Origin of the sequence: Paraburkholderia sp. IW21, from assembly GCF_041321145.1 — a bacterium.
Taxonomy (GTDB): domain Bacteria; phylum Pseudomonadota; class Gammaproteobacteria; order Burkholderiales; family Burkholderiaceae; genus Paraburkholderia.
Genome location: NZ_JBGGWA010000002.1, coordinates 572,717 through 751,284 on the forward strand (window position 1 = coordinate 572,717; position 178,568 = coordinate 751,284).

The following is a 178,568-nucleotide window of genomic DNA, read 5'->3' on the forward strand; positions in this document are numbered from 1 at the left end:
GGGTTCGTATCGCCCGGCATGGCTGCCGTGCGTGCTCGCCGACGGCCGGCGCGTCGATGCGCTCGCGTTCGTGATGCGCCGCGACGTGCCGAGCTACACCGGCAAGCTGCGCGACGAGGTCGTCAAGACGGTGTTCCGCTGCGCGTGCGGCCGCTACGGCACCACGCTCGAATACGTCAGCCGGACCGTGCATGCGCTGCGCGAAAGCGGCATGCCGGATCGGTCGCTCGAAGCGCTGCTCGAGCGTTGCCGCGAGGAAAGCCGCGAGGCCGGGCAGCAATAGGGCAGCCGCGCTTTTTTTGCTCCAAAACGCTTTTCCCCGCGTAATCAGTTAGGATTGACCTACGCCCGTCGCCCGCGACGGAGCGGTTTCATCCCAGTTTCACTCATCGCCAGCCCGGCGGGACACGGTCCCGCCTTGGTGCCTGGTGTATCCTTAATGCTCTGCAACAGCGCGCCCAGTCTCGCCGGGCGCACTACCATGAACGACACGTATCCCAGTCGACGCCAAACCGACAAACCGCAAGAAAAACGCTCACTCCTCGAGCGTCTGACCGACTTCATCTCGCCCGAGCCCGACTCGCGCGCCGAACTCCTGGAAATCCTGCAGGACGCGCACGAGCGCAACCTGATCGACGCCGACTCGCTGTCGATGATCGAGGGCGTTTTCCAGGTTTCCGAACTCAGCGCGCGCGACATCATGGTGCCGCGCGCGCAAATGGACGCGATCAACATCGCGGACAATCCCGCCGAATTCATTCCCTACGTGCTGGAAAAGGCGCACTCGCGCTATCCGGTCTTTGAAGGCAATCGCGACAACATCATCGGCGTGCTGCTCGCGAAAGACCTGCTGCGCTACTATGCCGAAGAGGAATTCGACGTGCGCGGCATGCTGCGCCCCGCCGTCTTCATTCCGGAGTCGAAGCGCCTGAACGTGCTGCTGCACGACTTTCGCGTGAATCGCAATCACCTCGCGGTGGTGGTCGACGAATACGGCGGCGTGGCCGGCCTGATCACGATCGAAGACGTGCTGGAACAGATCGTCGGCGATATCGAAGACGAATACGACTTCGATGAGGAAAGCGGCAACATCATCGCCTCGCCGGACGGGCGCTTCCGCGTGCGCGCGCTCACCGAGATCGAGCAGTTCAATGAGGCCTTCGGCACGCATTACTCGGACGACGAAGTCGATACGATCGGCGGACTCGTCACGCATCATTTCGGACGGGTGCCGCATCGCGGCGAAAAAGTCCGCCTCGACGATCTGAGCTTCGAGATTCTGCGCGGCGACGCCCGCCAGATTCACATGCTGCTGGTGCGCCGTGATCCGCTCGCCGGCCAGCGCGAGCGTGAAGCACAGCACGTGCAGACCTGATCCGCTTCTTTTCTTCGCTTCTTCAACTCCTCACGCCGACCGCGCAACAATGGCCGACCCGATTACATCCCGTTCGCGCCGCGGCGTGAGTGCTCCTGCCGCCCAGGAAACGCGCGGCCGTGCATTGCCCCGCTGGCATTACCTCGTCGCTTTGGTCGCCGGTGCGGCCAATACGCTGTCGTTCGCGCCGACCCCGCACGGCGGCTGGCTCGAACTTGTCATCTTTGCGTTCTTCTTTGCGTGGCTTACGCGGACGACCGGCTGGAAGAGCGCCGCGTTGACGGGCGGCGTTTTCGGGTTCGGCAATTTCGTTACGGGCGTGTGGTGGCTGTACGTCAGCATGCATTACTACGGCGGCATGGCCGCGCCGCTGGCGGGCGCGGCGGTCGTGCTGTTTTCGCTCTATCTGGCGGTTTATCCGGCGCTCGCCGCGGGTGTCTGGTCGTTCTGCGCCGGGCACGCGCGCAACGGAGCGTCAGATACCGACAAACCGTTCTCGCCGACCTGGCACGGCGCGTTGGCTTTTGCGAGCGCGTGGGCGATCGGCGAATGGTTGCGCGGCACCGTGTTCACCGGTTTTCCGTGGCTAGCAAGCGGTTATGCGCAGGTGGACGGTCCGTTTGCGGGGTTTGCGCCGGTGGCGGGTGTGTACGGCGTCGGCTGGATGCTCGCGCTGGTGGCGGCGTTGATTGTGCAGGCGCTGTTGCCGTTGCTGCCTCCGCGCAAACCGCTTCCCGATGCTGCCCACGGCGGCAAGGATGGAAATGATGACAACAGGGCTCAGCGCAGCGGCGCGCGTGTCGCGGTACCGGGTGGAATCGCGATTGCGCTGATCGGGGCCGGTCTGCTGCTGCCACTCGTGCAATGGACCCTGCCGGCCAACGCGCCGCTGACGGTGCGCCTTCTGCAAGGCAACGTCAAACAGGAAATGAAGTTCGAAGAAGCCGGCATGCGTGCCGCGATCGACCAGTATCAGCAAATGATCACGTCGAAGCCGGCTGACCTGATCGTCACGCCGGAAACCGCCATTCCGGTGCTCGCGCAGCAATTGCCGCCGCAGTTCGCGTCCGCGGTGCGCAACTTCTCGGATACGACCGGCACCGCGATCCTGTTTGGCGCGATCGGCGGCACGATTACACCGGAAGGCCAGGTAGTCGACTACACAAACAGCCTGTTCGGCGTCACGCCGGGCACGCGCGAGGTGTATCGCTACGACAAACACCACCTCGTGCCGTTCGGCGAATTCGTGCCGTGGGGCTTCCGCTGGTTCGTCAATCTGATGAACATTCCGCTCGGCGATTTCGCTCGTGGAGCGCCGGTGCAGAAGCCGTTCATCGTGCATAACCAGCCCGTGTCGGTCAACATCTGCTACGAAGACATTTTTGGCGAAGAGATCGCGCGGAACATCCGCGAGAGCGATACGCCGGCGGGCGTGCTGGTCAACTCGACCAATCTCGCCTGGTTCGGCGATACGATCGCGCTGGACCAGCATCTGCAGATTGCGCGTATGCGCTCGCTGGAAACCGGCCGGCCGATGCTGCGCGCGACTAACACCGGCATGACGGCCGCGATCGATGCGAACGGCAAGATGATAGGGCGATTGACGCCGTACACCGTCGGCTCGCTCGATGTGACGGTGCAAGGGACCTCGGGCAGCACGCCTTATGTGACGAGCGGCAACAACACGGTGCTGGCGGTTTCGTTACTGCTGCTGGCGTTTGGATTTGCGTTCGGGCCGGGGATTACGCGGCGTCAAAACGGCAAGAAATAACCCGCGATAAGCAGCGTGACCGCGCCATCCCCCGCCGCGGCACCCACGTCATTCCCTCAACCCGCCGGCACCGTATCAATAAACGACTGACGTAACGAAAGCTTCTGGAAATGCTTATCCAGATTCGGATACGATTCGCGCCAATTCAACTCAGGCATGCGGAAATCGAGGTAGCCCAGCGCGCAACCCACCGCAATATCGGCGAGCGTGTAGTGATTGCCCGTACACCACGGCTTGGTGCCCAATCCCTGTGACATGGCGATCAGGCCTTCGTCGATCTTGCGTTGCTGCCGCGCGACCCAGGCGTCCACGCGCTGCTCGGGTGTTCGCTGGGTGCCTTCGAGGCGAATCAGCACCGCCGCGTCCAGCACGCCGTCGGCGAGCGCTTCCCAGCAGCGCACTTCAACGCGCTCGCGGCCCGACGGCGGAATCAGCTTGCCGACCGGCGACAGCGTATCCACGTATTCGCAGATCACCCGCGAGTCGAACACCGCTTCGCCGTCTTCCATCACGAGGCACGGCACCTTGCCGAGCGGATTGAAAGTGTGAATCGCCGTGTCCGGCGCCCAGACGTTCTCGGGCACCAGTTCGTAGTCGATCTTCTTGTCGGCCAGCACGATCCGCGCTTTACGCACGAACGGGCTGCCGAGCGAACCGATGAGTTTCATCATTACAATCTGCCTTTTTTTGAATTCGGCGAAAGTATAAGTGGTCGGCGGCATTCGCGAGCGCGGTGCGTCTCTTCACAAGCCGCATGGATGCTCGCTGTGGATGGATAGCAACATTGCCTCAACCCTCACGCGCCGTCTACCCGGCCGAACGGCCGATGCGGCTGACGCGGCCCCGCATCTCCACCCGTATCCGCGCAAAATAAGTCTCCGCATTGGGCGCTACAATCGCACGATGAACCAGCCGACCGAACCCACCATCGCGATCGACGTCTACCGCATGCGCCGCGAGCGCGTACTCGGCGCGCTGCGCGCAGCCGGTGGCGGCGTCGCCATCGTCCCCACCGCAACGGAAAAACTGCGCAACCGTGACGCCGATTATCCGTACCGGCACGACAGCTACTTCTACTATCTGACCGGCTTCACCGAACCCGGGGCGCTGCTGGTACTCGACGCAAGCGTCGCACGAGGCGAGCCGGCGTCGGTCCTGTTCTGCCGCGAGAAGAATATCGAGCGTGAGACGTGGGAAGGCTTCCGTTTCGGCCCGGAGGGCGCGCGCGAGGCGTTCGGCTTCGACGCCGCCTTCGCCGTCGGCGAAGTCGATGCGCAACTGCCCCGGATTCTCGCCGACAAACCGTCGTTGCATTACGCGCTCGGCACCTCGGCGGAACTGGACGCACAGGTGCGAGGTTGGCTCGACGCAGTGCGCTCGCTGGGCCGCAGCGGCGTCGCGGCGCCCGCTGCCGCGCGCGACCTGATTCCGCTCCTCGACGACATGCGGCTCATCAAGGACGACCACGAACTCGCCATCATGCGCCGCGCCGGACAGATTTCCGCGCAAGCGCATCGGCGCGCCATGGCGGTCTGCCACCCCGGCGTGCGCGAGTACGAACTCGAAGCCGAGCTGCTTTACGCATTCCGCAAATTCGGCGCGCAGGCGCCGGCCTACACCTCGATCGTCGCCGCGGGCGCGAACGCCTGCGTGCTGCACTACCCGGCCGGCAACGCGATTGCTCAGGACGGCGATCTGATCCTGATCGATGCGGCCTGCGAACTCGACGGCTACGCCTCCGACATCACCCGCACGTTCCCCGCAAGCGGCCGCTTCACGTCGGCACAGCGCGAGCTGTACGACATCGTACTGGCCGCGCAACAGGCGGCCGTCGACGCCACCCGCGCCGGCGCCACCTTCGACGATCCTCACCAGGCCGCCCTGCGTGTGCTGTCGCAAGGCTTGCTCGATACGGGCATCGTCGATCGCGCGAAGTTCGCCGCGGTGGACGACGTGATCGCCGAGCGTGCCTATGCGCCCTTTTATATGCACCGTACCGGTCACTGGCTCGGCATGGACGTCCACGATGTTGGCGACTACCGCGAGCGCGGCGCGCCGCGCGACGAAGCGGGTGCGCTGCCGTGGCGCACGTTGCAGGCGTCGATGACGCTGACCATCGAGCCCGGTCTGTATATCCGTCCGACCGAAGGCGTGCCCGAGCGCTACTGGAACATCGGCATCCGCATCGAGGACGACGCGATCGTCACGCCGACCGGCTGCGAGCTGATCACCCGCGACGTGCCGGTAGCCGCCGACGAGATCGAGGCGCTGATGCAGGAAGCCCGCGCGGCCCAGAAAGCTGGGAAGTAACCCAAGGAAGCAACCCGCAATGAAAGACGTTTCCCAGTCGACGGTGATTCTGAAACCCGCGGCGTCCGATCATTCATTCGATTTCGACGTGACCATCGTCGGCGCCGGGCCGGTCGGGCTGGCGCTGGCCGGCTGGCTGGCACGCCGCAGCGCGACGCAGGCGCTGAAGATCGCACTGATCGACGCCCGTGAGCCGGAAGATTCGATTGCCGATCCGCGCGCGATCGCCGTGTCGCACGGCAGCCGGATGATTCTCGAACCGCTGCGCTGGCCCGCCGACGCCACGGCGATCCAGCGCATCCACGTGTCGCAGCGCGGCCATTTCGGCCGCACGCTAATCGATCACGCCGAGCATGGTTTGCCGGCGCTCGGCTATGTGCTGCGTTACGGCTCGATCGTGCACGGTCTCGCCGAGGCGGTTCACGCGACTTCCGTACACTGGTTCCGCTCCACCTCCGCGTCGGCGCCGACTCAGGAACCGGATGGCATGACACTGCCGATCGAAACCGCGGGAGTCACACGCCATCTGCGTACGCGGATCCTGGTGAACGCCGAGGGCGGCCTGTTCGGCGACCAGAAGACCGGCAAGCACGCCGGTAGCAGCGTCGGCGAAGGCGGCACGCGTGACTACGGGCAGACCGCGCTGGTCGGCACGGTCAGCGTGTCGGCGCCGCAGCCGCATGTGGCGTGGGAGCGTTTCACGTCGCAAGGGCCGATCGCGCTTCTGCCGATGGGCGGCGTGCGCGGCGCGGATTACGCGCTCGTCTGGTGCTGCGCGCCCGACGAAGCCGCGCGCCGCACGCAACGCTCCGACGACGAATTCCTGCGCGAGCTCGGCGCCGCATTTGGCGACCGCATGGGCCGCTTCACGGGGATCAGGGGGCGCGCGTCGTTTCCTTTGGGACTGAACGCGGTCGATACGCTCGTGAAGGGTCGCGTCGTCGCGATCGGCAACGCGGCGCAGACGCTGCATCCCGTGGCGGGTCAGGGTTTGAATCTCGGTCTGCGCGACGCACACGCGCTTGCCGATGCCTTGTCCGCGGAGGGCCCGACTCCGCTCGCACTGGCTACGTTCGCGCAACGCCGCGCGCTCGACCGGCGCCTGACGATCGGCGCCACCGACACGCTCGCCCGGCTTTTCACGGTCGACTTCCCGCCTCTGGCCATCTTGCGCGGCCTTGCGCTGACGGCACTCGAATTCATCCCGCCGGTGAAAACCGCGCTGGCGCGGCAAATGATGTTCGGCCAGCGCCGCTGAGTCTGAGTGCGCCGCCCGCTCGCGCCCCCACCGCCGCTGCGACCTTTTCAGGCACCGTCGGCATGGCCGAGCGAGCGGTGCCGGCGCTATGAACAGACCACTTTCATAGAAGATTTAATGAGTTACGACCGACACATGTCGGATGTCGGCCATCCGTTAACGCTAAAATAGCGGTTTTCCCTCGCATTTCGCGAATGCTCCGATTGACAGAATCTAAACAATCGGGTGCGCGCGCGTCCACGTCATGCCCACTCTCGGCTCGCACAATCTGCGTAATAACCTGTTCGTCGCGCCCATGGCCGGCGTGACCGACCGGCCGTTCCGCCAGCTCTGCAAACGGCTGGGCGCGGGCTATGCGGTGTCGGAAATGGTCGCATCGAACGCGCAGCTGTGGAAAAGCGAAAAGACCATGCGCCGTGCCAACCACACGGGCGAAGTCGAACCGATCGCCGTGCAGATCGCCGGCGCCGATCCGCTCATGATGGCTGAAGCGGCTCGCTACAACGTGGCGAACGGCGCGCAGATCATCGACATCAACATGGGTTGTCCGGCCAAGAAGGTGTGCAACGTGGCGGCCGGTTCGGCCCTGTTGCAGAACGAGCCGCTGGTGCAGCGCATTGTCGAGGCGGTCGTGAGCGCGGTGGGCGTCGGCCCGGATGCCGTTCCCGTCACGCTGAAAATCCGCACCGGCTGGGATCGCGACAACAAGAATGCGTTGTCAATCGCGCGTCTGGCCGAAGCCGCGGGCATCTCGATGCTGACCGTGCACGGCCGCACGCGCGCCGACCTGTATCACGGCGACGCCGAATACGAGACCATCGCCGCGGTGAAAGCGGCGGTACGCATTCCAGTGGTCGCCAATGGCGACATTACGTCGCCGCAAAAAGCCCGCGAGGTGCTCGCCGCTACCGGCGCTGACGCGATCATGATCGGCCGCGCCGCGCAGGGACGTCCGTGGCTGTTTCGCGAGATCGAGTATTTCCTGCAAACGGGCGAGTTGCTGCCGCCGCCGCGCATCGACGAAATCCAGCAGGTGATGAACGAGCATCTCGAAGATCACTACGCGTTCTACGGCGAATTTACGGGTGTGCGCACAGCACGTAAGCATATCGGCTGGTACACTCGCGGCCTTTCTGGCGCCAACGTGTTCCGGCATCGCATGAATACGCTGGACACCACGCGCGAACAACTCCTCGCCGTCAACGAGTTCTTCGACGCCCAAAAGGCGATCTCCGACCGCCTCGTCTACGTCGACGAAACGCTCAACGAGAAAGACGACGAGCCGGACCATACCGACCGACTAGCAGCATGAGCAAGAACAATATCGAACAATCTGTCCGCGACAGCCTGGGGATGTATTTCCAGGATCTCGACGGCTCCAATCCGCACGACGTCTACGACATGGTTATTTCATGCGTGGAAAAACCCTTGCTCGAAGTGGTGCTCGAGCAGGCCGGCGGCAATCAGTCGCTGGCCGCCGAGTATCTCGGCATCAACCGCAATACGCTGCGCAAGAAGCTGCAACAGCACGGGCTTCTGTAGCTCGTTGTAGCTCGTTTTAGTTTCTTTTGCGCCCTGCCACGTTTTTCTTCGGCTTTTCGTCTTCATCATGATCAAGCAAGCGCTCATCTCCGTTTCCGACAAGTCCGGCATCGTCGACTTCGCCAAGTCGCTGTCGGACCTCGGCGTCAAGATCCTGTCGACCGGCGGCACCGCGAAACTGCTCGCGGACGCGGGTCTCTCCGTCACCGAGGTCGCCGACTACACCGGCTTCCCGGAAATGCTGGACGGGCGCGTGAAAACGCTGCATCCGAAGGTGCACGGCGGCATTCTCGCGCGCCGCGACCTGCCGGAACACATGGCAGCGCTTGAAAAGCACGATATCCCGACGATCGACCTGCTGGTCGTGAACCTGTACCCGTTCGTGCAGACCGTGTCGAAAGAAGAGTGCTCGCTGGAAGACGCGATCGAGAACATCGACATCGGCGGCCCGACCATGCTGCGTTCGGCCGCGAAGAATCATCGCGATGTGACGGTGGTGGTCGATCCGGCGGATTACGCGGTCGTGCTCGACGAAATGCGCGCCAATAGCAACGCGGTTTCGTACAAGACAAACTTCCGACTGGCTACCAAGGTGTTCGCGCACACCGCGCAGTACGACGGCGCGATCACGAACTACCTGACGAGCCTGACCGACGAACTGCAACATTCGTCGCGCAACGCTTACCCGGCTACGTTCAACCTGGCATTCAACAAGGTTCAAGACCTGCGCTACGGCGAAAACCCGCACCAGAGCGCCGCGTTCTATCGCGACCTTTCCGTGGCGGCCGGCGCACTGGCGAACTACAACCAGCTGCAAGGCAAGGAACTGTCGTACAACAACATCGCCGACTCCGACGCAGCGTGGGAATGCGTGAAGACGTTCGACGTGCCGGCCTGCGTGATCGTCAAGCACGCGAATCCGTGCGGCGTCGCGGTGGGCGCGGACGCGAACGAAGCGTATGCAAAGGCGTTCCAGACCGATCCGACCTCGGCGTTCGGCGGCATCATCGCGTTCAACCGTGAAGTCGACGAAACGGCGGCGCAAGCGGTGGCCAAGCAGTTCGTCGAAGTGCTGATCGCGCCGTCGTTCAGCGCGGCGGCTCGCCAGGTGTTCGCGGCCAAACAGAACGTGCGTCTGCTGGAAATCGCTTTGGGCGAAGGCCATAACGCGTTTGATCTGAAGCGCGTCGGCGGCGGTCTGCTGGTGCAATCGCTCGATTCGAAGAACGTGCAGCCGCGCGAATTGCGCGTGGTCACGAAGCGTCACCCGACGCCGAAGGAAATGGACGATCTGCTGTTCGCATGGCGTGTCGCGAAGTACGTGAAATCGAACGCGATCGTGTTCTGCGGCAACGGCATGACGCTGGGCGTCGGTGCGGGGCAGATGAGCCGCGTGGACTCGGCGCGCATCGCCAGCATCAAGGCGCAGAACGCCGGTTTGACGCTGACCGGTTCGGCCGTGGCGTCGGATGCGTTCTTCCCGTTCCGCGACGGCCTCGATGTGGTGGTGGCAGCAGGCGCGACCTGCGTGATCCAACCGGGCGGTTCGATGCGCGACGACGAAGTGGTCGGCGCGGCAGACGAGCACAACATCGCGATGGTGTTGACTGGCGTGCGTCACTTCCGGCATTGATTTGTCAGGCTTGGCGGCGGGCGTCTGATTCTCGGTGACGCAACGCTCGCCGGCTTGGCTTGAAAGAAGCGGTCCGGTGGAATTTTCCACCGGACCGTTTTCTTTTGGCTGTCGCCCTCGGCTGCGTTCTCTGGCCTCTTTTCGTGCCCGCCCTCCCTAACCGCGTTCTCCGTGCGGTGCCGGTCAGTCGTCCGGATCCTTTCTCGCGTACCCGTCGCTCACGTCGACGTGCTGGCTAATGTACGTGCTAAGCCCCTGCCCTCGCTGGGCTAAACGCTTGAGCGTGGCGACGTGTTTCACGCCGACACTCGCCTCGGTGTACCAATACACGACGCCCGGTTTGAAACGAACCGCGACAAAGTCGTCGCCGATTTCGTAGGCCTCGACGCCCGAGTCGCCGCTGAGATTCCGATAGCGCTCCATATTCGATTCCCCTTTCCGCGCATGCAGCAGCAGTTTTTATTCCGCCGGCATCGCCGCATGCCGACCGCCACGCGACGCGTTCGTTGTAGTATCGCAAGCACCTGGTTTTTACCGCACGTGCGGCACCTCATGAGAATTCTCGGCATCGACCCCGGCTTGCGCGTGACCGGCTTCGGCGTGATCGATCAAAGCGGCCACACGCTGAGCTACGTCGCGAGCGGCGTCATCAAAACCGCCGACGCCGATCTGCCGTCGCGTCTCGGCACCATTTTCGAAGGCATTTCGACCCTGATCCGCCAGCACTCGCCCGATCAGTCGGCAATCGAAAAGGTGTTCGTCAACGTCAACCCGCAATCCACGCTGTTGCTCGGCCAGGCCCGCGGCGCGGCCATCTGCGGATTGGTCGCGGGCGGCGTGCCGGTCGCCGAATATACGGCGCTGCAGTTGAAACAGGCGGTAGTCGGCTACGGCCGCGCGACCAAGGAGCAGATGCAGCAGATGGTAGTGCGGTTGCTGAACCTCTCGGGCGTGCCCGGCACCGACGCTGCCGACGCGCTAGGCATGGCAATCTGCCACGCGCACAGCGGCTCGACGCTCAGTACGCTGGGCGGCATTGCGCCCGCGCTGGCGAAGAAGGGCTTGCGGGTGCGGCGCGGACGTCTGGTGGGATAGGCTCGTCGGCGCACTCGGTTCCGTCAGCCGCACTTTCGGCTTGCGCCGTCGCGCCTGCCGGCACTCGCTGCGCTACACTCGCCCTTTCTCTCAAGATTGAACTCGCCATGATCGGTCGCATTGCCGGCGTTCTGCTGGAAAAAAACCCGCCGCATCTGCTTGTCGACTGCAACGGCGTCGGTTACGAAGTCGACGTGCCGATGAGCACGTTCTACAACCTGCCGTCGACTGGCGAACGCGTCGTGCTGCTCACGCAAATGATCGTGCGCGAAGACGCGCATCTGCTGTACGGCTTCGGCACCGCCGAGGAACGCTCGACCTTCCGCGAATTGCTGAAGATCACCGGCATCGGCGCACGCATGGCGCTCGCGGTTCTATCGGGCATGAGCGTGCCCGAGCTGGCGCAGACCGTCACGATGCAGGACGCAGCGCGTTTGACGCGCGTGCCGGGCATCGGCAAGAAGACGGCGGAACGGCTGCTTCTCGAACTGAAGGGCAAGATCGGCGCCGACCTGGGCACGATGGCGGGCGCGTCGTCAGCACCCAATCACGCCTCCGACATCCTGAACGCACTGCTCGCATTGGGTTACTCGGAAAAAGAAGCGCTGGCGGCCGTCAAGAACGTGCCGGCAGGCACCGGCGTTTCCGAGGGCATCAAGCTCGCGCTGAAGGCGCTCTCCAAGGGTTGACGCTCAAGCCCCGGCAGTGCGCCGCGCGCGATGGGTAAAGCTTCGCACACCGCGGCCCCCCAAGGGGGCTCCCTTCGGGGCGCGCGCGGTACAATGAACGGATGATCGAAACCGACAAACTCGCCGCCGAGCGCATCATCGCGGCCACGCCCGTCTCGCCGAACGAAGAAGCGTTCGAGCGTGCGTTGCGCCCGCGCCAGCTCGAGGAATACGTCGGGCAGGAAAAGATACGCGGCCAGTTGGAAATCTTCATCGAGGCCGCCAGGCGCCGTTCAGAATCGCTCGACCACGTGCTGCTGTTCGGGCCGCCGGGTCTCGGCAAGACCACGCTCGCGCACATCATCGCGCGAGAAATGGGCGTCAATCTGCGGCAAACGTCCGGCCCGGTGCTCGAACGCGCCGGCGACCTCGCCGCGCTGCTCACCAATCTCGAAGCCAACGACGTGCTTTTCATCGACGAAATCCACCGGCTCTCGCCGGTCGTCGAGGAAATTCTGTACCCGGCGTTGGAGGATTATCAGATCGACATCATGATCGGCGAAGGGCCGGCCGCGCGCAGCGTGAAACTCGATCTTCAGCCGTTCACGCTGGTCGGCGCGACAACCCGTGCGGGCATGCTGACCAATCCGCTGCGCGATCGCTTCGGTATCGTCGCGCGGCTCGAATTTTATAACGCCGAAGAACTGGCGCGTATCGTCACGCGTTCGGCTTCGCTGCTGCATGCGCAGATCCATCCAGACGGCGCGTTCGAAATCGCCAAGCGCGCACGCGGCACGCCTCGGATCGCAAACCGGCTCTTGCGCCGCGTGCGCGATTTCGCCGAGGTGAAAGCCGACGGCAACATCACCGCGCAAGTGGCCGACGCCGCGCTCAAAATGCTCGACGTGGATGCAGTCGGCTTCGACCTGATGGACCGAAAGCTCCTTGAAGCGATCCTGCACAAGTTCGACGGTGGCCCGGTCGGTGTGGACAATCTGGCGGCGGCAATCGGCGAAGAGCGCGACACGATCGAAGACGTCCTCGAACCGTATCTGATCCAGCAGGGCTTCCTGCAACGCACGCCGCGCGGTCGCGTCGCCACGATGCTGACCTACCGGCATTTCGGTCTCGCCACGCCGGACTCATCGAGCAGCGTACTGCCCGGCCTATGGGATTCGGCCGCAACGTGAACCGGATCCACGTCTCGTGAGGCCGATTTAGGGATGTCCGATCAAGCCAAGCGGCCCGGCTCACGCGGCGGTCTCGCGCAATTGCTCACTCGCCGGATCCGCGCGAGGCTGGCTGCCGGCGTCACCCATCTGACAAGCGGCAGCGGCCCCACACTCGACTATTCATCGCCTGCGGGCGACCCCGGTCTGTTCGGGCCTGACTCGGTGTGCTGGAAAGTCCACGCCGACTTCACGTCGATGATGACAGGCGGCATCAGTGCGCTGCTACTCCAGGCATTGCACCCGCTGGCGCTGGCCGGCGTCTGGGACCATTCCACGTTTCGCGCCGATATTCTGGGACGCCTGCGCCGCACCGCGACGTTCATCGCCGGCACGACATTCGGCAACCGGCACGATGCGTTGGCGCTGATCGAGCGCGTGAAGCAGATTCATCTTGGCGTGACAGGCGTGGCGCCCGACGGCCGGCCGTATCGTGCGAGCGATCCTGCCCTGCTGACGTGGGTGCATGTGGCGGAGGTGTCGAGCTTCATGACTGCGCACTTAAGGTATGTGAACCCTGCGCTGCCGGTTGCCTCCCAGGATCAATACTTCGCCGAGACCGCGCGCATTGCCGAAATGCTCGGCGCGTCGGACATTCCGCGCTCACGCGCCGAGATCGACACTTACCTGCTCGCCATGCAGCCGGTGCTGGTGGCCAGCGAGCGCACGCGGGAAGTCGTGAGGATTCTGATGACCGCGCCCGCACCGAGCGTGGCGATGCGGCCCGCCGGGCTTTTGATGTTCAATGCGGGCGTCGATCTGCTGCCCGATTGGGCGCAAGCGATGCTTGAGTTCGAGCGCTACGCCGGCGTTCGCCGCATGGTCGCGAGGCCAGGCGTAAGGCTGGTCGCGCCGGTGATCCGCTGGGCGCTGGTGAACGGTGTATCGAAGCGGGCTCGCCGCCGCGTTGCCGCGACACGCGAATCGAAGTAAGCCGCGCAAACCGGCTCCCGATCAACGCCCCGGTTCCGGCACTCTCTTGAAGCTGTCGTCCGCGCTGGGCGCATCGAGATGCGACACGTCCGCCCACGACACGACGGTCGCCTTGCCGCCATCGAAATCCACCACGTTGACGCTGGTGTTCAGCAACGCGTAATCACGCGGCGCATCGAGCGGCAACCCGCAGGCAAACCGCCGCACGCAATCCAGCACGCCACCATGCGCGACGCAGGCGATCCGTCCGCCCGGATGCGCGGCGACGATGGGCTCGATCGCGTGCAGCACGCGATGGTAAAGCGTGCGTTGCGATTCGCCTTCAGGCGGCGCGAAACCCGGATCGCGGGTTTGCCAGTGCGCGTATTCGTCGGGGAAACGGATCGCGATCTCGTCGCTGTCGTGCCCCTGGAACGCGCCGTATGAACGCTCGCGCAACCTTTCGCGCAATTGCAACTGCAAGCCGAGCGCGTCGGCGATGGGCTGCGCGGTTTGCTGTGCGCGTTGCAGATCGCTCGAATAGATCGCGTCCAGCCGCGCGCCCTCCTTCACCTCATTCGCCATGCGGCGCGCGAGGCGCTGCGCCTGCGCGAAGCCGGTTGTCGCGAGCGGAATGTCGATGTGACCTTGAATGCGCTTGATGCGGTTCCAGTCGGTCTCGCCGTGCCGGATGAACAGAATCTGCGTGGTCATGGGATGAAAGTGGGCGCCATTCGCCGGTTGTGCCGAACCGCTATTGTCGCAAAAAGCGGCTGGAGGCGTGGATGCGTGCTGCCGCATGCGTCATGCGGCAGCCGTCAAAACTCAAGCGGTCGTCTGCAACCAGAACGTGACCGGCCCGTCATTGACGAGCGACACCTGCATATCGGCGCCGAACTCGCCTGTCTCGACGATCGGATGCCTGGCCCGAGCGGCAGAGACGAAGTAATCGAACAGACGCTTGCCTTCCTCGGGCGGTGCGGCGGGCGTGAAGCTCGGGCGCAGACCGCTGTTCGTGTCCGCGGCCAATGTGAATTGCGAAACGAGCAGCAGGCCGCCCGCGCGCCCGGCGCCGTCGAGATTCTGCACGGAGAGATTCATCTTGCCGGCCGCGTCGCTAAAGACACGATAGCCGAGCACCTTGGCGAGCAGCCGATCGGCCGCGCCTTCCGTGTCGCCACGTTCGGCGCACACCAGCGCGAACAGGCCCGCCTCGATCGCGCCGGTCACACGGTCGCCCACGCGCACTTCCGCGCGACGCACGCGTTGGATCAGCGCGATCATCGGCTCGACTCCGAATGCAACGCTCGAGTCATCATCGAGTTATCGCTGAGCCATCAGGCCGTCAGCGTAACGCGGGCAAAACGGCGTTTGCCGACCTGCACGACGTACTCGCCCGCTTCGACCTTCAGGCCCTTGTCGGATACGGTCGCGCCATCGATCTTCACGCCGCCTTGCTCGATATTGCGCAGCGCCTCGCTGGTCGACGGCACGAGGTTGGCTTGCTTGAGCAACTGGCCGATCGCGAGCGGTGCGCCCGCGAGCGTCACCGCCGGAATATCGTCCGGCACGCCGCCCTTCGCGCGATGGTTGAAGTCCTCGAGCGCGCGCTCGGCATCGGCTTGCGAGTGGAAGCGCGCGACGATCTCCTGGCCCAGCATCACCTTGAAGTCGCGCGGATTGCGGCCCGCGTCGATCTCTTGCTTGAAACCGGCGATTTCGTCCATCGGACGGAACGACAGCAGTTCGAAGTAACGCCACATCAGCACATCGGAAATGCTCATCAGCTTGCCGAACATGTCGGTCGGCTTTTCGCTGATGCCGATGTAGTTGTTCTTCGACTTCGACATCTTCTCCACGCCGTCGAGCCCTTCGAGCAGCGGCATGGTCAGGATGCACTGCTGTTCCTGGCCGTACTGCTTCTGCAACTCACGGCCTACCAGCAGGTTGAACTTCTGATCCGTGCCGCCGAGTTCGAGGTCGGCATTCAGGGCGACCGAGTCGTAACCTTGCATCAGCGGATACAGGAACTCGTGGATCGAGATCGGCACGCCGCCCTGAAACCGCTTGGTGAAATCTTCGCGCTCGAGAATACGCGCCACCGTGTAGCGCGATGCGAGCTTGATCATGCCGTCGGCGCCGAGCGGCATCGACCATTCGCTGTTGTAGCGGATTTCCGTCTTGTCGCGATCGAGCACGAGCGCGGCCTGCTCGAAATACGTTTTCGCGTTCGACTCGATCTGCTCGCGCGTAAGCGGCGGCCGCGTGGCGTTACGGCCCGACGGATCGCCGATCAGCGACGTGAAATCGCCGATCAGGAAAATCACCGTGTGACCGAGGTCCTGCAACTGACGCATCTTGTTCAGCACGACCGTGTGGCCGATATGAATGTCAGGCGCGGTCGGATCGAGGCCGAGCTTGATGCGCAGCGGCTTGGCCGTAGCCGCGCTCTTCGCGAGCTTTTGCGCGAATTCGTCTTCGATCAGCAGTTCGTCGACACCGCGTTTGGTGACGGCGAGCGCGTGACGGACTTCGTCGGTGATCGGGAAGGCGGGGCTGGGCTTGGTGGACTCGGTGCTCATGCTGGAAACGTGAAGTCGCGAAAAAGGGAGATTGTCCCATAGATGCGCGCCGCCGCGCCCACTGACTCAGCCGCAAGCGGCCCGCCGGCGCAAGATTTCCGCACGCCGGGCCGCCCCGCTGGCGTTGCCATGCTTTATATTCGGCCGCGCTGGTGCCGATAATCTGCTACAACGGATCGCAACGAAACAGCGAGAGGAGCAGCAACGTGGCGCAAGACCCCGCAGACGGCATCTACTTTGGATTGATGTCCGGCACGAGCATGGACGGCGTGGACGGCGTGGCCGTCAGATTCGCCCAAGGCAAGGCACCGGTGGTGCTGGCCGAGGCGTTTGTCGGCTTCGCGGCGGGTTTGCGCGAGGCGTTGTTCGCGCTTCAACAGCCCGGCGACAACGAGATCGAACGCGAAGCGCTGGCCGCCAATGCGCTCGCCACGCGCTACACGGTGTGCTGTCACGAATTGCTGCGCGGCAGCCGTGTGCCTGCCTCGGAGGTTCGCGCGATCGGCGTGCACGGCCAGACGGTGCGGCATCGGCCGGAAAAAGGTTACACGCGGCAGATCAACAACCCGGCGCTGCTCGCGGAAATGATGCACATCGACGTGATTGCCGACTTCCGTAGCCGCGACGTCGCGGCGGGCGGCCAGGGCGCGCCGCTCGTGCCGGCGTTTCATGCCACAGTATTCGGCGCAAAGAACGAAACGCGGGTGGTCTGCAATCTCGGTGGCATCAGCAACATCACGATCCTGAATGCAACCGGCAGCGTGCGCGGCTTCGACTGTGGGCCGGCCAACGCGCTACTCGACGAGTGGGCGCAACGCCATCTCGGCAAGCCTTTCGACGAAAACGGCCATTTCGCGGCCGACGGCCAGGTCGATCGCACGCTGCTGAACGCCTTGCTCGACGAACCATTTTTCTCGCAACAGCCGCCGAAAAGCACAGGCCGCGACCTCTTCCATGCCGAGTGGCTCGACACAAAGCTGCAGCCGTTCGCCGCTCTCGCCCCCGCCGACGTGCAAGCCACACTGGTCGCGCTGACCGCGGTAACGGTTGCACGTGAAATCGAGCGGCATGCGTCGGATGCCAAGGCGGTCTATGTGTGCGGCGGCGGTGCGCGCAATCCTGAGATTCTTAAAGCGCTGCAGCAGGCGCTGGACGACAGCGGCGTAAGCGGTGTGCCGGTGATGACCACCGACGCGTTGGGCGTGCCGCCGAGCCAGGTCGAGCCGCTAGCGTTCGCGTGGCTCGCGATGCGCTGCGTGGCGCGCTTGCCGGGCAACTTGCCGGCGGTCACAGGCGCAGCCGCCGAGCGCGTGCTGGGGGCAATCTACCCACGCTAATTGAGAGGCCCGCGTTTCAGCTCGGGCAATAAAAAACGGGGCCGAAGCCCCGTTCCTCTCACAACCTGTCGCCTAACCGGCTGCCATCAAACCGAGAACGACGAGCCGCAACCACAGGTGGTCGTGGCCATGGGGTTCTTGATGACGAATTGCGCACCGTTGATGTCGTCCTTGTAGTCGATCTCAGCGCCAACCAGATACTGGTAGCTCATCGAATCGATCAGCAGCTGGACGCCGCTCTTGTTCATGACCGTGTCGTCTTCGTTGATGGCTTCGTCAAACGTAAAACCGTACTGAAAGCCCGAGCAGCCGCCGCCCTGCACGAAAACGCGCAGTTTGAGGTCCGCATTGCCTTCTTCTTCGATCAGTTGCTTGACCTTGTCAGCCGCTGCGTCGGTAAAAACGAAGGGGGCGGGCATCTCGGTCACGGGTGTATCGGTGACTGCGTTCATTCGAACTCTCCAAAAAGCTTCTAACCGCTATTGTAGGGCTGATCTCGATATCGTGCTGAAGCCCACAAAATCAATGGGTTCTTCCCGAAAAATCGTCTGGCAGCTTCTTTTCATTCACCAGCCTGTCTGCGCGCGCCAAACCGACACCCCGGCAACCCGACCGCCGTCGCACAACCCACGCGAAAAACCATAAAAAAAGCCGCCTTCGCGAAAGCGTTGGCGGCTTTTGCAGTGCTCCAGCTCGAAAGCCGGATCGCACACGAAGCGATTAACGCTTCGAGAATTGCTTCCTGCGACGTGCCTTGTGGAAGCCGACCTTCTTACGTTCGACTTCACGAGCATCACGCGTAACGAAGCCAGCGCTCGACAATTGCGGCTTCAGCGTTGCGTCATAGTCCATCAGCGCGCGGGTGATGCCGTGGCGAACCGCACCGGCTTGACCCGTTTCACCGCCACCCGTCACGTTGACCTTGATGTCGAACGTAACGCCGTGGTTCGTGAGTTCCAGCGGCTGACGCACAATCATCAGCGACGTTTCGCGCGAGAAGTAATCGGCGATAGGCTTGCCGTTCACAACGATATCGCCCTTGCCTGCCTTGATGAAGACGCGTGCGACGGCGCTCTTGCGGCGGCCCGTACCGTAATTCCAGTTACCGATCATGTGGGCTCCCCTTAGATCTCGAGCACATTCGGCTGTTGCGCCGAATGCGGATGCGTTGCTTCAGCGTAGACCTTCAGCTTCTTGATCATCGCGTAGCCGAGCGGGCCCTTCGGCAGCATGCCCTTGACCGCTTTCTCGAGCGCACGGCCCGGGAAGCGTTCTTGCATCTTGCCGAACGTGGTTTCATAGATACCGCCCGGGTAACCCGAGTGACGGTAGTACTTCTTGTCAGTAGCCTTGTTGCCGGTGACTCTCAGCTTGCCCGCGTTGATAACGATGATGAAATCACCGGTGTCGACGTGCGGAGTGAATTCAGGCTTGTGCTTGCCGCGAAGACGGAGTGCCACTTCGCTGGCGACACGCCCGAGAACCTTATCCGTCGCGTCAATCACGTACCATTCACGCGTCACCTCATGGGCTTTTGCGGAAAACGTCTTCATGATCGATCCAAAAAAATTGCTGCGCCCAATGTATTTTTTCCTGCTTGTAGTGTGCGCATCGAGGCGCGTGCAGGCTCTCCCTAGTTCTTCCTCCGCGGGCGCGGATGCGGAAAAGCCCTGAATTATAAAGGAATTTGCCCCGCCGAGTCAAAGCATGCGGGGTTTTCGGCGAGAAGTTGTGCGCGGCGGCGACCGGCCGGCGTCATTTGACCGTCCCCGCGGCTCGCAACCGGCGTCAGCGCGGGCGAAAAAAAACCCGAACTAGTGGTTCGGGTTTAATCCACCAAAGGAGGAGGTGGAGGAGACAGCGGAGGTCGCAGAACTGCTGCAACCGATGGGATCGATTATATGAGGCAGCCTTGTGCGACGCAAGAACATTTGCATTGTGAAATTATATTTCACAATGTGGCAAACAAATCCGCAGATCAAAAATCGATGAATTCCTTTTAAAATCAATTGCCAAAGCTCTTGTCAGAGACTGCACACACATCCATCGTCTAGAATAAAACCCCTAAACCTGTCAGGGCATTCCCGAATTGGCGAAACATGCCGCACCGCAACACGCAAGCCGTGATTGCGCATAAGTTCCGGCGAAAGTCCCTTCAGGCGGACACGCAAACACCGGGCTACAATGCCGTCTCGATATCAGCACAGCGCGGTGGAGCACAGCATGGAATGCAAAGTTAGCTGGATGGGGCAGGACGGGATGGCGTTTGCGGCCGAGACGGGCAGCGGTCATCTGGTCACGATGGACGGCGCGCCAGAAGGCGGCGGCCGCAATCTCGCGCCGCGTCCGATGGAAATGGTTCTGCTTGGCACGGGCGGCTGCACGGCGTACGACGTCGTGATGATCCTGAAGAAAAGCCGCCAGGAAATCGCCGGCTGCTCCGTGACGCTGAAGGCCGAACGCGCCAGCGAAGATCCGAAAGTGTTCACCCGGGTCCACTTCCACTTCACCGTGACGGGCAAGAATCTGAACCCGGCTACCGTGGAGCGCGCGATCAATTTGTCGCACGACAAATACTGCTCGGCGTCGATCATGATCGCGAAGACCGCTGAGCTCACGCATTCGTTCGATATCGTCGCCGGCTGAGCGCGGCGCTTCGGCTTCGGCAGAGGTGGCCGCGCATCTAACCTGGCCGGCGCGACAAAAGAAAAATGCCGGCGTCCACACGGACGCCGGCATTTTTTGTTGGATGGCAAAGCAGGCCGATAAGCCGGATTCTGTGCGCGCGCCACGTCCGAAAACGCGACGCGCGTGGCAGCCATTCCTCTAGGCGCGCCATTACTGACGCGCTCAAGCTTCCTACCCGCAGACGTGACGGGGGCCCCGTCCTGCATCTCGAAGATGCCAGCCTGCCTACTTGGAATTGCTCCGGGTGGAGGTTACCGTGCCGGCCCGCCTTGCAGCGGCCGCGGTGCGCTCTTACCGCACCGTTTCACCCTTACCTGATCCCGGCTTGCGCCGGGCCATCGGCGGTTTGCTTTCTGTTGCCCTGTTCCGCGTGTCACCACGGATGGCCGTTAGCCATCACCCTGCCCTATGGAGTCCGGACTTTCCTCGCCCTCTTTGGCTAAAAGCCGCAGAGGCCGCGACTGCCTAGCCTGCTTTGCTGGGCGGATTTTAACACTTGGATGGCCCGCGGGCCGCCGTGGCGGGTGAAATAGCCGGATGGCCGTTATCGCAACCAAATCCGCCGCTTGTCATGACGGCACCCAGATGGTTTCGTCACCGCGCCCACGCCGAATGGCGCGCCCGACCCGATATCGTTTTAGCGCGTACGGCGCCCCGTGCGGAACACGGACGCGTCGTCGTAGAACGCAGCAGCTTCGTTCTCCGGCCACCAGCCTGGGATCCCCAGTACGGGGAGCGGCGCGAACCTGCGGCTAGTCAATGCGTCGGTGGTCAGCAACGTCCTGCTGACCGCCTCGTCCAGCCATGCATCGCGCGCCGCGGCGTCCCACCTGAAATACTCGGAAGGCACATCGACGATCCATGCGTGGCCCGTGCAGCCCTTGAACGGCGCTACCAGCTTTTCCAGCAGCGCGTGACCAAAGCAGCGCACTTCACAGCGCGCGCCCCACGCATCACGCTGGGCAACCAGCAGCGTCTGCCAGTCGAAACCTCGCAACGCGGCGCTCAGCGCCGGGTCGGCGCACGCGAACAGCAACGCGTTTTCGTCGAACAAGGTCAGCGTATCGCGCACGCCACCACGGGTCGGACCGACGCCCAACACGTCGATCGCCGCCGACTGGCGTGCGTTCAGCGCCGCCTTGATACGCGGAAACGCAAACCACATCGACGCGTTGAAGAAATCATGCAGATTGTGGCGCGTGGGCACGCAGCCCGTCGACGCGATGTGCGCCTCGTAAGCCGCGCCCGGCGGCAAATCGTCCTGGGCGATGAACGCGAGGCGCTGACCGCGGCCCGTGGTCAGCCGCATCTCGCCGGCATCGGCGTTCATTTCGGCGAGCAACGCCGCGTAGCTCGTCAGTGCGCCCCGCTGCCAGCGCTCGCCGCGCGCGGCGAACTGAGCGAACCATGGCCTCGACCAATCGATATCCACGAAGCCAAAGCCCACGCGCGCCGCCTCGTGCGCCCGCATTTAAATCAACCTCAGACGAGGCGCCAACCGATCGACTCGCCACCACGCAGCGGCACCACCGGCGTGTCGCCGACCGGCAATTCGGCCGGCAGCGTCCATTCTTCACGACGCAGCGTGATCTTCTCCGCGCTGCGCGGCAGACCGTAGAAGTCCGCCCCGAAGAAGCTGGCGAAGCCTTCGAGCTTGTCCAGCGCGCCGGCGTTGTCGAACGCTTCCGTATAGAGCTCGAGCGCATGCAGCGCCGTATAGCAACCCGCGCAGCCGCATGCGTGTTCCTTCAAACCCTTCGGATGCGGCGCGCTGTCGGTGCCGAGGAAGAAACGCGGATTGCCCGAGGTCGCCGCCTCGACCAGCGCCACGCGATGCGTCTCGCGCTTCAACACCGGCAAGCAGTAGTAATGCGGGCGAATGCCGCCCTGGAAGATCGCGTTGCGGTTGTACAGCAGATGGTGCGCCGTAATCGTCGCCCCCAGCAGCCCCGGCGCCACGCCGGCTTCGCGGATGTAGTCGACTGCATCCTTCGTGGTGATGTGCTCGAACACCACCTTCAGCGCCGGAAATTCCCGGCGCAGCGGCGTCATCACGCGGTCGATGAACACCTTCTCGCGATCGAACAGGTCGATCGACGAATCCGTCACCTCGCCGTGGACCAGCAGCGGCATACCGGTTTCCTGCATCACCTCAAGCGTTTTGGCGCACTTCATGATGTCGGTGACGCCCGCGTCCGAGTTGGTCGTCGCACCCGCCGGGTAAAGCTTCACGCCGTGCACGAAGCCGCTTTCGCGCGCGCGGCGGATTTCGTCGGGCGGCGTGTTGTCGGTGAGATACAGCGTCATCAGCGGCTCGAACTTCGCGCCGGGCGGGATCGCGGCGACGACGCGCTCCCGGTACGCCTGCGCCATCGCGGTGGTCGTGACCGGCGGCTTCAGGTTCGGCATGATGATCGCGCGGCCGAACTGGCGCGCGGTATCGGGCAGCACGGCGGCCAGCATCTCGCCGTCGCGAACGTGCAGATGCCAGTCGTCCGGGCGGGCGAGCGTGATGGAGTCGAGGGAAGCGTTGGGAGCAGTCATGGCGAGAGGGGAACGAGACTCGGCGGAAAAAGCGTGATCGACGTGCGCACGCGGCGGCAATTCGTGCCGTTGCGGCCCAAATACACGTCAATTTTGCTGTTTGGCGCTTCTGGCTCGGTGATATGCTTGGAAAATCATCATTGTAACGGCTCGCCCCGTTCGCAGGCTTACCCGCAACATGTGCCAACTTCTCGGAATGAACTGCGCCGCACCGACGGACGTCACGTTCTCGTTCACCGGCTTTGCGGCGCGCGGCGGCGTCACCGATCACCATGCCGACGGCTGGGGGATCGCCTTCTTCGAAGACAAGGCCTGCCGCCTGTTCATCGATCATCAATCGTCGGCCACTTCGCCGATCGCCGAGATGGTCAAGCGCTACCCGATCAAGTCGAAGAATACGATCGCGCACATCCGCAAGGCGACGCAAGGGCACATCCTGCTCGAGAATTGCCATCCGTTCATGCGTGAGTTGTGGGGGCGTCACTGGATCTTCGCCCACAATGGCGATCTCCAGGATTATTCTCCGGCGCTAAACGGCGTCTATCAACCTGTCGGCACGACCGATAGCGAACTCGCGTTCTGCGCGCTGCTGCAAGGTTTGCGCAAGACTTTTCCGGGCACTCAGCCGCCGCTCGACGAACTGTTCAAGGCGCTCGAAACCCTCACGCGCGAAATCACGCAATTCGGCGTGTTCAATTTCCTGATGTCGAACGGCCAGGCGCTGTTCGCGCATTGCTCGACGCATCTGCAATACATTGTGCGGCGCTGGCCGTTTTCCACCGCGCATCTGGTCGACGCCGACGTGTCGATCGATTTCGCCAAATACACGACCCCGGAAGATCGCGTCGCGGTGATCGCGACCAAGCCGCTCACCGATAACGAAGTGTGGACCGCCTTCCAGCCAGGCGACCTGATGATGTTCCAGCATGGCGAAGTGATCGGCCGCGTGAACGTGCCGGTGCCGCCTTCGGTGCTGGAGAAGCTGCGCAATCCGGCCTTGGATGCATCGGCCTCGGCATCCACGATTGCGGCCTCGGTTGAAGCGGTGACCACATCCGAGGTCGACCTCGAAGCGGCGGATGACACCGCCGCGTTCGAATCCTGACCTGCGCCTGCCTTCGCAAAAGGCAGAACGTCAGAAATGAAAAAGCCGCTTCGTCACTTCCGAAGCGGCTTTTTTTTCTGCGCGGGGCACGCCACCTAAGCAGCGTGTCCCGGCAACAAACCTCAATGCAGGATCTTCGCCAGAAAATCCTTCGCGCGATCCGACTTTGGATTCGCGAAGAAATCTTCCTTGCGGTCGTCTTCCACGATCAAGCCCTGGTCCATGAAGATCACGCGATGCGCGACCTTCTTGGCAAAGCCCATTTCGTGTGTGACGCACATCATCGTCATGCCTTCCTGTGCGAGTTCGACCATCACGTCGAGCACTTCGTTGATCATTTCCGGATCGAGTGCCGAGGTCGGTTCGTCGAACAGCATCGCGATCGGATCCATCGAGAGCGCGCGCGCAATCGCCACACGCTGCTGCTGACCGCCCGACAACTGCCCTGGAAATTTATCCGCGTGCGCACGCAGGCCAACGCGATCAAGCAACTTGTAGCCCTTGGTGGTGGCTTCGTCTTTCGAGCGGCCGAGCACCTTGATCTGCGCGAGCGTCAGGTTCTGCACGATCGACAGATGCGGAAACAGCTCGAAGTGCTGGAACACCATACCGACCTTCGCCCGCAGCTTCGACAGATTGGTTTTCTTGTCGGTCAGCGATTGACCGTTGATGACGATCTCGCCCTTCTGGAACGGCTCGAGGCCATTGACGGTCTTGATCAGCGTGGACTTGCCCGAACCCGACGGCCCGCACACCACCACGACTTCACCTTTTTTGACTTCCGTCGTGCAGTCGGTCAGCACTTGAAACTGACCGTACCACTTCGAAACATTCTTGATAGAGATCATCTTGCGACCTTTTTCTGAAGACCTTTGACGAGGCTCGACGCGATCACGCAGACCACGAAATAACACGCGCCCGCGAACAGTACCATTTCGACATTCGTACCGTCACGGTCGCCAATATTCGTGGCGGTGCGGAAGAAGTCAGCGAGGCTGATCACGTAGACGAGCGACGTATCCTGAAAGAGCACGATACCCTGCGTGAGCAGCAGCGGCACCATCGCGCGGAACGCCTGCGGCAGCACGATGAGGCGCATCGCCTGCGGGTAGCTCATGCCGAGCGCGAACGCGGCATTGACCTGCCCGCGCGGCACCGCCTGAATGCCGGCGCGGATAATCTCCGAATAGTACGCTGCCTCGAACAGGGAGAAAGCGACCATCGCCGACGCGAGACGAATGTCGATATCCGCCGACAAGCCCAGCACGTTTTGCAACACCTGCGGCACGATCAGGAAGAACCACAGCAGAACCATCACCAGCGGGATCGAACGGAAGACCGTGACATAAGCCTTCGCGAACCATGCGAAGGGCTTGAACGGCGAGAGCCGCATGATCGCGAGAAAGGTGCCCCAGATGATGCCGATCACGATCGCAATCAGCGTGATCTTGATGGTGACGATCGCGCCGGTCCACAACGTAGGCAGCGCGCCCGGAATACCGCTCCAGTCGAAATGGTGCATCACTTGCCTCCGATATAGCCGGGCAACCGGCTCTTGGCTTCGACCCAGCGCATCAGTTGCATCACGACCAGATTGATCAGCACATACGCCAGCGTGACCGCGATGAACGACTCATAGGTCTGCGACGTATAGTCGACCAATTGGCGCGCCTGCGCCGACAGATCCAGCAGACCGATCGTCGACGCGACCGCCGAGTTCTTGAAGATATTCAGAAACTCGGACGTGAGCGGCGGCACGATGATCCGGTACGCAACCGGCAGCAGCACATAGCGATACGTCTGCCATTGCGTGAAACCCATTGCCAGACCGGCGGCGCGCTGGCCGCGCGGCAACGCGTTGATGCCCGAGCGCACCTGCTCGCACACGCGCGCAGCAGTGAAGAGCCCCAGGCAGATGATCGACGACGAGAAGAACTGCGCACTCGGCGGCAGTTGCTTGTACCAGGTGCCGATCGATACCGGCAGCAACTCCGGTATCACCAGATACCAGATGAAGAACTGCACGATCAGCGGGATGTTGCGGAAAATCGCGACATAGAGCGTGCCGATACCCGACGCCCATTTATTCGGCACTGTACGCAGCACACCGAAGAACGAACCGACGATCAGCGCGATCACCCATGCCGACAGCGACACGGTGATCGTCACCCAGAAGCCGGACATCAGCCAGCCCAGATAGGTGGTCGGTTCGCCGGTGGAGACCGGACTCAGCAGAATGCCCCAGTTCCAGTGATATGACATGACCAAGACTCCAGCAAAAAGAAACGGAAGAAGCGCTGGCCCCTTCCGTTTCGTTCAGCATTTCAAAAAAACAGCTAGGGTTTAATCGATTGCCTTGTCATTCGGGCTCTTGAAGAGCGTCTTCATGTCATCGCTTTCCGGGAAGTTCAGGTTCAGGCCCTTCGGCGGAATCGGCGATTCGAACCACTTCTTGTAGATCTGATCGGCTTCGCCCGAGGTTTCGACCTTCGCGATTGCGTCGTCGACGACCTTCTTGAACTCAGGATCGTTCTTGCGAATCATGCAGCCGTACGCTTCATGCGATTGCGGCGTGCCGACGATCACGAAATCGCCCGGATTGTTCGACTTGGCGCGTTCGCCTGCCAGCAGTGCGTCGTCCATCATGAACGCGGCGGCACGGCCCGTGGAGAGCGTCAGGAACGACTCGCCGTGGTCTTTCGCGCTGATGATGTTCATGCCCATGCTCTTGTCCTGATTCATCTTGCGAAGCAGGCGCTCGGACGTCGTACCGGCGGTCGTGACGACCGTCTTGCCCTTCAGGTCGGCCCAATCCTTGATGCCCGAGTCTTTCTTAGTCATCAAACGCGTGCCGATCACGAAGATCGTGTTCGAGAACGCGGCTTGCTGCTGGCGCTCGGCGTTATTCGTGGTGGATCCGCATTCCATGTCGACGGTGCCGTTCTGCACCAGCGGAATACGGTTTTGCGACGTGACAGGGATGAGTTTGACCTTCAGGTTAGGCATGTTCAGCTTTGCCTTGACCGCATCCACCACCTTCAGCGCGAATTCCTGCGAATAGCCGATGACATTCTGTTTGTCGTCGTAATACGAAAACGGAATCGACGATTCGCGATGACCCAGCGAAATGACGCCCGTGTCCTTGATCTTTTTCAGCGTACCAGCGTCTTGCGCATGCGCGCCAACCGTAAACAGTCCGAGAGTCGCGAGCAGCAGCGCAGCTTTTTTAACCTTCATGTGTGATCTCCTTGGCAAGAACCGGCGCCAGTTTAGCAAAGTAATTATTCTGAAAGTATTGCTATAAACCATGTTTGTTGCGTGTCCCCCAATCCACCCATCCACCAGGTGGACTTCCTCCCGGGCGCGCCCGGCTACGGGACTGCGGTGCTTGGATCCAGCGATCCAAACGCTGCGGACACGCAAAGGCGGGCGGCATCGATGCGATGCCGCCCGCCGGGTAACACACGCGGTCTTGTGAACCACGTCAAAGCAGGGATTCGCAGCGGCCCGCCCGGTGGTGGGCCGCCGTTGCATGCCATTCGATCAGGGATACAGGCCGCGCAATTCACGCGCTTCCAGAATCCGCTTACATGCGACGATAAACGCCGCGGTCCGCACGGATACCTTCTGCTCGCTCGACACCTGCCACACGGCGGCGAAGGCTTCGCGCATCACGCGCTCCAGACGCTGGTTGATCTCGTCTTCAGTCCAGAAGAAGCTCGAGAAGTCCTGCACCCATTCGAAGTACGACACGGTCACGCCGCCGGCATTCGCCACCACGTCCGGAATCACGAGGATGCCGCGGTCGTGCAGAATGTCGTCCGCTGCCGTGGTGGTCGGGCCATTGGCGCCTTCCACGACGATCTTCGTCTTGATCTTCGCTGCGTTCTTTTCGTTGATCTGGTTTTCCAGAGCGGCCGGAATCAGGATGTCGGACTCGACGGTCCAGAATTCTTCGTTCGTGACTGCATCGGCTTCCGGGAAACCGCCCACGCCGCCGGTCTTCGCGACGTGATCCAGCAGCGCGTTGGCGTCGATGCCGGTCGACTTGTAGAGCGAGCCGGTGTGATCCTGCACCGCGACCACCTTCGCACCCGCCTCCTGGAACAGACGCGCAGCAATGCCGCCGACGTTACCGAAGCCCTGCACGGCGATGCGCGCACCTTCGATGTCGAAACCAATGCGGCGTGCCGCTTCGGTAGCGACCACGAACACGCCACGGCCCGTCGCTTCGCGGCGGCCCAGCGAACCACCGAGCGTGATCGGCTTGCCGGTCACGACGCCCGTGGCCGTTTGGCCCTGGTTCATCGAGTACGTGTCCATCATCCACGCCATGATCTGCTCGTTCGTGTTCACGTCCGGCGCGGGAATGTCGGTGTTCGGTCCGATGATGATGCCGATTTCGCTCGTGTAGCGGCGCGTCATGCGTTCCAGTTCACCACGCGACAAGGTGCGCGGATCGACACGGATACCGCCCTTCGCGCCGCCGTACGGCACGTTCACCGCAGCGTTCTTCACCGACATCCACGCCGACAGTGCCATCACTTCCGACAGCGTCACGTCCTGGTGATAGCGCACGCCGCCCTTACCCGGACCACGCGACACGTTGTGCTGCACGCGATAGCCTTCGAAATGCGCCACTGTGCCGTTATCGAGTTCGATAGGCACGTCGACGATCAGGATGCGCTTGGGGCGCTTCAGGGTTTCGAGCCAGCGGGACAGGGAGCCGAGATACGGCGCGACGCGGTCGACCTGACGCAGGTAGTTGCCCCATGGGCCGAGGTCGTCGCGATTGAGGTAGGAAGGAACGGACTGCAACGATGATGCGGATTGCGCGACTTGCTGCTGGGAAGACATGAACGCTCCGGCGTTGTTCGAATAGCGACATTGTCGAAAAACGCCGTTTTGAAATCCAATGCCGTTTCCTTATCCGATTATGTTTTTTTTGCATAACCGTTGAGAAGCTGCAATTTCGCGTCGTCGGGACGCAGGTTTCAGGCATCCCCCGCGCCCTGCGCGACCTCCTTCGAGACCACGTCCCACAGTTGCCGTACGAGTATCTGCCGCGCATCGTCGCTCTTCGCCGCGAGCTTGTCGCGATAGAGGCGGATTTCCATGGTCAGCGTAAGCTGCCCCTCGGGCGTGCCGCGCGTTGCGCGATCGAGGCGGATCAGCTTGCCGTCGGCGACCGCGTCTTCCACTGCGCTGTACGGCAGGAACGCGATGCCGTGACCGGCCAGCGCCATCGCCTTGAGCCCCTCGGCCATGTCGGTTTCGTACAGCCGGTCGAGGTACAGACGCTCCGGTGCGTTGGCCAGGATCACTTCCGTCATGCGGCCCAGGTACGCGTTCGGCGTGTACGTGAGATACGGCGCCGGCGCGTCGGCACGGGTGGGCAGCGTGTGACGCGGCCGGCCGGCGCGACCCGGCGCGGAGAACGGACTGATCGGCTCGTTGCCGAGCGTCAGCATGTCGTAGCGCGCCGGATCGAGCGCAACCGGGTGGCTCGGATGGTGATAGCCCATCATCAGATCGCAGCCGCCCTCCACCAGCGCCAAGGCCGCGTCGTGCACGTTCAACGCCCGCAGCCGCGTGTGGATCGGGCCCATCTGCGCCTCGATGCGTTGCAGCCAGCGCGGAAAGTACGTCAGCGACAGCGTGTGCGGCACCGCGAACTCGATGGTCGCCTGCGGCGTCGCCGTATGGCCGCGTAGCAGCGCGCGCGCCTCGTGGAACTGCGACAGCATCGCGAGCGCCTGCTCGTTGAACACTTGACCGGCGGCGGTCAGCCGCGTCGGGTAAACCGAACGGTCGATCAGTTCCGTGCCGAGCCACGCCTCCAGCGCCTGAATTCGCCGGGAAAACGCCGGCTGCGTGACGTGACGCAATTCGGCCGAGCGGCTGAAACTACGCGTTTCCGCGAGCGAAACGAAGTCTTCGAGCCATTTCAGTTCCATACGGAGCCTGCTGCCAGCGGGAAAGAAGAATTCAGCATTCTAGCGGTGCGGCTGGGGCGCGGGGTTTGAGTGGTAAAATTCGCGGTTCCCTCCGTTCCCGATCTGCTCGCTGAGCGTTCAACGCCCCAACCCGCCCCCACCATGTCCGACACCCGCCCCGACACCTTGTTCGCGCTGAACGCGCTCTCTCCGCTCGACGGCCGTTACGCCTCGAAAACCGAAGCCCTGCGCGACTGGCTCTCGGAAGCCGCTTTCATGCGCAATCGCGTGACGGTTGAAATCCATTGGCTGATCGCACTCTCGCGCGCCGGTTTTGCCGAAGTGCCGCGCTTCTCGGAAGCGGCCGAACAGTTCCTGCTGCAACTGGCCGAGCGCTTCACCGCACACGACGCCGCGCGCATCAAGGACATAGAACGTGTGACGAATCACGACGTGAAAGCGGTCGAGTATTGGCTGAAGGAATCGGTGAAGGGCCAGGAGGAACTGGAACGCGCGAGCGAGTTCATTCACTTCGCCTGCACGTCGGAAGACATCAACAACACGTCGCACGGTCTGATGCTCGCCGGCGCGCGTGAACATGTGATCCTGCCGGCGCTGCGTTCGGTGCACCGGCGCCTCGTCGCGCTGGCTCACGCGCACGCCGAGCAGCCGATGCTGTCGCGCACGCACGGCCAGCCGGCCAGCCCCACCACGCTCGGCAAGGAAATCGCCAACGTCGCCGCGCGTCTGGAACGCGCCATCGACCGCGTCGCGAAGGTCGAACTGCTGGGCAAGATGAACGGCGCGGTCGGCAACTTCAATGCACACCTGTCCGCGTATCCGGAATTCGATTGGGAAGCGTTCTCGCGCGAAGTGGTCGAACAACGCCTGAAGCTCACGTTCAATCCGTACACCATCCAGATCGAACCGCATGACTACATGGCCGAACTGTTCGACGCCGTGTCGCGCGCCAACACGATCCTGCTGGATCTGGACCGCGACGTGTGGGGCTACATCTCGGTCGGTTACTTCAAGCAGCGCACGAAGGCCGGCGAAATCGGTTCGTCGACCATGCCGCACAAGGTCAATCCGATCGACTTCGAAAACTCGGAAGGCAACCTCGGCCTCGCCAATGCGACGCTGCGCCATCTGGCCGACAAGCTGCCGGTGTCACGCTGGCAGCGCGACCTGACCGATTCGACGGTGCTGCGCAACATGGGCGTCGCGTTCGGCTACTCGCTGCTCGCCTACGACTCGCTGATCCGCGGCCTCGACAAGCTCGAAGTGAATGCGCAACGTCTGAACGAAGACCTCGACAACTGCTGGGAAGTGCTGGCCGAGCCGGTGCAAACGGTGATGCGCCGCTTCGGCATCGAAAACCCGTACGAGCAATTGAAGGAACTGACGCGCGGCAAGGGCATTACGCGGGAAGCGCTGCAAACGTTCGTTACCGGCCTCGCGATTCCGCAAGATGCGAAGGATCGTTTGCTTGCAATGACGCCGGCTTCGTATATCGGCAAGGCGATCGAACTGGCGAAGCGGATCGCTTAAACCTAAGTCATTACTGCATTGCTTGAGACAAAGAAAGCCGCTCCTCGGAGCGGCTTTTCTTATCCTGCGACGTGAGTGAGCTTAAAACTTCACCGCGCCTTCATCTGCTTCAACACCTCGTCGACAATCTCTTCCGGCGACAACTCGATGTTCACCGTGATCGCTTCATCCGGGCCCGGCTCTTCAAGCGTATCGAGCTGGCTTTGCAACAGCGACGGATCGAAGAAATGGCCGGTGCGCGTAGTCAGGCGTTGTTCCAGCACTTCACGCGAACCCTTCAGGTAGATGAAGCACACGTCCTTGTTGCCGTTACGCAGAACGTCGCGATACGAGCGCTTCAGCGACGAACACGTGAACACCGCCTTCTCGCCCGCCTTCTGCTTCTCTTCGATCGCGGCACGGATGGTTTTCAGCCACGGCCAGCGGTCTTCGTCGGTGAGCGGGATGCCATGGTGCATTTTCTCTTTGTTGGCGGCGCTGTGAAACGCGTCGCCGTCGGTAAATGCGCAGTGCAGGCGTTCCGCCAGCATTTCCCCAATCCTCGTTTTGCCGGCGCCCGACACGCCCATGGCGATCAGAATCATCAAAATACTCCTTACACGACCGTCGCCAGCGCGAAAGTCAAACCCAAACCCATCACCGAAATAATGGTTTCGCAGAGCGACCAGGTTTTGAACGTCTGCACCACCGTCATGCCGAAATATTCCTTGATCAGCCAGAAACCGCCGTCGTTGACGTGCGAGAAAATCAGCGAGCCCGAACCGGTGGCGAGCACCATCAATTCCGGCGTCACATGCACGCCGCTAGCCTGCGCGATCGGCGCGACGATGCCGCACGCGGTGGTCATCGCGACCGTCGCCGAACCCGTGGCCAGACGAATCAGCGCGGCCACCAGCCAGCCGAACAGCAGCGGCGACAGATGCATCGCCGTCGCCACGCCGACGATTTCCTTCGAGATGCCGCTATCCATCAGCACGCGCCCAAAACCGCCGCCCGCACCCACAATCAGTGTGATGCCGGCGATCGGCGCCAGGCAGTCGCCGCAAAACTTCTGGATCTGCTCACGATTGAAGCCGCGGTTCGCACCGAAGGTCCAGAAACTGACCAGCACGGCGATCAGGAGCGCGACGTCCGAATTGCCGACGAAATGCAGCAGATCGTTCGGCAAGGTTTTCGGCGTGAACACGAGATCGGCCCAGCTGCCCACCAGCATCAGAATCACCGGCAGCAGAATGGTGAAAAGGGTGATGCCGAAGCCCGGCAGTTCGCGCTTTTCCTTTTGCTCGTCAGCGGCACCGAGAAACTGCGCCGCGAGCGGATTGTTCTCCGGCAGCTTGATATAGCGGCTAACCAGCAATGCGAACAACGGACCGGCAACGATCGCCGTCGGCACCCCCACGATCAGCCCGTAAGCAATCGTCTTGCCGATATCTGCGTGGTACGCCTGCACCGCGAGCATCGCAGCCGGGTGCGGCGGAATCAAACCGTGCACGACGGAAAGACCCGCAACCATCGGCAAGCCGACCAGCAGCAGCGATTTGTTGGTGCGCTTCGCGACATTGAACGCGATCGGAATCAGCAGCACGAAACCGACTTCGAAGAACACGGGCAAACCCACGATGATCGCAACGGCCATCATTGCCCAGTGAATGTTCTTCTCGCCGAACCAGTCGATCAGTGTGGTGGCGACGCGTTCCGCGCCGCCCGACTCGGCCATCATCTTGCCGAGCATGGTGCCGAGGCCAACCACAATCGCAATGTGGCCGAGCGTATTGCCGTTACCGGTTTCGAACGATTTGACGATGGTGCCGATCGGCATGCCGGCTGTGAGACCCAGCAGCAGCGAGACAATGATGAGGACGAGGAACGGATAGACCTTGTAGCGCGTGATCAGCAGGATCAGCAATGCGATGGCAATCACTGCGTAGACCAGCAGCATGCTGCCGTGGACAGCTTCCATGAAGCGCCTCCTTTGCGTTATTGATTATGGGTGCGGAACACGGCCGGCACCTTGTCTCATAGCGGCCTGTAGCTACGCCAGAAAACCCGGCTTGCTGCGCGGACGCTGAATTCTACTTGTTGTTGTCTTACTTGTTGTTGTCTTTTAAGGCGCGCGAATCAGGCGCCCATATCGAAAGAAGCCTCGCCTTGACAGCCGTGCAAGCTGTATCGACGAAGCTCCTTTGGCGTGGGACCGTTGAGAGGGGACTAAAGCGCGCGCCGGTTCAACTTAGTGGGCGGGCGCAGCCAACTGGCTGGCGGCACGCGCAAGACGCGTAACCTCGTCCCAATTTTGCGCGGCGAGCGCGGCTTTCGGCGTGAGCCAGGAGCCGCCCACGCAGACCACGTTCGGCAGCGACAGGAAATGGGTGGCGGTTTCGGCTGTGATGCCGCCCGTCGGGCAAAACTTCAGCGTCGGAAACGGACCGTGGAAAGCTTGCAGCATCGGTACGCCGCCGGCCTGTTGCGCCGGGAAAAATTTCACGATCTCGTAGCCGAGTTCCAGCGCGGCGATGATGTCGGTCGGCGTCATCACGCCCGGCAGCAACGGCAAGCCCGCATCCTGCGCGGCCTTGTGCATGTCGCGGGTCAAGCCCGGCGACACGCCGAACTGAGCGCCCGCTTTCTTCGCCTGAGCGCAATGCTCGGGCCTCGTGATCGTGCCCACGCCGACCACGATGTCTTCGGCCAGCTGGCTCGCGCGCTCAATCGCTTCCAGACCGGCTGCCGTGCGCAGCGTGATTTCGAGCACCTTCACGCCGCCGGCGTGCAACGCGCGCGACACGTGTTCGCCCTGTTCGACCGAGTCGAACGCGAGCACCGGAATCACCGGGCCGAGGCGCACGATTTCGCTTACTGTTTTCGACGTCATAGTCAGACTCCTTGTTTCTGCAGCACCTGGCTGGCTTGAGGGATACGCGTGTGGCTTGTATGTGCTTTGGCTTGCTCGCCGTGTTGCGCGCTGCGTTCGCCCACCATCGGACCGAACACCGAAGCGCCCTGCTCCGCAGGCGCAGCCGCTGCACGGAACACGCCAAACAGTTCACGGCCGAAACCGACTTCGTTTTCCGCCTGATGCTGCGGCAGCGCTTCCGGCCGCGCCGCCCATTGCGCCGCATCGATTTCGATGTCGAGCACGCCGGCGTCCGCATCGATCACCAGCATGTCGCCGGTGTGGACCTTACCGATCGGGCCTTGCAGCAGCGCTTCCGGCGAAAGATGGATCACGGCGGGCACCTTGCCCGACGCGCCGGACATGCGGCCGTCCGTGACCAATGCGACGTGGAAACCTTGATCCTGCAACACACCGAGCAGCGGCGTCAAACGATGCAGCTCAGGCATGCCGTTTGCCCGCGCGCCCTGAAAGCGCACCACGGCGATGAAATCGCGCTTCAGCTCGCCGTTGTCGAACGCGGCCTGCACCGTTTCCTGCGAATCGAACACGATGGCCGGCGCCTTCACCTTGCGATGCTGCGCCGCCACCGCGGAAATCTTGATCACACCGCGGCCGAGCTTGCCTTGCATCAAACGCAAGCCCCCGTCCGGCTGGAACGGTTCCTTGATGCCGCGCAGCACCGCCGTGTCTTCGCTTGCCTGCGCGCCCGGCACCCATTGCAGCTTACCGTCGAGCAGCTTCGGCTCTTCGGTGTAGTGCTTGAGACCCTTGCCGGCGACCGTGTTCACGTCTTCATGCAGCAAGCCGCCTTCCAGCAGATTCCGGACCAGGAACGCCACGCCACCCGCCGCGTGGAAATGGTTCACGTCGGCCTTGCCGTTCGGGTAGATCTTGGCGAGTAGCGGCACGGCTTGCGACAGCGTGTCGAAGTCGTCCCAATCGATCACGATGCCGGCCGCACGCGCTATCGCGACCAGATGCAGCGTGTGATTGGTCGAGCCGCCAGTCGCCAGCAACGCGACGATGCCGTTGACGATCGCCTTCTCGTCGATCACGTGGCCGATCGGCGTGTAATTGCCGCGCTCCACCGTGAGATCGAGCACGCGGCGCGCGGCCTGCGCGGTCAGCGCGTCGCGCAGCGGCGTGTGCGGATGCACAAATGCGGAACCCGGCAGATGCAGGCCCATGACTTCCATCAGCATCTGATTGCTGTTCGCGGTGCCGTAGAAGGTGCAGGTGCCGTGGCTGTGATACGCGGCGGCTTCCGCTTCCAGCAGCGCGTCGCGGCCACACTGACCGGTGGCGTACAACTGGCGCGTCTTGGCTTTGTCGTCGTTCGACAGGCCGCTTCCCATCGGGCCGGCCGGCACGAAAATCGTCGGCAGATGGCCGAATTGCAGCGCGCCGATCAGGAGACCCGGGACGATCTTGTCGCAGATGCCAAGGCATAGCGCCGCGTCGAACATGTTGTGCGTGAGGGCCACCGCTGTACTCATCGCGATCACTTCGCGCGAGAACAGCGACAGTTCCATGCCCGCGTTGCCTTGCGTGACGCCGTCGCACATGGCCGGCACGCCGCCCGCGAATTGCGCGACGCCGCCGTTTTCACGCGCGGCCTCTTTGATGATGTCGGGGTAGTTTTTGTACGGCGCGTGCGCGGACAACATCTCGTTGTACGACGATACGATGCCGATGTTCGGCTCGCGGATCGCCTTGATCGCGAACTTGTCGCGGCCTTCGAGGCCGGCAAAACCGTGGGCCAGATTGGCGCACGACAGCGCGCCACGCGCCGGGAATTTGCCTTGAGCGTGTTCGATGCGGGCCAGATACGCCGCGCGAGTGGGCTTGCTGCGCTCGACCACGCGTTGCGTGACCTTCAACAATTGCGAATGCGGGGAAACCATCGGAGCTCCTTCGTCGCTGGCGGTCGGCACTTAATCAAGGCGCGCGCTATGCCAGTAGGTATCGCGGGATGTCGAATCAGTCGACGCCGCAATCTTAGTAGAAAAACTACACGATCGCAATGATGAATCCTGCTGCGAGGCCGCATCTTCCGACTGGCCGTAGCGCCATGCTGGCTCGGCTTAAGCGATGCATAGGCCTAAACATAAGGGATTACACCTAGCGCCACAAATGTAGTTTTTGTACCTTCTTCGGCAATCAGATATAGTCCACGCATTCTTCAGCATAGTGCGAGTTTTCCAATGATGCTGTCCCAGGTGGAAGAGATGCGCGAACAGTTGCGCCCGTCCGAGCGCAAGCTGGCTGATTACGTGATGGAAGCGCCACGCGAAGTGCTGGATCTGTCGATGACCGAAATGGCCGCGCGCGCCGGCGTGAGCCAGCCGACTATCGCGCGTTTTTGTCATGCGCTCGGCTTTTCGGGCTTTCGCGAGTTCAAGATCCGGCTGGCGCAAGGCATTGCAGCGGAAGTGCCGGCGGTCTACCGCGACGTGCGGCCGGACGAACCCACTCCGGGCGTGGCCGCGAAGGTGCTCGACCGGACCATCGGCGCGCTGATCCAGGTGCGCAACAATCTGTCGTCGGATAGCGTGGCGGCGGCGATCGCGCTGCTGGCGCAAGCGCGGCGCATCGAGTTCTATGGCGCGGGCGGCTCGGGCATCGCCGCGCTGGACGTGCAGCACAAGTTCTTTCGTTTGGGCATGCCGAGCGTCGCGTATTCGGACCCGCATACGTTTCTGATGTCGGCGGCGTTGTTGGGTAAAGGTGATGTGGTGGTGGCGATCTCGAACACCGGCCGCACGCGCGATATCGTGGATGCGGTGAAGTCGGCGCTAGCGGCAGGAGCGAAGGTGATTGCGATCACGCACGGCAACTCGCCGTTGGCGCGGCTTGCTACGGTCGGGTTGTTTGCCAATGTCGACGAAGACACGGATATCTTTTCGCCGATGACCTCGCGCGTTTCGCATCTGGCGATCGGCGATATTCTCGCCGTGGGCGTGGCGTTGAGCCGGGGGCCGGAGCTGGTCGAGAAGATGGCGCAGGCAAAGGAAGTGATTACGCGTAGACGGATCGATCCGGGTAGGTGATGTTTTGCGGTTGATCGCACACCGGAAGTTTGCAGTGAAATGCACGCGCGTCGCGACAGCAGCAGAACAAGGCGTCGCTCGGGGGCGATGAGCGACGTGTTCGCAATCGTATCTGCTGTGCGGCGCGTCAACCCGCACGCATAAAAAAGGACGGGCTCCCTTTGAGGAGCCCGTCCTTTTTCTTTACTACCGGGTCAAACTTGCAGCCTACGAAAAGGCGCGGCTCAACCGCCGCGCCTTTTCACCACTATCACACGCTTACCATTGATACGACGCACCCGCGCCAACCGTGGTTTCGCTGCCGCTGATGCCGGCACCCACCTTCACCTTCACGTTCTGCGTGATACGGGCCGACGCGCCCACCGCCGCTGCCTGATAACCCTTGTAAGTCGCTCCGGCGACGCCGATTGCCAGCGTCTTGCCCGGATCGACTTCCGGAATCATCGTCAACGCGGTGGCGGCTGCTACGCCGCTGTAGGCACTGCGCGCCACGTCGTTGATACCCGACTGGAACTGGCGCATGTTCACCGCATCCGTCGCCGCATGACCGTCCGCGACGTTGGTAACGCGGCGCTCATTGCCTTGCGAGCCAACGGACACCGTGTCCGCTTCGTCAGCTACCGAACCCGAACCGATCGCAACCGAGTTCTCGCCGCTAGCCTGCGAACCGCCGCCCAGCGCCACAGCATTGTTGCCGGTGGCCGTCGCTGCCGGTGCGCCGCCTGCGTTGAGGGACATCGCGGTGTTGCCGGTCTGCTGCTGGTTCTGCACCGACTGGCTCAGATCGGACAGTTGCTGGTTGGTATTCCATAACTGCGCGCCGGTCACCGCATCGGTGCTGGTCGCCGACAGTTCACCGTCCTGCAGATTGGTCAGCTTTACTTTCGGCGCGCCGGCTGAACCGCCCAATGTCACCTGGTTATGCGCCGCGGTGTCGTACGAAACCGCGTTCGCCACCGAGCCACTCATCGAGCCGACCGTGGTCTGCAAGCTGGCGATGTCCGAGGTGTTCTGCGTTACACGGCCGTCGACGTTCGCAATCGCCGCGCCGACGTTGTTCACGGTCGTGCCGCCGACGCTGTATGACGGCACCGAGACCGTGCCGTCCGCGTTAACGGTCGACCCGCCTCCGAGCGCCGCTGCCGTGCTGGCCGCGTTCGCATGCAGTTGCGAACCGTTCACCGCGTCGGCGCTCTCTGCGCTCACCGCACCGGCGGCGACACCCGTCACGACACGGTTACCCGCCGTGCCGACCACGCTGAGGCGCGTACCGTCGGTCGTAGCGCCGATGCGCAAGTCGCGGGAGACGGAGTCCTGTGTGACCATGCCGATGCTGCCGCTGTTGATCTGCGTTTCCAGCGACGACAGATTGGTGTCGAGCGCATCGAGCGCGTCGCCGACGGTGGTCTGCGTGCCGCCCTGCATATGATAAGTGGGGCTGACGATCGAACCGTCCGCGTTCACGTGAGCACCGCCGCCGAGCGACGCGACGAGCGGGTTCAACTGACTCAAGTTGACCGCGGAGTTGCTCGTCGTGCCGGCAGCAACACCGAGCAGTTCGCGCGGTCCTGCGGTGCCCATGAGGTTGACGCGCGTGCCGCCCGTGTTGCTCGCGACCGTTAGATCGCCGGACGTCTGATCCTGCTGCACAAGGCCGACTGCGCCCGTATTGATCTGGTTGGCGAGGTCGTTTACCGAGCCTTCGACCGTCGTGACGCGTGTGTCGAGGTTCGAAATGTCGCTAGTGTTCTTCGCAATCGCAGCGACGTTCGTCGCGACGCTCTGGTTGGTCATGTAAAGCTGCGAGCCATTGACCGCGTCCATGCTCAAGCTCGACAAAGTGCCTGCCGCCACGTTCGTGAGCGTCGTGCCCGACGCGCCGCCCAGCGTGACCTTGCCCTGGGTCTTATCGTTGTACGCGACGAAGGAATTCGTTGCGTTGCCGCTCGTATCGGTCTTCAGGCCTGCTGCCTGCAACTGCGCGTAGTTGACTGCGTCAGTAGTTTGCGTACCCGCCGCCACGTTTGCGACCTGGCGCTCCGAGCCAACGGCACCCACGGATACCGTGCTGGCACGGTCCGCAATCGAATCGCCTCCCAAGGCCACGGAATTGGCTGCCGAAGCCGTAGCAAAGGCACCTAGAGCCGTAGCCTCATTTCCCGAGCCAGCAGACTTGAAACCGAGCGAAACCGATGCTTGCGCGGTTCCGTTGAATCCGGCCATAGCACCGACTGACACCGCCGAAGGAGCAGCTATTGCGTTCGCTCCCAACGCCGTCGATGCACTAGCGGCCCAAGCTTGCGCGCCAATCGCAGTCCCGCTGTAGCTAGTCGTCAACGCACCACCACCAATGGCGATGCTTCCTGTGGTATTTGCTCCAGCATTCAGCGCTGCGTCATCCTGGTATGTGCCGGTTACGGCGCTCAACGTGTGATCGAGGTTGCCCATCGCGATATTCGACGTCGGACTGACACCCAGCAAAGTAGCCCCCAGCAATCCATGCTGCCCTGACGAAACCGTTCCGCCTGTCGACGTCTGTCCGTTGCTAGCCCCCGCATCTTGTGAAGCCGTGGTGCAATCGCCGGAATTCGCCGTGTCCGGGGCGCCATCCGCCGACGAGACACACGTCGAGTTGTTCGCCTGGCTGAGGCTGTCAACCGCTTCTGCCTTCACGGCCGAACCGAATCCCGCGCCAACCGCCAGCAGCGCAGCCACTAACGCCCTCTTGTTCGAGCTCCTCTTGCCGCGACTCTTCGACGTTTCTGATGCAGCGACATACGTCCCGATAGTTTCGTTCCATACGCTCTTGTACGACTTGTTCATGATTTCTTCCTTCTGAATATCTGGGGTTGGGCTCTGTGCGGCGAGGGGCTTTTTGATTGGGCCCACACGCGTCAGTGGCTGACAGAAGGATGAAAACAGGTCGTCGCAATTGACTATCTTCGGACCATCCCATTAATCCTTCTGGGGATGGCTCGACTATAAAATTAGGAATTTGTTCGTTTAATAAGACAATTCTTAAAGAAAATCTTGCGTCAATAAGAATTATCTTACGCAAACCGAGATTTAATCTAACAATAAATGTCAGAAATCCAGTCTAGGCAAGGAATAGGGACGACAGAATCGCGCGGCAGTCGCACAAGGACGCCGCCGAACCCGCGCTCGAAATCGGAAAATTTCTAGCGCAACGCTCAACTAAACAGAAGCGTGGGGAGAAAGATGGCGACGCTGAATCGGCCACAATGAAATCGACGACGGTTCGCGAATATCGATCACCAAATCGCCGATTTATTGACTCATAACGCCGCGCAGCGATAAATACCACGCGACGAGATAACACTTAATCAACAAAGATAAATAGGAATATTCCTATTTTTAAAACGGCTTGATAACAACCAACGCCACCGCCGCCAGCATCCCCAGCACAGGTAATTCATTAAACATCCGATACCACTTGTCCGTCCGACGGTTCTCGCCGCGCTCGAAAGTCCGCAGCAGCACCCCGCAATAGGCGTGGTAAATGATCAGCAGCACCACCACGCCGACCTTCGCGTGAATCCAGCCCTGCCCGCGCCCGATGCCAACCGCGAGCCACAGCCACAGTCCGCAAGCAAGCGCCGGCACCGCGATGAACGTCATGAAGCGAAACAGCTTGCGCGCCATGGTCAAAAGCCGCGCGGTGGCGGCGGGTTCCGTCTCCATGGCCAGATTGACGAAGATGCGCGGCAGATAGAACAGGCCGGCAAACCAGGAAGCAATCAGAACGATGTGAAACGTTTTTACCCAAAGCATCAGCGGTCCTTGCGACTTGTATCGTGGAAATCAGCGCTCTTGTCGGCGCGTTCGTAGTGAAAAGACGTGACCGACCAAGCTTATCGGCGGCGTTCGCGATGAAACGCGCGGCCGACAGCGACTTATTGCCGGCCTTCACCATGTCCGAGCACAACGTACTTCAGCGACGTCAGCCCTTCCAGCCCGACCGGCCCTCGCGCGTGCAGTTTGTCGTTCGAGATACCGATCTCCGCGCCCAGACCGAATTCGAAGCCATCGGCAAAACGCGTCGAAGCGTTGACCATCACGCTCGCCGAATCGACTTCGCGCAGGAAGCGCATGGCGCGGTCGTGGTCTTCGGTAACGATCGCATCGGTGTGCTTCGAGCTATACGTATTGATGTGATCGATCGCGGCGTCGAGATCGTCGACCACCTTGATCGCCAGCACTGGCGCGAGATACTCAGTGCGCCAGTCTTCTTCAGTGGCGTCGACGAGGGGACCCACGCCGGCCGCCGACAACACCGCGCGCGCCGCAGCATCCACGCGCAACTCGACTTCCTTGCCGCGATACAAATGCCCAAGCGGCGGCAGCACTTCAGCCGCGATACCGCGTGCGACCAGCAGCGTTTCCATCGTGTTGCAGGTGCCGTAGCGGTGCGTCTTCGCGTTGTCGCAGACAGTCAGCGCCTTGGTCAGGTCCGCGCGGTCGTCGACATACACGTGGCAGATGCCATCAAGATGCTTGATCATGGGCACGCGCGCTTCGTTCATGAGCCGCTCGATCAGGCTCTTGCCGCCGCGCGGCACGATCACGTCGACGTATTCATTCATCGTAATCAGCTTGCCGACCGCGGCGCGATCCGAGGTGGCCACCACTTGCACAGCGTCCTGCGGCAACCCGGCCGTTTCCAGCCCTTCGCCGATCAGCTTCGCCAACGCCGTGTTGCATTCCAGCGCTTCCGAGCCGCCCCGCAGAATCGTCGCGTTGCCGGACTTGAGACACAGCGCGGCGGCGTCGATCGTCACATTCGGACGCGATTCGTAGATGATGCCGATCACACCCAGCGGCACACGCATCTGGCCCACCTGAATGCCGCTCGGCCGGTACTTCAGATTGCTGATCTCGCCGATCGGATCGGCCAGCGCGGCGACTTGCCGCAAGCCTTCGACCATCGTCTTCAGCGCCTTGTCCGACAGCGTCAGACGGTCGATGAAAGCCGCGTCGAGACCTTTGTCACGCGCACGCGCTACGTCGCGCGCGTTGGCTTCCTTCAGCAGCGCGGCATCGCGTTCGATCGCATGTGCGACTGCTGCGAGCGCGGCATTCTTCGCCGCCGTGGACGCACGCGCCATCGCACGCGAAGCGTGACGGGCGCGGCGGCCGAGGTCGGTCATGTACTGGTCGATATCCATGGTGATTCTCGTGGTGCCGCGCACGATCACGTACAGCGGACAGGCAGAATTAGCGAAAGATCAAACGATTGTAAGTCGGGTAGCGGTGCTTTGCTTGCTGGAACAGCCGGAGGGCTCGGGGACTTGATGCTCCGCACCCCAAACGTCGGTGGTGCGAAACGTCATGAAGACACTGCCGGTGAGGCTCACCTTCTGGCGTCCCCACGCATCGGGCAGCGCGAAGCTGCCGCCGCAAGCCACGCAAATCAGACTGGCCTTCGCCCCGTTGCAGTTGCCGCGGGCCGAGGCCTTGGTGGCGGCGGCACTGGCGCGGCCCTCGGCGAAGCCACCGTCATGGCCAGTTCGAACAAGCCGTCCCACGGATCGGGCGGGGGATCGTTGCGATGATTGCCCGGCGTGCCGCCCGACAATCCCTTCACCTGCCGATCCAGGCGCGCCGCCAACGCGAGCGCCTTCTCCAGCGCGCTCTCGGTGACGCGCGACAGCGCCGGCCCGATGAGCCGCTCACGCGGCCCCCACACGCGGTTTTCACGCACCAGCATCGCAAGCGGCTTGCCCGCCGCGACGCCGCGCTTGATCCGCAACAGCGTACGCACTTCTTCGACCACCGCCCACAGCACCAGCACCGCTGCCTCGCCTTCGCCGCGCAGTCCGTCGAGCATGCGTGCCAGGCGGCCGACATCGCCCGCCAGCATCGCCTCGTTCAGCTTGAAAACGTCGTAACGAGCGACGTTGAGCACAGCGTCCTGAATCTGTTCGAAGCTCAACGACCCAGCCGGATACAGCAACCCGAGCTTCTGGATTTCCTGGTGCGCCGCCAGCAGATTGCCCTCCACGCGCTCGGCAATGAACGCCAGCGCACGCCGCCCTTCTTCGCCGGCGGCGACCCGCTGGCCCTGCGCCGCGAGCCGTTGACCCACCCAACCCGGCAACTGTGCGCGTTCGACCGGATCGATTTTCAGCGCGACGCCGGCCTCGGAAAGCGCCGTGAACCACGCCGACTTTTGCGTGGCCGCGTCGAGCCGCGGCAACGTGATCATCGTCAGCACGTCGTCGTTGACGGCGGCGGCGAGCGCTTTCAGCGCGTCCGCGCCTTCCTTGCCGGGCTTACCCGACGGAATGCGCAATTCGACCAGTTGACGGTCGCCGAACAGCGACATCGATTGACTCGCGCCAAGCAGCGAACTCCAGTCGAAACCGCGCTCGACGGTAAACACCGAGCGGTCGGTGAAACCGGCCGCTCGCGCCGTCGCACGAATCCGGTCGCTCGCTTCCTGCGCGAGCAGGTGTTCGTCGCCGTACACGACGTACAGTCCGGCGAGACCCTTGGCGAGATGCGCTTCGAGCGCGTCAAGTCGCAATTGCATGGCTACCGATCGGCGAGATTGAACAAGTACGCATGCAGCCGGGCGAACGCAGCACGACGCTCACAGCGGCGGGGGCGGCAACGGCGCACGCGGCGCAACCGCCGGCACGCCCTGGCCCGGCGCCGGATGCAGCGAGCGCACAAGCGACAGTCGGCGCGTGAGTTGATCGATCGCGTCGCTTTCCATGTCCGCGAACAGAATGTCGGCTTCGGCAGACTTGGCCTGCGAGTACTGGTCGCTGTAGGTCATCGCGCGGTTCAGCGCGATCACGCTCGGCGGAATCAGCACCGTGCCGTCCTTGCCCGTCAGCGAGTAAGTCATCGTGAGATTCATTTGATACTCTTCGACGACCCCCAGTGAGTTCAGCGTCAACGTGCTCGAGCCGCGGGCCTCGCTAATCTGCAACGTGGCGTCCGCATTCGCGACGGAATTGACCACCACGGTGTCGCTGCCGCCTTGCACCAGGCGCGTCAGCCGCGCGCCTCCCGCCGCAGAGCCGCCGGATATATAGAGTCGTTTGAATGCGTAGTCCTGCTGGCCGCGCAACTGGAAGCCGCAGGCGGACAACATCAGTACGCTGCATGCCAGCGTCAATAACGATCTGCGAGTCACATTCGCTCCTGGTTCGCAGTAGATTCCGCAGCGAGAGACAAGCGCCGCCGCACACGGCGGCGCTTGTCAGCTGTCATGTTTTCGTGCGCCGTCAAACGACCACGTTCACGAGGCGGCCCGGCACCACGACGATCTTCTTCGGCGCCTTGCCTTCGCTGAATTTCGCGACCATTTCGTGAGCGGCCGCGAGCTGTTCGATCGCGTCACGCGACGCATCTTTCGCCACCGTGATCGCGCCGCGCACCTTGCCGTTCACCTGCAGCACGAGTTCGATTTCGGCCTGTTCCAGCGCCTGTTCATCGACTTTCGGCCACGGGGCGTCGAGCAGCGAACCGAATTCGCCGGCGTAACCGAGTTCCTGCCACAACTGGAAAGTCTGATGCGGCACGACCGGGTACAGCACGCGCAACATGACGCTATACGTCTCGCGCAGCACCGCGGGTTGTGCGCCCTTCGCGCTGTCGAGTGCGTTGAGCATCTTCATCGCCGCCGACACCACCGTGTTGTACTGCAAACGCTGGTAGTCGAAATCGGCCTGCTTCAGCACGCTGTAGATCTCGCGGCGCAGCACCTTGTCGACTTCACCGAGTTGCGCGGCGTCGAACTTGCCGCCCGCGCGCAACGCAGCCTGGTTCGCGTGACCGAAGCTCCACACGCGGCGCAAGAAGCGGCTCGCGCCTTCCACGCCCGAACCGGACCATTCGAGCTGTTGCTCGGGCGGGGCGGCGAACATCACGAACAGACGGGCCGTGTCGGCGCCGTGCTGGTCGATCAGCAATTGCGGATCGACGCCGTTGTTCTTCGACTTCGACATCTTCTCGACGCCGCCGAGCACCACCGGTTTGCCGTCCGAGTTCAGCACGGCGCCGACCGGGCGGCCCTTGTCGTCGAACGAGACGGTGACGTCGGCCGGGTTGTACCAGGTCTTCTTGCCGGCGTCGCTTTCGCGGTAATACGTTTCGTTGAGCACCATGCCCTGCGTCAGCAGGTTCCTGGCCGGCTCACCGAACTTGACCAGCCCCATGTCGCGCATCACCTTCGCCCAGAAGCGCGAGTACAAGAGGTGCAGAATCGCATGCTCGATGCCGCCGATGTACTGGTCCATCGGCGCCCAGTAATCGGTGCGCTCGTCGACCATGGTCTTCGCGTCCGGCGCCGCGTAGCGGTAGAAATACCAGGACGAATCGACGAACGTATCCATCGTGTCGGTTTCGCGTTTGGCCGCGCCGCCGCAGGTCGGGCAGGTGCAATTCACGAATGCCTCGGACTTCGCGAGCGGGTTGCCCGTGCCGTCCGGCACGAGGTCTTCCGGCAACACCACCGGCAGATCTTTTTCCGGCACCGGCACGTCGCCGCACGTCGGGCAGTGGATGATCGGAATCGGCGTGCCCCAGTAACGTTGGCGCGACACGCCCCAGTCACGCAGACGCCAGGTGATCTGCTTGTCGCCGAGGCCGAGTTCCTTCAGGTCGGCGGCGATCGCGTCGACCGCCGGCTCGTAGGCGAGGCCGTCGTACTTGCCGCTGTTGATCAGCGTGCCGGTCTTGTCGCCGTACCATTCTTGCCAGGCTTCGGTCGAGAATTCCTTGCCTTCGACTGTGACAACCTGTTTGATCGGCAGACCGTATTTCTTCACGAACGCGAAGTCGCGCTCGTCGTGCGCGGGCACGCCCATCACGGCGCCTTCGCCGTAGCTCATCAGCACGTAGTTGCCGATCCACACTTCGACCTGTTCCTGCGTCAGCGGATGCGTGACGTGGAAGCCGGTGGCCATGCCCTTCTTTTCCATCGTCGCAACGTCGGCTTCGGCGACACCGCCGCGCTTGCATTCTTCGATGAAGGCCTGCAACTCCGGCTTGCCTTGCGCGAGCCGCGTAGCGAGCGGATGCTCGGCGGCGATTGCGCAGAAGGTCACGCCCATGATCGTGTCGGCGCGCGTGGTGAACACGCGCAGGCGCTTCTGCTCGCCGTCGATTTCATACGGGAAACCGAAGTTCACGCCGAAGCTCTTGCCGATCCAGTTCTGCTGCATGATCTTGACGCGCTCGGGCCAGCCGAGGCCTTCGAGGTCGTTGAGCAGTTCATCCGCGTACTGCGTGATGCGCATGTAGTACATCGGGATTTCGCGCTTTTCGACCAGCGCGCCCGAACGCCAGCCGCGGCCGTCGATCACCTGCTCGTTGGCGAGCACGGTCTGATCGACCGGGTCCCAGTTGACGGTGCCGGTTTTCTTGTACGCGATGCCCTTTTCGAGCATCTTCAGGAACAGCCACTGGTTCCACTTGTAGTAATCGGGGCTGCAGGTCGCGACTTCACGCGACCAGTCGATCGCGAGGCCCATCGACTGCATCTGCTTCTTCATGTAAGCGATGTTGTCGTAGGTCCACTTCGCGGGCGGCACGTTGTTCGCCATCGCGGCATTTTCCGCCGGCATGCCGAACGCGTCCCAACCCATCGGCATCAGCACGTTGTAGCCGTTCATCCGCAGATAGCGGTACATCACGTCGTTGATCGTGTAGTTGCGCACGTGTCCCATGTGCAGCTTGCCCGAGGGGTACGGCAGCATCGAGACGCAATAAAACTTGGGCTTGTCGGTGGTTTCCGTCGTCTTGTAGGCGTCGATGGCGCGCCATTGCCCTTGCGCGGCGGCTTCGACGTCGGAGGGAACGTATTTTTCGTGCATGGTGTGATGGGATCGCTGGGTTCGGTGCTTTCGCACCGGCCGCTTTGGTGCTCTGTTGGATGAAATGGCGTCGTTTCCCCTTCTGCCGGGGAAAGGGCTGATTATACCGTCCGCGGACGGGTGCGCCGCGTGCCGTGGTGCGCGGGATGGGTGCTGCCGCCGGCTACGACCGGCGCACTCGCTCGACCGTCGCTAATGGCTTGCGCCCGGCGGTGGCGGCTCCGTCACGAAGCCAATCCGCTCGAGGCCGGCCTGCTGGGCCGCGCCCATCACCTGGGCGATCACCTCGTAGCGCGTGGAGCGTTCGGCGCTTAGCTGGATCTCCGGCTGGTCAGCCTGCGCCTGCTTGCCCGCTTGCGCGAACTGCGCACGCATCTGCTGCATCGTGATGACCTTGCCGTTCCAATACAGCTTGCCGGCGGCATCGATTGAAAGAGCAATGGTGTGCGGCGTTTGCCGCGCGGGGGCTGCCGCGACTTTCGGCAGATCGAGCCGGATGGCGTGCGTGAATAACGGCGCGGTAATGATGAAAATCACGAGCAACACAAGCATCACGTCGATCAACGGCGTCATGTTGATCTCGGCCATTGGCGCGGCCGTCTGCTTTTTCTCGAGTCCGCCGAATGCCATGTCGCCTCCTTCTGTCTTCCAGACTCAGCGGTGCGCCTGAGGGGTTCTGGCCTGGGCTTGCTGAGGCTGGGGCCGGGGCTGCTCCGCCGGCGCGCATACATAGGCGTGCAGATCGTGCGCGAAACCGTCGAGTTCCTCCGACAACTGCCGCACCAGCCGCCCGAGCACGTTATAGGCGAGCACCGCCGGAATTGCGACCACGAGGCCGAAGGCCGTCATGATGAGCGCCTCGCCGACCGGACCCGCGACGTTTTCGATCTGCGCCTGACCGCTCGCCGCGATGCTGCCGAGCGCGTGATAGATGCCCCAAACTGTGCCGAGCAAGCCGACGAACGGCGCCGTGCTGCCCACCGAAGCGAGCAGCACCTGGCCGAATTCGAGCCGCCGCTGCGACGCGTTGAGCGCTTGGCGCAGCGCCCGCAACACCCGCTCGCCGCGCTCGACGCGGGCGAGCAGCGCGCCCGGAATGTCCACTTCGGCGGCATGCAGCGCAGCTTCGGCGAGCGGCGTGAAGATGCGCTCGCGGTCCACGCGCTTCAATGCCGCGACGCCCTCAGACAGCGTGGGCGCTTGCCAGAACTGCGCGATCGCCGGCGTGGCCTGCCGTTTGGCGCGCGTGAGAATCCAGCTTTTGACGATCAGAAAGCACCAGCTCGCAATCGACATAGCCAGCAGCACATACGCGACGCCATGCGTGATCGCGTCGCTGGTTTGCAGGTAATGGAGGATGCCGCTGCTGCCTGCCATCTGACCTCGCCGTGGGAAAGTGATTACAAGGGCGCGCCGGGTCCGCAACGGACCCGGGAGGCGCTCACCGCAGGCCGAGCACGTCCTGCATGTCGAAGAAGCCGTTCTTGTGGCCTTCGAGGAAACGCACGGCGCGCAGCGCACCTTGAGCGTATGACAGACGGCTCGCCGATTTGTGCGTGATTTCGATGCGCTCGCCGATGCCGGCAAACAACACCGTATGGTCGCCGACGATGTCGCCGCCGCGAATCGCCGAAAAGCCGATCGTGGACGGATCGCGTTCGCCGGTCACGCCTTCGCGGCTGTAGACCGCACAGTCGTCGAGATTGCGGCCGAGCGCATGGGCGATCACTTCGCCCATGGTCAGCGCGGTGCCGGACGGCGCGTCGACCTTGTGACGGTGATGTGCCTCGATGATTTCGATGTCGTAGCCGGTGGCGAAATGCTTCGCGGCGTATTCGAGCAGCTTCAGCGTCACATTGACGCCGACGCTCATGTTCGACGAAAACATGACGGCGATCTTGTCCGCCGCGGCGCGCAGTTGCGCTTTCTGCTCGTTGTCGAAACCGGTCGTGCCGATCACCATTTTGACGTCGTGGCGCTGCGCGGCTTCCAGATGCATCAGCGTGCCTTCGGGACGCGTGAAGTCGATCAGGTAGTCGGATTCGGCGAACACGCGTTCGATGTCGTCGGTGAGCATCACGCCCGTCTGTTTGCCGAGAAACGCGCCGGCGTCCTGGCCGAGCTGCGGGGAGTCCGCGCGGTCGAGCGCACCGGACAGTGTGGCGCCTGAATCGTTGAGGACGGTTTCGATGAGCATCCGGCCCATACGGCCCGATGCGCCAGCAATGGCAATTTTCATGGCTACGAGGGTTCGAAAGGCAAAACCCGGCAAATGCGGGCAAAAGCGGCGGCGGACAGCACGCCCGGGCGTCGCACCACAATGGGAAAACAGAGACCTGACGGGCACCGCGCGCAACGCGTTGCTCGCGCGCCGTGCCCGTCTTAAGACACGGACAGCTCGATTAGCCGCCCGTTCCCGAAGCTGCAGAAGAAGAGGTCAGCGGCGCATTATGCATCGAGCTGCCGTTACTGCTTTGCGGCCCCGTGGGTCCTACCGGATTGTCCTGCGTGCCCGGAGTTTGCGGCGGCGGCGGACGGTGGAACTGGAACTGCGGCTGGCCTGCGGAGGTTGGCCCTTGCGTCGGAATACCGCCACCGTTGGCGGTCGGCGCGGTGGAGCGCACCGACGACGGCGCCTTACCCGACGGCGATTGCACCGCATTGGTCACACGATTGGCGGCTTGCGCGGCTGCGGCGTTGGCATCCGTGGACGGCACGGCCGCCGCGGTGGCACCCTCGACGGACGGCGAGCGCGTGGTGTCCACGGCGACCGGCGCCGCGGCCGCCGGCGCGCTGGCGCCACTCGAGGCGCTAGCCACGTTCGGCACGGCGGCCTTCTTGCCGCGCTTGTCGCCGTCGATTTCCGCCAGCAACTCGAGGTTGGACGGCAAATCTTCGCCGCCCGACCAGCTGGCTAGGCGATCGCCCGCGAACATGACCACGAAGTCGCGCTGCTGCACGACGTTGGTCGAGCCGCGCTTGAAATAGAACACGTAGTCCCAACGGTCCGCGTGGAACATGTCGGTCAGCAACGGCGTGCCGAGCAGCTGGCGCACTTGAGCGCGCGACATGCCGACTTGCATCTGCGCAGCGGCCTCTTTCGAGACGAAATTGCCTTGCACCACCGTAATACGGTACGGCGTAATGCTCTGGGCAATGCGCTGCGTCAGGCTGTCGTAGGTGGAACATCCGGCAAGAACCGCGACAGTCGCAACAGCGATCAAGGTACCCCGCATGCGGCTCCCCCGGTAGATCAATTGAGATTTTGAAATCATTTCACTCACCGTGCGGGCCCGCTGACGAGCCGCGCGAGTTTCATTCCATCGAAGATGACCAGAACGGCAAAAACACATTACTATGAGAGCCCAGCATTGTACTCTAGGGATCCCTTGTCATGACCAATCCAACCGATCTCAAGAATATCGGGCTCAAGGCGACCCTTCCGCGCCTCAAAATCCTTGAGATTTTCCAGCATAGCCCCGTGCGCCACCTGACCGCAGAAGACGTCTACCGCAACCTGTTGCACGAAGAACTCGATATCGGCCTCGCAACCGTGTATCGCGTGCTGACGCAGTTCGAGCAGGCCGGCCTGCTCTCGCGCAGCAACTTCGAATCGGGCAAGGCGGTGTTCGAACTGAACGAGGGCTCGCACCACGACCATCTCGTGTGCCTCGATTGCGGGCTCGTCGAAGAATTTTTCGACTCCGAAATCGAGAGCCGTCAGCAATCCATCGCGAAGGAACGCGGCTTCAAGCTGCAGGAACATGCGTTGGCGCTGTATGGCGCGTGTACCAAGGAAAATTGCCCGCATCGCAAGCACTAGTGTGGAACTAGCGCGATGCCGGCCGCGTCGGGGTGCGCGGTCCAGCAGAAGCCAATGAAAAGACCCGGCCGATGAAAATCGCGCCGGGTCTTTTTTGCCTGCCGGTTTTTTACACGCGGGCGCGGCTGCCCTTACCGTCAGTCTTGCCCTACGCCACCCGCTCCGCGCGAGCTTCGAACGCCAGCCGCCACGGCTCGGACAAAGACAATTCGTCGCAGTTGGGCTGCTCGCCGCCACGATCGACCACCAGGAAATCGCTCACCTGATCGAGCGCCAGCAGCGGATGGTGCCATACACCTTTCGCGTAGTTCACGCCCTGCCAGCCGTTGCTCCAGAAGGCCCGCATCTGCGCCGGATCGAACTCGCCCGCCGGCGCGACGACCACCAGATACCCGCGCGCAGTTAAAGGCACGAAAGCCTGACTGCCCAGCGGATGCCGCTCCATCATCGTGATTTCGATCGGCAACGTGCGCGGCTGCGCGCGAAACAGATTGATCAGCGGACGGCCGCCGTTTTCCGTGACGTCGACGTTGGCGAGGTCGTGATAACGCTCGGTCGTGCCGCCGTTGATCGGGAAATGGCGCGCGCCGCCCAGCTCAATGACGTCGCCGAACGGCGCGAAGGCCGCGCGCGTCAGACGCTCCATCTGCAATGTCTTCATCGACGCGCCTCCGTTATGCGATCTCGCCCCACAAACGCAGGCGCGACACGCCGCCGTCCGGGAAGATATTGAAACGCACGTGCGTCACCGGTCCGAGCGACGCAATGTCGTCTGCGAACGTGTGCACGTGATCCATCTGCAGCTTCTGTTCGCCGAGCAGCACGGGCCAGAACATCGCCTGCGTGACGAGCGAATCGTCCGTGCCGCCCGTCACCGAGGCCGCCTGCAGTGAACAGCGATCGGGGAAATTGCCCTTGAAGTGCGCGGTGTCGACTTCGATCTTGCGAATCACGCCCGGCCGCGCAAGCGCGACGATCGCCCAATCATTGCCAGGCTCACGACGGCGTCGCGTTTCCCAGCCGTCGCCCATGTTGACGCCGCGCCCTGGCATCAGCATCTGCGAGGCCGGCCCGAAATGCTGGTTGTTCGCGGCGACGAGATAGGCGCCGTTTTCGATCGCGGCGAGGTCCAGCAGCGTGCCGCGCTCGACGCGCTCCCAGTCGCGCTTCGGTTGGCCGTACACGCGCAGACGCGCGAGACCGCCGTCGGGATACAGATTCACGCGCAGATGGGTAAAGGCACGCGTGTCGTTCACTTCAACGTAATGGTGCTGGTTGCCCTGCAGCGTGGTGGCCGGCACGAGCGGTTGCCAATCCGCGCTGTCGGGCGGAACGTCGCCGTCCACGTGACACGCGTCGATCGACGCAGCGGGCGGAAAGTTGCCGGTGAAGTGGCTGGTGTCCAGATCGACGCCGTGCACGACGCCCGGCCGCGCGAGCCGCACTATGCAATAGTCGTGGCCGGTGGTGCGCTTGCGGCGCGTTTCCCAGCCGTCCATCCACTTGCCGTGGTCGTCGTACTTGCCGGGGATGAACACCGCCGGTTGCGGCTCGAGCATGCGTTCTTTCGGCGCGAAGAATTCGTCGCTCGCGTGAAGCGCCTGCGCACCCAGACGCGGGTCGGCGAGGTTCATATAGCGACGGGTGAAAGCGGGAGCGTTGGGGTCAAGGATCGGATTAGCCATAATCTCAGTCAGTCGACGAAAAGTGAAGGAGAGCCGCGGCGGGTTCACTGCATCCGCCGGGGCAGAAAGCGCGCTGCATGAGCGCGCTGGATAGCGATGGATCAGGCGACAGTGCGACGTGATCGTGCGCTGTCAGACGGCCGGGGCATGCTCCACGACAGCGGACCCGGCAACGGTTTCTTCGCCGGCAGGAACGTAGCGCAGCGCTTCGTCACGGTTCAGCACGCGATGGGCGCGCGCCCGGTCGATATCGTTTTCCCACACGGCGACCACCACCGTGGCGACGCAGTTGCCGATCAGGTTGGTCAGCGCGCGGGCAATGCCAACGAACCAGTCGACCGGCAGGATCAGCACGAGGCCAAGCACGGGAATCGCCGGAATCGCGGACAGCGTGGCGGCCAGAATCACGATGGCCGAGCCGGGAATGCCGTGCGCGCCCTTCGACGTCACCAGCGACACCAGCACCACCACAATCAGATCGTGGGTCGACAGCGGCGTGTTGGTGGCCTGCGCGATGAAAATCACCGCGAGGGTCAGATAGATGGAGAAGCCGTCGAGATTGAAGGAGTAGCCCGTTGGAATCACCAGCCCGACAGTCGAATCCTTGACGCCCATCCATTCGAGCTTGCGCATGATCTGCGGCAGCACGGCATCGGACGAAGCCGTACCCAGCACGATCGACAGCTCTTCGCGCAGATAGCGGATCAGCTTGAAGATGCTGAAGCCGGCCAGCCGCATCACCACGCCCAGCACGACCGCCACGAACACCAAGCAGCTCGCGTAGAACACCAGCACCAGCATGCCGAGTTGCTTGAGCGACTCGACGCCATAGGTGCCGGTCGTGAACGCGATCGCGCCAAGCACGCCGAGCGGCGCGAGCTTGATGATGAAACCCATCACGCGGAAGAACACCTGCGAAAGCTCGTCGATCAAGCCGCTGACGCGCTGCGCCTTTTTGCCGAGCAGCGAGAGGGCCGAGCCGAACAGCACCGAAAACACGAGGATTTGCAGGATGTCGCCGGTCGCGAATGCGTTGATCGCCGTGTCGGGAATGATCTTCAGCAGAAAGCCGGCCGTGTCCTTGAGGCTCTTTGCGTGTTCGGTGTAGGTCGACAGCGAAGCGGGGTCGAGCGATTGCAGGTTGATGTTCATGCCGACACCGGGCCGCGTTGCATAAGCCAGCACCGCGCCGATCACCAGCGCAATCGTCGTCATGACCTCGAAGTAGACCACCGCCTTCAGGCCGACACGCCCCACTTTGCGCAGATCGCCGGCGTTCGCCATGCCGCTCACCACCACGCAAAAGACGATCGGGCCGATCACCATCTTGATCAGCTTGAGAAAGCCGTCCCCGAGCGGGCGCAGCGATTGGGCGAAATGCGGGAACACGGCGCCGATCACGATGCCCGCCACCAACGCGATGACGACCCGGCCAAACAGTGAATTGAAAAATTTCAACACGGCTTCCTCCTGGTAAAAATTCTCATCTGTTCAGACTGGTCCGACCAGTACTGTTATGGCAAATAGTAGGAAACCGATATACTGGCGTCAAGGGTTCGTTAAACGGTGTTTACCCGCTCTTTTTTCAGCGTTTCGGGGCCGGATTGCATGCTTTTGGCGGACTCGCCGTACGAGCACAGTGAACGCGTATTACAATGCTGGTCAGACCGCGCACCCAAGTGAGCCACGATGAAAAACGTTCCGCATACCGTTACCGATGCCGCCATCGCGACCATCCGCGAACGGATTGAAGCGGGCGTCTATCCCGTGAGCAGTTTGTTGCCCGCGCAGCGTCAGCTCTCCGAAGAGCTGGCGATCAGCCGCGCCTCGCTGCGAGAGGCGCTCTCGACACTCGAAGCGCTCGGTTTGCTGGTAATACGACCTGGTAAGGGCGTGTACGTGGAAAGTGCGCAAGCCACGGCCGCGCAATCGTGGCGCTTCGCGGCGCAGTCGTCACTGCCTGATACGTACCAGATGCGTTTCGCGCTCGAAGGCTTTATCGCGCGCATGGCTGCGCGGGCTGTCAGCGATTCCGACCTTGCCTGGTTCGAAGACAACATCGCCGCCATGCAGACGGCGCTCGCCTGCGACGAACTCGATGAAGCCGCCCGCCTCGACTACGACTTCCACATGCGCATCGTGAGCATTGCCGGCAACGCGGCGATCGAGTCGATCCTGAGCAGCGCTGCGGAAATAATGAAGGAGAGCCAGCGGATGCCGTTCTATCGGCGCGAGTTGGTGCTGTCCACGTACACCGAACATCGGGCGATTCTCGACGCGCTCACGGCGCGTGATTCCGCGGCGGCAGGCAAAGCAATCGAAACCCATATCTCGAACGCCGCCCAGCGCGCCGGCGTCTATTTCCCCACGCCGCAGGCGTAAAAAAGCCGCTCCGAAGAGCGGCGGTTTTTCTCTGCCCTACTATGCGGCGAGCTTAAAGCCAGCCGCGAGGGCAAACGAAGCAAACCAGCTTACTTCGCGTTGGCCAGCGCCACAGCCGTGTCCAGCATGCGGTTCGAGAAGCCCCACTCGTTGTCGTACCAGCTCGACACCTTCACCAGACGACCCGACACCTTGGTCAGCGTTGCGTCGAATGTCGACGAAGCCGGGTTGTGGTTGAAGTCGATCGAGACCAGCGGCGCCTCGTTGTAGCCGAGGATGCCCTTCAGCGCGCCTTCCGAGGCTTCCTTCATGATCGCGTTGACTTCTTCGACCGTCGTGTCGCGTGCGGCGATGAACGACAGGTCGACGACCGACACGTTGATCGTCGGGACGCGAATTGCGTAGCCGTCCAGCTTGCCGTTCAATTCCGGCAGCACCAGGCCGACTGCCGATGCAGCGCCCGTCTTGGTCGGGATCTGGCTGTGCGTGGCCGAGCGCGCGCGGCGCAGGTCTTCGTGGTACACGTCCGTCAGAACCTGGTCGTTCGTGTACGCGTGGATCGTGGTCATCAGACCGTTCACGAGGCCGATTTTGTCGTTCAGCGGCTTGACGAGCGGTGCCAGGCAGTTGGTCGTGCAGGATGCGTTCGAGATCACCGTGTCCGATGCCTTCAGCACATGGTGGTTCACGCCGTAGACGATCGTTGCGTCGACATCCTTACCGCCCGGCGCCGAGATGATGACCTTCTTTGCGCCACCCTTGATGTGCGCGCTCGCCTTTTCCTTGGTCGTGAAAAAGCCCGTGCATTCCATCACGACGTCGACATTCAGTTCGCCCCACGGCAGTTCTGCCGGGTTGCGGTTGGCCAGCACGCGGATCTTGTCGCCGTTGACGACCAGGTAGTCGCCGTCCACCGACACTTCGCCCGGGAACTTGCCGTGCGCGGTGTCGTATTGCGTCAGGTGAGCATTGGTCTTGGCATCGCCAAGATCGTTGATGGCGACGATTTCAATATCGTGCTTCTTGCCGTTTTCATAGAAGGCGCGCAGCGTGTTGCGGCCGATCCGGCCGTAGCCGTTGATTGCGACGCGAATCGTCATGGTCTATCTCCTGATGGCTGAAAAAATACGTCCATGTTCGTCTGTCCTTCCGGCTCTGCCGCACGTGGGGTGCGCGCAGCAGAGCTTTGCCGAAGATCAGCCGAGTGCGGCCTTAGCCGTCTCCACCACGTGCTCGACGGTGAAGCCGAAATGCTTGAACAGCACGCCAGCCGGGGCCGATTCGCCGAACGTGTCGATGCCGACCACGCCGCCTTCCAGACCCACGTACTTGCGCCAGAAATCCGTCACGCCGGCTTCGATCGCGACGCGGCGCACGCCTTGCGGCAAGACGCGTTCGCGGTACTCGGCGTCCTGCTTGTCGAACACCGTGGTCGACGGCATCGACACGACACGGGCCGCGATGCCTTCGCGAGCCAGCGGCTCAACCGCGTTCAACGCCAGTTCGATTTCCGAACCGGTGGCGATCAGGATGATCTTGCGCGCGACGATCTCGTCGTTCCAGTCGCGCAGCACGTAACCGCCCTTCTCGATGTTGGCGATCTGCGCATCCGTACGCTCCGAAAACGGCAGGTTCTGACGGCTGAAGATCAGGCACGACGGGCCGTGATGCTCGACCGCGTGGGTCCAGGCCACCGCCGTTTCGACCGTATCGGCCGGGCGCCACACTTGCAGATTCGGGATCAGACGCAGGCTCGCGACGTGTTCGATCGACTGGTGGGTCGGGCCGTCTTCGCCCAGACCGATCGAGTCGTGCGTGAACACGAAGATCGACGGCGCTTTCATCAGTGCTGCCACGCGCAGCGCGTTGCGGCTGTAGTCCGAGAACGTCAGGAACGTGCCGCCGAAAGCCTTGAAGCCGCCGTGCAGCGCGATGCCGTTGATCGCGGCGCTCATGCCGAATTCGCGCACGCCGTAATTCACGTAGTTGCCGGCAGCCTTGCCTTCAGCGTTCACACGCACGGGCTTGGCGGCCTTCCAGTTGGTCAGGTTCGAACCGGTCAGATCGGCGGAGCCGCCGAGCAGTTCCGGCAGCACGGCCGACAAACCTTCGATAGCCTGTTGCGACGCCTTACGCGTCGCGACCGTTTCCGCGCGTTCGTTCGCGCCGGCGATGATGGCCTTGGCCTTTTCCTTCCAGTCGGCGGGCAGTTGCTTCGCGTCGCGGCGCTTGAATTCAGCGGCTTCCTGCGGGTATTTGGCCGCGTACGCTGCAAACGCCTTATCCCAGTCGGATTCGATGCGCGCGCCGGCTTCCTTCGCGTCCCACGCCGCGTAGACCTCCTGCGGAATCACGAACGGCTCCCATTTCCAGCCGATCGCTTCACGCGTTGCAGCGATTTCCTTGTCGCCGAGCGGCGCGCCGTGCGAGTCGTGGCTGCCGGCCTTGGTCGGCGCGCCTTCGCCGATCACGGTCTTGCAGCAGATCAGTGTCGGCTTGTCGGATTGCCTGGCTTGCTTGATCGCGGCGTCCACCGCGTCGACGTCATGGCCGACCACGTTCGGGATCACGTTCCAGCCGTACGCTTCGAAGCGCTTGGGGGTGTCGTCGTGGAACCAGTGAACCACTTCGCCGTCGATCGAGATGCCGTTGTCGTCGTAGAACGCGATCAGCTTGTTCAGCTTCAGCACACCGGCGAGCGAACAGGCTTCGTGCGAAATACCTTCCATCAGGCAGCCGTCGCCGACGAACACGTATGTGTGGTGGTCGACGATCTTCGCGTCGGGCTTGTTGAATTCGGTCGCGAGCAGCGACTCGGCGAGCGCCATGCCGACTGCGTTCGCCAGCCCCTGGCCGAGCGGGCCAGTGGTCGTTTCGACGCCCGGCGTGATGCCGTATTCCGGGTGGCCCGGCGTCCTGGAATGCATCTGGCGGAAATTCTTCAGCTCTTCGATCGGCAGGTCGTAGCCGGTCAGATGCAGCAGCGAGTACAGCAGCATCGAGCCGTGACCGTTCGAGAGAATGAAACGGTCGCGATCGGCCCACTGCGGGTTCTTCGGGTTGTGGCGCAGATGGCGCGACCACAAAGCCACGCCGATTTCGGCCATGCCCATTGGCATGCCGGGGTGGCCGGAATTCGCTTTTTGAACGGCGTCCATGGACAACGCACGGATTGCGTTGGCCATCAGGGAGGTGGGTGCAGAAGACGGGGTCGGCATGTCGAGTCCGGAGACAGAGTCAGAAAGCGGTGCGCGCTTGAGGCCCGGGAGCTCGGCGGCCAGTTCGCTTCGGCGCACGGTGCGGCGCCGGGAGACGCGAAACGGGCAGAGCAAACGGACAAGGCTGAAAGCGTGACATTCTAACAGAACGTTAACCCGCGCCCCGTGCGGGAAGCCGCCCGGATGTGCGGTCGCACGCGCTCGGCAGGGCCACGCCGCACTTGCGCCCATTACAATTGGGCAACCTCAACCCACCGCGCTCCGGATGGAGCCTGCCCGTTCGTGAGCGCTCCCCTGCTGTTCCAACCGAGTCCTGATGCCATCTACGGATTTCCGAATGCGCGGCGGCTGGCGAGCGTCGATTCGCCCTACCAGCGTATCGAGGTTTGGCACACGCCGCAGCTCGGCCGGCTTTTCACGCTCGACGGCCGCCCGATGACCTCCGCCGGCGACGAATTCATCTATCACGAGTGTATGGTGCATCCGGCCGCGCTTGCACACGCGTCGCCGCGAGCGGCGCTGGTGCTGGGCGGCGGCGATGGCGGCGCCGCGCGGCAACTGCTGAAGCACCCGGGTATCGAACGGATCGTGGTGGCGGAACTCGATGCCGAAGTCGTGCGCCTGACCCGCGCGTATCTGCCGGACGTGCATGGCGGCGCTTTCGACGATCCGCGCGTCGAGCTGGTGATCGGCGACGCCGCGCATTACGTGGCGGCGACGGCGCAGGCAGCGGCGGAATCGGCAGGCGTCCCGGGTCGGCCACCGGCACCGGCTTCGGCTTCGGCGCAGTTCGATCTGGTCGTCTTCGACCTGACGCCACCGGATTCACCTGCCGCCGGCCTTTACACGCCTGACTTCTACGCGCAGCTCAAACGCGTGATGAGCCCCACAGCCGCGCTCTCCGTGCATCTCGGCTCGCCCTACTTCCATGCTCAACGCATCGCCGGCCTGCTCGACGGTCTGCGCGACGCGTTCGCTGTCGTGCGCACGATGTGCACCTTCATCCCGCTCTACGGCTCACTCTGGATGATGGCGACCGCCAGCGACACGCTCGACCCGGCGGCGCTCACCGTCGAAGCACTCGCCGAACGCGTTGCCGCGCGTCGAATCGACTCGCTTGAGCATTACGACCCGGCCCTGCACGCAGGACTGTTCTCGGCATCCCGGTCAGTGCGAGATAAACTAAGTCAATTCTTAAAGCCATCAAGCTAACGCGTGGGCAAAATGCACGGTTGGGTCGGCGCGCGCTATCAGGGTATCGATACGCGACCGCCCGCCTGGCCTCGCCGCATACGTCACGCAACCCCTGATCCGGAGAACCCCATGACCGCCTCCCGCCCAGCCGGTGTGCCCTGGTTGACCCCCTATCTGACGGTGCGCGACGCACGTGTCGCGACCGCGTTCTTCGAAGCCGCATTCGGCTTCGAGGTACGTGACAGCGTCCAGGACGACGGTGTCGTCATGCATGTCGAGATGACCTATCAAGGTCAGTTGATCGTGATGTTCGCGCCGGAAGGCGCGTTCGGCTCGGCGGCAAAAACACCCAAAAGCGCGGGCGCAATTGCGCCGCAATCGTTCTATGTCTATGTCGACGATGTCGACGCGGTTTACACGCGGGCGCTAGCCGCCGGCGCAAAATCGCTGAGCGAGCCACAGGATCAGTTCTGGGGCGACCGGTTTGCCCAGGTCGAAGATCTGGACGGCTACCGTTGGGCGCTCGCTCGCCACCTTTCCTGAACCAATGAGTATTTTTCTGATGCCTCGCTTCTTCGTCGGTACGCCCCTCAAGCCCGACGACATCATGCCGCTCCCCGATGACGTCACGCGCCACATTCTGGTGCTGCGCTTGCAGCCCGGTGATTCGATCGTGCTTTTCAACGGCGAAGGCGGCGAATACAGCGCCGAACTCGTCGAAGTCGAACGCCGCTCGGCCAAGGTAAGAATTCACGAATTCCGCAATATCGAAGTCGAAGCGCCCTATCACCTCACCCTCGCCCAAGGCATAGCCGGTGGCGACAAGATGGACTGGCTGATCGAAAAGGCGGTCGAACTCGGCGCCTCGTGTTTCGTGCCGCTGACCACCACGCGTAGCGTCGTGCGGCTTTCCGGCGAACGCGCGCAGCGAAGGCACGTGCACTGGCAAGGCATCGTGCGCGCGTCGTGCGAACAGTGTGGGCGCAACCGCCTGCCGGAAGTCATGCCGGTGCGCGAGATCGCCACCTGGCTCGGCGCGCTGCCCCGTGCGCCTGAAGAGGGCGAACTGCGCATTTTGCTGTCGCCGCGCGCCAGCATCAGCTTTTCTGCACTGCCCGCCAATCCGCCGTATGGGCGTGTGACCGTGCTGGTCGGCCCGGAGGGCGGCTTTTCCGCCGCGGAAGAAGCCGCTGCGACCGATCACGGATTTACCGCCGTCGGTCTCGGTCCGCGCGTGTTGCGCACTGAAACCGCGGGTATTGCGGTTTTGTCGGCGCTGGCCGCTCGCTGGGGCGCCTGGTAAGCCAACCTGCGCCGTCGGCCGGGGGGCTCTGTCTTTGACAAGCTTTGACAAGCGAAGCGGCCCGGCGTCGGGCTAACGCTCTGATTTGAGCGCCAAAAAGCAAAGGCCCGCCGGATTGGCGGGCCTTTCTCTTTCTTTGTTACGGCAAGCGGTGCTCAGGCAAATGAGTAAAACACCCGGAACGCGACCTTGCGTTCGGCCCAGAACTCGGCCGCTTCGCGAAACACATCCAATAGCGTCTCCCGCCCTTCCTTGTCGAACTTTTGCGCGACCGGCAGTTGATCGAGCACGATCACGAAGCCAGGCTGTGCGCCAGCCTTATGAACCAGATCGGTCAACGAATCGTAGAGCGCGTCGTAATTCTTGCCGAAATGCTTCGGAAACAGGAACGACGTCGCGATGGTCTCGAGCACTTCCTGTTTGCTTTGCGCATTCGCCGTGTACGCATACAGAAAGTGCTGGCCCAGCTGGTTGGCCTCGTCAGCGAGATCCTGCACGCGAAACGCGCGGATCGACTGTACGATGTTCGGTCGTACGGTCTTGAAAAGACTCATGGGCTCCTCGTTCGATGAAAGCACAGTGCTGGCTTCGCTCTGGTTATCCCGGCCCTGGACGCCGGCACGCATCTTCATGACGCGCTGGAACAAATTGCCGTCGCCGGCCGCGAAAAGATCCGTCGCGACTCCGGAGTCGTGCGCGTAGACGTTGTCGCTCATGCCGTTCATCCCGATGTCATTCAACAATACGATTAAAACTGGTGTAGTGGTCGTCCGAGTAGTAACAGTTGTCGATCCGCTTTAGCGGACCTCCGCAGACGATGCGACGCGCCCCGCGGTTACGTGAGCGAGGCGTGGGAACGGTGTATTCGTGGTAGTAGCCGCGCCGGTGCGACGGCAGCAACCGTTCACGATTGCCGAATACGATGCCGTCCTTCTCATACGGGTAAGGCCCGCCTGCGGCAATCAAGTTCAATGTATTGACCGCTTCGCGTGGTAACTGCGCCGCCGCGATAGTGCCCTGCACCTGCGCTTGTGTATCGACGGGTGCCGTGTAGTCGCGCGCAAACGCGCCAGGCACGGAGCCGGACAAAGCGCAGAGCGTCAAGGCACCTATCAGCCCGCCTTTAATGCGCAGCCACTTGCGTGCCATGAATCAAGGTTCCCCGCTGTTAGATCACGAGTTTGACGACCATGAAAGTCGTAAGGGTATCGCTAAAGCCCCCCGGAATCAACGTTCGCCAGGCAGGCAAAAGCCTCCAATCGCGCGGGAAAGGGCCACTGGACAGGCTTTGACGACTTTTGACAGAATATTTAGCCTAGACAGGCTAAACTTAACTTGATGGCGCGAACGGGGACCTAAGCTCACCGGAACACACGCTGCGCCGCTCGTCCCGCTGGTGGGAGCCTTGGGGCTCCCGGCAGTCTCTCGGAGGCGGAATAGTTTTATTCGGCCTTTTTTTGGGTGGCTATCCCCAGTTCACCCACAGGCGTGCCCTTGGCGGGCACGCCTTTTTTTTGCGTGGCGCTCCGTCAGCCGGCGCCATACTTCGGCCCGATTCAAGGATCAGCGGGCCGCGATTACGTCTGCAACCAGCAGCGCCGTCATGTTGACGATGCGGCGAACCGTGGCCGAAGCTGTCAACACGTGCACCGGCTTGGCCGCGCCCAGCAGCATCGGGCCGATCGCAATGTTGTTGCCCGCGGCGGTCTTCAGCAGGTTGTACGAGATGTTGGCCGCATCGATGTTCGGCAGCACCAGCAGGTTCGCGTCGCCTTCGAGCGTCGAGTCGGGCAGCACTTCGCGGCGCAGATTCGCGTCGAGCGCGAGGTCGCCGTGCATTTCGCCGTCCACTTGCAGCTCCGGCGCGCGCTCGCGCAGGATCGCCAGCGTGTTGCGCATTTTCTGCGCGGTCGGCGCATTGCTCGAGCCGAAGTTGGAATGTGACAAGAGCGCAACCTTCGGTTCGATACCGAAACGGCGTACTTCTTCGGCAGCCATGATCGTGATCTCGGCCAACTGTTCCGGCGTCGGATCGACGTTCACGTGCGTGTCGACCAGGAAAATCTGGCGATTCGGCAACACCAGCGCATTCATCGCCGCGTAGACCGCGCAACCTTCGCGCTTGCCGATCACCTGGTCGATGAAGTGCAGGTGACGATGCGTCGTGCTGACCATGCCGCAGATCATGCCGTCGGCCTCGCCCTTTTCCACCAGCATCGCGCCGATCAGCGTGGTGCGGCGGCGCATTTCGAGCTTCGCCATCTGCTGGGTGATGCCCTTGCGGGACATCATTTTGTAGTATTCCTGCCAGAAGTCGCGGTAGCGTTCGTCGTGGTCGGTGTTCACGACCGTGTAGTCCTGCCCCGCGACCAGACGCAGACCGTAGCGCGCAATGCGCTGCTCGATCACCGCCGGACGGCCGATCAGGATCGGCTTGGCGAGCTTTTCGTCGACGATGATCTGCATGGCGCGCAGCACGCGCTCTTCTTCGCCTTCGGCGAACACGATGCGCTTCTTCTCCGGCTCGACGCCACGCGCCAGCTGGAAAATCGGCTTCATGGTCGTGCCGCTGTGATACACGAACTGCTGCAAATGCTGTTCGTACGCTTCCATGTCCTCGATCGGACGCTCGGCGACACCCGAATCCATCGCGGCCTTCGCGACGGCCGGCGCGACCTTGACGATCAGGCGCGGGTCGAACGGCTTCGGAATCAGGTATTCCGGACCAAACGAGAGATCCTGAATGCCGTAAGCCGTCGCGACGATATCGCTCTGCTCCTGGCGCGCCAGTTCGGCGATCGCGTTGACCGCCGCGATTTCCATTTCACGCGTGACTGTCGTCGCGCCGGCATCCAGCGCGCCGCGGAACAGGAACGGGAACACCAGAACGTTGTTCACCTGGTTCGGATAGTCCGTGCGGCCCGTGCAGAGCACCGCGTCCGGACGCACTTCCAGCGCCAGTTCTGGCAGGATTTCCGGCGTCGGGTTGGCCAAAGCCAGAATCAGCGGCTTTTCAGCCATCTGCTTGACCATCTCCTGCTTCAGCACGCCGCCGGCCGACAAGCCGAGGAAAATGTCCGCGCCGCCGATCGCCTCAGCGAGCGTGCGGGCTTCGGTTTCGCGCGCGAAGCGCTCCTTGTCCGGGTCCATCAGTTCGACGCGGCCCTTGTAGACCACGCCGGCCAGGTCGGTGACGGTGATGTTTTCAAGCGGCAAGCCAATGTCGACCAGCAGATCCAGGCAGGCCAGCGCCGCCGCGCCCGCGCCGGACGACACCAGCTTGACCTTCTTGATGTCCTTGCCAACCACCTTCAAACCATTGGTGATCGCCGCCGCGACGACGATCGCCGTGCCGTGCTGGTCGTCGTGAAAGACCGGAATCTTCATGCGCTTGCGGCATTCGCGTTCGACGATGAAGCAGTCCGGCGCCTTGATGTCTTCGAGATTGATACCGCCGAAGGTCGGCTCCAAGGCCGCGATCACCTCGACCAGCTTGTGCGGATCGGACTCGTTCAGCTCGATATCGAACACGTCGATGCCGGCGAACTTCTTGAACAGGACGGCCTTGCCTTCCATGACCGGCTTGGAGGCGAGCGGACCGATATTGCCGAGACCCAGTACCGCCGTGCCGTTCGTGACAACGCCGACCAGGTTGCTGCGCGCGGTGAAACGTGCGGCATTCAGCGGGTTTTCGACGATTTCCTCACACGCGAATGCAACGCCCGGCGAGTAGGCCAGGGCGAGGTCGCGCTGGTTGATCATCTGCTTGGTCGGGGCGATCGCGATCTTCCCGGGGGTCGGGAACTCGTGATAATCGAGGGCGGCTTCGCGGAGTTTGCTATTGACGGGAGTCGACATAAGGCGGGCTTCGAAGTGCGGATTAGAATAGACGTTCGACGGCATTGTAGCCCCAATTGCCGGCTCAATTCCTTCAATACGGGTACAACTGCCGCGACTGAAACATAGCGAAAGGTTGACGTGGCGTGCCTTGCGCCGGCCACGAGTTGAACTGGAGTTGAGTACGAATCGAGTGTTTATCCGTTGGCCTTTCCCTACAATGCGCGCCGTTAGCGGCTTTTCGCTGCACTTATTCGCTCACCCATTGCCACCATGCTCTCCGAGTTCTCGCTGATCGACCGTTTCTTCGCGCGCCGCGCCGCCGCGCCGCCGTCCAACCCCGCAGACGGCTCGCTCGGCATCGGCGACGACTGCGCGCTGCTCGCGCCCCGCCCCGGCGAAATGCTCGCGATATCGACGGACATGCTGGTCGAAGGCCGCCACTTCTTCGCGGATATCGATCCGGAGGCACTCGGTCACAAGGCGCTCGCCGTCAATCTGTCGGACCTGGCGGCAATGGGTGCAAAGCCGCAGGCGTTCACGCTGGCGTTCTCCTTGCCGACGGCGGACGAAGCCTGGCTGGCCGCATTCAGTAACGGGCTCTTCGCGCTGGCCGAGCGCCACGATTGCGCGTTGATCGGCGGCGATACGACGGGTGGCCCTTTGAATCTGTGCATCACCGTATTCGGCAGCGTGCCGCCGCGGGCAGCCCTGCGCCGCGACGCCGCGCAGCCGGGCGACGACATCTGGATCTCCGGCACACTCGGGGACGCGCGAGCCGGCCTGGGTGTGCAGCGCGGCGAGTGGTCCGCGGATGCCAGCGACACGGCAACGTTTCGTCGCGCCCTCGAGCGCCCGGAGCCACGTGTCGCGCTCGGTCTCGCGTTGCGCGGCATCGCGCATGCCGCACTCGATCTGTCGGACGGACTGGCTGGCGATCTGCTGCATATCCTTGAGCGCTCCACGATGCAGGCCACCGTCGACGTCGACGCCGTCCCACGCTCCGCCGCGCTGCGCCGCCTCTCGCCCGAGGTCCAGCGGCGCTGCACGCTGGCCGGCGGCGACGATTACGAACTGTGCTTCACGGCGCCGGTTGCGGCGCGCGCTTCGGTTGAAGCAGCCGGCCGCAAAGTGCCTATACCGGTCACCCGCATCGGTACAATAAGCGCTCTTCAAACGGCGGCCGACCGCCCGGCGATCGGCTGGCGCGATGCCGACGGCGCGCCGCTTACCCTGACGTTGCAAGGCTTCGACCACTTCCATGCAGACTGATCCCCCGCTGGGCCCCGCCGACGATCTTGTCGGCAATCCGCAGCCCAAAGCGCCCGATCCGCGCGCGCCACGTCCTCAGCCGCGCCGCGCCACCGCGCGCTTCATGTTGTCGCATCCACTGCACATTGTGTCGCTGGGCTTTGGCAGCGGTTTGTCGCCGGTTGCGCCGGGCACGATCGGCACGCTGTTCGCCTGGGCATCGTTCGCCGTCTTGAGCCGCTATCTGACCGTGATCGAGTGGGGCGTGCTGATCGTCGCCGGTTTTGTCGGCGGCATTGCGATTTGCGGTTTTACCGCGAAGAAACTCGGCACCGACGATCCGTCGCCGGTCGTGTGGGACGAAATCATCGCGTTCTGGCTGGTGCTGCTGATGGTCACGCCGGTCACGCTGATTGGACAGTTCGGGGCGTTCGTCGTGTTCCGCTTCTTCGACATGGTGAAACCGCCGCCAATCGGCTATTTCGATCGCCGACTGAAAGGTGGCTTTGGCATCATGTTCGATGACCTGGTCGCCGCGTTTTTCACGCTGCTCGTGATTGCCCTCTGGCGCATGTCGGTCTAGCCGGTGCCCGTCGGCCAACGCTCGCAGGGCGCCGGCCGCCGCCGCGCCGCAGTTCCCCGCTTTCCGGATTGACACCATGCCTACCGATTCCGTGGTTCACCAGCTCGCGATTCGCGTGAGCAACCGCCTGCGCGACGAGCGCCTGATGCTCGTCACCGCCGAATCCTGCACGGGCGGCATGGTGGCGACCGCGATCACCGATATTTCCGGCAGCAGCGGCTGGTTCGAGCGTGGCTTCGTCACGTATTCGAATCAGGCGAAGTCCGAAATGATCGGCGTGCCTGCCGATCTGATCGAAAAGCACGGCGCGGTCAGCGAGCACGTAGCGCGCGCGATGGCCGAGGGCGCGCTGCGCAACAGCCGCGCGCAGGTGTCGCTGTCGATTACCGGCGTCGCCGGCCCCGGCGGCGGCACTGAAACCAAGCCGGTCGGCATGGTGTCGTTCGGTTGGAGCAACCGGCTGCATACCTCGGTCGAAACGAAGATCTTCAAGGGCGACCGCGAGAGGATCCGCGTGCAGGCGGCCGCGCATGCCTTGCGCGGCGTGCTGGCTCTGCTCGACGAGCGCGAACATTAAATCAGCGAAACGCGTTGATCCGGTCACGCGTTGCCATCGCGGCTTTCGCCGCGGCCTCGGCGAAATCGTCGTCCTTGCCGGCATAGATAATCGCCCGCGACGAGTTGATCAGCATGCCGGCGCCGTTTGCCGTGCGGCCGGCATTCACCGTGGCCTGAACATCGCCGCCTTGCGCGCCGATGCCGGGAATCAGCAGCGGCATATCGCCGACGATCCCACGCACCGCTTCAATTTCCTTCGGGAAAGTTGCGCCGACCACGAGACCCAGTTGCCCGCTCGCGTTCCACTTGTTCGCCGCCAGTTGCGCGACGACCTGATACAGCGGACGCCCGCCCGTTTCCAGGAACTGCAGATCGGAGCCGCCCGCGTTCGACGTCCGGCACAACACGATCACGCCTTTGCCTTCGTGCTCCAGATACGGCTCGATCGAATCGAAACCCATATACGGATTCACCGTCACCGCATCCGCCTGATAGCGTTCGAACGCCTCACGCGCGTACTGCTCGGCTGTACTGCCGATGTCGCCGCGCTTCGCGTCCAGAATCACCGGCAGTCCCGGGTGGTTCGCATGAATATGCGCGATCAGCTGTTCGAGTTGGTCTTCCGCGCGATGGGCGGCGAAGTACGCGATCTGCGGCTTGAACGACGACGCATACGGCGCGGTCGCATCGACGATGGTGCGGCAGAAGTCGAAAATCGCCTCGGGACGGCCCGCGAGCGCGCCCGGGAATTTGCCGGGCTCGGGGTCGAGGCCGACGCACAGCAGCGAGTTCGTGCGCTGCCAGGCGTCGTTGAGTGTCTGGGTGAAATTGGACATGGTGAGTCTCGCGGCGAGCCGATAACGGAAAGAGGCGCGTATTTTACCCGTCCTGCTCGCCCTGCTATTGCTTGCGCCGCGAACCGCGTGTGCCCGGCATCGAGCGCAAACCGGTCCGTTCGACGGTGAAGCGGAACGTACGAGTCAGCCGCTCGCCGCGTCTTAGCATCGTCATGCCGTTTTCACACGCGCCGCCGGCCAGGTTCATCGCGTTGATCGGATGATCGACCGGTTCGAAGCAGAAGAAGTCTTCGCCGGGTGGCGTGTACAGCACGTAGTAGTCAGTGTCGGCGGCGATATTCAGCGACAGACGGCGCTTGGGCCACACCACCGCCGCCTGCCCGCTCCAGCCCGTGAATGCATGATTGACGATGGCTTCCGGCAGCGGATACGCGACGCCGAATTGCCAGGCGGGTGGCGCCGGCACGTGACGTACCGGCAGCCAGTCGTCGCCGGAGAGCCAAAGGCCGCCGGCCGCCGCCGATAGTTCGGTATCCGCATCGCGCACGAAAAACGGATGCACGCCCAACCCGAACGGCAATGCCTCACGACCGGCGTTTTCGATTTCCAACGTGACGACGAGCGTGGGTCCGTCCAACGTATAGGTTTGCGTCGCGCGGAATGCATACGGTTTGCCGTCGTGGCGATCGAGCGTCAGGCGCACGTTTTCGCGGTCCGAATCGGCCACCTGCCATGCGGACAGCCAACCATCGCCATGAATCGGCAACGGTTCGTCGGCGCGATTGCACGGCACCTCGACACGCCGCCCCGCCACACTGAATTGGCCGCCGCCGATCCGGTTCGAATACGGCAGCAGCGGATAGCAGGCCAGCTGATTCGGCTGGGTATCCGCGGCGACGTGGCGGCAGCGCCGGAAGATCGGCGTGAGCGCGCCGTCGTTGCGCCAGTCGAAACGGGTGACGCCGCCGCCGAGCGTCGGCGCGACATCGAGCCGCAGATGCGCATTGGCGAGCGTAATGCACGCGAGCTCACCACCGCTCGCTTCGCCGACCGCCACCGCCGACGTACTGGGCCCCGGCAGCACCGGATTGGCCGCTGCGTTGAGTCGCGCGCGTCGGGTCTGGGAAGAAGCGGAAACAAGATTCGGAACAGTCATATCTGGCTCCATCGAGAGGCGGGGGACGTTGCCGTCATTGCTGACGGATGCTGTAGGGCGATTTTTTGAACCGGTCGCCTCTGGGTCCGAACTGCATGCTGCCGATTTGCTGCCACTGGGTCTGCGACGTCAATTTTTTGATCCACATTCAAAGTCACTGCTCGACTGCTCTACGCTGCTGCCTCGACACCGACGCTGCGTCAAATTGCGCTATGCGGGCGCGCCCTGGAACACCGGCTCCGGCAAACCTCGTCGGCCGGGCGTCGCGATGAACACGCCACCGGCACGAGAATCGCCGGCGAGCGCAGCAGCGTCGAGATCGGCGCGCGCGCTCGTGATGTACAGCGTGCCTAGTTGCTGCCGTCCCGAAGGAAGCCTCCTTGAAGGACCGCCGAACGCGACGCAGCTCGGCTGCGCAGTCGGCACGTCGACACGCTCGGTTTCCACGCCATCGGGGCCGTACCGCACCACTCGTCTGCCACCCCATTGCGCGTTCCACAAGCCGCCGTCGCGGTCGACGGTCGAGCCGTCGGGCTCACCAGTGGCGTCGGTCAGTGTCGTGAACAGGCGGTCGTTGTCGATGCTGCCGTTCGCGCGATAGTCGCAGACGCGAATTTCACGCGTCGGCGAATCGCAGTAGTACATCGTCGCGCCGTCGGGACTGAACGCGATGCTGTTCGAGATCGCCGGCGCGGGTAACGGCAGACGCTCCAACGACAAATCATGATTCAGACGATAAAACCCGCCGACCGCTTGCAACGGCGAGCCTTCGTCTTTGGTACCGAATACAAAGCGCCCCTGACGGTCGCAGCGGCCGTCGTTCACACGCGTGTTCAAGCCGGGCTCGATATCGACGATCCGGTGCGTCTCGCCGGTTGCCAGATCGAAGAACGCCAGATGCGTCGCCAAACCGAGCAACAGGTAGTGCGGATCGGCACACAGCGCAAATGTGGCGAGCCGCTCGGGCATGCGCCAGAACATGATGCGGCCGTCGCCCGGGTCATGGCGCCACAGGCGCGCGCCTTCGATATCGGTCCAGTAGAAGCGGCCCGATTTCGCGCACCACGTGGCGCCTTCGCCGAGCGTGCATTTCGTGTCGAGCAGCAGCGCCGCGCGGTGCGTACGCAAACCCGCACGCGCGCCCGCGCTCACGCCCAGCCTCCGTCGACGACGATGTCCTGCGCGGTGATCATCCTGCTATCGTCGGCGGCGAGGAACAGCGCCATGCGCGCGAGGTCGGCGGGTTCCAGTTCAGCGTCGATGCACTGACCTTCCTTGATCGAGCGACGGCCCGCGTCGTCGAGCCACAAACGCTTCTGCTTCTCCGTCATCACCCAGCCCGGCACCAGCGTATTGACGCGGATGTTGAAGTGGCCAAGGTCGCGCGCAAGGCCGCGCGTCAAACCCTGCACCGCCGATTTCGACATCACGTACACCGGATAGCCGCCGTTTTTCAGCATCCAGCTAATCGAGCCGAGATTGATGATCGAACCGCTGCTGGCGGCCTTCATGTCTTCCATCACTGCCTGCGCCGCGAAGAACTGGTGACGGATATTCACCGCGATGCCCGCGTCGAACGATTCGGCGGTCACTTCACCGATCGTGTGACGTTTGTCGTTAGCCGCGTTGTTCACCAGCGCCTGAATCGGGCCGAGCGCGCCCTTGACGTCGGCGATCGCTTTTTGCAGTGCGTCGACATCCGTTAGATCACAGGGCAAGAACAGCGGCTTGTGCTTCGAATCACCGAGTTCGTCGGCGAGTGCTTCGCCCGCGGTCGCATCGATATCGAAGAAGGCGACGCGCGCACCTTGCGCCGCGAAATGCTCGACGAACGATGCGCCGATACCGGTCGCGCCGCCCGTAATCAACACCGTTCGGTCGACGAGACTCGGATAGCGGGCAAACGCCTTATCCGCGAGACGGTCGTTTGCATTGGCCGGTGACGACATCGTTCGATTCCTTTTAGAGCAAGTGAGTGAGTGCCGGGTCGAGTCGCGGATTCAGTCCCGCGAGCCGCGGTTCTTCAACTGGTCGAGCAGCACGGCGGCCAGCAGGATCGCGCCACGCACGAGGTATTGATAGAACGCGTCGATGTTCATCAGGTTCATCACGTTCTCGACCGTACCCATGATCAGCACGCCGATCACCACGCCCGAGATCGTCGCGCGACCACCGAGCAGCGACACGCCCCCCAGCACGCAAGCCGAAATCACGTTCAGCTCGAAACCTTCCGCCGCATTCGGCTGACCCGACGTAATCCGCGAAGCCAGAATCACACCGGCCAGCGCGGTCACCGCGCCCTGAATCAGGAAGATATAAACGCGTGTGCGTTCGACGTTGATACCGGCAAGACGCGAGGCTTCCGGATTGCCGCCGATTGCCAGGGTATTGCGGCCGTACACGGTCTGGTTGAGCATCACGCCGAACACGATGAAGCACAGCAGCGTGACCCAGATCGGCAGCGACACGCCGAAGAAGCTCAAACCGCCCAGCGCGATAAACGTCTCCGACGACACACCGACCGCCTGCCCGTGCGACACGATAAAACCGAGACCGCGGACGATTTCCATCGTCGCCAGGGTTGTAATCAGCGCGTTGATGCGCAGATAGGCGATCACCGCGCCGTTGACGAAGCCGATCACCCCGCCTGCCGCCACCGCGGCAATGATCGCGATAAACGTATTACCGGTCGCGTTCAACACCATCGCGCACAAGACGCCGGCGAACGCGACCGTCGAACCTACCGACAAGTCGAAATCGCGTGACGCGAGGCAGAACATCATCGTGCACGCGACCATGCCGATCTGCGAGATCGACAGCGCGAGGCCGAGCATGTTCTCGATCGAGAAGAAGTGATCGACGGTCAGCGACATCGTGACGAACATGATCACAAAGATCACGATCAAGCTGTACTCCGTGATCTGCTGCCACCATTTCGCCTTGTCGTTCGACTGCGGAATCAGCGCTTCGGCCGCGCCTTTGGCGGCTTGTTGCGCGAGGTTTTCTCTGGCTTGCATTTTGAAGACTCCTCCCGTTCCCCACGGGTTGCCGGACTTTCGTCCAAATAATGTTCAGGCCGCCTGACTGGCGGCGGCGGTTGTGGGCAGCGCGGTCGAGCTCTGCGGCAATGCGAGGCCCAACACAGATTGTTCCGTTGCGTCTTTACGCGCCAGCTCGCCGGAAATCCGTCCCTGGCGCATCACGACAATCCGGTCGGACACACCGAGCACTTCCGGCAATTCCGACGAAATCATCACGATCGCGCAGCCGCGTTCGGCGAGCTGATAAATCACGTTATAGATCTCATGCTTCGCGCCGACGTCGATCCCGCGCGTCGGTTCGTCGAGAATCACCACTTTCAGATCCGGCTCGGCGAGCCAGCGCGACAGAATCGCCTTCTGCTGGTTGCCGCCCGACAGGAAGCGAATCTTCTGGCGCCGGCTCGGCGTCTTGATTTTCAGCAGTTTGATAAAACGGTCCGCGGTTTCCGCTTCTTTCTTGCGATCGAGGAACATGCCCGCGCGCAGATAGTGACGGCGGCAACTGATGTTGATGTTCTCCGACACCGTGGCCATCGCGACAATGCCTTCTTCCTTGCGATCTTCCGGACACAGCACGATGCCGTGTTTAATCGCTTCGCCCGCGCTGCGCACCTTGATCGGCTTGCCGTCGAGCATCAGTTCGCCGCCCTTCTTGCGATCGGCGCCGTACACGAGGTGCATCAGTTCGCTGCGGCCCGCGCCTACCAGACCGAAGAAGCCGACGATCTCGCCGCGCCGCACTTCGAAGCTGGCCGGTTGCGTGAGCGCATGGCCTTCGATCGCTTTCGCCGCGAAGCGCACTTCGCCTAGCGGACGCGCTGAATAGCTGTAGATGTCGGCGATTTCACGTCCGACCATTTCGCTGACGATGGTGTCGCGCGAGACGCCTTGTAGCGTGGGATGCGAAGCGATCTTGCGGCCATCGCGGAAGATCGTGCAGGCGTCGCACAGCTCGTAAATCTCGTCCATCCGGTGCGAGATGTAGATCATCGCGCGGTTGTCGGCGCGCAGGTCGCGCACCAGCTTGAACAGCACTTCGGTCTCGCGGTGCGACAGCGAGCTGGTCGGTTCATCGAGTGCGATCACACGTGCGTTACGCAGCAGCGCCTTGCAGATTTCGACCATCTGTCGTTGCGCGATCGAGAGCTTGCGCAGCTTCGCATTCGGATCGAGCCCCACGCCCATCGCTTCGAGCCGTTCGCGCACGAAGCGTTTCGCTTGGCGCTTGTTGACCCAGCCGAGCGAGTTCGGCAACTGGCCGAGCAGCAGATTTTCCGCGACCGTCAGATCGGGCACGTATTGCAGTTCCTGGTGAATCACCGCGATCCCCGCCGCGATCGACGAAGCGGCGCTCGTGAAGCGCACCTCGTTGCCGTCGATCATCACGCGGCCCGAATCGGGCTGGTATTCACCGCCGAGAATTTTCAGCAGGGTCGATTTCCCTGCGCCGTTTTCGCCCATCAGGCCGTGCACCTGGCCGACGTTGACGTCGAAGGACACACCGTCGAGCGCGCGCACGCCTGGAAAGACTTTGCCGATATTGTCAAAACGTAGCGTCGCTGACACTTCGCCTCCTGTGTCGATCAGAGTTAGCGCTTCAGCGCTTACTCTGATCCCATACAAAGTTGTCGATCAGAGTTAGTGCTTTAGCACTTACTCTGATCCCATACATAGTTGTCGACCAGAGTTAGTGCTTCAGCGCTTACTCTGATCCCATACAAAAATGCCGCACCGGCGGTTCACTTCACTGCACCGCGGTAAAGGACAACTTACTTCGATGCAAGGCCCATCTTTTCGCGCACCTCACCCACGTTGGCACGCGTGGCCAGCATGCCGGTCGTCAGCGTGAGCATCGGCGGTTCCTTGCCTTGCGTGATCCAGTCGTACATCAGCGTCGAGGTTTCTTCGCCGTGACGCTTCGGGCTGATGATGACCGTGCCGTAGAAGCCGGTCGGGGTGGGCTTCTTGAACTCGTTCAATGCCGAGTCAGAACCGCCGATGCCGATACCGATCATGTTGTCCGCCTTGAAACCGCGGCCTTCCGCTGCGCGCACCGCGCCCAGCACGCCTTCGTCGTTCAGCGCGTAAGCCACCCAGTGCTTGAAGTTCGGGTTCTTCGTCAGCGCGATATTGGCGGCGTTGAAGGCGTTTTCCGTGTCGGTCTTCGCTTGCGGCGCGGCGATGATGTTCGCCTTCGGGAAGCCGGCGGCGATCAGCGCGTCGGTCGCGCCGCTGGTGCGGTCATGCGCGGTCGGCAACTGTTCGTAGGTCACGTCGATCGCGCCCACATCTTTCATGTCCCAGCCGCGCTTCTTGATTTCCGCAGCCAGGCCGTCGCCGACCTGCTTGCCGATGTTGTACGCCGAGATGCCCATATGCGGCACCGATGCGATCGGCTTGCCCGCGCCGTCGACCAGACGATCGTCGACCGTCATCATCTTCAGGCCGTCGGCCTTCGCCTTGGCGACGATGCCCGGGCCGAGCTTGACGTCGGGCGTGCAGATCACGAAGCCTTGCGCTTTCTGAGCCGACAGATTGTCGATGGCGCTCATCACCTTCTCACCCGACGGTGCGCCGATCTTCACCAGCGTGAAACCCTTCTCCTTGGCGGCCATTTCGGCGAACTTCCATTCGTCCTGGAACCACGGTTCTTCCGGCTGCTTCACGAGGAAGCCGATCTTGACCGGATCGGCGGCTTGCGCGACCGGTGCGTTGAAGAGCACACCCGCCGCCGCTGCTGCCAGCGTGAGGAAAATTCTTCGTTTCATGATGCGTGTCTCCTGACTAATTGATAACGAGAAGGTATCGGCCGCGTCTTCTTGTACCGGTTGTGACACACGCGGCCAACGCGTCGTCCGGTGTACTGTTGCGCCCCTGCGCATCCTCATGCTGCGTGCTGCGTACTGCAAAATCAGTCGTGATACAGCGCCGAGCGCCCGCCATCCACGGTGATGCAGGTGGCGTTGATGAACGGCGCTTCGTCCGATGCAAGGAACACCGCCGTCATCGCCACTTCTTCCGGGCGGCCGATGCGCTTCATCGGTTGCAGATCGAGCGTCGCTTGCTGCGCGGCGGCCGGATCGGCTTGTTCGTTCCACCAGTCGTGCGTCAACTGCGTTTCGATATAACCCGGCGCAATCGCGTTGACCCGCACGTTGCGCGGCGCGTACTCGATCCCGAGCGCACGCGTCAAACCGAGCACGCCGTGCTTCGCCACCGGGTACGGAAAACATCCCGGAATGATCTTGAACGCATGCGTCGACGCAATATTCACTATGCTGCCCGCGCCGCGTTCCACCATCCCCGGCAACACCGCGCGACAACCATTCCAGACGCCGTCGAGATCGACTGCGAAGCAGCGGCGCCAGTCGTCGTCGGTCATCGTCAGCGGATCGCAGAACACGTTGATGCCGGCGTTGTTGATCAGCACGTCAAGCGCGCCGAACGCCTGTTCGGCCTCGCTCACCGCGTGCTGAACCGAAGCGGATTGCGTCACATCCGTCTGCACCGCCAGCACGCGTCCGCCGGTTTGCGCCTTGATCTGCGCCGCCGTCCGCTGGGCGGTTTCGATATCCAGTTCAGCCAGCACGACCGCCGCGCCCTCACGCGCAAACGCCAGCGCGATGGCCGCACCGATGCCGCGCCCAGCGCCCGTGATCAACGCAACCTTGTCGGCGAGCCGCTTCATTTCTTTGCGCCTGCTCGAGCGATGCGCAAACCGTTGATGAACGCCCTCGCGTGCGAAGCCGTCACCGCCACGCTCTGACCCGGCTTGTACAGCGCCGAGCCGAGCCCGAAACCGTTCGCGCCGGCGCTGAGAAACGGGCCCATGTTGTCCGGCGTGATCCCCCCGACTGGCACCAGCGGCACTTGCGCCGCGATTACCGCGCGCCACGCCTTCACGACCTGGCAGCCGAGTTGTTCGGCGGGGAACATCTTCAGCACGTCCGCGCCGTTTTTCAGCGCGATGAAAGCTTCGTTCGGCGTCGCCACGCCCGGCGCGCACGCCATGCCTTGCGCTTTCGCAGCACTGACGACTTCCGGATCGCTATGCGGCATCACGATCAGTTCGCCGCCCGCCGACTTCACGTCGTTGACGAAACTCGGATGCAGCACCGTGCCCGCACCGATGATGGCGTCGGCCGGCAGAGCCTTGCGGATCGCCGCGATGCTGTCGAACGGTTGCGGCGAATTCAACGGCACTTCGATGATGCGAAAGCCGGCTTCGTACAGCGCCTGGCCATGCTCGGCCGCATCGGCGGGCGTCACGCCGCGCATGATCGCGATCAGCGGACAGACCTCGAACGCCGCGATCAAACCCGCGTGGGGCATGTACGGAGCGGGCAGATTGATGTGAGGTTGCATGTCGGTTCCTTGTTTCATGAGCGGCGGCGCTGCCGGTTAGCCGACGTGCGCCGCTTGGGGCGCGGGATTGACGAGCCCCGCCTGGATGGCGATGCGCCACAAACCACGCTCGGTCGCGTGCTTCACCAGCACCGCTTGAGTGCAGCTGAATTGCGCCAGCGCGAGGCGATAGCGTTCGCATAGCGCTTCATTGCCGATCAGGCGCAAGCGCTGCCCGACCAGCGAGTTTTGCTGCTGCGTGAGTACGGCTTCGAGGCCCGCCAGTTCGTGCCCGATCAGCAAGCCCGACAGATAGTCCGGCTGCTGCTCGCGCGACAGTTGTCCGGTGAGGCCGAGCGTGCGGGCGCTGAATACGGTCGCCAGCATGCCCGTCTGACCTTTGTCACGGGCGATGTTCACGCCATGCAGAAACGCATCGATATCCGGACGATCCGGCGTGGTCATCGTGCGGCCGAGGATGGTGTGTTCGCGCAATGCCGCGAACACTTCACCGGTCATGAAGGTATAAAAACGTTCGATGCAGCCGGCCTTCACGACGGCCCATTTCGCGTGGGTGCCAGGTAAGCCGATCAATGCACGCTTACCGCTATCTGCGGCGTTGGCATCCGGGCCGAGCGCGCCGAAAATCTGCGTTTCTTCGCCGCGCATCACGTTCGGCAGTTCACCACGTTGCAGGACGCCTGGCACGATGTGCAACGCCGCGCCGCACGCGGCTTGTACGCGGACGATCCCGGCAACCAGCGCATCGGCGCTCGCCGGTACGTCGACGTATGGCGCGTCGACCCAGCCTTGCGCGCTGCCGACCATGCCGGCCGCGATCACCGGGACGGCCGGCGCCCGTTCGAGCCAGGCCCCGCATGCGTCATCGAACGCGGCATCGAAGCCGCCATGCTCGGCGCTGCGCGGCAAATTCATGATGCCGGCCGTCGAGGCGCGCATCGCCAGTACCTTGCCGGCTGCGTCGAAAAGATACGCGCGCAGCGACGTCGTGCCCCAGTCGAGCGCGATGAGCGCCGCGTGCTGGAGGGTCGCGTCGGCGGCCACCGCGGCGTCATTCACCGGGTTGACCGCTTGCGTGAGAGAACCCGCTTGCTTCATCGCTTGATCCTGCGGGTTGTCGGCTGCGGAGCGCGCCAGCCGAGTTCTTCCGAGATTGCGCGCGCTTCGCGCTGCACGACCGGAATCAGTTCATCCATGCGTTCGAGCGGCATATACGGAATCGTGCTCGCCACCGACAGCGCCGCGACCACCGCACCCGACGCATCACGCACGGGCGCCGCGACGCAACGGATCGACGCTTCGTTTTCTTCGAGGTCGAAGGTGTAGCCGCCGGCGGCGTAGTTGGTCATGCGCTGCATGAAGGTCAGCGCGTCTGGGCGGTTATCCGGCTTGAAAGTGACGCTGGCGAGCGCGCGCCGCGATGCTTCGAAGAGCGACTGCCAGACGTCGGGCGTGAGGTCGAGCATCATGGCTTTGCCGATACCCGTCGACGCCAGCGGCATCCGGTGACCGACGCGCGAGCGCATTTCGAGCCCACGGGTGCCGGGAATCTTGTCGATGTACAGCACGTCGTCGCCATCGCGCACGCCGAGGTGGATCGTATCGAGCGTCTGCTCGGCGAGCGATTCGAGATGCTGGCGCGCGACGGCGGTGAGCGGCATCTGTTCGAGCGCGATGGTGCCGAGTTCGATCAGCTTCGGACCGAGCAGATAGCCGCCTTGCACCTGACGCAGATAGCGCGCCTGCACGAGGCTGCTCACCAGCCGATGAGTGGTGCTGCGGGTGGTGCCGAGTGCGGCACCGAAGGTGCGCAGATCGCGCACGCCGGCGGCGGCGGCTTCCAGAATCGCCAGTCCGCGCAGGAGCGTTTGCGTGCCGGCTTGTTGCGGCGTGACGTCGAGCAACGTGCTGGGCAACGCGATTTCGTTTGCCACGACCGGTTGCGCGCTGGAGCGCGGGGCTTTGGCGGCGTGGGGCTGCTGCGGCGTGGCGCGGGACACGTGATCGGCTGACAGCGCCAGATCGGCTTCGGACTCACTTGCGACGTGAGTGGGCATCGCTTTGTTCATGGCGATTGGCTTTTGAGGTGGTTTTTTGCGCTTACAGCGCGGGGCCGGAGAGGGAGCCTGTTTTGCTTGCGGCGCGGTGAGTGTCGCGTGTGTCGCAGGCGTGGGGGTGCTGCCTTTGGGTCTTAGGCATGGTTGGGCTTTGTCTCCGGATTTTTCTTGCTGCCGCTATTCCGTGGGTAGTTTTTCTGGCTCACGGTGCGTGTTGGATTGGATTGTAGGGCGGTTTTTTGGAAATCTCCAATATGTGAGTGTTGGATTCATATAATGGGATTTTGCCTTGCCGGGGGCTGGTTTTTGCTTGCGTGCTCGCTGGGGTGGGTTTGCTTTTGATTGCCTTGCGGGCATTGGGTTTTCTACCTGCGGTAGCGCCTTCTCACTGCTTTGTTTGTCTCGCGACGGAGCGCTGGGTGGTGCTCCTCGAAGCTGGAGATTTTCTTGATTTGTTAGTGGTCTATTAGCGTCGCCCCTGTGCGGGGCGGCACCTACTTTTCTTTGCCTGCTGCAAAGAAAAGTAGGCAAAAGAAAGCAGCTCAAACCGCTAATGCTAAGCGGCTCCCCCGGCTTGGAGGGGGTAGTGGCCCCGTGGAATCCGGGCCCTCGTACCTTCAACCCCAAGTGACAAAGGTGTCATCAGCTCCCACTCCGCACTACGTGCGTCGCGGACGGGTTTGCATGGGAAACCAGGGGCTTCGTTTAAGGATGGTGGAGGCCTTCTGCTTTGCCTCGGCGTGGCGCTTCCGCACTCAAGGGTCAACCCGCACCCTGAATGAAATGTAGGTGTGTCGCAATCGCATGCAGTGGCGATATAACGGCGAGTCACGATGTCGGGAAAAACGCGAACGCAAAACGCAGCACAAGGTTTTATGAAGTACACTTCGGCGCGCGCAGCGCCGCCGGAAGTATGACGCCCTTGTCACTAGCGCCGAATGTGCGAGAACACAGATTCCACGGAGCCACTACCATTCGCTGACTGCGGGAGCCGCTTAGCAATTAGCGGTTTGAGCTGCTTTCTTTTGCCTACTTTTCTTTGCAGCCGGCAAAGAAAAGTAGGTGCCGCCCCGCACAGGGGCAACGCTAATAGACCACTAACAAATCAAGGAAAGGCCAACACCACAAGCCCCCAGACAAAATCGCCAAGCAGGCAAAAACTAAAAGCAAAAAGCAAAAAACCACCACCGCAGGCAGACCATTAATGCCGCCGCCAAAGGCAAAAAAAAATCAATCTGGCAACTCAGCCGCCCCCATCCGCCGCGCAATCACGCGCGATCGTTGAGCGAGATACCCCGAGCCCCTGTGCTCATCAAAATACTTGGGCTGCGGCAACATCACAGCCAAACGGGCCGACTGCGCAGCAGTCAATTTGGCAGCAGAACTCTTATAGTAATAATGCGCGGCCGCTTCAGCACCATAAACCCCATTCCCCCACTCAACGGAGTTGAGATAAATCTCAAAGATCCGCTCCTTGTCCATCAAGGTCTCGAGCATCCAGGTAATGATCAGCTCCTGCCCCTTGCGGATATAACTCTTCTCCCGCGACAAAAACAGATTCCGCGCCAGTTGCTGGGTAATCGTCGAGCCGCCACGAACAATCTTGCCCTTGGCCTTATTCCGCTCCCACGCCTGCAAAATGGCGTCGGTCTCATACCCGTTGTTATTAACGAAATTCGCGTCTTCGGAAGCAATAATCGCCCGCTTCAAATTGCGCGAAATCTGGTCGTACGGCACCCAGGTATGCTGCACCGAAAGATCAGGCCGATCCTCCGACAATCGCCATGCATCCGACCGCATGAAAGCAGTGGTCTGCGGATTGACGTAATTCCACACTGCGATCTGCGCGAAGTAGAACGCCTGTGTCGCAAGCCACGCAATCGCCGCCACGGCGCCCAGATAAACCATCCATCGCACCGGACCTGGCCGGCTCGCGCGCCGCGTTGCTGTCATCGTGGTATCAGTCCTCGAGCCGGGAAGTTCCGGAAGATAAAACGGCGGTCTATGCGTGCGACGGCGCCGCCAACAGCGCTCGCAACTCGGCCAGCACCGGCGCGCCATCAGGCCGTACGCCACGCCACACGTAAAACGATTCGGCAGCCTGCTCGACCAGCATGCCGAGACCATCGGCGCCGCGCGCGCCCAGCTTCTGCGCGTGCTCCATGAACACCGTCGGGTGCGCGCCGTACATCATGTCGTAGGCGAGCGTGCCGCTGCCGAACGCGCGGTCGTCGCACTCGGGCAACGAGGCGTCCAGACTCCCCGCCGTCGCATTGACGATCACGTCGTAGGTGCCCGCTTCGATCGCTCGCGCGCTGCCGCCGGTCAGGCGGCAAACGGCGTCGCGCGCGGCTTGCGCGAACTGGTCGACCAGCGCTTCAGCCTTTGCCGCCGTGCGGTTGACGATCGTCAGCGTATGCGGTGCGCGGTCCAGCATCGGCAGCACCACGCCGCGCGCGGCGCCGCCCGCGCCCAGCAACAGAATGCGCGCGCCCTTCAATGAGACGCCGAGATTCACTTCGATGTCGCGCACCAGCCCAAAGCCGTCGGTGTTGTCGCCGTAGACGCCGCTCGCATCGAACCGCAAGGTGTTCACCGCGCCCGCCGCCGCCGCGCGCGGCGACAGGGCGTGAGCGAACGCGTGCGCGTCGAGCTTGAACGGCACAGTGACGTTCATGCCGCGTCCGCCCGCTTCGATAAAAGCGCGCACGTGCGGCACGAATGCATCCACGGGCGCGAGCAAGTGGCCGTACTCGACGGGCTCGCCGGTCTGCGCGGCGAAGCGGCCATGAATAAACGGCGATTTGCTGTGGCTGACCGGGTTGCCGATTACCGCATAACGGTCACGTGATTCACCCGTGCTCATCGTCCGGGCTCCGCAACCTGCTGCTGATCCGCCGCTGCGCCGCTTCCGTCATCACCGCTTTCGGTGGCGCCTTCCGCGGCCGCGCCGCCGTCGAGGTCTGCTTCGGCTTGCGCCTCGGCTTCATCTTCGGCGCGCTCATCGGGCGCGTCGATGATGTCCTCTTCACCCTCGTCGGCTTCCTCAGCTTCGCCGCCGCTCGTCACCGTCGGTGCGTCGAGCACGTGCAGCAGGCGCACGGACGCTTCGACGGTCAGTTCGTCGAGCGACATCACTTCCATCTGCAAGCGGGTACCACGCGCATGCACGCCGAGGCCCGGCACATGCAGCAGCAGCGGGATTTCCTCCAGGCGCACGAGATCGCCCTTCACCACCGACGCCACCACCTGCTTCCGGTTCTCCTGCTTCAGCCAACGCAAACACCAGAAATACTCCATGCGGCGCTGGTGATCGGCGTACGCGGTGTAGGTGTCGTCGAAACCTTGCACGACGGCGAACAGATCGGCGTCCTTCGGCTTGAACGGCGCGGCCAGTTTCGCGGTTACACCGTGCTGCACGCAGGCGAGCAACTGCCATTGGTTCACGAGGTCGACGTAACGGCGCAGCGGCGACGTGCTCCACGCGTATTGCGTGACGCCCAGGCCTTCGTGCGGTGCCGCATTGGTTTGCATGCGGGTGCGCTTCGGGCCGGTCGGCGCGCCGAACGCGCGCTGCGTACGATAAATGCCCGGCACGCCGTGGTCGTGCAGGAACGCGCCCCACGACGAATTGGCGAGAATCGCCAGCTCGGCAACGATCGTGTCGAGCGGCGAACCGCGTCGGCGCGGCGTGATCGTGACGTGCTCGCCTTCAACGTAGAAATTGAAATCGGTATTGCGCTGCACTTCGCGGCGCAGTCCGTAACCAGCACGCGCGGTTTGACGCTTTTCAAACAGCGCCTGCGCGAACGGCCACAGCACGGCAATGTCTTCCTTGTGCGGATAGTCGCCGGTGCCGGCGGCGAGCGCCTCTTCGTTGACCAGTTCGTCGAGCGTGTTGTGGCGCAGATTGTTCTTGACGAACACGCGCTCGGCGCGCGTTTCGCTCGCCACGATTTCCTGCGTCTCGCGGTTGATGATCACATACAGCGACAACGCGGGCCGCAAGCCGCCTTCAGCCAACGTAAACGCTTCGACGACGCTATCGGGCAGCATCGTAATCTTGTCGCCCGGCATGTAGACGGTGGACAAACGCGTACGCGCGATCGCATCGACATCGTCGCCACGCGCGATACCCAGCGCCGGCGCGGCGATGTGCACGCCGATCCGCACGCGGCCGTCGGCGAGATGCTCGACGGAGAACGCATCGTCGATTTCAGTGGTGGTGATGTCGTCGATCGAGAACGCCTCTACATCGGCTTCCGGCAGATCTTCCGGCAACGTGCCGACCGTGACCGGCGGGAATCCGGTGCCGTGCGGGAAAAACTCGGAGAGGAATTTCGCCTCGTGCAGCGCCCGGGCCGACGGAATGCCGCCGCATTCAAGCATTAGCCGCGCCTGCGAAATGCCGCGCGCCGCTGCCGCGCCTTCGAGCGCCTTGTATTCGATCGTGTTCTTGTCGGGCCTGGTGAGCAAAGCGAGCGCCTTGCTGCCACTGAAGCCTTCCGGCAGACGGCCTGCCTTCAGTTCCTCTTCGAAGCCAGCCTGCACGAGCGCCTGCTGACGCTTGCGTTCAAGCCCGGCGAGCGCCATCTTGAGTTGCTCCTGCGGCGCTCGCTGATACATGCCGCGACCTTTGCGGCGGAAGTACACCGGCGCGCCGTGCATGCGCAGCACCAGCGCCGCGCGCTCGATCGAGCCGAACGCTTCGCCGAAGTACTCGGCGCCCAGCGCGGCAAACGGGAATTCGTCGTCCGGCGCGCATTCCCACAGGAAGTCCAGATCGATGTCCTGCGCGGCGGTGTCCGCCTGCTGCATCAACTCGCCGGCGGTCGGCTTTTCAAATTCGATCAGTACATCTTTCGCGCGCACCTTGGCGCGCCGGCCGCCCGGCAGCTCGACCTGAAAAGCGTCGCCCTGGCGCGACAGCACGCTGCCCGCCTTGAAACTGCCCGATTCCTCGAAGAAAACGTTCACTCAATACTCTCGTTCTGACTTGCATCTGCCGGGCCGGCCGATGGTGTTCGGCTATCGGTCACTGCGTGCGCGGCACGGCAACGTGTTCGTGGTAGGGGATCCGCGGCGCAATACGCACGCGCCGGCGGCGTGAATCCGGTGATCCGCAACGGCCTCGCTGGTTGATCGTCGGAACTGTCAGGCCGCCTCGCGCGGCGCCGGCGGCTCGACGTCTTCGGCATCGCAAAAGGCCAGTACCTCGTCGACGTATTGCGCGAACTCGCTGATCGCGTGGTCGCTCCCTTCGATCAGCGTAGTGCGTGCGCCCGGATAGTGCGCAAGCATTTCGCGGTAATCGAGCACTTCGTCGCCGGTGGCGGCCATCAAATAATAGCGTTCGGGGCGCGTGATCGACGCGACGCCAAGCGCGCGCAGCTCGTCCAGATGATGCGGTTCGACCGTGATACTGCCGCCGCCGTGCCACAACGGCTGCTCGCCGAGATACGCGCTCAGATCGCGCTGCGGCACGACCGCCGGGTTCAGCAGCACCGCCGGCCAGCCGTGCTTCTCGGCGAGATGCGTGGCGAAGTAGCCGCCGAGCGAACTGCCGATCACCGTCACGCGATTCGTCCCGGCAGCGGCCACCAGCGATTCGGCGAGCGCCACGGTCTCAAACGGCGAAACCGGCAGCATCGGGCAGCACCATTCGTCGCTGCGGCTGAGTTCGACGAGGCGCGCCGCCAACACGCGCGCCTTGAACGAATTGGGTGACGAGCGGAAACCGTGCAGGTAAAGGATCACGAAACGCCTCGCGCGGAGAGTGCGTCGAGCAGTTTCTGATGCACGCCGCCAAAGCCGCCGTTACTCATCACCAGAATCTGGTCGCCGGGGCGCGCCGCGTGGACCACCGCTTTGACCAGCGCATCGAGATTGTCGAAAGCCTGCGCCTTGCCGCCGAGAGGCGCGAGCGCTTCGCCGAGATTCCAGCCGAGTGCGTCGCGGCCGGCCGGCGCGCCGTAGCCGAACACCAGATCGGCCTCGGCGAGGCTGGCCGGCAATTGTGCTTTCATCACGCCGAGCTTCATGGTGTTCGAACGCGGCTCCAGCACGGCCAGGATTCGCGTGTTCTGGTGGCCGACGCGTGCGCGCAGACCGGCCACCGTGGTTTCGACCGCGGTGGGGTGGTGGGCGAAGTCGTCGTAGACAGTCACGCCGTCGACGCTGCCGCGCACTTCCATGCGGCGCTTTACATTCCGGAAGCTGGCCAGCGACTTCGCGGCCTGCGCCGGCGGCACGCCGACGTGGCGCGCGGCGGCGATCGCGGCCAACGCGTTCATCCGGTTGTGCTCGCCCTGCACCTGCCACTCGACCACACCGACGCGCTCGCTGTTGTGATACACGGCGAAACGTTCGTCGACGGGCACACCGTCTTCGGCCGGCAAGGTCTCCCAGCCGCCTTGCACGCCGAAACGCTCGACTTCGCTCCAGCAGCCACGCGTCAGCACACGCTCCAGCGCGTCTTCGCGACCATTCGTCACGATGCGGCCGATGCCCGGCACCGTGCGGATAAGGTGATGGAACTGCGTTTCGATCGCGGCCAGATCCGGGAAGATGTCGGCGTGATCGAATTCGAGATTGTTCAGGACCGCGGTCTTGGGGCGGTAGTGAACGAACTTCGAGCGCTTGTCGAAGAAGGCCGTGTCGTACTCGTCGGCTTCGATCACGAAGAAGCTGGAATCGGTCAGCCGCGCCGACACGCCGAAGTTCAGCGGCACGCCGCCGATCAGGAAACCAGGATTGAGGCCCGCGTCTTCGAGCAGCCAGGTCAGCATCGAGCTGGTGGTGGTCTTGCCGTGCGTGCCGGCCACCGCCAGCACCCACTTGCCGTTCAGCACGTGCTCGCCGAGCCACTGCGGACCGGATACATAAGGCAGGCCGCGATCGAGAATCGCTTCCATCAGCGGGTTGCCGCGCGACACCACATTGCCGATCACGAACAGGTCGGCGTGGAGGCCGTTCAACTGCTCCGCGTCATAACCTTCGATCAGACGAATGCCTTGCGCCTCGAGTTGCGTGCTCATGGGCGGATAGACGCCGGCGTCGCAGCCCGTCACGGTGTGACCCGCGCCGCGCGCGAGAACCGCGAGACCGCCCATGAACGTGCCGCAGATGCCGAGAATGTGGATGTGCATAAGCCTGTCGTGCCGCGCGGGCGATTTTTTGCGAGAGAGGGGAGTGCTGCGGAGCGGCCGAAACGACCGTCTGCAAAGGAGGCTATTGTAACCGACGCCTCCCTGTCGCCCTATGAATGGCCGCCCGCCCCGCTTATCGTCGAATACCCGGCGCGAACCGCCCAGAAAGGGCTGTCATCAATCTCTAGTATGATTGAGAGATGGTTCGCAAATCACACTTCGATCCGCAGCGCGTGCGCGAGGAAATCGCCATCGCGGCTGCCCGGATAATCGCCGAAGACGGTCTGGACTACGCAACGGCCAAGCGTAAAGCGGCACGGCAGGTAGTCGGCGAGAGCCGTGTTGCCGGTGAATGGCTGCCGGATAACGACCAGATCGAAGAAGAAATCCGTGAATATCAGTCGCTTTTTCAGGGCGACAGCCAGCCGGTGCTCCTGCGGCGGCTACGCGGTATCGCGATCGACTGGATGGAACGCCTCGCACCATTCAATCCGTATCTGACTGGTGCGGTACTCGGTGGCACAGCGGGCGAACACTCGGATATTCATCTCCAGGTGTTCTGCGACAACCCCAAGGAAGTTGCGATCTACTTTCTCAACGCCAACATCCAGTACGACGTTTCAGAGACGCGGCATTTCGCCGGTCGCGGCTACGTCGAGACGCTGAGCTTTCTGTGGCGCCCCACGAACGAAGGGCGCGAAGCGGAACCGGCTGGTGTCCACGTCGCCCTGTACGAAACGGACGACTTGCGCGGCGCGGTCCGGGCCGATGCGCGTGGCCGCACCGCCCGGGCGAACCTGCAGGCGGTCCAGGCGCTGTTCGACAGTAGCGACGTCACCCCTTCAACTAATTAATCAGACAGACCTGGAATGAATACGAGACGGATTCTGGCAGGCGCGCTTGTCGCAATCGTCGCTGCGGGCGGCGGGGTGCTGGCCAATCATTGGCTGAACGGCGGCGCCGAAGTCGCCCATGCGGCGCAGGGCGCTTCCACCCAGAGCGCGGTCGAACAATTGTGGGCCGCGCCCGTCACGAACGTCGACGGCAAGCCGCAATCGCTAAGTTTGCTGAAAGGCCACCCAATCGTCGTCAATTTCTGGGCGTCGTGGTGCGGGCCGTGTGTCGAGGAAATGCCAGCCCTTTCGCAACTTCAACGCGAATATGCAAAGAAAGGCATCCAGTTCGTCGGGCTGGGCGTCGATTCGGAGAAAAACGTTCAGGCCTTCTTGCAGAAGGTGAAAGTGGCCTACCCGGTCTATGTGACCGGCTTCGGCGGCGCAGACCTCGCCCGCGCGTTCGGCAATACTGCGGGCGGCCTGCCTTTTACCGTCGTAATCGACGCAAAAGGCCACATCCGTTCGACAAAATTAGGGCAAATCGACCCGCAAGCGCTGAAACAGACGCTCGACGCACTGTAAATTTCATATTCTTTTGACGTCCGGATAGCGGCGGAACGCGCGAAATTGCGCACAGATCGCCTAAATTTGAGAGAAGATGGGCGCCTGTGGGAGCGGCATAAGTTCGCCGAGATCAATCCCAACGCGCAGGAAACTAGACAAGTTTCTCTAATCAGCGCTAAAGTGCGCCCAATTCCACGGAAAAAGAAGCGACCATGACGCGACTGCTGGTACTGCACGGACCCAACCTCAACCTTCTCGGCACCCGGGAACCCGAGGTCTACGGTCGCGTGACCCTACCGCAGATCGATCAGGCACTCGCGGACCGCGCAGCGGACGCCGGCGCCGAACTCGCGTCGTTCCAGAGCAACCATGAAGGCGCACTGGTCGATCGCATCCAATCCGCGCGGACTGAAAAAACCGATTTCATACTCATCAATCCCGCCGCGTACACGCACACCAGCGTGGCCATTCGGGACGCACTGGCGGGGGTCGGCATCCCGTTCGTCGAGATTCATCTGTCGAACGTGCATCGTCGCGAACCGTTCCGGCATCACTCGTATTTCTCCGACCAGGCTGAGGGCGTCATTTGCGGCCTCGGCTGGAAGGGGTACATGTACGCGCTCGAATTCGCGCTCGACCGGCTGTCGGCCGGTTCGTCGCGCGGCTGATCCAAACACATCAAATTTGAGCCGGCTGCGCACGCGCCGGCACTTTACGCATTGAAAGGGGCTTCCTGATGGATCTACGTAAACTGAAAACTCTGATCGACCTCGTCTCGGAGTCCGGTATTTCCGAACTCGAAGTGACCGAAGGCGAAGGCAAGGTCCGCATCGTCAAGAATGCACCGCCGGTTTACGTGCAACCGTCCGCTTCGTATGCCCCGCAATACGCTCAGCCGGCACCCATGGTGGGCGAAGCGCCGGCGGCCGCCGCGGGCGTCCCGGCCACGCCGGCCGCCGCCGCGCCGCAAGGCCATGTGGTGACCTCGCCGATGGTCGGCACCTTCTACCGTGCACCGTCCCCGGGCGCCGAACCGTTCGTCCAGGTGGGCGACACGGTCAAGGAAGGCCAGACGATCTGCATCATCGAAGCGATGAAGCTGCTCAACGAAATCGAGTCGGACAAGTCCGGCGTGGTCAAGGAAATCCTCGTCGAAAACGGCCAGGCGGTCGAGTACGGCCAACCGCTGTTCGTGGTCGGCTAACGCGGCACGCTTGGCGCTTTTTTTGCGCTTGCCGCCCGCGTGCCTGCTGTCCGAGGCGCGCGACCGATCCTCTGAGGTGGCCTGTGTTGTGATCAACCGGGCGCCTATTGATGAGTCGAAAAACCGCTATGTTTGAAAAAATCCTCATTGCCAACCGTGGCGAGATCGCGCTCCGTATCCAGCGCGCCTGCCGCGAGCTCGGCGTCAAGACGGTCGTCGTCTATTCAGAAGCCGACAAGGAAGCCAAGTACGTGAAGCTCGCCGACGAGGCGGTCTGTATCGGCCCGGCGCCTTCGAATCTGAGCTACCTGAACATGCCGGCGCTGATCAGCGCGGCAGAAGTGACGGACGCCGAAGCGATCCACCCCGGCTACGGCTTCCTGTCGGAAAACGCCGATTTCGCCGAACGCGTCGAGCAGTCCGGCTTCACCTTCATCGGCCCGCGCCCGGAAACGATCCGGATGATGGGCGACAAGGTGACCGCGAAGCAGACCATGATCAAGACCGGCGTGCCCTGCGTGCCGGGTTCTGAAGGCGCGTTGCCGGACGATCCGAAAGAGATCGTGAAAATTGCCCGTCAGGTTGGCTACCCGGTGATCATCAAGGCCGCGGGCGGCGGCGGTGGTCGCGGCATGCGCGTGGTCCACACGGAAGCGGCGCTGGTCAACGCGGTCAATATGACGCGCGAAGAAGCTGGCCGTGCGTTCGGCAATCCGCAGGTCTACATGGAGAAATTCCTGGAGAACCCGCGGCACATCGAAATCCAGATCCTGTCCGACTCGTTCAAGAACGCGGTCTGGCTGGGCGAGCGTGATTGCTCGATGCAGCGCCGTCACCAGAAAGTGATCGAAGAAGCGCCGGCACCGGGCATTGCACGCCGCCTGATCGACCGCATCGGCGATCGCTGCGCGGACGCCTGCAAGAAGATGGGCTATCTGGGCGCGGGTACGTTCGAGTTCCTGTACGAAAACGGCGAGTTCTACTTCATCGAAATGAATACGCGCGTGCAGGTCGAGCATCCGGTGACCGAACTGATCACCGGCGTCGACATCGTGCAGGAACAGATCCGCATCGCGGCCGGCGAGAAACTCGCTTTCCGTCAGCGCGACATCGTGTTCAAGGGCCATGCGATCGAATGCCGGATCAACGCGGAAGATCCGTTCAAGTTCACGCCGTCGCCGGGTCGTTTGACGTCGTGGCACATGCCGGGCGGTCCCGGCATCCGCGTCGATTCGCACGCCTACAATGGCTATTTCGTCCCGCCGAACTATGATTCGATGATCGGCAAGCTGATCGCTTACGGCGCGACGCGCGAACAGGCGATCAAGCGGATGCGCATCGCACTGTCGGAAATGGTGGTGGAAGGCATCCAGACCAACATCCCGTTGCATCGCGAGCTGATGCTGGACGCGAAGTTTGTCGAGGGCGGCACCAGCATTCACTACCTCGAAAACCGCCTGGCCGCGAAGCAGCAGGCCGCACCGGAAGAAGCGTAAGTCATGAGTTACCGGGAATTGATCGCCGAACTGGCACGCGAGCACGCGGAGGAGTTTTCCGACGCACTGCTCGAGTTGGGGGCGCTGTCCGTATCAGTTGAAGATGCGGACGCCGACACGCCCGACGAGCAGCCGCTGTTCGGCGAACCCGGTCTCACGCCGGACCGTACGGCGTGGCAGCGTTCGCGCGTGATCGCGTTGCTCGCGCCGGAACATGAGCCGGCGGTGCTGCTCGCTGCGGCGGCCAATGAGGTGGGGCTCGAAACCGCGCCATCGTTTTCCGTGCGTGAAGTCGCAGAGCAGGATTGGGTGCGTCTCACGCAATCGCAATTCGATCCGATTCCGATCGGCGAGCGAATCTGGGTCGTGCCGTCGTGGCACGATGCACCGGATCCTGAGGCACTTGTGCTGGAACTCGATCCTGGCCTTGCATTCGGCACCGGCAGCCATCCCACCACGCGTCTGTGCATGGAATGGCTGGAACAGTCGGTGAAGTCCGATCAATCCATACTCGACTATGGCTGCGGTTCCGGCATCCTCGCGATCCTTGCGAAGAAGTGCGGCGCCAATCCGGTGTACGGCATCGATATCGATCCGCAAGCGGTCGAATCGGCGCGTCACAACAGCGAACGCAACCGGGCGGACGTCACGTACGGTTTGCCTGACGAATGCCCCACCGGCGAATTCGATATCGTAGTCGCCAATATCCTGTCCAATCCTCTCAAACTGATGGCCTCGATGCTGTCGTCGAAGGTCAAACCGGGCGGCCGGATCGCGCTGTCGGGCATTCTGGCGCGGCAAGCGGACGAAGTGGCGCAGGTCTACGCGCAATGGATCGACATCGGCGTATGGCGCGAACACGAAGGTTGGGTATGTCTAACGGGAACGCGCCGCGAAAGCCATTAGAATAAGGCGTATTGTCCAACCAACGGCCTTTCGGCTTATCGGCTCAATATGCTCCTGGCAACGCGTTGCCCCTTCTGCGATACCGTCTTCCGCCTGCAACCGGCGCAGCTCGCGCTGCGCCGCGGCCTGGTGCGCTGCGGTCAATGCCATGAAGTATTCGACGCTTCGAGCAGCCTGTTCGAACTGAACGAGGGTGGCGATTTCGCCACCGCCAAGCCGATGGCCGCAGCTGCGGCCATCGAGGCACTGTCCGGCGTCCGTCCCAAGGGGCCCGATTTCAGCGCCGAAGCCTGGGATCCGTGGGCCCCGGCGGCCGACGCCGTGATCGACAACCGTCTGCTTCACAACGCCAGCAATCTGCCGCTCACGCCGGTTTCCACTGGCGTAGGCGTCGCGGTCACGCCGCGCCACGCTACCGAGCCGGAACTGGAACTGCCGCCCAGCACCTTCAACCCGCCAATTCCTTCCGACAAAGAGCCCGTTCTGGCGGATGCGCCGCTCGAACCTTTTGCCTATCAATCCGATGCACCTGCGGACGCTCCGCTCGAGCCTTCCGCTCACGAGGCCAATCCGCCCGCGGAAGACGCACCGCGGGTCTGGCACAAGACCGAGCGCCCTTCTGACCACCTTGCCGATGCTGACGAGCCGGTTCTGAACGAGTCGGCCGCCTTGCATGGCGTTCCTGACCACGAGCCACATTTTGGAGCGGCCGGCGTAGGTGCGGCCGGCGCGAGCGGCCCGGGTGCAGGCAGCGCAGGCGGCGGCGCCCAAGGCGGCCCGGGCGCAGCCGCGGTTGGATCGAGCGGCGAACCCTTCACGGTCCAGCCCGTCCATGACGGCGCCGATCCCTTTCCGGTGATGCGCGAAACTCGCCCGCCCGAACCGCGCCGCCTCGCCTGGATCATTTCCGGCTCGGTCGTCGCAGCGCTACTGGTTATCGCCTTGCTCGCCCAACTCGCGTGGTGGCAGCGCGAAACCGTGCAGGTCTCTTTCCCGCGCTCGCAAATACTGTATGCCAAGGCCTGCGCGCAACTCGGTTGCCAGATTACGCCGCCGCACGACATCGACGGCTTGCAGGTCGAGCCGTCCGATCTGCGGCAGATCGACGGCCCGCACAAGCTCGAACTGAAGATGCCGCTGCGCAATCGCTTCAATGTTGCGCTGGCCTACCCGGCCATCGAACTCACGCTGCTCGACGACAAGAACAATGTCGCCGTCCGCCGCGTGTTGTGGCCGCAAGACTACGTCGCACCCGGCACGCCGATCGCGGCCGGCCTGCCGGCGCATACGACCCAGACCATGATCGTGCACCTCGACACGGGCAATGCGGTCGCGTCCAATTTCCGCGTACAGATTTTTTATCCGTAACGCACCCTCGCGCGCCCGGCACAGACCGGGCGCGTTCACCGTCATTCCTGACGAATCTTCGGAGCACAACAACATGAGTCAAGTCACGCTGGGTGGTAACCCAATCGACGTAGCCGGCACGTTCCCGTCCGTGGGCCAGAATGCCCCGGCCTTCTCGCTGGTCGGCAAGGATCTGAAGCCGTTGTCGCTCGCCGATTTCGCCGGCAAGCGCAAGGTGCTGAACATCGTCCCGAGCCTCGACACGCCGACCTGCGCCACCTCGACCCGCAAGTTCAACGAAGCCGCCGCCAAGCTGAGCAACACGGCTGTGATCGTCGTGTCGGGCGACCTGCCGTTCGCCGCCTCGCGCTTCTGCACGACCGAGGGCATCGAGAACGTCGTCACGGCGTCTACGTTCCGCGGCCACGAGTTCGCGCAAGCCTACGGCGTCGACGTGACGAGCGGCCCGTTGACGGGTCTGACCGCACGCGCCGTGGTGGTGCTCGACGAGAACGACAAGGTCGTGCACGCTGAACTGGTCGGCGAAATCAAGAACGAGCCGAACTACGATGCAGCACTCGCCGCACTGAAGTAAACACCTTCGCGCACGAATCCTGGCGCCGCGCTTCATGCGCGGCGCTGTCACATCGTCGCGCCCATTCTTTATCGATTTTTACAGGAACGCTCGCCTTGGCTACGCTGATTTGCGGTTCGCTCGCCTACGACAACATCATGACCTTCGAAGGCCGCTTTCGGGATCACATCCTGCCGGAGCAGGTCCACATCCTGAACGTGAGCTTTCTCGTGCCGACGATGCGCCGCGAGTTCGGCGGCTGCGCGGGCAACATTGCCTACTCGCTGCATCTGCTCGGCGGCAACGCGCGCATCATGGGGACGCTCGGCGCGATCGACGCGCAGCTCTACATGGACCGCTTCGCGCAGCTGGGCCTGTCGACGGAAAACGTGCTCGTCGTGCCGGAAACCTACTCGGCCCAGGCGATGATCACTACCGATCTGGAAAACAATCAGATCACCGCTTTCCACCCGGGCGCGATGATGCAGTCGCATCTGAATCGCGCCGACGAAGCAGAAGGCATCACGCTCGGCATTGTCGCCCCTGATGGCTATGACGGCATGATCCAGCATTCGGAGCACCTGGCAGCGGCCGGCGTGCCGTTTATCTTTGATCCGGGCCAAGGTTTGCCGCTGTTCGACGGCGCGTCGCTGCGGCGCATGATTGAACTTGCCACTTATGTAGCTGTCAACGATTACGAAGCCAAACTGGTGAGCAACAAAACAGGTTGGTCGATCGAAGAGATCGCCGGCAAGGTCGAAGCACTGATCGTCACGCTCGGCGAACAGGGCGCGCAGATTCATCACGCAGGCGGAGTCGAAGCGATTCCGGCGGTCACGGCACGGCAAGTGCTCGATCCCACAGGCTGCGGCGACGCGTTCCGCGGCGGCTTGCTGTACGGCATCGAAAACAAGCTTGGCTGGGCCACCACCGGGCGCCTCGCGAGTTTGATGGGCGCACTGAAGATCGAACACCAGGGGCCGCAAAACTACGCGCCCAGCCGGGCGGAGATCAACGAACGGTTCAAGCAGGCGTTCGGATACGACCTGCAGTAATACCGCAAGCTATTGGAGTTAGGGAATGAGAACGACGAGTCGCCTGGTAGTGGGCGCTTTAATTGCCGGTTCGCTGGCCATGTCCGGGTGCGCGTACAACAGCAGCTCTGCAGACGTCTACACGGCGTCACAGGCGCAGCGCGAAGAGACGGTCCGCATGGGCACGGTCGACAGCGTTCGGGCCGTGAAGATCAGTTCGAACAACGGCCAGCCGAGCGGCCTGGGTGCGATCGGCGGCGGCGCGTTGGGTGCGGTGGCCGGCAGCGCGATCGGCGGCGGCCGCGGCTCGATTCTTACCGGCATCATCGGCGGCCTGGCCGGCGCGGTGGCCGGCAATTCGGTCGAGAACGGCGTGGCGGTACGCGACGGTCTCGAGATCACCGTGCGACTCGATAACGGTGACATGCGTGCGATCACCCAAAGTGCCACCGGCGAAATCTTCCGCGCCGGCGAGCGCGTGCGGCTGCTCTCCAGCGGTGGCGTCACACGCGTCACGCACTAAGTTTCCCCTCTCGCGCGGTCGCGCTTCACGCGCCGCCGCGGCGACCTCAAACGCATGCCCTCCCCTGTGCATGCGTTTTTTTTCGCCTGTAGGTTTTGCAGCCGTTTCTTGAAGCGGGCGCCGTCGCGAGACCCAAAAAAAATCCCGTTGCCAGAAACCCGGCAACGGGACCCTGACCGAGTAGCGCTCGGTCATGCTGCTACTTAAGCGCTACTCGATCATCGACACAGCATACGACGTGTCGAAGTACTTCTACCGCTTATTGGCCAATTTATAGGCCAAATTACGGACGGCTGCCCGTCGGGAACGGCCATGCCGCTGCCGGGTTCAGCGCGGTCTTCACCGTCGCCGCCGGTGCGCTCGAGACAGAAGTCGCAGCGGGAGCAGGCGCCGCCTTCTTGGCGACAGCCTTCTTCGCAGGGGCAGCCTTCTTGGCAGGCGCAGCGGCCTTCTTCGCGGCAGCCTTCTTGGCAGGCGCAGCCTTTTTAGCGGCAGCCTTTTTCGCAGGCGCAGCCTTCTTGGCAGCAGCCTTTTTCGCCGGCGCAGCCTTCTTGGCAGCAGCCTTCTTAGCCGGTGCGGCCTTCTTTGCTGCGGCCTTCTTCGCCGGCGCTGCCTTCTTTGCTGCTACCTTCTTCACAGCGGCTTTCTTAGCCGGCGCTGCCTTCTTTGCCGGTGCTGCCTTCTTCGCCGCAACCTTCTTCGCTGCTACCTTCTTCACAGCGACTTTCTTGGCTGCAACCTTCTTGGCCGGCGCAGCTTTCTTCGCTGCAACCTTCTTGGCCGGTGCTGCCTTCTTTGCTGCAACCTTCTTCACAGCGACTTTCTTCGCTGCGACTTTCTTCGCCGGAGCGGCCTTCTTGGCCGGCGCAGCCTTCTTTGCTACAACCTTCTTGGCTGCGGGTTTCTTAGCGGCGGCTTTTTTTGCAGTTGCCATCATTTTCTCCTTCAGGTTTTCAGATGAGAGTCAGTTCAAACACCACCCTTCGTCAAAACCCGCTTCCCGCGGACGCTTCTCAGGGCGCGCGCTACGAAGCGGGCTATTCATCGGCGTACGCAGGTGCTGCGCGCTTACGCTAATGAATGCGGTAAGGCGCGCCGTGCCCTTGGGCACCGCGCGCCAGATCTGGTCGGCGCTGGATCTCAACGCCGGCAATTGCTTGATCGAACCGCTGACGGCGACGCCAGCGGCTTTTTCCGGGGGAAGTTTGCCCATCCCACTGAAGGGTTCGCAAAGTGCCTGTCATATTCGTGGGCCGCGAAGGCACGCGGCGCACTGGGCACGCTTTGCATCAGGCAGTTAAGCTCCTAACCATAATTGCCGCGGCCGAAGCCCGCCGGCACCCCATAAATGAATGCATCTACGGCACGAACCCGGATCACTCCCAGGTCAGCGCACCGCCAGTCTGATATTCGATCACTCGCGTCTCGAAGAAGTTGCGTTCCTTCTTCAGGTCGATCATCTCGCTCATCCACGGGAACGGGTTTTCCTCGTTCGGGTACAGCGGATCGAGACCGATCTGCTGGCAACGGCGGTTGCAGATGAAGCGCAGATAGCTCTTGAACATCGACGCATTGAGGCCGAGCACCCCGCGCGGCATCGTATCTTCTGCGTAACGATATTCAAGTTCGACCGCTTGCTGGAAGATCTCGCGGATTTCCGCGCGGAACTCAGCCGTCCAGAGTTGCGGGTTTTCGAGTTTGATCTGATTGATCAGGTCGATGCCGAAGTTGCAGTGCATCGACTCGTCGCGCAGGATGTATTGGTACTGTTCCGCCGCGCCGGTCATCTTGTTCTGACGGCCGAGCGCCAGGATTTGCGTAAAGCCGACGTAGAAGAACAGGCCTTCCATCACACAGGCGAACACGATCAGCGAGCGCAGCAGGGTCTGGTCTGCCTCGAGCGTGCCGGTCTTGAAGGCCGGGTCGGTCAGCGTATGGATGAACGGAATCAGGAATTCGTCTTTCGCGCGAATCGAGGAAACCTCGTGATACGCGTTGAAGATTTCGCCTTCGTCGAGGCCCAGCGATTCGACGATGTACTGGTAAGCGTGCGTGTGGATCGCCTCTTCGAACGCCTGGCGCAGCAGGAACTGGCGACATTCGGGGGCCGTGATGTGGCGGTAGGTGCCCAGCACGATGTTGTTGGCGGCGAGAGAATCCGCCGTCACGAAGAAGCCCAGGTTGCGCTTGACGATGCGGCGCTCGTCTTCGGTCAGACCGTTCGGGTCTTTCCAGAGGGCGATGTCGCGCGACATGTTCACTTCTTGCGGCATCCAGTGGTTGGCGCAACCAGCCAGATACTTTTCCCAGGCCCACTTGTATTTGAACGGCACCAACTGATTGACGTCGGTCTGGCCGTTGATGATGCGCTTGTCGGCGACATTCACCCGCGCTTCGGAAACGGCAGCCGTTCCGGTAACGTGAGCAACGGGAGCGACAGCGATGTCGTTCGCGAAGATGTCTTGAGCCGAGGGAGCTTGAGGAGCGGAACGCGTTCCGACTTGCGAACCGACAGCCGATCCCGCAGCGTTGCGCAACACATTCTGTTGCGTAGCGCTCGAGGGAGTTACGGCAGTGATCTCGTCATCCCAGTTGAGCATAAATGTCACCATCAATTTAGAACGGTTTGTACCATCTTTTCACGAGCGTTAAAAGAGTTCGCTTGTGAAAAATCCTGTTTTCGATTCGCGTTGCTACGTTCATACAACACTTTGTTCAACAGACTGTGTGTGTCGCCTCATATGAAGCGTGTTGAACGTGTGTCGTCGAGGTGCTTCGCGAGCTCGAAGAGCAACGTGTCGAAGGGACGCTTCGCTGCTCTATCTATCTGTATTGCGGAGCGTGCTTGCAGTGTCTTGCGCTTGCTTCCTGCTGCCTCGCGCCTCTCGTCGCGGTTGCCCGCGTTTGCTCTTTCGTCAGCGCTAGCGAGGTGAAGTTCAATGCAATGTCGAGCGATGCATATGGCCGGCGATGTGGCTCGCCCCATCGATCGAAGCGTTTGCTGAGCGCGCTGTGTCGCGCGCTTCGTCTGTGCTGCCGACTGCTGACTGCTTTACCTGCCTCGTCACTACTTCAGCTGCCTGCCGTGCTTCGCTGCTTTCGATGAGCGGCGCGACTTCGATTTCGTTTCGCCGCCCCGCTCATCCTCTTCGCTTCCACGTCACTTCGGCTTCACTACTATCAGGCTCGCTGATCGCCGCATGCGGGTCATTACCTACAACCCTTCAGCAAGCAACGATCCTGCTGCCTGCATCCTACTTATTGGCAAGCCTCGCACTCTTCAAAGCCAGGGTCGCCCGGACGCATCATGCACACCGGACCATCCGCTTCCGGCGCTGCTTCGACTGCGACTGCCGGCGCTGCCGCTGCTGCCTGGATGCCGCCCGAAGCCGCGCCGCCGCTCGCGCCGAAGCCACCCGCCGCGCCGCCTGCCGCACCGCCCGAACCTTCGCCGCCACCCGAGCTCACCGCGTTCAGCGCGCCGTGAGCAACCGTCGATTTCTCGACGTGCGTCGCCGCCATCGTGCGGAGGTAGTAGGTCGTCTTCAGACCACGCACCCATGCAAGCTTGTAGATCTCGTCGAGCTTCTTACCCGATGCGCCGCCCATGTAAATATTCAGCGACTGCGCCTGGTCGATCCACTTCTGACGACGCGATGCCGCCTCGACCAGCCACACCGGATCGAGTTCGAACGCGGTCGCGTAGATCGCGCGCAGGTCGGCCGGGATGCGGTCGATCCGCGACAGCGTGCCGTCGAAATACTTCAGGTCGGCGACCATCACTTCGTCCCACAGGCCGCGTTCCTTCAGGTCGCGCACCAGGTAGTCGTTGACCACCGTGAATTCGCCCGACAGATTCGACTTCACATACAGATTCTGGAAGGTCGGTTCGATGCAAGCCGACACGCCGATGATGTTCGAGATCGTCGCCGTTGGTGCAATTGCGACGCAGTTCGAGTTGCGCATGCCGTAGGTGGCGATACGCGAACGCAGTTCGGTCCAGTCCATCGACTCGCTCGAATCGACTTCGACGTAGCCGCCGCGCGCTTCGGCCAGCAGCTTCACCGAGTCTTGCGGCAGGATGCCGCGATCCCACAGCGAGCCACGGTAGCTGGAGTAACGGCCGCGCTCTTGCGCCAGTTCCGTCGACGCGTAGTAAGCGTAGTAGCAAACCGCTTCCATCGACGTATCGGCGAACGCGACCGCCTCTTGCGACGCGTACGGCGTGCGCAGCAGGTGCAGGCAGTCCTGGAAGCCCATGATGCCCATGCCGACCGGACGGTGCTTCAGATTCGAGTTACGTGCCTTGGCAACCGCGTAGTAGTTGATGTCGATCACGTTGTCGAGCATGCGCATCGCGACGCTGACGGTGCGCTTCAGCTTGTCGTGGTCGAGCACCAGCGTGCCGTCGGCCTGTTCCTTCAGGTGAGCGACGAGGTTCACCGAGCCCAGGTTGCAGACGGCGATTTCGGCGTCGCTGGTGTTCAGCGTGATTTCCGTGCACAGGTTCGACGAGTGGACCACGCCGACGTGCTGTTGCGGCGAGCGCACATTGCACGGATCCTTGAACGTGATCCACGGGTGGCCGGTTTCGAACAGCATGCCCAGCATCTTGCGCCACAGTTGCGCCGCCGGAAGCTTCTTGAACAGCTTGATCTCGCCGCGCGCGACCTTGTCTTCGTAAGCCGTGTAAGCCGTTTCGAACTCGGCGCCGAACTTGTCATGCAGGTCCGGGCAGGTGGACGGCGAGAACAGCGTCCAGTCGCCGCCCTCCATCACGCGCTTCATGAACAGGTCGGGAATCCAATTCGCCGTGTTCATGTCGTGGGTGCGGCGACGGTCGTCGCCGGTGTTCTTGCGCAGCTCGAGGAATTCTTCGATGTCCAGGTGCCACGTTTCCAGGTACGCACACACCGCGCCCTTACGCTTGCCGCCCTGGTTGACTGCCACAGCCGTGTCGTTGACCACCTTCAGGAACGGCACGACGCCTTGCGACTTGCCATTGGTGCCCTTGATGTGCGAACCGAGCGCACGCACGCGCGTCCAGTCGTTGCCCAGACCGCCGGCGAACTTCGACAGCAGCGCGTTTTCCTTCAGCGCTTCATAGATGCCGTCGAGGTCGTCGTCGACCGTGGTCAGGTAGCACGACGACAATTGCGAGCGGCGCGTGCCCGAGTTGAACAACGTGGGCGTGGACGACATGAAGTCGAAGCTCGACAGCACGTTGTAAAACTCGATCGCGCGCGCTTCGCGGTCGATCTCGTTCAACGACAGGCCCATCGCGACACGCATAAAGAATGCCTGCGGCATTTCGATGCGCACGCCGTCGTGATGCAGGAAGTAGCGGTCGTACAGCGTTTGCAGACCGAGGTAGCCGAATTGCAGGTCGCGGTTGTTGTCGAGCGCGCCGCCGAGGCGCTTCAGGTCGAACTGCAGCAGCTTGTCGTCGAGCAGTTCGGCTTGCACGCCGCGCTTGATGAACTGCGGGAAGTACTCGGCGTAACGCTCGCCCATTTCCGTTTGCGTGACTTCTTCTTCGAGGATCTCGCGGCGGATCGTGTGCAGCAGGATGCGGGCGGTGACCTGGCTGTAGGCCGGGTCCTTTTCGATCATCGTGCGGGCAGCCAGAATCGCCGAGTCGTAGACCTGGGTCATCGGCACGCCGTCGTACAGATTCTTCACCGTTTCGGCGATGATCGGATCGGCACTCACGGCGTCGCCCAGGTTCGAGCAAGCCAGTTCGATGATGCCGCGCAGCGCAGCCATGTCGAGCGGACGCGTCACGCCGTTGTCGGTGACGTTCAGACCCGGCGTGTTGGCGACGATCTGCTCGTCATGACCGCGCGCCTGGGTGCGCTTCTCGCGATACAGCACGTACGCACGCGCGACGTTGTGTTCGCCGCCGCGCATCAGCGCGAGTTCGACCTGGTCCTGGATGTCTTCGATATGGAACGTGCCGCCGTTCGGACGGCTGCGCACGAGCGCGCGCACCACGTTCTGCGTGAGTTGCTCGACCAGTTCGCGCACCCGCGCGGACGCCGCGCCTTGACCACCGTTGACGGCCAGAAATGCCTTCGTCACGGCGATGGCGATTTTCGACGGCTCGAACGACACCACGCTGCCATTACGACGGATCACCTTGTAGTCGGCGTAAGTGGCTTGCGGCGCAAGCGCGTTTGCGCCTTGAGCCTGGCCGAAGGCCTGGCTGGCCGGTGAGCCTTCATACCGGGTCGTCACGTTGTCGGTGGTTTGCATGTGCAAAGCTCCTGGTCCTGGAAATGTTGCGGAGAAAGCCGCGGATTAAAACGAACGCTGCGCCGCCGCGTGCGCATGCGATGGGGGGCAGGGAAAAGGCTGGCTGAGCCGGATGGCGGGATGCGACTGCGATGAAGCCTGATTCGAATTGATAACGGTCTTCACCATGTGTGTCGCGATCACTTGCTGTGCCTTTTTCCTGAATGCTTCTGGATGCCGCCGGAGGTCTCTACCGGCCGCGCCGCAGGAATTATTTTTCGCTGCCTGGCATGCTTGCGGCGCCATGCTCGAAAGAGCGGGGCGCCGCATAACTTATGCACTCGGTTATGCACAGAGTTATACACACCGGACACAAGATATAGTGCAAAACTGAATTTCAGGCACCAAGTATAGTGGAGTTTCAAGACAGGTCAAATCGATTTATTTGCTCTCGACCGCTTGACATTTGCATCGCCCGACGCGAAGCCGTCTCCCCGGAGAACAAGGCTGCGCCTTGCTCTCCTCGCATCATGCGAAGTCGCGTTAAGGGCTGTTACGGGGTTTTGGAAAACTTGAGATAGGGGAAGTACTGATCCGCCAAGGCGGTGTCGCGCTGCAGACGCTGCCAGTCGAAATGAGGCCCAGGATCGGTCTTGCGGCCGGGGGCGATGTCCGAGTGACCGGCGAGCCCCTCGACCGGATAGCGGGTCTTGAGCGCGCTTACGAGCGTACCGAGCGTGCGGTATTGCGCCGCTTCGAAAGCAGTGGTGTCACTGCCTTCCAGTTCGATGCCGATCGAAAAATCATTGCAGCGCTCGCGGCCGAAAAAATTCGACGGTCCGGCGTGCCATGCCCGCTCGTTGCAGGACACGAATTGGTCGAGCGCGCCGTCGCGATGAATCACGAAATGCGCCGACACGCGCACGCCGCGCAGATGCGTGTCGTAGTACGGGTGGGCATCGCAGTCGAGTGTGTTCTGGAACAGTTCGGCGATCGCCGTGCCGCCAAATTCATTGGGCGGCAGGCTGATGTTGTGGACGACGATCAGCGTCGGCACGACCCCTTCGGGCCGCGCTTCAAAATTCGGCGATGGCAATTTGCGTGCGGCGGCAACCCAACCGTCGGCATCGACGGCGAACTCGACGCTCATCGAGCGTCGCGGCCCGTGGGATGCGCGCCGTGACGTTGCGCATGCGCCGCGCTGCAGAACGGCTGTCCCGCCACCACGACCGAGTCGCTCTTCGGTGCATGCACGCCGCATTCCGCGCAACGGATCATCGGCTCGGCGAGTTGCGGCGGCGCTTGCGGAGAGGCGGACGCGCGCGCACCGCCATTCGGACCGCTCTGGCCTTTTGCCCCGGCAGTGCGTTGTGCGGCTTGCGCGTCATGACGGCGCAGCGCCTTCACCAGCCATTGGCCGACGATGAACAACAGGATCAGTAGAAATATTTGTCGCATAGCAGGGCACTCACACTACAGCACGGTGCAACAGCACCTCGAATACAAAACGGCTGCCGACGTACGCCAGCAGCAGCGCGACGAACGACGCCAGCACCCAGCGCAATGCCGCACGGCCGCGCCAGCCGGAAACCTTGCGCGCGGTCAGCAGCGCGCCAAACATCACCCAGGAAAGAATCGCAAAGACGGTCTTATGATCGAGCCGCAATGCACGGTCGACCAGTTGCTCGCTGAACATGATGCCCGAGAGCAGCGTCAGCGTGAGCAGGACGAAGCCGGCGCCGATCAGACGGAACAGCAGTTTTTCCAGCGTGAGCAGCGGCGGCAGCGTGTCGAGCCAGCTCGACAGCCAGCCGTTACCCGCTGCGGACACGTTGCGCTGCGACACACCGCCGCGCATCGCGTGGAGACGCCGCTCGACCAGCAGCATCAGAATCGCGTGCAGCGCCGCAATCGCGAACAGACCGTACGCGATATTGGCGATCAGGAAGTGCAGCTTGAACATCGGCGCGGCGGAATACGGCAGCACGCGCACGCCGTTGAACGCCAGCGGCAATAAAGAAGCGACGCAGGCAAGCGGCAACACCAGCAGACGGAGACCGTCGAGCGGGAAGAAAAAGCTCTCGATCCAGTAGATTCCGGCGCCGAGCCAGAACATGGCCGACAGCGCGAACGCGAAACCGAACACCATCGCATTCTGAGGAAAGATGGTGGTATGCAGCAACACGCCATGGGCGAGCAGCGCGACGAACAGCAACGCGCGACCCGGCATGCTCATGCCCGACGCGGCCGAAACGCCCGCGGCGACGGGCACCGGCGGCACGCTCTCGAGCATGGGGCGCACGCTGGCGTGCCGGTGCGAGCGCCAGCCGGCCACGGCAAGACCGCCGTAGAGGAGCGCAGTGAGGGCATACAGTACAATATCCATATTCGAAGTTTACACTAGGCCCCTGCTCCGCGACGTCTTCCACTTCGCGCACTGCCCGGGCCGCACTGTTCATCATCGCTCCCCATGCTCGACAATCTGACTCAACGGATGGCGCGCGTCGTCAAGACGCTGCGCGGCGAAGCCCGGCTCACCGAGGCGAACACTCAGGAAATGCTGCGCGAAGTGCGCCTCGCGCTCCTCGAGGCGGACGTGGCGCTGCCCGTCGTGCGTGAGTTCATCGCCAAGGTGAAAGAAAAAGCGCTCGGCGAGGAAGTCATCAGCAGCCTGTCGCCGGGCCAGGCGCTGGTCGGTGTGGTGCAGCGCGAGCTGACCGCGATCATCGGCGGCGACTATGAAGGCAAAGCGGTCGAGCTGAATCTCGCCGTCACGCCGCCGGCCGTCATCCTGATGGCGGGTCTGCAAGGTGCCGGTAAGACGACCACGGTCGGCAAGCTCGCCAAGCTCCTGCGCGAAAAGTACAAGAAGAAAGTCCTGACCGTTTCGTGCGACATCTACCGCCCGGCCGCTATCGCGCAGTTGAAGATGGTGACCGAGCAGGTCGGCGCGGACTTCTTCCCGTCGGAACCGGATCAGAAACCGGTCGATATCGCGCGCGCCGCGGTGGATTGGGCCAAGCGCCATTATCACGATGTGCTGCTGGTCGACACAGCCGGCCGTCTGGGTATCGACGAAGCGATGATGCAGGAAATCGCCGCGTTGCACGCCGAGTTGAAGCCGGCGGAAACACTGTTCGTCGTCGACGCGATGCTGGGTCAGGATGCGGTCAACACCGCAAAGGCGTTTAGCGACGCACTGCCTCTCACCGGCGTGGTCCTCACCAAGCTCGACGGCGACTCGCGCGGCGGCGCGGCACTTTCCGTGCGTCACGTAACGGGCAAGCCGATCAAGTTCGTCGGCGTGGCCGAAAAGCTCGACGGCCTGGAAATTTTTTATCCGGATCGCATGGCGAACCGGATTCTCGGCATGGGCGACATTCTCGCCCTCGTCGAAGAAGCGCAACGTGGCGTGGACGTACACGCCGCGCAGAAGCTCGCCGACAAGGTCAAGAAAGGCGGCGACTTCGACCTCAACGATTTCCGCGCGCAGCTTACGCAGATGAAGAGCATGGGCGGCCTGTCGTCGCTGATGGACAAGCTGCCGGCGCAGTTCCAGCAGGCCGCTGCCGGCGCCAACATGGGCATGGCCGAGTCGCAGATGCGCCGCATGGAAGGCATCATCAACTCGATGACGCCGCTGGAGCGCGCCAAGCCCGACCTCATCAAAGCCACCCGCAAGCGCCGCATCGCCGCGGGCGCGGGCGTGCAGGTGCAGGAAGTCAACCGCATGCTGAACCAGTACGACCAGATGCGCACAATGATGAAGAAGTTGAAGGGCGGCAATCTGCAGAAGATGATGCGCGGCATGAAGGGCATGATGCCCGGCATGCGCTAAGCTTTAGCAAGACGGCGGCGGGCGTGGTTCCATGCATGAACGATGGCGCGCGGCTGACTCGGGATTTGTGCGGGTTTATTCTGTACCGCACGCCGCCGTCCCCAGGGGACTTCCTTCGGGGCGTTCTCACCCACACTATGTATACAGTTACCGCCCGTCAGACGTCATGAACCGCGAAGAAGCCCTCCACATTTTTACCCACTCCGAAGAAATCGTTTCGGCCGACGACGTCAACGCGTCGATCAGCGGCATGGCTGCCGCCATCCGCGACGAGATGAGCGAGGACTTCCCGCTCGTGCTGTCGGTGATGGGCGGCGCGGCGGTCTTCACCGGCATGCTGCTGCCGCACCTCGATTTCCCGCTCGAGTTCGACTACATCCACCTGACCCGTTATCGCAACACCACCAAGGGTGGCAGCGAGATGCAGTGGCGCGTGGCACCCGCCGAGTCGGTGAAGGATCGCGTGGTGCTGGTACTCGACGACATTCTGGACGAAGGCGAGACGATGGCCGCGATCCGCGACCGCATCCTCGCGATGGGCGCGAAGCGTTTCCTGAGCGCGGTGCTGTGCGAGAAGATCATTCCGAAGGCCAAGCCGCTGCATCCGGATTACTGTGGCTTCGAAGTGCCGGACCGCTATGTGTTCGGCTGCGGTATGGACGCCAAAGGCTATTGGCGTAACCTGCCGACAATTCGGGCGCTGACCGAAGGGGCTTGAGCTGTTTCAGCGGCGTCATTGATGGCGCGAGCAGGTGTAAAGAAAGCGACCCGCGGGTCGCTTTCTTTATTTGTCAGGCTGCTGACAGCACTGCTCCGCTGCCGTGTTGAACCCCGCACCGGATATCACTCACAGCTGATGCACAAAGGATCGGATACCGCCGAGCATCATCTCGACCGAGATCGCCACCAGCACCAACCCCATCAGCCGCTCGAAGGCCATCATCGCGCGCTCGCCGAGCCACGCCTGAATGCGTTCAGCCAGCATCAGCACGATCGCGCAGACGATCATGGTGACGGTTAGCGCACCGATCCACTCGAACATCTTGCCGGGCGCCTGCGACGTCAGCAGCATCACCGTGGCAAGCGCCGACGGGCCCGCCAGCGCCGGAATGGCGAGCGGTACGATCAGCGGCTCGCCGCCGCGCGTGTCGCCGCCGAACGGACCGTCCGGGTGCGGAAACACCATTCTGAGTGCGATCAAAAACAGTACGATCCCGCCGCCGATGCGCAACGACTGGTCGGTCAGGCTCATCATGCGCAGAAAACGGTCGCCGACCACCATGAAGACCAGCAGGATCGCAAAGGCGATCGCCACCTCACGGAGAATGACGATCGTTCGCCGCTTCGGCGACACCACGCGCAGGCAGCTGACGAAGAGCGGAATGTTGCCAAGCGGATCGGTGATCAGAATCAGCAGGACGGTCGCGGACAGGAAGGTGTACTCCACCGTCCGCTCCGCTTACTGCGCCAACGCGGCGCGGACTTTCCCGATCACCGTTTGTGCCGCGTCTTCAACCGGCAACAGCGTGGCCTCAGTGTCGCGGCGGCCCTGGTATTCAAGCTTGCCGTCCTTCAGGCCACGATCGCCGATCACCAGACGATGCGGCACGCCGATCAGTTCCCAGTCGGCGAACATCACGCCCGGGCGCTCGCCGCGGTCGTCGAGGATCACGTCAATGCCCGCTTCGACCAGTGCCGCGTACAGCTTGTCGGCCTGCTCGCGCACGGCTTCGCTGCGGTCGTAACCCATCGGGCACAGCACGACTTCGAACGGCGCGATCGATTCCGGCCAGATGATGCCCTTGTCGTCGAAATTCTGCTCGATCGCGGCGCCCAGAATACGCGTGACGCCGATGCCGTAGCAGCCCATTTCCATCGGCTGCGGCTTGCCGTTCTCGTCGAGGCAGTTCGCGTTCATCGCTTCCGAATACTTCTTGCCGAGCTGGAACACGTGGCCGACTTCAATGCCGCGGCAGATGTCGATCACGCCCTTGCCATCCGGCGACGGATCGCCCTTCTTCACGTTGCGGATATCGGCGACGACCGGCTCCGGCAGATCGCGGCCCCAGTTCACGCCGGTGGTGTGGTAATCCACCTCGTTCGAACCGACCACGAAGTCGCTCATGTTCGCGACCGTGCGGTCCGCGACAACCTTGACCGGCTTCTTCGTGTTGATCGGGCCAAGATAGCCCGGCGGCGTGCCGAAGGTTGCGACAATCTCGGCTTCTGTCGCCATGCGGAACTCAGCCAGACCCGGCAGCTTGCTCGCCTTGATCTCGTTCAGATCGTGATCGCCGCGCAGCATCAGCAACCAGATGGTCGGCTCGGCGCCTTCATTTTCCGTGGCGAGGATGATCGACTTGATGGTGCGCTCGAGCGGGATATTCAGCAGCTCGGCCACGGCCTCGCACTTCGCTTTGCCAGGCGTTGCGGTCTTCTTCATTTCCTCGGCCGGCGCTGCGCGCTCCTTGTAGAGCGGGAGCGCTTCAGCCGCTTCGACGTTTGCAGCGAAATCCGACGTCGGGCAATACGCGATCGCGTCTTCGCCGGTTTCGGCGATCACGTGGAATTCATGCGAGCCACTGCCGCCGATCGAACCGTTGTCCGCCGCCACTGCACGGAAATCCAGACCAAGACGCGTGAAGATGCGCACGTACGCGTCGTACATCTTGCGATACGACTCGCGCAGGCCTTCCGCGTCTTTGTCGAACGAGTACGCGTCTTTCATGATGAACTCGCGGCCACGCATCACACCGAAACGCGGCCGGATCTCGTCGCGGAACTTCGTCTGGATCTGGTAGAAGTTCACCGGCAACTGGCGGTAGCTCTTGATCTGGCCGCGCGCGATATCCGTCACCACTTCTTCATGGGTCGGTCCGAACACGAAATCGGATTGCTTGCGATCCTTGAAGCGCAGCAGTTCGGGGCCGTATTTTTCCCAACGGCCCGATTCCTGCCACAGTTCAGCCGGCTGCACTGACGGCATCAACAACTCGATCCCGCCTGCCCGGTTCATTTCTTCGCGCACGATGGCTTCCACCTTGCGGATCGAACGCAGGCCGATCGGCAGGTAGTTATAGATGCCGCCGGCGACGCGGCGGATCATGCCGGCGCGCACCATGAGCTTGTGGCTGACGATCTCGGCGTCGGCGGGCGCTTCTTTCAGCGTGCCGATAAAGAAACGGGAAGCTTTCATTCAGATTTTCCAAAAGCGGCGGCTCCGGAGGGACCGCCCGAAAGGTGAAAACGGTAGGGAAATCGACACAGACCCGGCTCAGCGCCGGTACGGACTTGCCGAACACCGAGCCCCAAGCCGGCCTAACGCCCGGCAAACCCCCGGCAAAAATCCAGCCCCATCGCCGCGTCGAAGCGCCGCGCAAAGCCTATGCAGCAAGGGATAACGCACGGAAAGACTGACAGGCTACCGCAAACGCGGCCCTTTTGCGGTGAATCGTTCCAATCTGGTGCGAATCGGTGCGTCGGGCCCGTTATCTGTTTATAATCAAAGCAATTTTAAAGGATTCGAAGGTGGTTGTATGCTGGATCGTGAAGGCTTTCGCCCGAACGTCGGCATCATCCTCTTGAACGCGCACAACGAGGTGTTTTGGGGCAAACGGCTCCGTGAACATTCCTGGCAGTTTCCGCAAGGGGGCATCAAGTACGGAGAGACCCCCGTGCAAGCGATGTATCGGGAGTTACACGAAGAAACCGGGCTGCTTCCTGAGCACGTCAAGGTGATCGGCCGCACGCGCGACTGGTTGCGTTACGAGGTGCCTGACAAGTTCATCAAGCGCGAAGTACGCGGTCATTACCGCGGCCAGAAACAAATCTGGTTTTTGCTCCGGATGGTTGGACGCGATTGCGACATCTGCTTGCGCGCCACCGACCACCCCGAGTTCGATGCATGGCGCTGGAACGAGTACTGGGTGCCGCTCGACTGTGTGATCGAGTTCAAGCGGGATGTATATCAGTTGGCGCTGACGGAACTATCCCGTTTCATGCGCCGGGCTGCGCCGCGTGCGGAAAAACCTGGCGGGCACCATGGGCCGCGTTATCCACGGATAGCGTCGTCAATGGAAAGTCCACCGGATTCGACGATGGTGACGGTCACCACCTCGGTGACCACCCTCACCATCGAGACGTCGATTCACACGACGATCGTGTCTGATTGCGGGCCGGGCGCCGGGTCGGAAGCCGAGGTTGGCTCCGCGTCGGAACACGAAGACGAATCGGCTCACGAAACGGCCGGCGCGCTGCTCCGCTCGCGCGCGCGCAATTGACAATTCTGTGCGGCTGCCCATGCCGTCTCTGCTGGCGCGACTCCTGGAGCCGCGCCAGTGTTTTGAGGAAACCATATTGAAAGCACTTGCTCTCGTCGTGGCGTGCGTCGCCACCGGCGCCCTGCTGGCTGGCTGTTCGAGCGCCGGCAAACCCACCAATAAAGACGACAGCGCGTTTACCTACCTGCTGGACCGGCCGACCACCTGGGTTGAAAACAAGGTGGACACCTTGCCGCCACTGCCGCAAGACTCGAATCTGCTGCCTTTCGAGGTCTCCGGCAACACGCCGCTGCAGTTCTCTGTCGATAGAAATTCGCTGAGCGTCGGCACCGATGGCGTGGTGCGCTACACGGTGGTTGTGACGAGCCCGAGCGGCGCTCGCAACGTGAACTACGAAGGGATTCGCTGCGACACGTATGAATGGCGCCTGTACGCGGGCCTCAACGCGGATCACGACGGCTGGGACCAGACCGTCGCTAACAGCTTCACGCGCATCGAGAACGGCGCGCTGAACGCCTATCAGGCGACGCTGTATCAGGATTATCTGTGCGCGAACAAGATGCCCACAGGCAACGCGAAGCAGATTGTCGAGAACATCCGCTACAAGCGCACGCAGACCTCGCTGATTCATTAAGGCAGTCTTCGCGAAGGGCACTTCGAATCCGGATGCTGCGGAGGACAAAAAACCCCGTTCCAGCTCACGCTGGAACGGGTTTTTTTATGCGTCGTGCGGGCCTGACCCAGGCGTCAAACCAGTACGAGGTTATCGCGATGGATTAACTCGGGCTCCAGCATGTAGCCGAGCACCGACTCGATCTCGCCGCTCGGACGCCGCTGGATCAGCTTGGTTTCCGCGCTGCTGTAATTCGTCAGTCCGCGCGCAACTTCACGCCCTGCCGGACTCAGGCACGCGATCACTTCGCCGCGCGCAAACGCGCCCTGCACGCCAACAATACCGATCGGCAGCAAGCTCTTGCCGCCTTCGGTCAATTTCTCGACCGCGCCGTCGTCGATCACGACGTGCCCGCGCACTTGCAGGTGATCGGCCATCCATTGCTTACGCGCCGCCATCCGCGCGGTGCGTGCGATCAACTGCGTGCCGATCGCTTCGCCCGAGGCGAGCCGTGACAATACGTCTGCTTCGCGACCGCTCGCGATCACGGTATTGGCGCCGCTGTGAGCCGCGCGTTTGGCGGCGAGAATCTTGGTCAGCATGCCGCCGCGGCCGAGGCTCGAACCCGCGCCGCCCGCCATCGCTTCGAGCTCCGGCGCACCGGCATCGGCCTGCTGGACGAGCGTGGCGTTCGGGTCCTTACGCGGGTCGGCAGTGAAAAGACCTTGCTGATCGGTCAGGATGACAAGCGCATCCCCTTCGATCAGGTTCGCGACCAATGCACCCAGCGTGTCGTTGTCGCCGAACTTGATTTCGTCGGTCACCACCGTGTCGTTCTCGTTGATGATCGGCACGACGCCCAATCGCAGCAGCGTCAGCAAGGTGGAACGCGCGTTCAGATAGCGTTCGCGATCGGCCAGATCGGCGTGGGTCAGCAGGATCTGTGCAGTCTGGATCGAATGCTCGGCAAAGCGGCTTTCGTAAACCTGTGCGAGGCCCATTTGACCGACAGCCGCGGCCGCCTGCAATTCGTCGATTTCGCGTGGCCGCCTGGTCCAACCGAGCCGCTGCATTCCTTCAGCGATGGCGCCCGAACTGACCAGCACCACTTCCTTGCCTTGCGCGCGCAGTGCGGCAATCTGCGCGGCCCAACGGCCGATCGCAGCATGATCGAGGCCGCGCCCGTCATTCGTGACGAGGCTCGAACCGACTTTCACTACCAATCGCCGTGAATCTGCGATGACGGAACGCATTGTGCGCGGTCTCCAAGATGACGCGTGATGCATGCCGGCAGCCCTCGCAGGTGCCGGCGCTCAGGCTTGTTACTCCTGCGGGTCGACGCTGGCGTCGTCCGAAGCAGCGGCCGGCGCTTCCGGCTTTTCGCGGAAACGCACGTCAGCTGCAAGATCTTCGGCTTCAGCCGCGCGCTGCGCGTCCGAATGCGCGGCGATGTGATCGAACACCGCGTAGCAAAGGTTTTCACAACCCTGGCCCGTCAGCGCCGAGATTTCGAACACCGGACCGTCCCAGCCGAAGCCTTCGGTGAATGCCGCGACGCGTGCTTCGCGCTCGTCTTCGGGCACCATGTCGAGCTTGTTCAGCACGAGCCAGCGGGTCTTCTCATACAGCAGTTCGTCGTACTTGCGCAGCTCGTTGACGATTGCCTTGGCTTCCGCGACCGGATCGACGGCGTCGTCGAACGGTGCGAGGTCGACGATATGCAGCAGCAAGCCGGTGCGCTGCAAGTGACGCAGGAACTGGTGACCGAGACCGGCGCCTTCCGCCGCGCCTTCGATCAAACCGGGAATGTCGGCGATCACGAAGCTGCGGCTCGGCCCGACGCGCACCACACCGAGATTCGGCGCCAGCGTGGTAAACGGGTAATCGGCGATCTTCGGTTTCGCGTTCGATACCGACGCGATGAAGGTCGACTTGCCGGCATTCGGCATACCGAGCAGACCGACGTCCGCCAGCACCTTCAATTCGAGGCGCACCATGCGGCGCTCGCCGGGCTTGCCGTCGGTTTTCTGGCGCGGCGCGCGGTTCGTACTGGATTTGAAATGCAGGTTACCGAGACCACCCGCGCCGCCTTGCGCGATTTGCACGCTCTGGTTGTGCTCGGTCAGATCGGCGATCAGCTCGCCGGTTTCCATATCGGTGATGGTCGTGCCGACCGGCATGCGCAGCGTGATATCGTCGCCGCCCTTGCCGTAGCAGTCCGCGCCGCGGCCGTTTTCGCCGTTGCGCGCCAAATGTTTTTTCGCATAGCGGTAGTCGATCAGCGTATTGATGTTGCGGTCTGCAACCGCGATCACGCTGCCGCCCCGGCCGCCGTCGCCGCCATCCGGGCCGCCGAACGGAACGAATTTCTCGCGGCGCATCGACGCGCTGCCATCCCCTCCGTCGCCGGCGATGACTTCAATCCTCGCTTCGTCAATGAACTTCATGCGTAACTCCGTCCCGTGGTGTGCTGCTAGATGGTGCTGCTTGGGTTGATGCTTTCAGATACTGCTATTTTGCCGCGCCCGCCGTGCGGTGAGCAATCAGCCGAGCGGCGAGATGCGCCGGCATGGCCATTCACTCCGCTAATTCTTCGAGCAAAAAGCGCCGCAATAAAAAAGGCCCCGCTAACTCCGCGGGGCCTTTTTCCGGTCCTGAAGCCCGTGCCTGATTAAACTCAGACTGCTGCCGGGACGACGTTGACCATGTGCTTCTTCGCTGCGCCCTTCGTCGAGAAATTGACGTGGCCGTCTGTCAGCGCGAACAAGGTGTGATCCTTGCCGATACCGACGTTTTCGCCCGGGTGCATGCGCGTGCCACGTTGACGCACGATGATGCCGCCAGCGTTGATGGCCTGACCGCCGTAAACCTTCACGCCGAGACGCTTCGATTCAGAGTCGCGGCCGTTCCGGGATGATCCGCCTGCCTTTTTGTGTGCCATTTGATTTGCTCCTTAACCGTTGCGCTTACGCGTTGATCGCGTCGATGCGCAGTTCGGTATAGTTCTGGCGGTGGCCGCCATGCTTCTGGTAGTGCTTCCGGCGACGCATCTTGAAGATGGTCACTTTTGCGTGACGACCTTGCGACACGACGGTAGCCTTGACGGAAGCCCCACTGACCAGCGGCGTACCGAACTTAATCGATTCGCCTTCGCCCACTGCGAGAACCTGGTCGAGCGTGATTTCAGCGTCAATGTCTGCCGGTATCTGTTCTACTTTAAGTTTTTCGCCGACGGCAACTTTATACTGCTTGCCACCGGTTTTTATGACCGCGTACATTGAGAACCTCACTCTGTGTTCATTTTTTCCACGCACCGCGCGCGGAAACCCGTGATTATACATAGAGTTAGCTACCCGGTCAAAACTCATTGAGCGTCACCGCGCGAACCGCCCGGCACCTCGCCGGCCAGCCGCGGCTCGCGGTCCTGCTGCGACCTCCATCGCGCCAGACCGCGGCCTGCGGCCCGGAACTGCCGCGATTCGCCTTATAATTCGCGGCACTACCCAACACAGCCATCATGTCGTCGACTGCCACTCCCTCCCCCAACGCCGCCAGCCTGCTCGCTCCGATCGCCGAAGACATGCAGCAGGTCAATCGCGTCATACGGCAACGTCTGGCGTCCGACGTGATGCTGATCAACCAGATCTCCGAATACATCATCAGCGCCGGCGGCAAGCGGCTACGGCCCGCGCTGCTGTTGCTGGTGGCCGGCGCGCTGGGCGAGACCACCGGGCATCGGCACGAACTGGCCGCGGTGGTGGAATTCATCCACACGGCCACGCTGCTGCACGACGATGTAGTCGACGAATCCGATCTGCGGCGCGGCCGCCAGACCGCCAACGCGCTGTTCGGCAATGCCGCGAGCGTCCTGGTCGGCGACTTCCTCTATTCACGCTCGTTCCAGATGATGGTCGGCGTGGGCAAGATGCGTGTCATGGAAATCCTGTCGGAAGCGACCAACGTCATCTCCGAGGGCGAAGTCCTGCAGTTGCTGAACATGCACGACGCCGACGTAGGCGAAGCGCGCTACATGCAGGTGATCCGCTACAAGACCGCGAAGCTGTTCGAAGCCGCCGCCCAACTCGGCGCGGTGCTGGCCGGTTCGGATGCAAAGATCGAAGAGGCCGCAGCGGAATTCGGCCGCCGCATCGGCACCGCGTTCCAGATCATGGACGACTGGCTCGACTACACGGGCACGGCTGAATCGATGGGCAAGAACGCCGGCGACGATCTGCGCGAAGGCAAACCCACGCTCCCGCTGATCTATCTGATCGAACGCGGTACGCCGGAACAATCGGCGCTGGCGCGGGAAGCCATCGAGCACGGCGGCACGGACCGTTTCGACACGATTTTCGAAGCCATCACGCGTTCCGGCGCGCTGGATCACACGCTCGAATGCGCGAAGCAGGAAGCGCTGGCAGCGGCTGCAGCAATTTCTTCATTTCCCGATTCCATTTTCAAAGATAGCCTGCTAGAATTATGTTCTTACTCGACGGCAAGGCAGTCTTAAACGGGACTGAAACACCGTAAGAGTCCAGCAGTACAAATCGGGGTGTAGCTTAGCCTGGTAGAGCGCTACGTTCGGGACGTAGAGGCCGGAGGTTCGAATCCTCTCACCCCGACCAGATTTTCCTTGTTCGTTCAAGGCTCGAAAAACCGCCCAGCTTGCTTGGCGGTTTTTTGCTTTGGGTCGCGATTTTTTGCCTGGTTTTGCAACACGGGCCATCACAGCCAGTCGGTCGACTGGCGCCCCGACCGCACTACGAGCCTTCACGAATTCACGGCGGCCGGTTGCGGTGCGATTCAGCGGTCTTGTCGGCTCCTCAAACGCGCACCATCTGATCCAGCCACCGCCTCACGCTGAACACGTACCGCAAATCTCACGCAGCAACCACACATCTGAACGCCAACGCAAAAAAGCGTAGGGCACAGTTCGCTCACCCTGATGCCCACCACCCACGTCCGGCGAGCCAGATAAAACTCATCCCAATATTAGGTCTTAGCTCCTTTAATCGCGTCGCATTGAATATCCCTGTCAGGCTATGTTTAATCTATCTTAATATCTATTCCTAAATTCTTTTATAAAAATCAAAAATCGACTTGCCATATGGATAACGCCGGAATAACATCTGGCCCTAGAGAATCACATGCACCATATATTTCGTGATCCTCATGAAACGATTGACCTGTCCGCACACGTCCCGAGCAGCCTGAATAGAGAGCACGGAGCAGCGACCAGCATGCATCGACGGTCAATTCCTATGCACTCTTAAAGAAACGCGGTCAATTGAGAAAATTTGAGAATTATCCGAACAATTCCTACTAATTAGAGCCGGAATTAAGATTAACTCATCGCAATTCAAAACCGAATTATTCAGCACCGATATATCTGGGCATGAATTTGATTAATACCGCTCTAGCCAATCCAATCGGGTTCAAAGATCTTGAACGCCCGTGCGGCATCGATCTGGAATACGACGCCGCGTTCATAGCATTGCAGCAAGCGGCAATCGGTAGTCGCGAACAGCAATTTGGCGAGGCCGTGATACCCGCGGTCACCCCGGACTGGCCACACGTCGCCGCATTGGCGCTCGAACTGCTGGCACGCAGCATCGACTTGCGAATCATCGCGCTGCTGGCGCTTGCCTGGACGGAAATGGACGGCCTCGCCGGCTATGCGAAGGGCCTCACATTAGCTGCCGACGTACTCGATCAGCACTGGGAGCACGCCCATCCACAACTCGAGGTCGGCGGCGAATTCGATCCCCTGCCACGGCTCAATGCGATTGCGGCGCTAACTGACAGGCAGGCGCTTGGCCGCAGCGCTCGCAGTGCCGCGCTGCTGCACTGGCGGCTCGGCCCGCTATCCTTGCGCGATGCCGCCGCGATTCTGGAAGGCAGCCTGCCAGCCGTCGCGAGCGACGTCCCGGCAACGGGCGCCAGTCTGCAAGCGGAACTGCGCGCGGCGCTCAGCGCCGCGCGCGAGGACGCCATGGTCGTTCATCAACTGCTCGTTGCAATCGAGCGCATCGACCAGCAGATCTCCGTGCACCTCGACGCCTCGTGGGTCCCCGACCCAAGCGCAGTGAAGAGCCCGCTAAGTGTTGTGTATCAGGCGATCAGTGAGCCGGCGCTAGCGCGCGTCGCGTCAGCGGCGCGCGGTCCTGAATCGTCATCGCCGCAAATGATGGAGCCGAGCGCATCGGTCAAACGGGGCGCCGACCGTCATGAAGTCTCTGCCACGTCCCTGTCGATAAGGTCGCGCGAAGACGTCGTGCTAGCGCTTGAAAAAGCGTGCGCCTATCTGGAACGCGCAGAGCCGGGCCATCCCGCGCCCTTTTTGCTCCGCCGCGTCCAACGGCTGATGCATATGAATTTCTACGAAATCGTGCGCGACATGGCGCCCACCGCATTGCCGCAGATCGATGTTCTGGCCGGCCACGCGGAGCAGCTATCAGGTATCGCGAACAACTAAGCCGGACTGCGGTATCCAACATCCCGCGATAAACAATGGAGTGTCAGATTGGTCAATTCGAAGGCATCGAAAGCAAAGGCAACCGGACAGAAGTTCATTGCCCGCAACCGCGCACCCCGCGTACAGATCGAGTACGACGTCGAAATCTACGGTAGCGAGCGCAAGGTCGAGATCCCGTTCGTGATGGGTGTCGTTGCCGATCTCGCAGGCAAGTCCACCAAGCCCCAGCCGGACTTCGAAGCACGCAAATTCCTGGAATTCGACATCGACAATTTCGACGACCGGCTCAAATCGATCCAGCCGCGCGTCGCGCTTAACGTGCCGAACGACATCTCCGGGGAAGGCATGCTGGCGGTCGATCTCACCTTCGAACGCATGGACGACTTCTCGCCTGCCAGCATCGCGAGACAAGTGCCGGCCCTCGATCAGTTGCTGCAAGCGCGTTCGCAGTTGTCGAACCTGCTCTCCTATATGGACGGCAAAAACGGCGCCGAAGAATTGATTACCCGGGCGTTGAAGGATCCAGCGCTTCTCAAAACCCTCGCTGGTCCACCCAAGGCCCTCGGGGCGCAAAGCGCCGATACCGCCGCAGACGAAACATCCAACACGCAGTAATTCCGCCGGCGCGAATGCCGTTCATCGAGAAACGTTCCCAAGACCGTTATGAACTACGCAGAATCCATCGAGCAGCAATCAACCCGCATGCCGTTGTCCGCTGAAAATTTTTCGGCGGTGTTGATGAAACAATTCAATCCGCGCACCGAGCAAACCCAGGAAGCCATTGATGGCGCGGTCAGAACGCTCGCCTTGCAGGCACTGGAAAACGCGGTGGTCATCTCCAACGACGCCTACCAGACCATACAGACCATCATCGCCGAAATCGATCGCAAGCTGTCGCAGCAGATCAATACGATCATCCATGCCGAAGACTTCCAGCAACTCGAATCATCATGGCGCGGGCTGCACTACCTGGTAAACAACACCGAGACAGACGAGCTGCTGAAGATCCGCTGCATGCCGATCACGAAGACGGAACTGAGCCGCATGCTCAAGCGCTATAAAGGGGTCGCGTGGGATCAAAGTCCGCTCTTCAAGAAAGTCTACGAAGAAGAATACGGTCAGTTCGGCGGAGAACCGCTCGGCTGCCTGGTCGGCGACTACTATTTCGATCACAGTCCGCCCGATGTCGAAACGCTCGGCGAAATGGCGAAGATCGCCGCCGCCGCGCACTGCCCGTTTATCACCGGTGCATCGCCGGCGGTCATGCAAATGGAGTCGTGGCAAGAACTGTCGAACCCGCGCGATCTCACCAAAATCTTTCAGAACAGCGAATACGCTGCATGGCGCCATCTGCGCGCGTCAGACGACTCCCGCTACCTGGGCCTTGCCATGCCGCGCTTTCTCGCTCGCCTGCCGTATAGCGTCCGCGCCAACCCGGTTGATGCCTTCAACTTCGAGGAAGACACCGACGGCGCCAACCACCAGCGCTACGCGTGGATCAACTCCGCGTATGCGATGGCGACCAATATCAACCGCTCGTTCAAACACTACGGCTGGTGCACGTCGATTCGCGGCGTCGAATCAGGCGGCGCGGTGCAGGATCTCCCCACCCATTCGTTTCCGACCGACGACGGCGGCATCGACATGAAATGCCCGACCGAAATTGCGATCAGCGATCGGCGTGAGGCAGAACTGGCAAAAAACGGCTTCATGCCGTTCGTGCACCGCAAGAACTCCAATTTCGCCGCTTTCATTGGCGCGCAGTCGTTGCAAAAGCCCGCCGAATACCACGACTCAACCGCTACAGACAACGCCAAACTGGCTGCGCGCCTGCCCTATCTGTTCGCGTGTTGCCGCTTCGCGCACTACCTCAAGTGCATCGTGCGCGACAAAGTCGGCTCGTTCAAGGAGCGCGGCGAAATGGAATCGTGGCTGAACCACTGGATCATGAATTACGTCGACGGCGACCCTGTCAACTCCTCGCAGGACACTAAATCGAGAAAGCCACTGGCGGCCGCGCACGTGGTGGTGGAGGATGCCGAAGACAATCCTGGCTATTACAGCGCGAAGTTTTTTTTGCGCCCACATTATCAATTAGAAGGGCTAACCGTCTCATTGAGACTGGTTTCGAAGCTGCCGGCGCTGAAGGACGGCGCCGCGTCAGCACAGTAGTTCTTTTGTCATCACCATCGCCCCAACCAACAGGAGCTTAAAAAATGTCAGTAGATATGTACATGCGAGTAGATGGCGTCACCGGTGAATCCAAGGACGCTAACCATAAAGGATGGATCGACATCCAGTCCTACTCGTGGGGCGCGGCGCAGCCTGGCAGCATGGCGACCGGCAGTGGCGGCGGCATTGGCAAAGTCAGTTTCAACGATCTGCTGATCGAAACCTTCATGGACAAGGCGGCGCCGGCGATCCTCAAGTTTTGCGCCAACGGCAAGCATTTGTCGAAGGTGGAAATCTCCGTGTGCAAGGCAGGGGGCTCACAAGTCGAATATCTGCGGATCACACTGTCGGAAGTCCTCGTGACGTCTGTTCAACAGGGCGCGGCGAAAGCTTCCGAGGCAGTCAAAGTCACCTACGCTTTCCAGGCCGCCAAGGTGAGGAAGCAGTACTGGGAGCAGACCGACCAGGGCACGCGCGGCGGCGAAAGCGTGCTCGCCTGGGACATCAAGGAAAACCGCGAAGTTTAGGCGTCCGTTCACCCTGCCCATTCGCCCCGCTTCACGCTTGACCGAGCCGTGCGGGCATGGCACCTGCCATCGCCCGCACGGCCCGAAGCCCACGAGAGTCCTGTGAGAGAGTCACCTTCCTTGCGTTCACAACGAGATCCGGCGACGGCACGCCGCGATTCGCGATTCGACGTCCAGCCCTGTCTGCTTGATCGCCTGATCACGCATCGCTCGCAAACCGGAGTGGCGTCCGGCGGCCCGTTCGCTCTGTCGCGCGCACTGTTACGCGAAGCGGTTCTGCGCGATCTGAACTGGCTTCTGAACAGCACCAACCTCGAAGCCACCGACAACCTCGATGCCTATCCGCACGTGCGGCGCTCCGTCGTGAATTTTGGCTTGGGCCCGTTAGCCGGAGCGCGATTGTCGGCGCTCGACAGGACCGGCATCGAAAGTGCGATTCGCGAGGCGATTGTCCAGTTCGAGCCGCGCTTCCTTGCCGGGAGCGTCGAAGTACGCTGCGCCGCCGAGCCGGCCACACTACAGCGCAACACGCTGTCGATCGAGGTCAGCGGGCAATTGTGGTCAAGCGAAGCGCCGCAGATGTTTCTCATCCATTCGGAAATCGACCTCGAAAGCGGTCATATCGCGCTGCGCTCGCACGGAAACGAGTGATGGACCCTCGACTGCTCGACTACTACAACCGCGAACTCGCCTACCTGCGAGAGCTGGGTGCCGAATTCGCCGAAGCTTTTCCGAAGACAGCAGGCCACCTCGGCATGCACGGCGCTGAAGTCAGCGATCCCTATGTAGAGCGGCTTCTCGAAGGCTTCAGTTTTCTCACCGCGCGCATTCAGCTGAAGATGGATGCCGAGTTCCCGCGCTTTTCGCAGCGGTTGCTGGACGTCGTCTACCCGAACTATCTGGCGCCTCTGCCGTCCATGGCGATCGTCGCCGTGCAGCCCAACCTGCGCGAAGGCTGCCTGAACGACGGCTATACCTTGCCGGCCGGCTCACCCCTGCGCGCCGGTCTCACCCAAGGCGAGCAGACCGCGTGCGAGTTCCGCACGGCTCACGCGGTCACGCTATGGCCACTGCGCCTCACCGAGGCGAAGATGAGCGGCGATCCGGGCGATCTGCCGCTATCCCGGCTTAACGTTCACGGCGCCGTGCGTGGCGCGTTGCGCCTGCGGCTGGAAGTCTGCGGCGCGGCTGACCTGAACGCACTGCCGTTGGACGAATTGACGTTTTTCCTGAGCGGCGCCGAACACCAGGCGCTACAACTGCTGGAACGGCTGCTGGCGCATAGCGTCGGCGTAGTGTGCCATTCCGTATCGAGCGCCGAGCGCCACTGCACATTGCTGGAGGACGGCGCCATCCGCCACGAGGGTTTCGAGGCGGCGCAGGCGTTGCTGCCCTCCGGTATGCGTTCGTTCAACGGCTACCGCCTGTTGCACGAGTATTTCGCCTTCCCGGCGCGCTTTCTGTTTTTCAGCATCAGACATCTGCGGCGCGCGTTAAGCAAGATCGAAGGCAATGCTTTCGAGTTGACTATCCTGCTCGACACAGCGGTATCCGACCTCGAACGTTCAGTCGATGTCCGTAGCCTTGCGCTCTTCTGTACGCCGGCTATCAATCTGTTTCCGAAGCGCGCGGACCGCATCGCGTTGTCCACGCAACGCCATGAGCATCATCTGGTCGTGGACCGCACGCGCCCGCTCGACTACGAGGTCCATAGCGTTGAAAGCGTCACAGGCCATCTGCAGCACGATGGCAGGCCTTGCGAGTTTCGTCCCTTCTACGGCACGGTATCCGACGACCTCGAGAGTCACGGCCGCTACTTCTCCGTGCGCCGCGAGCCACGGCTCGTCAGCGCCTCGCGCCGACGCAGCGGCCCGGCTGCTGGCTACAGCGGCAGTGAGGTGTTTCTGGCGCTCGTCGACCAGCACGAAGCGCCCTACTCCGACGATCTGCGTCTTCTCTCGGTGGAGGCGCTCTGTACCAATCGGGATCTCGCGGCGCTGATTCCGCTCGACGGTGTCAGCGATTTCAGTTTGCGAATCTCCGCACCGGTGACTGCCATCAAGGTGCTCCGCGGACCCACGCCACCGCGTCCCGCCCTCGGCGATAGCGAAATCACATGGCGGCTGATCAGCCACCTCGGTCTGAACTATCAAACGCTCACCGATCTGGACGGCAGCCAGGGCGCGCAAGCTCTGCGCGAGTTACTCGAACTCTACGCCGGCGCGGCCCAGGCCGATCTGCTGCCGCAGATCCAGGGCATTCGCAGCGTGCGGGTCGAATCCGTTTGCCGTCATTTGCCGCGCCCGGGTCCGCTCATGTTCGGCCGCGGCGTCTCGATTTCGCTGCTGCTCGACGAACTGGCGTTTGCAGGCGCCAGCACGTATCTGTTCGGCGCCGTACTGGAGCAGTTCTTCGCGCGCCATGTCTCGCTGAACAGCTTCACCGAACTCGTCGTCGCGACGCTGCAACGCGGCCCTATCAGACGATGGGCGCCGCGCATCGGCTGCCGCCCCTCCGCATGAACCGCCCTCGCATGCCCTCGCTACAGCGCTTCTGGCAGCAGGTCGCCCATGCGCCGCACGCCTACGACCTTTACACGCTGCTGCGCTGGGTCGACGCCCGCGCCGGTGCGCCGGTGCGCCTGGGTCGCGCAGCGCATCCTGGCGAGGAGCCGCTACGGATCGGTCAGCAACCGTCACTCGCCTTCGCGCCCGCGACGCTGGCGTCGGCCACCCCGGCTCATGAAGGCGCGCTGCCGCGGGTGTCGATCTATAGCTTCGGCCTGTTCGGTCCCAATGGTCCGTTGCCTCTGCATCTGACCGAATATGCCCGCGACCGCGCACGCAATCACGACGATCCTGTCCTGAGCGCGTTTGCCGACCTGTTCCATCACCGGCTGATTTTGCTGTTCTACCGGGCGTGGGCCGACGCCCAGCCCACCGTCAGTCTCGACCACGGGCGTGCAGCGCGCTTTGACGCTTATCTCGCCAGCCTGATCCACCAAGGCCTGCCATCGCAGCTTCAGCGCGATGAGATCCCCGCGCATGCCCGATATTTCATGGCGGGGCATCTGGTGCGGCAGACGCGTAATCCGGAAGGCCTGCAACAGATTCTGCGCGCATACCTGGGGGTGCCGGTGGAGGTCGTCGAACTGGTTGCGCACTGGCTGCCGGTGGAGCCGGGGCAACGCACCACGCTGCGCGCAAGGTCGCCTACCCGCACGCTCGGCGGCGGCGCGATGCTCGGCATCGCTGTACGCGACGTGCAGTCGAAGTTCGAGTTGCGGCTGGGACCGTTATCGCGAGAACAATATCGCGACCTGTTGCCCGGAACGCGCCGCGCGCGCCAGGTGGCGCAATGGGTGCACCACTACATCGGCCTCGAATGGGCGTGGGATATGCGGCTGATTCTGGCCGCTGACCAGGTCATCGGCCATACGCTGGGCCCCGGCCAGCCACTAGGTTGGGGGAGTTGGCTCGGCACGCGCGCAAGCGCCGCCGATGCCGATGCCGACGACCTCGTGTATCCGCCCGAGGCCTACACGCAGCGCCCAAGCTGCCCCGCCTGAGCACCAGCCGCACTTGCTCTCGCCAAACCCGTTCGCGTCCCATCTACGCCTCTCGTCATGAACCACATCATCACAGCCCACACGCCGCTCGATCCGGAAACCCTCCGGTTTCGCTCACTGGACGGCCAGGAAACGCTGTCGTCGCTCTATGAATTCAACGTGGAGTTGGTCAGCCAGTCGGCTTCGCTCGACATGAACGCACTACTGGGCAAGCCGCTCACACTGGAGATCGCCACGCTCAAAGGTGGGGTGCGCCATCTCGGCGGACATATCGCGCGTTGCGCATTCCGCGGACGCGAAACCGATACGCCGCGCACGTACGTCTATACGGTCACCCTGCGGCCATGGCTTTGGTACCTGACCAGAACGACCGACTGCCGGATCTTCCAGAATCTGTCCGTGGTGGAAATTCTGCGTCAGGTGTTCGGCAGATACGCCTTCCCGGTCGACGAGCGTCTGCTGGCGAGCTACCGCAACTGGGACTACTGCGTGCAGTACCAGGAGAGTGACTTTGCTTTCATTAGCCGCCTGATGGAGCAGGAAGGCATTTACTACTACTTTCGCCACGAAGCAGACCAGCAAGTTCTGGTGCTCGCCGACGACATGAGCGCGCATGACCCGCTCGCCGACTATGCGACGCTTCCCTATCTGCCGCCTGACCGGCTGGCGCTGCCGAGCGAGGAAGGCGTCGATCAGTGGCATCCGGTCACCGAACTCAGCGGCGGCGCCTACACCGTCAACGACTACGACTTTAGAAAGCCGCAAGCCGACCTGTCGCAAGTGCGCGCCAATCCGTTGACCGCCGAGCATGGCGGCTACGGCAAATACCTATGGTCAGGTGGTTATATCGAAGCGAACGAGGGAGAGCATTACGCTCGCGTTCGCCTGGAGGAAGAACAGGCTGCGCACGCGCGCACGCACGCGCACACCCGCTTGCGGGCGATCGCACCTGGCTATCTGTTTACGCTGAAGAACTGCCCCCGGCAGGCGGAGAACCGCGCCTATCTGGTGATTGGCGTCGACTACCGTTTGCAGGAAGGCGGCTATGCCACCGGCAGCAGCGAAGCGCGCTACGAATTCAATTTCATCGCGCAGCCTGCGTCGCTGCCTTATCGCGCACCGAGCACCACACCAGTGCCGAGGGCAACCGGCCCGCAAACCGCTGTCGTGGTGGGACCGGCCGGCCAGGAGATCTGGACCGACCGCTATGGTCGCGTGAAGCTGCAGTTCCGCTGGGACCGCTATGGCAAGCGCGATGAAAACAGCTCCTGCTGGGTCCGCGTGTCCGACGCATGGGCCGGCGCCAACTTCGGCAGTATCCACGTTCCGCGGATCGGTCAGGAAGTGGTGGTCGACTTCCTGAACGGCGAACTCGATCGACCGCTGATTACCGGGCGCATCTACAACGCCGACCAGATGCCGCCGTTCGGTCTGCCGGAAGCCGCCACCCAAAGCGGCTTTGTAACACGCACGCCAGGCGGCACCGGCGCAAACGCGAACATGCTGCGCTTCGAAGACAAATCGGGCGCCGAGCAGGTCAGCCTGCATGCGGAGCGCGATTACGACGTGTCGGTCGAGAACGACGCAACGCATGACGTTGGCCGCAACGAGGCCGTGTCGATCGCCAATGACGCGACGCGCAGCGTCGGACGGAACTATGACGCAACCGTCTCGAACAATGAGACGCGTAGTGTCGGCAACGACTATCAGGCGAAGATTGCCAATGACGAGACGCGCAGTGTCGGCAACGACTATCGCGCGAAGATTGCCAACAACGAGACGCGCAGTGTCGGTAACGACTATCAGGCGTCGGTGGAGAACGACGAGACGCATACCGTCGGCAGGAACTACACCCTCCAGATCGCCAGCAATTCAACGCATCGCGTCGGCTGTAACCACACGGTCTCGGTCGCAAACGATGCGGCGCAAAGCGTCGGCGGCAATTCGGGCGTAGCGGTCGCCAAAGACACGTCAACCACGGTAGGCGGCAGTTCGGTCAACGTGGTCAACGGCAATTCCACCGCGATCGTATTGGGCACGCAGGAACTGGTCACGGTGAATCAGATCAGCTGGCTCGGCACAGGTTTCAGTGTGACCGGATCGAACGTCGGCGCAACCGGCTCGAATGTCGGTGCGACCGGATCGAGCGTCTCGGCGACTGGCAGCTCTGTCAGTTCAACGGGGTCGTCAGTTAGCAGCACCGGTTCGAGCGTCTCGGCAACGGGTGTGTCTTTCAGCACAGTCGGTCTGTCGGTCACGTTCTGACGCCGACACCACGCACGAAGCCAATATGAAAATCATCAAGCCAACCCCGCTCGGCATTCTGACGCGCGCCTACCGGTCGGGTGGCCGCGAGCATCTCGGCGTCGCCATCCCGATGATGGCGACGCTCGGCGATTCACCGCGACTGGTGGGCGAATCCGAACTGTGGAACACGGTCGGCGAAGAACTGATGGGCTACCCGCTCGATGCGGCGCTACCGAAGCCGCACGCCGAATTCCTCGTCTCGGCACGCGCCTACGGCAAGTATTGCGGACGTACCAACGTGAGCCATGTCGGCATCCGCTTCGCGGGTACGGACAAGCAGTTGCGTGTCTCGGGCGATCGCTACTGGGACGGCGACGCGGTCACCGCCGCCACGCCCTTCGACTCCCTGCCGCTTGACTGGCCGCTCGCCTACGGCGGCCCCAACTACGCGAACAATCCGCGGGGGCGGGGATTCGCCAACGTATCGGGCAATGACGAGGCGCCGCTCCCGCTGCCCAACATCGAATATGCGGCAGATCCGGTCAGCAGGCGCGAGCAACGTCCCGTCCCTGCCAGCTTCACACCGATCGCGCCGGCGTGGCCGCAACGCAGCGCGCTCTACGGGCAACTCGACCAGCAATGGCTCAAGGAAGATTCCCCCGGTTTTCCTCGCTCGATGGACACCCGCTATTTCAACGTTGCGCCGCTGGATCAGCAGTTTCCCGCGCAGACGACCCTGCCAGACGGCGCCCCCTATGAAATCACGCATATGCACCCCGAGCGCGGCGTGATAAGCGGTACGCTGCCGGCACTACGCGCGCGCTGCTTCGTGCAGCGTCAGCACGAAGACGCGTTGGACGAAATCCCGATGCGTCTGACCACGGCATGGTTCATCCCGCATCGCGAGCGGGTTTTGATGATTTTCCATGGCGTGGCCGACATCGAAGAATTCGATGCGCAAGACATCGCCTGTTTGCTGATCGGCGCGGAGCTGAGCACAGAGCCGCGATCTGCAGCGGACTACCGGCGCATCTTTGATCTGCGCATGGATAGCAAGCGCGGCGTGCTGCACGCGTTGCGCGATCGAGATCTGGTGCCGTCGTCGATGCTCGCGCAAGCGAACGGTGAGGATGAAGCCGCTGTCGCCCCGTCGCAGAGTACGTTGCAGGGCAATCTTCTGCGCCGCGCGCATCGGCAGGTCGAACAGGTCGCCGCGTCAGCGCAAGGCGCAGCCGCCAGGCTCGCGCTGGATGCCTTCGCCACAGCGGCCGCGTCGACACATCCGCCCAGACTCGAAGAATTGGCCGAGTTCGTGGAGCACCACGAAAGGCTAGCCGAAGAACGACGCGCCACACTCGAAACACTGCGTCAGCAAATCGAGGCAAAACATGGGGGGCAGAAGCCGCAAAGCCCTGCCCGACGCGGACCGCCCGCGCCCTCTCTCGCCGGTGCCTGCTCCGCGCGTGTCGAGCGCCCGGAACTGCGCGAATTGGCGCGTGCCGCCGACCAGAAGCTGCGCGACGCATACCGCCACGCCGTTCAGTACCAGGACGCCGCGCCGCGGCTCGATCCACCCACGGCGGCCGCCGCACGTCGGCGCGTCGCGGCCATGTATGCCAACGGCGAGTCGCTGGCAGGCCTCGATCTGACCGGCGCGGATCTGAGCGGGATGACGCTGCGCGGCGCGCAACTGACAGGCGTATTGCTGGAAAGCGCGAATCTGACTGGCACCGATTTCAGCCAGGCCACGCTGACGGGTGCGGTGCTGGCGCGCGCGACGCTGGTAAGCACACGCTTCGTGGGCGCGCAGTTGGCTCAAGCCAATCTGTCGCTCGCTACTTGCGAGGACACCGACTTCAGCGAAGCCACCCTCGACGGCTGCCTGTTCGAGCACACGCCATTTCTGCGCTGCCGGCTGCAGCGCGCGTCGATACAACGGGCTCAGTTCAGACATTGCCGTTTCGATACAGTCGATTTCAGCCAAGCCAGGCTGAGCGACCTGGTGTTCATCGAGCAGACATTCCACGATGTCAGGCTAGACAAGGCGCAAATCCGCAAACTGGCCTTCATTCAGTGCAGTCTCGAACGCGTGAGTTTTTCAGAGGCCGATATTGCCGGTTTCGGATTCGTCGAAACCCGCGCCAGCGGTCTCCATTTCGATCGCGCGAGCTTGCGTAAAGCCTGCTTCGTGAAAGACAGCGTGCTGGAGAATGCGGACTTCACCCAAGCGCGGCTTAACGAAGTCAACTTTCGGCAAGTGAGCGCGCAGCGCGCCGACTTCACCGGTGCACGAATCAGCCAGTGCGACTTTTCCGACGCCTGCTTGCACGCTGCGAATCTGCAAGCCGTGAAGCTCGACAACGGCTACCTGGTGCGCACGGATTTGAGCAGCGCCAATCTGGCATGCGCCGACCTGATTGGCGGTTATTTGAGGCGCGCGAATTTGCGAGGCACGAGCTTGCGTGCGGCCAATCTGTTCCGCGCCAATCTCGCGGAAACGTCGCTGGATCACGCCACGCAATTCGACGGCGCGTATCTGGAGCAAGCCGTTCTCTATCCGCTGGCGAGGTCGGCATGAGCCTCACGCGCGAACAACTCCAGCAGAAGATACACAACGGCGAAATCGTCGAACGGCAGGCGCTCGGGCCACTCGCGCTGGAGCAATGCGACCTGTCCGGTGCAATCTTCGAGAATGTCAGCTTCACCGGCACACGGCTCGGGCAGGCGCGGCTCAGCGAATGCGTGTTCAACGAGTGCATGTTCACCGACGTCGATCTGGTGGGTGCTGATCTCTCGAAGAGTACCTTTCTGAAAAGCGAGCTGCTTCACACCAGCTTCCACGAGAGCTTGCTCGACGACTGCCGGCTGCTTGAAACGCGTGCCCACGGTACGCGCTTTTCCAGCATACGTGCCACCCGGCTCGCTTTTCTGAAATCCGACCTCCGCGAATGCCGGTTCGATGCCGCGCATATCGAATTCGGTGTCTTCGATGAAACACCGCTGCCGGGCACCGATTTTTCGACGGCTGTGATTCACAAAAGCCTCTTCTATCGACTGGATTTGCGCGACGTGTGCCTCGCGCGGACGCAGTTCGACAGCGTCGTCTTCACCGAATCGAATCTGGCCGGTCAAGTGCTTCGCGGACAGACCTTGCATCGATGCCAGTTCATCGACACCGACCTGCGCCACGTCGACTTCACCTCCGCGAGCCTGCCACATTGCAACTTCCAGGGCGCCCTGCTCGAAGGGGCCGTGCTGGACGATGTCGACGCGCCGTTCGCCAATTTTTTCGGTGCGAATGTCAGCGGCGCGCAGTGTCGCGGCGGCCGCTTTCCCAACAGCATCTGGGTCGACGCCCTGGCCCGGAAGACGGATTTCACCGGTGCGAACCTATCTGGCGCGGTGTTCCAGCGCGCCGACGCGTGTCAATCACGTTTCGTGCGGGCCCACCTCGAAGATGCCGATCTGTCGTCCACCGAGTTGAGCGAAGCGGACTTCCACGAGGCCAGCTTCGAGCGAACCCGCGTTTGCCACAACCACGCGAATGGCGGCGCTGGCGATCCCGACTGGCAAGGGCGCGCCGGCGTGATCGGCGACGACGCAGCGCTACACGCCGCGCAATCCTGGTCCGCTAAGCGGGATGCCCGCTGACTGCCCACCTGAAACCCCGGAGCCCCATGAAATCAACCGTAGCCGAATTGAGAACGCCGACGCCCGCAACCGTCGGCGAAACCCCAGGCACCGTGCTCACCATCCTGCACGAGGGCCTCGTCCTGGTGGAATGCGACGGCGCGAGACTGCCATGCCGCCGCGCCTTTAGCTGCCTGATCGCGCCGGAGCCTGGCGACCGTGTACTGGTCAGCCATGCCGATCCCGAACGCGGTTACGTGCTGGCGATTCTCGAACGGTTTGCCACGGGCGATGCACACATTTGCATCGACGGCGAGCTGCTGCTCGAATCGACCCACGGCATCCAGATCCGGGGCGCCCAGCGCGTTCACCTGCACGGAGAAGGCGAACTTCAATTGCACGGCGGCGTGCTCCAACTTGCAGCCAACGAAGCCGAACTTATCGCCGACAAATCGTCGTTCCACTGCGGTGAACTGCAAGGACGATTCGGTGTGCTGCGGTTAATTGGGGAAACCCTGGAAAGTGTCGTCGAACGCGTGGTGCAAATCAGCAAGGCGAGCTTTCGCACGATCGAGGCCGTCGATCATCTGCGCGCGGCGCATATCGACTACGCCGCCGATGAGAGCGTCCGGCTGCATGGCAAGCATGCGCTGCTGAGCGCCGAACGCCTGTCGAAGATCGACGCCCAGCAAATTCATCTCGGCTAGGAGAACCTCATGGTCATGGTCAATTCGAGCGCCGCCGGCGCCAACGACGCCATCAGCGTCAACAAGACACCGCCGCTCGGCGTGCCCGTCGCGTACGACAACAACGCGCAGCGTCCGCAAGCGATTCCGAACGTCAGCAACATCCTGGTCGCTTGCGCGCCCGCCCACAATCTGGCAACCGTCATCCCCGTCACCAGCGGCGACGCGCCCGGCTCGATGGGCGGTGTCAGTTCAGGCACCGTCTGCTCGACCTCGCGCAACATCAACGGCGCCAATACCGTGCTGCTGCATGGCATGCCGACCACCCGCATGACCGATCCGACCCAGCAAAACGCAACCAATGCGCTAGGCACGGGCACCTCGCCGAGTCAGACGCACATCCTGAATCTGGCCGGGTGATTCACAGATGATCCTCGCACGATGGCGCGCTTTGCTGGTGTTGATTCCGGCGACCCTGTCGGCCGGCTGTGCGTCGACGCAAAAGACTGCGGAAACCTCTTGCGACCTTTACCTCCACGCCAGCTCGAAAGTGAATCCGGACAGCCGCGGACAGGCATCGCCGATTCTTGTCGGCATCTACGCGCTGAAATCGTCGGCCGGGTTCGAGGCGAGCGGCTTCACCGCTTTGCAGGATCGCGCCCGGACGACGTTGGGCGACGACCTTGTTTCCGTCGAGCAGGTGATCCTGCTGCCCGGCGAAACCAGGCTGATCCAGAAATCGGCCGACGCGGCAGTTCGGCAATTCGGCGTGGTCGCGGGCTATCGGGAGTTGAACAAGACCCTCTGGAAGACCACCTTCGTGCCGCCCAACGGCGAAGAACGCGGCTTCTTTTCGTTCTGGCCGTCCGCGCCGGAGCGCGTCGCCATACACATTGAACTAGGCGAAGGCGGCCTGGTAGTTAGAACCATGAATCGGACACATTGATGAAGCACCCCCATTTGCCGCTGAAAGATTCGGGCGCGTCCCGCAGCAAAGTCGTCTGGTCGGAGGGAATGTACCTGCGGCCACAGCATTTCCAGCAGTTCGAGCGCTACATCGAAGGCTATGTTCAGCAACGCAGCCTCGGATTGCAGGGGGCGTATTGGGGTTTCCTGAGCCTCGAGATCGATCTCAGTGCGCTCACGTTGGGCAAGGTAGCGTTGTCGATGGCGCAAGGCGTGTTCCCCGACGGGACGCCATTCCTGCTGACCGGACCTGACGAACTCCCCGCGCCGCTCGACATTCCCGCTCACGCGAAAGACGAACTTGTCGTGCTCGCGTTGCCCATCCGGCGAGCAGGCGGCGAAGACACGATCTTCGAAGAGCAGGTCGACTCGCTTGCCCGGTACAGCGCGTGTGCACGCGAGATCGCCGACAGCAACGCCGTCGGGCTGGGGCCCGCCACCGTGCAAATTGCCCGTGCGCGATTGAAGCTGGTGCTCGCGTCCGAACTCGGCAGCGAATGGCAGGCACTCGGTCTGCTGCGGGTCGTGGAGCGGCGCAACGATAACCATCTGGTGCTCGACAAGCACTACATCCCGCCCATGCTGATCGCCGGACAACATGCAGTGCTCGGCGATTACCTCAGCGAACTGCATGGCCTGCTTGAACAGCGCGGCGAGGTGCTGGCGCAGCGTCTATCTCGCCCAGGGCGGGGCGGCGTCGCCGAGGTCGGCGACTTCCTGCTGCTCGCGCTGGTCAATCGCGCGCAGGCCGATACGTTGCATGCCAAGGCGTTTGGCTATGTGCATCCCGAACAGCTGTTTCGTCAGTGGCTGCGGCTCGCCTTCGATCTATCGACTTACACGAGCAGCGAGCGCCGGCCGGAGACCCATCCCAGCTACCGGCACGACGACCTTCAAAGCAGTTTCTCGCCGTTGATGGCGGAACTGCGGCGTGCGTTGTCGACGGTACTCGAACAGAACGCCGTCGCGATCGAGTTGGAGGAGCGCGCGCATCGCGTGTGGGTCGCGCGGATTCCGAACCCCGACCTGCTGCGCAGTGCCGGTTTCGTGCTGGCGGTGCACGCCGATCTCCCCGCCGAAACGCTACGCACGCGCTATCCCGCGCAGGTCAAGATCGGACCTGCCGAGCGGCTGGCCGACCTCGTGAACCTCCATCTTCCCGGCATTGCGCTGCGCATCTTGCCGGTCGCGCCACGGCAGATTCCATATCACGCCGGCTGCCACTACTTCGAGCTGGATACCGGCGGCGAACTCTGGAAGCAACTGGACAAGTCCAGCGGCCTCGCCTTGCACGTCGCGGGCGATCTGCCGGGCCTGACGATGGCGTGTTGGGCCATTCGCGGCTAAGCCTATGCGGACACAACAGGAACGGATGGGCAGATCGCCAAACGATGCCACTGCGACGGCGGCCAGCAGGCCGCTGGGCGAAGAACCGTGGCCGGCCCTCGCCTCGAAGACGGCACAATCGGCATTGAAACCGCCAGCGCAGGCGGGCGCCGCCAATCCGCTCGTCGCCGCAGCGACCCCGCTGCTCGACGCGCTTGCGCAGATTCGCAGCAGCCCAACCTTGGCGCCGGCGCGGCTGCGCGAATATCTTGTCGATGAAATCAGGCGGTTTCAGGTGCGCGCGCAGGAGGCGGCTGTCGCGATCGAAACCATCGTCGGCGCGCGCTATTGCCTGTGCACGGCACTCGACGAAGCTACGGCGCTCGCGCCGTGGGCCGACGGCAGCGCATGGTCGACGCACAGCCTGCTCGTCGCGTTTCACAACGAAACCTGGGGCGGCGAAAAGTTCTTCCAGTTGCTCGCGCGCCTGTCGGGCAATCCTCGCGAACATCGCGACATCATCGAACTCCAGTACTTCTGTCTCATCCTGGGATTCCAGGGACGCTACCGCGTCGTTCAAAACGGCGCCGCCCAGCTTGAGACGCTCACGCGCCGGCTGCACAAGCTGCTCCATGAAACGGGCGGTGGCTATGCACAACCGTTGTCGCCCGATTGGCGCGCCGCCGACCGCACGCAAGCCCTCCGCACGCGCGCCTGGTTGCCGCCGTGGGCGTGGTTGCTGTTCGCGGGCCTGATCGGCTGCGCAAGTTTCATTGGTTTCCTGCTGGCATCCAACGCACAAGCCGATCGAACCTATGCGGCGATCAACGCGATCCATCTCCCCGAAAGCGAATTTCGCGCACCCGCCCCGCCGCCTGCGAATCTCGCCGAACTGCTCGAAGCGGACATGCGCGACGGCGCGCTTCTCGTGCGCGACGAAACCGATCGCAGCGTGATCGCGATTCGCGGCGACGGCCTGTTCGATTCGGGCTCGGCCGCCGCCAACAACGCCTATTTGCCCGTGCTCGCGCGTGTCGCCGGCGTCCTGAACCGGCTTCGCGGCGACGTGGTGATTACCGGCTATACGGATAACCAGCCAATCCGCGACCGGCGGTACGCATCGAACCTCGCGCTCTCGCAGGCTCGCGCCGCCGCAGTCCGGCAATGGCTGCTCGCGGCCGGCTTCGACAGAACCCGAACGCTCACCGCCGTGGGACGGGGTGACGAACAACCGGTGGATACCAATCAGACCGCGGCAGGTCGCGCTCACAACCGGCGAGTGGAAATCGTGCTGTTTCCCGCTGCGGCAAACAAACAGGACCTTTTGCAAGCGACAGACCGATGAATTCCTTAAAGCGTTTGTTTGGACTGTTGTGGTCCCGCGAGTCATGGCTGCTGCTGGGCGTGATAGTGATCGTCGCACTCATCTGGATGATCGGACCGTTGCTGTCGATCGGCGAAGTGCGGCCACTGGAAAGCGATCTGTCACGATACCTGCTGATCGCCCTTGTGCTGCTGGCCTGGTGCGTGCGGTTTGCCTGGCGTGCACGAAGGAACACGGACAGTTCGGGCATGCGCGCACTTCTGCGCCAGCGCCGGGCGAATCAGCGTGAGCGCGCCAATTCTCACGATAGTAGCGAAGCGTTGCTGGAACTGCGCGCCCGCTTTCGCGACGCGCTGCATCTGTTGCGTCACGCGAGCGTGCCCACAGGCAAACTCGCGGCGTGGCTGGACAGGCTCACCGGCCAGTACGTGTACCGGCTGCCTTGGTATCTCGTAGTGGGCAGCGCCGGTTCGGGTAAGACCGCGGCACTGGCCAACAGTGGACTGGAACTGTCGATGGCCGAGCAAGCCGCGCGCGCGGCGAGCGGCCGCCTCGAACCGACGCCCCACTGCGACTGGTGGTTCAGCAACCAGGCCGTGCTCGTCGATACGCCCGGCCACTATCTGGAAGCGGCCGACGCCGACGCTCGGCGCGGCGCGGAATGGGGCGAGCTGCTTGCGCTGCTGCGCAAACACCGGCCGCGCCAGCCGCTCAACGGCGCGTTGCTGATGGTCGGCATCGACGAACTGCTCGCGATGAGCGAGTCTGAACGCGCAGCGTACGCCACGCGGCTGCGCAAGCCCTTGCAATTGATGCAGGCCAAGTTCGACGTTCGTGTGCCGGTCTATCTGTGCTTCACCAAGATGGACCGCATCTGCGGCTTCAGTGAATACTTTTCCGGCCTGAACCGGGACGGCCGCGCGCAGGTGTGGGGCACGACGTTCGCAGCCCATGACACGGCCGGCTTTGCCTCCGGCGGCGCATTCGACCGGTTGGCGCAGCGGCTGAACGAAGCCCTGCGGGATGTGCTGATCACCGACCCCGATCTGGACAGCCGCGCGCTCGCTCATCTGTTTCCACAGCAGTTCGCCAGCCTTAAAGAGCCCTTGGACGACTTCTGCGTGGCGCTGTTTCGCCCGTCGCGCCTTGAAACCAACCTGGTGGCGCGCGGCCTCTACTTCAGCAGCGCACTGCAGGGCGGGCCGACCATCGACCGTGTGCTGACGCCGATCCGGCAGCAACTGGGCATTGAGGCTGCGGCGCCGGCACGCGTCACGCCCAAACAAAGTCAGGGCTACTTTCTCAAACAGCTGCTGCAGGACGCTGTGTTCGCCGACGCCGGATTTGCCGGCGTGAGCCGCGCGTTGCAACGGCGCCGCCTGTTTGCACACGCCGCAGTGGCGGCATTGACCGGCGGCGTTCTGCTTGCGCTGCTCACCGGCTGGACGATCAGCTACCTGAACAACCGTGCCTATCTCGACGAAGTCAACACGCATGTGGCCGCCTTCAACCAGGGGGCCAACCGGTCCATCGTATCGAGCCCCGACGCCGTGACGCCGCTTTCACCCATGCTCGATGCCCTGCGAAGCCTGCCGCGCAGCGAGCACGTCGATGTCGACGCGCCGCCCACCTGGCGATACGGCATGGGCTTGTATCAGGGCAAGCGTATCAGCGACGCGGGCGAGGCGGTCTATCGCCGCGCACTCGACGAAAAGCTGTTGCCGCAGGCGGCCGCGCGTATCGAAACGATACTCGCCAATGCGCCGGTCAACGATCTCGAGTATTCGTACGATGCGTTGAAAGCCTATCTGATGCTCCACGACGCAAGTCGATACGATGCCGGCTTTCTCGCGGCATGGCTGATCCTCGATAGCGAGCGGACGCTGCCGTCGAACACGACGCAGGACGAACGCACCCGACTCGAAGCGCACATCGCCAATCTGTTCGAGTCGCGCACGGTCGCTTCGCCGTTTGCGCTCAATGCGCCGCTCGTGAACAGCGTGCGCGAACGGCTCGGACACGATTCCCAGGCGCTGCGCGCCTATCACCTGCTGCGCCGTGAACTGTTGCGCACGATGCAAGGCGCACCGGTCACCGTCGCGAGTGCCGGCGGTCCTCAGGCCGCACTCGTCTTCAAACGCAGAAGCGGCAGGCCGCTTACGGACGGCATCAGCAGCCTGTACACCCGCAACGGCTACTGGAACACATTCGACAAGCGCGTCGCCGGCGCCGCTGCAAAACTGAAGGCTGAAGACCCGTGGGTGCTCGGCATCCCTCCAACCAGCACGATCGACACCGCGCGTCTTGCCCTGGAAGTCAAACGCGCGTACTTCAACGACTACATCGAGGTCTGGGACAGCTACCTCAACGACCTGGCCGTGATGGACAGCACCTCGATCTCACAGAGCATGCAGATCGCGCGCACGCTTTCGGCGCCCGACTCGCCGCTGAAGCAATTTCTGCTGGTCGCCGCCAACGAAACGAATCTGCTGCGCGCCGGCGCGCCCGACCAACCCACGCGAGGCAAACTGCAAAAGCGCATCGGCGAAGCGAGACAATCGCTCGCGGCGTTGTTCGGTACCGTGGCGTCGGACTCGCCCACGCCCGCCGGCGACGACAAGCCCGAAACCGTGGTCGACGATCATTTCGAACCGCTGCGGCGTCTGGTGACCTCACCTGCAGGCGCCGCAGGGGCGCCGCTCGACAGCAACCTGCGGGTAATCGACGAGTTGTACCGCTATCTGACGTCCGCGAGCGCTGCGTTGAGCAGTGGCAACGCGCCGCCGCAAACGGACGTCTTCAACGCACTGCAAGCGGACGCGGGGCGTCTGCCCATGCCCTTGCGCAAGATGTTCGACGAACTCTCGCAGACCGGCGCGGGACAGGTCGGCGGCGCCGCGCGGGCCAACATCGCACAGGACGCGCAAGGCGGCATCGGCCGTGTGTGCCGGCACATGATCGCCGGGCGCTACCCGTTCGAGCGCGGCTCGCCCCGCGACGTCGCACTGGACGACTTTTCGAAGCTGTTCGCTTCCGGCGGCTTGATAGACAGCTTCTTCCAGAAAAATCTGGCCTCGCAGATCGACGTCGGCAATAGCCGTTGGTCCTTCAGGGGCGACGGGGGCGGCAGTACGCCGGTCAATGCGCGCCTCGCCGGCTCGTTTCAAAACGCCGATACGATCCGCACCGTGTTCTTCGCCGGCAACGCCACAGCGCCGTCGCTGCAAATCGAGTTGACACCGCTCGAACTGGACCCCGGCATCACGCAATACGTGCTGGATATCGATGGCCAGACGATCCGCTATGCGCACGGCCCGCAGGTTCCGGCGACGGTGAAGTGGCCCAACCCGGGCGGCGCCAACCTGGTCAGCTTGCAGGTCAGTACGCCGAACGGCAACGACAGCCTGCAAACCCACGGACCTTGGGCGTTGCACCGCTTGCTCGACAAGGCGCGCATCACGCCGGGCGCAGCGCCCGAGAGCTTTGTCGCCACGTTCGACGTCAACGGGCGGAAGCTGGCACTGCGCGTCACCGCGAGCAGCAGCTATAACCCGTTTCAATTGGCGCAAATGAACACATTTTCGTGTCCGTCATGACCGCCGCTTGCTACCAGGAGCCTCCCTTCGTGCCCCCCTCCAGCCTCACATTGACCATCATCGCCTGTCACGGCAAAGCGCTCGCGCGTGGCGCGAGCGCCACCTTCAACGCAGCCGGCGGCACGATCGGTCGCGATGCCGACAACACGCTAGTGCTGCCCGACGACGACGGCATGGTGGCGCGGCGCCATGCCGTCGTACGATCGCTCGCTGACGGATGGCAACTGCTGAACACAAGCGAGCAGGCTGCGCTTGCCCTCAACGGGAAGATCCTGGCACCGGGCGCGCAGACCAGCTTGCAGGCGGGCGATATCGTCAACATCGGCGCTTATGTCTTGCAGACTGCGGCGGGCGCTTCGCTGTTGTTGCAGGATTCGCTGCCGCAGGGGGAATCCGCCGCGGAGGCTCGCACGTCTGGGGCGTCGCTTGAGGCGTCGCTTAAGCCGTCATTTGGGTTGCCATCTTCCACCGCCGCGGGTGCCGATCCGCTGCCAAATCCGCTGCGCACAAAGGCATTGCCTGTCGGCCATCCCACCGATCCACTGAACGACCCAGGCCCCTCATCCACCTGCTTGCATGACCTTCTCGAAACACCGCTCGATCCGCTTGCGCTGTTCGGTGCCCCTGATCGAGCCATGTCCAGCTCGGGCTGGGATGGCGCGAGCTGGAACGAAACGGCCGCAGCCGGGTTATTCGCCGATCTGGTGCCGGCACCCGCTCACGACGGGTTCAAGACGCCGCGTCCGGATAGCCTGCCCGGCCATGCCATCCGCGATGACGGGCCGGAATTCGGCGGCCATCTGCGTTTGAGGATCGCAGTGCCGACGGATAAACCCGAGACGCCCGAGTCACTGGGCCCTCTCACGTCACCGGGGCCACTGAAGCCTTTGGACACCCTGGAGCCTCCTGCCCCGCCGCCGCGCACGGTTCCTGAGCATTCGGCAATCGAGGCGGCGGCCTCGCCCGTTCTGGAGTCTTCCTCGCCACACGATTACCCAAACGGGCAAGCGGACTACCGGGACGCCTTTGGCGAAACGAACCGCGCGCTCGCGTGCGTCGTGCGGACGCCCGTACCGGACTACAGCGGAAAACTTCAGAGGAAAACCGCCCTGCAAAACGATGGGCCGATCAAGCTACGGGAGCCCTTCGCACCGCCCATCTCTCCCGCGTCGCCGTTCACGCCACGAGTAGAACCCTCAGCGCTGCATGCCGCGCTGGTCCAGCGCTTTCTCGAAGGCGCCGGCGTGACACCAGATGCCGTCAACGAGGCCGGTTTGACGCCGGCATTGATGTACACGCTCGGCACGTTGGTCCGCGCTCTAAAAGGGCAAGTCACGTAAATCGAGGCGGCGTCCGGACCCCTCCGTGCGGCAGTTCAACTGCCGCGCGCAATACCGCCCGCGGCATAACGGCGCGTGCGGTTTCGGTCCCACGCCATCCAGCCTGGCGGCTAGCGCAGCCCCCTCTGCTATATTCTCTCCATCCAGTCCCTATCCTTCACTACGCGTGGAACAACTTCCCTTATGGGCGCAGATCGGCGCCGTCTTTCTGCTGCTTATCTGCTCCAGCTTCTTTTCGATTTCCGAAACGGCGATGATGGCGATCAACCGCCATCGCCTGAAACATCTTGCCAATCAGAACGCGCTCGGCGCAAAGACCACTCAAGGCCTGCTCGCGCATACCGATCAGCTGTTGAGCGTGGTCCTGATCGGCAACAATCTGTTCAATACGATCATCCCGGTGCTCACCACCTCGATCGCGCTGCATACCTTCGGCCGCAATAACCTTGTGCTGTCGATCGCGACCGGCATTGTCGCGTTCCTGATCATCGTGTTCGCGGAAATCACCCCGAAGATCGTCGGCGCGACGTTCCCGGAGAAAATCGCACTGCCGGCCAGCCTGCTGATCGCGCCGATGATGCGCATCGGCAAGCCGCTCGTCTGGTTCGTCAATCTGTTCGCGAATACCATCTTGCGGGTGCTGCATATCAATACCAAGGGTCCGCACGATCAGCGGCTTTCCACCGAAGAGCTGCGAACCATCGTGCTCGAATCCGGCAGCTTCATGCCGACCAAGCACCGCAGCATTCTGCTGAACCTGTTCGACCTCGAAAACATTTCCGTCGACGACGTGATGATCCCGCGCCGCCGCATCGAGGCGCTCGACTTCGACGCGCCGTTCGAACAGATCCTGCATCAGCTGGAAACCTGCTACCACAACAAGCTGATCGTGTATCAAGGCGACATCGACCGCGTGCTCGGCGTGCTGCACGTGCGCAAGACACTGGCTGCCCTGCACAACCAGGAACTGGAGCGCGAGACGCTGCGCGAATTGCTGGCCGAGCCATATTTCGTGCCGACCGGCACACCGGTGTTCCAGCAACTGCAGTACTTCCAGGAGAGCCGCCACCGCACGGCGCTGGTCGTCAACGAATACGGCGAGCTGCAGGGGCTCGTCACGCCGGAAGACATCATCGAAGAGCTGATCGGCGAATTCACCACGTCGATCCCGCGTAGCGCCAATTCACGGGGCGGCTGGAACGAGAGCGGCGAATGTATCGTCGCGGGCAGCATGCCGCTGCGCGAACTGAATCGCTGGCTGCAACTCACGCTGCCTACCGACGGGCCGAAAACGCTCAACGGCCTGATCCTCGAAATTCTCGAAGACATTCCCGATGGCGACGTATGCGTGCAGATCGGCGAGTTGAAACTCGAAGTGATGCGTAGCGACGACCAGGCTATTCGCACCGTCAAGCTGTTCAAACCACCCGTTCGCGGCGGCGTCAAAGCCGCCAAAGCCGTGCGCGGCTAATTCCAGCGGACAGCATTGCATAGGGCCGCAGCGCGCGCCATTAGCCGATCGGCTGAATGGCGCGCGCTGCGGCCCTACCGGATGATGGCGTCGGCGTGTTCTACAGGCGGCTCATCACCGGTCTCTCATGCAAGCTTCTATTCAACCCACGGCGTCGTTGCGGCCCGTCGCGTTCGATGGCGAAAGCGCAGCCAAACCGAAGCACAGCGCATTCACCGCCGACGCCGGCGCCCATTCCAATGTCAACTCGAGCCTCGCCGATCCCGACAACGCGCCCGCCGTTCGTCTTCTGACCGAGACGTTGCAGGAGGCAACCCGGCGCAATGCGTCGGACCTGCACGTCGAGCCGGCGGAGCACGGCTGGCGTGTGCGTTTGCGCATCGACGGCGTACTGCACGAAATCCCTCAGCCCCCTGCGCATCTGCGCGACGCATTCATCACGCGTGTCAAGGTGCTGGCGCGCATGGATATCGCCGAGCGGCGCGTGCCGCAAGACGGCAGGCTGCGCATTGCCACGTCGCCTGGCCGTATCGAAGACTATCGCGTCAATTCGCTGCCGACCCTGTTCGGTGAAAAGTTGGTGTTACGCAGGCTCGACGCGCTGCCCACCGATCTTTCACTCGACTCGCTCGGCCTCGATTCACAACAACGCGAAACTGTCGATGCCGCGATTCGCGCGCCGCATGGCCTTATGCTCGTCACCGGTCCGACCGGGAGCGGCAAGACACTATCGCTGTACTGCTTTCTGCACATGCTCAACAACGCGGCGCGCAATCTGTGTTCAGTGGAGGATCCGGCGGAGATCCAATTGGCTGGCATCAATCAGGTCAGCGTGCGCGAAAAGGCCGGCCTGACTTTCGCGGTGGCGTTGCGCGCGTTTCTCCGTCAGGACCCCGACGTGATCATGGTTGGTGAAATCCGCGACGAAGAAACCGCCGACGTCGCCGTGAAGGCCGCGCAGACCGGCCACCTCGTGCTCTCGACCTTGCACACGAACGACGCGCCTGCCGCCGTCGCGCGCCTGATCGACATCGGCGTCGAGCCGTACAACCTGGCTGCCGCACTCAGGATGGTGACGGCGCAACGGCTGGTGCGGCGGCTCTGCGTAGCGTGCCGCACACCCGCGCCGCAATCGGCGGCGGCTCTGCGAGCGGCGGGTTTCGCCGACGACCAGCTCGACGCCTGGCAACCGTATTCCGCCAGCGGATGCGCGGCCTGCCATGGCATCGGCTACCGGGGTCGTGTCGGGGTTCACCAGGTGATGCCCGTCTCCGACGCGATGCGCGAGCTGATCGTGGCGCGCGCCGGCACACATGAACTTGCGCGCCTCGCGCATGCCGAGCAGGTCGCCACATTGCGCGACGCCGCCTTGGCCCGCGTGCGCGATGGCACCACGAGCCTCGCCGAAGCACTGGCAGCCACCGAGGTCGCATGAGCACCGCGACCGCCAACCCACCGCCAGCGGCCGAGGTGCGCTTTAGATGGCGCGGCGTCGACGGCGACGGCGCACGGAGAAACGGCGCGCTCGTCGCGCCAGATGCGAGCACCGCGCGGGCGATGCTCAAACGCGACAATCTGTTCATCGTCGAACTCACGGCACGCGGGCCGGCGCCGCGTCCCAAAGCGCGCGCCGCGGACGTCACGCTCTTCACCCGCCAGCTCGCGAGCCTGCTGCGCGCCGGCTTGCCGCTCGCGCCTGCCCTGGACCTTCTCGCGCAAGCGCAGAGTTCGCGCCGGCAAGGCATGCCGCGGATCGTCGGCGCGCTGGCACGCGATATTACGGGTGGCCTGCGTTTCTCCGCTGCGCTGCAGCGGCATCCTGCGCAATTCAATGGGCTGTACTGTCAGCTTGTCGAAGTCGGCGAAGCGGCCGGCGCGCTGGCGGCCGTCCTCGCCCGGATCGCCGACGACCGCGAACGCGCCGCCGCGCAGCGTGCCAAGGTGCGCGCGGCGCTAACCTATCCGGTCGTCATCCTGCTGCTGGCGATCGCGATTACCGCCGCGTTGCTGGTGTGGGTCGTGCCGACTTTCAAGCAGATCTTCGACGGCTTCGGCGCTAAACTTCCCGCGCCCACGCAGTTCGTGCTGGCTTTGTCGGCGGGTGCGGCGCGATGGAGCGTCCCCGCAATCGTCATGATCGCCGCAGCAACCTCATCTGTGACATTTCTGCTACGACGTTCCGAAGCGGCGCGCATCCGGTTCGCGCGCTTATCGCTGACAATGCCGGTCGCCGGTCCGGTGCTGCGCACGTTATGCGCAGCCCGCTGGAGCCGCGCGCTCGGCACGTTGCTGTCGGCGGGCACACCGCTCGCCGACGCGTTCGATTCATTGAATCACGCTACCGGCAACGCTCTCTTCGACCGCGCCACCGGAGAGATTGCCGCCCGTCTAAGGCGCGGCGAACGGCTCGCCGCGGCAATGCGCGCGGCGCACTGCTTTCCACCGGAGATCGTGCAGCCGGTTGCGGTCGCCGAGGAGTCCGGAGCGCTCGACACCATGCTGATCGATGTAGCGTCATTAGCCGATCGTCAGGTAGACGAAAAGATTGGCACGCTATCGAGCCTGTGCGAGCCGCTTGTCATCATCGTGCTGGGCACGCTGGTCGGCGGCCTTGTGATCGCGATGTATCTTCCCATTATTCAACTCGGCAACGTGGTGTAGCATCGCAGCCGAATCCACCCTTTATATATGCCGGCTACTCTTCCCCTCGTGCCAGAAACTTCCTCCAGCCTGCTGTCGGGCTTGCTGCCCGGCCACATCGTTGCCGATCTCGGACTTGCGTTCGGCAGCTTGTCCGTCGGCCTGCAGATCGCCTTCGCGATCGTGTTCGGTCTTGTGATCGGCAGCTTCCTCAATGTGGTCGTGCATCGCGTGCCGATCATGCTCGAGCGTGCATGGCGCGAGGAAGTCAGCGAGGCCACCGAACAACCGCTCGAAGACGACGGCTTGCCTGCGAGCTACAACCTGTGGGCGCCGCGCAGCGCGTGCCCACACTGCGGCCATGTGCTCAATGCGTGGGAGAACCTGCCGGTTCTGAGCTATCTGCTGCTGCGCGGACGCTGCTCGGCGTGCAAGCGGCGCGTGAGCCTGCGCTATCCGTTGCTCGAAATCGCCAGTGCCGGCTTCGCGGCAGGCGCGCTCGCGCTGTATGGGCCAACCGGCATGGCGCTGGCCGCTTTTGGGCTATGCGCCGCGCTGCTCGCGATGAGCGCGATCGACATCGACACGCATCTGCTGCCTGACTCCATGACGCTGCCGCTTTTGTGGGCTGGCCTCATCGTCAATTTCAACGGCATGTTCGCGAGCCTCCACGATGCCGTGTTGGGCGCGATCTTCGGCTACCTGGTGCTGTGGGTCGTGCATTGGCTGTTCCGGCTCGTGCGCGGCGTCGAAGGCATGGGTTATGGCGATTTCAAACTGCTGGCCGCGCTCGGCGCATGGCTCGGCTGGGCGGCGCTGCCGCAAATCGTGCTGATCGCGACGGTCGCCGGCGCGGTGGTCGGACTCGTTGCGACGTGGCGCGGCCGTATGCGCTTCGAAGAGCCGCTACCGTTTGGACCGTTTCTCGCGGCAGGTGGCGCTGTTACGCTGTTTCTCGGCACACCGCTTTATCTGGCATTGGGGGGCTGAAGCATGTTTGCTGTGGGATTGACCGGCGGCATCGGCAGCGGCAAATCGACCGTGGCCGACCTGTTCGCCGCACACGGCGTGCCGCTTGTCGACACAGACCTGATCGCTCACCGCATCACGGCACCGCACGGCATGGCGATGCCGCGGATCGCCGCGGAGTTCGGCGATTCGTTTGTTGCGGCTGACGGCTCGCTCCACCGTGCCCGCATGCGCACACTGGTATTCAGCGACGACGGCGCTCGCAAACGCCTCGAAAGCATTACCCATCCGTTGATTCGTGCGGAGACGGAGCGCGAGCAACGCGAGGCGCAAGGGCCGTACGTGATCGTGGTCGTCCCACTGCTGGTGGAGTCGGGTAGCTGGAAGACCCGGGTGAATCGTGTGCTCGCCGTCGATTGCAGCGTTGAAACGCAAATCTCGCGGGTGATGAGTCGCAACGGGTTCAGCCGTGAACAGGTGCTGGCAATCATCGACCGCCAGGCCACGCGCGAGGCACGCCTCGCCGCAGCCGACGACGTGATCGACAACGACAACGCGCCGCTCGATACGCTCAAAGCACACGTCGACGCGCAGCATCGCGTATATCTGTCGCTCGCGGGCGCGTGAGCGTGACATGCCCGCGAGCGCCCCGCATAGGCGCCACGCGAGCGCCATATATGCGGCACATGCAGCCAGCGCAACCCATCTCACGCCTATCCGTTGAACTTTGTAGCGGCACGCGAGCCGAAGCACGCAGAAAACCGCCCGAAACACGTGAAAAAAGTTGCGAAAGCGCGCTGAAAAAGTGCGTGATTGCTAGGGTAGTCTCACGGCATTAGAATGTTCTGCATTCCCGTCACCGACCACGCCCGAGGCGAGCCCGCTTGATCCTTTACGAGTATCCCTTCAACGAGCGAATCCGGACGCTATTGCGCCTCGAAGATCTGTTCGAGCGCTTCACGTTCTTTCTGACTCAGGAAGACGCCAGGGAACATCACGTCGCACTGACAACGTTGTTCGAAATCTCAGAGGTTGCGGGTCGCGCGGATCTGAAGTCCGATCTGATGAAGGAGCTCGAGCGCCAACGGCAAACGCTGGCGCCGTTCCGTGGCAATCCAGGCATCGAACAGAACGCGCTCGAAGCAGTGCTCGGCGAAATCGAGCAGACCCTGACGGGGCTTTCACAGATGCAGGGCAAGACCGGCCAGCATCTGGCAGACAACGAGTGGCTCGCCAGCATCCGCAGCCGCGCGATCATTCCGGGCGGCACCTGCAAGTTCGATTTGCCTTCGTATTACGCGTGGCAGCAGATCCATCCCGATCAGCGCCGCCAAGACATCGCAAAGTGGGTCACTCCGCTGCTGCCGTTGCGCGATGCGGCAACGATCGTCTTACGTCTCGCTCGTGAATCCGGTCAGGCGTCCAAGGTCATGGCGATGCAAGGCAGCTATCAGCAGATGCTGTCAGGCCGTTCGTATCAATTGATGCAGGTAAGGGTGGCACCTGAATTGCGGATGATCCCCGAAGCCAGTGCTAATAAATATATGCTCTGGGTACGCTTCACCGTGCAGGACGGCGATTTGCGCCCGCGCGCGGTGGATGTCGACGTGCCGTTCCAACTTACCCTGTGCAGCCTTTAACGCCTGCCTTGTAGAACCGAATCTGGGGCCGCGCCTTTAAAGCGGCGAGAAGTGCCCCTATATTCAATACCTGTTCCGTTTACGATTGACTGCCTGACCGTATGCCTACTGTCGTCAAATGCCCCACTTGCGGCAAGGATGTCCGCTGGACCCCTGAAAACCGCTTTCGCCCCTTCTGCTCCGACCGCTGCAAGCAGATCGACCTCGGCGCCTGGGCCGCAGAGAAGTACAAGATCGGCGGCACGGATGAAGAAGCAGAAGCACCGTCCGATGAGTCGCCCAGCGGGGATTACAACCCGCACTGAGTGTGGTTTTGTGCAAGGCCGTGCGGGCGGGGGCGGCTAACGCAGCGCCCACTACCGCGTACCGTTCTTATCGGCTTTCCTCAGCCGCAAGCCATTCCAGCACCGGGATCGTCGCCGGCAGCAACGGCGAGACATCTGCTGGCAGCGCCTGCCAGACAAACGCCTGACCTTCGCGGCCATGCGGCTCCCCGGTCCACTCCGTCACCTTGCAGAAGAACAACCGCACATAAGCGTGCGGATAATCGTGTTCGAGCGTGTGCCAAAGGTGGCTTGCCTTGACGTCGATACCGAGTTCCTCGTGCAACTCGCGGGCTAACGCGGCCTCAACCGATTCCCCCGCCTCCAGCTTGCCCCCCGGAAACTCCCAGTAGCCTTCGTACGGCTTGCCAGCCGGGCGCTGCGCCAGCAGATAGCGTCCGTCCGGCTGAATCAGCACGCCGACGGCGACTTTCGTCACCGGACGCCCGGCGGCGTTCTTCTGCGCGTCGCTCATAGCGGGCTCTTCCGGCCCGACCAGTCGCGCGCGAATTGCCACGCCACGCGCCCCGAGCGCGAACCACGCTCCAGCGCCCACACCAGCGCATCGCCGCGCGCCGCTTCGACTTCCGCGTCGTCGCAGCCAAAATGCCGCAGCCAGTGGCCGATGATCGACAGGTAGTCGTCCTGTTTGAACGGATAGAAGCTGACCCACAGCCCGAAGCGCTCGGACAGCGAGATCTTTTCTTCGACCAGCTCGCCCGGATGAATCTCGCCGTCGGACGTGTGCTTGTACGTTTCGTTGTCGCTCATGTACTCGGGCAGCAGATGGCGGCGATTCGACGTTGCGTAAATCAGCACATTGTCCGACTGCGCGGCGATGGAACCGTCGAGCGCCACTTTCAACGCCTTGTAGCCCGACTCGCCGTCTTCGAACGAGAGGTCGTCGCAGAACACCACGAAGCGCTCCGGCCGTTGCGCGATCAGATCGACGATGTCGCCGAGATCATGCAAGTCGTCTTTGTCCACTTCGATCAGGCGCAGGCCGTCTTTCGCATACGCGTTCAGACAGGCCTTGATCAGCGACGACTTACCGGTGCCGCGCGCGCCCGTCAGCAGCACATTGTTGGCAGGCTGTTTGTGCACGAATTGACGCGTGTTCTGCTCGATCAGCCCTTTCTGGCGATCGATGTTTTGCAAGTCGTCGAGCGTAATTGCCGAGATGGCCGGCACCGGTTGCAGATAGCCGCGCCCCTGGCGCTTGCGCCAGCGAAAGGCGACCGCTACCGACCAGTCTATCTCCGGTGCGGCGGGCGGGAGCATCGCTTCGAGGCGGACGAGCACGGCTTCGGCCCGGGTCAGAAACTGTTCGAGTTTGTCCATGGCTGTGAGATAAGCGGCCAAAAGCCGCGTGATGAACCCGGTTACGAACGATAGTCGGCGTTGATACTCACGTAATCGTGCGACAGATCGCAAGTCCAGATCGTGGCTTGCGCATTGCCGCGGCCGAGTACGACGCGAATGCCGATCTCGCTCTTTTTCATGACGCGCTGACCGTCTTCTTCACGGTAGGCCGGATTGCGGCCGCCGGCAGTCGCGACCAGCACGTCGTCCAGATACAGATCGATTTTGCCGACGTCGAGATCGTCCACGCCGGCATAGCCGATGGCCGCCAGAATGCGGCCGAGATTCGGGTCCGACGCATAAAAGGCCGTCTTCACGAGCGGCGAATGGCCGATCGCGTAGGCGATCTGGCGGCATTCGCCGACGCTCGAGCCGCCTTCGACATGCACGGTCATGAATTTGGTCGCGCCTTCGCCGTCGCGCACGATCAGTTGTGCAAGGGTCTGAGCGACTTCGGTCACCGCGTCGCGCAGCGCTGCATAAGCGGGCGAATCGGTGGACGTGATCGCCGGCAGGCTCGATTTGCCCGACGCGATCAGGATGAAAGAATCGTTGGTCGACGTATCGCCGTCGATCGTGATGCAGTTGAACGAGCGGTCCGCCACGTGCTTGACCAGCGCATCGAGCACCGGTTGCGCGACGGCAGCGTCGAAGGCGAGGAAACCGAGCATGGTCGCCATATTCGGCTTGATCATGCCGGCACCTTTGCTGATCCCCGTCAACGTGACCGTATGGCCGTCGATCGTGACCTGGCGCGAGGTGGCCTTCGGCAACGTGTCCGTGGTCATGATCGCCTGAGCGGCGTCGTACCAGTTCGCTTCCTTGCGATTCGCCAGCGCGGCCGGCAGACTGGCCTTCAGACGATCGACCGGCAGCGGTTCCAGAATCACGCCCGTCGAAAACGGCAGCACCTGTTCCGGCGTGATATCGGCCAAACGCGCCAGTTCGGCGCAGGTTTCGCGCGCGTGCGCGAGGCCCGGCTCGCCGGTGCCCGCGTTGGCGTTGCCGGTGTTGATCACGAGCGCACGAATCGGCTTACCGCCGGCGCGCACGCGCTCCAGATTCTCCCGGCACACCGTGACGGGCGCGGCGCAAAAACGATTCTGCGTGAACACCCCGCCTACCGTCGCGCCTTCGCCGACGGAAATGACCAGCACGTCCTTGCGGTTCGGCTTGCGGATATTCGCCTCCGCCCAGCCCAGCGTGACGCCGGCGACGGGATGGAGTTGAGCGGGATCGATCGAGGGGAAATTGACAGCCATGGTCGCGACCTGTCGAAGAAAATGCCGGCAGGCGCCGGCATCGAGGGATCGGAAACTGATGGTTCGGGCAGGTTGCCGAACCACCGCGAAATCAACAGCAAAGCATCGTGTAAAACGACGCGGCGCGCTTGGAAGCGCGCCGCTTTCGGCATTACGCGATCTTGCCGTGGCACTGCTTGTACTTCTTGCCGCTGCCGCACGGGCACGGGTCGTTGCGGCCGACCTTCGGTACGTTGTCCACGCCGACATCCGATGCGACTGCATGCGACGAGCCATGGCTCATCGCGTCGCCGATCATCGCAGCGGTGGCCGCTTCCGCAGCGGCAGGCGCGGCTGCCGCCGCTTCGGCGAATTCGGCGTGACGGAATTCGACGTTTTCGAGGTGGCTGGCCTGCTCTTCATACTGCTCGGCCGCCTGTTCCAGCTGTTCCGGCGACTGGATCTGCACGTTCATCACCACACGGGTGACTTCGAGCTTCACCGCGTCCAGCATCGCGGCGAACAGTTCGAACGCCTCGCGCTTGTATTCCTGCTTCGGATTCTGCTGCGCGTAACCACGCAGATGGATACCCTGGCGCAGGTGATCGAGTGCGGCCAGATGTTCGCGCCAGCTGCGGTCCAGCGTTTGCAGCATGATCGAACGTTCGAACGCGCTGAACGATTCACGGCCGACCTGTTCGACCTTCGATTCGTACGCTTCGTCCGCGGCGGCTTCGACCGCTTCCAGAATCTCATCCGCGCTGATCGAGTTCGACTCGTTGATCATCTCCTGAATCGCGAGGTCGAGCTGCCATTCGTTACGCAGCACTTCCTCCAGCTCGGGCACGTCCCACTGCTCTTCAATGCTGCCGGCCGGCACGAACGGGTGAACGATATCGGAAATCACGCCACGACGCATCGCGCCGATGGTTTCGGTGATGTCGTTCGCTTCGAGCAATTCATTGCGCTGCTGGTAAATCACCTTGCGCTGATCGTTCGACACATCGTCGTATTCGAGCAATTGCTTGCGGACGTCGAAGTTGCGCGCTTCAACCTTGCGCTGCGCCGACTCGATCGAACGCGACACGATGCCTGCCTCGATCGCCTCGCCTTCCGGCATCTTCAGGCGGTCCATGATCGCGCGCACGCGGTCGCCCGCAAAAATGCGCAGCAGCGGATCTTCCAGCGACAGATAGAAGCGCGACGAACCCGGGTCGCCCTGACGGCCGGCACGGCCACGCAGCTGGTTGTCGATCCGGCGCGATTCGTGACGCTCGGTGCCGATGATGTGCAGACCGCCTGCGGTCTTCACCTGATCGTGCAGCGCTTGCCATTCGTCGTGCAGCTTCTGGATACGGCGTTGCTTTTCGTCGGCAGGGATGGCTTCGTCGAGTTCGATAAACGTGGCCTGCTTTTCGGCGTTGCCGCCCAGCACGATGTCGGTACCGCGACCGGCCATGTTGGTGGCGATCGTGACGCGTTTCGGACGGCCCGCTTCAGCGACGATCTCCGCTTCACGCGCGTGCTGCTTGGCGTTCAGCACTTCGTGCGGCAAAGCAGCCTGCTTCAGCAGATGCGACAGCAACTCGGAGTTTTCGATCGATGTTGTACCGACCAGTACCGGCTGACCGCGCTCGTAGCAATCGCGGATGTCGCGAATCACGGCGTCGTAGCGTTCCTTCGCGGTCTTATAGATCTGATCCTGCTTGTCGATCCGCTTCGGCGGACGATTGGTCGGGATCACAACCGTTTCGAGACCGTAGATCTCGTTGAATTCGTACGCTTCGGTATCGGCCGTGCCGGTCATGCCGGACAGCTTGGCGTACATACGGAAGTAGTTCTGGAACGTGATCGACGCGAGCGTCTGGTTCTCGCTCTGGATCTTGACGTGTTCCTTCGCCTCGACAGCTTGATGCAGGCCGTCCGACCAGCGGCGGCCGGCCATCAGACGGCCGGTGAATTCGTCGACGATCACCACTTCGCCATTCTGCACGACGTAGTGCTGATCCTTGAAGAACAGCGTGTGCGCACGCAGTGCCGCATACACGTGGTGCATCAGCGTGATGTTCTGCGGCGCATACAGGCTTTCGCCGTCGCCGATCAGGCCCCATTCGGCGAGCAGACGCTCGGCCTTTTCGTGGCCCGATTCCGTCAGGAATACCTGACGGCCTTTCTCGTCCAGCGTGTAGTCGCCCGGCTTTTCGACGCCCGTGCCGTCCGCCTTCTCTTCGCCGATCTGACGTTCGAGCAGCGGCGGCAGCGCATTCATGCGCACGTAGAGTTCGGTATGATCTTCGGCCTGGCCGGAGATGATCAGCGGTGTACGGGCTTCGTCGATCAGGATCGAGTCGACCTCGTCGACCACCGCGAAGTTCAGGGCTCGCTGCACGCGCGCGTCGGTCTCGTAGACCATGTTGTCGCGCAGGTAGTCGAAGCCGAATTCGTTGTTGGTACCGTAGGTGATGTCAGCGGCGTACGCTTCCTGCTTCGCGGCGTGATCCATCTGCGACAGATTGATGCCGACCGAGAGACCCAGAAAGTTGTACAGACGCGCCATCCATTCGGCGTCGCGCTGTGCGAGGTAGTCGTTGACCGTGACCACGTGCACGCCGCGCCCCGACAGCGCATTCAGATACACCGGCAGCGTGGCGACGAGCGTCTTGCCTTCGCCGGTGCGCATTTCGCCGATCTTGCCGTAGTGCAGGACCATGCCGCCGATCAGCTGCACGTCGAAGTGGCGCATTTTCAGCACCCGCTTGCTGGCCTCGCGGCACACCGCAAATGCTTCGGGCAGGAGCTTGTCGAGCGATTCGCCGCTCGCGACGCGCTGGCGGAATTCACCCGTTTTGGCGCGCAGTTGGTCGTCCGTCAATTGCTCGATCTGCGGCTCGAGCGCATTGATCGCCGTGACGGTCTTTTGATATTGCTTGACTAGCCGCTGGTTGCGGCTGCCAAAAATCTTCTGTAGAAAACCGGTGGTCATCGGATCGGTGTCTGCGTCGCGGCTTCGGCTGGTTTCGCGTCGTGCAGTTCATGCACGTGCGCTCCGGGGTCGGAAGGGCCTCGGCGGCTTGTCCAAGAGTGAATTCGAATCGGGCATTTTAGCACGCGCCCCAGCCCGCGCCTGTGTCAGCGGCGCGACGGCGGCAGGGCATCGAACGCCCGCCGCAGCGACCTCTGACGGTACGCATTGAGGCGGACCCGCGTGCATCCCGCGCGGTACAATCGCGGCGTGAACGCACATAGGGTGCGAACCCGCCGTCACGATCAAACATGAGCCGTTTTCCCTCCTTTTCAAGGCCGCCGCCCAAGCAGTTCAAAGCGCGCCGCCCGCAGCCCGTCGCTGAAGTGCTCAATCGCACCGACGCGTTTGCGGCCCTGCGCGCGGGTGTCGAGCAGATTGCCGCGCTGGAAAAGGATCTGCGGGAGCTACTGCCCGACTATCTGGCAACCAGCGTCGAGCCGAGCTTCATCAAGGAAGGCGTGCTGGCGCTGTTTGCCGGGCACAACGCGCTGGCGGCGCGTCTGCGCCAGATTGAGCCGCGGTTGCTGTCGGATCTGCAGCAGCGCGGCTGGCCCGTCAAAGCGCTGAGGATTCGCGTACGGCCGCAGCCTTTAAAGGAGCCGGCCCCCGTCAAGCAGGCGCGTATGACGCCGGTCGGCGCCGATGCTTTGCACGCGCTCTCTCAATCGCTCGCGCCCTCGCCGTTGCAGGAAGCATTGGCGAAAATGGCGGCGCGGCATCGGAGAAACCGCTGAACAAAAAATAAGCGGCCCAGATGGGCCGCTTATTTTTCATCCATTCGCTTGGGAGATTTCGCCCCAAAGTCGCTATACAAACTACGCAAATGCCGTCTGCGTCTCATACGCAAAGCCGCGAGGCGCCTTTTGCGTGTCATCGAAACTGACGATTTCGTACGAGTCTTCATGCGCGAGCAGTTCGCGCAGCAATGCGTTATTGAGGCCGTGGCCCGACTTGTACGCCGTGTACGAAGCCAGCAAAGGATGCCCGATCACGTACAGATCGCCGATCGCGTCGAGCATTTTGTGCTTCACGAATTCGTCGTCGTAACGCAGGCCGTCGTTGTTCAGAATGCGGTATTCGTCCAGCACGATGGCGTTATCCATGCTGCCGCCCCGCGCCAAACCGAGTTCGCGCATCATTTCCACTTCATGCGCAAAGCCGAACGTGCGCGCACGGGCAATTTCCCGCACGTACGACGTATTGGCAAAATCCACTTCCAGCGCCTGGCCGGTCTTATCCACAGCCGGGTGACGGAAATCGATCGTGAACTTCAATTTGAAACCGAAATACGGGTCGAGACGCGCGAATTTATCGCCGTCGCGAATTTCGACCGGCTTGGTGACCTTGATGAATTTCTTTGCCGCGTTCTGTTCTTCAATACCGGCCGATTGAATCAGAAACACGAACGAACCCGCACTGCCGTCCATGATCGGAATTTCCTCGGCGGTGACATCGACATAAAGGTTGTCGATGCCGAGGCCTGCGCATGCGGACATCAAATGCTCGATGGTCGACACGCGCGCGCCGTCTTTCTGCAAAACGGAAGCCAGACGCGTATCGCCAATCGCCATCGCCGACGCAGGGATGTCCACCGGCGTGGGTAAATCCACGCGCGAAAACACGATGCCAGTGTCCGGCGCCGCGGGGCGGAGCGTCAGGTTGACTTTGCGGCCGGAGTGCAGGCCGATGCCAACTGTCTTGACGATCGATTTAATAGAGCGCTGCTTCAACATGGTGATCTTCTGTTCGATTGAAAATCCCAATCGGGACTTTTTATTCCATAGCGCGAAGTATACTCCAATACCCTTAGGAGCGTCTTTGCACGGAACGTATCAATCTGTTTCGCTGCATTACCCAAAGGGCGCCCGTCAGGAAAGCGTGACGGGCCGACGTCCGGAACGGAGGCGTTTCCGGTCATCGGCCCGCGTAACGGCCTGTCACAAAAGCGACATTTTGACCGTTGCCCTGATACAACGCGCACGCGCGCAGGGCGAAGGCCATGACGCAACCGTAACTAGCTCAACGTAGCGAGAATACTCCCTGCATCGCTGACTTCGAATTTGCCGGCAGCCTCGACGTTCAACGTCTTGACCACGCCGTCGTCGACAACCATCGCGTAGCGCTGGGAACGGATTCCCATGCCGCGCGCCGACAAATCCTGCTCAAGACCGAGCGCCCGCGTGAAAGCCGCACTGCCGTCCGCCATCATGCGCACCTTGCCCGAGGCGTGCTGATCGCGTCCCCACGCGCCCATTACGAACGCGTCGTTGACGGACACGCACCAGATTTCGTCGATGCCAAGCGCGCGCAGCTGCTCGGCGTGCTCGACGTAACCCGGTACATGTTTGGCCGAACAGGTCGGCGTGAAGGCGCCTGGCAATCCGAAGATCACCACACGCTTGCCCGCCGTCTGCTCGCGCACGTCGAAGCTGTTAGGCCCCAGCGTGCAGCCCGCCCGCGTGTCTTCGACAAACTCGAAGAGCGTCGCGTCGGGCAGCTTTTCACCTGTCTGAATCATGCTCAGTCCTTTGCATCGATGCGAAGCATGCTCGCACGTTGTCGTGTCGCAGTGAACTTCAGCGTCTGCCTAACTACAGGCTCCGCCATCCGGCGACAGTCGCCCTATCCGCTTCGCGAATCCGAAGAGGGCACGTGTCCTTGCCGCGAATCAGACGATACGCGGCTCGTTCGCCGTTCACACGCCACGCTCGTGCATTCGTCCGCCAGCGCTGCTGAAAACAGCGCGGCAACGAAAGCCTGCTCGTGCGCTCAGTCCGCCTGCTTGCGCAGGAACGCCGGAATGTCGTACGTATCGACGCCCTTTTCCTGCAGCGCCTGCACGTGCGAAGCCGCCGTATCGCGCGACGTGCGCCACACAGCCGGCGTATCCAGCGCGCCGTAATCGGCCGTGCTGGCGTGCGACGACGACGGTGCGTAGGCAGCGTGCGTGCCGATCGGCTGGTTGTCCGTGCCGGTGCGCAGCAGCGTCATCGGTGCCGATTGCTGCTTCTTCGCCGCACGGCCCAGACCCGTTGCCACGACCGTCACGCGCAGCGCGTCGCCCATTGCATCGTCGTACACCGCGCCGAAGATCACGGTGGCATCTTCCGCGGCGTAGCTCTTGATGGTGTTCATCACTTCGCGCGTTTCCGACAGACGCAGCGAACGGCTCGACGTGATGTTGACCAGCACGCCACGCGCGCCCGACAGATCCACACCTTCCAGCAGCGGGCTTGCAACAGCCTGCTCAGCGGCCAGACGGGCGCGATCGACACCGGCAACCGTCGCCGTGCCCATCATCGCCTTGCCCTGCTCGCCCATCACCGTCTTCACGTCTTCGAAGTCGACGTTCACCAGACCGTCGACGTTGATGATTTCCGCGATCCCGGCAACTGCGTTGTTCAGAACGTCGTCTGCGCACTGGAAGCACTTGTCCATCTCGGCGTCATCGCCCATCACCTCGAACAGCTTGTCGTTCAGAACGACGATCAGCGAGTCGACGTGATCCTCCAGTTGCTGCGAACCGGCTTCTGCGACGCGCATCCGCTTGCCGCCTTCGAATTCGAACGGCTTGCTGACTACGCCAACAGTCAAGATACCCATTTCCTTGGCGATCTGCGCGACCACCGGCGCTGCGCCCGTGCCCGTGCCGCCACCCATGCCGGCGGTGATGAACACCATGTGCGCGCCGCGCAATGCGTCGGCAATGCGCTCGCGTGCTTCTTCTGCTGCCGCGCGGCCCATTTCCGGCTTGGCGCCCGCGCCCAGACCCGTGTTGCCGAGCTGGATCACCGCCGAGGCGCGCGAACGCGACAGCGCCTGCGCATCCGTGTTCATCACGATGAAATCGACGCCTTGCACGCCCTTGTTGATCATGTGCTGAACGGCATTGCCGCCAGCGCCACCGACTCCGATCACCTTGATGATGGTGCCGTTCGTTTCGGTTTCCAGCATCTGGAATTCCATGTTGCCTCCGTCAAGATAAAAAATTGCAGCCACTCGGCCGTTATTCGGCAGGAAGTCGGGCAACCCCCTGTCGCGCGCCAGCCGCCGGCACCAGCGCGTATTTGCGTAAAACCGTCAAAACCAGAATTCGTTAGAAGTTGCCGAGGAACCAGTCTTTCATTCGCGTGAAGACCTGGCCCATCGACCCCGACTGCACGGCGACCTTGCGGCCGCGCATCCGTTGCGAGCGCCCTTCGACGAGCAGACCCATTGCCGTCGAGTAGCGCGGATTCCGCACGACGTCGGCGAGACCGCCCGCGTATTCCGGCACGCCGATGCGCACCGGCTTCAGGAAAATGTCCTCGCCGAGTTCGACCATGCCGAGCATCATCGACGCGCCGCCGGTCAGCACCACGCCGGAGCTCAGCAGTTCCTCGTAACCCGACTCGCGCACCACCTGCTGCACGAGCGAAAACAGTTCTTCGACACGCGGCTCGACCACCGCCGCCAGCGCCTGGCGCGACAGCGTGCGCGGACCGCGCTCGCCCAGACCCGGCACTTCGATCATTTCGTCCGGATCGGCCAAGGCCTGCTTCGCAATGCCGTAGTCGACCTTGATGTCTTCCGCGTCCGGCGTCGGCGTACGCAGCGCCATCGCGATGTCGCTCGTGATCTGGTCGCCGGCGATCGGAATCACCGCCGTGTGGCGAATCGCGCCTTCGCTGAAAATCGCGATGTCCGTCGTGCCGCCGCCGATATCGACCAGCACCACGCCGAGTTCTTTTTCATCTTCCGTCAGCACCGCCAGCGACGACGCCAGCGGCTGCAGGATCAGATCGTTCACTTCGAGCCCGCAACGGCGCACGCACTTGACGATGTTCTGCGCCGCGCTCACCGCGCCGGTGACGATATGCACCTTCACTTCCAGCCGGATACCGCTCATGCCGATCGGCTCGCGCACGTCTTCCTGGCCGTCGATGATGAATTCCTGCGTCAGGATATGCAGCACCTGCTGATCGGTCGGGATGTTGATCGCCTTCGCCGTCTCGATCACGCGCGCGACGTCCGTCTGCGTGACTTCCTTCTCCTTGATCGCCACCATGCCGCTCGAATTGAAGCTGCGGATATGGCTGCCGGCGATCCCGGTAAACACGTTCGTGATCTTGCAGTCGGCCATCAGCTCGGCTTCTTCGAGCGCGCGCTGAATGGACTGCACGGTGGCTTCGATGTTCACCACCACGCCCTTCTTGAGCCCCTTCGATTCGCTCTGGCCGAGGCCGATCACCTCGTAGTGACCCTCGCCCTTCAACTCGGCGACGATGGCCACCACCTTCGACGTCCCAATGTCGAGGGCGACCAGCAGATCTTTATAGTCTTTACTCATAGCGTGCTCATTGCGTGTGATGTCCGTTTACTTCTTGCCCTTGTCGGGTTCGGTGATAAAGCGCATCCCTGCCGCGCGAATCGCGAAACCGTTCGGATAGCGCAAGTCCGCATACTCGATATCCTTTCCCCAACGCTGCGTCACCGCATTCCACGCCGCGGTCAGGCGCTTGCTGCGATCCAGCAGCGTGTCCTGATTGCGTTCGCGCCCAAGTTCCACCTGCATTCCATTCGACAGCTTCACCGTCCACGCGTAGCGCGGCGACAGCGTGACTTCATCCGGCGTCGCGCCCAGCGGCGCAAACCACTTCTGGAAGTCGTGATAACGCGCGACAACCTCTTTCGCCGTACCGTCCGGGCCGTCGAACGCGGGCAGCTCTTCCTCGAGTTCGCCCTGGTTCGCGGTGAACAGTTCGCCGTCGACGCTGACCAGCTGATCGCTGCCCCACGTCCCCAGCGGTTTGTACTCTTCAAGCGTGACAGCCAGCGCGTTCGGCCAGACTCGCCGCACGCTCGCGTGACGCACCCACGGCATCTGCTCGAACGCCTGACGCGCGACGTCGAGATCCACCGTGAAAAAGTTGCCCTTCAAGCGTCCCACTACCCCGGCGCGCACCGTCGGTGAATTGATGTGCTCGGTGTCGCCGTCGATCTGGATTTCGTGCAGCGCGAAATTCGGACGCTGGATCAGCCAATAACCACCTGCCGCCAGCAGCACGAGCACCAGCAGCACATGCAATGCGCTGGCGGCGAGATTGAGCTGGCGAACGTTGTTCCACATGGTGTTGCTTTCGGGTTGCCCCGGTTAGTCCGCAAGGGTCAGCGCCAACACGCCGACAACCAGTTCCTGATAGCTGATGCCCACCGCACGCGCCGCCTTCGGCGGCAGCGAGTGATCGGTCATGCCAGGCGCCGTGTTCACTTCGAGGAAGTACGGGTTGCCGTGGGCGTCGAGCATGAAATCGGCGCGGCCCCAATCGGTACAGCCGAGTACGTCGAACGCACGGCGCGCCAGCGCCTTCAGACGCTTCTCTTCGTCCGGCGCGAGGCCGCACGGGATCAGATACTGCGTGTCGTTGGCGATGTACTTCGCGTGATAGTCGTAGAACTCGCCAGCCGGCACGATGCGGATCACCGGCAGATCCAGATCGCCGGCGATGCACGCGGTGTACTCGCCGCCGCCTTCAATGCTCTTTTCCACCACGACGATCTTGTCGTACTTGACCGCTTCGAGCAGCGCTGCCGGCAATGCATCGGCGCTTTTCACCTTGATCACCGCGACGCTCGAGCCTTCGCTGGCCGGCTTCACGAACAGCGGCAAGCCGAGCTTCGCGACGATGTCCTTCGCACGCGCTTCGTAGTCGTCGCCACGCAGCACGGCTTCGAACGGCGGCGTCGGAATGCCGAGTTGCTGCCACACGAGCTTGGTGCGGAACTTGTCCAGACCGAGCGCGGAGCCGAGCACGCCGCTCCCCGTGTAACGGATGCCGTAAAAATCGAGCGCGCCCTGGATCTGGCCGTTCTCGCCGTAACCGCCATGCAGCGCGTTGAACGCGCGCACGAAGCCTTCCTCCTTCAACGCGGCGAGCGGACGCTCGGCCGGGTCGAACGGATGTGCGTCGATACCGGCGTCGCGCAGACCTTGCAGCACGAGGCGGCCGGAATTGAGCGACACCTCGCGCTCGGCGGAATCGCCACCGAGCAGGACTGCCACTTTGCCGAATTGTTTAGGGTCGATACCGCTCATTTCACTCACACCTTTGTTTCTTGCGCGAGGCGTCCCGGCACACCGCCGATCGAACCCGCGCCCATCGTGATCACCACATCGCCATCGCGCACCACTGCTGAGAGCGCGTCCGGCACTTCATCCACCGTATCGACAAACACAGGCTCGACCTTGCCGACGACACGCAACGCGCGAGCCAGCGCGCGACCGTCGGCGGCGACGATCGGCGCTTCACCGGCTGAATAGACTTCGGTCAGCACGAGCGCGTCGACCGTCGACAGCACCTTCACAAAATCTTCGAAGCAATCGCGCGTGCGCGTGAAGCGGTGCGGCTGGAATGCCAGCACCAGCCGCCGGCCCGGGAATGCACCACGCGCCGCCGCCACCGTTGCCGCCATCTCGACCGGGTGATGACCGTAGTCGTCGACCAGCGTGTACGCGCCGGCTGCTTTGCCTTCGGACACGACCGGCACTTCGCCGTAGCGCTGGAAGCGGCGGCCCACGCCGTTGAAATCCGCTAGCGCTCGCTGAATATCGGCATCTTTCACTTCAAGTTCAGTCGCAATTGCAATGGCGGCCAAAGCGTTCTGCACGTTGTGCTCGCCCGGCAGGTTCAAGACGATGTCGATCGGCGCCGCGTCTTCGCGCATTGCCGTGAAATGCATCTTGCCGTCATGTGCCTCGACGTTGACCGCGCGCACCTGCGCATCCGGCGCGAAGCCATAACGGATGATCGGCTTCGACACGAACGGCAGGATTTCCTTCACGTTCGGGTCGTCGACGCACAGCACCGCGATGCCGTAGAACGGCAGACGATGCGTGAACTCGATGAACGCCTGCTTGAGCCGCGCGAAGTCGTGGCCGTAGGTGTCCATGTGATCGGCGTCGATGTTCGTAATGACTTCGATCACCGGGAACAGATTCAGGAACGACGCATCCGACTCGTCCGCTTCGGCGACGATGAAATCGCCCGTACCGAGCCGCGCATTCGCGCCCGCGCTGATCAGCCGGCCGCCGATCACGAAAGTCGGATCGAGCCCGCCCGCCGCCAACACACTCGCCACCAGCGAAGTGGTCGTGGTCTTGCCGTGCGTGCCGGCGATCGCGATGCCCTGCTTCAGGCGCATCAATTCCGCGAGCATCACCGCGCGCGGCACGATCGGAATGCGGCGATGACGCGCGGCCAGCACTTCCGGGTTATCGCTGCGCACCGCCGTCGAGACGACAACCGCGTTCGCGCCTTCAATGTTTTCCGCTGCGTGGCCGATCGCGATCCGCGCGCCGAGTGCGGCGAGGCGATCGGTAATCGCGTTGCTCGTGAGATCCGAGCCGCTCACCTGATAGCCGAGGTTGACCAGCACCTCGGCGATGCCGCTCATGCCAACACCGCCGATGCCGACAAAATGAATATGTTTGACGATGTGTTTCATTGCTTTCCTTCTGGGCTCGCGCCCGAAATCGAACCCGCCACGGTCGCGCAAATCTGCGCGACCTGTTCCGTGGCGTCGGGTTTCGCGAGCGAGCGCGAACGCTCCGCCATCTCCGCGAGGGTCTCTCGCGTCTGGCTGCGCAACCAGTCGGCGAGCATTTCCGCCGACAGATCACGTTGCTGCACGACCAGCGCCGCGCCGTTGTCGGCGAGAAACGCTGCATTTGTTGTTTGGTGATCGTCTACTGCAAATGGGAACGGCACGAAAAACGCCGCTACCCCTACCGCTGAAATTTCCGACACCGTCATCGCACCCGAACGGCAGATCACCAGATCCGCCTTCGCGTAAGCGCTCGTCATGTCGTCGATGAACGCCACGAGTTCGACGTCGGCGCCCGTTTGCAAACCGGCCGCCGCGTAGTTCTCGCGCAGCGCATCGATATGCTTTGCGCCCGCCTGATGCACGATGCGCGGACGTTCGTTCGGTGCCAGCCGCGCAACCGCACGCGGCACCACTTCATTCAATGCCGCCGCACCCAGACTGCCGCCCACGACCAGCACATTCAGCGGACCCGTGCGCTGCGCGTAGCGTGCTTTGGGTGCAATCGTGCGCGCAAGTTCCGCACGAATCGGATTTCCGGTCCATTCGCCGTGCGGCAGCGCATTCGGGAATGCAACCAGCACGCGTTTGGCGACTTTCGAGAGCACTTTGTTCGCGAGACCCGCGATCGAATTCTGTTCATGCAACACCAGCGGACAGCCGCTCAACGCGGTCATTAAACCCGCGGGGAACGTGATGTAGCCGCCCATGCCGAGCACGACGTCCGGCTTCACGCGACGCAGCACGCTCAAACTCTGCGCGCAGGCGCGCAGCAGATTCAGCGGCAGCATCAGCCTGGTCGTCAGGCCCTTGCCGCGCAGTCCGCCGAAGCGCACGTATTCCATCGGGATGCCGTGCTTCGGCACCAGCGTGGCCTCCATGCCCGCAGGGTTGCCGAGCCATACGACCTTCCAACCCCATGCCTGCATCAGATGCGCGACCGCGAGCCCCGGGAACACGTGTCCCCCGGTGCCACCGGCCATCACCATCAACGTGCGTTGCGGCAGAGCGGTCACACCTTCCCTCCACGCATCAACACCCGGTTCTCATAGTCCACGCGCATCAACACCGCCACCGCGATACAGTTCAGCACGATGCCGGAGCCGCCATAGCTGACGAGCGGCAACGTGAGACCTTTGGTCGGCAGCAAGCCGAGGTTCACGCCCATGTTGATGAAGGTCTGCGCGCCGAACCAGATACCGATGCCCTTCGCGACCAGACCCGCAAACGTGCGGTCGAGGGCGAGCGCCTGACGGCCGATCTCGAACGAGCGGCGCACGATCCAATAAAACATCAGGATCACGACCAGCACGCCGACAAAACCGAGTTCCTCGCCGATCACCGCGAGGATGAAGTCGGTGTGTGCTTCCGGCAGATAGTTGAGCTTCTCGACGCTGCCGCCAAGGCCCACGCCGAACCACTCGCCCCGCCCGAACGCAATCAGCGAGTGCGTCAATTGATAAGCCTTGCCTTGCGCGTAACGGTCGTCCCACGGATCGAGGTAAGCAAAGATCCGCTCGCGACGCCACGGCGACGCCCACACCAGCAAGCTGAACGTGCCTACCGCCGTCGCTACGAGCCCGCCGAACAGCTTACCGTTCACGCCGCCGAGGAACAGCACGCCCATCGCGATCGCGGCGATCACCATGAACGCGCCCATGTCCGGTTCGAGCAGCAGCATCGCGCCGACGAGACCCACCGCCACCGCCATCGGCAGAAAGCCCTTGGCGAAGCTCTGCATGTATTCCTGCTTGCGCACCGTGTAGTTCGCCGCGTAGATCGTCACGGCGAGCTTCATGATTTCCGACGGCTGCATGTTCGTGATGCCGAGCGGAATCCAGCGGCGCGCGCCGTTCACGCCCTTACCGATGTGCGGAATCAGCACGATCACCAGCGCGGCCATCGAGATCAGGAAGAGCTTCGGCGCGTACTTGTCCCACGTCGAGATCGGAATACGGAACGTCACGATACCGATCACCGAGCCCAGCACCACGAAGATGAGCTGGCGCACGAGGAACGCGTAATCCCGGTACGACGCGTACTTGGGCGAATCGGGCATTGCGATCGACGCCGAATACACCATCACGACGCCGAGGCCGAGCAACGCGACGACCACCCACAGCAGCGAGTGATCGTAGTCGAGCATCCGCGAGCGCAGCGGACGCACACCGTTCACGGCGCTCGCGAGACCACTGCCGCCAGTGCGACTGGAGGCGCGGCCCGTGCTACCCGTATCGCCTTCGGCGGCGCGGGAGCCAGCAAGGCGCGAACCGAAACGTTCCGACCAACTCATATCATCGTCCCTCGTTCGGCAGCGATGTCTTCCACCGTGCTGCGGAACACCGCCGCACGGTGTGCGTAACCCTTGAACATATCGAAGCTCGCGCAGGCAGGCGACAGCAACACGGCATCGCCCGGTTGCGCGAGCGCAGTTGCGGCGCGCGTGGCTTCTTCGAGCGTGACGTGATCCGTCATCGCGATACCCGTGTCTTCCAGCGCGGCGCGAATCTGCGGCGCGTCGCGGCCGATCAGCATCACGGCACGGCACCAGCGCATCACGGGCGCCGCGAGCGGCTCGAAATCCTGCCCCTTGCCGTCGCCCCCAGCGATCAGCACCGCGCGCTGCGCGAGGCCGTCGAGCGCGGCGACCGTCGCACCGACGTTGGTGCCCTTGCTGTCGTCGACGTAGTCGACCCCTTCGATGGACGCGATCAATTCCACGCGATGCGGCTCGCCATGGTATTCGCGCAGGCCGTGCAGGAGCGGTGCGCCCGGCAGACCGATCGCGCGCGTCAATGCATACGCAGCCAGTGCGTTCGCGGCGTTATGCAGTCCGCGGATACGCAAGGCGTCCGCCGGCATCAGACGCTTGAGCGCAATGCTCGGCGGCGTGGCCACTTCGTTCTTGCGACGGCGCGTCGGCGTGGATTCGTCGCTCGCGTCGCGATCATGCGCTTCGACCAGCCACACCATGCCGTTGTCGCGCAGCAGACCGTAATCGCCATCGTTCTTCGGTTCGGTGACGCCGAACGTGACCATCGCCGCGTCGCTATTGCCTGACGGTGCCAGCGCCACTACACGAGCGTCGTCGCGGTTCAGCACGCGCACAGTCCGCGTACCGAAGATGCGGCCCTTCGCGGCGGCGTACGCATCGAGGCCGCCGTGCCAGTCCAGGTGATCTTGCGTGATGTTCAGAACCACCGCTGCATCCGGAGAAAACGTATGGGCGGTTTCAAGTTGAAAGCTCGACAGTTCCAACACCCACACGTCGGGCAAGGCGGTGTTGTCGATCGCTTCGGTGAGCTTGTCCAGCGCAGCCGGGCTGATGTTGCCCGCCACCGCGACCTTCTTGCCGGCGCGTTCGCACAAAAGGCCGGTCAGGCTGGTCGTGGTGGTCTTGCCGTTGGTGCCGGTGATCGCGATCACCTTTGGCGCATAGCCGCTTTCGCCGAGCGTCTTCAACGCTTGCGCGAAGAACTCGAGTTCGCCCCACACCGGGATGTCCTGCTCACGCGCAGCGTTGATCAGCGGCAGCAAGTCGGCGGCCAGCGGCGACAAACCCGGGCTGATCGCCACGAGTTCGACGCCTTCGAGCAGCGCTGTCGAAAACGGACCGCCGACGAACTCGGCATCAACACCGTGCGCTTCCATCGCGGAGAGGTTCGGGGGCACCTCGCGCGTATCGGCCACACGCAGCCGACAGCCGTGCCGCGCGCACCAGCGCGCCATCGCGAGACCGGATTCACCGAGTCCCAGCACGAGCACCATCGGCTTTTGCCGATCCCGAAACTTCTCGCCAAACATCGCTTTGCTTCCCTTAACGTCGACTACGGCTTAACGCAACTTGAGCGTGGACAACCCGAACAGGCACAACATCAGCGTGATGATCCAGAAACGTACGACCACCTGCGTTTCCTTCCAACCCGACAATTCAAAATGGTGATGCAGCGGCGCCATCTTGAAGAGACGCCGCCCTTCTCCGTAGCGGCGCTTGGTGAACTTGAACCATGTAACCTGCAACATCACGGAGAGCGTCTCCGCGACGAAAATGCCGCCCATGATGAAGAGCACGATTTCCTGACGCACGATCACCGCAATCGTGCCGAGCGCGCCGCCCAGCGCCAGCGCGCCGACGTCGCCCATGAACATCTGCGCGGGGTGCGTGTTGAACCAGAGAAACGCGAGCCCGGCCCCACCCATCGCCGAACAGAAAATGAGCAACTCGCCCGCACCGGCGATATGCGGAAACAGCAGGTATTTGGAATACACCGAGCTACCCATCACGTAGGCGAACACGCCGAGCGATGCGCCGACCAGCACGACCGGCATGATCACGAGGCCGTCGAGACCATCGGTGAGATTGACCGCGTTGCTCGCCCCGACGATCACCAGATACGTCAGCACGATGAAGCCCCACACGCCAAGCGGATAGCTGATCGACTTGACGAACGGCAGCATCAGGTCGGCACGCGCCGGCAAGCCCATCGACAAGCCGCTGCGCACCCACGCCATGAACAGGTCGAACACCCGCACGTTGCTCGCTTCGGACACGCTGAACGCGAGATACACCGCCGCGAACAAACCGATCACCGACTGCCAGAAATACTTTTCGCGCGACGACATCCCGCGCGGGTCTTTGTAGACCACCTTGCGGTAATCGTCGACCCAGCCGATCACGCCGAAACCGAACGTGACGAGCATCACGATCCAGATGAAACGGTTGGTCAGATCGGCCCACAACAGCGTCGCCACGGCGATGCCCAGCAGAATCAGCACGCCGCCCATCGTCGGCGTACCGGATTTGACAAGGTGCGATTGCGGACCGTCTTTACGAACGGCCTGGCCGACCTTCATCGCGGTCAGCTTGCGGATCACCGCCGGGCCACAGACGAGCCCGATCAGCAGCGCGGTGATGGTGGCCATCACGGCACGGAAAGTCAGATAACTGAACACGCGCAAGAAGCTTGCGTCATTCTGCAGCCATTGCGCCAGCGCCAGTAGCATGCTTCGGTCCTTCTATTTCAATGTGCGGCGGGCGTATTGCCCGCTGCGTTGGGTTGTGGACTCGTTACGGCGTCCACCACGCGCTCCATTTGCATGAAGCGCGAGCCTTTCACGAGAAGCGTTGCCGCGCGGCCCAAACCGGCCTGCTGCAATTGCGCGACCAGCGTGCCGACATCGGCGACGTGATGCGCGTCGGCGCCATACGCGGTGCAGGCGTCGCGCGAGGCGTCGCCCATGGCGTACAACGCGTCGATGCCGCGTTCTTTTGCATAAGCACCGATCTCGCGGTGAAACGCCGGGCCGTTATCGCCGACTTCACCCATGTCGCCCATCACCAGCACACGCGGCGAGGCTTGCGAGGCGAGCACGTCGATCGCGGCTCGCATCGAGTCGGGGTTCGCGTTGTAGGTGTCGTCGATCACGGTTGCGCCAGCGAGCGTGCCGAGCGTGGCTTGCTTCACCTGCAAGCGGCCTTTCACCGCGCCGAACGATTCGAGGCCGCGCTTGATCGCGTCGAGCGAGACGCCTGCGGCAAGCGCGGCCGAAGCCGCGGCCAGCGCGTTGTGCGCGTTGTGATCGCCGAGTACTTGCAGCGTGATGTCGATCTGGCCTTCCGGCGTGTCGATGCTCAGAACGTTGCCCGTGAACGTGCCTGTTACCGCGGCTTCCGTCACGCGCTCAGAGGAGTTCAAAGCGAAATCGATAATGCGGTTGCCGGTCGCGGCGACGCGCCAGATGCTCGCGTATGCATCGTCAGCCGGGAAGACGGCGACGCCTTCCGGGCTGAGCGCGTGAATCACGCTCGCGTGTTCGAGCGCGACCGCTTCGACGGTCGCCATGAATTCCTGATGCTCGCGCTGCGCGTTGTTCACCACGGCGACGGTCGGCTCGGCGATCTTCGCGAGCAGCGAGGTTTCGCCTGGATGATTCATGCCGAGTTCGACCACGGCCAGTCGATGCGCGGCGTGCAGACGGAACAGCGTGAGCGGCAAGCCGATGTCGTTGTTGAAGTTGCCCGCGGTTGCAAGGCGTGCGTCCGCGCCGACTGCCGCGGCGAAGACCGACGCGATCATTTCCTTAACCGTCGTCTTGCCGTTGCTGCCCGTCACTGCGACGAGCGGCACGTTGAACCTGCGACGCCAGCCGCGGGCGAGCGCACCCAACGCAACGCGCGTGTCGGCGACGCGCAGGGCGGGCACTGGCCAGTTTTCGGGCGCACGCGTGACAAGCGCTGCCGTCACGTTGCGCGACGCGACTTCCGACAGGAAGTCGTGCGCATCGAAACGCTCACCTTTGATCGCGACGAACAGATCGCCCGGACCGGCGCTGCGGCTATCGGTCGAGACGCGTTCGAACGTAACGCTGTCGTCACCCAGCACCGTGGCGCCGGGAATCAGCGCGGCGGCTTCGCGCAGCGAGAACATCACGGTACGCCGCCCGGTCATTCGCCACCTCCGCGGACGTGCGTCGCCCGTGCGGCCAGCGCAAGGCGAGCGTGATCCTGATCGGAGAAAGCGCGTTTCTTACCCATGATTTCCTGTGTTGCTTCGTGCCCCTTGCCGGCCAGCACGATGACGTCTTCGCGCGCGGCGCCGCGGATCGCTTGCAGGATCGCGCTCGCGCGGTCTTCGATACGGCGTGCCTTCGACGCGTCTTGCATCCCTGCGGCGATCTGCTCGATGATCGATTGGGGATTTTCGCTGCGTGGGTTGTCACTCGTCACGACAACGCCGTCGGCGATTTTTTCGGCGATCGCGCCCATCAGTGGACGCTTGGTGGCGTCGCGGTCGCCGCCGCAGCCGAACATGCAGATCAGTTCGCCGCCCCGCGCGGCGGCCATCGGGCGCAGTGCTTCCAGGGTCTTTTCAAGCGCGTCCGGCGTGTGCGCGTAGTCGATCACGACGAGCGGCTCGTCGTTCTGCAGGCGGCCGCCGAGGCGTTGCATGCGGCCGCTCACCGGCTCGAGCTTCGCCAGTTCGGCGAGCGCGGCGTCGAACGGCATGTCGGCGGCGAGCAATGCGCCGAGTACGCCGAGCAGATTGCTGACGTTGAATGCGCCTAGCGTCTGTACCTCGACTTCGGCATTGCCCCAGTCGGACGTGGTCAGATGGAACGCGGTGCCGGTGGCCGTGGCGCGCACGTTCGACGCAAGCAGCAAGGCGTCCGCTCGCGGCACGTCTTTCAGTGTTTCATCGAGACCATAGGCGATCGTGCGTGCGTGGCCCTGCGTGCTCGCGAGCAGGCGGCGACCGGCGGCATCGTCACGGTTGATCACGGCAGCGCGCAGTTCCGGCCATGCGAAGAGACGCGCCTTGGCCGCTTCGTACGCTTCGAACGTAACGTGGTAATCGAGGTGGTCTTGCGTGAGATTGGTGAACACGGCAATGTCGAACGCCGTGCCGTTCACGCGGCCTTGATGCAGCGCGTGCGACGACACTTCCATCGCCACCGCCTGAGCGCCCGTATCGCGCAACTGCGCCAGACTGCGCTGAAGCTGCGGCGCGTCGGGCGTCGTGAAGCCGGTGTGAACGAGCTGCCCCGGCAGACCGGTGCCGAGCGTGCCGATGATCGCGCAACGTTTGCCGAGCGCGGTCAGCGCTGCCGAGATCCATTGGCTGCACGAAGTCTTGCCGTTTGTGCCGGTAATACCGACCGCCAGCATTGCGTCGCTCGGATCCTTGTACCAGGCGCTCGCGATCGAGCCGGCGAGCGCGTTCAGCGCGGGCACGGCCAGTGTCGTGGACGGATCGATCGTGCCGTTAAAGCCTTCGGGCTGAACCAGCACCGCTGCCGCGCCGCGTTCGAGCGCGCCGTCGATGAACGCACGGTTGTCCGCGCCGTCGACCGCGTAGGCGAAAAAGACGTCGCCCGCGACGAGCGAACGCGTGTCGGCGTGCAGATGCGCGCCTGGCTGCACGCGAGCGTGCAGCCAGGCAAGTGCGTCGGCGATCTGCCGCTGCGCCGGATGCTTCTTACGCAGCGCGCTCATCGCACAACTCCGGGGTGGCTTTTCGCGTTGGCGGAGATGGTCATTTTCTTCGCACCGGCGCTGGTGGAAAGTTTCTTGACCGTGGCGGACGTGGGCGATGCGCCCGGCGCGGCAGGCGCCGAATCGTCGGACACCACCATCTGCTTGACCGGCATATCCGGCGGCACGTTCAGCGAACGCAGCGTATCGCCGGCGATCGCCGAGAATACCGGGCCCGATACCTGGCCACCGAAGTGACTGCCCGCCGTCGGTTCATCGACCGACACGGCCACGACGATGCGTGGATTCGGCATCGGCGCCATGCCAACGAACGACGCGCGGTATTTCGAGTGGTCGTAGCCGTGAGCGCCGTGCTTGTATGCGGTACCGCTCTTGCCGCCGACGCGATAGCCCGGCACGGCCGCATCCGGCGACGTGCCGCCCGGCGCGGTCACGGTTTCGAGCATCGCGCGCACTTCGCGCGCGGTGGTCGGCGAGAAAATCTGCGGCCCCGTTGCAGGCTGATCCCCTGGCGTGCGGAAAATCGACACCGGCATGATCTGGCCGTCGTGGGCGATCGCGGTGTACGCGCGGGCCAACTGGAACAGCGACGCCGACAAGCCATAGCCGTACGACATGGTCGCCTGCTCGATGCGCCGCCAACTCCTCCACGGACGCAGACGACCCGCTGCCGCGCCTGGGAAGCCGACCTTCGGCGCCTGGCCGAGACCGATGCTGGTGTACATGTTCCACATCTCTTCGGGCTTGAGCTGCATCGCGATCTTCGTCGCGCCAATGTTGCTCGACTTCTGGATCACGCCGCCCACCGTCAGCACGCCGAACGCGCTGTCGTCGGTAATCGGCGCACCATCGAGCACAAAGCGGCCCGACCCCGTGTCTACCAGTGTAGTCGGCGTCACCCGGTGCAGGTCGAGCGCGAGCGACACCGTGAACGGCTTCATGATCGAGCCCGGTTCGAAGGTGTCGGTCAGGATTCGGTTACGCAGCTGATCGCCCGTGAGGTGCGAACGATCGTTCGGGTTGTAGGTCGGGTAGTTAACCAGTGCGAGCACTTCGCCGGTCCGAACGTCGATCACCATCGCCGCGCCGGCCTTCGCCTTGAATTTCTCGACGGCTGCCTTCAGATTCGTATAGGCGATGTACTGAATCTTGCTGTCGATCGACAGATCGACGTCCTGCCCGTTGTGAGGCACGACCTGTTCGTCCACATCCTCGATGATGTGGCCCATGCGGTCCTTGATCACGCGGCGGCTGCCCGACATGCCTGCCAGCAGCTTCTGGTCGCCGAGTTCGACGCCTTCCTGGCCTTCGTCTTCTACATTGGTGAAGCCAATCAGGTGAGCCGTAATCTCGCCTTCCGGATAGAAGCGCTTGTACTCGCCGCGCGCGTAGATGCCGGGGATGCCGAGCCCGGTCACTTTCGCGGCGACATCCACAGGCACCTGGCGCTTCACATACACGAAGTTCTTGTCTTCCGACAGCTTGGTGCGCAATTCCTTGTTGGTCATGCCGAGCAGCTTGCCGAGCGCGGTGAGCTTGTCGGCACCGAGGTCGTCAGGCACCGACTCCGGAATCGCCCAGATCGCGCGCACCGGCAGACTCGTGGCGAGCACCAGGCCGTTGCGGTCAAGAATCTTGCCGCGCGTAGCCGGCAGTTCAAGCCGGCGCTGATAGCGAATTTCACCCTGCTTCAGATAGAACGCGTTGCCGGGGCCCTGAATCCAGAAGGCGCGCGCAGCCAACGCGAGGAACGCCATGAACAGCAGGAACACGACGAGTTTCGAGCGCCACATCGGCAGCCGCACCGACAGGATCGGATTCGCCGAAAAGGCGACGCTCTTGCGAGTCGACGATTTTTTCATCGCACGCCTCCGCGGCCTGTCGCAACCGGCGCCGAAGCAGGGCCGGAGGTCGGGATCGGCGCGTCCTCAGCCTTGGCGGCGCCCGGATCGAGTGTCAGGTACTGGGTGCGACCGGTCGTGACCGACTGCATCTTCAGCGAATCGGTGGCGATCTGCTCGATGCGCGACGTTTTCGACAGCGCGCTCTGCTGATATTGAAGCTGGGAGTAATCCTGCTGCAACTGGCGCTCCTGGGATTGCGCACGCTGCAACTGGATAAAGATCTGACGCTGCTGATTAGTGGCGTTGACGACCGACAAGGCGCATCCCATCACGATCATCAGCAGGAAGATATTGAGGCGACTCATGGTGCGATCCGCTCCGCCACACGCATCACGGCAGAACGGGCGCGCGGATTCGCGGCGACTTCAGCGTCGCTTGCGAACACGCGGCCAATGATTTTGAGCGGAGGGCTCGGCAGATCGACTGCACGGATCGGCAGGCGGCGGTCGACAGTAGGCGTACTGGCGTGCGCCTGCATGAATCGCTTGACGATCCGGTCCTCGAGCGAATGAAAGCTGATGACCACCAGCCGCCCCCCTTGCTCCAGCAGCGACAACGCTGCTTCTAAAACGACTTGCAGCTCCGCAAGCTCTTGATTGATGTGAATCCGTATAGCCTGAAAGGTGCGGGTTGCCGGATCCTTGCCCTTCTCACGGGTTTTGACGACGTTAGCCACGATTTGGGCAAGCTCGCCCGTGCTGACGAGAGGCCCAAGACGGTCGGACTCTGCCCGGCGAGCAACAAGCGCCTTTGCAATCTGAAAAGCAAACCGTTCTTCCCCATAATCTCGTATCACCTCCGTCAGTTCCTGCACCGTGGCCCGCGCCAGCCAGTCAGCAGCAGACTCGCCGCGCGTCGGGTCCATCCGCATGTCGAGCGGGCCGTCGGCGCGGAAGCTGAAGCCCCGCTCCGGATCGTCGACTTGCGGCGACGACACGCCCAGATCCAGTAAAACACCCGACACCCGCCCTACCCCGCGCTCCGCAATCGCGTCGCGCAGTGAAGCAAAACTCTCGTGCACGATGCCAAAGCGCGGATCCGCAATCTGTTGCGCCGTGGCGATGGCAAGCGGGTCTTTGTCGAACGCGATCAAACGCCCCGACTCACCCAGCTTTTCCAATACCAACCGGCTATGGCCGCCGCGCCCGAACGTACCGTCCACATAAACGCCGTCCGCGCGCGTGACCAGCGCATCGACTGCTTCTTCCAGCAGCACCGTGCGATGCTGCAATTCATGTCCCATCGCAGGTGCCATATATGTAGTCCGCGATCAGAACGTGAAATTCTTTAACGCTTCGGGCATGCCCTCGGCAATCGCTGCCTGTTCCTTTGCTGCGTATATTTGTGCGTCCCACAACTCGAAGTGACGACCCATGCCGAGCAAGGTCACTTCTTTTTCCAGCGATCCGGCCGCGCGCAATTCCGGCGACACGAGCACGCGGCCCGCGCCGTCCATATCGACATCCATGGCGTTGCCGAGAAAAATCCGCTTCCACCAGGCCGCGTTCATAGGCAGCTTGTCGACCTTGTCGCGGAAGATCTCCCACTCCGGGCGCGGAAAGAGCAACAGGCAGCCGTCCGGGTGCTTGGTGATCGTCACCCGGCCCTCTGCCTGTGTTTGCAGCGCATCCCGATAGCGAGAGGGCACCGACATCCGCCCTTTCGCATCGAGCGTCAACGCCGACGCTCCCTGGAACACTTCGCTCTCCCCTGTCGACCGGAGTCAGCGCTTTAGCGCTCCCTCCGGCCCCATGCAACATAGTTGCTAGCGGCGCGTTTGCGCCGGCTACCCGATTCGTGAAAATCTACCTGAAACTGCCCGAGAGATCACACAAAAATACACTTTCTCACACTGTCTCCCACTTTAGAGGAACGCTAAACAGGGGTCAAGGGAGATGCACGCTTTTCGAGCGAATTTTGTTTGTTAGAACAAGGACTTAGCGCGACTCGTTCACGTCAGACATAAAACGGAAAACCGTTATAAATGAATGAGCTAGTGGAACTTGTGAAGGTGATACGTGAAAAGTACGAGGGAAAGGCGCGGAATCTAAGAGATCGGGAAGCGGGATCGGGAGAGGTTTGCGGGCGTTCCAGGGACTTCGGGCGGACGGCAGGTGGCGCGCCGTCCCACTTGCAGGTGGTGCGTGAGCAGAGGCCTCGAACCTATATGTAATAGGCGGTGCGAGTCATGACTTTCGACACCGCGCGCATTAGAGCGCGCGCAGGGAACGGCAACTCGACGCCGCCAGCGTCCATGGCGGATTTACCGTGCTCCGCTTCATCCACACGCATCTGTTCGACGATTGCACGCGACTCACGGTCTGCGGCGGGCAACTGGTCCAGATGGCTATCCAGATGCTGTTCGACCTGGCGCTCGGTTTCTGCCATGAAGCCAAGACTCACTCGGTCACCCATGCGCCCTGCCGCGAGGCCGATCGCCAACGCGCCTGTGTACCAAAGCGGATTCAACAGGCTTGGACGCGAATCGAGCGCCTCGAGGCGCTTGGCGGTCCATGCCAGATGATCTTCTTCTTCGATGGCAGCGTGATTAAACACGGCCCGCAAAGCCGGCGATCTGGTAGCGAGTTTCTGAGCCTGGTAGAGCGCCTGGGCGCACACCTCACCGACGTGGTTCACACGCATCAAGCCGGCCGCATGCGCGCGTTCCGCTGGCGAGAGCTCGACGGACTCCACCGCCGATTCCTGCGGAACCGGCAACGGACGACTCATTCTCGACACGCCGGTCATTGAGCGTAAACCCCGATCAAACTCGGTAATCAACTCGTCCAGAAACATTCCGTACCCCCTGATTCGACAACGACCGCGCCGCTCCGTCAGGTCCGCGCGACAAGGCTTTGCAGAGCAAAACCCCGTTCGCGCAGGCCAGGAATTCGGGCGAATTCAGCGGCTAATTTTCGATTTTAGACCATGTTGCGTAAACGAAACAGGAGACCTCCTGCCCATCTCCTTTTTCTTTGTGCCATGTATGCCTTTTGTTACATTACGTGCAACTTCTCGCGAAGTTGGACATGCAAGGCCTCAACGCCACATAAATATTCGCCTTGTACAAAAGATTCGTAATCCTTGGAGATCATTCGATGAAAAAGTCGCTTCTCGCTCTCGCCGCACTGGGCGCATTCGCAGGTGTCGCTCATGCTCAAAGCAGCGTGACCCTGTACGGTATCGTTGACGAAGGCTTCAACGTCAACACCAATGCGAATGGCAAGCACCAATACAACCTGTCCAGCGGCGTTCTGCAAGGTTCGCGTTTCGGCCTGCGCGGCACGGAAGATCTGGGCGGCGGTCTGAAGGCAATCTTCGTGATCGAAAACGGCTTTGATGTGAACAACGGCAAGCTGGGTCAAGGCGGCCTGATGTTCGGTCGTCAAGCTTACGTCGGCCTGTCGAGCCAAATGGGTACGGTTACGCTGGGTCGTCAGTACGACTCCGTCGTCGACTATGTCGGTCCGCTGGAATCGGGCGATCAATGGGGCGGCTCGATCGCTGCGCACCCGAGCGACCTCGACAACTTCAACAACTCGTTCCGTACCAACAATACGGTCAAGTACACGAGCGCGGACTACGGCGGCCTGAAGTTCGGCGGCACGTACAGCTTCGGCGGTCAAGCCGGCAATTTCTCGCAGAATCAGATCTGGTCGCTGGGCGCTGGCTACAACAACGGTCCTCTCGTTCTCGGCGTTGGTTACTTGAACGCGCGCACCCCGGCAAATTCGGGCGGCCTGTTCAATACGCCGGCTGCACCGTCGGCGGCAAACGCGGCTGTGACGTCGGGTGTGTACTCTGGCTTCGCGTCGGCTAACACGTACCAGGTAATCGGTGCGGGCGGCGCATACACGTTCGGCGCAGCGACGATCGGCGCAACGTACTCGAATATCCGCTTCTCGAACCTGGGCGCTACATACGCTTCGCCGGCGCTCGCGGGCCAATCGGTTACGTTCAACAACGCGGAACTCAACTTCAAGTATCAGTTGACCCCGGCGTTGCTGGTTGGCGCAGCATATGACTACACGCGCGGCGCGGAGATCAACGGCGCATCGCGTGCTCAGTACCACCAAGGCGCGGCTGGCGTGGATTACTTCCTGTCCAAGCGTACCGACGTGTATGTGATTGGTGTGTACCAACACGCTTTGGGCAAGACGCTGAACGCAGCGGGCGGTACGGTTGATGCAACCGCATCCATCGCCAGCATCACCCCCTCGGCGAACCAAAACCAGTTCACGGCTCGCGTCGGCATTCGCCACAAGTTCTAATAAGTCGTAATAAAGCTGTTTACCTCAAAGGCGCCTTCGGGCGCCTTTTTTTATGACCGCGCGGCGCGCACTGTCGGCTGGTTTGCGCGGAACACGATGGCCCAAAGAGAAAGGCCCGATAGACTTTCGTCTGGCGGGCCTTTCTCTCTCTTCTCCGCAATGCGTTACTTCGTGTCGGCTCCGTTCAAGCCGGCAGGCTCGATACGCATGATGCGTTTAAGCGCGCCCGTCGCGCAATTCCCGACGCAGAATCTTGCCGACATTGCTCTTTGGCAGTTCGGTGCGGAATTCGACGATTTTCGGCCGCTTGTAGCCAGTCAACTGCTGTTTGCAATACGCGAAGATGTCCGCATCGGTAAGCGCCTGGTCCTTCTTCACCACGAATAGCTTCACCGCTTCGCCCGAATGCTGGTCCGGCACGCCGACCGCCGCGACTTCGAACACGCCCGGCAGCTTTGCAACCACGTCTTCGATTTCGTTCGGATAGACATTGAAGCCGGAGACCAGAATCATGTCCTTCTTCCGGTCCACGATTTTGACGAAGCCGCCCTCGTTCATCAAACCGACATCGCCCGATTTGAAGAAGCCATCCGGCGTCATGACTTTGGCCGTCTCGTCCGGCCGGTTCCAGTAGCCCGCCATCACTTGCGGACCGCGGATGCAGATTTCGCCCGGCTGACCAAGCGGTACTTCATTGCCTTCGTCGTCGCGAATCGAGATTTCCGTCGACGGCAGCGGCAAACCAATCGTCCCGCTGTATTCGGTGACAGTGACCGGATTGCAGGTCACGCACGGCGACGTCTCTGACAGACCGTAGCCCTCGATGATCGGCGTATGCGTATGCTCGTACCAGCGCCTCGCGACCGCTTCCTGCACCGCCATGCCGCCGCCGTTCGCCGCGATCAACTTCGAAAAATCGAGCTTGTGGAAGTCCGGACTGTTCAGAAGCGCGTTATACAGCGTGTTGACCGCTGGAATCGTGGTGATCGGATAGCCTTGCAGCGCCTTGATCATGCCGGGAATGTCGCGCGGATTTGGAATCAGCACGCCAAGGCCGCCGGTACGGATCGTCAGCAGCCCGCAGACCGTCAGCGCAAAGACGTGATAAAGCGGCAGCGCCACGACGGTGATGAACTGGTCGATGTCCATGCGGTTCGCGCGAACCGGATTGAGCCAGACTTCTGACTGCAGCACGTTGGCGATCAGGTTCCGATGCAACAGCGTCGCGCCTTTGGCCACGCCGGTCGTGCCGCCCGTGTACTGTAAAAATGCAACGTCGTCTGGGCCTTGCTGGACCGCCTTGAAACGCTGGCGGCCGCCCTCGGCGATTGCAGTGTTGAATTTGACGTGACCGGGCAGACTCCACGCCGGCACCATCTTCTTCACGCGGCGCACGACGAAGTTCACAAGCGTGCCCTTCACGCCCATCAGATCGCCCATTGCGGCGACCACGACGTGCTTGACCGACGTATTACGGACGATCGCCTGCAACGTGACGGCGAAGTTTTCGAGCAGGATGATCGCTTCCGCGCCGCTGTCCTTCAGCTGATGCTCGAGCTCACGCGGGGTGTAGAGCGGGTTCACGTTCACGACCACATAACCCGCGCGCAAGATCGCCGCAATCGCCACCGGATATTGCAGCACGTTGGGCATCATGACTGCGATGCGCGCGCCGCGGGCAACGCCTTTCGACTGAAACCACGCGGCGAGCTTACGCGAGAGCGCGTCAAGCTCGTCATAGCTGATCTCCTTGCCCATGCAGACGAACGCCGGTTTGGCGCCATGATCGCGGAAGGCTTCTTCGAGCAGTTCGGCGACGGACGAATAGCGGGTCGGGTCGATCTCTGCGGGAACACCGGGCGGATAAGATTTCAGCCAGATTTTGTCCATGCAGCGTCTCCTCCTTTATTTTCGAATGGTCGTGCTAAAAATGCATCGTAGCATGTGCACCTCGTCACTATTCGCGAAAAGCGGTGGGGTTAGACTGCAGCCTCGAACCCTTTGAGGGCCTCAGCTGCATCATTTTTGAATGTGTCTCAGGCGCGCTCGACTTCGACGAGGCAGTCGTAGAATGTGGCGGATCCGCCTAGATCGGTGAGCGCCTGGCTGGTGACCTGGTTGGCGTTGCGGCCGTCGGGTGCGAGCTTCTTCCACCAGATCGACAGACCGACCACGAGTCCTTCGCGCGCCTTGTCGGTGATACGGGCACGCGCCTGCATCGAGCCGCGATCGTTGAAAATGCGCACCTGACCGCCTTCGACGATGTTTCGCTTCTGCGCGTCGGCCGGGTGGATGTCCAGGTGCGGCTCGCCTTCGGTCGACCGCAGGCTTTCGATGTTCACGAACGTGCTGTTCAGGAAGTTGCGGGCCGGCGGCGAGATCATGGCAAGCGGGTAACGGGCGGCGAGTTCGGGCGCGCCGTCGGCGGATTCGTAGGGCGGCAGATAGTCCGGCAATGGATCGAGTCCCTGCTGCTCGAGACGCTTGCTGAAGAACTCGCATTTGCCGGACGGCGTGCGAAAGCCGCCTTCGGCGAAGGGCGCGTCGGGCAGGTTCAGCTTTGCCCAGCCGGTTTTCTTGAGCGTGTTCCAGCTGACGGCTTCGAGCGCTTTGTCGTCCCAACGGAAGGCCGACTGCGCGATAACCTCGTCACTATCATAGAGAGCCGGCTCCTGCAGCCCCATTTTGCGGGCGAGGCCGCGAAAGATCTCCGTGTTCGGACGTGCGTCGCCGACCGGCGCGATGGCCGGCAAGTTGACCATCACGTGCGTATGCCCGTATGACTTGTGCACGTCAAGGTGCTCGAGCTGTGTCGTGGCCGGCAGGAGCAGATCGGCGTAGTCCGCCGTGTCGGTCTGAAAATGCTCCAGCACGATCGTGAACAGATCTTCGCGCGCAAACCCTGCGGCGACCCGCTCCGAGTCCGGCGCGACCGCCACCGGATTCGAATTGTAGACAATGATCGCTTCGACTTTAGGGCCAAACGCAGCGTCGCCGGGGTGCAGCAATGCGTCGCCGATCGCATTCATATTGAGGACGCGCGATGCTCTGGAAGGCCAGCCCGGCATCAGGTCCGGGCGCTGCAGCGCGTGCGAATCCACTGCTGCCCATCCGGCCGACGACAGCAACACGCCGCCCGCCCGCTCACGCCATGCGCCGGTCAGCGAAGGCAGGCAGGCGATTGCGCGCACGGCGTTACCGCCGCCACGTACTCGTTGCAGGCCGTAGTTCATTCGGATCGCGGCCTTCTTCGTGCTGCCGTAAAGGCGCGCAAGTTCGACGATCACCTGCTCATCGACACCACAAATTTCAGCGGCACGAGACGGCGGATAACTGAACGCGCGCGCCTTCAGTTCAGCGAAGCCCAGCGTGTGGGCTGCTATGTACGCGTGATCGAGCAGATTTTCCGTGATCAAGACGTTCATCATGCCGAGCGCCAAAGCGCCGTCCGTACCGGGTTTCAGCGCAATGTGCTGGTGGCATTTTTCCGCTGTCAGCGAGCGATACGGATCGATCGCGATCAGATGTGCGCCGCGACGCTTGGCTTCCTGGGCGCGTGTCCAGAAATGCAGGTTCGACGCGATGGGATTCGAGCCCCAGATCAGAATGACCTCGCTCTCGGCGAAAAACTCGGTAAGCATGCCGAGGCTTGCGCCGTAGGTGTACTTCAGCCCCGCAGCACCGGCAGCCGCACAAATCGTGCGGTCCAACTGCGATGCCCCGAGCTTATGAAAGAACCGTTGCGCGATGCTATCGCCCTGCACCAAGCCCATCGTGCCGGCGTAGCTGTACGGCATGATGGCTTCCGGCGCGCGGGCCGATATCGCCGAGAGGCGGGTTGCAGCCAGCTCGAACGCCTCGTCCCAGCTGATTGGTTCGAAGCGGCCTTCGCCTTTCCGGCCGACGCGCTTCATTGGTTTCGTCAACCGATGCGGATGATGCACCCGCTCGGCATAGCGGCTGACTTTGGTGCAAAGCGCGCCTTGAGTCGGAGGATGGTCGGGATCGCCGACAACCTTGATCGCCCTCCCGCCTTCGACGGTTACGCGCATCGCGCAGGTGTCAGGGCAATCGTGCGGGCACACGGCGCGGGTGAATTCAGTCGGAGCATTCATCGGCGATCCGTCCAGGAGAGCGGTGAGCGGGGGCAATGCCGGATTTTATTACGTCCGCTGCCAGTTGGCCTGCATGGTGCCGCCAAAAATGCCTTCGGCGTAGAATCGGCTAACACGGTGCCCGGGCCATTTTTGGTTCCGAGCGATTCCACACAACGCAAAGCACAGACGCATCATCCTTCCATCATGAAATTGATCCCAGAAATCCAAGCCGCCCACGGTGAAATTCAAACCCTTCGACGAACAATTCACGCCCACCCGGAGCTGCGTTACGAGGAAACGGCAACAGCCGATCTGGTTGCCAGGACACTTGAGTCCTGGGGTATCGAAACGCATCGCGGATTGGGTAAAACGGGTGTAGTCGGTGTGCTGAAACGCGGCACCGGATCGCGCTCGATCGGACTGCGCGCCGATATGGATGCGCTGCCGATTCAGGAGCTAAACAGCTTCGACCATCGCTCGCAGAATGACGGCAAAATGCACGCGTGCGGCCATGACGGACATACCGCGATGCTGCTCGGCGCGGCGCGGCATTTGGTGAAGCACGGCGAATTTGAAGGCACGGTCGTGTTCATCTTTCAACCGGCTGAAGAAGGTGGCGCTGGTGCACAGGCAATGATCGACGACGGCCTATTCACGAAGTTTCCAGTCGATGCGGTCTTCGGCGTTCACAACTGGCCAGGCATGCCGGCCGGCCACTTCGGCGTGACCGAAGGTCCGATCATGGCGTCCAGCAACGAGTTTCGCATTGAAATCAAAGGCGTAGGCTCACACGCGGCACTCCCGCACAACGGCCGCGACCCTGTGTTCACTGCAGTGCAGATCGCAAACGGCCTGCAAAGCATCATCACGCGGAACAAGAAGCCGCTAGACACTGCCGTGCTGTCGATCACCCAGATTCATGCGGGCGACGCCGTCAATGTCGTCCCAGATGACGCGTGGATTGCAGGTACCGTGCGGACTTTTACCACCGAAACACTCGATCTGATTGAAGCACGCATGCGCAAGATCGCCGAAAGCACTGCCGAGGCCTACGATTGCTCCGTCGATATCCACTTCCATCGCAACTATCCGCCAACCATTAACAGCAGTGAAGAGGCGCGCTTTGCTGCTGCGGTCATGAAGGAAATTGTCGGCGCAGAAAACGTCGATGATGCAGTCGAACCGACAATGGGAGCCGAGGACTTCTCTTTCATGTTGCTGGCGAAGCCGGGCTGTTACGCTTTTCTCGGCAATGGCGACGGGGGACACCGGGATTCGGGACACGGAGCGGGGCCTTGCATGCTACATAACGCAAGCTATGACTTCAACGACGAGCTATTGCCGATCGGCGCAACGTACTGGGTTCGGCTGGCACAACGATTCCTGTCACAGGGAAATTGAGGCGGTTAAGTGGAGTGGACGCGGCGACGGTTTATACCTCGCCTTTTGTTGCCCCGCCGTACATGTCAACGCGGCGATACTGACGTAGGACGCTTGCCCCGCAGGAATGTGATCACGGGGTAATTTCGGCTGCCATAAACGCAGAAACCCCACCTTTGAGGGGTGGGGTTTCCGGACCTGCAGGGGAGCCTGACGATTACCTACTTTCACACGGGAATCCGCACTATCATCGGCGTGGAGTCGTTTCACGGTCCTGTTCGGGATGGGAAGGGGTGGGACCGACTCGCTATGGTCATCAGGCATGACTTGTTGCCGTACTGCTCGTGGAGCGATACAGCCAATCGGGAAGAAGTAGTTTCTGGTGATGCTCACCAGAGGTGAGTTGTGTTGTTTCCGGCACAACATCGATCTCAACCTGTGTGTGAATCCGAGACCCTGCGCGTGGCGCAGGGTGGGGCCTCCATAAGTGCTGAAGCACTACCGGCTGCCGACACACACCTGTTATAGGATCAAGCCTTACGGGCAATTAGTATCAGTTAGCTTAACGCATTACTGCGCTTCCACACCTGACCTATCAACGTCCTGGTCTTGAACGACCCTTCAAGGGGCTCGAA

157 protein-coding genes, 1 tRNA gene, 2 rRNA genes, 1 other RNA gene and 1 pseudogene (1 of these 162 cut by a window edge) are annotated in these 178,568 nt (G+C 62.6%); 68 read left to right on the forward strand and 94 right to left on the reverse strand.

Annotated features, from left to right (window positions below; genetic code table 11):
* The 3 genes from ACAX43_RS06470 to lnt all read left to right on the forward strand — a co-directional run.
* Window positions 1-283, forward strand: partial view of a gamma-glutamylcyclotransferase gene (locus ACAX43_RS06470; protein ID WP_370707573.1) — the 3' portion only. It extends 395 nt beyond the left edge of the window; only the last 283 of its 678 coding nucleotides appear in the window; its start codon lies beyond the left edge, outside the window; it ends in the stop codon at window positions 281-283.
* A 198-nt stretch (window positions 284-481) separates the two neighbouring features.
* The gene (locus ACAX43_RS06475) at window positions 482-1,375 is read left to right on the forward strand and encodes an HlyC/CorC family transporter (protein WP_370707574.1); all 894 of its coding nucleotides are present in this window, start codon (window positions 482-484) and stop codon (window positions 1,373-1,375) included.
* A 49-nt stretch (window positions 1,376-1,424) separates the two neighbouring features.
* A complete protein-coding gene (gene lnt / locus ACAX43_RS06480) occupies window positions 1,425-3,146 on the forward strand; it encodes an apolipoprotein N-acyltransferase (RefSeq protein WP_370707575.1) in 1,722 nt (573 codons plus the stop codon).
* Between the two features lie 56 nt (window positions 3,147-3,202).
* On the opposite strand, the gene ACAX43_RS06485 is transcribed toward lnt, so the two are convergent.
* Window positions 3,203-3,817, reverse strand: coding sequence for a glutathione S-transferase C-terminal domain-containing protein (locus tag ACAX43_RS06485; RefSeq protein WP_370707576.1), 615 nt, complete (start codon window positions 3,815-3,817; stop codon window positions 3,203-3,205).
* A 232-nt stretch (window positions 3,818-4,049) separates the two neighbouring features.
* Between ACAX43_RS06485 and ACAX43_RS06490 the strand changes: the two genes are divergently transcribed.
* The 5 genes from ACAX43_RS06490 to purH all read left to right on the forward strand — a co-directional run bounded on the left by ACAX43_RS06490 (window position 4,050) and on the right by purH (window position 9,889).
* Window positions 4,050-5,456, forward strand: coding sequence for an aminopeptidase P N-terminal domain-containing protein (locus tag ACAX43_RS06490; RefSeq protein ID WP_370707577.1), 1,407 nt, complete (start codon window positions 4,050-4,052; stop codon window positions 5,454-5,456).
* Between the two features lie 19 nt (window positions 5,457-5,475).
* Complete coding sequence (locus ACAX43_RS06495) at window positions 5,476-6,714, forward strand: UbiH/UbiF/VisC/COQ6 family ubiquinone biosynthesis hydroxylase (RefSeq protein WP_370707578.1); 1,239 nt, start codon at window positions 5,476-5,478, stop codon at window positions 6,712-6,714.
* Between the two features lie 244 nt (window positions 6,715-6,958).
* Window positions 6,959-8,026, forward strand: coding sequence for a tRNA dihydrouridine synthase DusB (gene dusB, locus ACAX43_RS06500; protein WP_370707579.1), 1,068 nt, complete (start codon window positions 6,959-6,961; stop codon window positions 8,024-8,026).
* Window positions 8,023-8,256 carry a Fis family transcriptional regulator gene (locus ACAX43_RS06505; RefSeq protein ID WP_007180440.1) on the forward strand — a complete coding sequence of 78 codons (234 nt, stop codon included), beginning with the start codon at window positions 8,023-8,025 and terminating at the stop codon, window positions 8,254-8,256. The genes dusB and ACAX43_RS06505 overlap by 4 nt, the downstream gene beginning before the upstream one ends.
* Before the next feature lie 67 nt (window positions 8,257-8,323).
* On the forward strand, window positions 8,324-9,889 hold the full coding sequence (gene purH / locus ACAX43_RS06510) for a bifunctional phosphoribosylaminoimidazolecarboxamide formyltransferase/IMP cyclohydrolase (protein WP_370707580.1): 1,566 nt from the start codon (window positions 8,324-8,326) through the stop codon (window positions 9,887-9,889).
* A 183-nt stretch (window positions 9,890-10,072) separates the two neighbouring features.
* Here the strand turns inward: purH and ACAX43_RS06515 are convergent, their stop codons facing one another.
* A complete protein-coding gene (locus ACAX43_RS06515; protein WP_370707581.1) occupies window positions 10,073-10,312 on the reverse strand; it encodes a hypothetical protein in 240 nt (79 codons plus the stop codon).
* 129 nt (window positions 10,313-10,441) lie between these two features.
* Between ACAX43_RS06515 and ruvC the strand changes: the two genes are divergently transcribed.
* The 4 genes from ruvC (at window position 10,442) to ACAX43_RS06535 (ending at window position 13,814) form a co-directional block, all read left to right on the forward strand.
* Window positions 10,442-10,984 (forward strand): crossover junction endodeoxyribonuclease RuvC, encoded by a 543-nt coding sequence (ruvC, locus tag ACAX43_RS06520; protein ID WP_370707582.1) that lies wholly within the window; start codon window positions 10,442-10,444, stop codon window positions 10,982-10,984.
* A gap of 107 nt (window positions 10,985-11,091) precedes the next feature.
* Window positions 11,092-11,673 carry a Holliday junction branch migration protein RuvA gene (gene ruvA, locus ACAX43_RS06525; RefSeq protein WP_370707583.1) on the forward strand — a complete coding sequence of 194 codons (582 nt, stop codon included), beginning with the start codon at window positions 11,092-11,094 and terminating at the stop codon, window positions 11,671-11,673.
* 101 nt (window positions 11,674-11,774) lie between these two features.
* The gene (ruvB, locus tag ACAX43_RS06530; RefSeq protein WP_370707584.1) at window positions 11,775-12,842 is read left to right on the forward strand and encodes a Holliday junction branch migration DNA helicase RuvB; all 1,068 of its coding nucleotides are present in this window, start codon (window positions 11,775-11,777) and stop codon (window positions 12,840-12,842) included.
* A gap of 33 nt (window positions 12,843-12,875) precedes the next feature.
* Complete coding sequence (locus ACAX43_RS06535; RefSeq protein ID WP_370707585.1) at window positions 12,876-13,814, forward strand: oxygenase MpaB family protein; 939 nt, start codon at window positions 12,876-12,878, stop codon at window positions 13,812-13,814.
* Window positions 13,815-13,835: 21 nt separating this feature from the next.
* Here the strand turns inward: ACAX43_RS06535 and ACAX43_RS06540 are convergent, their stop codons facing one another.
* The 3 genes from ACAX43_RS06540 to tyrS form a co-directional block, all read right to left on the reverse strand.
* Complete coding sequence (locus tag ACAX43_RS06540) at window positions 13,836-14,507, reverse strand: histidine phosphatase family protein (RefSeq protein ID WP_370707586.1); 672 nt, start codon at window positions 14,505-14,507, stop codon at window positions 13,836-13,838.
* Between the two features lie 111 nt (window positions 14,508-14,618).
* Window positions 14,619-15,077, reverse strand: a complete 459-nt coding sequence (gene dtd / locus ACAX43_RS06545; RefSeq protein ID WP_370707587.1) for a D-aminoacyl-tRNA deacylase — start codon at window positions 15,075-15,077, stop codon at window positions 14,619-14,621.
* 53 nt (window positions 15,078-15,130) lie between these two features.
* Window positions 15,131-16,375, reverse strand: a complete 1,245-nt coding sequence (gene tyrS, locus ACAX43_RS06550) for a tyrosine--tRNA ligase (protein WP_370707588.1) — start codon at window positions 16,373-16,375, stop codon at window positions 15,131-15,133.
* A 206-nt stretch (window positions 16,376-16,581) separates the two neighbouring features.
* Here tyrS and ACAX43_RS06555 point away from each other — a divergent pair, with 206 nt between their 5' ends.
* Window positions 16,582-17,712, forward strand: coding sequence for an anhydro-N-acetylmuramic acid kinase (locus tag ACAX43_RS06555; protein WP_370707589.1), 1,131 nt, complete (start codon window positions 16,582-16,584; stop codon window positions 17,710-17,712).
* An 86-nt stretch (window positions 17,713-17,798) separates the two neighbouring features.
* Here ACAX43_RS06555 and erpA read toward each other — a convergent pair whose 3' ends face one another.
* The 3 genes from erpA to rplM all read right to left on the reverse strand — a co-directional run bounded on the left by erpA (window position 17,799) and on the right by rplM (window position 19,265).
* On the reverse strand, window positions 17,799-18,164 hold the full coding sequence (gene erpA, locus ACAX43_RS06560; RefSeq protein WP_370707590.1) for an iron-sulfur cluster insertion protein ErpA: 366 nt from the start codon (window positions 18,162-18,164) through the stop codon (window positions 17,799-17,801).
* A 268-nt stretch (window positions 18,165-18,432) separates the two neighbouring features.
* Complete coding sequence (rpsI, locus tag ACAX43_RS06565) at window positions 18,433-18,825, reverse strand: 30S ribosomal protein S9 (RefSeq protein WP_370707591.1); 393 nt, start codon at window positions 18,823-18,825, stop codon at window positions 18,433-18,435.
* 11 nt (window positions 18,826-18,836) lie between these two features.
* Window positions 18,837-19,265: a 50S ribosomal protein L13 gene (gene rplM / locus ACAX43_RS06570; protein WP_370707592.1), complete on the reverse strand. Its 429-nt coding sequence runs from the start codon at window positions 19,263-19,265 to the stop codon at window positions 18,837-18,839.
* 670 nt (window positions 19,266-19,935) lie between these two features.
* On the opposite strand from rplM, the gene ACAX43_RS06575 reads away from it, so the two are divergent.
* Window positions 19,936-20,358, forward strand: coding sequence for an OsmC family protein (locus ACAX43_RS06575; protein WP_370707593.1), 423 nt, complete (start codon window positions 19,936-19,938; stop codon window positions 20,356-20,358).
* A 104-nt stretch (window positions 20,359-20,462) separates the two neighbouring features.
* On the opposite strand, the gene rnpB is transcribed toward ACAX43_RS06575, so the two are convergent.
* The 3 genes from rnpB to pyrC all read right to left on the reverse strand — a co-directional run bounded on the left by rnpB (window position 20,463) and on the right by pyrC (window position 22,944).
* An RNA gene (gene rnpB / locus ACAX43_RS06580) (RNase P RNA component class A) lies at window positions 20,463-20,877 on the reverse strand.
* A 160-nt stretch (window positions 20,878-21,037) separates the two neighbouring features.
* Window positions 21,038-21,871 carry a DUF3025 domain-containing protein gene (locus ACAX43_RS06585; protein WP_370707594.1) on the reverse strand — a complete coding sequence of 278 codons (834 nt, stop codon included), beginning with the start codon at window positions 21,869-21,871 and terminating at the stop codon, window positions 21,038-21,040.
* A gap of 11 nt (window positions 21,872-21,882) precedes the next feature.
* On the reverse strand, window positions 21,883-22,944 hold the full coding sequence (gene pyrC, locus ACAX43_RS06590; RefSeq protein ID WP_370707595.1) for a dihydroorotase: 1,062 nt from the start codon (window positions 22,942-22,944) through the stop codon (window positions 21,883-21,885).
* 178 nt (window positions 22,945-23,122) lie between these two features.
* Between pyrC and ACAX43_RS06595 the strand changes: the two genes are divergently transcribed.
* Window positions 23,123-24,049: a class II glutamine amidotransferase gene (locus ACAX43_RS06595; protein WP_370707596.1), complete on the forward strand. Its 927-nt coding sequence runs from the start codon at window positions 23,123-23,125 to the stop codon at window positions 24,047-24,049.
* Window positions 24,050-24,171: 122 nt separating this feature from the next.
* Here ACAX43_RS06595 and ACAX43_RS06600 read toward each other — a convergent pair whose 3' ends face one another.
* From ACAX43_RS06600 to ACAX43_RS06625, 6 genes are all read right to left on the reverse strand, one after another.
* On the reverse strand, window positions 24,172-24,897 hold the full coding sequence (locus ACAX43_RS06600) for an amino acid ABC transporter ATP-binding protein (RefSeq protein WP_370707597.1): 726 nt from the start codon (window positions 24,895-24,897) through the stop codon (window positions 24,172-24,174).
* Window positions 24,894-25,571: a glutamate/aspartate ABC transporter permease GltK gene (gene gltK, locus ACAX43_RS06605; RefSeq protein WP_370707598.1), complete on the reverse strand. Its 678-nt coding sequence runs from the start codon at window positions 25,569-25,571 to the stop codon at window positions 24,894-24,896. Before gltK ends, ACAX43_RS06600 begins: the two co-directional genes overlap by 4 nt.
* Window positions 25,571-26,311: an amino acid ABC transporter permease gene (locus ACAX43_RS06610; protein ID WP_370707599.1), complete on the reverse strand. Its 741-nt coding sequence runs from the start codon at window positions 26,309-26,311 to the stop codon at window positions 25,571-25,573. Before ACAX43_RS06610 ends, gltK begins: the two co-directional genes overlap by 1 nt.
* Window positions 26,312-26,392: 81 nt before the next feature.
* Window positions 26,393-27,286: a glutamate/aspartate ABC transporter substrate-binding protein gene (locus ACAX43_RS06615; RefSeq protein WP_370707600.1), complete on the reverse strand. Its 894-nt coding sequence runs from the start codon at window positions 27,284-27,286 to the stop codon at window positions 26,393-26,395.
* Between the two features lie 306 nt (window positions 27,287-27,592).
* The gene (locus ACAX43_RS06620) at window positions 27,593-28,906 is read right to left on the reverse strand and encodes a Glu/Leu/Phe/Val dehydrogenase (protein ID WP_370707601.1); all 1,314 of its coding nucleotides are present in this window, start codon (window positions 28,904-28,906) and stop codon (window positions 27,593-27,595) included.
* 137 nt (window positions 28,907-29,043) lie between these two features.
* Window positions 29,044-30,006: a LysR family transcriptional regulator gene (locus ACAX43_RS06625; RefSeq protein WP_370707602.1), complete on the reverse strand. Its 963-nt coding sequence runs from the start codon at window positions 30,004-30,006 to the stop codon at window positions 29,044-29,046.
* A 141-nt stretch (window positions 30,007-30,147) separates the two neighbouring features.
* On the opposite strand from ACAX43_RS06625, the gene purB reads away from it, so the two are divergent.
* Window positions 30,148-31,536: an adenylosuccinate lyase gene (gene purB, locus ACAX43_RS06630; RefSeq protein ID WP_370707603.1), complete on the forward strand. Its 1,389-nt coding sequence runs from the start codon at window positions 30,148-30,150 to the stop codon at window positions 31,534-31,536.
* An 89-nt stretch (window positions 31,537-31,625) separates the two neighbouring features.
* On the opposite strand, the gene ACAX43_RS06635 is transcribed toward purB, so the two are convergent.
* The 4 genes from ACAX43_RS06635 to edd form a co-directional block, all read right to left on the reverse strand.
* The gene (locus ACAX43_RS06635) at window positions 31,626-32,120 is read right to left on the reverse strand and encodes a gluconokinase (protein ID WP_370707604.1); all 495 of its coding nucleotides are present in this window, start codon (window positions 32,118-32,120) and stop codon (window positions 31,626-31,628) included.
* 11 nt (window positions 32,121-32,131) lie between these two features.
* On the reverse strand, window positions 32,132-33,496 hold the full coding sequence (locus ACAX43_RS06640; RefSeq protein WP_370707605.1) for a GntP family permease: 1,365 nt from the start codon (window positions 33,494-33,496) through the stop codon (window positions 32,132-32,134).
* Window positions 33,497-33,766: 270 nt separating this feature from the next.
* On the reverse strand, window positions 33,767-34,408 hold the full coding sequence (gene eda / locus ACAX43_RS06645; protein ID WP_370707606.1) for a bifunctional 4-hydroxy-2-oxoglutarate aldolase/2-dehydro-3-deoxy-phosphogluconate aldolase: 642 nt from the start codon (window positions 34,406-34,408) through the stop codon (window positions 33,767-33,769).
* A gap of 2 nt (window positions 34,409-34,410) precedes the next feature.
* Window positions 34,411-36,336: a phosphogluconate dehydratase gene (gene edd / locus ACAX43_RS06650; protein ID WP_370707607.1), complete on the reverse strand. Its 1,926-nt coding sequence runs from the start codon at window positions 36,334-36,336 to the stop codon at window positions 34,411-34,413.
* 300 nt (window positions 36,337-36,636) lie between these two features.
* Between edd and ACAX43_RS06655 the strand changes: the two genes are divergently transcribed.
* Entirely contained in the window at window positions 36,637-37,482 is an 846-nt protein-coding gene (locus ACAX43_RS06655) for a MurR/RpiR family transcriptional regulator (protein WP_370707608.1), read from the forward strand.
* A gap of 258 nt (window positions 37,483-37,740) precedes the next feature.
* On the opposite strand, the gene ACAX43_RS06660 is transcribed toward ACAX43_RS06655, so the two are convergent.
* From ACAX43_RS06660 to ACAX43_RS06705, 10 genes are all read right to left on the reverse strand, one after another.
* Window positions 37,741-40,305, reverse strand: coding sequence for a YadA-like family protein (locus tag ACAX43_RS06660; protein ID WP_370707609.1), 2,565 nt, complete (start codon window positions 40,303-40,305; stop codon window positions 37,741-37,743).
* A 552-nt stretch (window positions 40,306-40,857) separates the two neighbouring features.
* A complete protein-coding gene (locus ACAX43_RS06665; RefSeq protein ID WP_252888437.1) occupies window positions 40,858-41,274 on the reverse strand; it encodes a CopD family protein in 417 nt (138 codons plus the stop codon).
* Between the two features lie 122 nt (window positions 41,275-41,396).
* Window positions 41,397-42,668, reverse strand: coding sequence for a glutamate-5-semialdehyde dehydrogenase (locus ACAX43_RS06670; protein WP_370707610.1), 1,272 nt, complete (start codon window positions 42,666-42,668; stop codon window positions 41,397-41,399).
* A gap of 245 nt (window positions 42,669-42,913) precedes the next feature.
* Window positions 42,914-44,035, reverse strand: a complete 1,122-nt coding sequence (gene holA / locus ACAX43_RS06675) for a DNA polymerase III subunit delta (RefSeq protein ID WP_370707611.1) — start codon at window positions 44,033-44,035, stop codon at window positions 42,914-42,916.
* Window positions 44,036-44,095: 60 nt separating this feature from the next.
* Window positions 44,096-44,647, reverse strand: a complete 552-nt coding sequence (gene lptE, locus ACAX43_RS06680; protein ID WP_370707612.1) for an LPS assembly lipoprotein LptE — start codon at window positions 44,645-44,647, stop codon at window positions 44,096-44,098.
* 91 nt (window positions 44,648-44,738) lie between these two features.
* Complete coding sequence (gene leuS, locus ACAX43_RS06685; RefSeq protein ID WP_370707613.1) at window positions 44,739-47,330, reverse strand: leucine--tRNA ligase; 2,592 nt, start codon at window positions 47,328-47,330, stop codon at window positions 44,739-44,741.
* Between the two features lie 192 nt (window positions 47,331-47,522).
* A complete protein-coding gene (locus tag ACAX43_RS06690) occupies window positions 47,523-47,960 on the reverse strand; it encodes an ExbD/TolR family protein (RefSeq protein ID WP_370707614.1) in 438 nt (145 codons plus the stop codon).
* Window positions 47,961-47,984: 24 nt separating this feature from the next.
* Window positions 47,985-48,707 carry a MotA/TolQ/ExbB proton channel family protein gene (locus ACAX43_RS06695; protein ID WP_370707615.1) on the reverse strand — a complete coding sequence of 241 codons (723 nt, stop codon included), beginning with the start codon at window positions 48,705-48,707 and terminating at the stop codon, window positions 47,985-47,987.
* A 64-nt stretch (window positions 48,708-48,771) separates the two neighbouring features.
* Complete coding sequence (gene dapB, locus ACAX43_RS06700) at window positions 48,772-49,569, reverse strand: 4-hydroxy-tetrahydrodipicolinate reductase (RefSeq protein ID WP_370707616.1); 798 nt, start codon at window positions 49,567-49,569, stop codon at window positions 48,772-48,774.
* Window positions 49,570-49,732: 163 nt separating this feature from the next.
* Entirely contained in the window at window positions 49,733-50,566 is an 834-nt protein-coding gene (locus tag ACAX43_RS06705) for an outer membrane protein assembly factor BamE (RefSeq protein WP_370707741.1), read from the reverse strand.
* Window positions 50,567-50,724: 158 nt separating this feature from the next.
* Between ACAX43_RS06705 and fur the strand changes: the two genes are divergently transcribed.
* The gene (fur, locus tag ACAX43_RS06710) at window positions 50,725-51,153 is read left to right on the forward strand and encodes a ferric iron uptake transcriptional regulator (protein WP_012434340.1); all 429 of its coding nucleotides are present in this window, start codon (window positions 50,725-50,727) and stop codon (window positions 51,151-51,153) included.
* Window positions 51,154-51,301: 148 nt separating this feature from the next.
* Here fur and ACAX43_RS06715 read toward each other — a convergent pair whose 3' ends face one another.
* From ACAX43_RS06715 to ACAX43_RS06725, 3 genes are all read right to left on the reverse strand, one after another.
* Complete coding sequence (locus ACAX43_RS06715; RefSeq protein ID WP_370707617.1) at window positions 51,302-51,814, reverse strand: ureidoglycolate lyase; 513 nt, start codon at window positions 51,812-51,814, stop codon at window positions 51,302-51,304.
* 13 nt (window positions 51,815-51,827) lie between these two features.
* Entirely contained in the window at window positions 51,828-52,838 is a 1,011-nt protein-coding gene (gene alc, locus ACAX43_RS06720) for an allantoicase (protein WP_370707618.1), read from the reverse strand.
* Window positions 52,839-52,970: 132 nt separating this feature from the next.
* Window positions 52,971-54,299, reverse strand: a complete 1,329-nt coding sequence (locus ACAX43_RS06725; protein ID WP_370707619.1) for a C4-dicarboxylate transporter DctA — start codon at window positions 54,297-54,299, stop codon at window positions 52,971-52,973.
* Window positions 54,300-54,527: 228 nt separating this feature from the next.
* Between ACAX43_RS06725 and ACAX43_RS06730 the strand changes: the two genes are divergently transcribed.
* The gene (locus tag ACAX43_RS06730; protein ID WP_370707620.1) at window positions 54,528-55,220 is read left to right on the forward strand and encodes a FadR/GntR family transcriptional regulator; all 693 of its coding nucleotides are present in this window, start codon (window positions 54,528-54,530) and stop codon (window positions 55,218-55,220) included.
* 89 nt (window positions 55,221-55,309) lie between these two features.
* Here the strand turns inward: ACAX43_RS06730 and gap are convergent, their stop codons facing one another.
* Both gap and tkt read right to left on the reverse strand, forming a co-directional pair.
* A complete protein-coding gene (gene gap, locus ACAX43_RS06735) occupies window positions 55,310-56,320 on the reverse strand; it encodes a type I glyceraldehyde-3-phosphate dehydrogenase (protein WP_370707621.1) in 1,011 nt (336 codons plus the stop codon).
* 96 nt (window positions 56,321-56,416) lie between these two features.
* Window positions 56,417-58,438 carry a transketolase gene (gene tkt / locus ACAX43_RS06740; RefSeq protein WP_370707622.1) on the reverse strand — a complete coding sequence of 674 codons (2,022 nt, stop codon included), beginning with the start codon at window positions 58,436-58,438 and terminating at the stop codon, window positions 56,417-56,419.
* Between the two features lie 282 nt (window positions 58,439-58,720).
* Between tkt and speE the strand changes: the two genes are divergently transcribed.
* From speE to ACAX43_RS06755, 3 genes are all read left to right on the forward strand, one after another.
* A complete protein-coding gene (gene speE / locus ACAX43_RS06745) occupies window positions 58,721-59,650 on the forward strand; it encodes a polyamine aminopropyltransferase (protein WP_370707623.1) in 930 nt (309 codons plus the stop codon).
* 111 nt (window positions 59,651-59,761) lie between these two features.
* Complete coding sequence (locus ACAX43_RS06750) at window positions 59,762-60,175, forward strand: VOC family protein (protein ID WP_370707624.1); 414 nt, start codon at window positions 59,762-59,764, stop codon at window positions 60,173-60,175.
* Between the two features lie 19 nt (window positions 60,176-60,194).
* On the forward strand, window positions 60,195-60,935 hold the full coding sequence (locus ACAX43_RS06755) for a 16S rRNA (uracil(1498)-N(3))-methyltransferase (RefSeq protein ID WP_370707625.1): 741 nt from the start codon (window positions 60,195-60,197) through the stop codon (window positions 60,933-60,935).
* 155 nt (window positions 60,936-61,090) lie between these two features.
* Here the strand turns inward: ACAX43_RS06755 and ACAX43_RS06760 are convergent, their stop codons facing one another.
* The 3 genes from ACAX43_RS06760 to ACAX43_RS06770 all read right to left on the reverse strand — a co-directional run bounded on the left by ACAX43_RS06760 (window position 61,091) and on the right by ACAX43_RS06770 (window position 64,838).
* Window positions 61,091-61,651 (reverse strand): barstar family protein, encoded by a 561-nt coding sequence (locus ACAX43_RS06760; protein WP_370707626.1) that lies wholly within the window; start codon window positions 61,649-61,651, stop codon window positions 61,091-61,093.
* A 16-nt stretch (window positions 61,652-61,667) separates the two neighbouring features.
* A complete protein-coding gene (locus tag ACAX43_RS06765; RefSeq protein WP_370707627.1) occupies window positions 61,668-62,084 on the reverse strand; it encodes a ribonuclease in 417 nt (138 codons plus the stop codon).
* A 414-nt stretch (window positions 62,085-62,498) separates the two neighbouring features.
* Complete coding sequence (locus ACAX43_RS06770) at window positions 62,499-64,838, reverse strand: NADP-dependent malic enzyme (protein ID WP_370707628.1); 2,340 nt, start codon at window positions 64,836-64,838, stop codon at window positions 62,499-62,501.
* Window positions 64,839-65,045: 207 nt separating this feature from the next.
* Here ACAX43_RS06770 and thiL point away from each other — a divergent pair, with 207 nt between their 5' ends.
* The 3 genes from thiL (at window position 65,046) to ACAX43_RS06785 (ending at window position 67,183) form a co-directional block, all read left to right on the forward strand.
* Window positions 65,046-66,044, forward strand: coding sequence for a thiamine-phosphate kinase (gene thiL, locus ACAX43_RS06775; protein ID WP_370707629.1), 999 nt, complete (start codon window positions 65,046-65,048; stop codon window positions 66,042-66,044).
* Window positions 66,034-66,606: a phosphatidylglycerophosphatase A gene (locus ACAX43_RS06780; RefSeq protein ID WP_370707630.1), complete on the forward strand. Its 573-nt coding sequence runs from the start codon at window positions 66,034-66,036 to the stop codon at window positions 66,604-66,606. Before thiL ends, ACAX43_RS06780 begins: the two co-directional genes overlap by 11 nt.
* Window positions 66,607-66,682: 76 nt before the next feature.
* Window positions 66,683-67,183, forward strand: a complete 501-nt coding sequence (locus ACAX43_RS06785; RefSeq protein WP_370707631.1) for a CinA family protein — start codon at window positions 66,683-66,685, stop codon at window positions 67,181-67,183.
* 1 nt (window position 67,184) lies between these two features.
* Here ACAX43_RS06785 and pyrF read toward each other — a convergent pair whose 3' ends face one another.
* The 16 genes from pyrF to mpl form a co-directional block, all read right to left on the reverse strand.
* Entirely contained in the window at window positions 67,185-68,000 is an 816-nt protein-coding gene (pyrF, locus tag ACAX43_RS06790) for an orotidine-5'-phosphate decarboxylase (protein WP_370707632.1), read from the reverse strand.
* 64 nt (window positions 68,001-68,064) lie between these two features.
* A complete protein-coding gene (locus ACAX43_RS06795; protein WP_370707633.1) occupies window positions 68,065-69,117 on the reverse strand; it encodes an aldose 1-epimerase in 1,053 nt (350 codons plus the stop codon).
* Between the two features lie 210 nt (window positions 69,118-69,327).
* On the reverse strand, window positions 69,328-70,269 hold the full coding sequence (locus ACAX43_RS06800) for an SMP-30/gluconolactonase/LRE family protein (RefSeq protein WP_370707634.1): 942 nt from the start codon (window positions 70,267-70,269) through the stop codon (window positions 69,328-69,330).
* A complete protein-coding gene (locus ACAX43_RS06805; protein WP_370707635.1) occupies window positions 70,266-71,066 on the reverse strand; it encodes an SDR family NAD(P)-dependent oxidoreductase in 801 nt (266 codons plus the stop codon). Before ACAX43_RS06805 ends, ACAX43_RS06800 begins: the two co-directional genes overlap by 4 nt.
* A 51-nt stretch (window positions 71,067-71,117) precedes the next feature.
* Window positions 71,118-72,134, reverse strand: coding sequence for an L-arabinose ABC transporter permease AraH (araH, locus tag ACAX43_RS06810; RefSeq protein ID WP_370707636.1), 1,017 nt, complete (start codon window positions 72,132-72,134; stop codon window positions 71,118-71,120).
* 54 nt (window positions 72,135-72,188) lie between these two features.
* Window positions 72,189-73,724 carry an L-arabinose ABC transporter ATP-binding protein AraG gene (gene araG / locus ACAX43_RS06815; protein WP_370707637.1) on the reverse strand — a complete coding sequence of 512 codons (1,536 nt, stop codon included), beginning with the start codon at window positions 73,722-73,724 and terminating at the stop codon, window positions 72,189-72,191.
* 203 nt (window positions 73,725-73,927) lie between these two features.
* On the reverse strand, window positions 73,928-74,926 hold the full coding sequence (locus tag ACAX43_RS06820; RefSeq protein WP_370707638.1) for an arabinose ABC transporter substrate-binding protein: 999 nt from the start codon (window positions 74,924-74,926) through the stop codon (window positions 73,928-73,930).
* Between the two features lie 143 nt (window positions 74,927-75,069).
* A complete protein-coding gene (locus tag ACAX43_RS06825; protein WP_370707639.1) occupies window positions 75,070-75,846 on the reverse strand; it encodes an SDR family oxidoreductase in 777 nt (258 codons plus the stop codon).
* A complete protein-coding gene (locus ACAX43_RS06830; protein WP_370707640.1) occupies window positions 75,843-76,523 on the reverse strand; it encodes a 2-dehydro-3-deoxy-6-phosphogalactonate aldolase in 681 nt (226 codons plus the stop codon). Before ACAX43_RS06830 ends, ACAX43_RS06825 begins: the two co-directional genes overlap by 4 nt.
* Window positions 76,524-76,559: 36 nt before the next feature.
* The gene (locus ACAX43_RS06835) at window positions 76,560-77,621 is read right to left on the reverse strand and encodes a 2-dehydro-3-deoxygalactonokinase (protein ID WP_370707641.1); all 1,062 of its coding nucleotides are present in this window, start codon (window positions 77,619-77,621) and stop codon (window positions 76,560-76,562) included.
* Window positions 77,618-78,592: an IclR family transcriptional regulator gene (locus ACAX43_RS06840; protein WP_370707642.1), complete on the reverse strand. Its 975-nt coding sequence runs from the start codon at window positions 78,590-78,592 to the stop codon at window positions 77,618-77,620. The genes ACAX43_RS06835 and ACAX43_RS06840 overlap by 4 nt, the downstream gene beginning before the upstream one ends.
* A gap of 1,218 nt (window positions 78,593-79,810) precedes the next feature.
* A complete protein-coding gene (gene mtgA, locus ACAX43_RS06845; protein ID WP_370707643.1) occupies window positions 79,811-80,533 on the reverse strand; it encodes a monofunctional biosynthetic peptidoglycan transglycosylase in 723 nt (240 codons plus the stop codon).
* 49 nt (window positions 80,534-80,582) lie between these two features.
* Entirely contained in the window at window positions 80,583-81,446 is an 864-nt protein-coding gene (aroE, locus tag ACAX43_RS06850) for a shikimate dehydrogenase (protein WP_370707644.1), read from the reverse strand.
* Window positions 81,443-83,557, reverse strand: a complete 2,115-nt coding sequence (locus tag ACAX43_RS06855) for a ribonuclease catalytic domain-containing protein (RefSeq protein WP_370707645.1) — start codon at window positions 83,555-83,557, stop codon at window positions 81,443-81,445. The genes aroE and ACAX43_RS06855 overlap by 4 nt, the downstream gene beginning before the upstream one ends.
* A gap of 177 nt (window positions 83,558-83,734) precedes the next feature.
* On the reverse strand, window positions 83,735-84,337 hold the full coding sequence (locus tag ACAX43_RS06860) for a YqiA/YcfP family alpha/beta fold hydrolase (protein WP_370707646.1): 603 nt from the start codon (window positions 84,335-84,337) through the stop codon (window positions 83,735-83,737).
* On the reverse strand, window positions 84,334-85,728 hold the full coding sequence (gene mpl / locus ACAX43_RS06865) for a UDP-N-acetylmuramate:L-alanyl-gamma-D-glutamyl-meso-diaminopimelate ligase (protein WP_370707647.1): 1,395 nt from the start codon (window positions 85,726-85,728) through the stop codon (window positions 84,334-84,336). The genes ACAX43_RS06860 and mpl overlap by 4 nt, the downstream gene beginning before the upstream one ends.
* A 200-nt stretch (window positions 85,729-85,928) precedes the next feature.
* Between mpl and ACAX43_RS06870 the strand changes: the two genes are divergently transcribed.
* From ACAX43_RS06870 to ACAX43_RS06915, 10 genes are all read left to right on the forward strand, one after another.
* Window positions 85,929-86,582 carry a UDP-N-acetylmuramate--alanine ligase gene (locus ACAX43_RS06870; protein ID WP_370707648.1) on the forward strand — a complete coding sequence of 218 codons (654 nt, stop codon included), beginning with the start codon at window positions 85,929-85,931 and terminating at the stop codon, window positions 86,580-86,582.
* Window positions 86,583-86,597: 15 nt separating this feature from the next.
* Window positions 86,598-87,146, forward strand: coding sequence for a TlpA family protein disulfide reductase (locus tag ACAX43_RS06875; RefSeq protein WP_370707649.1), 549 nt, complete (start codon window positions 86,598-86,600; stop codon window positions 87,144-87,146).
* Window positions 87,147-87,340: 194 nt separating this feature from the next.
* Window positions 87,341-87,796, forward strand: a complete 456-nt coding sequence (gene aroQ / locus ACAX43_RS06880) for a type II 3-dehydroquinate dehydratase (RefSeq protein WP_370707650.1) — start codon at window positions 87,341-87,343, stop codon at window positions 87,794-87,796.
* A gap of 68 nt (window positions 87,797-87,864) precedes the next feature.
* Window positions 87,865-88,332, forward strand: a complete 468-nt coding sequence (accB, locus tag ACAX43_RS06885) for an acetyl-CoA carboxylase biotin carboxyl carrier protein (protein ID WP_370707651.1) — start codon at window positions 87,865-87,867, stop codon at window positions 88,330-88,332.
* Window positions 88,333-88,460: 128 nt separating this feature from the next.
* Complete coding sequence (gene accC, locus ACAX43_RS06890; RefSeq protein ID WP_120347522.1) at window positions 88,461-89,828, forward strand: acetyl-CoA carboxylase biotin carboxylase subunit; 1,368 nt, start codon at window positions 88,461-88,463, stop codon at window positions 89,826-89,828.
* 3 nt (window positions 89,829-89,831) lie between these two features.
* Complete coding sequence (prmA, locus tag ACAX43_RS06895) at window positions 89,832-90,734, forward strand: 50S ribosomal protein L11 methyltransferase (protein WP_370707652.1); 903 nt, start codon at window positions 89,832-89,834, stop codon at window positions 90,732-90,734.
* 48 nt (window positions 90,735-90,782) lie between these two features.
* Window positions 90,783-92,102, forward strand: a complete 1,320-nt coding sequence (locus tag ACAX43_RS06900) for a zinc-ribbon and DUF3426 domain-containing protein (protein WP_370707653.1) — start codon at window positions 90,783-90,785, stop codon at window positions 92,100-92,102.
* A gap of 73 nt (window positions 92,103-92,175) precedes the next feature.
* Window positions 92,176-92,676 carry a thiol peroxidase gene (gene tpx / locus ACAX43_RS06905; protein WP_370707654.1) on the forward strand — a complete coding sequence of 167 codons (501 nt, stop codon included), beginning with the start codon at window positions 92,176-92,178 and terminating at the stop codon, window positions 92,674-92,676.
* Window positions 92,677-92,771: 95 nt separating this feature from the next.
* Window positions 92,772-93,710 (forward strand): carbohydrate kinase family protein, encoded by a 939-nt coding sequence (locus ACAX43_RS06910; RefSeq protein WP_370707655.1) that lies wholly within the window; start codon window positions 92,772-92,774, stop codon window positions 93,708-93,710.
* Window positions 93,711-93,735: 25 nt separating this feature from the next.
* Window positions 93,736-94,212 carry a glycine zipper 2TM domain-containing protein gene (locus ACAX43_RS06915; protein ID WP_370707656.1) on the forward strand — a complete coding sequence of 159 codons (477 nt, stop codon included), beginning with the start codon at window positions 93,736-93,738 and terminating at the stop codon, window positions 94,210-94,212.
* A gap of 283 nt (window positions 94,213-94,495) precedes the next feature.
* Here ACAX43_RS06915 and ACAX43_RS06920 read toward each other — a convergent pair whose 3' ends face one another.
* The 7 genes and pseudogenes from ACAX43_RS06920 to ACAX43_RS06950 form a co-directional block, all read right to left on the reverse strand.
* On the reverse strand, window positions 94,496-95,146 hold the full coding sequence (locus ACAX43_RS06920; protein ID WP_370707657.1) for a histone H1-like repetitive region-containing protein: 651 nt from the start codon (window positions 95,144-95,146) through the stop codon (window positions 94,496-94,498).
* Window positions 95,147-95,176: 30 nt separating this feature from the next.
* Window positions 95,177-95,502 (reverse strand): annotated as a pseudogene (locus ACAX43_RS06925) (hypothetical protein).
* 86 nt (window positions 95,503-95,588) lie between these two features.
* A complete protein-coding gene (locus ACAX43_RS06930) occupies window positions 95,589-96,812 on the reverse strand; it encodes a ribonucleotide-diphosphate reductase subunit beta (protein WP_370707658.1) in 1,224 nt (407 codons plus the stop codon).
* Between the two features lie 658 nt (window positions 96,813-97,470).
* The gene (locus tag ACAX43_RS06935; protein ID WP_370707659.1) at window positions 97,471-100,467 is read right to left on the reverse strand and encodes a ribonucleoside-diphosphate reductase subunit alpha; all 2,997 of its coding nucleotides are present in this window, start codon (window positions 100,465-100,467) and stop codon (window positions 97,471-97,473) included.
* A 532-nt stretch (window positions 100,468-100,999) separates the two neighbouring features.
* Window positions 101,000-101,596 (reverse strand): 1,6-anhydro-N-acetylmuramyl-L-alanine amidase AmpD, encoded by a 597-nt coding sequence (gene ampD / locus ACAX43_RS06940; RefSeq protein WP_370707660.1) that lies wholly within the window; start codon window positions 101,594-101,596, stop codon window positions 101,000-101,002.
* Complete coding sequence (locus ACAX43_RS06945; protein WP_370707661.1) at window positions 101,593-101,904, reverse strand: PP0621 family protein; 312 nt, start codon at window positions 101,902-101,904, stop codon at window positions 101,593-101,595. Before ACAX43_RS06945 ends, ampD begins: the two co-directional genes overlap by 4 nt.
* A 10-nt stretch (window positions 101,905-101,914) precedes the next feature.
* The gene (locus tag ACAX43_RS06950) at window positions 101,915-102,832 is read right to left on the reverse strand and encodes an inner membrane protein YpjD (protein WP_370707662.1); all 918 of its coding nucleotides are present in this window, start codon (window positions 102,830-102,832) and stop codon (window positions 101,915-101,917) included.
* A gap of 84 nt (window positions 102,833-102,916) precedes the next feature.
* On the opposite strand from ACAX43_RS06950, the gene ffh reads away from it, so the two are divergent.
* The gene (ffh, locus tag ACAX43_RS06955; RefSeq protein ID WP_370707663.1) at window positions 102,917-104,284 is read left to right on the forward strand and encodes a signal recognition particle protein; all 1,368 of its coding nucleotides are present in this window, start codon (window positions 102,917-102,919) and stop codon (window positions 104,282-104,284) included.
* 166 nt (window positions 104,285-104,450) lie between these two features.
* A complete protein-coding gene (locus tag ACAX43_RS06960; RefSeq protein ID WP_370707664.1) occupies window positions 104,451-105,002 on the forward strand; it encodes a hypoxanthine-guanine phosphoribosyltransferase in 552 nt (183 codons plus the stop codon).
* A gap of 129 nt (window positions 105,003-105,131) precedes the next feature.
* Here the strand turns inward: ACAX43_RS06960 and ACAX43_RS06965 are convergent, their stop codons facing one another.
* Both ACAX43_RS06965 and ACAX43_RS06970 read right to left on the reverse strand, forming a co-directional pair.
* Window positions 105,132-105,731 carry a MarC family protein gene (locus ACAX43_RS06965; protein WP_370707665.1) on the reverse strand — a complete coding sequence of 200 codons (600 nt, stop codon included), beginning with the start codon at window positions 105,729-105,731 and terminating at the stop codon, window positions 105,132-105,134.
* A gap of 12 nt (window positions 105,732-105,743) precedes the next feature.
* A complete protein-coding gene (locus tag ACAX43_RS06970; RefSeq protein ID WP_370707666.1) occupies window positions 105,744-107,480 on the reverse strand; it encodes a proline--tRNA ligase in 1,737 nt (578 codons plus the stop codon).
* A 340-nt stretch (window positions 107,481-107,820) separates the two neighbouring features.
* Between ACAX43_RS06970 and ACAX43_RS06975 the strand changes: the two genes are divergently transcribed.
* Together ACAX43_RS06975 and ACAX43_RS06980 are read left to right on the forward strand one after the other, a co-directional pair.
* Window positions 107,821-108,564, forward strand: coding sequence for an RNA pyrophosphohydrolase (locus ACAX43_RS06975; protein WP_370707742.1), 744 nt, complete (start codon window positions 107,821-107,823; stop codon window positions 108,562-108,564).
* 76 nt (window positions 108,565-108,640) lie between these two features.
* Window positions 108,641-109,198 (forward strand): CNP1-like family protein, encoded by a 558-nt coding sequence (locus ACAX43_RS06980; protein WP_370707667.1) that lies wholly within the window; start codon window positions 108,641-108,643, stop codon window positions 109,196-109,198.
* Between the two features lie 113 nt (window positions 109,199-109,311).
* Here ACAX43_RS06980 and proB read toward each other — a convergent pair whose 3' ends face one another.
* From proB to rplU, 4 genes are all read right to left on the reverse strand, one after another.
* Window positions 109,312-110,430 (reverse strand): glutamate 5-kinase, encoded by a 1,119-nt coding sequence (gene proB, locus ACAX43_RS06985; protein WP_370707668.1) that lies wholly within the window; start codon window positions 110,428-110,430, stop codon window positions 109,312-109,314.
* A gap of 69 nt (window positions 110,431-110,499) precedes the next feature.
* The gene (gene cgtA, locus ACAX43_RS06990) at window positions 110,500-111,624 is read right to left on the reverse strand and encodes an Obg family GTPase CgtA (protein ID WP_370707669.1); all 1,125 of its coding nucleotides are present in this window, start codon (window positions 111,622-111,624) and stop codon (window positions 110,500-110,502) included.
* Between the two features lie 230 nt (window positions 111,625-111,854).
* Window positions 111,855-112,118, reverse strand: a complete 264-nt coding sequence (gene rpmA, locus ACAX43_RS06995; RefSeq protein WP_007180330.1) for a 50S ribosomal protein L27 — start codon at window positions 112,116-112,118, stop codon at window positions 111,855-111,857.
* A gap of 25 nt (window positions 112,119-112,143) precedes the next feature.
* Window positions 112,144-112,455, reverse strand: a complete 312-nt coding sequence (gene rplU, locus ACAX43_RS07000) for a 50S ribosomal protein L21 (RefSeq protein ID WP_007180329.1) — start codon at window positions 112,453-112,455, stop codon at window positions 112,144-112,146.
* Between the two features lie 239 nt (window positions 112,456-112,694).
* Here rplU and ACAX43_RS07005 point away from each other — a divergent pair, with 239 nt between their 5' ends.
* The 26 genes from ACAX43_RS07005 to yacG all read left to right on the forward strand — a co-directional run bounded on the left by ACAX43_RS07005 (window position 112,695) and on the right by yacG (window position 144,059).
* Window positions 112,695-113,687 (forward strand): polyprenyl synthetase family protein, encoded by a 993-nt coding sequence (locus ACAX43_RS07005; protein ID WP_370707670.1) that lies wholly within the window; start codon window positions 112,695-112,697, stop codon window positions 113,685-113,687.
* Window positions 113,688-113,725: 38 nt separating this feature from the next.
* Window positions 113,726-113,802: transfer RNA gene (locus ACAX43_RS07010), tRNA-Pro, on the forward strand.
* Window positions 113,803-114,572: 770 nt separating this feature from the next.
* Complete coding sequence (gene tssA / locus ACAX43_RS07015) at window positions 114,573-115,652, forward strand: type VI secretion system protein TssA (RefSeq protein WP_370707671.1); 1,080 nt, start codon at window positions 114,573-114,575, stop codon at window positions 115,650-115,652.
* Between the two features lie 48 nt (window positions 115,653-115,700).
* Window positions 115,701-116,267 carry a type VI secretion system contractile sheath small subunit gene (gene tssB, locus ACAX43_RS07020; RefSeq protein WP_370707672.1) on the forward strand — a complete coding sequence of 189 codons (567 nt, stop codon included), beginning with the start codon at window positions 115,701-115,703 and terminating at the stop codon, window positions 116,265-116,267.
* 87 nt (window positions 116,268-116,354) lie between these two features.
* Window positions 116,355-117,824 (forward strand): type VI secretion system contractile sheath large subunit, encoded by a 1,470-nt coding sequence (tssC, locus tag ACAX43_RS07025; protein ID WP_370707743.1) that lies wholly within the window; start codon window positions 116,355-116,357, stop codon window positions 117,822-117,824.
* 44 nt (window positions 117,825-117,868) lie between these two features.
* Complete coding sequence (locus ACAX43_RS07030; RefSeq protein WP_370707673.1) at window positions 117,869-118,351, forward strand: Hcp family type VI secretion system effector; 483 nt, start codon at window positions 117,869-117,871, stop codon at window positions 118,349-118,351.
* A 120-nt stretch (window positions 118,352-118,471) separates the two neighbouring features.
* Window positions 118,472-119,002 carry a type VI secretion system baseplate subunit TssE gene (tssE, locus tag ACAX43_RS07035; protein ID WP_370707674.1) on the forward strand — a complete coding sequence of 177 codons (531 nt, stop codon included), beginning with the start codon at window positions 118,472-118,474 and terminating at the stop codon, window positions 119,000-119,002.
* Window positions 119,002-120,873 carry a type VI secretion system baseplate subunit TssF gene (gene tssF, locus ACAX43_RS07040; protein ID WP_370707675.1) on the forward strand — a complete coding sequence of 624 codons (1,872 nt, stop codon included), beginning with the start codon at window positions 119,002-119,004 and terminating at the stop codon, window positions 120,871-120,873. The genes tssE and tssF overlap by 1 nt, the downstream gene beginning before the upstream one ends.
* A gap of 11 nt (window positions 120,874-120,884) precedes the next feature.
* A complete protein-coding gene (gene tssG / locus ACAX43_RS07045; RefSeq protein ID WP_370707676.1) occupies window positions 120,885-121,919 on the forward strand; it encodes a type VI secretion system baseplate subunit TssG in 1,035 nt (344 codons plus the stop codon).
* Window positions 121,920-121,976: 57 nt separating this feature from the next.
* A complete protein-coding gene (locus ACAX43_RS07050; protein WP_370707677.1) occupies window positions 121,977-124,184 on the forward strand; it encodes a type VI secretion system Vgr family protein in 2,208 nt (735 codons plus the stop codon).
* A gap of 25 nt (window positions 124,185-124,209) precedes the next feature.
* Window positions 124,210-126,744, forward strand: a complete 2,535-nt coding sequence (locus tag ACAX43_RS07055) for a DUF2169 domain-containing protein (protein WP_370707678.1) — start codon at window positions 124,210-124,212, stop codon at window positions 126,742-126,744.
* On the forward strand, window positions 126,741-127,817 hold the full coding sequence (locus tag ACAX43_RS07060; RefSeq protein ID WP_370707679.1) for a pentapeptide repeat-containing protein: 1,077 nt from the start codon (window positions 126,741-126,743) through the stop codon (window positions 127,815-127,817). Before ACAX43_RS07055 ends, ACAX43_RS07060 begins: the two co-directional genes overlap by 4 nt.
* A 92-nt stretch (window positions 127,818-127,909) precedes the next feature.
* Window positions 127,910-128,503, forward strand: a complete 594-nt coding sequence (locus ACAX43_RS07065) for a DUF3540 domain-containing protein (protein ID WP_370707680.1) — start codon at window positions 127,910-127,912, stop codon at window positions 128,501-128,503.
* A 9-nt stretch (window positions 128,504-128,512) separates the two neighbouring features.
* A complete protein-coding gene (locus ACAX43_RS07070) occupies window positions 128,513-128,902 on the forward strand; it encodes a DUF4150 domain-containing protein (protein WP_370707681.1) in 390 nt (129 codons plus the stop codon).
* A 7-nt stretch (window positions 128,903-128,909) separates the two neighbouring features.
* On the forward strand, window positions 128,910-129,428 hold the full coding sequence (gene tssJ, locus ACAX43_RS07075) for a type VI secretion system lipoprotein TssJ (protein ID WP_370707682.1): 519 nt from the start codon (window positions 128,910-128,912) through the stop codon (window positions 129,426-129,428).
* Entirely contained in the window at window positions 129,428-130,795 is a 1,368-nt protein-coding gene (tssK, locus tag ACAX43_RS07080) for a type VI secretion system baseplate subunit TssK (RefSeq protein ID WP_370707683.1), read from the forward strand. Before tssJ ends, tssK begins: the two co-directional genes overlap by 1 nt.
* A gap of 25 nt (window positions 130,796-130,820) precedes the next feature.
* Window positions 130,821-132,119 (forward strand): type VI secretion system protein TssL, long form, encoded by a 1,299-nt coding sequence (gene tssL / locus ACAX43_RS07085; RefSeq protein ID WP_370707684.1) that lies wholly within the window; start codon window positions 130,821-130,823, stop codon window positions 132,117-132,119.
* Entirely contained in the window at window positions 132,116-135,694 is a 3,579-nt protein-coding gene (gene tssM, locus ACAX43_RS07090; RefSeq protein WP_370707685.1) for a type VI secretion system membrane subunit TssM, read from the forward strand. Before tssL ends, tssM begins: the two co-directional genes overlap by 4 nt.
* The gene (locus ACAX43_RS07095; protein ID WP_370707744.1) at window positions 135,691-137,034 is read left to right on the forward strand and encodes an FHA domain-containing protein; all 1,344 of its coding nucleotides are present in this window, start codon (window positions 135,691-135,693) and stop codon (window positions 137,032-137,034) included. Before tssM ends, ACAX43_RS07095 begins: the two co-directional genes overlap by 4 nt.
* A 166-nt stretch (window positions 137,035-137,200) precedes the next feature.
* On the forward strand, window positions 137,201-138,505 hold the full coding sequence (locus ACAX43_RS07100; protein WP_370707686.1) for an HlyC/CorC family transporter: 1,305 nt from the start codon (window positions 137,201-137,203) through the stop codon (window positions 138,503-138,505).
* Between the two features lie 127 nt (window positions 138,506-138,632).
* Complete coding sequence (locus ACAX43_RS07105; RefSeq protein WP_370707687.1) at window positions 138,633-139,940, forward strand: GspE/PulE family protein; 1,308 nt, start codon at window positions 138,633-138,635, stop codon at window positions 139,938-139,940.
* Window positions 139,937-141,166: a type II secretion system F family protein gene (locus ACAX43_RS07110; protein ID WP_370707688.1), complete on the forward strand. Its 1,230-nt coding sequence runs from the start codon at window positions 139,937-139,939 to the stop codon at window positions 141,164-141,166. Before ACAX43_RS07105 ends, ACAX43_RS07110 begins: the two co-directional genes overlap by 4 nt.
* 27 nt (window positions 141,167-141,193) lie before the next feature.
* A complete protein-coding gene (locus ACAX43_RS07115) occupies window positions 141,194-142,135 on the forward strand; it encodes an A24 family peptidase (RefSeq protein ID WP_370707689.1) in 942 nt (313 codons plus the stop codon).
* A gap of 3 nt (window positions 142,136-142,138) precedes the next feature.
* Window positions 142,139-142,741: a dephospho-CoA kinase gene (gene coaE / locus ACAX43_RS07120; RefSeq protein ID WP_370707690.1), complete on the forward strand. Its 603-nt coding sequence runs from the start codon at window positions 142,139-142,141 to the stop codon at window positions 142,739-142,741.
* A 257-nt stretch (window positions 142,742-142,998) separates the two neighbouring features.
* The gene (gene zapD, locus ACAX43_RS07125) at window positions 142,999-143,754 is read left to right on the forward strand and encodes a cell division protein ZapD (protein ID WP_370707691.1); all 756 of its coding nucleotides are present in this window, start codon (window positions 142,999-143,001) and stop codon (window positions 143,752-143,754) included.
* Window positions 143,755-143,855: 101 nt separating this feature from the next.
* Entirely contained in the window at window positions 143,856-144,059 is a 204-nt protein-coding gene (gene yacG / locus ACAX43_RS07130; RefSeq protein ID WP_370707692.1) for a DNA gyrase inhibitor YacG, read from the forward strand.
* Window positions 144,060-144,126: 67 nt separating this feature from the next.
* Here yacG and ACAX43_RS07135 read toward each other — a convergent pair whose 3' ends face one another.
* From ACAX43_RS07135 to secA, 4 genes are all read right to left on the reverse strand, one after another.
* Complete coding sequence (locus tag ACAX43_RS07135; protein ID WP_370707693.1) at window positions 144,127-144,552, reverse strand: NUDIX domain-containing protein; 426 nt, start codon at window positions 144,550-144,552, stop codon at window positions 144,127-144,129.
* The gene (locus ACAX43_RS07140; protein WP_370707694.1) at window positions 144,549-145,418 is read right to left on the reverse strand and encodes an ATP-binding protein; all 870 of its coding nucleotides are present in this window, start codon (window positions 145,416-145,418) and stop codon (window positions 144,549-144,551) included. Before ACAX43_RS07140 ends, ACAX43_RS07135 begins: the two co-directional genes overlap by 4 nt.
* Window positions 145,419-145,459: 41 nt before the next feature.
* Complete coding sequence (argJ, locus tag ACAX43_RS07145) at window positions 145,460-146,701, reverse strand: bifunctional glutamate N-acetyltransferase/amino-acid acetyltransferase ArgJ (RefSeq protein WP_370707695.1); 1,242 nt, start codon at window positions 146,699-146,701, stop codon at window positions 145,460-145,462.
* Between the two features lie 151 nt (window positions 146,702-146,852).
* Window positions 146,853-149,663, reverse strand: coding sequence for a preprotein translocase subunit SecA (gene secA / locus ACAX43_RS07150; protein WP_370707696.1), 2,811 nt, complete (start codon window positions 149,661-149,663; stop codon window positions 146,853-146,855).
* A gap of 290 nt (window positions 149,664-149,953) precedes the next feature.
* Here secA and ACAX43_RS07155 point away from each other — a divergent pair, with 290 nt between their 5' ends.
* On the forward strand, window positions 149,954-150,439 hold the full coding sequence (locus ACAX43_RS07155) for a DciA family protein (protein ID WP_370707697.1): 486 nt from the start codon (window positions 149,954-149,956) through the stop codon (window positions 150,437-150,439).
* Between the two features lie 81 nt (window positions 150,440-150,520).
* Here the strand turns inward: ACAX43_RS07155 and lpxC are convergent, their stop codons facing one another.
* The 18 genes from lpxC to coq7 form a co-directional block, all read right to left on the reverse strand.
* Window positions 150,521-151,438 (reverse strand): UDP-3-O-acyl-N-acetylglucosamine deacetylase, encoded by a 918-nt coding sequence (lpxC, locus tag ACAX43_RS07160; protein WP_370707698.1) that lies wholly within the window; start codon window positions 151,436-151,438, stop codon window positions 150,521-150,523.
* 281 nt (window positions 151,439-151,719) lie between these two features.
* The gene (locus ACAX43_RS07165; protein ID WP_370707699.1) at window positions 151,720-152,223 is read right to left on the reverse strand and encodes a peroxiredoxin; all 504 of its coding nucleotides are present in this window, start codon (window positions 152,221-152,223) and stop codon (window positions 151,720-151,722) included.
* A gap of 251 nt (window positions 152,224-152,474) precedes the next feature.
* A complete protein-coding gene (ftsZ, locus tag ACAX43_RS07170; protein WP_370707700.1) occupies window positions 152,475-153,671 on the reverse strand; it encodes a cell division protein FtsZ in 1,197 nt (398 codons plus the stop codon).
* A gap of 130 nt (window positions 153,672-153,801) precedes the next feature.
* Entirely contained in the window at window positions 153,802-155,034 is a 1,233-nt protein-coding gene (ftsA, locus tag ACAX43_RS07175) for a cell division protein FtsA (protein ID WP_007180311.1), read from the reverse strand.
* A 27-nt stretch (window positions 155,035-155,061) separates the two neighbouring features.
* The gene (locus tag ACAX43_RS07180) at window positions 155,062-155,814 is read right to left on the reverse strand and encodes a cell division protein FtsQ/DivIB (RefSeq protein WP_370707701.1); all 753 of its coding nucleotides are present in this window, start codon (window positions 155,812-155,814) and stop codon (window positions 155,062-155,064) included.
* Between the two features lie 24 nt (window positions 155,815-155,838).
* The gene (locus tag ACAX43_RS07185) at window positions 155,839-156,780 is read right to left on the reverse strand and encodes a D-alanine--D-alanine ligase (RefSeq protein ID WP_370707702.1); all 942 of its coding nucleotides are present in this window, start codon (window positions 156,778-156,780) and stop codon (window positions 155,839-155,841) included.
* Between the two features lie 5 nt (window positions 156,781-156,785).
* Window positions 156,786-158,189, reverse strand: a complete 1,404-nt coding sequence (gene murC / locus ACAX43_RS07190; protein WP_370707703.1) for a UDP-N-acetylmuramate--L-alanine ligase — start codon at window positions 158,187-158,189, stop codon at window positions 156,786-156,788.
* On the reverse strand, window positions 158,186-159,304 hold the full coding sequence (murG, locus tag ACAX43_RS07195) for an undecaprenyldiphospho-muramoylpentapeptide beta-N-acetylglucosaminyltransferase (protein WP_370707704.1): 1,119 nt from the start codon (window positions 159,302-159,304) through the stop codon (window positions 158,186-158,188). Before murG ends, murC begins: the two co-directional genes overlap by 4 nt.
* Entirely contained in the window at window positions 159,301-160,581 is a 1,281-nt protein-coding gene (gene ftsW, locus ACAX43_RS07200; RefSeq protein ID WP_370707705.1) for a putative lipid II flippase FtsW, read from the reverse strand. The genes murG and ftsW overlap by 4 nt, the downstream gene beginning before the upstream one ends.
* A complete protein-coding gene (murD, locus tag ACAX43_RS07205) occupies window positions 160,578-162,092 on the reverse strand; it encodes a UDP-N-acetylmuramoyl-L-alanine--D-glutamate ligase (RefSeq protein ID WP_370707706.1) in 1,515 nt (504 codons plus the stop codon). Before murD ends, ftsW begins: the two co-directional genes overlap by 4 nt.
* Window positions 162,093-162,122: 30 nt before the next feature.
* Window positions 162,123-163,292 carry a phospho-N-acetylmuramoyl-pentapeptide-transferase gene (gene mraY / locus ACAX43_RS07210; RefSeq protein ID WP_370707707.1) on the reverse strand — a complete coding sequence of 390 codons (1,170 nt, stop codon included), beginning with the start codon at window positions 163,290-163,292 and terminating at the stop codon, window positions 162,123-162,125.
* Between the two features lie 17 nt (window positions 163,293-163,309).
* On the reverse strand, window positions 163,310-164,737 hold the full coding sequence (murF, locus tag ACAX43_RS07215) for a UDP-N-acetylmuramoyl-tripeptide--D-alanyl-D-alanine ligase (RefSeq protein ID WP_370707708.1): 1,428 nt from the start codon (window positions 164,735-164,737) through the stop codon (window positions 163,310-163,312).
* Window positions 164,734-166,281 (reverse strand): UDP-N-acetylmuramoyl-L-alanyl-D-glutamate--2,6-diaminopimelate ligase, encoded by a 1,548-nt coding sequence (locus tag ACAX43_RS07220; RefSeq protein WP_370707709.1) that lies wholly within the window; start codon window positions 166,279-166,281, stop codon window positions 164,734-164,736. Before ACAX43_RS07220 ends, murF begins: the two co-directional genes overlap by 4 nt.
* Window positions 166,278-168,143 carry a peptidoglycan D,D-transpeptidase FtsI family protein gene (locus ACAX43_RS07225; protein ID WP_370707710.1) on the reverse strand — a complete coding sequence of 622 codons (1,866 nt, stop codon included), beginning with the start codon at window positions 168,141-168,143 and terminating at the stop codon, window positions 166,278-166,280. The genes ACAX43_RS07220 and ACAX43_RS07225 overlap by 4 nt, the downstream gene beginning before the upstream one ends.
* A complete protein-coding gene (gene ftsL / locus ACAX43_RS07230) occupies window positions 168,140-168,490 on the reverse strand; it encodes a cell division protein FtsL (RefSeq protein ID WP_370707711.1) in 351 nt (116 codons plus the stop codon). The genes ACAX43_RS07225 and ftsL overlap by 4 nt, the downstream gene beginning before the upstream one ends.
* The gene (rsmH, locus tag ACAX43_RS07235) at window positions 168,487-169,440 is read right to left on the reverse strand and encodes a 16S rRNA (cytosine(1402)-N(4))-methyltransferase RsmH (RefSeq protein ID WP_370707712.1); all 954 of its coding nucleotides are present in this window, start codon (window positions 169,438-169,440) and stop codon (window positions 168,487-168,489) included. Before rsmH ends, ftsL begins: the two co-directional genes overlap by 4 nt.
* A 15-nt stretch (window positions 169,441-169,455) precedes the next feature.
* Window positions 169,456-169,884 carry a division/cell wall cluster transcriptional repressor MraZ gene (gene mraZ, locus ACAX43_RS07240; RefSeq protein ID WP_370707713.1) on the reverse strand — a complete coding sequence of 143 codons (429 nt, stop codon included), beginning with the start codon at window positions 169,882-169,884 and terminating at the stop codon, window positions 169,456-169,458.
* Between the two features lie 464 nt (window positions 169,885-170,348).
* Window positions 170,349-170,981 (reverse strand): 2-polyprenyl-3-methyl-6-methoxy-1,4-benzoquinone monooxygenase, encoded by a 633-nt coding sequence (gene coq7 / locus ACAX43_RS07245; RefSeq protein ID WP_370707714.1) that lies wholly within the window; start codon window positions 170,979-170,981, stop codon window positions 170,349-170,351.
* A 302-nt stretch (window positions 170,982-171,283) separates the two neighbouring features.
* Here coq7 and ACAX43_RS07250 point away from each other — a divergent pair, with 302 nt between their 5' ends.
* On the forward strand, window positions 171,284-172,456 hold the full coding sequence (locus tag ACAX43_RS07250; protein WP_370707715.1) for a porin: 1,173 nt from the start codon (window positions 171,284-171,286) through the stop codon (window positions 172,454-172,456).
* A 216-nt stretch (window positions 172,457-172,672) separates the two neighbouring features.
* Here ACAX43_RS07250 and ACAX43_RS07255 read toward each other — a convergent pair whose 3' ends face one another.
* Window positions 172,673-174,346 carry a long-chain fatty acid--CoA ligase gene (locus tag ACAX43_RS07255; protein ID WP_370707716.1) on the reverse strand — a complete coding sequence of 558 codons (1,674 nt, stop codon included), beginning with the start codon at window positions 174,344-174,346 and terminating at the stop codon, window positions 172,673-172,675.
* A 146-nt stretch (window positions 174,347-174,492) separates the two neighbouring features.
* The gene (locus ACAX43_RS07260; RefSeq protein ID WP_370707717.1) at window positions 174,493-176,571 is read right to left on the reverse strand and encodes a molybdopterin-dependent oxidoreductase; all 2,079 of its coding nucleotides are present in this window, start codon (window positions 176,569-176,571) and stop codon (window positions 174,493-174,495) included.
* Between the two features lie 186 nt (window positions 176,572-176,757).
* On the opposite strand from ACAX43_RS07260, the gene ACAX43_RS07265 reads away from it, so the two are divergent.
* Window positions 176,758-177,954 (forward strand): M20 aminoacylase family protein, encoded by a 1,197-nt coding sequence (locus ACAX43_RS07265; RefSeq protein ID WP_370707745.1) that lies wholly within the window; start codon window positions 176,758-176,760, stop codon window positions 177,952-177,954.
* Window positions 177,955-178,141: 187 nt separating this feature from the next.
* Here ACAX43_RS07265 and rrf read toward each other — a convergent pair.
* Window positions 178,142-178,254, reverse strand: a 5S ribosomal RNA gene (rrf, locus tag ACAX43_RS07270).
* Window positions 178,255-178,459: 205 nt separating this feature from the next.
* Window positions 178,460-178,568: ribosomal RNA gene (locus ACAX43_RS07275) — 23S ribosomal RNA — on the reverse strand; the annotation flags it as partial.

Coding starts and splice junctions, on each gene's coding strand:
- ffh (WP_370707663.1), top strand. CDS start 102,917: ATGCTCGACAATCTGACTCAACGGATGGCGCGCGTCGTCAAGACGCTG.
- ACAX43_RS06495 (WP_370707578.1), top strand. CDS start 5,476: ATGAAAGACGTTTCCCAGTCGACGGTGATTCTGAAACCCGCGGCGTCC.
- purB (WP_370707603.1), top strand. CDS start 30,148: ATGTCCGACACCCGCCCCGACACCTTGTTCGCGCTGAACGCGCTCTCT.
- ACAX43_RS06695 (WP_370707615.1), bottom strand. CDS start 48,707: ATGGCAGGCAGCAGCGGCATCCTCCATTACCTGCAAACCAGCGACGCG.
- ACAX43_RS07030 (WP_370707673.1), top strand. CDS start 117,869: ATGTCAGTAGATATGTACATGCGAGTAGATGGCGTCACCGGTGAATCC.
- tpx (WP_370707654.1), top strand. CDS start 92,176: ATGAGTCAAGTCACGCTGGGTGGTAACCCAATCGACGTAGCCGGCACG.
- ACAX43_RS07095 (WP_370707744.1), top strand. CDS start 135,691: ATGACCGCCGCTTGCTACCAGGAGCCTCCCTTCGTGCCCCCCTCCAGC.
- ACAX43_RS06825 (WP_370707639.1), bottom strand. CDS start 75,846: ATGAAGCGGCTCGCCGACAAGGTTGCGTTGATCACGGGCGCTGGGCGC.
- aroQ (WP_370707650.1), top strand. CDS start 87,341: ATGACGCGACTGCTGGTACTGCACGGACCCAACCTCAACCTTCTCGGC.
- aroE (WP_370707644.1), bottom strand. CDS start 81,446: ATGAGCACGGGTGAATCACGTGACCGTTATGCGGTAATCGGCAACCCG.
- murF (WP_370707708.1), bottom strand. CDS start 164,737: ATGACCGGGCGGCGTACCGTGATGTTCTCGCTGCGCGAAGCCGCCGCG.
- ACAX43_RS06585 (WP_370707594.1), bottom strand. CDS start 21,871: ATGCGGGCGCACGAGGCGGCGCGCGTGGGCTTTGGCTTCGTGGATATC.
- secA (WP_370707696.1), bottom strand. CDS start 149,663: ATGACCACCGGTTTTCTACAGAAGATTTTTGGCAGCCGCAACCAGCGG.
- alc (WP_370707618.1), bottom strand. CDS start 52,838: ATGGCTAATCCGATCCTTGACCCCAACGCTCCCGCTTTCACCCGTCGC.
- ACAX43_RS07185 (WP_370707702.1), bottom strand. CDS start 156,780: ATGAGCGGTATCGACCCTAAACAATTCGGCAAAGTGGCAGTCCTGCTC.
- ACAX43_RS06490 (WP_370707577.1), top strand. CDS start 4,050: ATGAACCAGCCGACCGAACCCACCATCGCGATCGACGTCTACCGCATG.
- tkt (WP_370707622.1), bottom strand. CDS start 58,438: ATGCCGACCCCGTCTTCTGCACCCACCTCCCTGATGGCCAACGCAATC.
- ACAX43_RS06945 (WP_370707661.1), bottom strand. CDS start 101,904: ATGCGACAAATATTTCTACTGATCCTGTTGTTCATCGTCGGCCAATGG.
- ACAX43_RS06820 (WP_370707638.1), bottom strand. CDS start 74,926: ATGAAACGAAGAATTTTCCTCACGCTGGCAGCAGCGGCGGCGGGTGTG.
- ACAX43_RS06665 (WP_252888437.1), bottom strand. CDS start 41,274: ATGCTTTGGGTAAAAACGTTTCACATCGTTCTGATTGCTTCCTGGTTT.
- ACAX43_RS06915 (WP_370707656.1), top strand. CDS start 93,736: ATGAGAACGACGAGTCGCCTGGTAGTGGGCGCTTTAATTGCCGGTTCG.
- ftsA (WP_007180311.1), bottom strand. CDS start 155,034: ATGAGTAAAGACTATAAAGATCTGCTGGTCGCCCTCGACATTGGGACG.
- ACAX43_RS06875 (WP_370707649.1), top strand. CDS start 86,598: ATGAATACGAGACGGATTCTGGCAGGCGCGCTTGTCGCAATCGTCGCT.
- ACAX43_RS06920 (WP_370707657.1), bottom strand. CDS start 95,146: ATGGCAACTGCAAAAAAAGCCGCCGCTAAGAAACCCGCAGCCAAGAAG.
- ACAX43_RS06535 (WP_370707585.1), top strand. CDS start 12,876: ATGTCCGATCAAGCCAAGCGGCCCGGCTCACGCGGCGGTCTCGCGCAA.
- dtd (WP_370707587.1), bottom strand. CDS start 15,077: ATGATCGCGCTGATCCAACGCGTGCGTCGCGCGGAAGTGCGCGTGGGC.
- ACAX43_RS06785 (WP_370707631.1), top strand. CDS start 66,683: ATGCCTACCGATTCCGTGGTTCACCAGCTCGCGATTCGCGTGAGCAAC.
- ACAX43_RS06690 (WP_370707614.1), bottom strand. CDS start 47,960: ATGGCATTCGGCGGACTCGAGAAAAAGCAGACGGCCGCGCCAATGGCC.
- thiL (WP_370707629.1), top strand. CDS start 65,046: ATGCTCTCCGAGTTCTCGCTGATCGACCGTTTCTTCGCGCGCCGCGCC.
- pyrC (WP_370707595.1), bottom strand. CDS start 22,944: ATGACTGCTCCCAACGCTTCCCTCGACTCCATCACGCTCGCCCGCCCG.
- ACAX43_RS06900 (WP_370707653.1), top strand. CDS start 90,783: ATGCTCCTGGCAACGCGTTGCCCCTTCTGCGATACCGTCTTCCGCCTG.
- proB (WP_370707668.1), bottom strand. CDS start 110,430: ATGCGTTCCGTCATCGCAGATTCACGGCGATTGGTAGTGAAAGTCGGT.
- ACAX43_RS07155 (WP_370707697.1), top strand. CDS start 149,954: ATGAGCCGTTTTCCCTCCTTTTCAAGGCCGCCGCCCAAGCAGTTCAAA.
- ruvC (WP_370707582.1), top strand. CDS start 10,442: ATGAGAATTCTCGGCATCGACCCCGGCTTGCGCGTGACCGGCTTCGGC.
- ACAX43_RS06935 (WP_370707659.1), bottom strand. CDS start 100,467: ATGCAAACCACCGACAACGTGACGACCCGGTATGAAGGCTCACCGGCC.
- ACAX43_RS06950 (WP_370707662.1), bottom strand. CDS start 102,832: ATGGATATTGTACTGTATGCCCTCACTGCGCTCCTCTACGGCGGTCTT.
- accC (WP_120347522.1), top strand. CDS start 88,461: ATGTTTGAAAAAATCCTCATTGCCAACCGTGGCGAGATCGCGCTCCGT.
- edd (WP_370707607.1), bottom strand. CDS start 36,336: ATGGTTTCCCCGCATTCGCAATTGTTGAAGGTCACGCAACGCGTGGTC.
- rpmA (WP_007180330.1), bottom strand. CDS start 112,118: ATGGCACACAAAAAGGCAGGCGGATCATCCCGGAACGGCCGCGACTCT.
- ACAX43_RS06600 (WP_370707597.1), bottom strand. CDS start 24,897: ATGATCTCTATCAAGAATGTTTCGAAGTGGTACGGTCAGTTTCAAGTG.
- ACAX43_RS06770 (WP_370707628.1), bottom strand. CDS start 64,838: ATGCCGTCGAACGTCTATTCTAATCCGCACTTCGAAGCCCGCCTTATG.
- ACAX43_RS06975 (WP_370707742.1), top strand. CDS start 107,821: ATGCTGGATCGTGAAGGCTTTCGCCCGAACGTCGGCATCATCCTCTTG.
- tssL (WP_370707684.1), top strand. CDS start 130,821: ATGGGCAGATCGCCAAACGATGCCACTGCGACGGCGGCCAGCAGGCCG.
- ACAX43_RS07070 (WP_370707681.1), top strand. CDS start 128,513: ATGGTCATGGTCAATTCGAGCGCCGCCGGCGCCAACGACGCCATCAGC.
- holA (WP_370707611.1), bottom strand. CDS start 44,035: ATGCAATTGCGACTTGACGCGCTCGAAGCGCATCTCGCCAAGGGTCTC.
- ACAX43_RS06840 (WP_370707642.1), bottom strand. CDS start 78,592: ATGAACAAAGCGATGCCCACTCACGTCGCAAGTGAGTCCGAAGCCGAT.
- ACAX43_RS06595 (WP_370707596.1), top strand. CDS start 23,123: ATGTGCCAACTTCTCGGAATGAACTGCGCCGCACCGACGGACGTCACG.
- coaE (WP_370707690.1), top strand. CDS start 142,139: ATGTTTGCTGTGGGATTGACCGGCGGCATCGGCAGCGGCAAATCGACC.
- ACAX43_RS06870 (WP_370707648.1), top strand. CDS start 85,929: ATGGTTCGCAAATCACACTTCGATCCGCAGCGCGTGCGCGAGGAAATC.
- tssC (WP_370707743.1), top strand. CDS start 116,355: ATGCCGTTGTCCGCTGAAAATTTTTCGGCGGTGTTGATGAAACAATTC.
- ACAX43_RS07055 (WP_370707678.1), top strand. CDS start 124,210: ATGAAAATCATCAAGCCAACCCCGCTCGGCATTCTGACGCGCGCCTAC.
- ACAX43_RS06805 (WP_370707635.1), bottom strand. CDS start 71,066: ATGTCGTCACCGGCCAATGCAAACGACCGTCTCGCGGATAAGGCGTTT.
- rplU (WP_007180329.1), bottom strand. CDS start 112,455: ATGTACGCGGTCATAAAAACCGGTGGCAAGCAGTATAAAGTTGCCGTC.
- fur (WP_012434340.1), top strand. CDS start 50,725: ATGACCAATCCAACCGATCTCAAGAATATCGGGCTCAAGGCGACCCTT.
- mtgA (WP_370707643.1), bottom strand. CDS start 80,533: ATGACAGCAACGCGGCGCGCGAGCCGGCCAGGTCCGGTGCGATGGATG.
- tssM (WP_370707685.1), top strand. CDS start 132,116: ATGAATTCCTTAAAGCGTTTGTTTGGACTGTTGTGGTCCCGCGAGTCA.
- ACAX43_RS07265 (WP_370707745.1), top strand. CDS start 176,758: ATGAAATTGATCCCAGAAATCCAAGCCGCCCACGGTGAAATTCAAACC.
- ACAX43_RS06640 (WP_370707605.1), bottom strand. CDS start 33,496: ATGGAAGCTGTCCACGGCAGCATGCTGCTGGTCTACGCAGTGATTGCC.
- leuS (WP_370707613.1), bottom strand. CDS start 47,330: ATGCACGAAAAATACGTTCCCTCCGACGTCGAAGCCGCCGCGCAAGGG.
- lnt (WP_370707575.1), top strand. CDS start 1,425: ATGGCCGACCCGATTACATCCCGTTCGCGCCGCGGCGTGAGTGCTCCT.
- ACAX43_RS06615 (WP_370707600.1), bottom strand. CDS start 27,286: ATGAAGGTTAAAAAAGCTGCGCTGCTGCTCGCGACTCTCGGACTGTTT.
- coq7 (WP_370707714.1), bottom strand. CDS start 170,981: ATGTTTCTGGACGAGTTGATTACCGAGTTTGATCGGGGTTTACGCTCA.
- ACAX43_RS06970 (WP_370707666.1), bottom strand. CDS start 107,480: ATGAAAGCTTCCCGTTTCTTTATCGGCACGCTGAAAGAAGCGCCCGCC.
- ACAX43_RS07050 (WP_370707677.1), top strand. CDS start 121,977: ATGAACCACATCATCACAGCCCACACGCCGCTCGATCCGGAAACCCTC.
- tssF (WP_370707675.1), top strand. CDS start 119,002: ATGGACCCTCGACTGCTCGACTACTACAACCGCGAACTCGCCTACCTG.
- ACAX43_RS07135 (WP_370707693.1), bottom strand. CDS start 144,552: ATGAGCGACGCGCAGAAGAACGCCGCCGGGCGTCCGGTGACGAAAGTC.
- ACAX43_RS06705 (WP_370707741.1), bottom strand. CDS start 50,566: ATGCGGGGTACCTTGATCGCTGTTGCGACTGTCGCGGTTCTTGCCGGA.
- ACAX43_RS06655 (WP_370707608.1), top strand. CDS start 36,637: ATGATGCTGTCCCAGGTGGAAGAGATGCGCGAACAGTTGCGCCCGTCC.
- murD (WP_370707706.1), bottom strand. CDS start 162,092: ATGTTTGGCGAGAAGTTTCGGGATCGGCAAAAGCCGATGGTGCTCGTG.
- eda (WP_370707606.1), bottom strand. CDS start 34,408: ATGACGTCGAAAACAGTAAGCGAAATCGTGCGCCTCGGCCCGGTGATT.
- ACAX43_RS07255 (WP_370707716.1), bottom strand. CDS start 174,346: ATGGACAAAATCTGGCTGAAATCTTATCCGCCCGGTGTTCCCGCAGAG.
- argJ (WP_370707695.1), bottom strand. CDS start 146,701: ATGGCTGTCAATTTCCCCTCGATCGATCCCGCTCAACTCCATCCCGTC.
- ACAX43_RS06835 (WP_370707641.1), bottom strand. CDS start 77,621: ATGAAGCAAGCGGGTTCTCTCACGCAAGCGGTCAACCCGGTGAATGAC.
- tssA (WP_370707671.1), top strand. CDS start 114,573: ATGAATTTGATTAATACCGCTCTAGCCAATCCAATCGGGTTCAAAGAT.
- ACAX43_RS06760 (WP_370707626.1), bottom strand. CDS start 61,651: ATGAGCGACAACGTCTACGCGCACGACTCCGGAGTCGCGACGGATCTT.
- erpA (WP_370707590.1), bottom strand. CDS start 18,164: ATGAACGCAGTCACCGATACACCCGTGACCGAGATGCCCGCCCCCTTC.
- ACAX43_RS06765 (WP_370707627.1), bottom strand. CDS start 62,084: ATGGCACGCAAGTGGCTGCGCATTAAAGGCGGGCTGATAGGTGCCTTG.
- mraY (WP_370707707.1), bottom strand. CDS start 163,292: ATGCTACTGGCGCTGGCGCAATGGCTGCAGAATGACGCAAGCTTCTTG.
- ACAX43_RS07110 (WP_370707688.1), top strand. CDS start 139,937: ATGAGCACCGCGACCGCCAACCCACCGCCAGCGGCCGAGGTGCGCTTT.
- ACAX43_RS06485 (WP_370707576.1), bottom strand. CDS start 3,817: ATGATGAAACTCATCGGTTCGCTCGGCAGCCCGTTCGTGCGTAAAGCG.
- murC (WP_370707703.1), bottom strand. CDS start 158,189: ATGAAACACATCGTCAAACATATTCATTTTGTCGGCATCGGCGGTGTT.
- gap (WP_370707621.1), bottom strand. CDS start 56,320: ATGACGATTCGCGTCGCAATCAACGGCTACGGCCGGATCGGCCGCAAC.
- ACAX43_RS06540 (WP_370707586.1), bottom strand. CDS start 14,507: ATGACCACGCAGATTCTGTTCATCCGGCACGGCGAGACCGACTGGAAC.
- rplM (WP_370707592.1), bottom strand. CDS start 19,265: ATGAAGACGTTTTCCGCAAAAGCCCATGAGGTGACGCGTGAATGGTAC.
- ACAX43_RS06755 (WP_370707625.1), top strand. CDS start 60,195: ATGCCTCGCTTCTTCGTCGGTACGCCCCTCAAGCCCGACGACATCATG.
- ACAX43_RS07165 (WP_370707699.1), bottom strand. CDS start 152,223: ATGATTCAGACAGGTGAAAAGCTGCCCGACGCGACGCTCTTCGAGTTT.
- tyrS (WP_370707588.1), bottom strand. CDS start 16,375: ATGAGCACCGAGTCCACCAAGCCCAGCCCCGCCTTCCCGATCACCGAC.
- prmA (WP_370707652.1), top strand. CDS start 89,832: ATGAGTTACCGGGAATTGATCGCCGAACTGGCACGCGAGCACGCGGAG.
- ACAX43_RS07115 (WP_370707689.1), top strand. CDS start 141,194: ATGCCGGCTACTCTTCCCCTCGTGCCAGAAACTTCCTCCAGCCTGCTG.
- ACAX43_RS06795 (WP_370707633.1), bottom strand. CDS start 69,117: ATGACTGTTCCGAATCTTGTTTCCGCTTCTTCCCAGACCCGACGCGCG.
- ruvB (WP_370707584.1), top strand. CDS start 11,775: ATGATCGAAACCGACAAACTCGCCGCCGAGCGCATCATCGCGGCCACG.
- ampD (WP_370707660.1), bottom strand. CDS start 101,596: ATGAGCGTCGAGTTCGCCGTCGATGCCGACGGTTGGGTTGCCGCCGCA.
- ACAX43_RS06750 (WP_370707624.1), top strand. CDS start 59,762: ATGACCGCCTCCCGCCCAGCCGGTGTGCCCTGGTTGACCCCCTATCTG.
- ACAX43_RS07105 (WP_370707687.1), top strand. CDS start 138,633: ATGCAAGCTTCTATTCAACCCACGGCGTCGTTGCGGCCCGTCGCGTTC.
- ACAX43_RS07140 (WP_370707694.1), bottom strand. CDS start 145,418: ATGGACAAACTCGAACAGTTTCTGACCCGGGCCGAAGCCGTGCTCGTC.
- rsmH (WP_370707712.1), bottom strand. CDS start 169,440: ATGGCACCTGCGATGGGACATGAATTGCAGCATCGCACGGTGCTGCTG.
- rpsI (WP_370707591.1), bottom strand. CDS start 18,825: ATGATCGGTAACTGGAATTACGGTACGGGCCGCCGCAAGAGCGCCGTC.
- ACAX43_RS06575 (WP_370707593.1), top strand. CDS start 19,936: ATGGAATGCAAAGTTAGCTGGATGGGGCAGGACGGGATGGCGTTTGCG.
- mpl (WP_370707647.1), bottom strand. CDS start 85,728: ATGCACATCCACATTCTCGGCATCTGCGGCACGTTCATGGGCGGTCTC.
- ruvA (WP_370707583.1), top strand. CDS start 11,092: ATGATCGGTCGCATTGCCGGCGTTCTGCTGGAAAAAAACCCGCCGCAT.
- ACAX43_RS06620 (WP_370707601.1), bottom strand. CDS start 28,906: ATGTCTTCCCAGCAGCAAGTCGCGCAATCCGCATCATCGTTGCAGTCC.
- ACAX43_RS06730 (WP_370707620.1), top strand. CDS start 54,528: ATGAAAAACGTTCCGCATACCGTTACCGATGCCGCCATCGCGACCATC.
- lpxC (WP_370707698.1), bottom strand. CDS start 151,438: ATGTTGAAGCAGCGCTCTATTAAATCGATCGTCAAGACAGTTGGCATC.
- yacG (WP_370707692.1), top strand. CDS start 143,856: ATGCCTACTGTCGTCAAATGCCCCACTTGCGGCAAGGATGTCCGCTGG.
- purH (WP_370707580.1), top strand. CDS start 8,324: ATGATCAAGCAAGCGCTCATCTCCGTTTCCGACAAGTCCGGCATCGTC.
- ACAX43_RS06475 (WP_370707574.1), top strand. CDS start 482: ATGAACGACACGTATCCCAGTCGACGCCAAACCGACAAACCGCAAGAA.
- ACAX43_RS07250 (WP_370707715.1), top strand. CDS start 171,284: ATGAAAAAGTCGCTTCTCGCTCTCGCCGCACTGGGCGCATTCGCAGGT.
- ACAX43_RS06960 (WP_370707664.1), top strand. CDS start 104,451: ATGAACCGCGAAGAAGCCCTCCACATTTTTACCCACTCCGAAGAAATC.
- ACAX43_RS06660 (WP_370707609.1), bottom strand. CDS start 40,305: ATGAACAAGTCGTACAAGAGCGTATGGAACGAAACTATCGGGACGTAT.
- ACAX43_RS06715 (WP_370707617.1), bottom strand. CDS start 51,814: ATGAAGACATTGCAGATGGAGCGTCTGACGCGCGCGGCCTTCGCGCCG.
- ftsW (WP_370707705.1), bottom strand. CDS start 160,581: ATGAGTTGGTCGGAACGTTTCGGTTCGCGCCTTGCTGGCTCCCGCGCC.
- dapB (WP_370707616.1), bottom strand. CDS start 49,569: ATGAAAATTGCCATTGCTGGCGCATCGGGCCGTATGGGCCGGATGCTC.
- ftsL (WP_370707711.1), bottom strand. CDS start 168,490: ATGAGTCGCCTCAATATCTTCCTGCTGATGATCGTGATGGGATGCGCC.
- dusB (WP_370707579.1), top strand. CDS start 6,959: ATGCCCACTCTCGGCTCGCACAATCTGCGTAATAACCTGTTCGTCGCG.
- ACAX43_RS06505 (WP_007180440.1), top strand. CDS start 8,023: ATGAGCAAGAACAATATCGAACAATCTGTCCGCGACAGCCTGGGGATG.
- ACAX43_RS07060 (WP_370707679.1), top strand. CDS start 126,741: ATGAGCCTCACGCGCGAACAACTCCAGCAGAAGATACACAACGGCGAA.
- ACAX43_RS06780 (WP_370707630.1), top strand. CDS start 66,034: ATGCAGACTGATCCCCCGCTGGGCCCCGCCGACGATCTTGTCGGCAAT.
- gltK (WP_370707598.1), bottom strand. CDS start 25,571: ATGCACCATTTCGACTGGAGCGGTATTCCGGGCGCGCTGCCTACGTTG.
- ACAX43_RS06830 (WP_370707640.1), bottom strand. CDS start 76,523: ATGCAACCTCACATCAATCTGCCCGCTCCGTACATGCCCCACGCGGGT.
- ACAX43_RS07180 (WP_370707701.1), bottom strand. CDS start 155,814: ATGTGGAACAACGTTCGCCAGCTCAATCTCGCCGCCAGCGCATTGCAT.
- pyrF (WP_370707632.1), bottom strand. CDS start 68,000: ATGTCCAATTTCACCCAGACACTCAACGACGCCTGGCAGCGCACGAAC.
- ACAX43_RS07220 (WP_370707709.1), bottom strand. CDS start 166,281: ATGAGCGCGCTGCGTAAGAAGCATCCGGCGCAGCGGCAGATCGCCGAC.
- ACAX43_RS06515 (WP_370707581.1), bottom strand. CDS start 10,312: ATGGAGCGCTATCGGAATCTCAGCGGCGACTCGGGCGTCGAGGCCTAC.
- ACAX43_RS06670 (WP_370707610.1), bottom strand. CDS start 42,668: ATGGATATCGACCAGTACATGACCGACCTCGGCCGCCGCGCCCGTCAC.
- araH (WP_370707636.1), bottom strand. CDS start 72,134: ATGCAAGCCAGAGAAAACCTCGCGCAACAAGCCGCCAAAGGCGCGGCC.
- ACAX43_RS07005 (WP_370707670.1), top strand. CDS start 112,695: ATGTCGTCGACTGCCACTCCCTCCCCCAACGCCGCCAGCCTGCTCGCT.
- tssG (WP_370707676.1), top strand. CDS start 120,885: ATGCCCTCGCTACAGCGCTTCTGGCAGCAGGTCGCCCATGCGCCGCAC.
- tssK (WP_370707683.1), top strand. CDS start 129,428: ATGAAGCACCCCCATTTGCCGCTGAAAGATTCGGGCGCGTCCCGCAGC.
- accB (WP_370707651.1), top strand. CDS start 87,865: ATGGATCTACGTAAACTGAAAACTCTGATCGACCTCGTCTCGGAGTCC.
- ACAX43_RS07260 (WP_370707717.1), bottom strand. CDS start 176,571: ATGAATGCTCCGACTGAATTCACCCGCGCCGTGTGCCCGCACGATTGC.
- tssJ (WP_370707682.1), top strand. CDS start 128,910: ATGATCCTCGCACGATGGCGCGCTTTGCTGGTGTTGATTCCGGCGACC.
- ACAX43_RS06625 (WP_370707602.1), bottom strand. CDS start 30,006: ATGGAACTGAAATGGCTCGAAGACTTCGTTTCGCTCGCGGAAACGCGT.
- ftsZ (WP_370707700.1), bottom strand. CDS start 153,671: ATGGAATTCCAGATGCTGGAAACCGAAACGAACGGCACCATCATCAAG.
- ACAX43_RS06635 (WP_370707604.1), bottom strand. CDS start 32,120: ATGATTCTGATCGCCATGGGCGTGTCGGGCGCCGGCAAAACGAGGATT.
- ACAX43_RS06930 (WP_370707658.1), bottom strand. CDS start 96,812: ATGCTCAACTGGGATGACGAGATCACTGCCGTAACTCCCTCGAGCGCT.
- ACAX43_RS07225 (WP_370707710.1), bottom strand. CDS start 168,143: ATGAAAAAATCGTCGACTCGCAAGAGCGTCGCCTTTTCGGCGAATCCG.
- cgtA (WP_370707669.1), bottom strand. CDS start 111,624: ATGAAGTTCATTGACGAAGCGAGGATTGAAGTCATCGCCGGCGACGGA.
- ACAX43_RS06610 (WP_370707599.1), bottom strand. CDS start 26,311: ATGTCATATCACTGGAACTGGGGCATTCTGCTGAGTCCGGTCTCCACC.